Here is a 222,411-nt window from a genome sequence, read left to right as displayed (position 1 = left end):
CCGTGGTCGGCCAGCAGGATGTCGCTGATCAGCTTGCAGTGGGTAGCGTCGCCGACCAGCACCGGGACGATGTGGCTGACCGAGGACTCCATCACCGGCAGCCCGGCCTGGACCAGCCGGGCCTTCAGCGCCGCGGCGCGCGCCTGGTGCGCCTGGCGCACCTCGTCGTGCTCTTTCAGCCAGCGGATCGAGGCCGCCGCGCCGGCCGCCAGCGCCGGCGGCAGCGAGGTGGTGAAGATGAAGCCGTCGGCGTAGCTGCGGATCGCGTCGATGATCACCGCGTCGGCGGCGATGTAGCCGCCCATCACCCCGATCGCCTTGCCGAGCGTGCCCTCGACGATGTCGATCTGGTCCATCACGCCGTCGCGCTCGGCGACGCCGGCCCCGCGCGGGCCGTACATGCCGACCGCGTGCACCTCGTCGATGTAGGTCAGCGCCCCGTACTTCTTGGCCAGCGCCACCGTGCCGGCGATGTCGGCGATGTCGCCGTCCATCGAATAGACGCTCTCGAAGGCGATCAGCTTCGGCGCATCGGCCGGGGCCTCGGCCAGCAGCTCCTCGAGGTGCGCCAGGTCGTTGTGGCGGAACACCTTGCGCTGCGCCTTCGCGCCGGCGCGGATGCCGCTGATCATCGAGTTGTGGTTCAGCGCGTCGGAGAAGACGATCAGCCCCGGCAGGATCTTGTACAGCGTCGACAGCGTCGCCTCGTTGGAGACGTAGCCGGAGGTGAACAGCAGCGCCGCTTCCTTGCCGTGCAGGTCGGCCAGCTCGGCCTCCAGCTCGACGTGGTAGCGGGTGGTGCCGGAGATGTTGCGGGTGCCGCCGGAGCCGGCCCCGGCTTCCGCCAGCGCCTGGGTCATGGCGTCCAGCACCACCGGGTTCTGGCCCTGCCCGAGATAGTCGTTGGAGCACCAGACCACGACCTCCTGGGTCGTCCCGTCGGCCTTGGTCCAGGTCGCCCGCGGAAACTCACCGCGGTGACGCTTCAGGTCGGCGAACACCCGATAGCGGCCTTCGCTGCGGACCTGGTCCAGCGCAACCCGGAATGCGTCTCTGTAATCCATCCGACCACCTCGACATCCCGGCTCAGCCAGGACGCCATGCCATAACATATCTCGCCCTACGAGGCGCCTCAGGGATCATACGTAGGCGCTTCAACGTCGCACGCGAAGCGGCGGCGGCGGTTCGCCGCGGCGGAATGCGAGACCCAGTTGCAGGCTCTCGCCGATCTGGTCGGCCTTGGCGCGAAACAGCGCGGCGGCCTCTGGCGGACAGAGCTCGTCGGCGGTCTGGTGGAACAGCTGCAGCCAACGGGCGAAGTGCGCCGGCGTGATCTCGCCCAGGCGCGCGTGCACCGCCATCGGTTGCCCCTTGAACCGGCCGGTCATCAGCAGCACCGAGGACCAGAAGTCGCACAGCTTGGCGAGGTGCTCGTCCCAGTCGTCGATCTCGCGGTCGAAGATCGGCCCGATCTCCGGGTCCTGGCGGACCTTGGCGTAGAAGGCGGGCACCAGCCGGCGAATCATCGCTTCGTCGACGCCGGCGGCGACGCCTGGGCCGACGCGGGACGGACGGGTCGGGGCAACTTCATTCATGCCCCAGAGATCGACCCGCGCGGGAAAATCGCAAGGGCCGCCCGCGCATTGGTCGGCCGACGGTTGATGGCGGGACGTTCCAGGCCGGGCCCAGGGGCCGCAACGGCGCGGACGTAGGCCGCGACCGCGTCGATCTCGTCCGGCGTCATGTAGATCGGCGGCATCTGCCCATGGCCGCGGAGCGCGATCGCCGACAGCCGCGCCTGCAGCGCCGGCCCCGGAAGCCGCGCCGCCAGCGTGCGAAACGGCGGCGCCGGGTCATAGGGGCTCGCCCCCGTCGGGCCGATGGCGTGGCATCCAGCGCACGCCCGTCGGGCGAAACGCTCGCCGCGGTCGGTCGCTGCAGGCCCCTCGCCGGCGCTCGCGCAAGCCGTCGCGGCGACGGCCAGAACCAGGATCACAGCCAAGTTTCGCATGCACGCTTTTCCCCTAGCCAAGCTGCCCCGCCGTCGTGCGACCGTCGCCTCCGGAGCGCTACTTAGGGAGATGTGCGGAATATCGGCCAAGCTGAGCCTGGCGGAATGTGAGTGCGACGAAACGGAGCCCTCACATGTCCATCCAAACCCTTTATCTCGGGCTGGTCATCGCCGCCTTCGCGCTGTTCGCCGTCACCCTGTTGGCGACGAGCGTCTGGGCCAAACGCAAGCCTCCCGAGTCCTGAGCCTCGCCAGACCTTCCGAAACGGACGCCATGACCCTTTTCAGCTTTTCCGACGTCTTTTCGGTCAATCAGGACCGCGCGCACGCGGAGGAGATCCGGCCGGGCGACATCGTGCGCGCCGGCCCGGACCTCCATCCGCAGTTCGAAGTGATCGCTATGGACGGCGGCAAGGCCTGGCTGCGCGACGTCCAGACCGGCGCCGACCACCTGGCGCTGCTGTCGCGCTGCCGCAAGGTCGAGACGCAGCAGACGCTGGCCTTCGCCGCGGCCTAGCCGCCGCGGCCGAAGCGCGCCGACGCGCCCGCTTCGGTAGAGCTTTTCCACAAGCTGCAGCAAAGATGTGGACAGACCGGCGACGGCTGGGAATGTCACAGTGATTGCGCCTGCGACGTTAGGCTAACGGTAAGGCATGGCTATCGTCCCGGCGCTCGACCTCCGTCCCGTCTCCAATGACGTGGCGATCACCCACGTCCCGGCCAACATCGAAGCCGAACAGGCGCTGCTGGGGGCCGTGCTGTACGACAACGCCGCCTTCGAGCGGCTCGGCGACTTTCTGGCCGCGGAACACTTCTTCGAGCCGTTCCACCAGCGGCTGTTCTCGTCGATCGAAATCAGCGTCCGCAAAGGCCAGTTGGCCGAGCCGATCCTGCTCGCCGAGCAGTTCTCGCGCGATCCGGCGTTCGAGGAGCTCGGCGGGGTGCGCTACCTGGCCGACCTGGTCGACCGCGCGCCGCCGGCCGCCAACGCGCCAGACTACGCCCGGGCCGTCTACGACTTGGCGCTGCGCCGCGACCTGATCCGCATCGGCGGCGACATCGCCGCCCTGGCGCAGAAGGGCGACGGCGACCTCTCGGCCCGCGACCAGATCGAACAGGCCGAACAGAAGCTGTTCAGCCTCGCCGAGACCGGCGGCGTCTCGCAGGGCTTCGTCACCTTCGCCGACGCGCTGCACGGCGCGGTGGCGATGGCGGCCGAGGCGCATGGCCGCGACGGCGGCCTGGCCGGCGTCTCCACCGGGCTGATCGACCTCGATCAGAAGATCGGCGGCCTTCACCCGTCCGACCTGGTGATCCTCGCCGCGCGCCCGTCGATGGGGAAGACCTCGCTGGCCTGTAACATCGCCTTCGACGTCGCGCGCAACTACGCCTGGGAGCCGCAGCCCGACGGATCGCGCAAGACGGTGCGCGGGGGAGTCGTCGCCTTCTACTCGCTGGAAATGAGCGCCGAGCAATTGGCGATGCGTCTGCTGGCCGAAGTCTCCGGCGTCTCGGGGGACCGGCTCCGCAAGGGCGAGATCGACGCCATGGAGTTCGGCCGGATCCGCGACGCGGCGTTGGAGATCCAGGAGGCGCCGCTATACATCGACGCCACCGGCGGCCTCAGCATCGCCAAGCTGACGGCCCGGGCGCGACGCCTGAAGCGGATGATCGGCTTGGACCTGGTCATCGTCGATTACCTGCAGCTGATCACCGGCGGCGGCTCGGGATCCGACAACCGGGTCCAGGAAGTCTCGATGATCACCCAGTCGCTCAAGGCCTTGGCCAAGGAGCTTGCCGTACCGGTGATCGCCCTGTCGCAGCTCTCGCGCCAGGTCGAGAACCGCGAGGACAAGAAGCCGCAGCTGTCCGACCTGCGGGAATCCGGCTCGATCGAGCAGGACGCGGACATGGTGATGTTCGTCTATCGCGAAAGCTACTATCTGAGCCGCCTGGAGCCGCGCGAAGGCACGGAGGAGCACTTCAAGTGGCAGGAGCAGCTGGACCAGGTGCGGGGCTTGGCCGAGATCATCATCGGCAAGCAGCGGCACGGTCCGATCGGGACCGTGAAACTGGCGTTCAATGAGGACATCACCAAGTTCGGCAATCTCGCCCGTGATCACCACGCCCGCTTCCATCAAAGCGAGGAGTGAGGCTGCGGTCGCGCGGCTGTGCGTCGACCTCGACGCGCTGGCGCACAACTACCGGGTCCTGGGCGATGCGGCGGCCGAGGCGGTCGTCGCGCCGGTGGTCAAGGCCGACGGCTACGGCCTGGGCGCGGTCCCGGTGGCGCGGCGGCTGTGGGCCGAGGGCGCGCGGCGATTCTTCGTCGCCCGGCTCGAAGAGGGCGAGGCGTTGCGCGCCGGCCTGGGCGGCGAACGCCCGGCGACCATCTATGTGCTCGACGGCCTGCCGGCCAGCGGCGGCCGGCGGGTCGTAGACTCCAGCCTCACCCCTGTGCTCACCAGCCTGCCGCAGGTCAGCGAGGCGGCCGCCGTGAGCCGCGTGCTCGGCCGTCCGCTCGCCGTCGGCCTCCACATCGACACCGGCATGAGCCGTCAGGGCGTCACCGTCGACGAGGCCCGCGCGCTGGCTCTCTCGACCGACCGTCTGCACGGCCTCGACCTCGAGCTGGTGATGAGCCACCTGGGCGCCGCCACCGACCCTGGCGACCCGCATAATTGGCGGCAGCTCGAACGCTTCGTCGCGGCGCGGGCGCTGTTCCCGCAGGCGCAGGCCAGCCTCGCGGCCTCGGCCGGGACCTTCCTCGGCGCCGACTACCGCTTCGACCTGGTGCGGCCGGGCGTCAGCCTCTACGGCGGCGGCCCGGAAGAGCGGCCGGACGCGCGGCTGCAGGCGGTGGCCCGGCTGAGCGCGCCGATTCTCGACATTCGCACCGTCCGCGCCGGCGAGCGGCTGGGCTACGGCTCCGGCGTGGTGCTCGAGGCGACGACGCGCGTCGCCATCGTCGGCGCCGGCTACGCCGACGGCGTGATCCGCGCCGCCCGCGGCCAGGGCTACGCCTGGTTCGCCGGGGCCCGGCGAACCCTGCTGATCGTCAACATGGACCTGCTGGCGATCGACCTCGGCGACGCCGACGCCCAGCTCGGCCAGCCGGTCGAACTGCTCGGCGAGCACGCGCAGCTCGACGACCTGGCGACCGCCGCCGGCACCGTGGCGCACGAGGTGCTGGTCCGTCTCGGCCGGCGGGGCGAGCGCGTCTACCTGGGCGAGGTCTAGCGCGCGCCGACAGCGAGGCCGATCGGAGGCGATCGGCGCGCCGCGCCGGCGCTGAGCTCAGCTACAATCGTCACCGTCGAATCAGGAGCGTCCATGGCCCGCGACGGCGCCGTCTATGTCTGCCAGTCCTGCGGTTCCACCCAGACCAAGTGGGCCGGCCAATGCGCCGGCTGCGGGGCCTGGAACGCGCTCGTCGAGGAGGTGCAGAGCCGTCCGCCCGGCGCGATGGCCCCGGCCAAGGGCGCGCGCGGCCGCGGCCTCATGTTCGAAGGGCTGCAGGACGCGATCCACCCCCCGCCCCGCATCGCCACCGGCGTCGACGAGTTCGACCGGGTCTGCGGCGGCGGCGTGGTGCCGGGGTCGGCCATCCTGCTGGGCGGCGACCCCGGGGTCGGCAAGTCCACCTTGCTGATGCAGGTCGCCGGCAGCGCAGCCCGCCGCGGCGTCGCCTGCGCCTACATCTCCGGTGAAGAAGCGGTCGAACAGGTGCGCGGGCGGGCCCAGCGCATGGGCCTGGGCGACGCGCCGGTGAAGCTCGCGGCCGAGACCTCGCTGCGCGAAATCTCCGAGGGCCTGAAGCGCGAGAAGTTCGACCTAGTGGTGATCGACTCCATCCAGACGATGTGGAGCGACGCGCACGAGGCCGGGCCGGGCTCGGTCACCCAGGTGCGCGCCGCCGCTGGCGAGTTGGTGCGTTTGGCCAAGAAGCGCGGCGTGGCGGTGATCCTGGTCGGGCACGTCACCAAGGAAGGCGCCATCGCCGGCCCGCGCGTCGTCGAGCACATGGTCGATGCGGTGTTCGCCTTCGAAGGCGAGCGCGGCTATCCGTTCCGCATCCTGCGCGGCGCCAAGAACCGCTTCGGCGCGACCGACGAGATCGGCGTCTTCGAGATGGGCGACGCCGGCCTGGCCGAGGTGAAGAACCCCTCGGCCCTGTTCCTCAACACCTCCGGCGAGCGCGCCGCGGGCGCTGCGGTGTTCGCCGGCATCGAGGGCTCGCGGCCGGTGCTGGTCGAGTTCCAGGCTCTGGTCGCGCCGTCGGCCTACGGCACCCCGCGCCGCGCCGTGGTCGGCTGGGACTCCGGCCGCCTGGCCATGGTGCTGGCGGTGCTGGAAGCGCGCTGCGGGCTGGGGTTCGGCGATCGCGACGTCTACCTCAACGTCGCCGGCGGCCTGCGCATCAGCGAGCCGGCCGCCGACCTCGCCGCCGCCGCGGCGCTCGCCTCCTCCGCGCTCGACCAGGCGCTGCCGCAGGACTGCGTGGTCTTCGGCGAGATCAGCCTGTCGGGCGAGGTCCGGCCGGTCAGCCGCATGGAGTCCCGAGTCAAGGAGGCCGCCAAGCTGGGCTTCCGCCGGGCGCTCGGCCCCGCCGACGTCGACAGCCCCGCGCTGCGGATGACCGGCGCGGCGCGGCTCTCCGACGCGATCCGCCGGATCGGCGAGGCGGACTGGAATTAGAGCGACGTGACCAACTTCGACTACATCGTCCTGGTACTGCTCGCGATCTCCGCGCTGGTCGGCTTTGGCCGCGGCGCGGCCCGCGAGGTCGCCGCCATGGTGGCCCTGCTGGGCGCCTCCGCCGCCGTGCTGTTCGGGCTGCCGCACGCGGCCCCGCTCGCCGATCGACTGGTTCATCCGCACTGGCTGGCCGCGCTCGCCGCCCTCGGACTGCTGTTCGGTGTAACCTACGTCGCGCTGCGACTCGCCGGCGCAGCCCTTGCGCGACGGGTGCGCGGAACCCACGTGCTGGGCGTTCTGGACAGGACGGTCGGTTTGCTGATCGGCCTGGTTCGAGGCCTTGTTGTCTTAGGCGCTTTGCAGCTGATGTTCGTCGCCGCCACGCCGTCCGATCTGCAGCCAAAGTGGATCACCGGCGCCCGCACCTGGCCGCTCGCCTCGAACATGGGCCGGCTGCTGGAAAGCCTGGCCCCCCAGGGGTTGGACGCCGCCGGACGACTAAAACCCGCATTCGAAGCGGCGGTACGCGAACCCTCGCGTGACAGAACCGCGACGGAAGGGTACGACGCGCGCCAACGCGGCGAGGTGGACGATCTGGTGGAGAAGTCCCGATGAGTCAGGTGTTTGAGCGCTACCAGGCCCCCCTGCGTGATCCGGACGACGACACGCCGCGTCTGGAGTGCGGCGTTTTCGGCATCTACGACGTCGAAGAGGCCGCCGGCCTGACGGCGCTCGGCCTCCACGCCCTGCAGCACCGCGGCCAGGAAGCCTGCGGCATCGCCGCGTTCGACGGCCACAAGTTCACGACCGAACGGCACATGGGCCAGGTCGGCGACGCCTTCGGCGGCGGCAGCCTCGCCGATCGTCTGCCGGGCCGCTGCGCCATCGGCCACACCCGCTATTCCACCGCCGGCGGCTCGTTCATCCGCAACGTCCAGCCGATGTTCGCCGATCTCGAGAGCGGCGGCGTGGCGCTGGCCCACAACGGCAACCTGACCAACTTCCTGACCCTGCGCGAGCAGCTGGTCGCCGACGGCGCGATCTTCCAGTCGACCTCCGACTCCGAGGTGATCCTCCACCTGATCGCCCGCTCGCGGAAGTCCCGGCTGATCGAGCGCTTCATCGACGCGCTGATGCAGATCGAGGGCGGCTACGCCCTGGTCGCGCTGACCAACAAGAAGCTGATCGGCGTCCGCGATCCGCTGGGCATCCGCCCGCTGGTGCTGGGCGAGCTCGACGGCAAGTACGTGCTGGCCTCCGAGACCTGCGCCCTCGACATGATCGGCGCCCGGTTCGTGCGCGACGTCGAGCACGGCGAGATGGTGGTCATCGACCATGGCGGCATCGAGAGCCTGCGCCCCTTCCCGGCGCGCCAGGCGCGGCCCTGCATCTTCGAATACGTCTACTTCGCCCGTCCGGACTCGGTGGTGAACGGCCGCTCGGTCTACGAGGTGCGCAAGCGCATGGGCCGCCGGCTGGCCCAGGAGACCCCGGCCGACGTCGACGTCGTCGTTCCGGTGCCGGACTCCGGCGTTCCCGCCGCGCTCGGCTACGCCCAGGAGGCGGGCCTGCCATTCGAGATGGGCATCATCCGCAACCACTACGTCGGCCGGACCTTCATCCAGCCGACCCAGGGCCAGCGCGAGCTCGGCGTGCGCATGAAGCTGGCCCCGAACCGCTCGGTGCTGGCCGGCAAACGCGTGCTGCTGATCGACGACTCGATCGTCCGCGGCACCAATTCGGTCCGCGTCGTGCGCATGGTCCGGGAAGCCGGCGCGGCGGAGGTGCACCTGCGCTCAGCGTCGCCGCCGATCCAGTGGCCGGACTACTACGGCATCGACATGCCGGACCGCGAGAAGCTGCTCGCCGCCAACCATTCGGTCGAGGAAATCGCCAAGATCCTCAACGTCGATTCGATGGGCTATCTGTCGGTCGACGGCCTCTACTGGGCGATGGAAGCCGGCACGCGGAACGCCGCCACCCCCCAGTTCACCGACCATTACTTCACCGGCGACTATCCCACGCGCCTGCTGGATCGTGAGATCGCCCTGGGCCGCAACGAGGCGGTCGACCGGCAGTTGTCGTTCCTGGTCGACGCGTGAGCGCAGCGGCCGGGCGCCGGCCGAGGCTCGGCCGGCTCGCCGGCCGAGTGAAAATCGACCGCTACCTGGTCCTCATCGTCCTGATGGTGGTCGCCGCCAGCCTCGCGCCGGCGCGCGGCCAGGCGGCGGTCGTCGCCGACTGGACCACGCGGTTCGCCATCGGCCTGGTCTTCTTCCTGCATGGCGCGCGGCTGTCGCGCGAGGCGGTGATCGGCGGGATCACCCACTGGCGGCTTCACCTCGTGGTGTTGGCCGCCACCTTCGGGCTGTTCCCGCTGCTGTGCCTGGGGCTCGCCGCCCTGCCCGCGGCGATCACGCCGCCGGCGCTGGCCGCAGGGATCATCTTCCTCGGCTGCCTGCCCTCGACGATCCAGAGCTCGATCGGCTTCACCGTGATCGGCCGCGGCGACGTCCCGGCGGCGGTCGCCGCCGCCTCGGCGTCCAACCTGCTGGGCATGTTCCTGACGCCGCTGTTGGTCAGCCTGCTGCTGCACGCGCAGGGCGGGATCTCGGCCGGCCAGATCTGGGCGATCGTCCTGCAGCTGTTGGCGCCGTTCGTCGCCGGCCAGGCGTTACGGCGCTGGGTCGGCCCCTGGGTGAAGGCCAAGGCCAAGACGCTCAGCTACGTCGACCGCGGCTCGATCCTGCTGGTGGTCTACACCGCCTTCTCCGGCGCCGTGGCCGAGGGCGTCTGGTCGCGGATCGGCGCCGCCGACCTCGTGCGCCTGGTCGTGCTGTGCTGCGCGCTGCTGGCGGTCGTGCTCGCCGCCACCGTCTGGGCCGCCCGCACCTTCGGGTTCACCAAGGCCGACGAGATCGCCATCGTCTTCTGCGGCTCGAAAAAGAGCCTGGCCAGCGGCGCGCCGATGGCCGGGGTGCTGTTCCCAGCGGCCACCGCCGGGGTCGCCCTGCTGCCGCTGATGGTCTTCCACCAGATCCAGTTGATGGCCTGCGCGGTCATCGCCCAGCGCTACGCCCAGCGGGTGGAAACCGAGGCCTGAGGCGTCCGCAGGGGGGCGCATCTTGCCGCAAAATGATCTAGAGAGCGGCGCATGTCCGAGACCCTGCCGCTTCACGACAAAATCGCCCTCGTCACCGGCGCCAGCCGCGGCATCGGCCGCGCCGCCGCCCTCGTTCTCGCCAAAGCCGGCGCCCAGGTCGTCGCCGTCGCCCGCACCCAGGGCGGGCTGGAAGAGCTGGACGACGAGATCCGCGCCGCCACCGGCCGCCCCGCCACCCTGGTGCCGCTCGACATCGCCGACGGCGATGCGCTGGACCAGCTGGGCTTTACGCTGCACCAGCGCTACGGCCGCCTCGACCTCCTGGTCCACGCCGCCGCCGTCCTCGGCCCGCTGACGCCGGTCTCGCACATCGAGCCGAAGCACTGGGACCGGGTGCTGGCGACCAATCTGACCGCCACCTACCGGCTGATTCGCACGACCGAGCCGCTGCTGCGCGCCGCGCCGAGCGCCCGCGCGATCTTCCTGACCACCAGCCGCGCGCAGAAGCCGAAGGCCTTCTGGGGCCTGTACGGCGTCACCAAGGCCGGGATGGAGAACCTGGTGCGCACCTGGGCCGACGAGCTGGAGCAGACCAACATCCGCGCCGTCCTGCTGGAACCCGGCGCGATGCGCACGCGGATGCGCGCCGAGGCCATGCCCGGCGAGGATCCGGCGACCCTGCCCGATCCGTCGGAGATCGGGCCGCTGATCGTCGAGCTGGCGCTGAAGGCCGACCTCGGCCTGCCCACCTCTAACGTGGCGTTCGCCGCGTGGAAGGCCGCGAGGCCCGCTTCGGCTTGACCCCCGGGCGGGCGAGCTTCTGAGTTCGCCCGCGCGGCGTCCCGGCCTTCGTCTTCGGCTTCGGCGGCTTGCCCGGATTGCCGGTCTTCGGCCTGGCCGCCGCGCGAGCCTTCGTAGCCGCCTTTGAAGTCGCCTTCGCGGCCGCCTTTGGCTTCGCCACGTCCGTCACCGTCGCGGTCTCTGGCGAGGCCGAAATCCGCGGCTTGCGCGGCGCGGCGCGCGGCGCCGGCTCTTCGCCGTCGGCGAAGGGGTTGCGGGTCGAGCGCAGGCTCACGCGCAGCGGCACGCCCGGCAGGTCGAAGCTCTCGCGCAGCGAATTGATCAGGTAGCGCCGATAGCTCTCCGGCAGCTGTTCGGCCCGCGTGCAGAACAGCACGAAGGTCGGCGGCCGCGCCTTGATCTGGGCCATGTACTTCGGCTTGATCCGCCGGCCGTTCACCGACGGCGGCGGATGGCGCTGGGTGGCCATGGCCAGCCAGTCGTTCAGGTCGCGCGTCTTGACCTTGGTCGACCAGTCGCTGTGGGTCTTGAACACCGCCGGCATCAGCCGCTCGAGCCCGCGGCCCGTTTCGGCCGAGAGCGCGATGATCGGCGCGCCGCGGACCTGCGGCAGCTGCCGCTGGGCCTCTTCGATGAACTCGGCCAGCCGCGCCTGCGGATCCTCGACGAGGTCCCACTTGGCGAGCACGAAGACCAGGCCGCGGCCTTCCCGCTCGACCAGGTCGGCGATCTGCAGGTCTTGGACCTCGAACGGGTGGGTGGCGTCCATCACCAGGATCACCACCTCGGCGAAGGTGATGGCGCGGATGGAGTCCTGAGTGGAAAGCTTCTCCAGCTTCTCCTGCACCTTGGCCTTGCGACGCAGGCCGGCGGTGTCGACCAGCCGCACGGCCTGCCCGTCCCAGTCCCAGTCCACCGGAATGGAGTCGCGGGTGATGCCGGCCTCGGGCCCGGTGAGCAGGCGGTCTTCGCCGATCAGTCGGTTGACCAAGGTCGACTTGCCGGCGTTCGGCCGACCGACGATGGCGATGCGGACCGGCTTGTCGCCCTCCTCCTCGTCCTCGTCTACCTCCGGCGCGTATCCGGCGACGGCGGCATACAGGTCCGCCATGCCCTCGCCGTGCTCGGCGGAGATCGGCACCGGCTCGCCCAGCCCGAGGCTGAAGGCGTCGAGGATGCCGGCGTCGCCCTGCTTGCCTTCGGCCTTGTTGGCGGCCAGCACCACGGGCTTGTCGTGCTTGCGCAGAATCTCGACGAATACATTGTCGTGCGCGACCACGCCCTCGCGCGCGTCGATCACGAAGAGCACCACGTCGGCCTCGGCGATCGCCAGCTCGGTCTGGGCGCGCATCCGCGCCTCCAGGCTCTCGTCGGTGACGTCCTCGAAACCGGCGGTGTCGATCAGCTCCAGCTCGAGATCGCCCAGCCGGCCGCTGGCGAAGCGGCGGTCGCGGGTGACGCCCGGCTGGTCGTCGACGATGGCGAGCTTTTTGCCCGCCAGGCGGTTGAACAGGGTCGATTTCCCGACGTTCGGGCGCCCGACGATCGCAAGTTTCAACGGCATGGCAGTCTAGCGTCCAGAATTCGAAGTTCGCATGCGTCCTGTGGCGGGCCCCGGCGAACTTCGGCGATCAGGACACTAGCAAGCAGATGTTTCTAGCGTGCTTTTGGATCTGACGCTCGCACCGTCGCACATCACACGTGCGAGGCGGCCGTCAGATCCAGCACGCGCGCTTAGCGCAGCGCGATGAGTTGCCCGGTGTCGCTGACCACATAGAGCATGGGCCCGGCGGCGATCGGCCCGATGATGGCCGGCGCGCCAAGCTTCACGCGCTTCTGCACCTCGCCGTTCTTGGCGTTCACCGAGACCAGGTTTCCGGTCGAGCTGGTCAGGATCACCCGGTTGTTCGCCAGGATCGGGCTGGACCACAGCGGGCGCTGGACGGTGCGGCCGCCGATGCCGAACACGCTGCCCTTCTTCTTTGTCTTGAAGCCCTCGTTGAGGTCGCGCATCCAGAAAATCTGGCCGCTGTCGCGCTGGGCGCAGATCAACTGGCCGTCGCGGGACACGACATACACCACGTCGCCCGCCGCCCAGGGCGTAGTGACGCCCACCACCGGCAGGCTCCAGCGGGACGTGCCGGTGCGCAGGTCGGTGGCGGCGAACACGCCCGAGTGGCTGACCGCAAAGACGTCGCCCTGGTAGATCACCGGGCGGCCGGGAATGTCGCGGATCTCCGACAGGGCGCTGGTCTGGGTCGAGCGCGAGAGCGCCGCGTTCCACAGGTCCGCGCCGTTCTGCTGGCGCAACGCGACCAGTTCGCCGGAGCCGAAGGCGGCGACCACCGTGTCGCCGCTGACCGCCGGGCTCGACGCCGCCAGCACGCGGGCCGGCTCGGAAAGAGCCTGATAGGTCCAACCAGCGGCGCCGGTCGCGGCGTCGAAGGTGAGCAGGGTGTTGTCGAGCGCCACCACCATCACGCGGCCATTGGCCACGGTCGGCGCGGCGTGGATCGGCTGCTCGGTGCGGGTGCGCCAGCCGACAGCGCCAGTGGCGGCGTCCACCTGGACGATCTCGCGGAAGCCCGACGAGGCGTAGAGCTTGCCGTTGGCGTAGGCCAGGCCGCCGCCGAACGCCTCACGGTCGCGCTTGTTGTCGCTCGGCTTGATGCTGGAGCGCCAGACCTGAGCCCCGGTGTTCGCGTCGTGCGCGGTGACCGTCGCCTCGCCGTCGAGGGTGAAGATCCGGCCGCCGGCCGCGATCGGCGGGGCGGTCACGAAGCGGCCCTTGCCGGAGCCGCGGCCGATGTCCTTGCGCCAGGCGATCGTCAGGCTGGGCGCGGCGTCGACGTGCTCGACCGACTGCTCCGGCGTGCCGCCGGGCAGCGGCCAGTCGGCGACCACGACCGGGGTCGGCAGGGCGAAGTCGACGCCCTTCAGCGCTTCCGCCGGCTCCAGCCGCTGGTCGGCGGGGACGATCGAGATCCGCTCGCCTGCGCTCGCGGTCTCCTTCGGGCCGTCCTTGCCGTCGAACGGGTTGAGCTTGCCCAGCGTCGAACATCCGCTCGCGCCCAGCGCGGCGACCATGAGGACGGTAAGGAGCTGAGTGCGGCGCGACGTCATTGAGGACCGGGAGCTTGCGGCAGCTCCGGCATGGCCGGAGCGATCGCGGTGGGCGGAAGGGCGGCGGCGGCGCGGGCGGTCTGGGCGACCGCCTTGGCCGAGCCGGAGTCGATCAGGCCGATGGCGGCCTTGGCGCGAGCGCGAGCGCCCTCGGGGGCGTCGAGCATGCCGGAGATGATGACGAAGTCGCCACGCGCCCCGGCGAGATTCCCGGCGGTCAGCTTGGTGAAGGCGAGCGCCTCACGGGCTTGCACCCGGTAGGGGCGGCCGTCCTCCAACAATGGCGTCAAGCGCGCCTCCACATCCTTGGCCGGGGCGGTGTCCAGCAAGGCGAAGGCAGATTTGAGGCGCGCAGCGTCGGCGAGCACGGGACTGGGCGCAGCGGCCGCAGCCTCGTCGAACAGCTTCACGGCGCCGGCGGCGTCCTTCTTCTCCAGCCGAAACCCGCCGAGCTGCAGCAGGGCGAGCGACTTGTAGCCCTTCGCCTGCGACTTGCTGACCTCGGTGAAGATCTTCACCGCCTGGTCGGTCTGGCCTTGCTGCGCGGCGTCGAGGCCCGCGGCGTATTGTTCGGACGCCTTGTGGATCGCCTGCTCGCGGAAATGCGACCAGCCCCACCAGCCCAGCCCGGCGATCAGCGCGACGGCGGCCAGCCCCAGCAGCCACGGCAATACCTTGCGCGCGAGCGTCCGGTAGCGGTCGGAGCGAAGCTGCTCCTCGACCTCATGAAACAGATCGGACACGAACGGGGACTCCGGGACTCAGATGCGCGGCGGGGCGCAGAGGCGGCGAACCTATAGCGCGCCGTGCTTGGCCGCAACGCTCGGCTGTTTTCGCGTTCTCAGCGGGCTGGCGGACGGCGGATCGCCTACCCCGCCTTGGCGAAATAGATCTCGCCCGGTCCGGGGAAACGCCGCTCGCGGACGTCGTCGGCGTAGGCTGCGGCGGCGCGGCTGATCTCGCCCTTCAGGTCGGCGTAGCGGCGGACGAACTTCGGCGTCCAGGAGAACAGGCCGAGCATGTCGTCGACCACCAGCACCTGGCCGTCGCACCCGGCCGAGGCGCCGATGCCGATCGTCGGCACGGCCACCGCGTCGGTGATTTCCTTGGCCAGCCCCTCGGCCACGCCCTCGACGACGATGGCGAAGGCCCCGGCCGCTTCGCTGGCGCGGGCGTCCTCGAGGATCCGCTTGCGCTCGTCGGCGCCCTTGCCCTTGGCCTTGAAGCCGCCGTCCATGTTCACCGCCTGCGGCCGCAGCCCCACGTGGCTCATCACCGGGATGCCGCGCTTGACCATGTAGGCGATGGTTTCGGCGACCGTCTCACCGGCCTCGACCTTCACCGCCTGGGCGCCGGTCTCCTTCATGATGCGGGCGGCGTTGGCGTAGGCCTCTTCAAGCGAGCCCTCGTAGGAGCCGAACGGCATGTCGACGACGACCATGGCCTTGCGCGAGCCGCGCATCACGGCTTGGCCGTGCATGATCATCATCTCCATGGTGACGCCGACGGTATTGGGCAGGCCATGGACCACCATGCCGAGGGAATCGCCCACCAGCAGGACGTCGCAGTGCTCGTCGAGGATCTCGGCCACCGGGGCGGTGTAGGCGGTCAGGCAGACGATCGGCGTCTTGCCCTTGCGCGCAGCGATATCGGGGGCCGCGATCCGGCGGACGGTTTCCTGACGATGCGACGACACGGGTCAGATCTCCTCGATCACACGCATAAGCGCGCAACCGCCAGGCAAGGCGGCCGCGCCCACGGCCCTCCATACCACGATATCTGCGGCTCCGATGGGGCCTGCGTCAGGAAGGCGCGAACTGGCGCTCGTACTCGGCGGGCTTGAAGGCGACCAGCAGCTGGCCGTCCACGTCCAGCACCGGCCGCTTGATCATCGACGGCTGCGCCAGCATCAGCTCGATCGCCTTGGCCGCGTCGATCCCGGTGCGGTCGGCGTCCGGCAGCTTGCGGAAGGTGGTGCCGGCGCGGTTCAGCAGCACCTCCCAGCCGAGCTTGTCGACCCAGGCCTCGAGGCGCTCGCGCGCGATCCCCTGCTTCTTGTAGTCGTGGAACTCGTAGGCCACGCCGTGCTCGTCGAGCCAGGTCCAGGCCTTCTTCATGGTGTCGCAATTGCGGATGCCGTAGAGGGTCGTCGTCACAGTCAGGCCTTGCTCAAATTCGCGGCGGGTTTGTCGCCCGATTCGTTTGTCGACCGGGCAACTGGACCCGGCGGGCCGGGTTCGGCAAAATAGACGGGCGCGACATCCGTGGGCGAGCCCGCGGACAGTGGAGACTGCGATGCAAGGCATGGACGACGGGAGCTGCCCGTTCGAATTCAACTTCGACCCGGCGACCTTCAAGGTGGGCGACACGGTCAGCTACCGAGTACCCGCCCAGTTCCAGGACTTCCCGTTCGTCGGCGTGCTGCTCGAAGTGCATGAGGACTACGTGATCGTCTCCTCGAACCCGAAGGATCCGAGCGAGAGCATGCGCGCCACGCGCGAGAGCCGTCCGACCGTCACCGAGGTCTGAATTTAGCTGCGGCGGCCTCGCGCCGCCGTCCGCCCCGTTTCCGTGGATTGACCTGAGGCGCGCAGCGCCTAGGTGAGCCGTTCGCACGGCGTCCGCGCACCTACCGATCGAGACCCAATATGCCCGCTTATCGCTCCCGCACCTCGACCCATGGCCGCAACATGGCCGGCGCCCGCGGCCTCTGGCGCGCGACCGGCATGAAGGACGCCGATTTCGGCAAGCCGATCATCGCCGTGGTGAACTCCTTCACCCAGTTCGTCCCGGGCCACGTGCACCTGAAGGACCTGGGCCAGTTGGTCGCCCGCGAGATCGAACGCGCCGGCGGCGTGGCCAAGGAGTTCAACACCATCGCCGTCGACGACGGCATCGCCATGGGCCACGACGGCATGCTCTACAGCCTGCCGTCGCGCGACCTGATCGCCGACAGCGTCGAGTACATGTGCAACGCGCACACCGCCGACGCGATGGTCTGCATCTCGAACTGCGACAAGATCACGCCCGGCATGCTGATGGCCGCGCTGCGGCTCAACATCCCCGCGGTGTTCGTCTCCGGCGGGCCGATGGAGGCCGGCAAGGTGATCCTGCGCGGCAAGGAAGTGGCGCTGGACCTGGTCGACGCCATGGTCGCCGCCGCCGACGAATCGATGACCGACGCCGAGGTCGAGACCATCGAACGCTCGGCCTGCCCGACCTGCGGCTCCTGCTCGGGCATGTTCACCGCCAACTCGATGAACTGCCTGACCGAGGCCCTGGGCCTGTCGCTGCCCGGCAACGGCTCGACCCTGGCGACCCACGCCGACCGCGAGCGGCTGTTCCTCGAAGCCGGCCACCTGATCGTCGACATCACCCGCCGCTACTACGAGCAGGACGACGACAGCGTGCTGCCGCGCTCGGTCGCCAGTTTCAAGGCGTTCGAGAACGCCATGAGCCTGGACATCGCCATGGGCGGCTCGACCAACACCGTGCTGCACCTTCTGGCCGCCGCCTACGAGGCCGGCGTGGACTTCACCATGGAGGACATCGACCGGCTGTCGCGCAAAGTGCCGTGCCTATCGAAGGTCGCCCCGGCCAAGGCCGACGTGCACATGGAAGACGTCCACCGCGCCGGCGGGATCATGGCGATCCTCGGCGAGCTCGAGCGCGGCGGACTGCTGCACACCGACTGCCCGACCGTCCACAGCCCGACCCTGGGCGACGCGCTGGAGCGCTGGGACGTCCGCCGCTCGGACAGTGAGGCGGTGCACACCTTCTATCGCGCCGCCCCGGGCGGGGTGCCGACCCAGGTGGCGTTCAGCCAGAGCCGCCGCTGGGACGACGTCGACGTCGACCGCGAAGGCGGCGTGATCCGCGACGTCGAGCACGCCTTCTCCAAAGACGGCGGCATCGCCGTGCTGAAGGGCAACCTGGCGCTCGAAGGCTGCATCGTGAAGACCGCCGGGGTCGACGAGAGCATCCTGAAGTTCGCCGGTCCGGCGAAGGTCTACGAGAGCCAGGACGCGGCGGTGAGCGCCATCCTGACCGGCAAGGTCGAGGCCGGCGACGTGGTGGTGATCCGCTACGAAGGGCCGCGCGGCGGCCCCGGCATGCAGGAGATGCTCTATCCGACGAGCTATCTGAAGTCGAAGGGCCTGGGGAAGGCCTGCGCCCTGATCACCGACGGGCGCTTCTCCGGCGGCACTTCGGGCCTCTCGATCGGCCACGTCTCGCCGGAGGCGGCCGAGGGCGGCCTGATCGGCCTGGTCGAGACCGGCGACCGGATCGAGATCGACATCCCCAACCGCACCATCCAGCTGGCGGTCAGCGACGCGGTGCTCGCCGAACGCCGCGCGGCCATGGAAGCCAAGGGCGACCAAGCCTGGAAGCCCGGTGCGCGCGAACGCAAGGTCTCGGCGGCGCTGAAGGCCTACGCCGCCTTCACCACCAGCGCCGCCCGCGGCGCGGTGCGCGACGTCGACCAGCCGCGGCGGTAGGGCCCTAGCGAGCTACCTCCCCCGCCGGAGGCGGTGGAGGGGGCAAGCCCACGCTCACCACCAGCCCACTGGAAAATCGTGCGGCGGCCTGCCCCCTCCACCACGCGCTGTCCCCCTCCCGCCGCTTCGCGGGGGAGGTAAGTGGAGCCTCAAACCGCCGACGGCCAGACCTCGCTCCCGCCGCGCCGGTCCTCGATGAAGCTGATCAGCGCCTGCAGCGGCGCCGGCGGCTGGCGGCGGCTCGGGTGGTAGAGGAACACGCCGGAGCGTTCGCCGCTCCAGTCGGCGAACAGGCTGACCAGGGCGCCGCGGGCGATGTATGGCGCGACCATGGGCTCCGGCAGGAACCCCACCCCCACCCCGTCCAGCACGCAGCGTAGCCAGACGTCAGCGTCGTTGACCGTCAGGCTGCCGGCGACTGCCACCTCCGCGCGCTGGTCGCCGTTGACGAACAGCCACGGCAGGATCGCCCCGTCCCAGGGCGCGCGGGCCTGGATGCAGTTGTGCGCGTGCAGATCGCGCGGCGTCTCCGGCCGGGGCCGCCCGTCGAGGTACGCCGGGGCGGCGACGGCGAGCATGCGGTAGGGCTCGGTGATCCGCAGCGTCGTCATGTCCCGCTCGACCTGGTAGCCGACGCGGATCCCGGCGTCGAAGCCGCTCTTGACGATATCGGTGCGCGCATCCTCGACCACCATCTCCACCCGGATCTCCGGGTATTCGGACAGGAAGGGTTTCAGCAGCGGCGCGACGACCCGGGTGGCGAACGGCCGGCTGACCGCCAGCCTGATCGAGCCCATCGGCTTCTCGCGGAAGGAATTGACCCGCTCCAACGCCTCGGCCAGCTGGCCGAGGATCGGCTGCACGTCGTCCAGGAGACGCGCACCCGCCTCCGTCAGGGCGACGCTGCGAGTGGTGCGGTTGAACAACCGGACCCCCAGGCGCTCCTCCAGCCCCCGGATCGTCTGGCTGACGGTCGGCAGGGCGACGCCCAGCTGCGCGGCGGCGCGGGTGAAGCTCCGATGCTCGGCCACCGCCGCGAAGGCGTTCAGTTCGCCGAAGTCGATGCGGTTCATTGTTCCAAATTTCCAAGCAGATAGTTTGGAATATTCCTCCTTATCAAAGGGCGACCGCCGCTTCAAATGAACGCCCCGCTGCCGGCCCGCGCCGGCAGCGGCCGCCTTTCTGTGGCGACGGGTATTCGGAAACCAGATGTCGGAATCGACAGCCGCGGCGTTCGACGCGGCGCCCGAGAAAACCAAGGCCTCGCGCTGGATCATCACCGCTGCGGTGATGGCCGCGACGACCATGCAGTCGCTCGACACCACCATCACCAACGTCGCCCTGCCGCGGATGCAGGGGGAGCTGTCGGCCAGCCAGGACCAGATGGGCTGGGTGCTGACCTCCTATATCGTCGCCGCGGCGATCACGATTCCGCTCTCGGGCTGGCTGGCCAACGCGTTCGGCAAGCGCAAGGTGATGCTGGCCTCGATCGTGATGTTCACCCTGGCCTCGCTGCTCTGCGGGATCGCGACCAGCCTGCCCGAGATCGTGCTGTTCCGCTTCCTGCAGGGGGTCGGCGGCGCGGCGCTGGTGCCGCTGTCCCAGGCGGTGCTGTTCGACATCAACGAGCCGCAGGACTTTCCCCGGGCGATGGCCATGTGGGCCGGCGCGGCGCAGATCGGCAGCATCGGCGGCCCGGCGCTCGGCGGCTGGCTGACCGAGCACCTCTCCTGGCGCTGGGTCTTCTTCATCAACCTGCCGATCGGCATCCTGGCCCTGCTCGGCATGCTGACCCTGAAGGAACGGCCGCTGCCGCCGCGCACGCGCTTCGACTTCATGGGCTTCGCCGCCCTGAGCATCGCCATCACCGCGCTGCAGCTGATGCTCGATCGCGGCCAGCAGCTCGACTGGTTCTCCTCGCGGGAGATCATGATCGAGGCGCTGGTGGCGGGCGTCGGCTTCTACGTCTTCGTCATCCACATGTTCACCGCCGACAAGCCGTTCCTGAACCCCAGCCTGTTCAAGGACAGCAACTTCCTCGCCTCGACGCTCTTCATCTTCCTGATCGGCATCGTGATGTTCGCCACGCTCGCGCTGCTGCCGCCGCTGATGCAGAACGAGATGAACTATCCGGTGGTCCTGACCGGCCTGCTGACGGCGCCGCGCGGGATCGGCGTGGTGTTCGGCATGATGATCGTCGGCCGGCTGCTGAAGGTCGCCAGCGTCCGCGCGGTGATCGCCACCGGCCTGCTGATCACCGCCTATTCGCTGTGGCAGATGACCCGGTTCTCACCGGACATGACCTTCGAGCCGATGCTGATCTCCGGACTGATCCAAGGCCTCGGCATCGCCCTGGTCTACGTCCCGCTGTCGGCGACCGCCTTCTCCACCCTCGACCCGAGCCTGCGCAACGAAGGCGCGGCGCTGTTCAGCCTGATGCGCAACATCGGCAGCTCGGCCGGGATTTCGGTGGTGCTGTTCATGCTGACCCGCAACACCCAGACCATGCACGCCTCGCTGGCGGCGATGGTCCGCACGCCCAGCACCGACCCGGCCTCGGCGCAGATCGCCGGGCGCGTGAACCCCTACGCCGACCACAGCCTCGCGGCGATCGACGCGGCGATCAATCACCAGGCCGCCTTCGTCGCCTACCTCGACGACTTCAAGCTGATGATGGTGGCGACGCTCGCCACTCTGCCCTTCGTGCTGCTGCTGCGCGGCGGCCGGACGGCGGAAAAGGGCCACGCCGTCCTCGACTGAGGGCCTAAGCCGCAAAGCCGGTGGCCACCTTTTCGGAACGCGCAGGCCTCAGGCCAGCTCGCTCAGCGCCACGCCTTCCGCCGGCAACTCCAGCACCCAGCTCGCCGGCCTTGCCCAGCTTGCGGACCTCCGGCGGCGGCAGCTCCGCCGCAGCGCGGATCTTCGCCAGCTGCTCACGCGTCGGATACTGCGGCGAGCCCAGCGCCCGCCAGGTCGGATAGGGCGAGCCCCGCTCCTGGTCGCCGTAGGAGACCTTCACGCTCTGACCCGGCTTGGCGCCCTTCAGCGTCACCTGCAGGCGCTTGGGCTGGCCGACTACCTTGCGCTCGCTGCTGGCCCCGGGAATCCCCGACGCCTGGGGAACCTCGGCCAGGTTCCAGACCAGCACCCAGCCGGTTCATCAGCTTGAAGGTGTTGAACGCCGGGCGCACGCTGGGACATCAGCCCCCAGCCGTTGTCGCCCTCCTTGAAGACGTAGCCGGGGACGAGGATCTCCTCGAACGTCCCGCTGATCTGCCAGTAGGACATGCCGTGGCAGTACTGCAGGCAGCCCTTGATGCTGTGGGCGATCATCGCCGGGCTGTCGGACGACCACTCGCTGAGCCAGAGCTCGGCCTTGGGGAATTTGCTGGCGGCGATCTGCTCGCGAACCTTCTTCATCGCCGCCGGCACGACGTCGTTCTGGCTGTAGAGGCCGCTCTGGCCGAACATCTTGTCCTGCTTGTCGCCGGCGTAGATGTGGGTGCCGACGAAGTCGACCGGCAGGCTGTTGTCGCCGCAGAACGCCAGGAACTCCGGGATCCACTGGTCGGCGCCGGACGGCGCCGAGGCCGAGGCGATGCTGGCCTGCTCGGCCTACTTCTTCGCCGGCATCTTCGCGAAGTCGGCGTCGATGCTAGCCAACGCCGCGTCGGTGACCTGATCCGGCGCGTACTGCTGCAAGGTCTTCAGGGTCATCTCACGGGCCATCTCGATCTGCTCGCTGGCGAGCAGGCCCGGCAGGTGCTTGTCCACCACGGCCTTCGCCGCCGGATCGTCGAGGATCTGCCCGACCGTCGTGTCGGCGGTCGAGTAATGGGCCGCAGCGGCGGCCGACGCGGTGGCCTGCGCCGAGGCCACGACAGGGGTCAGCGCCAGCGCGGCGGCGAAGGCGATCAGGGGCAGACGCATGGATCGGTCTCTTTTCCAGACGGTGAAAGCCGGACGATCATTGGCGTCCCGACGCGCGACCGCAAGCCGTCGCGGCGCGTCAGGACGGCGAAGCGATCTCCATGTCGGCCAGCGCCAGCCGCAGCAGTTCGGCCATGGCCTCGCGGGCCTGCTCCACGTCCTGCGCCCGCACCGCCTCGAAGACCGCCAGGTGTTCCGGCAGCGGGTCGCGCGGCAGCCCGAGCTTGCGCTGCTTGAACGTGGTGGTCCAACTCACCGCGGCGCCGACCGAACTGGCCAGCGAGGCCAGCGCCTCGTTGTGCGCTGCGGCCAGGATCGCCTTGTGGAACTGCTGGTCGGCCGCCCGCCCTTCGGGGTTGGCAAGCCCATGCCGCCGCATGCCTTCCAGCGCCGACGCCAGCTCCTGCAGTTGCGCGTCCGTGCGCCGTTGCGCGGCGAAGGCCGCGGCGGCCGGCTCAATCACGCCGCGCAGCTCGAACAGGTCGCGGACGAAGCCGGCGTCCGGCTCGCCGGCGAAGGTCCAGGCGAGCACCTCGGGATCCAGCAGGTTCCAGCGGCCGCGCGGGGTCACCCGCGTGCCGGTCTTCGGACGGCTTTCCAGCAAGCCCTTGGCGGTCAGGATGCGCACCGCCTCCCGGTAGGCGGTGCGCGAGACGCGCAACTGCTCGGAGCGCTCGATCTCGCCTTCGAAGATCTCGCCAGGCTTGTGCTGGCCGGCCAGAATCGCCGTGCCGAGATCGCGGGCGATCGCCTGGTGAATGCGCAAGGCCGGCTTTTCATCGGTCGACCGCTTTGGCAAGCCAGGCTCCTCCCCGTCACTCCACGAATGGATCAGTAGGCTGAAAGCGGCCGCAAAGGAAAGCGTCGGCGACCAGCCGCAGCGGGCGCAGATCCACGTCGCTGCGTCCCGCCCGCACCAGATCGACGAAGTGACGATACATCGCCGGGTATTCGCATTCGGCCGGAACCGGTTGGGCGGCCCCGTCGATCGAAAGCTTGTTGCCCCCCTCGGACAGCAGGAGTTCGCCGTCGTCGGCCTCGACCCTGATGTCCCAGCTTTGCGGCCCGGTCTGACGGAAATCGAACTCGGCCGCGATCGGAACCTCGGCGGCGGTCTTCAGGGCGAGCTGAGCGGCGATCGGCGCCTGGCAGTTGGCCGGAACCTCGAGTTCGGCTGCGCAGAGCCGAATCGGCTCGCCGACGATCGCGGTGAGGATCGACAGAGCGTTGATGCCGGGATCGAACACGCCGAAGCCGCCGGCCTGCCAGATCCAGGTCTGGCCGGGGTGCCAGTGCCGCACGTCCTCCTTCCAGGTGATCTGCATCTTGCGGATCGCGCGGCCGGCGATCCAGTCGCGTGCGGGCGCGACCGCCGCGGCGTAGCGCGAATGCCAGCTGGCGAAGAGCGTCACGCCCTTCACCTGGGCGAGCGCGATCAGGGCCTCGACCTCCGCAACGGTGGCGCCTGGCGGCTTTTCCAGAAAGACGTGCTTGCCCGCCGCCAGCGCATCGCGCGCCGCCTCGTAGCGGAACTGCGGCGGCTGGCACATGGCCACGGCGTCGAGCCCCGGCTCGGCGGCCAGCATGGCTTCGACGTCCTTGTAGTTGCGCACGCCCGGCGCCTCGCCGTGGCGGCTGGCGACCGCGACAAGCTCAGCGCCCTCGGTGCGGGCGATCGCCGGCAGGTGCTGGTCGCGGGCGATCTTCCCGAAGCCGACCAGACCGATCTTCAGCGCAGAGCTCATAGGCGGCGCACCTTCACCGGGGCGGCGGCCGGGGTCCGCGCCAGCGGGTTGCGGGCCGGCAGGCGGAACGGCGGGGCTTCGATCTCGAACACGTCGCCCTCCTGAGTGCGGAAGCCGTCCGAGAAGGAGAGCGTCGCGGTGCCGAAGAAATGCACGTGCACGTCCCCCGGCCGGCGGAAGCCGGCGTATTTGAAGTGGTGGTGCTCGAGGTTGGCGATGCTGTGGGACATGTTCGCCTCGCCCGACAGGAAGGCCTTTTCCCAGACCACCTCGCCGCCGCGGCGGATGCGGCTGACGCCGCGCAGGTCCTCCGGCAGCTCGCCCAGCAGCAGCTCCGGCCCGAGCGCGGCGGCGCGCAGCTTGGAATGCGCCAGCCACAGATAGTTGCCGCGCTCGGTGACGTGGTCGGAGAACTCGTTGCCGAGCACGAAGCCCAGCCGCACCGGCTCCCCATCCGCGTCGATCAGGTAGACGCCGGCGACCTCCGGCTCCTCGCTGCCGTCCTCGGCGAAGTGCGGCATGGCCAGCGGCTCATCCGGGCCGACGATGATCTGGCCGTCGCCCTTGTAGAACCACTCCGGCTGGACCCCGGCCTCGCCGGCCGGTGGCTTGCCGCCTTCGACGCCCATCAGGAACATCTTCATCGAGTCGGTGAGGTTTTCCTCGCCCTGGCTCGCCCGGTGCATCTTGTCCCGGCCCTCGGCCGAGCCGAGGTGGGTCAGGCCGGTGCCGCTGACCAGGGTGTGGGCGGCGTCGTCGTGGTCGATCGGGGCGAGCAGACGCACCGCCGCCAGATCGATCGGCTCACGGGCGAGCTGCTCGGCCAGGACCGCCAGCGAGACGTGCGAGGTGATCGCCCACTGCGCCAGACGCAGGGTGCTCTGGACGCCCTCGAGCCGTCGCGCCGCGCCTTCGGCGTCCAGCGCCGCAACGCCGCGCGCCTCGCCGTTGGCGAATTGAACCAGCGATCGGATCATCAGACGCGCTCCACGACGCCGTCGATACGACGGGCCAGCTTCCAGGGGTTGGCCGCCTGCAGCGCCGGCGGCAGCAGCGGGTCCGGCAGGTCCTGGTAGCAGACCGGCCGCAGGAACCGCGCCATGGCCAGGGTGCCGACCGAGGTGCTGCGGCCGTCCGAGGTCGCCGGGAACGGCCCGCCGTGCACCATGGCGTGGGTCACCTCGACGCCGGTCGGCCAGCCGTTGGCGAGCACGCGGCCGGCCTTGCGCTGCAGCGCCGGCAGCAAGCGCGCCGCGGCCGGCTGGTCGGCGGCGTCCAGCTGCAGCGTGGCGGTGAGCTGGCCTTCCAGGCCCTCGATCACGACCAGCATCTCGTCGAGGTCGCGACAGCGCACGACCATCGAAGACGCGCCGAAGACCTCGTGCGACAGGGTCGGGTCCGCCAGGAAGTCTGGGGCCGCGGCGCTGAACAGCGCGCCGCACGCCTGGTTCTGCCCCTCGCCCACCCGGCCCTGGGCCACCGGCGTGACGGCCGAATGCGCGGCCAGCGCGTCGACGCCGCGGGTGAAGCTCTCGCGGATGCCGGGCGTCAGCATCACCGCCGGATGGCTCTCGGCCAGCGCCTGGGCGGCGGCGGCGACGAACCGATCGAGGTCCGGACCGTCGAGGGCGATCACCAACCCCGGGTTGGTGCAGAACTGTCCCGCGCCCAGCGTCAGCGACTGGACGAAGGCCGGTCCCAGCGCCTCGGCCCGCGCGGCGAGCGCTCCCGGCAGCAGGACGACGGGATTGATGCTGCTCATCTCGGCGTAGACCGGGATCGGTTCGGCGCGCGCGTTGGCGATCCGCACCAGCGCCAGGCCGCCACCGCGCGAGCCGGTGAAGCCCACCGCCTTGATCCGCGGATCGGCGACCAGCGCCGAACCGAGGTCGTTCGAGGTCCCCGGCAGGAAGGAGAAGACGCCGGCCGGCAGGCCGCAGGCCGCGACCGCGGCCTGCACCGCGCGCGCCACCAGCTCGCCCGTGCCGGGGTGCGCCGGGTGGCCCTTGACCACCACGGGGCAGCCGGCGGCGAAGGCCGCGGCGGTGTCGCCGCCGGCCGTCGAGAAGGCCAGCGGGAAGTTCGAAGCGCCGAACACCGCCACCGGGCCGAGCGCCAGGTTCATCCGCCGCAGGTCCGCGCGCGGCGGCGTGCGTTCCGGCAGCGCCGGGTCGATCGCAGCGTCCAGCCAGTCGCCCTGACGCACCGCCTGGGCGAACAGCTTCAGCTGGCCGACCGTCCGGCCGCGCTCGCCTTCGAGCCTGACCCGCGGCAGCCCGGTTTCGGTCATGGCGGTGACGATCAGCTCGTCGCCGATCGCCAGGATGTTGTCGCCGACCGCCTCGATGAAGCGGGCGCGCGCCTCGGGCTCCAGCGTCGAGAAGCGTTCGAACGCCGCCGCCGCCAGGGCGCAGGCGTCGGCCACGTCCTGCTCATTGGCCGAGGAGAAGGCCGTCGGCAGCTCCACGCCCTTCGCCGGGTCGATGGCGAGAAACTTCAGGTCCCGCTGACGCTCTTCCGCGCCGACCAGCACTGCACCGTTGATCATGGCAGCTTCCAACTTTGCTTAGTGATTGTCGCGCGGCAGGCCGCGCGTCTGAGCGATCCGCTGAAACGCTTCCGCGCCTTCGAGGATCGCGCCGGTCTCCATCTGGCCGACCAGCGCACGCTGGATCTCCTGCCAGGGCGTCTGCGACGGCGGATAGGCGTAGCCCCCGGCCTGCGCGAGCGCCTCGCGGCGCGCGGCCAGCTCGGCGTCCGGCAGCAGCACGTCGGCCGACCCGCGCCGCAGGTCGATGCGCACCCGGTCGCCGGTGCGCAGCAGCGCCAGGCCGCCGCCTGCGGCCGCTTCCGGCGAGGCGTTGAGGATCGAAGGCGAGCCGGAGGTGCCGGACTGGCGGCCGTCGCCGAGGCACGGCAGGGCGTGGACGCCGTCCAGCAGCAGTTGCGCCGGCGGGCGCATGTTCACCACCTCGGCCGCGCCGGGATAGCCGATCGGCCCGGCCCCGCGCATGATCAGGATGGTCTCGGCGGTGATGCCGGTCGCCGGGTCGTCGATCCGGCGGTGGTAGTCCTCCGGGCCGTCGAAGACGACCACCGGGCCTTCGAAGGCCTCCGGATCGTCCGGATTGCTGAGATAGCGGGCGCGGAACTCCTCGGAGATCACGCTGGTCTTCATCACCGCGGCGTCGAACAGATTGCCCGACAGCACGAGGAAGCCGGCGTCCTCGCGCAGCGGCTGGTCGAACGGCCGGATGACCTTCTCGTCCTCGATCGTCGCGTTGCGGCAGTTGTCGCCGAAGGTCCGGCCGTTGACGGTCATCGCGCCTTCGCGGATCAGCCCCTTGGACATCAGCTGGTTCACCACCGCCGGCACGCCGCCGGCGCGGTAGTAGTCCTCGCCGAGGTACTCGCCGGCCGGCTGCAGGTTCACCAGCAGCGGCACCTTGTGGCCGACGTCCTGCCAGTCCTGGATGTCGAGCTGGACACCGAGGTGCCGGGCGATCGCCGCCAGGTGGATCGGCGCATTGGTCGAGCCGCCGATCGCCGAGTTGACGACGATGGCGTTGAGGAAGGCCTCGCGGGTCATGATGTCGGACGGCTTCAGGTCCTCGCCGACCATGTCCACGATGCGCTTGCCGGTGTGATAGGCGACCTCCTGCCGGTCGCGGTAGGGCGCAGGGATCGCCGCCGAGCCTGGCAGCGACATGCCCAGCGCCTCGGCCAGGCTGTTCATGGTGGTCGCGGTGCCCATGGTGTTGCAGTAGCCGGTGGACGGCGCCGAGGACGCCACCAGCCGGATGAAGCCGTCCTGGTCGATCTCGCCGGAGGCGAGCATCTCGCGCGCCTTCCAGACGATGGTCCCCGAGCCGGTGCGCTCGCCCTTGTGCCAGCCGTTCAGCATCGGCCCGACCGACAGGGCGATCGCCGGGATGTTCACCGTCGCCGCGGCCATCAGGCAGGCCGGCGTGGTCTTGTCGCAGCCGATGGTCAGCACGACCGCATCGAGCGGATAGCCGTAGAGCACCTCGACCAGGCCGAGATAGGCGAGGTTGCGGTCCAGCCCCGCCGTCGGCCGCTTGCCGGTCTCCTGGATCGGGTGCACCGGGAACTCGATGGCGATGCCGCCCGCCTCGCGGATGCCTTCGCGCACCCGCTCGGCCAGCACCAGGTGGTGGCGGTTGCAGGGGCTGAGATCCGAGCCGGTCTGGGCGATGCCGATGATCGGCCGACCGCTGCGCAGCTCCTCCAGGCTGATCCCGAAGTTCAGATAGCGCTCGAGATAGAGCGCGGTCATGTCGACGTTATCGGGGTTGTCGAACCAGGCGGCCGACCGCAGCTTGCGGGCCTGCGAGGGAGAACCGGTCATGGGCATTCCTAAGCGACGCGGGACGGGGGTGGCGTTGACGCCTTCTAATCGCGGATATACTCAGACAATAGCAAGATCAATGAATCTGCGGAGGAAACGTGCCCGCCCCTGTCGCCACTTCCGATACGGGCGTGACCGCCCCCGCCGTCACAGCCGACGGCTCGCCCGCGGCCTACCGCCCGGCGCTGACCCTGCTGGCCAGCCTCTTCTTCATGTGGGGCTTCATCACGGTCATCAACAACACGCTGCTGCCGCACCTGCGCAGCGTGTTCGACCTCAACTACACCCAGACGACACTGATCGAATCGGTCTGGTTCATCGCCTACTTCGTCGCCTCGATGCCCTCGGCCTGGCTGATCGAACGGGTCGGCTACAGGAAGGCGCTGGTCGCCGGCCTGAGCATTATGGCGCTCGGCGCGCTGCTGATGATCCCGGCTGCGCGCATCCCCTCCTACGGAGTCGTGCTCACCGCCCTCTTCGTCATCGCCAGCGGCATCACCCTGCTGCAGGTGGCGGCCAACCCTTACGTGGCGGTGATCGGCCCGCCGGAATCGGCCCCGGCGCGGTTGAACCTGGTCCAGGCGTTCAACTCGATGGGCACAATGTTCGCGCCCCTCTTCGGCGGCTACCTGATCCTCGGCCGCAGCGTCTCGGGCACCACCCAGGGCGCCACCCTCACAATGGAGCAGCGCCTCGCCGACGCGCAGTCGGTGCAACTGCCCTATCTGATCGTCGCCATCGTGCTGGTGGTGCTGGCGGTCGTCATCGCCCGCTTCAAGCTGCCGACCCTCAGCGCCGGCGCCCGGCGGGCGGCGGCCGAGGAGCGCAAGCACATGTCGCTCTGGCGCCACCGGAACCTGGTGCTGGGGATCCCGGCGATCTTCATCTACCTGATCGCCGAGATCGGGGTCAGCAACCTGTTCATCAACTTCGTCTCCGCCCCGGAGATCGGCAACCTCACCCACGAACAGGCCTCGCGCTACCTGTTCCTGCTGTGGGGCGGGATGATGGTCGGCCGCTTCGTCGGCAGCTTCGTCATGCGCCGCATCCCGGCGGAGAAGGTGCTCGCCGCCGCCGCCATCGGCGCCGCGGCCGTCATGCTGGTCGCGGCCACCGCCACCGGCTCGACCGCCATGTGGGCGCTGATCTCGGTCGGCCTGTTCCACTCGATCATGTTCCCGACCATCTTCACGCTCGGCATCCGCGGCCTGGGGCCGCTCACCGAAGAGGGCTCGGGGCTGCTGATCATGGCCATCGCCGGCGGCGCGCTGGTGATCGTCCAGGGCTGGCTGGCCGATCAGTACGGCCTGCAGGCGTCCTTCTTCCTGACCGTGATCTGCGAGCTCTACATCCTGTTCTACGCCCTGTGGGGCAGTCGCGCGCTGGGCCCGGAAGCGCACGCCGCGCCGACGCCCGCGCAATGATCGAAACCGCCCGGCTGGTCCTGCGGCCGTTCCGCGAAGACGACCGCGACGCCTTCGCCGCCTTCAACGGCGACGCGCGGGTCAGCGACTGGCTGGGCGGCCCGATCGACCGGGCGGCGAGCGACGCCCTGGTCGATCGCATCAACGCCCACATCGCCGAGCACGGCTTCGGGTTCTGGGCCGCCGAACTGAAGGCCGAAGCCCGGCTGGTCGGCATGATCGGCATCCGGCGGATGCCCGCCGATCTGCCGCCTGCGCCGGCCATCGAAGCCGGCTGGCGGCTCGCCCCGGCGGTCTGGGGCCAGGGGCTGGCGGCGGAAGGCGCCCGTGCGGCGCTGGACTGGGGGTTCGCCCATCTGCCGGACGACGAGATCCTCGCCATCACCGCCACCGGCAACCTGCGCTCCCAGGCGGTGATGCGGCGCATCGGCATGATCAAGCAGCCCGACCGCGGCTTCGACCATCCGCTGCTGGCCCCCGACTACCCGCTGCGCCGGCACGTGGTCTACGCCGCGGGGAGAGGGGCCGAGTAAGCCAAGCTCCCCCCTCCTCCGCTCTTCCCCGCGAAAGCGGGGATCCAGGCGTTCTTGTTCGACCGCTGCCCTAGAACGCAAAAAACCTGGGTCCCCGCTTTCGCGGGGATGACCTGCTGATGAGATTACTTCAGCCGCAGCGGGATTCCGGCGAACATCACCACCACCTCGTCGGCGCGTTCAGCCGCCCGCCGGTTCATCCGCCCGGCCTCGTCGCGGAACCGGCGGGCCAGCGCGTTCTCCGGGACGATGCTCATGCCGACCTCATTGGTCACCAGGATGACCTCGCCGGCACTCTCCGCCGCGGCGCAGAGCAGCGCCTCGGTCGCGGCCTCCAGATCGCGCTCGGCGAACATCAGGTTGTTCAGCCACAGCGTCAGGCAGTCGACGACCGCGCAGTCGGTGGCCGCGAGGCTCCGCAGCGCGTCGGCCGCCTCGAGCGGCGTCTCGCGCGTGCGCCAGGCTGGGCCGCGTTCCGCGCGATGACGGGCGATGCGCTCGGCCATCTCCGCGTCGAGCGCCTCGGCGGTGGCGATCATCACCGGCGCGCCGCCGCGGCGCGCGGCCTCGGCCTCGGCCAGCGCCTGGGCGTGCGCGCTCTTTCCGGAGCGGGCGCCGCCGATGATCAGTCGAAGTGCCATGGGATCCGCCCCCTTGTTTGACGTGCGCCAAGAGCACGACTATAGCGCCGCCCACGCAACGGGTTCCCGCAAGGGATCAAAAGGGAACTGGGTGAAAGACCCAGGCTGTCCCCGCAACTGTGAGCGGCGAGCGCGATCCCACGCGCCACTGGGCCTGGCAAGGCCTGGGAAGGCGGGATCGAGCGATTGAGCCGTGAGTCAGGAGACCTGCCCGCAGCGGTCGTCATTCGGCGAGGTCGGGGATGGCCTTGGCGAACGGGATGAAACCCCGGTTCGGCGACGTTGATCCGGCCGCGCGTGCGCGGGACTGGCGCGTTGCGGCGCGCCCAGCCTGCGTGCGTCGGCCCTTCGTCTGAGGGGCTTGCTTTGAACTCTAAGCTGTTTGTTTCCACTGCATTCTGCGTCATCGCCGCAGCGGCGCCCGCCGCTGTCCACGCCGAGGCCGCCGCCGAGGTTCCGGCGGTCGACGAACTGGTCGTCGTCGCCGGCCGCACGGCCGAACGCGCCGACCGCGTCGGTCAGCAGGTCACCGTCATCACCGCCGAAACGCTGCAGGAAAAGCAGACGCCGCTGCTGACCGAGATCCTGGCCACCACGCCGGGCGTCAGCTTCTCGCGCAACGGCGGCGTCGGCGGGACGACCAACGTCTACATCCGCGGCGCTGAGCCCGGGCAGACGGTCGTGCTGATCGACGGGGTCAAGCTGAACGATCCTTCGACCACGGACGCCGGGTTCAACTTCGGCCACATGCTGGTCGGCGACATCGCCCGCGTCGAGATCCTGCGCGGCCCGCAGTCGGTGCTGTGGGGCAGCCAGGCGATCGGCGGGGTCATCAACCTGCTGACCGCCGTGCCGACAGAACCGTTCGAAACGAGTCTCCTCGCGGAAGGCGGCTCCAACGACTGGGCCTACGGCCGCGCCGCGCTCGGCGGCAAGTCGGAGCGGGTCAGCTGGCGCGCGACGGCGGGCTACCTGACCACCAGCGGCATCTCGACCTTCGACGAGGCCAAGGGCGGCCGCGAACTGGACGGCTACCGCAACATTGGCGCCAGCGCCAAGGCGGACGTCGCCGTCACCGATCAGCTCTCGCTGGACCTGCGCACCATCTACTCGCGTGGCCGCAACGAGATGGACGGCCTCGTGCCGCCGAACTTCGTCTTCGGCGACACCCGCGCGTTGGGCACGACCCAGGACCTGGTCGGCTACGCCGGCGCACGCCTCAGCCTGCTGGACGGAAGGTTCACCAACCGGGCGGGCTACGCCTACACCAGCACCATCCGTAAGAACTACGACCCGGATCAGGCGGTGACCGACGTCACGTTCCGCGCCTCCGGCCGCAACGAGCGGTTCGAGTACCAGGGCGCCTTCGAGGTCACGCCGGTGTGGACCGCGGTCTTCGGGGCGGAGACCGAGAAGTCGAAGATGCGGACCGCGTCGCCCAGCGACTTCGATCCCAACCCGACGCCGGTGCACAGCAGCGCCCGGCTCGACAGCTTCTATGCGAACCTCCGCGGCGACGTGATCTCCAACCTGACGCTCAGCGGCGGCGTGCGGCAGGATCACCACAGCGACTTCGGCGGCAACACCGTGGGTCAGGCCTCGGCCGCCTGGCGGCTCAACGAAGGCAAGACCGTGCTGCGGGCCAGCTGGGGTCAGGCCTTCAAGGCGCCGAGCCTCTATCAGCTGGGCAGCGAGTACGGGAACCCGACGCTGGATCCGGAATCCTCGCACAGCTGGGACGCCGGGGTGGAGCACCGGATGATGGACGGCCGGATCGTCGTCTCCGCCGCCTACTTCGAGCGCAAGACCAAGAACCAGATCGACTTCTTCACCTGCCTGTCCGCCGCCAGCGACCCGCTGTGCGTCGGCGCCAACGGCGTGCCGCGCTTCGGCTTCTACGCCAACACCGCACGCACCAAGGCCAAGGGCGTGGAGCTCGACGCCGACGCCCAGCTGACCGACGCCCTGGCGCTATCGGTCAACTACACCTGGGTCGATGCGCGCAACGACGCGGAGACGAGCCGCAACTTCGACAAGCGGCTGCCGCGCCGTCCGGCCCGGGTCGGAAATGTCGAGGTGAGCTACGACTGGCCGAACGCGTTGCAGACCGCGGTCGCGGTCCAGTACGCCGGTGACCGGTTCGACGACGCCGCCAACCGCAACGTGCTGAAGGGCTACGTCCTGTGGGATGTGCGGGCCTCCTATCCGGTCAACGAGCAGGTCGAGGTCTACGGCCGCGTCGAGAACCTGTTCGACCAGTCCTACGAGACCATCCGCAACTATGGTCAGCTCGGTCGCGCCGCCTACGCCGGCGTGCGGGCGAAGTTCTGATGGACGCGGCCGCCGCGCTGGAGGCGTTCAGCCGGCATGGCGGCCGTCTCGCGGCGGCGCGCGCGGCCTTTCCGGCCGCGCCGCAGCCCTGGCTCGACCTGTCGACCGGGATCAACCCCCGTCCCTACCCGGCCCCGGCGGCGAGCCAGGCGGCCCGGGCGCGGCTGCCGGACCCCGAGGCGCTCCTAGCGCTTGAGGCCGCCGCCGCCCGGGCCTTTGACGCACCCGCCGAGAGGGTCACCGCGGTCCCCGGCAGCGAGGCGGCGATCCGCTTGCTGCCGGACGTGCTGGGCGTCCGCCGGGTGGCCGTCGCCGCCGACACCTATGGTGGTCACGCCGAGGCCTGGCGCGCGGCCGGCGCGGAGATCCTCGACCAGCCGCAGCGCGCCGACGCCTGGGTGGTGGTCAATCCGAACAATCCTGACGGCCGCACGGTGGCCAGCGACGAGCTCGTCGCCTCCGCCAGCCGCCGTTGGACCATCGTCGACGAGGCTTTCGTCGAGACCGATCCGCAGCTCAGCGTCGCCGCGCGGGCCGGCGACGGCCGGCTGATCGTGCTGCGCTCGTTCGGCAAGTTCTACGGCCTGGCGGGGCTGCGGCTGGGCTTCGTCGTCGCCGACGACAGGGTGACCGCCGGGCTCCGCGCCCGGCTCGGCGACTGGCCGCTCAGCGCCGACGCCCTGGCCGCCGGCCAGGCGGCCTACCCGGACACGGCCTGGGCCGAGCGCACGCGCCGCAGACTGGGCCGGGACGCCGCCCGGCTCGACCGGCTGCTGGTCCGCGCCGGGCTCACCCCGGTGGGCGGAACTTCGCTGTTCCGTCTGGTCCGGGCTCCGGACGCACGCGCGACCTTCCTGCGGCTCGCCCGCGCCGGCATTCTCTGCCGGCCGTTCGACGACTCGCAGCTTCTCCGTTTCGGACTTCCCGGCCGCCCCGCGGACTGGGCCCGCCTCGCCGCAGCCCTTTCGGGAGACCTCTGATGCAGCCCACCCGTCGCGCAGCCGTGGTCGGCGCCGCGGCGCTGGGCCTCGCCGGCGCCGCCGCGACTCCCGCCCGCCGCATCGTCTCACTCAACCCCTGTCTGGACGCCATTCTGCTGGCGGTCGCCGCGCCTCGGCAGATCGCCGCGCTCAGCCACTATTCGCGCGAACCGGGCAACTCCAGCATCGGCGACCTGGCCCGCCAGTTCCCCTTCACCTACGAGAGCGCCGAAGAGGTGATCGCGCTGTCGCCGGACCTCGTGCTGGCGAGCCGCCATTCGTCGCTGGCGACGCGCAATGCGCTCAAGCGGCTCGGCGTGAAGGTCGAGGTGTTCTCGACGCCCGACAATGTCCCCGACAGCCTCGCCCAGGTGCGCCGCGTCGCCGATCTGGCCGGCCAGCCCGGACTCGGTCGCCGCGAGATCGCCCGCATCGAGGCGGCGCTGACCGCGGCCGCGCCGGCGCCCGGCGCCCGGCCGGTGCGGGCCCTGGTATTCCAGCGGAACGGGTTCTCCTCAGGCCCCGACACCCTGATGGACGAATTGCTGCGTCGAACCGGCTTTCGCAACGCGGCGCTCGACTACGGCGCCAAGCGCACCACGGACCTCTCGCTCGACGTGGTCGTCGCCGACCCGCCGGACATCCTGCTGAGCGGCGAGGCCCTGCCGGGCGCGCCGACCTGGGGCGAACGGGTGATGCGTCACCCGGCGCTCGAACGGCTGAAAGGCCGGGTTCAGATCGTCAGCTTCCCGCAGCACCTGATGTTCTGCGGCGGCCCCAACCTGGTCGAGGCCGCCGAGCGGCTCGCCAAGGCCCGGAGACTGGTCGCATGAGCGAGTCCATCGTCCGTCGTCCGCCCACCGTCCTGATCAGCGCCGGCCTCGCCCTGCTCCTAACGCTGCTGTTCGCCCTGTCGCTCAGCGCCGGGCGGGTGTGGATCCCGCTCGACGCCTGGACCGCCTGGGGCCAGGACCCGCGCTGGACCGTCATCTTCGAGCTGCGCCTGCCGCGCACCCTGCTGGCGCTGCTGGTCGGCGCCGCGCTCGGGGCGTCGGGCGCGGCCCTGCAGGGCTACACCCGCAACCCGCTCGCCGACCCAGGCGTGCTCGGCATTTCGTCGGCCGCCGGCCTGGGCGCGGTGATCGTGCTCTATTTCGGCCTGACCGCGGCCTCGCCTTGGCTGCTGCCGGCCGGGGCGATGATCGGCGCGACCCTTGGGCTGGCCTGCCTGCTGGCCCTGGCCGGCTCGAGCTCGACCGTCGTCACCTTCGTCCTGGCCGGCATCGTCATCCAGACCATGGCGACGGCGGCGACGACCCTGGCGGTCAACCTCGCCCCCACGCCCTGGGCGGTGGACGAGATCGTCAGCTGGCTGATGGGCGCGGTCGCCGACCGCAGCTTCGAGGAGCTCAAGCTCGCCACGCCGTTCGTAGCCCTCGGCCTCGTCCTGCTGCTCAGCACCCGGCGGGCGTTGGACGCGCTGACTCTCGGCGAGGTCGGCGCTCGGGCGCTCGGCGTCGACCTCGGCGCCGTGCGGCTGCGGCTGGCGGCCGGCGTCGCCCTGGCCGTCGGGGCCAGCGTCGCGGTCACCGGGGTCATCGGTTTTGTCGGCCTGATCACCCCGCACCTGATGCGGCCGTGGTGCGGCTCGCGGCCTGGAGCGCTGATCGTCCCCAGCGCGATCGCCGGCGCAGTGCTCTTGCTGGCGGCCGACATCCTGGTGCGGCTGACGCCTGCGGCGGTCGAGATCCGCCTGGGCGCCGCCATGGCTGTCCTTGGCGGCCCGTTCTTCCTCGCCCTCCTGATCCGCATGCGCAGGCGCATCACATGAGCCAGATCCTCGCCGCTTCAGGCCTCGCCGTCCGGCTCGGTGGCCGCTCCGTGTTCGAGGGCCTCGACGCCGCCTTCCAGCCCGCCCGGGTCACCTGCGTCGTCGGCCCCAACGGCGCCGGCAAGTCGACGCTGCTGGCCTGCCTGGCCGGCCTGCGCCGCCCGGACGCCGGCCGCGTCCGGCTGGGCGACATCGACGTGCTGGGGCTCGGCCCCGCCGCCCGCGCCCGGCGCATCGGCTTCCTGCCACAGACGCCGGAGATCGCCTGGCCGATCGACGTCGACGCGCTGGTCACGCTGGGCCGCACGCCGCACCGCAGCAGCGGTCGCTCGCCGGCCGACCGCGCCGCGGTCGCCCAGGCGATGCAGGCGACCGGCGTCACCGCCTTCGCCGGCCGCAAGGTCGACACCCTGTCCGGCGGCGAACGGGCCCGGGTGCTGATCGCCCGCGCCCTGGCCGGCGAACCGGAATGGTTGCTGGCCGACGAGCCGCTGACCGGGCTCGATCCCGGCCACCAGATCGACACCTGCGGCCTGTTCCGCCAGCTCGCGCACGAGCGCGGCTACGGCGTGGTGCTGACCCTGCACGACCTGCCGCTGGCGCTGCGGCTGGCCGACAGCGTGCTAGTGCTCGCCGAGGGCGGCCTGATCGCCAGCGGCGCCCCGAATGCGGCGTTGACGCCGGAGGTGATCCGCCGCGCCTACGGGGTCGAAGCCAAGCTGGTTCCGGGCCACCATGGCCCTGTGCTGGAGCTGATCGGCCGCCATGCCGCTTGAGCTGGCGGCCGCCTGGCCGGGCGCGCTCGGCGCGCTGGGCGGGCTCGCCGCCGAGGCGGCGCTGGGCTACCCGGCGGCGCTGCACCGGCGGCTGCCGCATCCGGTGGTCTGGCTCGGGACGGCGATCTCCGGCCTGGAACGACGCTGGAACCGGCCGGACTGGACGCCCGCCTTGCGCAGGGCGCTCGGCGTCGCGACCGTGGCTCTGGTTGCTGGCGTCGCCGCCCTCGCCGGCTGGCTGCTGCAGCGGCTCTGCGCCGCCCTGCCGTTCGGGCTGGTCCTGTTCGCGCTGCTGGCCACCCTCGGCCTCGCCCAACGCAGCCTGTTCGAGCACGTCGCCGCCGTGCGCGACGCGCTGACCGGCGGCGACCTTCCGGCCGCCCGCGCCGCGGTAGGCATGATCGTCGGTCGCGACGTCGCCAATCTCGACGCCAGCGAAGTCGCCGCCGCCGGCCTCGAGAGCCTGGCGGAAAGCTTCAACGACGGGGTCGTCGCGCCGGCCTTCTGGTTGGCGGTCGCCGGCCTGCCCGGCCTGTTCGCCTACAAGGCGATCAACACCGCCGACAGCCTGATCGGCCACATGGAGCCGCGCTGGCGCACCTTCGGCTGGGCCGCGGCCCGCACCGACGACCTCGCCAACCTGGCCCCGGCGCGGCTGGCCGGCCTGCTGATCGCGCTCGCCGGCGGCCGCGGCCTGCGGACCATGCTGCGCGACGCCAGCAAGCACGCTTCACCCAACGCCGGCTGGCCGGAAGCGGCGATGGCCGGCGCGCTCGGCCGCACCCTGGGCGGAACGGCCAGCTACGACGGTCTGCGCGTTGACCGGCCGACGTTCGGCGACGGTCCAGCACCGGAACCGACGGACCTCGCCCGCGGCTTGACGCTGTATCGCCGGGCCTGCGTCCTGCTGTGGTTGCTTATTGGACTGGGAGCGTTCGCATGGCGGCTCTGATGCTGCAGGGCTGCGGCTCCGACGTCGGCAAGTCGGTGCTGGTGGCCGGGCTCTGCCGGCTGTTCGCCAACCGCGGGCTGAAGGTGCTGCCGTTCAAGCCGCAGAACATGTCGAACAACGCCGCGGTCACCGCCGACGGCGGCGAGATCGGCCGTGCCCAGGCGCTGCAGGCGCTGGCCTGCCGCGCCGAGCTGACGGTCGACATGAACCCGGTGCTGATCAAGCCGCAGAGCGACCGCGGCGCCCAGGTGGTGGTGCGCGGCCGCATGCAGGGCTCGTGGCAGGCCGCGGACTACCAGGGCCGCAAAGGTCAACTGCTGGACGTCGTACTGGAAAGCTATCGCCGGCTCGCCGCCGAGTGCGATCTAGTCATCGTCGAGGGCGCCGGCAGTCCGGCAGAGATCAACCTGCGCGCCGGCGACATCGCCAACATGGGCTTCGCCCTAGCCGCCGACGTTCCGGTGGTGCTGGTCGGCGACATCGACCGCGGCCACGTAATCGCCGCCCTGGCCGGCGCGAAGACGGTGCTATCTCCAGATGATGCTTCGGCCATTCAAGGTTTTATCATCAATAAGTTCCGCGGAGATCCTCAACTGTTTGATGAAGGCCGCCGGATCATCACCGAGCTGACCGGCTGGCCCGACCTCGGCATGGTCCCCTGGCTCGCACCGGCCGCCCGGTTGCCGGCCGAGGACGCCGTGGTGCTGGAGCGCGCCGGCGCGACCGCCGGAGCGCGCCGCATCAAGGTGGTCGCGCCGATGCTGTCGCGCATCGCCAACTTCGACGACTTCGACCCGCTGCGCGCCGAACCGGAGGTGGACTTCGGCTTCGTGCCGCCGGGTCAGCCGCTGCCGGGCGACGCCGACCTCGTCATCCTGCCTGGAACCAAGGCGACGCTGGGCGACCTCGCCTTCCTCCGCGCCCAGGGCTGGGACATCGACCTTGCCGCCCACGTCCGCCGCGGCGGACGCGTGCTGGGCGTCTGCGGCGGCTATCAGATGCTCGGCCGGCGCATCGCCGACCCGCAGGGGATCGAGGGCCCGCCCGGCGCGGCCGAGGGGCTCGGCCTGCTCGACGTCGAGACGGTGCTTACGGCCGAGAAGACCCTGAAGCCCGTCGCCGGCCGCGGCTTCGACGACGCCCCAATGAGCGGCTACGAAATGCACGTCGGCGCGACCTCCGGTCCTGGCCTCGCGCGCCCCTTCCTGCAGCTCGACGGCGAAGGCCCGCATGGCGCCTGCTCGGCGGATGGCCGTGTGATGGGCGGCTATGTGCACGGCCTGTTCGCCGCCGGCGGCTTCCGGGCGGCCTTCTTGGCCAGGCTCGGCGCCTACTCCGAAGCCCTCGACCACGGCGCACGGGTCGATCAGGCGCTGGACGAAATCGCCGAGCAGCTGGCGCAACATCTCGACATCACATCGCTCGCGCGGATCGCGGGCCTGGAAGGCTTCTCCCTATGATCTGGTCCCTGCCCGACCTCCCGCCGCTCGACCTCGATGTCGCGGCGGAGCTGCGCCGGATCGTCGACGGCAAAGCCAAGCCGCCCGGCGCGCTCGGCCGGCTGGAGGATCTCGCCGTCCAGTTGGGCGCGATCCAGGGCCGGGTGGATCCGCACGCCGACCGCGCCGTCGTGCTGCTGTTCGCCGGCGACCACGGCCTGACCGAGGACGGTGTTTCGGCCTATCCGCGCGAGGTGACCGCCGCCATGGTGCGGCTGATCCTCGACGGCCGCGCCAGCGTCAGCGCGCTGGCCCGCGCGACCGGGGCCGAGGTGCGGGTGATCGACGCCGGGGTCGCCGGCGCCTTGCCGCCGCACCCCATGCTGCAGGCCTCCAAGGTCCGCGAGGGGACCCGCAACGCCGCGCGCGAAGCGGCGATGACAGCGGAGGAATGCGCCCAAGCGCTGGCCTGCGGGGCCGGGGCCGTCCACAGCGCCGTCGCCGCCGGGGCCGAGGTCATCGCGCTGGGCGAGATGGGCATCGGCAACACCGCCGCCGCCAGCCTGCTGCTGCATCGCCTGGGACCGGCGCCGTTGGCGGACTGCATTGGCCTCGGCGCCGGCCACGACGACGCGGGGCTGGCGCGCAAGCAGCGCGTGCTGGCCGCCGCCGCCGAGCGCTGCGACGCCCACGAGCCGTTCGAGGTCCTGCGCCAGTTCGGCGGCCTGGAGATCGCCGGCATGACCGGCGCGGCGCTGGCGGCGGCCGCCGCGCGGCGGCCGGTCGTCGTCGACGGCTTCATCTCCACCGCCGCGGTGCTGGTCGCCGCGCGCCTGCAGCCGCGGGTGCTGGACTACTGCTTCTTCGGCCACAGTTCCGCCGAGCGCGCGCACCGGCTGATGCTGGCCCAACTCAGCGCCCAGCCCCTGCTCGACCTCGGCCTGCGGCTGGGCGAAGGGACCGGCGCGGTGCTCGCCCTGCCGATCCTCAGAGCCGCCGCGGCGATGGCCCGCGAGACCGCCTCGCTCGCCGAGGTGTTGGGACAAGCATGATCGCCCGCGAGCTCGACCGGCTGGCCTGCGCGGCCCAGTTCCTGACCCGCCTGCCGCTGCCCGGGCCGCGCGCCTGGAACGACGAGTTGCTGGCCCGCTCGGCGCGTTACTTCCCGCTGGTCGGGCTGCTGGTCGGCGGACTCTGCGCCGCGGTGTTCCTGATCGCCCGGCAGGTCTGGCCGACCGGCGTCCTGCCGGCGGTGCTGGCGAGCGCGGCGGGCGCGCTGGTCACCGGCGCCTTCCACGAGGACGGCCTGGCCGATACCGCCGACGGCCTGGGCGGGGGCCAGTCGCCCGAACAGCGGCTGGCGATCATGAAGGACAGCCGGCTCGGCACCTATGGCGCGCTGGCGCTGGGCCTGGTGCTGGCGGCGAAGGTCGCCGCGGTGGGCGAGTTGGCCGCCGGCTGGGCCGCCGCCGGGGCGATCGTCGCGGCCCATGCGCTGGGGCGGGCCGCCGCGGTCGGCGCCATGCGCCTGCTGCCCTACGCCGCCGATCCGGCCGCCTCCAAGCTGAAGCCGGTGGCGCGCGACGTGCGCGGCTACGAGGTGGCGATCGCCGTCGCCATCGGCCTCGCGCCGCTGGTCTTCCTGCCGGCGCAGGTCGCGGTCGTCGGCCTGCTGCTCGGCGCGATCGCCGCCTTGTGGCCGGCGCTGGCTGCGCGCCGGCTCATCGGGGGGTATACCGGTGACGTGCTGGGCGCGATCGAACAGGCCTTCGAGACGGCGTTCCTGCTGGGCGTCGTCGCGGCCGCGGGACTGGGACTGCGATGAAACTGCTGATCGGACCGCTGGAGGAAGTCGCCACCCTGTGCGAGGCGCACCGTCCCTCGCACCTGGTGAGCTGGCTCTCGCCGCCAGCCGAGGCGCCGGAGATCGCCGCGGCCTTCGCGCCGTCGCGCCGGCTGCTGTTGGCCTCCCACGACATCATCGAGCTGACCGAGGGGCTGCAGGCGCCGACCGCCGACGACGTCGGCAAGCTGATCGCCTTCGCCCACGACTGGGATCGCGGACGGCCGATGCTGGTGCATTGCTGGGCCGGCGTCAGCCGCTCGACCGCGGCGGCTTTCGTGGTCGCCTGTGCGCTCAGCGCCCGACCGGAGCGCGAGCTCGCCCAGGCGCTGCGCCGGGCCTCGCCCAGCGCCACGCCCAACCTGCTGATCGTCCGCCACGCCGACGAGCTGCTCGGCCGCGACGGCCGGATGGTCGAGGCGGTGGCCGAAATAGGACGCGGCGCCGAGGTGTTCCTCGGCGCCGCGTTTGAACTTCAGCCGTTCTGACGCCGGCCTAGCCTGCGGCAAGGCCGGCCAGAAGCTTACTTCTTCACGATGCCTTCGACCGCGGCGACGATGTCCGCCGGCTGCACGAGGAAGGCGTCCTCGAGCGGCTTGGAGAACGGCACCGGCGAGTACGGCGCGCCCAGGCGACGGACCGGCGCCTTCAGTTCGCCGAACAGCTCTTCCTGGATCGTCGAAGCGATTTCCGCGCCAACGCCGAACGAGCGCACCGCCTCGTGGACGATGACCGCGCGGCCGGTCTTGCGAACCGACTTCAGCACCGCTTCCTTGTCCCACGGCGAGACCGTGCGCAGGTCGATCAGTTCGACGCTGATGCCCTTCTCGGCGAGGGTGGCCAGCGCCTGACGCGCCGTCAGCACCATGCCCGAATAGGAGACGATGGTGACGTCGGTCCCTTCCTGGACGACATTCGCCTTGCCGAGCGGGATCGGGCCCTGGTCGTTCGGCACGTCGTCCGGCACGAACAGGGTGCGCATGTTCTGCACCAGCAGGCAGGGGTCCGGATCGTCGATGCACGACAGCATCAGGCCCTTGTAGTCGGCCGGATTCGACGGCGCGACGACCTTGATGCCGGCGGTGTGGGCGAACCACGCCTCGTAGTGGTCGGCGTGCTGGCCTGCGGTTTGCGCGCCGGCGCCGGTCAGGGTGTAGATGGTGATCGGCACCGTGCTCTGGCCGCCGGACATGAAGCGAAGCTTCGCCGCGTGGTTGACGATCATGTCCATCGCCACGGTGGTGAAGTTCATCAGCATGATCTCGGCGATCGGCTTGTAGCCGCCGAGCGCCGCGCCGATGGCCGCGCCGACGATCGCCTGTTCGGCGATCGGGGTCGACTTCACCCGGTCGTCGCCGAAGCGGGTCGACAGGCCCTTGGTGTTGCCGATGACGCCGCCGCCTTCACGGTCGGCCACGTCTTCACCCAGCAGGATGACCTTCGGGTCCTTCTCCATGGCCTCCGCGATCGCCGCGTTGATGGCCTGGATCCCGTTCATCTTGGTGGTGCCGCTCATTGGGCGATCTCCGTAGCAAAGACGTCGCGCCGCAGCTCTTCGACGGACGGGAACTCCTGGGCGAGCGCGTACTCGATCGCGTCCTCGACCTCGGCCTCGATATCCTTTTGCAGCTTCGCCAGCTGCTCTTCGGTGGCGACGCCGTCCTTGATCAGGCGGGCGCGGAAGGCCGGCAGCGGGTCCTTCTCCATGGCCGCGGCCTTCTCTTCCTTGGTCATGTAGGTGTCGGCGTCGCCGAACACGTGACCCATGAAGCGGAAGGTGATGCACTCGAGCAGGGTCGGGCCTTCGCCGTCGCGGGCGCGGTTGATGGCCTCGTTGGCCGCCGCGAACATCGCGTCCGGATCGTTGCCGTCGACCGTGTAGCCCGGCATGCCGTAGCCGATGGCGCGCTTGGAGATCTGGTCCACCGAGGTGCAGTTCTCGTAGCGGGTGTGCTCGGCGAAGCGGTTGTTCTGGCAGACGAACACGACCGGCAGCTTCCAGACCGAGGCCAGGTTCAGCGCTTCGTGGAAGGCGCCGATGTTGGTCGCGCCGTCGCCGAAGTAGGCGACGCAGACCTTGCGGCTCTTGTCGAGCTTGTAGGCCCAGGCCAGGCCGTTGGCGATCGGCATCGAGGAGCCGACAATGCCGGTGGTGACCATCACGCCGGTTTCCGGGTGGGTCAGGTGCATCGGGCCGCCCTTGCCCTTGCAGGTGCCGGTCACCCGGCCGGCGATTTCCGACCAGATCTCGCGGTAGGGCATGCCCTTGGCGACCATGTCGTGGATGCCGCGGTAGATGGTGCAGATGGTGTCGTCGTCGTTGAGATTGACCGACACCGCGGAGGGAATGACCTCCTGGCCGCGCGCCGAGTAGTACGGCATCTGCAGGCGGCCGCGCATGATGGTGCGGCGGGTGGCGTCGTCGTTCCGCTCGATGCGGAGCATCCGGCGGAAGATCTCCAGTTGGACTTCAGGACTGGGCCTGACTGTGTTCGCGCGTTCGGTCGTCATGTTTCCCCCGGACCTCCTGGGAATGAAATTTTTGCGCCCCGAATGGGTCGTCGTGATCTGGACGACGCCAGCCTGATCGGCCGACGCCGTGGCGGCCATCAGCCGCCTCGCCGTAACCAGCGATGCTGCGCCGATGGAGACGCCATCAGCCCGTTCGGACATCGGCGCGAGATTCCGATGCGGCGACCCATAGCGCGGGCGAACGTCGCCGAGAAGTGGCTAGGCGAGTTGAAGTCGCCGGCCGCGCGCGCCGAAATCGCCGGAGCGATCAGGCCGCGCGCGACGGCTCGGCGGCCGCTTCACCCTGCAGCGCATGCTTGGCGGCGATGAAGCCCCAGGTGAACGACGGCCCGACGCTCGCCCCTGCGCCGGGATAGGCGCGGCCCATCACCGAGGCGGTCGAAACGCCGGTCGCATAGAGCCCGGGAATCACCGAGCCGTCCTCGCGCACCACCCGGGCGTTCACGTCGGTGACGACCCCGCCGTAGGTGCTGACGTCGCCCGGCACGACCGGCATGGCGTAGAACGGCCCCTCGGCAATGGCGCCCAGGGTCGGCGACGGTCTGTGGACGGGGTCGCCCAGCCAGCGGTCGTAGGCGCGATCGCCGCGCTGGAAGTCCTCATCGCGGCCCTTGGCGACGAATCCATTGAAGCGCTCGATGGTCGCCTTGAGCATCGCGGGCTCCACCTCGATGAGCTTGGCGAGCGCCTCGAGGCCGTCGGCCTTGCGGATGAAGCCCTGCTCGATCCAGCGCCGCCCCGCGCGGTTGCCGACCATCGTCCCGGGAACGCCGTACCGGAGCAGGTACTGGCTGTCGAAGACGCCCCAGCTGGGCACCGCGGGAACCGTCTTGTTGCGCTCCAGCATGCCGCGGCAGAAGGCCATGTAGGACCCGCCCTCGTTCTGATAGCGCACGCCGGTCTGGTCGACGAGAATGGCGTGCGGCGAGGCGAGCGCGCTCTGCACCCCCGGCTTGACCGGGTCGTTTTCGGTCCCGGGCGCGATGCTCGACTGGTAGCCGACCATCTCCTCCATCTGACCGACGCCGGCGCCCAGGCGCATCATCTCCCGGATCATCTCGCCGGTGTCGCCCTCGGGCACGTTGCTCCAGGCGGCCTGAGTGCCCGGCTGATACTGGTCGCGCATCTGCTGGTTGCGGGCGAAGCCGCCGGCGTTGACCAGGACGCCCAGACGCGCGCCGACCTGCCAGGGCTGGCCGTCCTTGACGGTCCGCACGCCCTTCACCGCGCCGTCCTCGACGATCAGTTCCCCGACCGGGGAGTCGGTGCGGATCTCGACGCCGGCCTTCAGCGCCGCCTGCAGCATGCGCCCCTGCAAGGCCGCCCCGGCCGTCACGTAGTGCTTGCCCGTGAGCTTCGCCCGGAGGGTCCGCAGGCCGATCTTCAGCATCGTCGCCTTGGCCGCCGAGGAGACCTTGAGGTTCCGCAGCTTCATGCCCTCTTCGACGTAGGCGGCCGGGTCACCCGCTGACGCCATCATTCCGGGGCGCAGCTTCTTCATCCACGCGCCCAGCTCGTTGACGTCGAACAGCTCGGCCACGACGGTGCGCCCGGCCTCGCTGCCGCCCGGCCGGTCGTCATAATAATCCGGCCAGTAGCTCGCGCGGGTCAGCTTGATCCCCTGGTCGACCAGGAAGTCGACCATCTGCGGCGCTTCATTCAGGTAACGCCGACGACGTTCGCGCGAGGTGCCGGGGGCGTCGTTCGGATCGCCGACCACGCTATCGAGATAGCTCTCGGCCTTCTCAAAGCTGTCCTCGACCCCGTCGCGCTTCATGAAGCGGTTGTTGGGGATCCACATCACCCCGCCGGACCGTGCCGTGGTGCCGCCGACGAACTCGGTCTTCTCGAGGATCAGCACCGACTTGTCGTGCTGGCGCATGACCAGGCCCGAACACATCGAGCCGCCGCCGCTGCCCACCACCACGAAGTCGAAAACCTCGTCAAAACCGGCCATGCGCCCTCCCTTGCCGTCAGCGTGGAGGACAGGGTCACCCCGCTGCGGTCGCTTCGCGAATTGACCGCAGTATTCGGAGGCCGGCGAGCGGCTGCAAGCCGAACTTGCCGTCGGCGCGACGTGATCGCCGCGCCGATAGTGTCGTCAGTTAGCGTTGTCGGCGGCGAGCGCCTCGGGCCGGCGGCCCGCGTCGTGCGGGTTGGCGGCGCGGTACTCGCGCGGGTTCATGTTGAACACCCGCTTGAACATCCGGCTGAAGTGAGCCGGGCTCTTGAAGCCGACGCTGTAGGCGATCTCGCTGATCGACACGTCGCTCGAGGTCGACAGCCAACTCTTGGCCTTCTTCAGCCGCTGCTCCCACACCAGGGTCGAGAACGAGGTCCCATGGTGCTTCAGCAGGAAGGAGAGATAACGCGGCGAGATCCCGCAACCGCTGGCGACCATGGCGGTCGACAGGTTCGGGTTCGACAGGTGCACCTCGATATAGCGCAGCACCTCCTGCAGTCGCCGGTCCGACACGGTCTGGCGCAGCCGGCCACAGACGTTGCGGTCGCGGATCGCGTGGCTGATCACCGACAGCGCGCTGCTGACCAGGATCTCGGCGGTGTCCGGGGCGATCTCGCCGTCGTCCTCGAGCAGGTTGGTGAGGATGTTCTCGGCGATCGAGAACTCCCGGCGCTCGGTCGACACCGAGAAGCCCGTCGCCACCTCGTCGGAGATGTAGCCGCGCAGCACATGGGTGGGCACCGTCATGTGCAGCACTTCGTGCACCTGGTCCTCATCGGTCTGGCACTCGATGAAGAACGGGGTCATCGAGCGCGTGACCACGAAGTCGCCGGCCTCGGCGACCTTGCTGCCGCATTGATTGGAGACCGACAGGCGGCCGCGCTTGACGAACCACAGCACGGTGACGTCGGTCGCGTCCTCACGGATGTGCGCCCAGGACCGGCGGAAGGACAGCCGGCTGCGCGACCTCAGGCGGATGATCGAGTTGGGCCCGACGGCCTTGCGCTCGGCGCGGACGTCGATGACCGAACCGGCCTCGATCGAATAGTCGCCGAGGTAATACTCCTGATCCTTCTCACCGCGGAAGCTGCTCTGGCAGTCGCGATAATTGTGCTCGTCGAACGCGAAAAGAGTTTCGGCCATTCTTGCGTTTCCTACCTGCGCGAACCGCAGACGTCGGGCCGGTTATTCCGCGGGGACCGGCTCTTGTGCTTCACAAGCGCCCGGCGCGTGGAGGCCACGACAACTGCGGAGCCCTCCGGCAAGGCTGCCTGCGGCGAACGACTAACGGCTGCCGCGGGCGCCTGGCGAGCAGGGCAAATCCAGCCCTAAGTTCACACGCGCCGGGCGTCGACAGTTAAACGATAGGCGAATTTCCATAAACATTTCGCGCATATCGCCCGCGGCATCTGGGCCTCTTGGACTCAGTCGACGACCTTTTCGGCGATCAGCTGCTCGAGCTTCTCCGACGTGACGCCCAGCAGTTCGCCATAGACGTAGGCGTTGTGCTCGCCGAGCTTGGGCGCGCCATTGGTGATCGTCGCCTGGGCGCGCGACATGCGCCAGGGCGCGCCGACCGAAGGCCGCGTGCCGTTGGCGTGGTCGGACACCAGCTTGAAGAACTCCCGGCGCCAGAGCTCCTCGTCGGAGATCAGGTCCAGGGAGTTGATGCTCTTGAACGCGCCCACGCCCGCGTCGCGCAGCCGCTCGGCCAGCGCGCCGGCGTCCTGGCCGCGGGTCAATTCGGCCAGCCGCGCGTCAATCTTGGCGCGATGCGCGTGTCGGCCGCCGAGCGTCGCCAGGCGGCCGTCGCCGGCCAGATCGGCGGCGCCGAGCTCCGCGCAGAGCGCCCGCCAGGCCGCGTCGGAGGAGACCGCAAGGCTGAGCCACTCGCCGCCGGCGCAGGGGTAGCTGCCGTGCGGCGCCATGTCGGCGTGGCGGTTGCCGTCCGCCTCGGGACTGTGGCCAGTCAGGCTCTGCTCGAACAGGCTGTCGCCGACCAGGCTGGAGACGCATTCGACCGCCGAGACGTCGACGAACTGCCCCTCCCCGGTCTGTTCGCGGTGCAGCAGCGCGACGATCGCGGCGTAAGCGGCGGCCGCGCCCATGGTCGTGTCGCCGTAGCGGATGTTGCTGCCGGTCGGCGCCTCGCCCTCGTAACCCACGAGGTAGTTCAGCCCGCCCAGCGCCGCAAAGCACGGCGCATAGCCGGTCTGGTAGCCCAGCGGCCCGTCGTTGCCGTACATCTTCATCGACACCGAGATGATGTCCGGCTTGATCTTCTTGAGGTCCTCGTAGCCCAGCCCGGACCGCTCCATGGCCCCCGGCCGGATGTTGTTCAGGACGATGTCGCTCTTGGCGATCATGTCGCGGAGGTACTTCATGCCCTCCTCCGACTTCATGTTCACCTGAACGCTGAGCACCTCCTGGTTCAGGCTCAAGAAGTAGGGCGCGTTGTCGATGTCGACGCCGCCGTAGGCGCGCATCTCGTCGAGATTGCTGTTGCTCTCGACCTTGATCACCTCGGCCCCGAGATAGGCCAGCAGCTTGCCGGCGTAGGGGCCGGCCCAGACCTTGGTGATCTCCAGCACGCGGACCCCGGCCAGCGGACCGCCTCTTGCGGGCATCGTCATGATCAAATTCCTACGGGGTCGCTGCCGCCCAGAACCTCGGCGGCGTGCTGGCTCAGCAGCGGGGCCGGCGAGACGAGCTGCGCCGGCGAGGCGGAGAGCTTGTACGGCGTCGTCGGATAGAGGGCGTGGCCCAGCACCGGGTGGTCGAGCGGCTGGAAGAACTGCCGGTACTGGAACTGCGGCGAGCGGTGCAGGTCCGAGGCGTCATTGACCGGCACCAGCGGAATGCCGAGCCGCTGGGCGTCCTCGGAGACCTGGTCCTTCTCGCGGTCGGCCACCCAGGCGGCGAAGCCGGCGCGGAACTTGGCCACCAGGTCGGCTGTGCAGGCGAACTCCAGCCAGTTGTCGGCGAAGTCGTTCATCCACGCCGGATCGTCCATGAGCTTCTTCAGCCCCGCCCAATGCCCGCTGTGCAGGACCATCAGATAGACAAAGCCGTTGGCGCAGCGGTAGGCGGCGCCCGGGCCGCCCATGTCGTAGGCGGTGCGCGCGGCCGAGGCCTCCGCCTCCCCCGCCAGCATCCGGCCCAGCACCGCATCCGCCCGCGAGATCAGCACCTCGCGCTCGGAGATGTCGATGGTCTGGCCGAGCCCGCTCGTGCGGCGCCAGAACAGGGTCGAGACGACGCACAGCGCCGCGTCGATCGCCGCCTCGTAGTCGGCGGTGAAGCGCCCGGCGCCCTTCAGCGGCGGGCGCTCAGGGTTCGCCTCGCTCGGCGTGTGATAGCCCCAGCCGCTGGCGTGGAAGACGTTGAGCGACTCGACGTTGGTCCAGCCGGCCGGCGCATCGGTCCCGAACGGGGTGATGATGCAGAACACCACGCTCGGATGCCGCGCGTCGCGCGCCTCGGCCCCCAGCCGGCGGTCGCGCAGCCATGGCTCGCCGTGGTCGTCGATCACCACGTCGGCGGTGGCGATCAGTTTCTCCATCAGGTCGAGGTCGTCGGCCGAGGCCAGGTCGAGCGAGACCGACTTCTTGTTGGTGTTGAGGTAGGCGAACAGGCCGCTCGTCTCGCCGGCCGCGCCGCCGTCGATCAGCGGCGCCATGGCGCGCGTCGGGCTGCCGGTCCCCCGGCGCTCAACCTTGATCACCTCCGCGCCGAAGTCGGCCAGGAGCTTGCCGCAGTATTCGCCGGCCACCCGTTCGGCCAGCTCGACGACCCTGAATCCGCGCAGTGCGCTCATATCCACCCTCTGAACTGCCCGCGGCGCACGAAAAACCCCCGCCCGCCGGAGCCGGCTGTTGCTAGGCCAGGCCCGACGTCTTGGCCGGCGGATGGCCCGCCGCGTGCTCGCGCCAGCGAGCGAACGCCAGGTCGGCGCCCTTCTGACGCTCGTCCTGCACCGCCTCGAAATCCTCGCGCAGCCGGTCGAACGACTGGGCGCGGTTGCGGTTGGCGCCGGCGATGTGCGGCATCACGAACCGGGCGTAGAGCTCGTACGACTTCTTGGTCGGCTCCCATTCGGCCCAGTTGTGCGACTGCAGCAGCATGACGCCGAAGTCGCCCTGCTTGGCCTGCAGCTTCTCGATCGTCGCCACGGCGTCCTCCGGCGTGCCGATCACCGCGCGGCCGGAGTTGATCAGCAGGTCGACCGGATCCCCATTGCCGACCAGCCCGCCCATGCCCTTCGGCGCGACGCGATCGAAGTACTCGCACCAGCGTCCGAGCCCGCGGGCGACGTCGGCGCGCGCCTGTTCGCGGGTCTCGGCGATGTGCATCGGCGCGACCAGCCGCAGCTGCCGGGGATCCATCACCCGGCCATGTTCGACGGCGAGTTCATTGGCGACCCGCCAGTTCTCGCCCAGCACGTCGAAGCCTTGGGTCTCGGTCGCCGCCACGCAGAGCATGCCGAGGCCCAGTCGGCCGGCCAGCATGCCGCCCGACGGCGTGATCGCGCTGGCGACCGCCACCTCGGGGTGCGGCTGAGTGTAGGGCAACAGGTGCACCCGGGCGCGGTTCAGGTTGTACCAGCTGCTCTGGGCGGTGACCTCCTCGCCGCGCAGCAGCTGCAGGATGACCTCCAGCGCCTCGACCATCATGTCCCGCTGGGACTTGATGTCGACGCCCAGCATGGTCGCGTCGGTGGTCAAGAGGCCCGGGCCGACGCCGAACATCACCCGCCCCATGGTCATGTGGTCGAGCTGGATGATGCGGTTCGCGACCATCAGCGGGTTGTGGTAGGGCAGCGAGATCACGCCCGTGCCCAGGCGGATGTTGCGGGTGTTCTCCGCCGCCGCCGCGATCATCAGCTCCGGCGAGCAGATCGTCTCCCAGCCGGTCGAGTGGTGCTCGCCGAACCAGGCCTCCTTGAAGCCGAGCTTCTCGACGTGTTCGACGAGTTCGAGATCGCGCCGCAGGGCGATCGTCGGGCTCTCGTCGACGTCGTGATAGGGAGCCACGAAGACGCCGTGTTGCAGGGGGATGTGCTGCATCGCTGTTCCTTGTTGCCACCTCATCCCATCTCGGCGCGGCGCCCGCTCGACAGGACGTGCAACGGCGTCGGCAGTTGCTGAATCCGCCGAGGCGCGCGCCCGGGCGGCGCAGACGCATGATCGCTTGGCGGGGCAGCCTCTCTGCGGGTATTGCGCCCTGCTGGCGGACTTGATTCCGCCGCGCCGTTCCCCGACGGTCCGGCGCGACGATAATTTAGGATGACCGCAAGCGTGCAATCCGAAGCGAACCTCGAAGCGCTGCGCAAAGAGTTCCGAGCCTGGCTCGAGGCCAGCGCGCCGCAAGGCTGGCGGGAGGCCTGCACGCGTCAGGACGCTTTCGTCGACACCCAGCGCGACTGGTTCCGCAAGCTGGCGGCCGCTGGTTATGCGACGCCCCACTGGCCGGCCGGCTGGCCCGGCGGCGGCCGCTCGCTGGCCGAGCAGAAGGTCATCTACGAGGAGATCGCGCGCGCCGACGCGCCGCGGCTGATCCTCTATTTCGTCTCGACCTACCACGCCGCGGCGACGCTGCTGGAATGGGGCACGCCCGAGCAGCAGGCCAAGTACCTGCCGCGCATCCTCGAAGGCGAGGTCTGGTGCCAAGGCTTCTCCGAGCCGAACGCCGGGTCCGACCTGGCGGCGGTGAGCACCCGCGCCGAGCTGCGGGGCGACAAGTACGTCATCAACGGCCAGAAGATCTGGTCGACCATGGCCCAGTACGCCGACCGCTGCCTGCTGCTGACGCGGACCGACAACAGCGGCGCCAAGCAGGCCGGCCAGACCTTCCTGCTGCTCGACATGAAGTCGAAGGGCGTCGACGTCCGGCCGATCAACCAGATCACCGGCGACGAGGAATTCGCCGAGGTGTTCCTGGACGACGCCGAGGTGCCGGTCGAGGACCGCCTGGGCGCCGAGGGCGAAGGCTGGGCGGTGGCGCAATCCACCCTCTCCTCCGAACGCGGCCTGACGCTGCTCGAGCTCAGCGAACGCCTGCGCGGCGGCCTGTGGCGGCTCGCCACCGCGATCCAGAAGCAGGCCCGATCCAAGGACCAGGGGCTGCTGCGCGACTTCGGCCGGCTGTCGACCAAGGTCGAAGCCTGCTGCGCGCTCGCCGACCAGTTCCTGCAGAAGCGGATCTCCGGCCAGGAGCAGGTCGGCGACGCCTCGTTCATCAAGCTGCACTACGCCCGCACGCTGCGCGAGTTCGTCAGCCTGGGCGTGCGCGTCGGCGGCCTCGAGGGCCAGTACTGGGACGCGCTGACCTACGGCGGCGGTCAGGAGACCGGCAACTGGATGGTCGACTTCATGAATTCGTACAACTGGTCGATCGCCGGCGGCAGCGACGAGATCCAGCGCAACATCATCTCCGAGCGTGTGCTCGGGATGCCGCGCGAACCGAAGGGATGGCAGCTGTGAGCCTGGACCGCGCTGAGCTGCAGGATTCCGCCCGCCGGATGTTCGGCGAGGCCGGGCTCGCTCCCGACCGCAAGCAGATCTGGTCGCTGATCTCCGAGATGGGCTGGCTGGGCCTGGCCGCGCCCGAAGAGCTCGGCGGCCTGGGCCAGGGCCGCGACGCCCTGGGCGTGCTCTATCTCGAGCTCGGCCGGGTGCTGGCCCCCGGCCCGGTGATCCCCGCCCTGCTCGCGGTCGACGCGGTGTCCCGCGGCGACCTGCTGGCCAACCGCGCGGCCTGGATCGAGCGGCTGGTCGGCGGCGAGGTGGTCACCGCCTCGCTGAAGGGCGGCGCCTTGGAGATCACGGTCGCAGACGCCGGCGGCTATACGGTGGGCGGCATGCTCTCCGCCGTGCCCGACGCCGACGAGGCGAGCCACATCGTCGCCTGGAGCGACGACGGCGACCTCTGCGCCCTGGTGCCGCTGCAGCAGCCGGGCGTCGTCGTCACGCCCCGCGCCGTCTGGGACCAGAGCCGGCGACTGTTCGACGTCAGCTTCCGGGGCGCCAAGCTGAGCGCCGATACGGTGCTGACCCGCGGCGACGCGGCGGCGGACCTGGTGCGCGACCTGCAGGCCCACCTGCTGCTGGCGCTGGCGGCCGACTGCGTCGGTGGCGCGAGTGCGGCGCTGGAGATGACCGTCGAGTACCTGCAGACGCGCAAGCAGTTCGGCCGGCCGCTGGCGATGTTCCAGGCGCTGAAGCACCGCTGCGCCGACCTCAAGACGATGATCTCCGCCGCCGAAGCCCTGTTCTGGGCGGTCGCCGAGGAGCGCACCACGGGCGCGCAGCACCCGGTGCTCGAAGCCGCCGGCCTGAAGAGCTACGCCGCCTCGGTGTTCCACGCCGTGGCCGAAGAGGTGATCCAACTCCACGGCGGCATCGGCCTGACCGCCGAGCACCCCTGCCACTTGTTCCTCAAGCGTGCGCTGCTGAACGAGGCGCTGACCGGCGGCGGCGACGCCTGGGACGCGGCGGTCGGCGCCGACGCCCTGGACCGGCTCGGCCGGGCGGCTTAGCGCCGAATAGGTCCTCCCCCTCTGGGGGAGGTGTCGGCAGAGCCGACGGAGGGGAGTTCAGCCACTGAGTTCTGAGCGGAACCCCCCTCAGTCCCTCTGGGACAGCTCCCCCTGAGGGGGAGCATCTTGGCGGCGCTTTATCGCCCGCGCTTGATCTCTTCGATCACCCGGGTGCGGGCGGCCATGATGTCGGCGGCGTGGTTGATCGGGTCGCCGGCGGTGATCCCGCCGTCGACCGGCATGACGATGCCGGTGACCTGCATGGCGCGATCGCTGGCCAGGAACAGCACCGCCTGGGCGGCGTCCTCCGGGCGTCCCTGCCGCTTGAGCGGCTGATAGGACATGAACACCTTGTCGGTCTCGACGCGAATGCGCGCGACGTCGTCCGCCGTCATGCCGGGCTCGGCGAAGTCGGTCATCGGCGTCTTGATGCTTCCGGGCGCCAGCACGTTGACCCGGATGTCGTGGCCCGCCAGGTCGATCGCCACCGCCTTGCTGAAGCCGATCACCGCCGACTTCGAGGAGCGGTACTGCATCAGCGTGTAGCCCGGCAGCAGGCCGGCGATCGAGGCGGTGTTGATCACCACCCCGCCGCCGTGCTTGGCCATGTGGCGAGCGGCGAACTGGGTGCCGTAGACCACGCCCATCAGGTTCACGCCGAGCACCCGCTCGTAATCCTCGAGGTCGTCGTCGAGGAAGTGCGGGTACATCTTCCCGCCCATGCCGGCGTTGTTGAACATCACGTGCAGGCCGCCGAACCGCGAGATGGCGAGGTCGACCAGCGCCTGCACCTCGGCCCGCTTGGAGACGTCGGTCCGCTGGAACACCGCGTTCTCGCCGAGGCTTCCGGCCAGCTCCTCGCCGCGCACGACGTCGAGGTCGGCGATCACCACCTTGGCGCCTTCCGCCACGAACAGCTCGACGGTCGCCCGGCCGATGCCGCTGGCGCCGCCCGTGACGACCGCCACCCTACCCGCGAGATCCTGGCCCACGTTGTTCCCCAACTCTGATCACTGATTGACCGCCCCAGACGGGACGCCGGACGCGCCCGCTCAGGCGTGGCGCGTCAAGGTAAGCGGTAATTCCTTGATCGTCCGCGTCGCCACGGTCGGCAGGTATTTCAGCTGCTCGGCCGGGACCGCGAGCTTGATGTCGCCCAGCCGCCGCACGACCTCGCGCGCGGCGACCTTGATCTCCATTCGCGCGAGCGCCGCGCCGATGCAGCGGTGGACGCCGACGCCGAAGGCGACATGCTTGCCGAGGTTGGAGCGGTTGAGGTCGAACTTCCGCGGGCACTCGAACACGGCCTCGTCGTCGTTCCCCGAGGCGTAGAGCACCAGGATGTGCGCGTCCTTCGGCAGCTTCGTGCCGCCGAGCTCGACTTCGCGGGTGGTCATCTTGGCGAGGCCGCGGACCGGCGGCTCGATGCGCAGCAGCTCCTCGACGAAGCGATTCAGCAGCCGGTCGTCGTCGACCGAGTCCTGCAGCGCCTTGGCCACTTCCGGCTGGGTCGCCAGCACGAACAGCAGGTTGCCGATGGCGGTCGCGGTAGTGTCGTTGCCGGCGATGATCAGCGCGCGGATCAGCGACACCGCCTCGCCGAACTCCAGCTTGGTGCCGTCCTCGAGCGTGGCGTGGACGATGTCGGAGATCATGTCCTCGCGCGGCGCGTTCTCGCGCGCCTTCATCTCGGCGATGATGAAGTTCTGCAGTTCGCAGATCTGGGCCGCGTTCTCGAGCATGTGCTCGCGGTCCTGCATCTTCGAGATCTGCGCGGTCACCGCCATCGACCAGGCGGAGATCTTCTCGGCGTTGAACTGGGCGATGCCCATCTGCTCGCAGATGACCCGGATGGTCAGCGGAATGGCGAACTCGTGGACGCCGTCGATCACCTGGCCGTTCGCGGCCTTTTCGGCCAGCTCTTCGACGAGGTCGACGATGATGGCGGTGATCCCCGGTTCGACCGAGGCCACGCGGTGGGCGGTGAAGGCCTTCTCCAGCAGCCGGCGAACCCGGGTGTGCTCCGGCGGATCGTCCTTGATCGCGTCGGAGAAGAAGCCGCCGCCTTCCCGCTCGAGGATCTGCTTGAACTCCTCGAAATGGCCGCTGGCGTACATCTTCTCGTAGCCGTGCTTGTCCGAGAAGGTGATCGGGTCGCGCAGCAATTCGACGATGTCGTCGTAGCGCGACACCAGCCACATCCCGAGCTTCTCGTCGTAGTGCACCGGATCTTCCCGGCGGATCGCGTCGAAGTAGGCGCCGGAATGGGCCTGGATGGCCGGATCGGTCAGCGACGCGACGGCCAGGTCGACCTTTTGGCCGGTGACCGGGCAGACGCCTTCAGCGGTTCCAGAGCTCATCCGAAATTCTCCTCAAGCGCCCAGAACGCGAAGGCGGGCGCGGGTCACAGCTATTGCGCCTCGACCATCCCGGAAGCGGGGCGCCGAGGCGATGACGGAGATCGAAGGCCGCATTGCCCGCCGGGGCAATCGCCTCGCCTCCACAAAATCGTGGGGCGCGCCGCCGAAGCAGCGCGCCCCTGAGATCTCAGTGCCGACGCCTCAGCGGCTGCCGAGCTGCGCCGGCGGCGCCATCGCCATGTACTTGTCGACCGCCTGCTCGAAGTGACGGACGCGGATTTCCTGATAGTTCGCCAGCGTCAGGCCGGCCTTGGCGCTGGCCTCGAGCCCTTCCTGCTGCGCGAACAGGTTGTCCGTATCCTGGTCGAGGATCTTGCCGAAGCCGGGATCCATGCCCTCGGCTTCCGCGAAGGACTGGTGATCCTCGAGGATCTGCAGTTCGGCCATCTCCGGGGTCTCCCCGTCCTTCGGCTTCGGCCGCATGAACATCACCTCATAGATGGTCCGGCGATGGTCGCGGGCGTCGGGCCTGAAGCGATAGATCATCGGCAGCGAGATGCCGGGGAACAGGAACAGGTTCGGGAAGAACGTATAGGAATAGGTATCCAGCAGTTCAGTGTCCGACACATTGCTCAGGTCGGAGTTCGTCGCCTTCTCGAACATGTCCCGGAACATGTCCGCCATCACCTGACGGGCGCGTTCGCCTTCCTTCAATTGCGGCTTCTGGCCGCCAAGCGAAGAGCTGTCGCCGAGCGTGAAATTGTCGACGATGTCCTGCTCGGTGTACTTGCCGTAGAGCTTCGGACTGACGACGCCGAGCGTCGAAATGAAGCGGTCGACGTGGTCGCCATAGACGTCGTACTGCGAGTTGATGTCACCGTTGGCGGGCGCGACCTGCGGGTGCGTGTCGCCCACGTGGTAGGCCTCCATGAAGGCCTCCATGGTGAGCTTCCAGTTCGCCGGATAGCTCTTCTGGACGTGGAGATAGATGTAGCGGTTCTCGAGGTTCCACGCCTTGAAGTGCGCGAGCGCCTCCTCGCCCAGATAGTCCTCCAGCGACGGCGCTTCCGGATCCATGTTGATCCAGACGAAGCCGCCGAGCCGCGCCACCCGGGCGTGGGGCAGCGTCAGTTTCGCGGTGTCGACGTGGGGGAAGTCCCACTGGCAGGGAACGCCCTTGTTCGTGCCGTCGAGGTTCCACGACCAGCCGTGGAACGGGCACTTGATCTCGGTCGCGAAGCCCTCGGTTCCCGAGCTCCGCAGCTTCGTTCCGCGGTGCAGACAAGCGTTGAAATGCGCCTTGATCTCGTCCTCGGCGCTGCGAACGACGATGAAGCTGTAGGCTCCGAGATCGTAGACATAGTAGTCGCCGACCTCGGGGATGTGGTCTTCGCGGCAGGCCATCTGCCAGGTGCGGGTCCACAGCTTCTGGAACTCGCCCTTCGCGAACTCCGGATCGATGTAGCGATCCTTGGAGATGTCCTCACTGCCGAGGTATTCGTAGCTCTCGCTCCGCGCCCATTCAGGGGCCGGCACCTTGTCGCGCGCGATGATTTCCTGCGTGCTTTCCGCGGGGCAGCGGGCCTCGCCAGGGACGATCTTGCCGGTCTGAACGTTCATAGTCTGGTTCCGATACCCTGAGAGTTGGTCGCGCTGCGGGTCAGGCCGCCCGCGACCTCTTCGCCTCGAGCGACGGCGAAACCATCCGCGCGTCGCCGTGTGTGTTGATCGTCCTGGCCGCAGGCCCGACCGGATCCCGTTCCCCTCGACGGACAGTCTGGACTGTCTTCACAGTGGCCATCCTTCACCCAGCCGGGGCCATGCAGGCCTAGGCGCAGATTAAACCGAGGGTACCGGGGCGGCCGCAGCAGCTAAATGACTGGCTCTGAAGCCGTCTTTAGCCCTGTCGGCCACCCGGCCCGGGCGATTTGACACCCGCGACGAAACTGCGGCAAGCGCAGCCAGGCAAAGCCTGGCTGCGCGTAGCGTCGGCCGCCTTGCGCCAGATCAAAACGCCGTCTTGCCGGGGGTCCGCGCCGCGGTCAGGGCCTCGGGGATCAGGTACTTGGTGGTGCTCCAGCCGCCGTCCAGGGCGATGGTCTGGCCGTGGATGTATCCGCCCTCCTTCGAGCACAGGAAGACGACCACGTTGGCCACGTCCTCGGAGGTGCCCTCGCGGTTGAACGGGGTCATCTCCTGGTTCATCCGCCGGAAGCCCGGATGCTCCCAGTAGGCGTCGGTCATGCCGGTGCGGATCACGCCCGGGGCCACGACGTTGCTGCGGATGCCCTTCAGCCCGTACTGCGCGGCCATGGTCTTCATCAGGCCGATCAGGCCGGCCTTGGCCGCCGAATAGGCCCCGCCGTCGTAGCCGCCGACGATGCCGTAGGTCGAGCCGACATGGACGATCGAGGAGCCCTCGCGCATGTGCGGCAGCGCCTCGCGGCAGAGCCGGAAGGGCGCGCGCAGCGAGGTGTTCAGCACCTCGTCGAGCATCTCGTCTGAGGTCTCGTGCACCAGTCCCCAGACCCCGGCGCCGGCGTTGTTCACCAGGTGGTCGAGCTGGCCGTAGCTCTCCAGCGCATGGTCGACGATCCGCTTCGGCGCCTCGTTGGCCGTCACGTCGACGGCGATGGTGGTGATCTGCATCGACGGCTCGAGGACCGCCTTCAGCTTGGCGAGCTTGTCCGCCGAGCGCCCGGTCGCCACGACCCGGACTCCCGCCTCGCCGAACCGCCGACAGATGGCCTCGCCAATTCCGCCGGCCGCACCGGTGACGATCGCTACAGGAGCCCCGCTCACGACATTGTTCTCCATACTCTTTCAGGCCTCCCGCCTGCAGCCGGAACCTATTCGGGCGCGTCGGTTCGCCGGAATGACCCGGCGAGTAAGCTGCATTATCCCACCGGGCGCCGCGACTGACGCAGTCGAAAGAAACCGCCGACTTCGGAACGCCTGAAGGCTGTCTTCTGGCCCGGTCATCTGCCCTGGCGCAGGCGAGCAATAAGCCGATCGCGAAAGCCGCTATTGTGCCGGCCTGCCAAAAAGCCCGGCGCGAGCCGGCCTTTGCGCGCGTCTGCGGATTGGGGTGGGTCGGTGACCAAGACGGTAGTTACGCTCGACGACAAGTACACTCAGGAGTCGGGCCAGGTCTTTCTGTCCTCCCTGCAGGCGCTGGTGCGCCTGCCGATCGAACAGGCGCGGCGCGACCGCGCGGCCGGCAAGACGACCGCCGGATACGTCACCGGCTACCGCGGGTCGCCGATCACCACCCTCGACGCCCAGCTGTGGGCCGCCGGCAAGCTGCTGGACGCGCATGCGGTGCGCTTCGAGCCGGGCCTGAACGAAGAGCTCGCCGCCACCAGCCTGCGCGGCACCCAGCAGCTCACCTGGTTCGGCAAGTCGCCGTACCAGGGGGTCTTTGCGCTCTGGTACGCCAAGGGCGTCGGCGTCGACCGCGCCTGCGAGGCGCTGAAGCTGGCCAACTTCGAAGGCGCCGCGGCCGACGGCGGCGTGCTGGTGGTGGCCGGCGACGACCACGCCGCCAAGTCCTCCGCCTCGGCCCACCAGTCCGAACACACCCTGATCGCCGGCTTCATTCCGGTGCTCTATCCGGCGACCACCGACGAGATCCTGGAGTTCGGCCTCTACGGCTGGGAGATGTCGCGCTACAGCGGCCTCTACGTGGGCCTGAAGACCATCACCGACACCCTCGACCTGACCTCGACGGTGCAGCTCCCCGCCCCCGACCTGCAGTTCGTCCGGCCGGCGCCGCGCGCCGGCGCCAAGCTCAACCTGGTCGAGGGCATGACCGCCCTGCAGCAGGAAGCGGCGGTGGTGGACCACCGGCTGCCCGCCGCCCAGGCCTTCGCCCGCGCCAACCGCCTCGACCGCGTCCCGCTCGACGCCGCGCGCCGCGAGCTGACCATCGTCACCGCCGGCAAGGCCTATCTCGACGTGCGCCAGGCGCTGCAGGACCTCGGCTTCGACGAGGCCCGCCGCCGCGCCGCTGGGATCCGGGTGGTCAAGATCGGCATGGTCTGGCCGCTGGAGCCGGAGTTCGCCCGCGAGGCCTGCGCCGGCAGCCGTGAAGTGCTGGTCGTCGAGGAAAAGCGCCCGGTGCTGGAGGAGCAACTGGCGCGGGTGTTCTACGCCCTGCCCGCCGGCCAGCAGCCGACGATCAGCGGCAAGCAGGATCCCGAAGGCCGCGAATTGCTTTCCGCCGCCGGCGTCCTCGACCCCGGCAAGGTGCGGCGCGCCGTGGTCCGCCGGCTGGAGGCGCTGGGCCTGCTCGACGACGAGACCCGCCGCCATTCCGACGCCTTCCTGAAGGCGGAGGGCGAGCTGACCGAGCTGAAGCTGATCGCCGCGCGGCCGGCCTTCTTCTGCTCGGGCTGCCCGCACAACACCTCGACCGTGGTGCCGGACGGCAGCATGGCGATGGGGGCGACCGGCTGCCACGGCCTGGCCGCCTACATGCCCGACCGGCGGACGATGATCACTGTCGGCATGGGCTCGGAAGGCATGCCCTGGGTCGGCGCCAACAGCTTCGTCGACACCCCGCACATGTTCCAGAACATGGGCGACGGCACCTTCACCCACTCCGGCCTGCTGTCGATCCGCGCCGCGGTGGCCTCGAACACCAACGTCACCTTCAAGATCCTCTACAACGACGCCGTGGCGATGACCGGCGGCCAGCCGGCCGAGGGCGGCCTGACCGCCGACATGATGGTCCGCGAGCTAGTGGTCGAAGGCGCCAAGCCGGTCGTGCTGCTCAGCGAGGAGCCGGAGCGCTTCAAGAACGTCGAGCTGCCGGCCAGCGTACGGGTTCTGCACCGTGACCGCCTCGACGAGATCCAGCGCGAGCTGCGCGCGACCCCCGGCGTTACGGCGATCGTCTATGACCAGACCTGCGCCAACGAAAAGCGCCGGCGGCGCAAGCGCGGCAAGTCGCCGGAGCCGGACATGCGGCTCTACATCAACCCGGCGGTCTGCGAAGGTTGCGGCGACTGCTCCAAGCAGTCGAACTGCATGAGCATCACGCCGCTGGAGACCGAGTTCGGCCGCAAGCGGCTGATCGACCAGTCGAGCTGCAACAAGGACTATAGCTGCGTCAAAGGCTACTGCCCGTCGTTCGTGTCGGTGCGTGGCGCCCAGGTGGCCAAGCGCTCGATCGACCTCGAGGTGCTGAACCACATGATGGCCCAGCTGCCGACGCCGCAGCCCGCGCCGCTCGGCGCCGACGGCTATTCGCTGCTGGTCACCGGCATCGGCGGCACCGGCGTGCTGACGGTGGGCGCGGTGCTCGGCATGGCCGCCCACCTGGAAGGCAAGGCGGCCAAGGTGCTCGACATGACCGGCATGGCCCAGAAGGGCGGCGCGGTCACCAGCCACATCAAGATCGGCACGAGCGTCGACCAGATCCCCAGCGCCCGGCTGGGCGTCGGCCAGGCGGACCTGCTGGTGGCCTGCGACCTGATCGTCGCCTCCAGCCCGGAAGTGCTGAGCGTCGCGCGGCCCGACACCCAGATCGTCGCCAACGACGAGATCGTGCCAACCGGCGACTTCCAGGCGAACAACGCGATCGATCTGTCGAAGTCGCGGTTCCTCAACGCGATCCGCAAGAAGATCGACGACCGCAACATCTCCACCATCGCGGCCAACACCTTCTCGACCAAGCTGGTCGGGGACTCGATCTTCACCAACATCATGATGGTCGGCTTCGCCGCGCAGAAGGGCCTTCTGCCGCTGTCCGTCGCCTCGATCGAGGAGGCGGTGAAGCTCAACGGCGTGGCGGTGAAGACCAATCTGCAGGCCTTCTCGCTGGGCCGGCTGGCCGCCGAGCGTCCGGACGAGCTGCTCGCGCTCACCGATCCGCCCCAGGTGCGCAGCTTCCCGACCACCTTCGAGGACATGCTGGCCAACCGCAGCCGCCACCTGGCCGGCTACCAGGACGAGGCCTACGCCCAGACCTACCTGGGCTTCATGCGCGAGCTCGAGGGCAAGGTGCGTGGCCGCGGCGTCCGCGAGCCCGAGCCCTTCCTGATGGAGGCCGCCAACCAGCTGGCGCGGCTGATGGCCTACAAGGACGAGTACGAGGTCGCCCGGCTCTACAGCGCGCCGGAGTTCCGCAAGGGCCTGCAGGAGCAGTTCGCCGGCGACTTCAAACTGTCGCTGAACCTCGGCTCGCCGCTGCTCGCCTTCGGCCGCAAGGACGCCAAGACCGGCCGCCCGAAGAAGGTCGAGCTGGGCGCGTGGATCCTGCCGCTGTTCGGCGTCCTCCAGCGTCTGAAGCGCCTGCGCGGCACGCCGTTCGACCTGTTCGGCTACGCCGCCGAACGGCGGATGGAGCGCCGGCTGATCGGCGAATACCGCGAGCTGATCAGCGGGGTCGCCGACCAGCTCACCGACGCCAACCTGCCGGTCGCCACCAAGCTGGCCGGCGCCGCCAGCTCGATCGCCGGCTACGGGCCGGTGAAGGACGCCGGCGTGGAAACCTGGCGGACGGCGGTGGCGGGGTTGCGGGTGGAGCTCGAGGCCTCGGCGGAGCCGGTGCAAGCGAAGGTCACGGCGTAAACGCCCCCTCCGTCTCGCGCCTGCGGCGCGATCCACCTCCCCCGCTTTGCGGTGGAGGAGCGGGTCGCTGCTCCCCCGCCTGCGGGGGAGCTGTCAGCTGACTGAGGGGGCGTTCGGACGCCAAGTCCTAAGCCGCCGTCGCCGTCTGCACGCTGCGGAAGCGTTGCGGGGTCGAGCCGGTCCAGCGCTTGAAGGCCCGGCCGAAGCTGGTCTGCTCGGAATAGCCCAGCAGGATGGCGACCTCGTCGAGGCACATCTGGTCCTGCTTGAGGTACTCCTTGGCCAGCTCGATGCGCTGGTGCTCGAGGATGTCGGAGAACCGCACGCCGCTGCCGCTCAGCCGCACCTGCAGGGTCCGCACCGAAACGCCGAGCTTCTCCGCGCAGCGCTCGACCGAGCAATTGCCCGACGGCAGCGCGCCGCGTACATAGTCTTCGACCCGCTCGACGATGCTGGTGCGCGCGGCGGACTTCACCCGCGAGAGGTAGCCGTCGACCAGGCGGTACAGCAGCCGATTCTGCGTCGCCACCGGCTGATCGAGGACGTGGCGCGGGAAGGCGATCGCGTTGACCTGGCCGCGGCTGCGGACCTGGCAGCCCATCTGGCTCTCGATGTCGGCGAGATCCTGAGAGCGGATGTTCATCGCCAGGCTGACGTAGCTCGGGGCGAACCGCGGCCCGCCCAGCATGCGCAGCAGCTTCATGAACAGGACCAGCGTCTGGTAGTGCGCCTGCTCGTTGAGCCCCAGGTCGCTGCGCACGCCCCAGCGCAGCTCGGCGACGTCCTTGTTTTCGACCAACTCCAGCAGGCTCTCGGGCGAATGCACGATCGGCATGTACTCACCGAGCTTCTCGATCGCCTCGGTGACCGTCGGGGCCGAGCGGCACAGCGCCGTCACGCAGCCGAAGATGTCCGGCTCTTGCGCCAGCGCCAGGCGCAGCCCGAACAGCGGGTCGTTGAACTCCGTGCCGCAGTACTCCAGGGCGTCGACCAGCGACTGGCAGGCGATGAAGCTTTCAGGGTCCTTGGCGGTGCGCGGGTCGATGCCGTGGCGCTCGAGGATCCGCCAGGGATCGCCGCCCATTCGCCGGGCGAGCTCCGGGAACCCGCTGAGGTTCGCCGCGCGCGTCTGCCGGTCGCCCGGCAGGGCGTCCAGCGGCCCCTCAAGGCTGAAGAAATGCTCGCTCATCGACGTCGAGGCCTCACGGGCTGCCGCTGCAGCGCCAGATCGGGCGCGCAAAAGCAGCCGCCACGTGACCGAATGTCGGGACAACCCCATGAAATGTCAATTCAACGGGCGCCCTCCGCGACGATCTCCACCACTTATTTGACATCGAAGTCAAATTTGCTGCGCCAGATCAGAAACAACGGGGCGCACCCTGCGGTTATTCGCGCATGGCCCCCCACGCATCCGCGCTGAATGCGCAACTCAATGTCGCCGCGCCGGAATCCTTGCCCGACCGGGTCTCGGGCTACATGCGGCGGAAGATGTTTGCGCGGTTTTTGCGGGAGATGCAGCCGAGCGAGGCCGACAGCCTGCTCGACGTCGGGGCGACCAGCGACGAGACGTTGGAGCATTCCAACTACGCCGTCGCCTGGTACCCGCACAAAGCCCGCATCACGACCGTCGGCCTCGATGATGCGTCCTTCCTGGAACGGAAATACCCGGGGGTCGCATTCCGCGTCGCCGACGGCCGCGCCCTGCCGTTCGCCAACGGCAGCTTCGACTTGGTCCACTCGAGCGCCGTGCTCGAACATGTCGGCGGACGCCCTGATCAGGTCCGCTTCATCTCCGAGCTTTGGCGCGTGGCCCGCCGCGGCGTGTTCCTGACGACGCCGAACCGCTGGTACCCAATCGAGTTTCACTCGGTCCTGCCGCTCGTGCACTGGCTGCCGCGCGCGGCGTTCTGGCAGGTGCTGCGGGCGACCGGGCGTGGCGAACTCGCGGACGAAGCGGTGCTCAACTTGCTGGGACCTGGCGACCTCCGCCGCGTCGCCGCCGAGGCCGGGGCCACAAGCGCGGTCGTTCAGAGCGTCGCGCTGTTGGGCTGGCCCTCCAACCTGCTGCTGGTCGGCCGCAAAGCCCGATCCCCCTGACGCGGACACGCGGCGCCTAGGCCAGGAGTTCGCCGGCCTGGGTGCCTTCCAGGAACCGGTCGAGCACCCGCCCGAAATCCTGCGTCCGCCAGAGATTGAGGAAGCTGGTGAACATATGCAGCTGCGTCCGGGCGGTCTCGTTCGTCCGGAAGCGCTCGTCGAAGCGGCTGTCGACCTCGGCGAGATCCGGGATCTGCGCCAGGATCATCGGCGGCGCGTCCATCAGCCAGGCCAGCCCCATGGTGGCGACGAACAGGAACAGGTGCTGCTTCAGCTCCTCGACGCCGATCGCCGGCCCGCCGGCGCCGCGGAACTCGGCGACGAACAGCGCCAGCAGCTCGTCGAGGTGCTGGTTCCAGATGTCGAGCTCGGCCGCGCTCAGGCCGCCCCACAGGGCGAGCGCGATGTTCATCTGGTTCACCCGGCCCCAGTCCATCAGACCGCACTCGAGCTCGCCCGCCTCGGTGCGCCAGAACCAGGCGTTGTCGACGTTGGCGTTCCAGTGGCACAGCGCGATGAAGCGCGGGTCGCTGTAGAGGTGCTGCTTGATCGCCTGCTCGTGTTCGAGGAAGCGCGGCGCGTCGGCCATGAGCTGCTCGATGAAGGCCGGCTCGCGGATCTGCTCGGGCAGGATCTGCGGGTGCTTGGCGGCGAAGTCGGCGTAGCGCGCCACCCGGTTCTGCAACTGCTGGGCGCTATAGCGGATCCGGTCGTTGGCGATCGCCTTCTCCGCGTCGAACGGGAAGGTCTCGGAGATATGGCCGGCGAGACGGCCAGCCTTGTGCGCCCCAGCCAGCCGGGCGACCGCGGTGACCAGCACCCGGTAATGCTCCAGCGGCGCGGCGATCTCGTAGTCGAGGCATTTTTCGTGCGCCGGCTCGACCCGCCCGACGCCGAACGGGATGCGCTGGGTGATCAGGATGCCGGTGCCGGACTGGTGGTGATAGTCAGCGAACAGGCACGCCGGCACGGCGATCGGAAAGCCGGGCAGCCGCGAGATCAGCGCGAACTGGACCTCGGACTCCATCTGGTTCTTCGCCCGGTCGCGAATTTCGTCGTCGAAGTCGCGCGAGAACTTCACGAAGAGGTCGGTGTGGAGGCCGGGCTCGGCCCGCTCGTAGGCCACCGACAGCAGCAGTTTGCGGCCGGTGCTGCCGCCCGGGCAGTCCTCGAGCTGGGTGATGCGGGCAATCCGGTTGTCGCCGCCCAGGGCGCCTGCGGCGCGGAACGCCTCGGTCAGGAAGTCTTCGCCGGCGGCCCGCAGCGCCTCGCCGTGCGCCGGAATGTCGAGGCCCAGCGCGTCACCGCGCACCCAGTCGATGACCGTCATGACCCGCCTGCCCGTTTGAAATCAGGCGGGGACGCCGGTCGAGCCGGCGTCCCCTGCCCTTGCCTTAGAGGCGTTCGATGATGGTGGCGTTGGCGACGCCGCCGCCTTCGCACATCACCTGCAGGCCGTAGCGCTTGTTCTGGTTGCGCAGAGCATGGACCAGCTGGGTCATCAGCTTGGCGCCGCTGGCGCCGAGCGGGTGGCCGAGCGCGATCGCGCCGCCGTTGACGTTCATCTTCTCGCGGTCCGCGCCGGTGTTCTTCAGCCACGAGAGGGCGACGGCGGCGAAGGCCTCGTTGACCTCGAACAGGTCGATGTCGTCGAGCTTCAGGCCCGCGCGCTCCAGCACCTTCTTGGTCGCCGGGGCCGGCTCTTCCAGCATGATCACCGGGTCGCCGGCGGTCACCGCGAAGGTGTGGATGCGGGCGAGCGGCGTCAGGTTGTGCTGCTTCAGCGCCTTCTCGTTGACGATCAGCAGCGCGGCCGAACCATCGGTCATCTGGCTGGCGTTGCCAGCCGTGACCGTGCCGCCTTCCAACAGCGTCTTGAGGCCGGCCATGGCCTCCATCGAGGCGTCGTAACGCACGCCCTCGTCGGTGTCGAAGACGCCGTCGGCCGTGGTGATCGGCACGATTTCGCCCTTGAAGGCGCCGGCCTTGATCGCCGCCGCTGCGCGCTGGTGGCTGCTCAGCGCGAAGGCGTCCATCTGCTCGCGGGTGAAGCCGTACTTGTCGGCGATCATCTGCGCGCCGACAAACTGGCTCGGCTCCGGCGCGCCGACCCGCTCTTGGATCGCCTTGCTCCAGGGCGCCGCGCCGACGCCGGCGTCGGCGAAGAACTTGATGTTCCCGCCCATCGGCACGCGGGTCATGTGCTCGACGCCCATGGCGACGACCATGTCCTGGGTGCCCGACATCACCGCCTGGGCGGCGAACTGCACCGCCTGCTGCGAGGAGCCGCACTGACGGTCGATGGTCACCGCCGGCACGCTCTGCGGCAGCTTCGAGGCCAGCACCACGTTGCGGGCGAAGGCGAACGACTGCTCGCCGCCGTTGGTGACGCAGCCGACGATCACGTCGTCGATCGCCGCCGGGTCGATGCCGGCGCGTTCGACCAGGGCGCTCAGGACGGCGCCGCCGAGGTCCGCGGGGTGCACGCCGAGCAGCGCACCCTTGCGACGGCCACCGGCGCTACGGGTCGCCGCTGCGATATAAGCTTCCGCCATTTTCAACCTTCCTCAAGGAACCGGGGCGCGCGCTTCTCAAGGAAGGCCGCCACCCCTTCCCGTCCTTCGCGAGCGCGGGACTGGGTGGAGATGGAGCGGCTTTCCAGCGAGAGCTGGGCGTCCAGTGAGTTCGAATAGCTTTCGACGAGCATCCGCCGGGTCGCGCCGAGCGCGGCCGTCGCGCCGCGGGCGAGATCGCCGGCGAGCTTGGCGGCCTCGTCCTGCAGCGTGCCGGCCTCGACCACGCGGGTGATCAGCCCGAGGCTTGCGGCCTCGTCGGCCTTCACCCGGCGGTTGGTCAGGCAGAGTTCCTGAGCCTTGCGCAGGCCGATCAGCCGCGGCAGCAGCCAGGTCGTGCCGCCGTCCGGCGTCAGCCCGATACCTGTGTAGGCCAGGCTGAAGCCGGCCGACGGCTCGGCCAGCACGATGTCGCCCATGATCGCCAGGCCGATGCCGGCGCCCGCCGCCGAGCCGTTCACCGCGGTGATCAACGGCTTGGGCATCCGCGCGAACACCGAGATCGCCGAGTGCAGGTACGAGGTGATCTCGCGGAGGAACTCCGGCAGGGCGTCGCCGGCGGCCTGGAAGGCCGCGACGTCGCCGCCGCCGCAGAACAGCTTGCCGGCGCCGGTCAGCACGACGCAGCGGATCGCATCGTCGGCCTCGCAGCGGATGGACAGCTCCATCAGTTCGCGGGCCATCGGAATGTCGACCGCGTTGCCGACCTCCGGCCGGTTCAGCGTGATGGTCGCGACCGGCCCGTCGACTTCGAAAAGGACGCCGTTGGCCATCGGCTTATTTCGGCGCCATGCGGATCGCGCCGTCGAGGCGGATCACTTCGCCGTTCAGCATCGGGTTGGCGATGATGCTGCCGGCGAGCTGGGCGTACTCCTCGGGTTTGCCGAGGCGGCTCGGGTGCGGAACCATCTTGCCGAGGCTGTCCTGGGCGGCCTGCGGCAGGCCCAGCAGCATCGGCGTCAGGAAGATCCCCGGCGCGATGGTCATCACGCGGATCTGGTGCTGCGCCAAGTCGCGCGCCACCGGCAGGGTCATGCCGACCACGCCGCCCTTCGACGCGGCGTAGGCCGCCTGGCCGATCTGGCCGTCGTAGGCCGCGACCGAGGCGGTGTTGATGATCACCCCGCGCTCTTCGCCGACCGGCTCGGCCGCCGCCAGACGCGCGGCGAAGCGGGCGATCATCTGGAAGGTGCCGATCAGGTTGACCTGGATGGTCTTGGCGAAGATCTCGGCCGAGTGCGGGACGTTCTCGCGGCCGACGGTCTTCACGGCCGGGGCGATGCCGGCGCAGTTGACCAGCACCCGGGCCACGCCGTTGGCGGCTTCGGCCGTGGCGAGGCCTTCGGCGATGCTGGCGTCGCTGGTCACGTCGACCTTGACGAAGGTCGCGCCGATGGCGGCGGCGTGCGCCTTCCCGACTTCTTCATTGAGGTCGAAGATGGCGACCTTGGCGCCGGCGTCCGCCAGCATCTTCGCCGTCGCGCCACCCAGGCCCGACGCGCCACCGGTGACGATGGCGCCGATCCCTTTCAACTCCACGACGAGACTCCTTCAGATTTTGGGTTGGACCTACACGCGGCCTGGGAACGGCGCCAATCGCGCCGCCCGCGGGACCGCAGAATTCTACCGATAGGGACATGTCGCCCTGCACAGGGAAGATATCTCCCCGCGGCGACCGTGTGATCTCACGGAACAGGGACGCCACCAAGCGCCCCGCAGTCCGCTTCCCCGCCGTGCGGGGAAGCGCCTCCAGGCGCGCGACGGAGAGGGCGTTCCGCATCCGCGATCGCCCTCCCCGCCTCGCCGGATCAGACCAGCTCGACCGCCATGGCGGTGGCTTCGCCGCCGCCGATGCAGAGGCTGGCGACGCCGCGCTTCAGGCCGCGGTTCTCCAGCGCGCCCAGCAGGGTCGCCAGGATCCGCGCGCCGCTGGCGCCGATCGGGTGGCCGAGCGCGCAGGCACCGCCGTTGACGTTCAGCTTCTCTTCCGGGATCTGCAGCTCGCGCTGGGCGATCATCGCCACCACGGCGAAGGCTTCGTTGACCTCGAACAGGTCGACGTCGTCGACGGTCCAGCCGGCCTTCTTCAGCAGCTTCTGCATCGCCGGCACCGGCGCGGTGGTGAACAGGCCGGGCTCGTGGGCGTGGGCCTCATGGGCGACCACCTTAGCCACGATCGGCAGGCCGAGCTTCTTCGCCACGCTCTCGCGGGTCATCACCAGGGCCGCGGCGCCGTCGGAGATCGACGAGGAGTTGGCCGGGGTGATGGTGCCATCCTTGAGGAAGGCCGCCTTCAGCGACGGGATCTTCTCCGGCTTGGCCTTGCCCGGCTGCTCGTCGGTGTCGATCACCGTCTCGCCGCCGCGGCCCTTCACGGTGACCGGCGTGATTTCCTTCTTGAACGCGCCGCTCTCGATCGCCGCCTTAGCCTTCGACAGCGAGCCCAGGGCGTAGGCGTCCTGGTCTTCGCGGGTGAACTGGTACATGCGCACCGCGTCCTCGGCGAAGGCGCCCATGGCCTTGCCCGGGGTGTAGGCGTCTTCCAGGCCGTCCATCATCATGGTGTCGACGATGGTGTCGTGGCCGATCCGCGCGCCGCCACGGTGCTTCGGCAGCGCGTAGGGCGCGTTGGTCATGCTCTCCATGCCGCCGGCGACGATCACGTCGGCGCTGCCGGCCGCGAGCGCGTCGTAGGCCATGATCGCGGCCTGCATGCCCGAGCCGCACATCTTGTTGACGGTGGTGGCCTGGGCGCCCAGCGACAGCCCGCCGTGGATCGCGGCCTGGCGGGCCGGCGCTTGGCCGAGGCCGGCCGGCAGCACGCAGCCCATGTAGATGCGCTCGACCGCGGCCGGATCCACCTTGGCGCGCTCGACGGCGGCGCGGACGGCGGTGGCGCCTAGGTCGGTCGCCTTCACATTGGTGAAGTCGCCTTGGAAGCCGCCCATGGGCGTACGGGCGTAGCCGGCGATGACGACGGGATCAGCGGTCATGGATGCGCTCCACAAAGGGAATGAGTTGCAAAACCGGCTAGTCGGTAAGCTACTGGTGAGTATATTGGTGCTGCGCGGCCATGGTCAATCGACCTCGGCGCAAGTTGGAGCCCCAGCCCGCACGTGAACCACTCGCCATTCCGCACTCCGGCCGAGCGCCAAGCCGAGCGCGAGCAGAAGCGCGAGGCGGTGCTGCGGGCGGCGGTGCGCATGTTCAACAGCCAGGGCTTCCACACCACGTCCCTCGACGACGTCGCCGCGAGCCTGGGCGTCAGCAAGCCGACCATCTACCACTATCTCGGCAACAAGGATCAGGTCCTGCTCGAGTGCGTGACCCGCGGCGTCGAGCAGTTGCGCGCCGCCGCCGACGCGGCCCACGCGCAACCGGGAACCGGCTTCGATCGCCTCAGCGATTTTCTCCGCCGCTACGCCGTGATCATCATGGACGACTTCGGCCGCTGCGTGATCCGCACCGCCGACGAGCAGCTGACCAACGAGAGCTCCGCGCGCTTCCGGGCGATCAAGCGCGAGATCGACAAGGCCATGCAGGGCTTCATCGCCGAAGGCGTCGCCGACGGCTCGATCGTGTCGAGCGACATCACCCTGACCGGCTTCACCCTGGCGGGCGCGCTCAACTGGCCGGCGCGCTGGCACAAGGCCGACGGGCGGCTGAGCCCCGAGGAGGTCGCCACCCAGATGGTCGACATCCTGATGCGCGGCCTGGCGCCGCGCTGACCGCCAGAGGCAGCAGGATGTTCAGCCCGAGCCACGCCGGTCGGTTGACAACCCAAGCCCGCCGCATCTACTCGCGAGTAACTTACTGACCGCCGCGTTCTGACAAAGGTATCCGACATGGCTCTGCGCACGCGTTTCACGGAGCTGGTGGGCATCGAGCATCCCATCGTCCAAGGCGGCATGATGTGGGTCGGCCGCGCCGAACTGGCGGCGGCCGTCTCCAACGCCGGCGGCCTGGGGATCCTCACCGCCCTCACCCAGCCGACCCCGGACGACCTGCGCCGCGAGATCGACCGCTGCCGGACGCTGACTGACAAGCCGTTCGGCGTGAACCTGACCATCCTGCCGTCGGTCACCCCGCCGCCGTACGCCGAGTACCGCAAGGCGATCATCGACAGCGGCATCACCGTCGTCGAGACCGCCGGCCACAAGCCGCAGGAACACGTTGACGACTTCAAGGCCCATGGCATCAAGGTGGTCCACAAGTGCACCGCGGTGCGCCACGCGCTGTCGGCTGAGCGGATGGGCGTCGACGCCATCTCGATCGACGGCTTCGAGTGCGCCGGCCACCCGGGCGAAGACGACATCCCCGGCCTGATCCTGATCCCGGCCGCAGCCGACAAGGTGAAGATCCCGATGATCGCCTCGGGCGGCTTCGGCGACGGCCGCGGCTTGGCCGCGGCGCTGGCGCTGGGCGCCGAGGGCATCAACATGGGCACGCGCTTCTGCGCGACCGTCGAGGCCCCGATCCACCAGAAGGTCAAAGACTTCCTCGTCGCCAACGACGAGCGCGGGACCAACCTGATCTTCCGCAAGTTCCACAACACCGGCCGGGTGGCCAAGAACGCGGTGTCTGACGAGGTGGTGCAGATCTCCTCGCGTCCGGACGCGGTGTTCGAGGACATCCGCCACCTGGTGTCCGGCGCCAAGGGCCGAGTCGCGCTGGAGACCGGCGACCTCGACGCCGGCCTGGTCTGGGCCGGCCAGATCCAGGGCCTGATCCACGACATCCCGACCTGCAAGGACCTGATCGACCGCATCGTCGGCGACGCCGAGCAGATCATCCGCGGGCGCCTGCAGGGCTTGCTGGCTACGCCGCAGCCGGCCTGAGCCGGCTGCGCGGGGCTGAAACAAGCTTCACTTTTCGAATAGCTTCAGCGTCGCATGCGTGCACTATCCGGGCCTAAAGCCGCCCGGAGTCGCGCATGCGCCCTGTCCTTCCGATCCTCGTCGTCGCGGCCCTGTTCGCCGGACCGACGATGGCGCAGCCTGCGCCGGCGCAGTCCGGCGAGATCGCCGCGCCGGCGGAGCCGAACGCGATTCCCCTGCTGAAGACGCGCCCCAAGGCGCGCTACCCGGAGCGGTGGGAGCCGCACGGCGCCGACAACCGCGCCATCCGCAACGTCTCCTACCCCACCCTCACGCCCTTCCTGCCGGATCCGGCGAAAGCGACGGGCGCGGCGGTGATCGTCGCCCCTGGCGGCGCCTTCTTCATGCTGTCGATCGACAGCGAGGGCTACAAGGTGGCCCGCTGGTTGGCCGACCACGGCGTCGCCGCCTTCGTGCTGAAGTACCGCACCGAGGAGACGCCGCCCGATCGGAAGGCCGCCATGGCCGTAATGAGCGAGCGGATGAAGGGCGCAGTGACCGGCGCCTCGGGGACGCCGCAGACCCCGCCGGAGGCCGTCGCAGACGCCGAGGCCGCGGTACGGCTAGTGCGCGCCCGCGCCGGCGAATGGGGGATCGACCCCGCGCGGGTCGGCTTCCTCGGCTTCTCCGCCGGCGGCATGACGGCGCTCAGCGTAGGCCTCACCGACGACAAGGCCGCCCGACCGGATTTCATCGCGCCGATCTATCCACCGATGAACGCGCGCACGGTCCCGGCCGACGCGCCGCCGATGTTCGTCGCCATCGCCCTGGACGATCCGCTGTTCGCCCAGGGCAAGCCGCTCGCGCTGCTCGACTCCTGGCGCACCGCCGGCCGGCCGGTGGAGGCGCACCTCTACGAGCGCGGCAGCCACGGCTTCGGCATGGACAGCCGCTTCGCCGGCCCGGCGCTGTGGCCGGAGGAGTTCCACGCCTGGATGAAGGACCGCGGGCTGCTCCGGCCGAAGCCTTGATCGGCGCCGCATTGCACGGTGGCCAAATCCGCGGAAAGCGGCTGTAGTCCCGGCCCTGTCCCGCGCAAGGAGAGACTCCGTGTTCATCGCGATGAACCGCTTCCAGGTCAAACTCGGCAGCGAAGCCGATTTCGAGGCCGTCTGGCTGGGCCGCGACACCCACCTCAGCACGGTGCCGGGCTTCGTCACTTTCAAGCTGCTGCGCGGCCCTGAGCAGGAGGGCCTGCGGCTCTACGCCTCCCACTCGATCTGGAAATCGCGCGCCGACTTCGAGGCCTGGACGCGCTCGGAGGCGTTCCGGCTGGCGCACAAGGACGCCGGCGACAACCGCGGCCTCTACGCCGGGCACCCGCAGTTCGAAGGCTTCGACGTGCTGCAGGAGGTGGCGGCGGACGCCGCCTGACCTCCGCTATGGGCGAGACCTAGACCTGCACCTCGACCCAGTCGTCGACGATGCGCGTCGGGAAGGTCTGGATCGGCAGCGTCGCCGGATGGTTCATGGCCTGGCCGGTCTCGAGGCTGAACCGGGCGCCGTGCACCGGGCACGAGATCCAGCCGTTGCGGATGCGGCCGCACTCGAGCTTCTCGTCGGCGTGCGAGCACCTGTTGATGATCGCAGTGATCTTGTCCTTGCTGTTGCAAAGCAGGATCTCCTTGCCGTTCACGGTCACCAGCTTGCTGGTTCCAGGAGCGACGTCGGACACCATCGCGACGCGCGTGAACGCCTCTGACATGCAGGTTTCTTCCAGGCTCATGCCGACTGAATAGCGGCTTGCGGCGCGCGACGCCCGCCCCAGACATGCTGCAAGACTTGTCTCTGAGCGCTGTCCGGGCCCATGCTGCGCCTCGTCGCCGACGCTCCCCCGGACCGCGGCGGGCCTGAAATTGCCTTGGCTTTTCAGGCCTTCACGCCCCTTCGGGGCGATAGGCGCGCCGAAGCAATTGGGCGTGCCGCGACCGTCATTTCTCGGCGGCATGCCCGCACCGAGATTGGCGTAAAGCCGTCGGCGCAGATTCAGCGCCCAGCGCCGGGAGGAACGAGTTGAGCCGCAACTATTTTCAGTTCGCTTATGTGACGAACGACTTTGATCGGGCGATGGACGAGATCGGCCGCATCCACGGCATCACCGACTACATGATCATGCGCGACGCCGACTTCGCGACCAGCGCCAACTCGATCGCCGTCTGCCACTTCGCGCTCGCCTACAAGAATGGCGTTCAGTACGAGATCATCCAGCCGCTCAGCGGCGACGATCAGGTCTACCGCCAGATCCTGCCGGAAGACGGCTACGCCACCCTGTTTCACCACATCGGCCAGCACTTCGACACCCGCGCCCAGTTCGACGAGGCGCTGGCTTCGGCGAAGTCCAAGTGGCCGGTGCCGATCGGCTTCGAGACCATGGGCGGCGTCTACGCCTACGCCGACGCGCGCAAGGACACCGGCCACCACATCGAGCTCTTCCACTTCCCGCCGGGCTCGCACCTCGACGCGGTCCCCCAGAACTGAGCCCCGCCGGCGCGCGTGAGCCCAGTGGAGACACCCGGAAAGAAGATCATGAGCAACAGCGAAACCTATGATGTCATCGTCGTCGGATCCGGGGCGGCGGGCGCCACGGCGGCGCTGCGCGCGAAGGAACTCGGCCTCTCGGTCCTGATCGTCGAGAAGACCAACAAGTTCGGCGGCACCTCGGCCACCTCCGGCGGGGTGATGTGGGTGCCGAACCACGACCTGGCGGAGACCGGCGACAGCCGCGAGGAGGCGCTCCGCTACCTCGACAGCGTCGTCAAGGGACCGGTCCAGCGCGATCGGATGGAGACCTACGTCGACCAGGCGCCGGAGATGATCCGCTTCCTGAAGTCGCTGAAGTTCGACCTGATCATGGCCAACTGGGCGGACTATTTCCCCGACGCGAACGGCGCGCGCGCCGACCGCTCGATCATCTGCCCGACCTACGACGGCCGGAAGCTGGGCGAGCAGTTCATCTTCATGCGTGAGCAGTTCTCGCGCTTCAAGCTGTTCCGCCGCTATTCGATGGACCTGGTCGAGACCTTCTCGATCCTGGCCCGCTCGAAAGGCTGGATGAACAACGTCGTCCGGATCATCAAGAACTACTGGCTGGACGTCGGCACCCGCCAGTTCACCGCCCGCGACCGCCGCTTCACCATCGGCGCGGCGCTGATGGGCCAGCTGTACGAGCGGATCTTCGCGCGCGGGGTCGAGGTGCGGCTCGACACCAAGCTCGAGGAGCTGATCCTCGCCAAGGGCGAGATCACCGGGGTGCGGGTCTCCAGCTTCGGCCGCCGCTACGACATCGCCGCGCGGCACGGGGTGATCATCGCCACCGGCGGCTTCGAGTGGAATCAGGAGCTGCGCGACCGCTTCTTCCCGATCCCCACCCTCACCCGCTTCACCTCGACGCCGGAAGACGCCAACCGCGGCGAAGGGCTGTTGGCTGGCCTGAAGGTCGGCGCGGCCACCGAGCACACCGAGAGCGGCTGGTGGATCCCGACCATGAAGATCCCCTCGCCCAAGGCCTCCAACTACGAGGAGATCCACCAGGCAGCGTTCGACGTCGGCCGGCCGCACAGCGTCTGCGTCAATCGCAACGGCGTGCGGTTCGTCAACGAGGCGACCGGCTACGACCTGTTCGGCGCGGCGATGGTGGCCGACCACCAGAAGACCGGCGCGAACGTGCCCTGCTGGCACGTCTTCGACGCCCTCTACCGCGACAAGTTCACCTGCGGCGGCTTCATGCCGACCGCAATCATGCCGGACTGGCGGATCCCGAAGGACTGGTGGGACCACTACATCTTCAAGGCCGACACCATTGAGGAACTGGCGCGCAAGATCGGCGTGCCGGCCGAGACGCTGGCCCAGACCGTGAAGACCATGAACGGCTACGCCGCGAGCGGCGTCGACGCCGAGTACGGCCGCGGCGGCAACGCCTATGACGTGATGTTCGGCGACCCGACCGTGAAGCCGAACCCCTGCATCGGTCCGATCGAGAAGGGGCCGTTCTACGCGGTGCCGATCAACCTCGGCGACCTCGGCACCAAGGGCGGCCTGAAGGCCGACGCTTCCGCCCGGGTGGTCGACGGCGAAGGCCGGCCGATCCCCAACCTCTACGCCGCCGGCAACGCCTCCGGCTCGCCGTTCGGCAACTGCTACCCGGGCGCCGGCGCGACCATCGGCCCGGCCATGGTCTTCGGCTTCGTCGCCGCCAACGACATCGCCGCGCGGACGCAGAACCAGTCGAAGGCGGCGGGGCGAAAGAAGTCGGTGACCGCGGCGGAGTAGGTCCCAAACCCGTCATCCCGGACGGCCTCCAAGGCCGATCCGGGACCCAGGGGCCGTACGCGCGGCTCCTGGGTCGCGGCTCTCCGCTGCGCTACGGCCGGGATGACGAATTTTGAATTGAAGCGGCGGTTTCAGCCGCGGAGCTTGCGGCCTTCACCCCCCTCACCCGCTCCGCAGGAGCTCCCCCTGAGGGGGAGCATCTTTCGCTTTAGCTGTCGCCCTCAGCCACCGGCGGCAGCAGCGGCAGGACCGGGTTGCGGCCGCCGCCGAAGTCGCGGTTCATGTAGTACGGATAGCGCAGCGGCAGCTCGCTCGCCTCGTCGAGCCGGGCGATTTCGGCGTCGCTCAGCGACCAGGTCGCCGCGGCGAGATTGTCGGCCAGTTGCTCCGAGGTGCGCGCGCCGATGATGATCGAGGCCACGCCCGGCTTGCGCGCCACCCAGTTCAGCGCGACCTGCGAGGCGCTGGCCCCTGGCCGGTCGGCGGCGATCTTTTCCAGCAGGTCGACCACCCCACGCGCCCGCTCGGTGTCGATCCGCGCAAAACGTTCGCCGCCCGCGAGCCGGCCGCTGTTGGCGCCATGCTTGAACTTGCCGCTGAGGTAGCCCGAGGCGAGCGGGCTCCAGATCAGCGCGCCGACGCCCTCGTGCACGCCGAGCGGCAGCAGTTCGCTCTCCGCGTCACGGTCGAGCAGCGAATACTGGATCTGCTGGCCGACGTAGCGATTGAGGTTCAGCCGGTCGGAGGTAGCCAGCGCCCGCATCTTGGTCCAGCCGGCGTGGTTGGACGAGCCGATGTAGCGGACCTTGCCGGCGCGGACGAGGTCGTCCAGCGCCCGCATCGTTTCCTCCGGCGGGGTCAGCAGGTCCTGATTGTGGATCTGGTAGAGGTCGATGTAGTCGCTCTTCAGCCGGCGCAGGCTGGCTTCGCAGGCCTCGAGGATGTGGTGGCGGCTGCCGCCCGTGTCGTTCTCGCCAGGGCCGGTCCGGCCGAAGAACTTGGTGGCGATCAGCACCTGCTTGCGGCGGGCGCCGAGCGCCTCGGCCAGCACTTCCTCGGACTGCCCCTCGGAGTACATGTCGGCGGTGTCGAACAGGTTCACCCCGGCCTCGAGGCACATGTCGATCTGGCGCTTGGCCTCGGCGCCCTTGGTGTCGCCGATGCCGGCGAACATCCCCGCCCCGCCGAAGGTCATCGCCCCGAAGCTGTAGACCGAGACCTTGAGGCCGCTGCGGCCGAGCTGACGGTATTCCATGGCGCTCTCCCTGATGCGTCGGTCCGTCGGGGTTCGAGCCCCGCTCAGCCGCCGACGTCGTCCACTTCGATGCTCTCGCCGTTACGCCACTGGCGCATCACGAGGTAACGCCCGTGCAGGGCGCCGCGGTCGTGCACGCCGAAGCCCAGCAGGGTCCCTTCGCGGCCCTCGGCGGCCGGCAGCCACTTCACCTGCTCCAGCCCCTCACGGACCCCTTCACGGGTGAGCTCCGGCGCACGCGCCAGGCCTTCGGCGACCAGCCGGCCGAGGTCATAGCCCTTGGCCGCGGCGAGCGCCGCGCTCGGCCGCAGGCCCAGCCGCTCGCGCAGCGCCGCCAGCGTGCGGTTGCCGTCGGAGTGCATATCGACATAGGCCCAACCGTCGACCACCGCGGCGAAGTCCCCGTAGTAGCCGCGGATGCCGGCGGTGTTCATCGCCCGCGGGCCGGTCCAGCCGCGCGCGGTCAGCGCCCGGGCCACGGCCGGCGCCGCCAGGCCGAGCCCGAGATAGAGCACCCCGTCGGGCCGCGCCTCGATCAGTTCGTCGACCTCGGCGCCGGCCTCTTCCGCCAGCGGCGACAGCCCGATGGCGGCGACGATCCGCAGGCCGAGCACCTCGGCTTCGTCCTGCAGGAACTGCAGGTGCCGCCGGCCGATCGGCGAGCGGTCGGACGCCACCGCGATCCGCTGCGCGCCCTGGGCGGCGAGGTGACGGGCCAGCAGGATCGACTCGTCCTCGTGCGAGCCGACCTGCAGGTGGAACATGTAGTCGCCGCGGGCCCGCTCGGAGCCGGCCCAGTTCAGCGTCGGGGTGCGCGAGGCCTCGGCCAGCGGCGTGGCGACCAGCGCATTGTCGCCGATCGCCGGCCCGACGATCAGCAGCGCGTCCTTGGCGACCAGCTCGGCATGGGCCCGCTCGACCGCCCCGGCCGTGCCCTCGGGCAGGCCGAGGCCCCAGGCGTGGACGAACTCGACCTCGCGATCGAGCCGTCCAGCGGCTGTGAGTTCATCGACGCAGAGGCGCAGCCACCGCTCGATGTCGACCAGTCCGGGCGGGCCGTCCGCCATGTCGTTGAGGATACCAACGCGAAGCGGCGCAGCCATGGCCCGAACCTCCCGGCCTACTTGCGGTAGCCGATGGTCTTGGTCTCGAGATACTCCTCGATGCCCTCGACGCCCCAGGCGCGGCCGATGCCGCTGTGCTTGTAGCCGCCGAACGGCAGGTCGCCGGTGATCGGCACGCCGCCGTTGACGCTGATCGTGCCGGTGCGGATACGCTCGGCGATCTTCATCGCCCGGTCGAGATCGGCGCTGACGACGCCGCCGGAGAGGCCGTAGACGCTATCGTTGGCGATGCGGATCGCGTCCTCGTCATCCTCGAACGGGATCACCACCAGCACCGGCCCGAAGATCTCTTCCTGGGCGATGCGCATGTCGTTGGTCACGTCGACGAAGCAGGTTGGCTCGACGAACCAGCCCGCGCCCATGTCGGGCCGCAGCTTGCCGCCGGCGATCAGCCGCGCGCCTTCCTTCACACCCAGGTCGATGTAGGCCTTCACCCGCTCCATCTGCTTCTTCGAGATCACCGGACCCATCGGACAGGCCGGATCGTCGAAGTGGCCCCACTTGTCCTCGAACGCCTTGTAGGCCTGGGTGAGGATGGCTTCGGCCTCGGCGTAGCGGCTCTTCGGCACCAGCAGCCGCGACTGCACGGCGCAGCCCTGGCCGGCGTGGAACACCAGCATGGTCTGGGCTACCGACTGGGCGAAGTTCGGCGCGTCCTCGAGGACGATGTTCACCGACTTGCCGCCGAGCTCGAGGAAGACCCGGGTCATGGTCTCCGCGCCCTGGCGCATGATGTGTTTGCCGATCGCCGTCGAGCCCGTGAAGGTGATCAGGTCGACGCGCGGATCGGTGACCAGCAGCTCGCCGGCCTCAGCCGGGTCGGACGCCGTGATCACGTTCAGCACGCCCGGCGGGAAGCCGGCCTCGACGGCCAGTTCGCCGAACACCGCGCCCAGCGCCGGGGTGTCGGGCGCCGGCTTCAGGATCACCGTGCAGCCGGCCAGCAGGGCCGAGACCACCTTCTCGGCGTTGACGTACAGCGGCACGTTCCACGGGGTGATCGCGCCGACGACGCCGATCGCCTCGTTGACGGTCTTGCGATGGGTCGTGAAGCCGTAGGTCTCCTTGGTCCCGCGATCGCGTTCCCAGACCACTTGCGGGAACACGCTCATCAGGTCGCCCCAGGCCTCCAGCGCCAGGCCGACCTGGGCCCGGTTCACGGCGACCAGCGAGGCGCCCGCTTCGTAGCGCGCCAGTTCCCCCAGCCGCTCCTTGTTGGCGGCGAACAGGTCGTAGAGCTTCTTGACCAGCTCGTAGCGCTTGGCGTGATTGGTCGACCAGTCGGTGGTGTCGAACGCCTTGCGCGCGGCGGCGATGGCGTCCTCGACGTCCTGCGCCGAGGCGTCGGCGGCGTGACCGACGACTTCGCCGGTCCACGGGTTGACGTTCTCATAGGTGCGGCCGCCTTGCGCCTGGCGCAGCTCGCCGCCGATGTACAGCTTGGTTTCCGGCAGAATGGTCATGGTTCGCTCCCTTGTCCGTACTTGATCAGGTCATCGCCGTGGGCGCTACCACCCGGGTCAGGACATCGCCTGGGCGTAGAGCGCCCGGAGCGCCTTCTTGTCGGGCTTGCCGACTGGCGTCTGGGGAATGCTCTCGACGAAGTCGACGGTCTTGGGGGCCTGGAACGACCCCTTGCGGGCCGCGACCAGGCTGGCGAGCTCCTCGGGCGTCGCCGCCTGACCGGCCCGCAGCACCACCACCGCCGTGACGGCTTCGCCCCACTTCTCGTGCGGCACGCCGATCACCGCCACCTGGGCCACCGCCGGATGCTCGGCCAGGATGTCCTCGATCTCCCGCGGATAGACGTTGAAGCCGCCGGTGATGATCATGTCCTTGGTGCGGTCGACGATGCGCAGGAAGCCGTCCGGATCCTTCACCGCCACGTCGCCGGTATGGTGCCAGCCGCCCGCCCAGGTCTGGGCCGTCAGCTCGGGGTTGTCGCGATAGCCGTCGAACACCAGCGGTCCGCGCACGCAGATCTCGCCCGGTTCGCCGTCCGGGACCGGCTGGCCGTCAGCGTCGAGCAGCGCGAGATTGATCCACGGCGTCGGGCGGCCGCAGCTGGCCAGCCGGCGCAGGTCGTTGGGATCATGGTCGGCCTTGCGCATGTAGGTGATCACCATCGGGACCTCGGCCTGGCCGTAGTACTGGGCGAACACCGGGCCGATCCGCTCGATCGCCTCCTTCAGCCGGACCGGCGACATGGCCGAGGCGCCGTAGAACACCGTCTCCAGGCTCGACAGGTCGAACTCGTCGAACTGCGGGTGGTCGAGCATGGCGTAGATCATGGTCGGCACCACCAGCATGCAGTTGATGCGGTGGTCCTGGATCGCCTGCATCACCGCCCCGGCGTCGAAGCCCGGCAGCACCATCAGCGTGCCGGCCTTCAGCAGGGTCGGCAGGATCATCGCCGAGCCGGCATGGCTCAGCGGCGCGCAGGACAGCACCCGCAGCGGTGTCGGCCATTCCCACTCCGCCATCATCAGCTGCAGGGTCGTCAGGCTGACCCGCTGGGTGGTGGTCAGGCTCTTCGGCTTGCCGGTGGTGCCGCCGGAATAGCCGAGCCGCGTGATGTCGTCGGCCTTGCCCCGCGGAGCGACCAACGGCTGCGGCTGGAAGCCCTCGGCGATCTGGCAGAGGTCCGGCCCCAGCGGGGTCTCGCCGAAGGCGACCAGCCTGAGGCCGGGCATCCGCTCGGCCAGTTCGGCGGCGCGGGTGGCGTACTTGCCGGCGTCGAACACCAGGATCTCGACCCCGGCGTCGGTCAGCGCGTGCAGGTGGTCGGCGACGCCGGCCAGCGGGTGCAGCGGTACGGAGATCCCCGCCAGGATCTGCACCGAATGGCCGACGTGCAGCACCTCCGGCCGGTTGGGCGACAAGAGGCCCACCCGGGCGCCCGCCCCCACGCCGAGGCTCGCCAGCGCCTGGACGTACTGGCTGGTGGCGTCGCGCACCTCGCCGACCGTCAGGATCGGGCCGCCCAGCAGATGCAGCAGCGGTCGCTGGGGATCCTGGTTCAGCGCATTGACCAGGACGTCGGGCACATAGAGGGGGCGGTGCAGGTCGTCGGCGCTCATGTCGGGGTCCCCAGGCGGTGGCGTGTGGCGGCGGTCTATAGGGCGAGGCCGTGAGTTATCCGGCGGCGACTTGCGGCTTGTCCAGCCTGCCGACCCTGGATACTCGACGGCATGGACCTGCCCTCACCGCCGCGGCGGCGCAACGCCGAGCTGACCAAGGCGCAGATCCTGACGGCCGCCCAGAAGGCGTTTTCCTCTGTAGGCTACTCGCAGGCCGGCATTCGCGACATCGCCGAGATGGTCGGCGTCTCCTCGACCATCCTGCTGCGTTACTTCGGCTCCAAGGCCGGGCTGTTCGAAGCCGCGTTGCGCGACATCCTCGACGTCGGCCTGATGATCCCCGAGGAGCGCGGGCGCTTCGGTCGCCGGATCGCCGGGCTGCTAGCGCATCCGCAGCTCGACTATAGCCCGCACGCCATGATCGGCCTCTCCACCGGCGACCCCGACGCCCGCGCGATCGCCACCCGGGTGTTGCAGGAGCGCGCGCTCGCCCCGCTCGCCGCCTGGCTAGGGGCGCCGAACGCGGAGGCGCGCGCCACGCAGGTCATCACCCTGTGCACCGGCTTCGTGCTCTACAGCTACCAGCTCAAGGTGCTGCCGGCGCGCGAGAGGCCCGACCCGCAGATGGTCGACTGGCTGGCCCGCAGCCTGCAGGCGATCGCCGACCAGTCCGAAGCTTCATCATAGCGTCACGGCCGGGCGCCAAGGCGACTGCAAGCAGCGGGGTGCAAGGGGCGCATGGCGATACGGATCGGGGCCGCCTGCGTGGCGGCGCTGGCGCTCGCGGCGGGCGCCGCGCGCGCTGACGTCCTGGAGATCGCCGCCGACGGCGCGGTCACCACCTACGCCGGCGCCATGGTGCACACCGACGGCGGCGCGACCGCCCTTGTCCCGCCCGCCCGGGCTATCGCCGGCGATCCGACGCTCGACATCCACCGCGCCATCGCCGACGCCGCCCAGCGTTACGCCCTGCGCCGCGACCTCGTCGAAGCCGTCGCCTGGCAGGAGTCGCGGCTGCGACCCGCGGCGATCTCGCCCAAGGGGGCGGTGGGGGTCATGCAGCTCATGCCGGCCACCGCCCGCGACCTCGGCGTCGATCCGTTCGACCTCAAGCAGAACATCACCGGCGGCGCGGCCTACCTCGCCCAGCTGCTGCGCCGCTACGACGGCGACCTGCGGCTCAGCCTGGCGGCCTACAACGCCGGCCCCGGCGCGGTCGATCGCCACCGCGGCGTGCCGCCCTTCCCCGAGACCCAGGCCTATGTCGCGGCGATCTTGAGCCGGCTCGGCCAGCCAGAGCGCTGAACGCCCCCTCCGTCTCGCGCCTGCGGCGCGATCCACCTCCCCCGCTTTGCGGTGGAGGAGCGGGTCGCTGCTCCCCCGCAGGCGGGGGAGCTGTCGGCGCAGCCGACTGAGGGGGCGTTCGGCGCCTCGCAGCGCCCAAAACAGAAGAGGCCCGCCGAAGCGGGCCTCCGAACAGCGCCTGGACCGCCGGGCTCAGAGCCCGACCACCCCGCCGTCGTTCTTGGTGATGACGATGGTCGCCGAGCGCGGCCGGGCCACCGCCGTGGCGCTGGTCTGGCTGGCCGGCCAGTTGCTGGAGAAGGTGTTCGGGAAGCCCGAACCGACCTCTTCGCCCGGGTGCTGGATGTTGACGAACAGGGTGCAGCCGTCCGGCGTCGAGTCGATGCCGGTGATCTCGCACTCCTTCGGCCCCACCAGGAAGCGCCGCAGCGAGGTGCCCGGCGCCTTGCCGACCCGGGTGGTCTGGGTGGCGGTAGTCGCGCCGCTGGTGTTGGTGATGGTCTTCGTCCCGCCGTCGCCGACGGTCCCCGGCATCGCCGCCAGCATCATGCAGTTGGTGACGTCGGTGTAGGCGCCGTCGTCGGTCTGCAGCCACATCAGCGGGTTGACCATGCCGGCCGGGTTGGTCGAACGCGAGAAGTAGAGGCCGTCCGGGCTGGAGAAGTCGTTGCTGGCGTCCAGGCCGGAGATGTTGATGTTCGCCGCGTCGAGATCCGCGCCCGCGCCGAAGGCGTAGATGTCCCAGGTGAAGGTCGTGGCCTCGGAGGTGTCGCCGGTCTCGCGCAGACGGATGATGTGGCCGTTCGGGTTGCCGGTCTGGGCCGCCGCGGCCGCGCCCTTCGGATCGTTGTAGAAGCGCGGGTTGGCGGCGTCGGTGGCGGTGATCGGCCGCGAGCTGGCGTTGGTGTTGGTCAGCGTCAGATAGACCTCGCCGTTCACCGGGTTCACCGCGACCCACTCCGGCCGGTCCATCTTGGTGGCGCCCACGGCGTCGGCGGCGAGGCGGGCGTTCACCAGCACGTCGGCCTGGTCGGCGAACGGATAGGTGGTGTTGGCGGCGGTCAGCGGGCCCTGGCCGAACACCAGCGGCAGCCATTGGCCGGCGCCGTTCGCGTCGAACTTGGCGACGTAGAGCACGCCGGCGTCGAGGTACTTGTCGCCGACGGCCAGGCGGTCAGCAGCGGTGGCGTCGGCCGCGCTCCAGACGGTGTTGGAGACGAACTTGTAGAAATAGTCGTTGCGGTTGTCGTCACCCATGTAGACGGCGAACTTCACGCCCGGCTTCAGCAGCGACAGCTTGGCGTTCTCGTGGCCCATCCGGCCGAGCGCCGTGCGCTTGCGCGGCGTCGAGGTCGGATCATAGGGGTCGATTTCGACCACCCAGCCGAACTGGTTCGGCTCGTTGCGGAAGTCGGCGGTGGCGTCGGCCCCGGTCGCCGAAGCGTTCCAGCGGGCGTAGGTGGTGTTCGACGCGCTCGCCGGCGTCACCGTGGCCCAGCCGAAGTTGCCGCTCGCGCCCTGGGCGACGCCGTAGCGGTTCAGCGCGGTGACCTCCTTGGCCGCGCGCGCGGCGTTGTCGGTCGCCGAGCGGCGGAAGTAGCCGGCCCAGTTCTCCTCGCAGGTCAAGTAGGTGCCCCACCCGCTGGCGCCGGCGGCGCAGTTGTTGATGGTGCCACGGCCTTGGGTCCCATTGGTCGAATAGGCGGTGCGCAGCAGCGCCGAGCCGGCCACCGGACCGCGGAACGTCATGGCCGTCAGCGGGGTGATGCGGCGGTTCAGCGTCGAGGCCTGCACATAGCCCCAGGCCGAGGCGCCGCGGGTGACTTCGATGACGCTGACGCCGTGCGCCTCGACCTCCTTCAGCGCCTCGGCTTCCGGACGCGTGCCGGCGGTCGGGCCGTTCGGGTGCAGGTAGCGCTGGCTGATGTTCTCGTGGTTCATCACCAGCAGGCCGCGGGCGTTGGCGGCGTCGTCACGCGCCGCGCCGCTGGCGCCCAGGCCGAAGAAGGCCATGCCGTCGTGGTGGTCGCCGGCGCGGCTCGCGAAATTCGTGTCCGTGCCGTTGTTGGCGTAGGCCGAGGTCGCGGCGGCGATCGGATCGCCGAGGCGGTACAGCACCGTGACCGTGTAGCCATCCGGCACGGTGACGATGTCGTTCTGGTTCTTCGGCACCGCGGTGAAGCCGAGGCTCGACGGTTGCACCGTGACCGTGGTGTCGGCCGACGAGGTCTTGCCGTCGGCGTCGGTGGCGGTGAAGCGGAAGCCGAGCGGGGTCGAGCTGCTCACGCTCGGGGCCATGAAGCTGGCGGTGTTGGTGTTGGCGTTGAACAGCGTGACCGACGGCCCGGAGGTCTGAGTCCAGGTGACGCTGGAGACCGAAGCGCCGTCGGTCGCCGTGCCGGCCAGCGACACCGAGCGGCCGGCGCTGGTGGTCGCCGAGGCGCCGGCGCTCACGGACGGCGCATCGTTGCCGTCGCCGCCGCAGGCCGCCAGCGGCAGGCCGCCGAACACCGCCAGCGCGGTCGCCGAGAACCCGCCGCGCAGTAGGTTACGCCTGGAATAACGTTGGTCGATAATGTCCTGGAGGCTGGAATTCCCCGGGACGTTCGTGTTTAGAACACCGTCCGTGTAGGAATTGTCGAGATCGCTCTTCTTGGCCATAGTGCCCCCACAAACGAAAAAGCTGCGCCGTGGCGCGGTTCGCGGGATGCCTATCCTTTGAGCTACAAGCTTTTGTGACGTGAACGCTACGGCGACGTGACATCCATCCGCAGCGTTCCTTGCCGCCTCAGCCGAGCGCGTCGATCAGCCTGCCGGTCTCGAGGTCCTCGTAAGCGGTCATGATCCGCAGGTGGTTCATGACGGTGATCTCCCAGCCGTAGTTGACCACCGGCGTGGTCAGCCAGCCGATGTAGACGCCCCAGACCATCGCGCGGCGGTACTCGAGCCAGAGGTCGTCGAGGCTGGGCGCGTCGGCGACGCCCTTCGCCAGCAGCTGCTCGCGGTAATAGGCCAGCAGCTCGCGCTCGTGGGTCCGGCGCTCGGCCACCGGAAGCGCGGTCGCCACCAGATAGCTGACGTCGTGCATGGCGTAGCCCTGGGAGGCCAACTGCCAGTCGAGCAGACCGCCGCGGCCGTCCGGCAGGGCGTAGGTGTTCCCGATGTGGGTGTCGCCGTGGCAGACCGTCTGCGGCAGCCGCGCCTGATGCGCCTGCACCCGCTGGAAGCCGCGGAACAGGCCGTCGACCGTGGTCCCGAGCCGCTGCACCATCTCGCGCTTGAACTGCTCCTGCTCGACCTGCTGGGCGATGAAGGCCGGCGCGGCCTGCGGGGTGTTGAAGACCAGGTGGAGGTCGCCGCGGGTATGGGCCTCCATCCAGCTCAAGCCGTCGGCGAAGTCCGGGCTGTTCCAGAAGCGGGCGTGCAAGCTGGCGAGCTGGTCCAGCAGCGAGCGGACGGTGTCGAGGCCGACCGGCGTGGTCACCGCGCCAAAGCTCGCCCCGCGATCGCGCAGATCCTCCATCAACAGCAGGAAGGTGGCCGTCTCCGGGTCGTAGACGCCACCCAGCACCGCCGGGGCCTCCAGGAAGGTCGAGGGTTGCAGGCGGGTGTAGACGTTCACCTCGTTGCGATAGAGCGCACCGGTGCCGCGCACCCGCTTCGGGTCGTCCGAGGTCGGATCGGTCTTGGCGACCTTGATGATCAGGCTCCGCGGCAAGTCCCTCGGCGCCGACGCCGCATAGGTCGGCGCGATCACCATCCGCCCGGCCGAGGAGGCCTGGCCACCGCCCCAGAGGTGGGTCTCCGTCACCGTAAAGTCCGTCAGCGCCACGCCCGGCGACTGCGCCGCGAGCAGTGCATTCAGGTGATCCACAGTCAGGTCCTGCGGATCGGTCGGCAGCCTGGTCCCAGCCATTCGGCGTTTTCTCCCAATTTGTTAGCGGACGAACTTGAACCGAATTTCCAGCGCCGGCGCGGCACGTGGCGGGCGGCGTCACAAAACTTCGCAGGAAGGACGATCAAAGCGTCACACGACTGAGGCAGCAACGGGGGCCGAAAAAGGGGCCTTCGCCATGCGGGCTGCACGATCCGTGATCCAACCCGTCGCCGCCGCCGGCTTCATGACACTGATAGGTTGCGATCGCGCAAAATTGCCACCAAAGCGTCACACGGCTGAGGCAGCAACGGCGGCGTTAAATGGGGGGCTTGGCATGCGCATTACACGATCCGTGATCCAACTCGTCGCCGGGGTCGGCGCCTTCGCTGTGGCCAGCGCGGCGCAGGCCCAGGCGCTCGACCCGGCGGGCTCCGGCGCGATCTCCGGCGCGCTCGGCTGGCTGCAGGGCACGCTGCTCGGCACCGTCGCCACCGTCGCCGCGGTGATCGCCGTCGCCGCCGTCGGCTTCATGACCCTGACCGGCCGGATGAACTGGCGGCACGCCGCCACCGTGGTGCTGGGCTGCTTCATCCTGTTCGGCGCGACCGCCATCGTCGCCGGCATCCGCCAGACCGCCGTGGGCTTCTGACCGGTGGTGCGGCTCGAGCAGGACCTGGTGTTCGGCGCCCTGACCCGGCCGCAGATGTTCGCCGGCGTGACCTACGGCTACTTCGTGCTGAACGCCGTCGTGACCGCCGAGCTGTTCCTGATCACCAAGTCGTTCTGGTCGCTGGCCGCCGCGGTGTTGCTGCACCTCGCCGGCTACATGGCCTGCCTGAAAGAGCCGCGGATCTTCGATCTCTGGCTCACCCGCATCAGCCGCAATCCGCGCGTGCGCAATTGGCCGGCGTGGCGCTGCAACTCCTACCGCCCGTGAGCCCGCGCCCCGTTCCGCGTCCCGATCCCCGGCGTGAGGCCGCCGCCGGCGACCGCCTGCCCTATGCGCGCCATGTCGACGACCTGACGATCGAGACCCGCGACGGCCTCTTGATGCAGTTCATCCGGCTCGACGGCCTGCGCTTCGAGACGGTGGACACCGAGGAGATCAACTACCGCAAGGCGCTGCGCGACGCCGCCCTGCGCGCCATCGCCAGCTCGCGCTTCGCCCTCTACCACCACGTGGTCCGCCGCGAGGTCGCGCCAACCCTGAGCGCCGAATTCGGCGACGCCTTCAGCCGCGAGCTGGACGCCGCGTGGAGCCGACGGCTGGCGACCAAGAAGCTCTATGTGAACGAGCTCTACCTGACGCTGGTGCGCCGGCCGCTGCAGGGCAACGCCGGCCTGCTCGACAGCCTGCTGCGCGGCCTGGGCGGGGCGGCGTCGGCGGCCCGCGCCCAGGCCGACCACGCCGTCGACCTGCGCGAGCTGTCCGCCGCGCGCGAGGCCCTGACCGCCGCGCTCGCGGCCTACGGCGTCCGGCCCCTGCAGGTCTACGACACGCCGCACGGCCCGGCGTCGGAACCGCTGGAGTTACTCTCCGCCCTGTTCAACGGCGAGACCCGGCCGGTGCTGCTGCCGCCCAGCGACCTTGGCCGCCACCTGCCCTACCGCCGGGTGAGCTTCGGCGCCGAGGCGCTGGAGCTGTCGGCCGCCGGCCGGTTGCCGCGCGCCTTCGCGGCAATGATTTCGGTGAAGGACTACCCGCCGCAGACCGCCGCCGGCCTGCTCGACGACCTGCTGCGGCTGCCCTACGAGCTGACCGTCAGCCAGAGCTTCGGCTTCGTCGACCGCCAGGCCAGCCTCGGCCGCATGAACCTGGCGCTGCGGCGCATGCGCGCCGCCGACGACGAGGCGCTGTCGCTGCGCCAGGGGCTGGCCGCCGCCAAGGACGAGGTCGCCGCCGGCCGCGCGGCGTTCGGCGAGCACCACCTGACGGTGATGGTCCGCGCCGAGAGCCTGGCGAGGTTGGCCGAGGCCTGCGCCGAGGTGCAGGCCGCCTTCACCGACATCGGTGCCATCGCCGTGCGCGAAGACGTCAATCTGGAGGCCGCCTTCTGGGCGCAGTTCCCCGGCAACTTCAAGGACATCGCCCGGAAAGCTCTGATCTCGACGGCCAACTTCGCGGGCTTCGCCTCGGGCCATAACTTCCCGCTCGGCAAGCCCGACGGCAACCACTGGGGCCAAGCGGTCACCCTGCTCGAGACCACCTCGGCCGGGCCCTACTATTTCAACTTCCACAAGCAGGATCTCGGCAACTTCACGCTGATCGGCCCGTCGGGCGCGGGCAAGACGGTGGTGCTGGCCTTCCTGCTGGCCCAGGCCCGCAAGTTCGACCCGCGGATCGTCTATTTCGACAAGGACCGCGGGGCCGAGATCTTCCTGCGCGCCATCGGCGGCCGCTACGACGTGATCCGCGCCGGTCGGCCGACCGGTTTCAACCCGCTGCAGCTGGCCGACACTGCGGCCAACCGCGGCTTCCTCGCCGACTGGACCCAGCGGCTGGTGAGCCGCCCCGGCGAACTGCTCGCCGAGGAGGACGTCGAGCGGATCCGCGAGGCGGTCGACGCCAATTTCGCCCAGCTGCCGGAGTTCCGCCGGCTGCGCTACTTCGCCGAGCTGTTCCGCGGCGACCGGCGGCCACACGGCGCCGACCTCGCCGCGCGGTTGCGGCCCTGGTGGGGCGACGGCGAGCGCGCCTGGCTGTTCGACAACGCCGAGGACGCCCTCGACCTCGACGTCCGCACCCTGGGCTTCGACATCACCCAGGTGCTGGACGAGCCGGCCGTGCGCACGCCGGCGATGATGTACCTGTTCCACCGGGTCGAGCAGCGGCTCGACGGCCACCCGGCGATCGTCGTCATCGACGAGGGCTGGAAGGCGCTCGACGACGAGGTCTTCGTCGCCCGGATCAAGGACTGGGAGAAGACGATCCGTAAGCGCAACGGGATCGTCGGCTTCGCCACCCAGAGCGCCCAGGACGCGCTGGAGAGCCGGATCGCCTCGGCCATCGTCGAGCAGGCCGCGACCCAGATCTTCCTGGCCAACCCCAAGGCCCAGGCCCGCGACTACATCGACGGCTTCGGCCTAAGCGAACACGAGTTCGGCCTGGTGAAGTCGCTGCCCGACACCTCGCGCTGCTTCCTGATCAAGCACGGGACCGACAGCGTGGTCGCACGCCTCAACCTCGCCGGCGAAAGCGAGCTGCTGACCGTGCTGTCCGGGCGCGAACGGACCGTGCGGCTGCTCGACGAGATCCTGGCCAGTGTCGGCGAGAGCCCCGAGGCCTGGCTGCCCCGGCTGCTGGAGCGCGCCTGATGGCCGAGATCTGCGCGGCGGCCGCCGAGAGCGGCCTGGTCGACGGGCTTTTGACCTCGGTCGACTGTCATGTCGCGACCCTGGTGCAGACCGGCTACGGGGCGCTGGCCGGCCCGGACTCCCAGCTGCTGGCGGCCCTGACCAGCGTGCTGGCCATCTATGTCGCGGTGCTCGGCCTGCGGCTGATGCTGGGGCTGGGGGCCCTGCGGGTCGGCGACCTGACGCTGGCGGCGGTGAAGATCGGCCTGGTCCTCGCCCTGGCCAGCAACTGGCCGCTCTACCATCGCCTGGTGTTCGAGACCCTGTTCCACGGCCCCGAGCAGCTGACCGGCGAGCTGCTGCTCGGCTCGGCTTCGGCCAAGCCGATCGAGGCCGTGCGCGGCGCGCTGCAGATGGCGTTCGACGAGATGCAGGCCGCGGCCGCCTTCTACGCCGGCAAGACGCCCGGCGGCGCCTCGCCCTGGCTCGGCGGCGCCGGCTTCAGCGCCGCGGCCCTGAACCTATCCTCGGTGCTGATGCTGAGCTCGACGCTCGGCGTTCTGCTCGGCGTCCGCATCGTGCTGGCCGCCCTGCTGACCGCCGGGCCGGTGTTCCTCGGATTTCTGCTGTTCCCGAGCACCCGCGGCGTCTTCATCGGCTGGCTGCGGGCGGCGATCGGCCTGTCGCTGGCGCCGCTGTTCGCCCTGCTGGCGCTGGTGCTGCAACTGCAGTTGGTCCAGCCGCAGCTCGCCGCCCTGGCGGCGCTGCGCGCGCAGAGCGGCGACGATACGGCCCCGGCGATCGCCGTGCTGGTCATCACCCTGACGACCGCCCTGGTGACCCTGGCGGGCGTGATCGCCTGCGCTGTCGTCGGCTTCAGCCTGCGCCTGCCGCTCGGCCGCACCCCTAACGCTGGACAGACCAGCGGCGCGTCCCAGTCGCCCGCCACCCCGGCCGACCGCCTCGCGACCTTCGCGCCGGCCGCGCTCGCCCCGCCGCCGCGCGTCGCCGCCGTAGCCGCGGCCGCCGCGGCGCTGGAGCGCCGCGAGAGCCGCATGCTGATCGAGGCCGCCGGCGCGGCGCAGTTCTCGGGGCGGTCAGCCTATTCGCCCTCCGCGGCGAGTGCGCCGGCCGCACCCGGTCCCAGCCACCGGCGGCCGGCGCATCCCCTGGCCGCGGCTAGCAGCCAGCGGAGAGACGGATGAAGATGGACAAGCCCGCCTACTACGCTGAGGCCCGGACCTGGGCGCAGGACGTCCACGGCTCGCTGCGCGCCTCGCGCCGCCTGGCCTGGACGATCGCCGGCGTGGCGGTGGCGATCGCCGCGCTGGAAGCCGTCGCGCTGGCCGCCCTGGCCCCGCTGAAAACCGTTGTGCCCTACACCATCCTGGTCGACCGGCAGACCGGCTACGCCGAGTTCGCCCAGGGGCTGAAGCCGGGGGCGCTGTCGCAGGACGCCGCCGTGACCCAGGCCTTCCTCGCCCAGTACGTCATGGCCCGCGAAACCTTCGACGCGCACGACCTGCAGGCCAATTACCGCCAGGTCACCGCCTGGTCGCAGGGCCCGGCGCGCAGCCAGTACATCGGCCTGATGCGGCGCGAGAACCCGCAGAGCCCGGTCAACCTCAACAGCCGTACGACCGTGGTGCAGACCACAATCAAGAGCGTCTCGCTGATCAGTACGACCAGCGCCCTGGTGCGCTTCGAGACCGAACGCCGCGACGGCGACCTGGCCGGCGAGCGCTGCGCCTGGGCCGCCGTGGTCGGGTTCCGCTACACCGCCGCGCCGATGCGCAACGAGGACCGGCTGCTCAATCCACTGGGCTTCCAGGTCACCGCCTACCGCCGCGACTCCGAGACGGTCGGCGCGCCGGCGGCCGGCGTGCTGCAACCCGCTGGAGCCACGTCGTGAAACGGTTCGCGGCGCTGATGGTCATCACCGTCCTGGCGGCGCAGCCGGCCGCGGCCCAGGACGCGCGGGTGCGGCTGGTCGACTACGATCCGGACAAGGTCACCGCGATCCGCGCCGCGCTGGGCTACCAGCTGATGGTCGAGTTCGCCGCCAACGAGCGGATCGAGAACGTCTCGATCGGCGACGCGGTCGGCTGGCAGGTGACCCCGAACCGCCGGGCCAACATCCTGTTCCTGAAGCCGATCGACGGCCAGGCGACCAACATGACGGTGGTCACCGATCTGCGCCGCTATCTGTTCGATCTGCAGCTCGCGCCGAAGGGCGCCAAGGCGGCGCCCGCCTACGCCCTGCGTTTCGTCTATCCGACCCCGATCGCCGCCCAGCCGCTGCCGGCGCGCGAGGCCCAGCCGCAGGTCGCCAACAGCGCCTATTCGGTCACGGGCGCGCCGGCGGCCACGCCGTCGCGGGTCTTCGACGACGGCGAGATGACCTATTTCGAGTGGCCCCCGGAAGCGGCGGCGCCGGCGATCTTCGCGCTGGCGGCCGACGGCTCCGAGAGCCTGGTCAACTACGCCGTCCGCGGGCGCTACGTCGTCGTCCAGCAGCTGGCCCCGCGCTTCGCCCTGCGCGACGGCAAACAGGTCGCCATCGTCGTCAACGCCGGCTTCTCCGGCCACAATCCCGCGAGATCCCGATGACGCCGACGGCCCCCGCCGCCGAAGCGGAGACGCTCGAACTGGAGGCCCGACTGGCCGTGGCGCGCGCGAACGGCGGCCTGCCGACGCCGCTGGCGATCGCCGCCTTCGTGATCCTGGCGATCGCCCTGTTCCTGGTGCTGGACAGCCGCCGTGACCGGGCCGAGGCCCACGCGCTGACCACGCCGGCGTCGGAGGTCCCGGCCAGCGAGCCCGCGCCGCCGCTGCAGTTGCCCGCCCCGCCCGCCGAGCCGCAGTTCGCGTCCGCCCCTCCGGCCGCCCTCCTCGCCCCTCCGCCCGAGCCGACGCCGGCGCAGTCCAGCGCGCCCTCGGACGACGGCCGCGCGCGCCTATCAGCGCCGGCGGTGGTCGTCGACCTCGGCGGCCACGCGCGGCCGATCACGCTGGCCCAGGCCGGCCCAAGCCCACGCCCGCCTCCCACCGGCGACGGCTCGCCGGACATCTCCATGGCTCAGGCGCTGGAGAACCCCGGGGCCCAGAGCGCCGTCGCGACCATGGCCCAGCGGCTGCAGCTGGGCGGCGGAACGCCCGGCGCGGCGTTCGCCACGCACATGGGCGACCTGAGCCTGACCATCCCGCAGGGCGCAGTGATCCCGGCGGTGCTGGAGACTGCCATCGACTCCGACCTGCCGGGCTACACCCGCGCGATAGTCAGCCGCGACGTGCGCAGCTTCGACGGCCGGGCCGTGCTGATCCCCCGCGGTAGCCGGCTGATCGGCCAGTACCGCAGCGCCACGTCGCTCGGCCAGTCGCGCGCCTTCGTGATCTGGTCGCGGGTCCTGCGTCCCGATGGCGTGTCGGTGCAGATCGGCTCGCCAGGCACCGACGAACTCGGCCGCGGCGGGCTGACCGGCGAGGTCGACCGGCACTTCTTCACCCGCTTCGGCGGTTCGATCCTGCTGTCGGTGCTGAACGCCGGGATCGCCGCGGTCGGCGACGGGCCGACCACCACCATCGCCATCGGCTCGCCGGGCCAGGCGACCGCCGCGGCCGGCGCCGTGCAGACGGAGAAAGTGCCGCCGACGATCAAGGTCGCCCAGGGCGAATCGATCCGCATCTTCGTCGCCCGCGACCTCGACTTCTCGGCCGTGGGTCAGGCGCGGTGAGCGTCCAGCCCGCCGCAGTCTATCTGGCGACCTATCTGGCCCAGCTCGCGCCGCTGCTGGCCCGGCCGGACGTGACCGACCTCTACGTCAACCGGCCGGGCGAGGTCTGGGTCGAGACGCTCGCCGGCGGTCTCGAACGGCACGAGGCGACGGGCCTCGACGAGACCACCCTGTGGCGGCTCGCCCGGCAGATCGCCAGCCTCTCGCACCAGGGCGTGAACCGCGAGCATCCGCTGCTCTCCGCCACCCTGCCGGACGGCGCGCGCGTGCAGATCATCGCCCCGCCGGCGACCCGCGGGCCGATGGCGCTGGCGGTCCGCAAGCATGTGACCGCCGACCTCAGCCTGGAAGACTACGCCCGCGACGGCTTCTTCGAGCGGACCCGGATCGACGGCGTTTCGGAAGCCGCCGCCCTCGACGGCGAGCTTCGCGCCCTGCTCGACGCCGGCCGTACGGTCGACTTCCTTCGCCAGGCGGTGCTGCGGCGCAAGAACATCGTCGTCGCCGGCGGCACCTCGACGGGCAAGACCACCTTCGTCAACGCCCTGCTCAAGGAGATCCCGCATCGCGAGCGGCTGATTCTGATCGAGGACGCCGCCGAGGTGCGCATCGAGCATCCGAACGCCGTGGGGCTGCTGGCGGTGCGCGGCGAGACCGGCGAGGCCAAGGTCACCGCGGAGGACCTGCTGCAGGCCTGCCTGCGGATGCGGCCCGACCGGATCATCCTGGGCGAGCTGCGCGGCCGCGAGGCGGCGAGCTTCCTGCGCGCGGTCAACACCGGCCACCCGGGGTCGATCACCACCCTGCACGCCGACAGCCCGGCCGGCGCGATCGAGCAGCTGAGCCTGATGGTCCTGCAGGCCGGGCTCAACCTCGGCCGGGCGGAAATCGCCGCCTATGTCCGCAACGTCGTCGACGTTTTCGTGCAGCTCACGCGCCAGGACGGACGTCGCGCGGTCTCTCAGATCCTGTTCCGGCCATCACTCGACGGGTGACAGCAGGCCGACTGGGGGAGTAGCTAGACCCTCAATGTCCGCCACCGAGGCCCCCGCCGTTCGTCGCCCCAGGCCGTCGCTGATCGCGACCCTGCGCATCGTGCTGCCCTTGCTCGCCGTGCTGATCCTGCTGACGGTGCTGGCCAGCGTGATCACCGGCGCCTTCAACAGCGCCCGCGTCCGCGCCGCCACGACGCAGCCGATCGAGATGATCGCCCCGCGGCTGATCGGCGAGGACAGCCAGAAGCGCCCCTTCGTCATCAGCGCCGCGACCGCGCAGCGCGAGGACGGCAGCACGAACCGCATCCGCCTGAACAATCCGGTGCTGATCCGCGACCAGGACGGCGCCGACCAGATGCGCGTGACCGCCAAGGGCGGGGTCTACGACGAGACCGCCGGCCTGCTGGAGTTGGTCGGCGACGTCAAGATGACCGGCCGGGCCGGCGAATTCACCAGCCCCGCGGCGACCTACAACTCCAAGACCGGCGACATCGTCGGCAAGGGCTCCGTGCAGGCCTCCGGCTCGGCCGGACAGTTGAAGGCCGGCTCCTTCCAGGTTCAGGACCAGGGCGACTCGGTCACCTACAAGGGCGGCGTTCACACGCGCCTCAACGTGAAATAACCCTCAGGAGCCAGCGTTGGATTCTCCCGAACGAGCGATCATCCTCAGCGCCGGCCAGGGTCGGCGCCTCGGGCCGCTGACCGAGCGGCGGCCGAAGTGCCTGATCGAGTTCTCAGGGCGCACCATGCTGGGCTGGCAGCTGCACCGCCTCGAAGTGGCCGGCGTCAAGGAAGCGGTGATCGTCACCGGCTTCGGCGCCAACCTGGTCGACGCCGAGATCGCCCGCATTCCGCACGGCGGGATGAAGGTCCGCACCCTGTTCAATCCGTTCTTCGAACTGGCCGACAACCTCGCCTCCTGTTGGCTGGCGCGGCGCGAGTTCGACCGTCCCGTGCTGCTGCTGAACGGCGACACCCTGTTCGAGACCGAGATCGCCCGGCGGCTGATCGCTGCCCCGGACGGCGAGATCACCCTCGCGATCGACCGCAAGGGGTCCTACGACTCCGACGACATGAAGGTGCAGACCAACGGCCGGCGGCTGTGCGCCATCGGCAAGTCGATCGAGACCTACGACGCCGAATCGATCGGCTTCCTGCGTTTTTCTGCGCCGGGCGCCGACCGCTTCTCGCACGCCGTGGACGAGGCCATGCGCCGGCCGGAAGGCCTGCGGCGCTGGTATCTCAGCGTCATCGACCACATCGCCCACACCACCGAGGCGGTCGCCGTCCAGTCGATCGAGGGCCTGGAGTGGGGCGAGACCGACTTCCCCGAAGACGTCCAGACCAACATCGCGCTCACCGCCCGCTGGGCCACCGCCGAGGCCGCTTAAGCCAGACCGCTACGTCCGAACCTGACGCGCCCGCGCGACAGGCTGCCGGCCTGCGATCACGACGGGAGGGAACGCGATGGGCGACGTCAAGCTTGGGCCAGGCCGGCTCTACGAGGGGCAGGACCTCGCGGACGGCGACTATGCGAACGCCGACCTGACCGACGCCCAGTTCGTGAACTGCAGCTTCGGCGCGGCCGAACTGCAGAACGCCGCGCTGCAGGGCGCGCGCTTCCGCCAGTGCCGGTTCGGAGCCGTGCGGTTCGCCAGCGCCGACCTGCGCGACGCCCGCTTCGAGGAGTGCCAGTTCGCCCACGCCAGCGCCCAGGGCGCACGCTTCGCCTTCTGCCGGCTGGAAGAGGCGCGCTTCGAACGCTGCGAGCTGTCGTTCGCCCGCTTCGAGCGATGCGAGGCCTACAGCCTGGAGATGGACAGCTGCAACCTTCGGGGCGCGGCGTTCCAGCGGGTGGATTTCAGCCGCACCTTCGGCCGCGGGCGTCCGCTCTGGAGCGGCGCGCTGCGCAGCTGCAACCTCCAGCTCGCCGACCTGAACGGGATCCGGCTGCCGGGCTGCGACCTCTCGGGCTCGAGCCTGCGCGAGGCCGTGCTGTTCGACGCCGACCTGGAAGGCTGCGACCTGCGCGGCTGCGACCTGGTTCAGGCGTTGACCGCCGGCGCCAAGCTGGCCCGTGCCGACCTGCGGCAAGCTCAGCTCGCCGGGCTGGACCTGACCCAGCTGGCCAGCCGCGAAGATCTGAAGATCTCCCTCGACCAGGCGACCACCCTGCTCGCCGGCATGGGCGTCGACGTCCACGCGACTTGACGGGATTTAGGCCTCGGTCAGCGAACGCACGAGATCCAGGTCGGCCGGCTTGTCCACGTCGACGGCGGCCAGACCGAAACGGCTGGGGACTGCAGCAACGGTCGCGCCGCAGAGCCGGCTCAAGCGCGCCAGCGCTTCGGCCAGCGTCACCCGCCCCAGCAGGTAGCGCACCAGGGTGAGCGGCCCGAGCCGGCGGATGATCCGCCAGGGCCGCTTGCGGTCCGCCTCGATGCTGCGCCAGAGCTGGATGGCGGCCAGGCCGCGCGCGTTGCGCAGCAGAAACAGGTTGCAGCCGGACCACTGATCGTCGGCGAACTTCAGATAGGTGCGCTTGGTCCCCGGCGCGTCGGCCTCGACCACCTCGCGGCGGGCAAGCAGCACGCAGACGTCCGCCGCCGCCGGCGCGTCGGCCACGAACTGGGCGACCCACTCGGCCTGCAGCAGCGCATGGTCCGAGGTCGTCACCAGCACCGGCGTCCCCAGCCGCTCGACGCCGCGCAGCGCGCTGAGGCTGGGGCCGGCCTCGGCCGGCAGCACCTCGGCTCCGAGCTCGCCGGCGAGCGCCATCACCTGCGGATCGGAGGCGGAGACCGCGATCTGCTCGACCCCGGCGCCGCGCAGAGCGGCGACGACGCGGGCGAGCAGCGTCCGGCCGTTGAGCACGATCAGCCCCTTGTGGGACACCCCGGCGTAGGCGGCGGCGGGGTCGGTTTCCGGGCGGGCGCCCGCCAACACCAGGGCGCGCGTCACGGTCATGCCAGGCTCTTCTCGTAGAGCCGGTAGGTCTTGTAGATGCGCGAGTCGACCGCCTCGAGGATCCGCCGCATCGGCCAGTTGTCGTCGAGGATCCAGGACAGCTCGACCGTCTCATAACCGAGCTTGCGGGCCTCGCGGCGCGCCGCGTCGATCAGCAGAAAGGGCAGCATCTGCCCGCGCCGGGAGCCCTGGAACCTGCGCCGCACGCCCATCAGCGGGACGCGGGCGCTCTTCACCCGGCTCACCTTCAGCCGCCACAACAGCTTGGCCCAGCCGAACGGCGCAAGCCGGCCGTTCAGGTCGCGAATCGCCTCGTTGACGTTCGGCAGGATGACGATGAAGCCGGCGATCTCGCCGTCCAGCTCGGCGAACCAGGCCAGCCGCGGATCGACGACCAGCTTCAGCGACTTGGCGAGCTGCGCCGTTTCCGCCGGGGTGGTCGGGGTGAAGCCCCAGTTCTCTGACCAGGCGTCGTTGAGGATCTCGGTGAGGACGCCCACCTCCTCGTCGTAGCGCTTCATGTCGAGCATGCGCAGGCGCACGCCCGCCGGCGGACCACGGTCCACCAGCTTCTGCACCTTCGGCGGCAGGTCGTCCGCCATCCGGCTGAGGTAGGCGTAGACGTCCTTGATCCCGCGATAGCCGAGCGCCTCGACCTGCGCCGCGACGTATGGGGCGTCATGTCCCATCAACAGCATCGGCGGGCAGTCGAAGCCGTTGACCAGCACGCCGACCTCTTCGTTGATCGACAGGTTGAACGGCCCCTGGGCGCGGGCGCAGCCACGCTCGCGCAGCCAAGCTTCAGCCGCGGCGAACAGGGCGGCGAAGATCGTCGGGTCGTCCTCCGCGGCGATCATGCCGAAATGGCCGGCGGGCGGACCGCCGTCGCCAGGCGCGAGCTGGTCGATCTGGGCGCTGATCCGGCCGACGTCGCGGCCGTCGCGCACGGCCAGCCACAGCTGCACCTCGGCGTGGGCGAAGAACGGATTGGTTTTCGGCGTCAGCGCCTCACGGCGCTCCATCATCAGCGGGGCGATGTAGTTCGGATCCGCCGCGCTAAGCCGCATCGGAACGCGAATGAAGCGGTCGAGCTCGGCGGCCGAGGCGACCGGCGTGACGGTCACCTCGCCCGCGTGCGGCGCACGAGCAAGCATCATCCCTCCTGGTAGAGCAGCGCGGTGGCGCCGAGCGCCGCGAACATCGTCGGCGCGGCCCAGGCGCCGAGGACGGCCGGGATGTTGCCCGCCTCGCCCATCGCCGAGAAGACCCCGTCGATCACCATGAAGACCAGCCCGGCCCCCAGGCAGGCGACCATGGTCCGCGCCCCGCCGCTGCGGAAATTGATCAGCAGGACCGGTCCGGCCAACAGCAGCATGACGAAGGCCGAGAACGGGGCCGACCAGGCCCGCTGCAGGGCGGTCTCGTAGAAGGACGGCGGCCGGGCCGACACCCCGCCGGCCAGCGCCCGCCGCGCCGCACTCGGCGCCACCGAGGCGTCGCCGGCGAAGATCGCGCGCACATCCGCCGGCTGCGGCCCAGGCCGCCAGACGATCTCGCGCGCCGCGCCGTGTTGGACGCCGGTGGCGCTCAGGGTCTCGAACACCGGCGAGGCGAGCCGCCAGCCATCACCCTCGTAGGTCGCCGCCTCAGCGCGCAGCCGTTCGATCAGGCGCCCGTCGGCGTCGCGGCGATAGATCCGCACATCGGTCAGCCGCCGCCCGGAGTCGGCGGCCGCGCCGGCGCTGACGATGTCGTTGCCGACCCGGAAGCTGCGCGGGCCCGCGGGCGCCTTCTCCGTGGCCGGGGTGCTGCGGCTCCACCAGGCGTCCAGCGCCTGTTCGGCCCGCGGCGCCAGCCACTGCACGCACAGCAGGTGCAGCGCCACCACCGTCAGCATCGCCGGGGCCATCCGCATGAGCAGCTGGTAGACCGACACGCCGGTCGAGCGCAGCGCCACGACGGCGTTTTCCCGGGCGAGCTGGGCGAAGGCGAACAGGCAGCCCGCCAGCACGGCGATCGGCGCCACCTGCTGGATCAGCGTCGGCAGCCGCAGGGTGGAGTAGTAGAGCACGCCGGCGACGCCGAGCTTGCGCTCCAGGATTTCGGTGGTGGCGTCCAGCAGATCGAGCACCTGCAGGATCGACACCAGCACGACCAGGGCCGCAAGTACGCGCGTCCCGAGCAGGCGCAGCAGATAGCGATGCAGGATCACGCGGCGGCCTTTTCTTCGCGGCGCGGCTTCGTGAAGCGGACGATCAAGTCGCCGAACCGCTCAGCGATCAGCCCCACCGGCGTTTCGCCGGGCCGCTTGCTGCTGGTCATGAAGGTCACGATGCAGATCGCCGCGAAGATGAAGAACGGCCCGCCCACGGCGAGGGCCGGCGCCGCCTTGCCGCTCGCCGCCAGGCTCTGGCCGAGTTGCAGCGTGTGCTGGAAGGCGATCAGGATCAAGCCGGCGATGATGATCCCCGGCGCCCGCCCGCCGCGCTTCGCCGAAAGCCCCAGCGGCACGGCCAGCAGCGGCAGCAACGGCAGGGAGAACGAGCGCGCCAACCGCGCATAAAGCTCGGCCAGCAGCTCCGATCGCGGAATCATCGAATTTGAGCGCGCCGCCTGTCGCACCAGCTCAGCCAGGGTGAGTTCGCGGGCGTCGCGGCCGCGGCCGCGCAACAGGGTCTCGGCGCTGGTCAGCGGCAGGTCCAGGCCGAAGCTCTGGAAGCTGAGCACACGGGCCGCACCGCTCGTCGCGGTGCTGAACTGCTGGCCGTCGGTCAGCTCCAGACGCACGTGCACGCCGTCGGGATCGCGGATCAGGCGACCGCTGCGGGCGGTGGTCACCTCCTCGCGTCCGTCATCCAGCGTCCGGCGGATGAACACGCCGCCAAGCTCTTCGCCGGTCGCGTTCACCCGGTCGGCGGTCATCATCAGGTTCGCATCCGGCGCGAAGAAGGTCTGTGGCTCCGCCGTACCGCTCCAGCCGGCCGTCTCGGCCGCGTGCAGCACCGCGCGATAGGCGTAGCGGCTGTAGGGCTGGAGGAAGCCGAACAGCACAAGGCTGATCAGCATCAGCACCGAGGCGAGCGCCAGGTAGGGCACGACGAGCCGGGTCAGCGAGACCCCGCTGGCCAGTAGGGCGTCGATCTCCGAGCCCTCGTTCAGCCGCGTGACAACCACGAACAGCGCGATGAACAGGCCGGCCGGCAGCGTCAGCCCGAGGTAGTGCGGCACGAGGTTGGCGGCCAGCTGCATCACGAAGCCGAATCGCCCGCTGCTTTCCGACAGCAGGTCGAGCAGCCGCAGCACCCGCTCCAGCAGCAGGGCCACCAGCGTCACGCCGAGCGCCGCGCCCAGCGGGCCCAGCGTCATCCGCAGAATGTAGCGGTCGAGAAGTTTCACGCGCGGCCCCGGTTAGGCGGCCGACCAGAGCGCGCGCAGGCGCTCGGTCAGCGAATCGAGCGCCGCGGCGTCGAGGTCGATCGCCGGCGACAGCTTCGGCGGTCCCGGCCAGCCCTCGTCGATGAACGACCGCCCCTCGAAGTCGCGCCCGCCCTCGTAGCGGGGCAGCACATGGAAGTGCACGTCGCGGTCGACCATCATCAGCATGAGGTAGTTGATACGCGCGTAGCCGACGAACTGCGACAGGGTCCGCTCGACCCCGCGCGTCACCGTCGCCAGATCGGCGAAGGCCTGCGGGCTCAGGTCGGAGAAAGCCTCCACCGGCTCCTTGCAGACCAGCACCAGAGAACTCAATGTGGGTTGAGAGGGGCGAACAAGCACAAGCCAGCTCGCCGTTTCAGCGACCAAGCTACGCGGATACCCAAACTTCTGAGCCGTCGGATTCGTCATGAAGCCAGTTTCGGCGGCAAAACGGGCCGCGGCCACGACATTAGGAATTCAGTTCAGTTGATGAAAGCGAGAATACGCCTGTGGCTGGCCGCCGCCGTCGCCGCGACGCTCGCTGGCGGGGCGGCGCACGCCGCCGAGGCCTGTCACGGACACCCTGGCGGCGACGCGGTCAAACTGACGGTGGAGGCCACGAACGTACGCGCCGCCAAGGGCGAAGTGGCGATCACCGTCTATCCCGACGACGTGCGGAGATTCCTCGCCCGCGGCGGCAAGCTGGGGCGCGTGCGCACGCCGGCCGCGCTTCCAGTGACGCGGGCCTGCTTCTGGCTGCCGCCCGGGCACTACGCCGTGGCGGTCTATCACGACCAGGATGGCGACCGGGATTTCGACCGCGACGGGCTGGGCCGCCCGACCGAAGGCTTCGGCTTCTCCAACGACGCGCCGGCGCGAATGGGTCTGCCGGCCTTCGCCGACGTCCGCTTCCGGCTGCCCGCCGGCGGCAAGACAATCAGCCTGCGGATGCGCTACCGCTGAGCGGCGCGAGCCGGTAGCGGCCGAGTTCGACCATCTCGGAGCCGACGAGGCCGCGGGCGATCAGACGCACGCTCCAGCCGCCCTCGGCGGCGCCCTCGACCTCGATTGAATGCCAGCGCGCCGGCTCGTCGTGGCCGCCGTCGCCCGAGGCGGGCGGCACCCCAAGCACCGGGATCGGCCCGAGCGGGCCGGACATGGTCGTCATGTTGGCCTCGTGCGCGTGGCCGTGCAGCACCAGTTCGGCGCCCTCCGCCCGCAGGATCGCCGCCAGTTCGGGGGCCTGGCGCAGCGCCTTGCGCCGCGAGACCACTCCGGCGGTCGGCGGATGGTGGATCAGCACGACGCGAAACAGCCCCTCCTCCCCCAGCCGTCGCAACAGTTCGGGCAGGCGTTCCAGTTGCCCCGTGTCGAGCGCGCCCTGCGCCAGGTGCGGCGCGGTCGGCGTGGCCGAGCAGAGGTTCACCATGGCCACCGGCCCGCGCCGGCGCGCCTGCGGGAACGCGGTGACGTCCGCGTCGCCCAGCCAGGGCCGCCAGGTGTCGAATCGCCCGTGGCCGCTGCGGCCGACTAGCGCATCGTGGTTGCCGGGGCTGACGGTGATCCCACTTGCGGGTCCCAAGGCCTCCAGCCAGCGACGCGCCGCGGCGAACTCCTCCGTAGTGGAGAAGTTGGTGAGATCGCCGGTTATTGCGATGTGATCGGGCTTATGCGCCTTGAGGTCCTCGACCAGGGCCGCCAGGACTTCGCTGCTGTGCCGGCGACGCTTGCGTCGCCAAGCAAAGCGGCTCAGCCAGCGCTTGGGCTGCAGTTCGAGGCCGCGCCGTGGCGGTGGCGTCAGGTGCAGATCGGAGATGTGGGCGAGACGAAAGGCGGACAACTGAAAGCTCTCTGGCCAGGGGCTCGGTTCGCTGGTTATCAACTCAGGCGATTTTGCATAAGGGGCGGCAGGACTTGGATCGAGCGAGCAGTGCGGAACGGGGCGTGACTCTGGCGGCCGGCGACGGCCGTATCTGGGGCATGACCGGGACGGAACGGCTGCAGCGGATCTTCCGCCGCGTCGGCCTGCGCGACGTTGCGCGCGATTCGCTGGCGACCGGCGCCGGCGGGGTCGTGCTGGTCCGCGCCGACTGGGTCTACGACGAGAGCTTGATCGCGGCCCTGGCCAAGCGGCCGGACGCCCTGCTGATCGGCCCCGCCGGCGAGCCGCTGGCCGCACATGTGGCCGGGACCGTCGCGGCGCAGGTCGCTGACGCCCTGGAAGGCCGCGGCGATTCGGCGGCGCTGGCCGGCCTGGAGCGGCTGGACCCCGCCGCGCTCGCCTACAATCAGGCGCTGCGCAAGCGCGAGCCGCCGGTGCTGGAGCATCTGAGCCCCGCGACCGTGCGCCAGGTCGAGGCGCGGCTGTTCAAGGGCTCCTACAAGGGCGTCACCGACCTCGTCACTAAGCACGTCTGGCCGGTGCCGGCGCGGATCGTCACCCGCTGGTGCGCGCTCGCCGGGATCACCCCGAACCAGGTGACCTTCGCCGGCTTCGTGCTGGTGATCGCCGCCTTCGTGCTGTTCTGGCAGGGCCATTTCGCCGCCGGCCTGGTCTGCGGCTGGATCATGACCTTCCTCGACACCGTCGACGGCAAGCTCGCCCGCGTCACCCTGACCTCGTCGAAGTGGGGCAACATCTTCGACCACGGCATCGACCTGGTGCACCCGCCGTTCTGGTGGTGGGCCTGGTACGTCGGGGTGCAGAACGGCCCCTACCCGCCGCTGCCCTACGGCGAGCTGATGCTGGGCGTGGTGATCGTCGGCTACGTCGCCCAGCGCGTCGTCGAAGGCATCTTCATGCGGATGTTCGACATGCACGTGCATGCCTGGCGGCCGTTCGACAGCTGGTTCCGCGAGATCACCGCGCGGCGCAACCCGAACCTGATCCTGCTGACCGGCTGCGCGCTGCTCGGCCGACCGGACGTCGGCTTCGCCGCCATGGCGCTGTGGACCGCGTTGTCCTTCCTGGTTCACGTGGCGCAGCTGGTCCAGGCGATGGCCGCGCCGCGCGGCAGCGTCGTCTCCTGGCTGTCGCGGTGAACCGCGTCGGCGTCATCCACAACCCCAGGAGCCGTCGCAACTCCAGCGCAGCGGACCCGCCGCCGCGCCCGCCGGAAAGCGTCCTCGTCGAGGCCCCGCACAGCCATGACGAATTGGACGCCGTCCTGGCGCGCTTCGCGCAACAGGGGATCGACCTGCTGGTCGTCGACGGCGGCGACGGCACGGTTCGCGACGTGATGACCCAGGCCGCGACGCACTTCACCGACGGCATGCCGACGATGGCCGTGCTGCCGTCCGGCAAGACCAATGCGCTCGCCCTCGACCTCGGCGCGCCGCGCGACTGGCCGCTGGAGGCCGCGCTCGAGAGCGCCCGGAAAGGGCGCACGCGCCCCCGCCGCCCGCTCGAAGTGGCCCGCGCGGGCGAGACGACGCCGCTGGCGCGCGGCTTCATCTTCGGGGCCGGGGCGTTCGTCCGCGCGACCGATCTCGCCCAGCGCACGCACAAGATGGGCGCTTTCGAGGGCCTGGCCGTCGGCCTGACCCTCGGCGCGGCGACCTTCCAGACCCTGTTCGGCGGCCGCCACAGCGGCTGGCGCGATGGCGAGCCGATGCGGCTGGGCTTCGCCGGCCAGCCCCCCAAGCCGGCCGACGTCTTCCTGATCCTCGCCTCGACGCTCGAACGCCTGCCGCTCGACGTGCAGCCGTTCGGCCCGCCGAAGAGCGGCGGCCCGCTGCGAAGCCTCACGGTCAGGGCCCCGCCGAAGCGCCTGCTGAACGCCTTGCCGATCGTGCTGAGCGGGGCCGACGCCCCCTGGCTCGAATCGGCCGGCTACCAGCGCCGCGCGCTGGAGCATTTCGAGGTCGCCCTGGAGACCAGTTTCGTGCTCGACGGCGAGGTCTACGCCGGCGGCCAGCTCGACGTCCGCGCCGGCGCGCCGGTGGAGTTCGTGGTTCCGTGAACCTGGAGCTGCGCGCGTTCGTCGCCGATCAGCTGGCCGCGCCCTGCCCGCCGGAGGCGCGGGCCTTCGCCGCGGCGCTGGCCAAGGAGGTCGGGGCGCGGGCGGTGCTGTTCTACGGCTCGGTGCTGCGCACCGGCGACCTGGATGGCGTGCTCGACTTCTACATCCTGACCGGCGACGGACGCGGCAAGGGCTGGCGCGGCTGGCTCTCGCGTCACCTCTGGCCCGACGTCTCCTACCGGGAGATGCAGATCGCCGGCCGCACCGTGCGCGCCAAGGTGGCGACCATGCCGCTGGCGATCTTCGCCCGCGCCGCGGCGGACGGCTTCCTCGACACCACGATCTGGACCCGGTTCGTGCAGCCGTCGGCCCTGGCCTGGGCGGCGGACCCGCAAGCCGAAGAGGCGGTGACCGCGGCGATCGCCGCCGCCTGCGAGACCGCCGGCCGCTACGCCGCGGCGCTCGGCCCGGCCGAAGGCCGCGCCGAGGACTACTGGCAGGCGCTGTTCCGCAACACCTACAAGGCGGAGCTTCGGGTCGAGAAGCCGGGCCGCGAGCGGGAGATCCTCGGCTTTGATCCGCAGCGCTACGCGCAGCTTCTGCCCACGGCCTGGGCGAGCGGCGGCGTCGCCTTCGCCCGGTCGGGCGAGATCCTGCGCGCCGAGCTGAGCCCGGCGGCGGCCCGCGAGTTGCGGCGCGGCTGGGGCCGGCGCGCGCGGTTCGGCAAGCCGCTGAACGCGGCCCGCTTGGTGAAGGCGACCTCCACGTTCGAAGGCGCCGCCCGCTATGCGGCGTGGAAGATCGAGCGCCACACCGGCGTGGCCGTCGCGCTCACGCCCTGGCGCGAGCGTCATCCGCTGCTCGCCGTACCGGCGCTGGCGTGGGGGCTGTGGCGCGCCAAGACACGTCAACGGTCAGGCAAAAGCGCCTGACCGTCAAAACGTGTTCTAGAGCAAAAGCCTAGCGCGCGTTCGAGGGCGAGGCCGCTCCAACGCGCACCGGCGAGGTCAGCCGGACGCCCGCTGCCCCTGGACCGGCAGCACGCCGAGTTCACGGCCCGCCCATTCGAAGACGTCGAGCACCTGGTCGATCTGCTCCGGCGTGTGCGCGGCGCTGACGCTGGTGCGCAGCAGCGGCCGGTTGTTCGGCGTCGCCGGCGGCAGCGCGAGGTTCAGATAGACCCCGCCGCCCAGCAGGGCGTTCCACATCCCCAGCGCCGCCGGGAGGTCGGGCATGACCACCGCGACGATCGGGCTGGGGTTCGGCCCGGTCGTGAAGCCCAGGGCGTTGAGGCCGCGGAACAGCCGCTCGGCGTTGGCCTGCAACTGAGGCCGCAGGGTGCGGTCGTTCTCGACCCGCTGCAGCGCCTTCAGCGTCGAGGCGACGATCGCCGGCGGCAGCGAGGCGGTGAACATGTAGGGCCGCGTGACCACGCGCAGGATGTCGAAGTCGTCGTCGTTCGACACGCAGAAGCCGCCGATCGCACCCAGGCTCTTCGAGAAGGTGCCGACGATGAAGTCGACGTCGTCCTCGACGCCCTCGACCTCGGCCAGGCCGCGGCCCTTCTCGCCGAGCACGCCCATCGAGTGCGCCTCGTCGACCAGCAGGTAGGCGTCCGACTGACGCTTGACGTCGACGATCTCCTTCAGCGGCGCGGCGTCGCCCATCATCGAGTAGATGCCCTCGACGACGATCAGGCGCTCGCCCGGCGTGCCTTCCAGGCGACGCAGGCGCTTGTAGAGGTCTTCCGGATCGTTGTGCCGGAAGCGGATCACCTCGGCGTGGCCGAGGCGCGCGCCGTCATAGATGCTGGCGTGGCTGTCGGCGTCGAGGATCAGGTGATCGCCGCGTCCGACCAGAGCCGACAGCACCCCGAGGTTCGCCTGATAGCCGGTCGTGAAGACCATGGCGTGCTTGCGGCCATAGAAGCGCGCGAGATCCTGCTCCATCGCCAGGTGGCCACCGAAGCTGCCGTTGGCGATCCGCGAGCCGGTGGTGCCGGTCCCCCAGGCGCGGACGGCCTCGATGGAGGCGTCAACGCACTCCGGATCGAAGGTCAGGCCCAGGTAATTGTTCGTACCGAGCAGGATGACCCGACGGCCATTGAGCTCAGCTTCGGTCGGCGACAGAACGCGATCGAAACGGACATTGAATGGATCCGCGCCGTGATCCTTGATCCCGGAGTATGCGCGGATCTGCGAGACGTGCTTGTCGAGAAGTCCCAACGGCTCAGACCTTCGCCCGCAGTTCATCAATGACCGCAGCCAATTGGCCCACGGTCTGGACGTCCGCCATGCGATCCAGCGGGATCGACAGGTCGAACTTGTCCTCAAGTTCCATAACGATGTTCATCAATGCCAATGAGTCGACGGAGAGATCGCGAGCAATGTCCGTCTCAGCGCTGACGGTCACCGGCTTGCCGAGCACCTCCTCGGCCGCGCGACCAATTTCGCGCACCGTTAGATCCACGACGAGTTCGGCCATGTCACCCCCGGATACGGCGCCCCGTGCACAGCTAATCATGCTTCGCTCGGATTGCCATAGTTGTGTCGTCTATCCGCAAGAAAAGGTTCATGAACGCAGCTTTTTGGCCACGCGCCACGACGCCACCGTCTGCGCGAATCCGGTGGTGATATCAAAATTTGCCTCGGGTGCGTCGTCCCAAATCTCATCAGGACGCACGCTCCAGTCGAGATGGCGCAACTCCCTCGCCTTTCCCGGGCTGAGAATCGAATCACCGCCGAAGCAGCGTTGCACGGCGCCGGCGACGCCGGCTACCGCCAGCACCGCCGACGGCAGCTCCAACAAACGCGGCGAACGTCCCACGGCCTGCGCCGCGGCCTCGACGATCTCGCGCCAGCTATAGCCGTCAGACCGCCCATCAGATAGTGCGACGACGGATTTGTCAGGGACGCGGTCGGCCGCAGTGGCGATCTGACGCGCAGCGTCGGCCACGTGGATCATCGCGATTCGCGCGCGCCGATCGAACACCGGCGCCACCGGCAGCCGTTGCGCCGCCTCGAACACCCCCAGGGTCTCCAGGTCGCCCGGGCCGTAGATCGCCGGCGGCCGCAGCACGCTGACCAGATCGCCCAGGACGGCCTGCGCCGCCGCCTCGCCGCCGCGCTTGCTCGCGGCGTAGGGCGACAGCTGCGGCTCCCGCGCCGCCAGGCTGGAGACCAGCAGCGCCCGCCCGACGCCGGCGCGGCGGGCCGCCTGGGCGACCCGGCGGCTGCCCTCGACATTGGCCTCGGTGAACGCCGCGATGCTGGGCGCCTTGATTAGCCCCGCCGCATGGATCACGACCTCGGCGCCGCGACAGAGCTGGTTGAGCGCCGCCTCGTCCGCCAGGCCGCCGATGACGATCTCCGGCTCCACGCCGGCCGGGGCGACCAGCACCGCGTCGCGACGCACCAGCGCGCGCACGGCCCACCCCTGCTCGGCGAGCACGCCGACCAGGTGCCGCCCGAGAAAGCCTGTCGCGCCGGTGACTGCGGCGATCCGCATGCCGCTCAACTTTCGAGGAGGTCGAAGGCTCCGCTTTCGAATAGGGCGCGCGCCTTCGAACGGCTGAGCTTGCCAGAGGAGGTCTGCGGCAGCGCCCTGGACCCCACCAGCCGGACCTGCGCGTCGACCCCGTGCCGCGCCCGCATCAGGGCGGCCGTCCCCTCGCTGATGCGTTGGCGGACCTCCGGGTCGCTGCTGCGGCATTGCACCAGCAGCATCACCGTCTCTTCCGACTCGCCCAGCGCGATGGCCGCGACGTCGCCGCTGCGCAGGCCCTCGACGCCCGACTCGGCGGTCCACTCGAGGTCCTGGGGCCAGATGTTGCGTCCGTTCAGCAGGATCAGATCCTTCGAGCGCCCGGTCGGCGTGATCTCGCCGTCGGCCACGTAGCCGAGGTCGCCGGTGTCGAGCCAGCCGTCCGCCGACAGCACCGCGGCGGTGGCCTCGGGCTGGCGGAAGTATTCCCGCATCAGGCTGGGGCCACGCACGTAAATGCGCCCCACCCGCCGTTCCGGCAGAACCTGGCCGGCCTCGTCGCGGACCTGCAGCTCGTGGCCCGGCAGGATCGGGCCGCAGCGCACGAAGCTGCGGCGACGCTCGGCGGCCTCGCCGGCGGCGACCGTGCCGTCACGCTCCATGAGATCGACGTCGACGGTGTCGGCGCGCAGCCCCTGGTCCAGCGGCGCCATGGTCAGCGCGAGCGTCGCCTCGGCCATGCCGTAGCTGGCGACGAAGGCCGAGCGCTGGAAGCCGGCGGCGGCGAACCGCTCGGCGAAGGCCTCCAGCGGGCCGGCCCGCACCATGTCGCCGCCGACGCCGGCGATGCGCCAGCGCGAGAGGTCGACCTCGCTCGCGGCGTCGCCACGGCGCGCGCAGAGATCGTAGCCGAAGGTCGGGCTGTAGGAGACCGTCCCGCCGTGGCGGGCGATCAGGTCGAGCCACAACAGCGGCCGGCGCACGAAAGCCGCCGTCGGCAGCAGGTCGACGGTCATCTGGCTGGCCAGCGGGCTCAGCAGGAAGCCGATCAATCCCATGTCGTGATAGAGCGGCAGCCAGGAGACGGCGCGGTCCGCCGCCGTGATCTGCAGCCCGTCGCGGGTGATCGCTAGCGCATTGGCCATCAGCGCCCGGTGGGTCACCACCACGCCGGCCGGCGTGCGGGTGCTGCCGGACGAGAACTGCAGGTAGGAGGTCTGTTCGGGCGAGATCTGCGGCAGCGCCTGGTCGGCGCCCGCCGGGAGGTCCGCCAGCCGCAGCGTCCGCGCGACGCCGGAGGCCCCGGCGGCGTCCTCCGCCCAGGCTTCGAATTCGACCGGGGCGATCACCGCGCTGGCGGCGGCCGCGCTGAGCATGCGGGCGATCTGCGCCACATAGGCCTCGCGCCCGCCGAGCGGCGTCGGCAGCGGCATCGGCGCGGGGACCAGGCCGGCGTACTGGCAGGCGAAGAAGGCGCGCACGAAGTCTGGCGTGGTGTCGGCGATCAGGCCGACCCGGTCGCCCGGCGAAAGGCCGGCGGCCAACAGGCCGCGGGCGAACTCCAGCGCCTGCTCGCGCAGGTCGCCATACGGCAGCGCCAAGATCAACTTGCCGCGCACGTCGTGGAAGTTCAGGCCCGTCTCGCCGGTGGCGGCGAAGTCCAGCGCCTCCGTCAGGGTGGCGAAGTCTCCGCAGCGGATCGCGCGGTTCGGTGCAGTCGGGGTCACGTTCACGGCGCCTGTTTCACCGAGGCGGGGGGGGATGATCAAGGGACTTTCCGCCGCGCCCCTCCGCACGCTGCTGCATCAGCAGCCAGAACATCCCCAGCGCGATGGCCGCAGTGGAGGCCACGAGCCCCGCGCCGGCTGCCGTCAGGCCATAGCGCGGCACCAGGAACGGCAGCGCCGCGATGTAGACGACCGCCGCCGCCACCCGCACCCACACCGTCGCGCCGGCCTTGCCCAGAGTGATCACCATCGGCTCGAGCGGCAGGCTGATCAGGTTGATCACCGCGGCGGCGACCTGCCAGGTCATGATCCCGGCCGCCGCCGCGAAGCCGGGGCCCATGACAAGTTGCAGCAGTGGCGCGCCGGCGAAGCCGGAAACCGCCAGCAGCAGCAGGCCGACGCCGCTGGCGGTCAGGGCGATTCGGCCGGTCAGCCGCCACATCTCGTGCTCGCGCCCCTCGACCATCAGGCGGACCAGTTCGGGGTAGAGCGCCGGGGTGAGCAGCCGCACCGGCTTGGCGATGGCGTCGGCGACCTGCCGGCCGACCCGCCAGAGCGCGGCTTCCGACGGCCCCAGCAGGCCGCCGACGATCAGGGTCACCAGGTGGGTGAAGGCCACGCCGACCGTGGCGTTGAGGTTGGTCGCCCAGGCAAAGCGCCAGACGCCCTCCGCGCGGATCTGCACCGGCCCGAACCAGCGGAAGCCGTGCAACAGGTCCTGCCGGCGCATCTCGCGCACCGCGACGACCAGCAGCTGGACGTAGCCGGCGATCGTCCCCAGCGCCCAGACGAGCAGGAAAAAGGCCAGGTCGGCGTGCAGCGCAAAGCCCAAGCCGCAGCCGGCAAGCCGCACCAGGGAGATCACCGCGGCGTTGGTCGCCAGCACGTCGAACCGGTCGAGCAGCCGCAGCACGCCGAGCGGCGCGGCGGCGGTCATGAAGAAGGCCGAGGCCGCATAGGCCGCCGCCAGCGGCGCCTGCGCCGCGGTCCAGCCGAGCTGCGGCCCGAAGATCAGCGCGCCGGCGACGCCGACGATCACCCCGATCACCCCGCTGGCGATGTCGAGCAGCATGGTGAAGCGGACGACCCGCTGCAGATCGTCCAGCCGCCGATGCGCCAGCGGCTCGGCGCCGTACTGCAGCACCGTCTGCCAGGACTGGAACTTGACCACGTCGCCGAGCAACTGGGCGAAGGCGTTGATCATCACCAGCACGCCCAGGCCGTCGACGCCCAGCGCGCGCGCCGTCACCGCCGTGTAGCCGAGGCTGACGACGGCGTTGACCGCGCGCCCGCCGAGCAGCTTGCCAGCGTTGCCCAGGATGCGTCGAAAGATCGCGCCGACGCTGGCCGCCGGACGCTCGTCCCCGTCGCCTTCGGCCCCGTCGCTTTCGGCGTTCACGCCGGCCCCTGTCCACGGGCTGAGGCCGCCGAACTCGCGATCAGCGCCTTCAGCGGCGCGAACAGCCCGCGATGATGGGCTCCGTGGTAGGCGGACTCCCGCGGCAGCGCGGCGGCGAGGCGTCGATGCGCCTCGGCGAGGTTGTGGTACGGCACCCGCGGCAGCAGGTGGTGGAGGGCGTGGTAACGCAGACCGACCGGCGCCCAGAGCAAAGGCAGCCAGCCGCGCGGCACGTTGATCGAGTCCAGGTACTGCTCGGTCAGCGTCATCGGCCGGCCGTCGCTGCGCCAGGCGTGGGCGACTAGGGTGCGCAGCTGATTGACCAGCGTCACCGCGGCCATGATCGCCACGCCGGTCAGCACGAATCGGGCCGGCAGCCCGCCCGCGACGACCAGGCCGACCAGCGTCCAGCTCCAGAGCCAGGCGCCGATCTCCTGCGCCCGCCACGCTGGGCGCCGGGCGACGCCGAAGTCCTGACGCCGGAACGCCGGGTTGATGCACATCGCCGAGAAGCGGGCGACCACCGCCGGACGCCAACGCGGCGCCAGCAAGGACAGCGGCCCCAGCACCGCGAAGCGCAGGAAGCTGCCAAGCGGCGCCAGGCCCGCCACCGCCAGGAAGCCGGCGATCGCCAGCGGCCGGCCGCGCGCCAGCGGCAGGTACTCCGGATCGTCGGCGGTGCCGTACAACTGCTTGAGATGGTGCAGGTTGTGGACGCCCTCGTAGAGCAGCGAAGGCGCGAGGAAGGGCACGCCGATCAGCGCGTTCCAGCCCGCGCGGAAACCCGGCGCGTCGCCGGCGCGCAGATGCGTCAGCTCATGGATGAAGCTCACGGCGCGATAGAGCGCGAGCACCGCGGCGAGCGCGCCGATCCAGGCCCAGGCGCCCTGCCCCAGCACCGCCAGCGCCAGGCCGCCATAGACCACCGCCGCGGTCAGCAGCAGGTCCGTCCAGTAGATCCTGGGGTTCGGACGCGTCAGGTCCGAGGTGATCTGCTGAGCCACCGCGCCGAGCTCGATCGCCCGCGCCAGCTGCTCCTGAGCCTTCGCCACTAGTTGTTCACCACCCGACCGCACCAGCTGAGCGCCGTATTGAGCGCCGTATCTAGCCTTCCCGCCGCCCGGCGCCAAACGACGCGCCGCCACACCCGCGCCCGCCGTTACCAGCTGGCCAGCGCGTCGCGGTCGAGCCGCGCGACGCTGGTGACGCCGGTCAGCGCCATGGCCACCCGCATCTCCGCCTCGACCAGCCGCAAGAGGTGGGCGACCCCGGCCTGGCCGCCGCCGGCCAGCGCATAGGCCCAGGCCCGCCCCAGCAGCACGCCCTTCGCCCCCAGCGCCAGCATCCGGACCACGTCCAGGCCCGAGCGCACGCCGCCGTCCACCAGCACGGTCAGGTCATCGCCGACCGCGTCGGCGATCGCCGGCAGCGCCCTGGCGGTGGAGAGCACCCCGTCGAGCTGCCGGCCGCCATGGTTGGAGACGACCAGGCCGTCGGCCCCGATCTGCACCGCCTCGCGCGCATCCTCGACGTCGAGCACGCCCTTGATGATCAGCGGCCCGGTCCATTCGCTGCGGATGAAGTCGAGGTCCTTCCAGGAGATCCCGGGATCGAAGTTGCCGCCCAGCCAGGCGAAGAAGTCGTCGATCCCGCTCTTGCCGCCGAGCACCGGAACGACATTGCCCAGGCTGTGCGGCCGGCCGTGCAGGCCGACGTCCCAGGCCCAGCCGGGATGCTGCGCCGCCTGCCAGACGCGGCGCAGCGCTCCGCCGAGCCCGGCCGCGCCGGTCAGGCCTGAGCGGAGGTCGCGATAGCGCGAGCCGGCCACCGGCATGTCGACGGTGAACACCAGCGCCGCGCAACGGACCTCGCGCGCCCGGGCCAGCAGGTCGCGCATGAAGCCGCGGTCGCGGATCATATAGAGCTGGAACCAGAACGGCTCGCTGACCCCGCGCGCAACCTCCTCCAGCGAGCAGACCCCGACGGTCGACAGGCAAAACGGGACGCCGGCGGCCTGGGCCGCGCGGGCCGCCGACACCTCGCCGCGGCGGGCGTACATGCCCGACAGGCCTACCGGCGAGAGCACCACCGGCATGGCCAGCTTCTGGCCGAACAGCTCGGTCGTCAGGTCGAGCTCGGCAACGTCGCGCAGCACGCGCTGGCGCAGCGCGATCTGCTCGAGATCGGCGACGTTGCGGCGCAGCGTCACCTCGGCGTAGGAGCCGCCGTCGATGTAGTCGAAGAGGAAGCGCGGCAGCCGCCGACGCGCCAGCTCGCGGTAGTCGAGCGCCGAGGCGGCCTTCACGCCGCCGGCTCCGTGGGCCCGCTGCTCATCGCCCCGCCTCTCCCTGTTCGCCCGGCTCAGGTCGCGACTCGCCCGGCCACTGCGCTGCGACGATAGCGCTGGAACGACGGGCTGTAGATATCGCCGCAGCGGGTTGCGGCCGCCGCGCTCACCCTGGAAGCTAGGGCAAAGCGACCGCGCGACGCGGCCAGAACAGTCAGTGGAGGAAGCCGACCATGGCGCAGACGGCCGAGCGCACGGACATCGAGGAACGCGAAGCCCTGATCCTGGGCAAGCCGCCGAGGGTCGCGCCGCCGGCTGAGATCACCGACGAGATGCGCGCAATGTGCACCTCCCCCCGCGGCTACGCCATCCACGGCGTCCTGCCGGCCAACTACGCGATCCTGCTGCACACCCCGGAGTTCCTGCGCCACTACCGGCCGTTGGGGAACCACCTGCTGGTCGACGGCGTCCTGGCGCCGCGGGACCGCGAGCTGGCGATCCTGCGCGTCGGCTGGCTCAGCAAGGTCCCCTACGTCTGGGGCGAGCACGTCACGATCGGCAAGAAGTGCGGGCTGACCAGCGCCGACATCGAGCGGGTGATCGAAGGCTCCGCCGCGGCGGGCTGGACCGATCATGAGCGCGCGATCCTGGCGGCGGTGGAGGAGCTGCTCGCCGACGCGCTGATCTCCGACCCGACCTGGGAGGTCCTCGCCCGGACGCTGGAGCAGGCCCAGCTCGTCGAGCTGCCGATGCTGATCGGCTACTACCAGCAGCTCGCTTTCTTCATGAACTCGTTGCGGGTGCCGCTTCGCGCCGCCAACCCCGGGCTGTCCGCGCGCTGAGGCTTGGCCGCCGCGGCTGAAACTTTGTCGCTCATGGTCAAGACGAGCGCGGCGTGGCTCCGCCAACTCAGCGCCAATCAATAAGCGCGGAGGAAGATCATGTCCCTGAAGGGTAAGACGGCCGTTGTCACCGGCGGCGGCAGCGGCATCGGCCGGGCCTGCAGCGTGCAGCTGGCCCGCGACGGGGCGGCGGTCGCCGTGTGGGACCTGAACGCCGAGAGCGCCGCCGAGACGGTGCGCCTGATCGAGGCCGAAGGCGGCCAGGCCAAGGCCTACATCGGCGACGCCTCGGACCGGGCTTCGATCGAGCAGATCCTCGGCCGCGTCCGGACCGAGCTGGGCCCGGTGCTGGTCCTGGTGAACAACGCCGGGATCACCGGCTTCAAGGCCTTCCTGGAGATCAGCCCCGAGGACCTGGAGCGGATCTACCGGATCAACCTGATGGGGCCGTTCTTCCTGACCCAGGCGGCGGTCCCCGACATGCTGGCCGCCGGCTGGGGCCGGATCATCAACATCTCCTCCTCGTCGGCCCAGACCGGCGCGATGGGCATGACGCACTACTCGTCCTCGAAGGGCGGGATCGTCGCGCTGACCAAGTCGCTGGCCCAGGAGTTCGCCGCGCAAGGGATCACCGTGAACAACATCCCGCCGGGCTTCATCGACACCCCGATGACCCGCTCGTCGCCGGTCGACGTCGACGCCATCGCCGCGGCCTCGCCGATGAAGCGCGCCGGCAAACCCGAGGACATCGCCGCGGCCTGCGGCTTCCTGGCCTCGGAGGCCGCCGGCTACATCACCGGCCAGACCTTCGGCGTGAACGGCGGCCGGGTCATCTACTGAGCCCATCAAGCGCTGCGCGGTCACTGGGTCGCAGGGCCCGGCGGCCGCGCAGGCGCTAGACTCGCGGACCTTCCAGATCAGGTCCGCCGGAGCCATTCCGCGCGGCCAGTGCGAGAGGCTCAGCGTTACCTTGAGCGATATTACGACCGGCGACATCGTCGAATGCGTCGACGACACGCCCAGCCGCCCCGAGAGCCAGGTCATGCCGAACCTCGGCGGCCTGTACACCGTCACCAGCATCCGTCCGGTCGACGGCGGCCAAAGCGTCCGACTCAAGGAGCTGACGCCAAGCTGCCACCTGGGCGGGACCTGCAGCTGCAAGAGCTGCGGCTGGGACGCCGGGCGCTTCCGCAAAGTCTATCGGCCGAACGGCGAGCTGATCGCCAGCCTGACCCGCAAGGTCTGCGAACCGGCCTGAGCCGACAGTCCTCGGCGAACGGCTCGAGGGCTGAAGAGCCTGCCGACCGAGCCCCGTCTGAAACGCAACGGCCCCGTCGACAACGTCAACGGGGCCGCGCAAGACGCTGATTTTACAGGCCGCGACCTATTCCCACTCGATGGTGCCGGGCGGCTTCGAGGTCACGTCGTAGACGACGCGGTTGATGCCCTTCACCTCGTTGATGATGCGGGTCGCCGCGCGGCCCAGCACCTCCCAGGGGAACTCGAAGAAGTCGGCGGTCATGCCGTCGGTGGAGGTGACGGCGCGCAGCGCGCAGACCTCGTCGTAGGTCCGCGCGTCGCCCATGACGCCGACGGTGCGCACCGGCAGCAGCACGGCGAAGGCCTGCCAGATCGCGTCGTAAAGGCCCGCCTTGCGGATCTCGTCGAGGTAGATGGCGTCCGCCTTCTGCAGCACGGCGACCCGCTCCGGCGAGACTTCGCCGGGGATGCGGATGGCCAGGCCCGGGCCCGGAAACGGATGGCGGCCGACGAAGGCCGGGGCCAAGCCGAGCTCGACGCCGAGCGCGCGGACCTCGTCTTTGAACAGCTCGCGCAGCGGCTCGACCAGCTTCAGCTTCATGTAGTCCGGCAGGCCGCCGACGTTGTGGTGGCTCTTGATCACCGCCGAGGGGCCGCCGCGGGCCGAAACGCTTTCGATCACGTCCGGATAGAGCGTGCCCTGGGCCAGGAAGTCGGCGCCGTCGATCTTCGCGGCCTCGCGGTCGAAGATCTCGACGAACAGCCGGCCGATCGTCTTGCGCTTGGTCTCCGGGTCGGAAACGCCCTTCAGCGCGCCGAGGAATTCCTCTGACGCATCAACGTGCACGAGCGGAATGTTGTAGTGATCGCGGAACAGGGTGACGACCTGTTCGGCCTCGTTGTGGCGCAGCAGGCCGGTGTCGACGAAGACGCAGGTCAGCTGGTCGCCGATGGCCTCGTGGATCAGCACCGCCGCGACCGAGGAATCCACCCCGCCGGACAGGCCGCAGATCACCTTGCCCTCGCCCACCTGGGCGCGGATGCGGGCGACCTCTTCCTGGCGGAAGGAGGCCATGGTCCAGTCGCCGTGGCAGCCGGCGATGCGGTGGGTGAAGTTGCGCAGGATCAGCGCGCCACGCGGGGTGTGCGCCACCTCCGGGTGGAACTGGATGCCGTAGAACCGGCGGCCCTCGTCGGCGATCACCGCATAGGGCGAGCCTTCCGAGACGGCGATGGTCTCGAAGCCGGGCGGCAGGGCGGCGACCTTGTCGCCGTGGCTCATCCAGACGGTTTCGGTGTGGCCGGCGCCGCCCAGCCCTTCGAGCAAGGGGCTCTCGCGGACGATCTCGATCTCGGCGCGGCCGAACTCGCGGGTCGTGCCCGGCTCGACCACCCCGCCGAGTTCGGCGCACATGGTCTGCTCGCCGTAGCAGATGCCCAGCACCGGCACGCCCATTTCGAAGATCTTCTTCGGCGCGGACGGGCTCTCGGCCTCGTGCACGCTGGCCGGACCGCCCGACAGGATGATCGCCCGCGGCTTGAAGCTGTCCAGCACCGCTTCGACCTTGTCGAAGGGGTGGATCTCGCAATAGACGCCGCTCTCGCGGACGCGTCGGGCGATGAGCTGGGTGACCTGGCTGCCGAAGTCGACGATCAGGACGTGTTCGTGGCCGGGTTCTGCGATCTGGGTCATGGCGCTCCGTTAGCTGGATTTCGGCTGGCGGTCATCGCGGCGCTCCAGCACGGCCACGAAAAACCCGTCTGTATGGGTGGTCCTGGGGGTCAGCCGCAGGTAACCGTCGGCGGTCAGGCGGTCCTGAAGCTCGGGATGGTCGGTCGCAGGCTTCGGCGTAAACTGGGGGCTGCGTTCGAGGAAGCCGGCGACGCGGTCCTCGTCCTCCTCGGGCAGGATCGAGCAGGTGACGTAGACTATCCGGCCGCCCGGCTTGACGAAGGTCGCGCCCAGGTCGAGCACCGCGTCCTGATCGGCGAGGCGCCGCTGCAGCGTCTCCGGCGTCAGCCGCCATTTGGTGTCGGGGTGACGCCGCCAGGAGCCGGCGCCCGAGCAGGGCGCGTCGACGAACACCAGGTCCATCTTGCCCTCCAGGCCCTTGAGCGGCTCCGGCTGGATCGGCGAACGGACCTGCAGGTTGCGCACGCCGGCCCGATCGCCGCGCCGCACCGTGTCGGTCAGCCGCCGGGCGTCGCTGTCGTAGGCGTAGACCTGGCCGGTGTTGCCCATCGCGGCAGCCAGGGCGAGCGTCTTGCCGCCGCCGCCGGCGCAGAGGTCGAGCACCTGCTTGCCCTTCACCTGGCCGGCGCAGGCCGCGGCGATCTGCGAGCCAAGGTCCTGGACCTCGAACCAGCCCTTGGAGAACTGCGGGATCGCCTCCACCGCGCCACTGCGGGTCGTCGGGTCGGGCGCGGCGATGCGCAGCGCCGTCGCCAGCACGCCCGCCGGCTCGGCGTTCAGCACCGCCAGGACCTTCAGCGCACGCTCCGGATCGGTCTTCAGGCTGTTGACCCGCAGGTCGACCGGCGCGCGTTCGGCCAAGGCCGCCAACTCCTCCGCGCGGTCGTCGCCGAAGACCCGCGCCAGCGAAGCGTCCAGCCAATCGGGATAGTCGCCGCGCACGGCGGCCGGCGCCTCGGCGAGGTCGCGCGGCGCGGCGAGCGCCGAACGCTCGGCGTCGGTCAGCGGCCCGGGGCCGTGCGGCTCGTCGGCGGCCGCCTCGGCGATGCGCTCCAGCGGCCAGCCCCACAGCAGCCCGAGTGCGCCGATCGCGGCGGCGCGCGGGGTGTCCTCGCCCATCCGCCAGCCCAGCGAGCGGCGGCGGCGCAGCACGTCCAGCGCCAGCCCGGAGACCCAAGCGCGGTCCTTCGCTCCGGCGTAGCGCGAGCTGTCGCCCCAGGCCTTCAGCGCCAGCCGCACCGGTCGGTGGTTGGCGTCGATGTCCGAAAGGACCTGGATGGCTGCCGAGAGGCGTCCGCCGTCACGCAAAGCCGTTACTCACCTGAAAAGGGCCACGACGACTAGCAGCAAGCCAATGCTGCCGATCAGCCAGACGAGAGTGCGCGCCACCGGCACGCCAGAGGCGTAGAGCGGCGCGTAGAGGGCGCGCGCCGCGACATAGAGGCCGGAACCCCAGAGGGTCAGGGCGCCGAACTTCCCCATCAGGTCGGCGACGATCACCGCCGTCGCGAACAGCGGGAAGGTCTCCATGAAGTTGCGGAAGGCGCGGTCCAGGCGCGCGGCCTGGACGCCGAGCGGCTTCTTGTCGTCCTGCGCCCCCAGGACCCACTTTGGGTCCTGGTCGCGCCGGGCGACGGCCGTGGCCCAGAGGAGTTGCACGAGGCCGATGACCACCGCGATCCCCAGGAGCTTCAACTCCGCCGGAACCGCGCCGTTCATGCCCCTGCCCTCGTCTCGGCCGCGCCCCGCCTCACCTCAGACCGGGCTCGGATAGTTCGGGGCCTCGCGGGTGATCATCACGTCGTGGACATGGCTCTCGCGCAGGCCCGCGCCGGTGATGCGGATGAACCGCGCCCGCTGGCGGAACTCGGTTAGGTTGGCCCCGCCGACGTAGCCCATGGCCGCCCGCAGGCCGCCGACCATCTGGTGCAGGATCGGCGCGATCGGGCCCTTGTAGGGCACCTGGCCTTCGATCCCTTCCGGCACCAGCTTCAGCGCGCTCACGTCCTTCTGGAAGTAGCGGTCCGCCGAACCCTGGCCCATGGCGCCCAGCGAGCCCATGCCGCGGTACGACTTGTAGGACCGGCCCTGGTAGAGGAACACCTCGCCCGGCCCCTCGTCGACGCCGGCGAAGACCGAACCCATCATGGCGACCGAAGCCCCCATGGCGAGCGCCTTGGCCAGATCGCCGGAGTACTTGATCCCGCCGTCAGCGATGATCGGCACGTCGGCGTCGGCCGCGGCGCGCACCGCGTCGGCGATGGCGGTCAGCTGCGGCACGCCCACGCCGGCGACGATCCGCGTGGTGCAGATCGAGCCCGGGCCGATGCCGACCTTCACGCCGTCGGCGCCGGCGTCGATCAGCGCCCGGGCGCCGTCGTAGGTGGCGACGTTGCCGGCGACGATCTGCACGCGGTTGGTCTCGCGCTTGATCCGTTCGACGGCCTTGACGACGTCGGCGTTGTGGCCATGAGCGGTGTCGATCACCACCACGTCGACGCCGGCCTCGACCAGCGCCATCGACCGCTCGTAGCCCGCGTCGCCGACCGTCGAGGCCGCGCCGACCAGCAGGCGGCCCTGGCCATCCTTGGCCGCGCTCGGGTGGAGTTGCGCCTTCTCCATGTCCTTGACGGTGATTAGGCCGACGGCGTGGTTGTCGTCGTCGACGACGATCAGCCGCTCGATCTTGTACCGCCGCAGCAGGTCGCGCGCTTCGGCCTGGCTGACGCCCTCGCGCACGGTGACCAGGTTGTCCTTGGTCATCAGCGCCTTGGCCGGGACGTCGTCGCGGGTCTCGAAGCGCATGTCGCGGTTGGTCAGGATGCCGCAGAGCTTGCCGCTCTCGTCGACCACCGGGAAGCCGGAGATCTTCTTGCGCGCCTTGAGCTGCCGGACATCGCTGAGCGGCGTGTCGGGGTGAATGGTCAGCGGATTGATGACCATCCCGCTTTCGTAGCGCTTCACCTCGCGCACCTGGTCAGCCTGCTCCTCGATGGTCAGGTTGCGGTGCAGGATGCCGACGCCGCCGTGCTGGGCCATGGCGATGGCCAGCCGGCTTTCGGTGACCGTGTCCATGGCGGCGGACACGAGCGGGATGTTCAGTTTGATCTCTCGCGTGAACCGGGTGGACACATCCACCTGGGTGGGCATCACGTCGGACGCCCCCGGTTCTAGCAAAACATCGTCGAAGGTGAGCCCTTCGCGAATCTCCATCGAGACACTCCGTTTTGCGGCGCTCGTATAAGCGGTGCGGGCCTAGTGCGGCAAGGCCCCGGGCCAAATCATTTGACGCCGCAAGGTACGCAACGCGCTCCCATGCTGGCGGTGTCCGACAGCAGCGCTTGAGGTTTGGGACCGGCGATGAAGCCGAAGTCCGTCAGAAGTCCCGCGGTCAGCGCCGGCCTCGCCGCGCTCGTCCTGCTGGCAGGACCGGCGAGCGCCGCCCCCAGCTACCCGCCTGACCTCGACCGCGATTCGCTCAGCGCCTGGCTGCGGCAGGCCACCGACCTTGCGCCCGAGCAGGTGGTCGCGGTGACAGCCTCGGCCGCCGCCGCGGTCGTCACGCGCACGCCGCAGCCGAACGGCCGCACCAAGCTGCTGCTGCGCGCCGTCTCGCTCAGTCAGGAGGCCACCGCCCGCAGCGGCGTGCTCGCCTGGCAGGTCAGCCTGGAAGTCGATTGCCGCAGCGGCGAGGTCTGGGCCGGGGCGACCACCGGCTATGGCGCGCGCACCGGCGCCGGCGAGGCGATCGAACTGGCGCCCGGCGAGGCGGCGTGGCGAAGGCCGCGCGCCGGGACTCCGCTGGAGAGCGCCTGGCAGTCGGTTTGCGAACCCGGGTTCCAGCCGCCGCTCGGGCCGCCCCGCGCGCAGCTCGCGAGCCTGCCCTCGCCCTCCCGGGCTTCCACGTCACGCCCCGCCGCCGCCTTCGCGCACAACGCGGCGGCCAAGGCGTCCGCAACGGAAACCCAGGCGAAGCCGGGACGCTGGGTCGTCCAGGTGGTCAGCTCGCCAGACGCGGCGGACACCCGCCAGGCGCTGGCCGGCCTGCGCAGCCGCTACGCCGACGCCCTGCAGGCGCTGGAGACCCGCGTCGAGCCCGCCCAGGTGCGCGGGCGCACGGTCTATCGCGGCGTGGTCGCCGGTTTCGCCTCCAGCGACCAGGCGTCGGAGTTCTGCGCGACGCTGAAACGCAACGGTCGGGACTGCCTGACGCGCTAGCCGGCGCGGCCCCAACGCCCCCTCCGTCTCCCGCCTGCGGGGATCCACCTCCCCCGCTGCGCGGTGGAGGATCTGAGCGCCAAGATGCTCCACCGCTTGGCTGGCTGGCTGGCTGGCTGGGAGGTCGCGCTAGCCGCGGCCCTTGAACCCGGTCGCCACGATGTAGACCTCCGAGGAATCCGCCCGGCTGGCCTTGGGCTTGAGGTTCCGCACCTCGACGAAGTGGCGCTTGAGATCGGCGATCAGCTCTGCGGTCTCGCCGCCTTGGAAGGCCTTGGCGATGAACACGCCGCCCGGCTTCAGAACCTCGATGGCGAACGCGGCGGCCGTCTCGATCAGGCCGACGATCCGCAGGTGGTCGGTCTGGCGATGGCCGACGGTGTTGGGGGCCATGTCCGAGAGCACCACGTCCGGCGGGCCGCCCAGCAGCTCGATCAGCTGCGGCCCGCAGGCCGGGTCGGTGAAGTCCATCTGCAGGATGTGGGCGGGCGGCAGCGGATCGACCGGCAGGAGGTCGACGCCGACGATGTCGCGCACGCCGCGCTCCAGCGCCACCTGGGTCCAGCCGCCGGGGGCGAGGCCCAGGTCGATGACCCGCGCGCCGGGCTTCAGCACCCGCAGCTTGTCGTCGATCTCGGTCAGCTTGAAAGCCGCACGGCTGCGATAGCCATGCGCCCGCGCCTTGGCGGCGAACGGGTCGTTGATCTGCCGCTCCAGCCAAGCCTGCTGGGACGGCGTCCGCATCTTGGCGGTCTTCAGCCGCGCGGGCTTCGGACGGCCTTCGTCGGTGCCGCCGGTAGGCGGTTTGACCATGCGTTTACGGGGGGGTTCGGTCATGCAGCGGAAGCAGTCATCTTTTGTGGGGAGCGGCCGCGCCGGCGCCGACGCTTGCCGCTGCGTTGATTCATCAGCGAGATCAGGATGCCCTCGCGCAGACCGCGATCGGCGACCCGCACCCGTGTACACGGCCACGCCTCCTGCACCGCCTGAAGAATCGCGGCCCCGGCCAGCACCAGGTCGGCGCGATCCGGACCAATGCAGGGCTGGGCGGCACGTTCGCTCGGGTTCAGCGCCAGCAGGCGCGCAGCGGCCTGGTCGCATTCCGCGCGGCTCATCCAGATGCCGTCGACCCGGCTGCGGTCATAGCGCGGCAGGTCCAGATGCATGCCGGCCAGGCTGGTGATCGCGCCGGAGGTGCCGACCAGATGCGCGCGATCGGCGGCGAACACCGGCTTCAGCGGATCGGCCCGGCGGAAGGCGTCGATCTCAGCCTTCACCGTGTCGACCATCGCCCGGTACCAGCCCTCGGTCGCCGCCTCGCCCTCGGGGAAGCGCTCGGCCAGGGTGACGACGCCGATCGGGATCGACAGCCAGGCCCGCATCGGCGGCGGCTCGCCCCCGCGCGCGGCCTTCAGGTCCAGCCAGGACATCTCCGTCGAGCCGCCGCCGACGTCGACCACCAGCGCCGCGTCGTGGCTGCGGTCGAGCAGGGTCAGGCAGCCGGCGACCGACAGCTTGGCTTCTTCCTGGGGCGTGATGATCTGCAGCCCAAGGCCGGTCTCGCGGTACACCCGCTCGATGAAGTCCGGGCCGTTCTCGGCGATGCGGCAGGCCTGGGTGGCGATCGCCCGCACCCGCGTCACCTTGCGTCGGCGGACCTTCTCGGCGCTGACCTTGAGCGCGGCGAGCGCCCGCTCCATCGCCGGTTCGGCCAGCCGGCCGGTCAGGCTCAAGCCTTCGCCGAGCCGCACGATCCGGGAGTAGGCCTCGACTACGCGGAAGCCGCCGCCCTGCGGCGTGGCGATCAGCAGCCGGCAATTGTTCGTCCCCAGATCGAGCGCCGCGTAGCACGGGGGCTCGCGCACTGGCCTGACCCGGCTGCGCAATACGGCGCCGGGCGCGCTCGGCGCCTCAGTCATGGACCGCCTTTTCGTCCTACGCAGGCCGCGCTAAACGAGGCGCGCCTGATTTCGAGAGACAGTGTAGCAAGCGCCCCCGCAGGGCGGAAGGCGCAGGCTCGGTTCACCGAGCGATCGCCTTCGTGTTCACCTCCCGGTCAGCAGCGAGGGGGTAGTCTGAGGCACATGAACACGCGAATCGCCAAGTACGCGATCGGCCAGGTCGTTCGTCACCGCGTCTATTCCTTCCGCGGCGTGATCTTCGACGTCGACCCGACCTTTTCCAACACCGAGGAATACTGGCTCTCGATTCCGGAAGGGGTCCGGCCGCCCAAGGACCAGCCCTACTACCACCTGCTCGCCGAGAACGAGGACAGCGCCTACGTCGCCTATGTGTCCGAGCAGAACCTGACGCTGGACGAGTCGGGGGAACCGGTGGGCCACCCGCAGGCGGCGGTGATCTTCGAATCGTTCCGCGAAGGCCAGTACAAGCTGAAGCCGCGCATCAGCCACTGAGGCGGGCGCGCCCGACGGAGAATTAAAGTCGAGCGTAGCGCTCGCTTGCGCAACAAACCGCCCTAAGCGTCGCCAAAGCCGGCAAAATCCGAACGGAACTTGCCGGCCAACGGGGCCATTCTTCAGCCATGAGCGCAGATGGCTTTGCCGGCGGGCCGCCGCCCGGCGCGCGGCCCGATTGGACCATCGACCAGGACTGGCGTGGCTACACCCAGGCCGAGCATGAGGTCTGGCTCACCCTCTATCAGCGGCAGGTCGAGCAACTGCCCGGGCGGGCCTGCGCGCCGTTCCTCAAGGGGCTGGAGGCGCTGGACCTGCACCGCGCCGGCATCCCCGAATTCGCGCGGATCAACGAAGAGCTTCGACGACTCACCGGCTGGAGCGTGGTGGCGGTGCCCGGACTGGTGCCGGACGAGGTGTTCTTCGACCACCTGGCCAACCGCCGCTTCCCGGCCGGGCGTTTCATCCGCAAGCCGGAGCAACTCGACTACCTGCAGGAGCCGGACGTCTTCCACGACGTCTTCGGCCACGTGCCGATGCTGACCGACCCGGTGTTCGCCGACTACATGCAGGCCTATGGCGAAGGCGGGCGACGCGCCCAGGGGCTCGGTCGGCTGACCAACCTCGCCCGGCTCTACTGGTACACGGTGGAGTTCGGCCTGCTGCAGACCGCCGAGGGCCTAAGGATCTACGGCGCGGGCATCGTCTCCAGCCACGCCGAGAGCCGGTTCGCGCTGGACGATCCCTCGCCCAACCGCATCGCCTTCGACCTGGAGCGGGTGATGCGCACGCCCTACCGCATCGACGACTTCCAGCAGGTCTATTTCGTGATCCCGTCGCTGGAGGCGCTGCTGGCGGCGAGCCTGCAGGATTTCGGCCCCCTCTACGCCCGGTTGGCCGACGCGCCGGACATCCCGATCACCGCGATCGTCGAGAGCGACCGCGTGCTCACCCGCGGCTCCCAGGCCTACGCTGCCGAAGCCGCGCGCCGCGACGCAGCTCAGTAGTCGCGCCGCCAGCGCACCGACATCTTGGCGCCCGCAGTGCCGCCGACCAGCGAGACGATCGACAGCTGCCGCCGCACCCGCCACTCCACCTGCGCTGTCGGGCCTTCGCGGCCGCCGCCGGTGATCTCCAGATAGACGTTGTCGGTGATGTACTTGCCGCCGGAGACGGTGACCCCGCCGGCGGCCTCGTCGCCGCCGCCCACCGCCAGCCGGTCGAGGCCGGCGAAGGCGCGCAGGTTGCCGATGATGTCCATGCCGCCGCCGCTCGCCATCGAGGACAGCGCCGCGGCCAGCTGAGCGGCTTCCAGCGGCGACAGCTGCGAGGCCGAGGCTCCGAACAGCACCTGCGACAGCACCTCGTCGCTCGGCAGGCTGGGCACCGAGCTGAAGGTTATCTCCGGCTTGGCCGCGGTGCCGCGGATCCGCACGATGGCGGTCAGTGTCGGGTCCTCGCGCGTGGCGCTGAGGTCCAGGCGGATGTCGCGCGGCCGCGTCGACAGGTGCACGACGCTGGTGTTGTCGAACTCGAAGCGCTTGCCGGCGAAGTCGTAGTCGCCGCGCACTACCTGCGCGACCCCGCTCAAGGTCGGGCTCGCCGTCGTGCCGCCGACATGGGCGTCCAGCGACAGCTCGACGTTCAGGCCACGCCCGCGAATGAAGATCTGGTCCGGGGCCCGCAGCCGAACATCCAGCGCCCACCCGCCGCTGGCGGGCCGCCGTGCGACCGGTTCGGACGCGATCATCGACGGCGGCCGGTTCTTCTCAATCACCTCCATGTTGACCACGGTGGTGCCGGTCGGCAGCTGCGGCGCGACGTCGGCCCGGTCGATGGTCAGCGCGCCGGCCAGCTTCACCTTGCCGTCGGCCGCGCGGTTGATGGTCGCCTGCCCGCTCGCCGAGGCGGTCGCCAGCTCGTTGTCGATCAGCCGGAAGCGTCGCAGATCGAGCCGGAAGGTGGAGACGCCCTGACGCTCCAGGCTGATGCGCCCGGCGCCTGCGACCGTGCCGCCGTGGCCGTCGACGCCGCGCGCCTGGGTGACGTCGACCGCGTCGTGGTTGAACTTGGCCTCGACCGCAAGGTCGCGCAGCGACAGGCCGGTGGAGCCGTCGTCGAACCGCCCGCCGGTCACCGTCAGGGCGCCGAGCGCCTGCGGATCGGCGAGCGTGCCGCCGATGGTCCCCTGGGTCTGCACCACGCCGGACAGGCTCCGCTCGCCGCCGACCAGCAGGTCCCACAGCGGACGGATCTCGCCGCTGGCGAAGAACTTGCCGCTCATCGGCTGCTGACGGGCGATCGCCAGCCGGAACGGCGCGGCCGAGGCTTCGGTCGGCAGCACCAGATTGGCGTTGGCCTTCAGCCCCATCCCGTCGTTCGCCGTCGCATCGAGGGTCAGGGCGGAATCCGTCAGCCGTCCGCGGATCACGCTGTCGAGGCCGCTGGCGGCCGGCGCGCCGCGCCCGCGCGCGCCGGCGAGCTTGGCGTCGAGCACGCCCTCCAGCTGATCGCCGCGGCCCTGGAGGCTGACGGTCGCGTTGACCTCGCCGGTGAGATCTTCGTCGAGCATGCTCAGGCTGACCCCGGCCAGCTGCGCCTTCACCTCGGCGTCGTCCTTCGACAGCCGTCCGTCCAGGTTGATGCGGCCGCCCTCGCCGGTGGCGAGGCGCACATGCGCGCTGCGCTCCGATCCGACGAAGCGGAACGTCGCCGCCTCGACCGTACGCGCCTCCCGCTCGCCCAGCCGGCCGGCGCCCTCGAAGCTGACCGCATAGCCCGGTTGCAGCTGGGTGAGCACGCCGTCGCCGGCGAGCGCGAACTTGTTGGCGTTCACGCCCGTCGCGCCGGTCGCGTTCAACGCATACGGCAGCCGCGCCAGCGGCCCGTCCGCGCTGAGCTGGGCGACCGCGATCGTGAAGGTCGAGCCCGGCATCCGCGCGGCTTCCGCCGTCAGCTTCAGCTGCGCCCGCGGGCCGCCCACGGCGTCGACGATCCGAACCGTGCCGGCGACCTTGCCGGTCTCCAGGAAGGCCCCGCGCCCGACGGCGAGGGTCAGGTCGGCGGCCGACGGCGTGCTCCGGCGCAGCGACGCCGAACCGGCCGCCTTCACGCCGGCGGCGTCGATCGCCAGGTCCGACAGATCCACCCCGCCCCGCGGGAAGGCGAAATCGGCGCGGGCCTTCGCCTTGCCGTACTCGCTGTCAGCGACAACCGCGATCATCCCGCTCGCGCCATTCGGCCGGCGCAGGAAGCTCAAGGTGAGATGGGCGTTCTGCAGCGGCAGCCGCGGCAGGTCGACGGCGGCGATGTCCGCCAGCAGGTCGACACGCGGCGCGCTGAGCGTGCCGGTCAGCGCGCCGGCGCCCTTGGCCTTGCCGGTCACCTCCACCGGTCCGGCGCGGAACGGTCCCTGCGCATTCCAGTCGAGCTTGAAGCTGAGCTTGCCGTCCTGGCCCATCACGCCGGCGCCGGCGGCGTTCATCGCCGTCCCGTCCAGGCTGGCCCGGGCGATCGACAGCCGCCGGCCCTGCAGCGCGCCCTGTACGGCGAGCCTTGGGCGGGCGCCGAGCAATCGGTCGAGCTCGGCGAAGCCGGTGGCGAATTTCTCGCCTGCGGCGTCGAGCTTCAGGTTCCAGGGCTGGCCCGCGCGGCTTTGCGCCGCCGACCACTCGAGCCGCGCCGCGCCGCTGGCCCCGGCTCGCGCCGCGGCCAGGTTCGAGAGCTGCGCGTCGCCCTTGAGCGAGAGGCCGCCCAGCAGGCTGCGCCCGCCGCTCGCCTGCGCCCTCAATCCGGCGCCGGAGACGTCCAGCTGGCGCAACGACAGTCGTCCATCGGCCAGCCTGGCGGCGTCGAGCGAGGCACGCGGCGCGGCCCCCAGCAGGGCGGCGACCAGGCCGGATCCGACGCCGCCCCGGGCGGCCAGCTGCGCCTTGACGCCGACGCCGCTCGGGTCGCGAGTCAGCTCCAGCGGGCCGGACACCTGCTGCAGCCGATAGCCAGCGAACTCCAGGCCGCTGGCGGTGGCGGTCCCGGCGAAGCTCTGCCGCTTGCCCTTGGCGGTCAGCACGCCGCGGATCTGCGCCGGGCCCATCTGCGGCCCGCCGGTGATCCGCGAGAGCGCCGGGGTGGTCGCGGTCAGACTGATCCCCTGCGGGCCCAGCCGCCGCTCGCCGAGGTTGGCCAGGCCCTGGGCCTGAATCGTCAGGTTCTCCGCAGCGGCCTTGAGCGTCAGCGCGTGGAAGTCGGCGCCGCTTTTCGTGCCGCTCAGGTCGAACCTGACTTCCGGCCCCAGCCGTCCGGCCCAGGGGGCGGTCAGGCTGGAGGCGGTCAACGCGACACGCCCCCTGGCCTGCCCGCCCTGCGGCGTCCAGGCCCCGGAGGCCTCCAGCGGCCGGGTCGCGCCGGAGAGCAACAACGCATTGAACCGGCCCGCCGAGATCTGTCCGCCGGCCTCGACCCGCAGCAGGAACGGCTGGTCGGCCGGGAGCCCCAGGGCGCCGGCAAGCGCGCCGCCGTTGGCCTCGGCGGCGTCAGCCAGCACCACCAGCGGCCGCTTCTTGTCGATGTCGAACTGGACGTTCAGCCGGTCGCCGGGCGTGAGCAGGCTCTTCGCCTGCACCGCGCCGCGCACCCCGCCACGCCGGGGCACCGCCAGGTAGAGGCTGACGTCATAGACGCCGCGCCGCGCGCTGAACTCGGGCAGGAACTCGATGCGCGCCTTGGCCTGGTCGATGAAGAACGAGACCGGCATGCCGCCCGCTTCGCCCTTCGGCGACAGCGTCGGGCGGCGGATCAGGCGCAGGGTCTCGACCTCGATCTGGTCGGCCTGGAACCGGCGGAGCAGCAGCTGGGCGTAGCGCCAGCGCATGTGCAGGTTCTCGGCCTCGAGCCAGACGCCTTTCTCGTCGCGGATGGTGAGGCGGCGGATACGGAAGTCGCGCCAGACGTCGCCGCTCAGGCCCTCGACGCGCAGTTGGCCGAACCGGCCGACCTTCAGTCCGTCGGTCCGCGCCTCGATCAGCAGCCGCGCCTGCGGCAACAGCACGCCGTAGCGGGTTCCGAGGATCAGGGCGCCGAACAGCAGGATCAACCCGAGGCTGACGGCGAGGATCACCTTGGGCAGGCGCGAGGCCCGTCGGACCGCCTCAGGCGGCGGGGCGGTGTCTGGCCCCTCGCTCAAAAGCTTTGTCCGATGCTGACGTAGACCTGGATCGGCGAGCCGCCCCGCCGCTTGGCGACGGGCGTGGCGATGTCGAACCGGATCGGGCCGAACGGCAGGTTGTAGCGAACGCCCAGCCCTGCCCCGACGCTGAGGTTCTTGAATTCCGGATAGCGCTCCAGACCGACGTCGCCGGCGTCGACAAAGGCGACGACGCCCCAGGGGCCCCTCACGCGGTGACGGACCTCGATCGAGCCCTCGAACAGCGAAATCCCGCCTTCCGGCGTGCCGTCCTCCAGCCGGGGCCCGACGGCCTGATAGGCGAAGCCGCGCACCGAGCCGCCGCCGCCGGCGTAGAACCGCTGCGGCGCGGGAATGTCGTCGACCGTGCCATCGTGCAGGATGGTGCCGACCCGCGCGCGCCCGGCGAGCACGGTGCGCGCGCTGCGGTCGAGCGGCAGGTAGGCGGAGACCTGGGTCTGCAGCCGAAGGTACGGCATGGTGCCGTCTCCGGTGAGGAAGGTCGGGTCGCCGGTGCCGCTGAGGCGCCAACCGCGCTTCGGGTCGAGCGCGTCGTCGGAGCGGTCGAGGTAGAAGCTCCCATGCAGCGCGAAGGTGCCGATGTTGCGCCCGAGCGGAGTGAGCGTGCGGACGGTCACCTCGTCGGTCTGGCTGTAGTCGGCTGAGACCCCGAGCGAGACATAGGACGTCCTGCCGTAGCGCCGCTGGATGTCGGCCCGCGCGCCGACGCCGGTCTGATCGTAGGCCTTGGTGTTCTCGTTGTAGGCCTCGGCGCCGAGCGTCAGGGTCTGGGCCGGCCTGCGCCAGTGCGGCAAGGCCAGACTGCCGCCCGCCCGGCTGTCGATGCCTGAGAGGCGGCCATATAGCGTCAGGGTGTCAGCGCGCCGCAGGCTGTTGTAGCGCGTCCAGCGCAGGTCGAGGCCGAAGCCTTCCTCGCTGGCGTAGCTGGCGCCGGCTTCGATCGTCCGTGGCTTGCGTTCCGCCAGGCTGACCATGACCGGCCGCAGGCCGTCGGGCGTGGCCTTCGCCGGCGGCGCAAGCGAGACCGTCACGGAATCGAAGACGCCCGGATCGAGCAGCCGCCGCTCAAGTTCGGCGACCAGTTCGGGACTGTAGGTCTGCCCCGATCGCCAGGGCGCGAGCTTCTCGACCCAGCGCGGATTGGTGCGTCCGTCGCCGCTGACCTGCAGGCCGTCGAGCCGCACCTGGCCGCCGGCGGCGATATGGAAGGTGGGCTGCACCGTTCGCGTGGCGTGATCGACGATCACCCGCCGCGGCTCGGCCTTGGCGTCGGCGTAACCCGCTTGGTCCAGCGCCGAGACGATGCGCCCCTCGGCGCTGACCACGTCCGCCGCGCGGCCAGGACGCCCGACCTGCAGCCGCATCGCCTTCGCCGCCGCGGCCTCGACGCCCGCCGCCGGCGGTTTCCCGCTCCAGTCGATTTTCGGCGCCGCCAGCGTGAACTGCGGCCCCGGGGTGATCACCACCCGCGGCGTCGGCGCGTCGCCTTCGCCCACTTCGGGCCGGACGTCGTATTCGTAATAGCCTTCGGAGCGCAGCACCGAGACCGAAGTCTCGGCGGCGTCGCGCGCCCGGCGGCGGGCCTCGAAGCGGTTGTCGACCGGCCTCTCCGACTGGCCGATCTCGGAGACCAGCAGAGCGCGCAGCGCATGGTCCATCTCGCCTTCGACCACCGCGCGCGGCTGGTCGGCGAACGCCACGGTCGGGGCGATGATGGCCGCTGAGGCGGCGACGGCCAGGACCAGTCGACCCAAGCTACAGTTTCCCAATACGGCCCCGCTTTGGTGTAGCCGCGCAGCGGGGACGTGTCGACGGCTGCGGCCTAGCTTCCGTTGAGCGGAACGCTTGGGAATGGCCGCGCGATCATTGGCTCTGGTCACCCGGGCGGCGAGGGTCGGCGAGAGGCCGCTGCGGCGGGAAAGCGCTCTTGCGATAACGCTTTGACCCACCGTCCGAAATGGGGCCGGGATCGGCGCGCCAGTAGGCCGTCGTAGCCCGCCGCAGCGAGTGGAAATCTAAGCACGCGGTCGCAGCGGCGCAAACGCCCGCCATGAAACCGCAGACGCAGATCGGTGTTGCTGCATCAGGCGTACGGCGAGGCTCAGGATGGCCAGGAAGACCAAGGTTCCCAAGAAGATCGCCGGCGTGAAGCTGCCCAAGCCGCTGCGGCGGGGTTTGCGCGACCTGGCGGCCAGCGGGTCTGGGCGCCTAGTGCTGGTCGAGGCGCTCGCTGCGGCCGGCGCGGCGCTCGCCGCGGCCCAGGCGCAGCCAGGCCCGACGCCCCGCAAGCTCGGCGCGGCGAAGACGCCCAAGGCCGCCGACGGCCGCGCCGCGGCCGCGCTGGCGCTGGAGCAGGCCGTCCGCGCCTTCACCGACGCGTTGCGCCTCGACCGGCCGGCAGATGCGCTACCGCCGGCCGCCCCGCCCCCGTCCACCGTCACCCACTAGGAGCGGCGTCCTACAGCCGCGCCGAATCGAGCAAAAATCCCGGCCTGTCAGCGGGGGGATGGATCAGGATGCGGATTGCGGTGTGCCTTTCCGGCGCGGAGCGGCTGGAGAGCCCGGCCATCACTCATCTGGCGCGCAACCTGCCAGCGGACGCCGAGATCGACTGCTACGCCTTCTTTTGGGAGGGCGGTCCGCTGAGCGACGAGGCGGCGCTGGAGCAACTGATCGCCCAGAAGACCGAGGGCCGCTTCCGCTCTGTCGAGGTGCAGGTCGGGCGCAACTTCACCATGGATCTGAACATCCAGATCCAGAAGTACCCGGAGACCAACGTCGAGAACGTCGTCCGGATGTACCGCGGGATCCGGCGCTGCAACGACATGAAGCTGCGCCGTGAGCTGACCGGGGGCTTCCGCTACGACCACGTCATCCGCACCCGCGCCGACGTGCAGCTGGCCAGCCCGCTCGACCTCGGCAAGTTCATGCCGCTGACCCGCGAGTTCATCGTCTTCCCGGAGAACGGTCACTGGCGCGGCGGGCTGAACGACCAGTTCGCCTTCGGCTCCTCCGAGAAGATGGACGTCTACTCGCTGGTCATCGACTACATCCCCGAGCACTGCGGCAACGGCTGCGTGTTCCACCCGGAGACCCTGCTGCGCTTCCACCTCAACCGGATGCAGGTGCTGCCGATCCTCGCGCCGATCACGGCGCAGCTCGTACGGAGCTGATCGCGGCTCGATCCGTTCACACCGGGCCGCGCTCTGGCCCCGCTCTGGAAGGACGAACATGCGCCACCCTGCCCTGTCCCTCGCCTTGGCCCTCGCCTTCGCCAGCCTCGGCGCAGGGTGCGCGAAGGCGGATTCCTCCGCAGGCCAGGCCGGCGCGCCGCTCGAGACCCGCCCCCCCAACAGCGACTACAAGCCCGCCTTCGCCGGCCAGACCCGCGCCCCCGCCGCGCGCAGCGAAATCGCGCTCGACGTCACGCCGGTGGTGACCGGCCTGGAGCGCCCTTGGGCGCTCGAGTTCCTGCCCGACGGCCGGATGATCATCACCGAGATCGAGGGCCGGATGCGGATCGCCGGTCGCGACGGCCGCTTGTCGGCGCCGGTGGCCGGCCTGCCGAGGGTCGACGCCCGCGCCCAGGGCGGCCTGCTCGACGTCGCCGTGGACCCCGATTTCGCCCGCAACCAGACGATCTTCTTCAGCTACGCCGAGCCGCGCGAGGGCGGCAACGGGACCGCGCTGGCCCGCGCCCGGCTGGTCGACGGCCCGCAGCCGCGGCTCGAGGAGTTGAAGGTCATCTTCCGCCAGATGCCGACCTTCGATTCGGCTCAGCACTTCGGCTCGCGGATCGTCTTCGCCCCCGACGGGACGCTGTTCCTGGGGCTGGGCGAACGCTCCCAGCCCGCCTCCCGTGTGCGGGCCCAGGACCTCGGCGCGCATTTCGGCAAGGTGGTCAGGATCAACAAGGACGGCACGGTCCCCGCCGACAACCCGTTCGTCGGCCGCGCGGGCGTCCAGCCGGAGATCTGGTCCTACGGCCACCGCAACATCCAGTCCGCGGCGCTGAACCCGACAACGCGGCAACTGTGGGTGATCGAGCACGGTCCGCGCGGCGGGGACGAATTGAACCTGGCCCAGGCGGGCAAGAACTACGGCTGGCCGGTGATCAGCTACGGGCTCGAATACAGCGGCCGGAAGATGCCGGGCGGCGCGACCGCCCGCGAGGGGATGGAGCAGCCGGCCTACTACTGGGACCCGGTGATCGCCCCTTCGGGCATGATCTTCTACACCGGCGACCTCTTCCCCGCGTGGCGCAACAACATCTTCGTCGGCGGTCTGGAGAGCGAGAAGCTGGTGCGGCTGGTCCTGGAAGGCGACCGGGTGGTCGGCGAGGAATGGCTGCTGCGCGATCAGGGGCAGCGCATTCGCGACGTGAACCAGGGCCCAGACGGCGCCCTCTACGTCGCCGTCGACGGCGGCTCGATCCTGCGGATCACGCCGAAGCGTTGAGCCCCGCGTTCAGCTCCAGATGCATGAACTGGTTGAACGCGCTCGCCTCGTAGTCGCCGAACGCTCCTCCGCTGACGAAGCCGCGCTGGCGGTAGAGCGCCAGCGCCGGCTCAAACGCCGGACCGCTTCCGGTTTCGAGGCTCAGCATGCGCAGGCCCAGGGCGCGGGCCTCGTCGATGATCCGCTCGAGCAAGGCCGCGCCGACGCCGCGCCGCAGGAAGTCGGGGTGGGTGCGCATCGACTTCACCTCGCCTTGCCTCGGGTCGAGCTGCTTCAGCGCCCCGACGCCGCAGACCTCGTCGCCGAGCCAGGCGCTCCAGACCGTCACCCCAGGCGCCTGCAGGCCAGTCAGGTCGAGCGCGAACACATGGCCGGGCGGCGAGCTCTCGTGCATGCCGCTGAGGTGCAGGCGCAGCAGAGCCCGGGTCGCTTCGCTGGAAAGATCATCGCTGCGGATCTGCATGCGGGGGCCCGTTCGAGGTGGCGGATTCGACCGCCACCTCAGCGGCTGAGCTCGAGGATGTCCAGGGTCGACTCCTGCTTCGGCCAGGGCAGCACCAGCCGGTAGCGCTGCGCGCCGATCCGCTCGAACACCCCGACCTGATCGCGCTCCGGATCGCGGCCGTAGCGCGCTGGGCCCTCGTCGCCCCAGGCGACGGCCCCGAGGTAGGCCAGCCGTCGCGAAGTATCGGGATAGAGATGGCCGATCGGCCGCTGCGAACCGGTGGTCTTACGCAGGATCAGGTCGCCGCCGGGCGTCAGCTCGACCTGGCAGCGGAACCAGCCATAGGTGATCAGGCCCGCACCCTGGTCGGCGCCGCCGATCCCAAGCTTCACGGTGCGGCAGCGATAAGCGCCCGGCGTGGGCTGCGGCCGGGCCAGCGCCGCGTCCGGCTTCACCAGCGGCCCGAGCGCCTTGAGGTCGCGCGGCGACGACGACGCCTGGCGCAGGGCCGTGCGCCAGGCCGCGTCGAGGCGCGACAGGCGCTGGCGGTCGGCTGCCGTCGCGTCCTGCCTCCAGTCGGCCGAAGCGGCGAACGCGCTGGTGGCGGCGGTCAGCGCGAGTAGGCCGGCGAGGATGGCGGACTTCATGGCGGGCTCCCCGATCAATCGACCCTAGGATGCGCCGCCGGCATGAACCCGCGCTGACTGCGGCCGGAACGGCGGACACCGCCCCGGCCGCGCCGAGCGTCAGAACTTCGCGGAGAGCTCCAGCCCATAGGTCCGGGGCTCGCCGACGGCGGCGTTGTTGGTGCCGAGCGACGCGCCCAGCGGGATGCCGCCCGTGAAGTAGGTCTTGTCGGTGAGGTTCTTACCCCACAGCGCCGCCGACAGGTTGGTGCCGCCGATGTTGTCCCAGCCGAGGCGGGCGTTCAGCAGCGTGTAGCCCGGCAGCTTGGTGCCAGGCGTCAGCGAGGCGGCCGAGCTCGAGAAGTAGACATGGGTCTGGGCGTAGGCCTCGCCGCGCAGGGTGAACTGGCCGAGGTCTTCGCTGTCGTGCAGCGTCGCCTGAGCGTAGACCACACCCGACGCTTCCGGCGTATCCGGGAACGGGCCGTAGCTGAAGGCGGTGCCGAACAGCTCCACGTCGGGGTCGGTGAACTTGGCCTTCACGAACGAACCCGACGCGCCGAGCTCGAGCCAGGAGGTCGCCAGGATGCTGGAGTCGATCTCCAGCCCGTAGACCTTGGCCTTCGGCACGTTGACGGTCACGGCGATCGAGCCGCCCGGGACCGCCGGGAATTCGACCCGCTGGATGTCCTGGATCCACTGGTAGAAGGCCGCGACGTTCAGGGTCGCGGGCCGGCCCGCGACCTCGCCGCGGAACTTCACGCCGCCTTCGATGTCCTGGGTGTGCTCGGAATCGAAGCGGTTGCCGCCGCCGGCGGCGTCGGTGTTGACCGGCGGCGCGGCGCCGTTGAAGCCGCCGCTGCGGAAGCTGCCGCGGGTCTTGATGTAGGTCAGCACCTCAGGCGTGGCCTGGTATTCCAGACCGACTTCCCAGCTCGGATCGCTGAACTTGCGCGACTGCTCCGGGGCGCCGAAGTAGCTGGAACCCGCGATGTGCCGGAACTTCACCCGCTCCCAAGTGTAGCGCAGGCCGGCGGTGAAGCGCAGGCCCTCGACGCTGGTCAGGTCGCCGAGGTCGTAGGTGCCCTGGGCATACAGCGCCTGGGTCCGGTTCTGGGTCCGGTAGGCCGAGGTGACGTTGGTCGGCGCCAGCAACGGGCTGACGTCGAAGTAGACCTGCGGCCAGCTGGTGTCGACCGTCAGGTCCTGGAAATAGCCGCCGATGATCCAGGTCAGGTGGTTGTCGAACGACTGGCCCTGCAACTGCAGCTCTTCCGAGACCGAGTTGGCGAGCTGCCGGTTGCCGTTCTCGCCGGTGGCGAGGTTGCGGCTGAGGAACACGCCGAACGGCGCGCCGACGCCGCCCTGCTCGCTGCGGTACCAGGACCGCGACAGGCCGAAGATGTTGCGGACCGTCAGGTTGTCGTTGGCCTCGAAATTGGTGACGTTCGACAGGAACCAGTCGTTGCCCTGGTGCTTCGAGCCGCCGACGTAGTTGGTCTTGTACGGCCCAAGGCGCTTCTGTTCTTCGAGATAGTCGAGGATGCCCGGCGCGTAGGCGCCGGGATGCGCGGCGAGATACCGGTCCCAGGACCCCGGCCCGAAGGTGGCGTTCACCGTTTGCGGTGTGAACAGCGCCGCGGCCGCGCAGTTCAGGGTGGCGCCGTTGTTCGTCGCCCCGCAGGGGTAGACGTTGTAGACATAGGACGCGCCGGTGTTGGTGCCGCCGGCGTGCGAGTACTGGAACATGCTGGTGTTGGTCAGCCGCTCGGTCGGCTGCAGCGTCAGGCTCACGCGACCGCTCTGGCGATCGATGATGCCCTTCTCGTCCCCGTTGAACAGGTCGTGAATGTAGCCGGCGCGCTCGATGACGTTGAACGCGCCGCGGAACAGGACCTTGTCCTCGACAATCGGAACGTTGATCGCCCCTTCGACCTCGCGCAGCTCGAGGTTGCCGACCCGCATGCGGAACGAGGCCTCGAGATCGTTGGTCGGCTTGGCGGAGCTGTAGAGCACCGCGCCGCCGGTCGCGTTACGGCCGAACAGCGTGCCTTGCGGCCCTTTCAGGACCTGGATGGACTCCATGTCGAACAGCGAGCTCGCCGCCGAGACGGTCAGCGGCACTTCGTTGAGGTAGGCGACCACCGCCGAGGGCGACCCGGAGAAGGTGTCCGCGGTCTGGCCGCGGATCGAATAGGTCAGATTGTTGTTGCCCTGGGTCTGCCGGACCGTGAAGCCCGGGGTGATCAGCTGCAGGTCGGAATCCGTGCGGATCGCGCGCTCGGCGAGCTCTTCGCCGCTGAATGCCGTGATCGCCGTCGGCACCCGCGAGATGTTCTCGCTGCGGCGGCGGGCGGTGACGATGAGCTCTTGCGTGACCGTCGGCGCCGCCTGTTGGGCGCCCTGGCCCTGCGCCTGCGCCCAGGCGAAGCCCGGCGTGCTCAAGATCGTGCTGGCGAGCAGAATGGAAGCCGTCAGGCCAACGTCGCGACGTTGGCGGTCGGTGGTCGAGCCGCGCATAGTCCCCCCTAGATTGCTGGGGCGAACCGGCTGCGGACTCCCGCCGCACTCGCTGAGCGCCCATCACGCTCACGGCTAACACGCGACTCAACAAGCTGAGCAGTCTGCAGCGGCAGGACTCCTTGCCTGCACTTGCAACCGAGACATGTGGCTCTCAGCCGTCCGCCTGCGCGACAAGCTCGTAGCCGACGCCCTGCACCGAGCGGATCAGCTCGGCGCCGATCTTCTGGCGCAGCTGGCCCATATAGACCCGCAGGTATTGGATCTCCGCCCCTTCGTCGCCCCACACCGCGGCCAGCAACGCCTTGTGGCCGACAGGGCGGCCGAGGCTGAGCGCCAATTCGCTGAGCAGGTCGAACTCCTTCGGCGTGAGGCTGACCGCCGCCCCGGCGACCGTGACCGCGCGGCGACCGAAGTCGATCTCCAGCGGCCCCGTGCGCACGACCGGGGTCGAGCCGCGGGCCTGGATCGCGTGGCGCAGGCCGGCGCGGATCCGCGCCAGCAGTTCGTCGACGCCGAACGGCTTTTGCACGAAGTCGTCCGCGCCGAGGTCCAGCGCCGCGACCCTCACCGCCTCGCCGCCTCGCGCGGAGAGCACCACGATCGGGGTCGCGGCCCGGCCGCGAATCTCCTCGATCACCGTGAGCCCGTCCCGGTCGGGCAGCCCCAGGTCCAGCAGCACCAGGTCGGGCGCATAGTGGGCGAACCAGCGCAGCCCCGCCGCCGCCGTCCGGGCGCTGATCGGCCGGTAGCCCGCCGCCTTCAGGGTGTGGACCAGGGCTGCGGTCAGGTTGAGATCGTCCTCGACGACCAGCACCGTCGCCGGATTGAGGCCGGCGCTCATCGGACCACCGCCGCGAGCGGAGCCCAGAGCCGGACGCGCGCGCCCTTGCCGTCGGGGCGGTTCTCGGCCTCGACCCGGCCGCCCTGCGCCTCAAGGAAGCCGCGCGCGATCGCCAGGCCCAATCCGGTGCCGGGCGGCCGCCCGTCGCCGTCCACGCCGCGGGTGAACTTGCCGAACAGCGCCTCGATGTCCGACGGAAAGCCAGGACCTTCGTCGCTCACCTCGATCCAACCCTGCGTTCCGTCGTCGCCGCTCGCCACCTGCACCGTCGAGTTCGGCGGCGCGTACTTGCTGGCGTTCTCCAGCACATTGGCCAGGGCGCTCTCGAACAGCGCCGGATCGACCATCAGCGGGGCGCCGTCCGTCGGCGTCATCAGCTCGACCTGCCGCCCGGCAAGGACCGGCGCGGCTCGGCGGGCGGCCTGGGCGACCAGCTCGCCCGGCGCGACGGGCTCGGGCCGCACGGCCAGCGCGCCAGCCTCCAGCCGGTTGACGTCCAGCAGGTTGACGACCATCGCGCTGAGCCGTGCGGTCTCCGCCTCGGCCACCCGCAGCAGCTCAGCGCGGGTCGCCGCATCGTGCGCCTCCCCGAAGCGAGCCAGGCTCTGCAGGGTGAGCAGGATGGTCGCCAGCGGCGTCTTCAGGTCGTGGGAGACCGCGGCCAGCAAGTCGGTCTTCAGCCGCTCGCGCTCGATCTCCAGCCGGCCCTGCAGCGCCTCGGCGGCGTAGGCCTCGCGATCGAGCGCCACCGCCAGATAGCCGCCGACGATCTCCACCAGCCGGTCCGGGGCCTCGGGACGCCCCTCCTCCCGCCCGGCGAAGCTCACCCCCACCACCGCGCGCCGGCGCTGATGGCTGAGGATCGGCCAGAAGTCGAAGCTCGACTCGTCGACCGGATAAGCCCCGCCGCGGGTCGGCAGCCGCGAGGCCAGCGCCCAGCGCGCCGCCTCGTCGTCGGCCGGCGCGGGCAGCCCGCCGGCGGTCGCGGCGCGCTCAAGGTCCTCACCCTGCTCGACATAGATCGCCGCCGGCGCCCGGAACAGCCGGGCGAGCGCCTCGGCGCAGGCGACGGTGATGCTGGCGCGATCCGCCGCCCCGACCAGGGCCCGCGCCAGCGCCTGCAGCGCATTGGCCTGTTCTGCGGCCTCCCAGGCCTTGATCGCCCGCCGGCGGGATTCCGCGGCGATCACACTGACCAACGCCGCGGTCAGCAGCAGCAGGCCCAGCGCCCACAGGTTGGCGGGCTCGGACACCCGCAGGCTCTGGCGCGGTTCGATCAGGAAGAAGTTGTAGGCGAGCACCCCGCCCACCGCCGCAGCCAGCGCCGGACCCCAGCCGAAGCTCGCGGCGGCGATCACCACGGGCAACACGAAGATCAGCGAGAGATTGGGCACGGGCGCCAACTGCTCGACGAGGAGCGCCGCCAGCGTCGCAGCCGCGACCAGCGCCAGCGCGCCGGCGTAACCGAGCAGGCCGGAGGGCCGCACGGGCCGCGGCGCCTCGAGGGATGATGTCAGGCTCATGGCGCGCTCCTTCGGCGCAGCTCTTCGCCGCCGAAAGAAGGCCCAGCCGGGCCTGCACGCAAGGCCTCCGCCCTGCAACCGCATGGGATCTTTATGCCGGCTGGGGGCAGAACCGCGGTCAGCCATGCTCCAGCAAACTGCTCCCCTCACGTCCGCCGAGCCCGCGACCAAGGCCTCCTGGCGCAGCTTCCTCGGCCTCGCCGTCGGATCGGCGGGCGTGGTCTACGGCGACATCGGCACCAGTCCGCTCTACGCCTTCAAGGAGTCGATCAGCCACCTGCGCGGCCCCGGCGGCGGCGTCGCGACCGCCGACGTGATCGGCGTGGTGTCGCTGATGCTCTGGACGCTGATCGTGATCTGCACGCTGAAGTATGTGCTGATCCTGATGCGCTTCGACAACCGCGGCGAAGGCGGCACCCTGTCGCTGATGGCCCTGGTGCAGAAGGCCGGCGGGCGCGGCGCGCGCCTGGTGCTGCTGATCGGCATGCTGGGCGCCGGCCTGTTCTTCGGCGACGCCGTGCTGACGCCGGCGATCTCGGTGCTCTCGGCGGTCGAGGGGCTCGAGGTGATCGAGGGCATCGGCCCGCACATCGCCCCGTTCGTCGCGCCGATCGCCATCGCCATCCTGGTCGGCCTGTTTCTGGTTCAGCAGCACGGCACCAGCGGCGTCGGCCGTTGGTTTGGCCCGATCTGCCTGATCTGGTTCGCGGCGCTGGCGGCGCTCGGCGCAATGTCGCTGGTCCAGGCGCCCGAGGTGCTGCAGGCGTTTGACCCGCGGCAGGGGCTGGCGCTGTTCGGCCGACACGCGGTGCTGGGGCCGGCGGTGCTGGGCTCGGTCTTCCTGTGCGTCACCGGCGCCGAAGCGCTCTACGCCGACATGGGCCATTTCGGCCGCAAGCCGATCCAGGCGACCTGGCTGGCGCTGGTCTTCCCGTGCCTGGCCCTGAACTACCTGGGCCAGGGCGCGCTGGTGTTGCGCGCGCCGCAGGCCGCGGCCAGCCCGTTCTTCCTGCTGGCCCCCGACTGGCTCCAGCTGCCGCTGGTGGTGCTGGCCACCGCCGCCACGGTGATCGCCAGCCAGGCGGTGATCTCCGGGGCCTTTTCGCTCGCCCAGCAGGGCGTTCAGCTCGGCCTGCTGCCGCGGCTGACGCTGCGCCCCACCTCGGAAGAGCACGCCGGCCAGATCTATGCGCCCCAGGTGAACTGGATCCTGATGATCGGCGTCGCCGCCCTGGTGCTGGGGTTCGGCTCCTCCAGCCGGCTGGCGCACGCCTACGGGATCTCGGTGGTCGGCGCGATGATCACGTCCTCGATCCTGGCGGTGGTCGCCATCCACCGGATCTACAAGCGGCCGATCTGGCAGGCGGTGCTCGCCTTTTCGCCCTTCCTGCTGCTCGAGGGCGCCTTCCTCGGGGCCAATCTGCTGAAGGTGGCGCACGGCGGCTACGTGCCGCTGCTGCTGGCCGGCGCGCTGATCTTCGTGATGTGGACCTGGAGCCAGGGCCAGGAGCGCCTCACCCGCGCCGAGCAGAGCGACCTGACGATCTCCGACGTGATCGCCATGCTGACGGCGCGGCCGCCGATGCGCGCCCGCGGCACGGCGGTGTTCCTGACCACCGCCCCCGGCAAGGTCCCGGCCTCGCTGCTGCACAACCTCAAGCACAACCAGGTGCTGCACGAGCACGTCGTGCTGCTGACTGTCCGCGTCGTGCGCCGCCCGCGGGTGCCGGACGCCGAACGGATCAAGGTGACGGACCTAGCGCCCGGCTTCAAGTCGCTGGTGCTGACCTTCGGCTATATGGAGACGCCGAACGTCGCCAAGGGCCTGACGCTGGCCCGTGCCCACGGCCTGAAGTTCGACATCATGCGGACGTCGTTCTTCGTCAGCCGCCGGACCCTGCTGCCGCGCCGCGCCAGGGGCCTCGCCCAGTTGCGGGACGCGCTGTTCATCTATCTGACGCGCAACGCCGTCCGCACCGCCGACTTCTTCCAGATCCCGCCCTCGCGGGTGGTCGAGCTCGGCGCCCAGGTGACGCTCTAGGCCGCCGGCGGCGTCCCGATCACGAACTTGTCGTCCTTCACCGACGGCAACTTCACCACCACGGTCACGCAGTCGGTGAGCGCGGTGAAGTCGGTCGCCTCGCCGGGCTCGATGGTCAGGATGTCGCCGGCTCCCCACTCCTGCCCGAGCATGCGCACCCGGCCGGAGACGATGGCGGTGAGTTCGGTCGCCACCGCGTGATAGTGGGCGCCCTCGTGATCGCCGGCGGCGTAGTGCTTGATCGCGACCTCGCACTGCTCGCTGCGAATGGCCGTCGGCGCGAAGTCGCCGACGAACCAGCCCTTGATCATGCCTTCCAGGCGGTCGTGCTTCATGGGGTGCTTCAGGCTCGGCGCGCTTCCAGCGCGTGCTCGTAGGCCTCGACCTGCGAAAGCGCCTTCAGCGGGTGGTACTGGTTAGCCGCCAGGGCGAAGGTGGCGATCCGCTTCTGCTCCAGGATCAGCTCGTTCAGCGCCGGGCTGATGAAGAAGCGCTCCTGCACCTGAGCGTCCTTCAGGATCATCTGCTGCAGGGCTTCGAAGAAGTCGCCGGCGCGGCGGAACCAGAAGAATCCGGCGTTGGCGGTGCGGCTGATCGGCCGCTTCTCGGCCGCCTCGGTGACCCAGCCCTCGGCGTCGGTGCGCACGTAGGAATAGCGCGGGTGCAGGCTCTCGAAGGTCATGACCCCGGCGTCGGCGCCGCGCTTGCGGAAGCCCTCAATCACCTGGGCGTAGTCGACGTCGATGTGGTCGGTCGCGCTGACGACGATCAGCTCGGCCTCCAGATCCATCTGGCCGACCGCCAGCATCGCGGTGCACGCCGCGCCGCGGGTGTCGCGACGGATCTCCACCACCGCGCAGTCCGGCGCCATCAGGCCGACGATATCCTTCAGATGGTAGCGCTCGACGTCGCTGCGGCGGAAGCAGAAGACGAAGCGCGCCTTGTCGAACGACAGCGCCCGGACCTGGCGCTCCAGCACCAGGCCACCTTCCATCTCCGACAGCCAGATCGGATAGGGATCGGCGGCGTTCGGGTCGATCGGGTCGCCAGCGGCGAGGATCAGGACGTTCATGCCGCCTCCCGGAGCGCCGCCTCGATGCGGCGGTCGATGTTGGCCAGGTTCACGTCGTTGACGTCGCGCACCACCAGCACGTGGGCCCCGGAGGCCCGGGCCGCCTGCAGGCCATGCTCGTTGTCCTCGACGATCAGAGTCTCGGCCGGCGTGACGCCGAGCTTGAGCATCGCCGACACGTAGATGTCCGGCGCCGGCTTCGGCCGCTCGACGTCCTCGTTGGACAGCATCAGGTCGAGGTACTTGGTCAGGTGCGCGCGCTGCATCATCGCCTCGACGGTGTTGCGCACTGAGTTGGAGGCCACCGCCAGCTTCAGCCCCCGCGCCTTCAGCGTCGAGAGCGCGAACTGGTGGATGAAGCTCGGTTTGCAGCGCGTGTTGACCATCTCCATCGTGTAGGTCTGCTTCAGCGCGTTCAGGAACGAGTGCAGCTCGCGCGGCAGGTCCTCGGTGGTCGAGAGGATCTCCAGCTTCTTCTTCGTCGGCAGGCCGTCGAAGGTGGTCAGGTGGTCGGCACGGCTGATCTCCAGGCCGAACATGCCCAGCGCCTTGTTCAGCGCCTCGTAGTGCCATTCCTTGGCGTCGATCAGGACGCCGTCCATGTCGAACACCACCGCCTTGATCATAGCTCGAGCGCCGCCTTCGCTTTTTCCGGCCAGTCGGTGCACAGCGTCACCGAGGCCTCCCCCTTCAGTTCGGTCAGCCTGTCCCAGAGCCTGGCGGGATCACGCCCGTGCAGCTCCGAGGAGACGACGCAGACCGCCTTGCCCGCATCCAGGTGCCGGCGGATCAGATCCGGCCTAATCCATTCATCATCGGCGAAAGAGTCCAGCCAGATTCCCGCGGCCTCGGCATAGAGGATCGGCTCCGGCTCGACGTCGCTGTGGCGGCTGTAGAACGGCAGGCCCTGGCGGGCAAACTGCACCGTCTGCGGGCCCGACATGTCGAAGGCGAACCACGGCGTGGCGCTCTCGGCGAAGGCCGCGCTCAGCAGCGGCGCGAGGCCGTCGGCCTTCACGTTCACCGCCAGCGGCAGGCCCGAGCCGTCGAACATCGCCAGCAGGTCGCGCCAGGCCATTTCCCCGCCCTTCGGCGGGTCATGGGCGACGACCAGGGTCCCGGCCAGGTCGCGGACGTCGGTTTCGGTGCCGAAGCCGGCCTGGATCGTCCGCTCGAACGCCGCGCGGCTGTTCTTCTCGGCCGGCTCCAGCCAATAGCCGCGGTGGCTGAGGATCTGCACCTAGGCGGCCACCCGGTCGGAGATCGGCAGGCTGAGGAACAGCGCCAGGTCCGACGGCACGCCCAGGCCGTACATGCCGGCCGCTTCCGCGCCGATGTTGTGGATGCCGATCTTCGCGCCCTTCTCGATCAGCATGTTGTAGACTGGGGCGACGTAGAACTCGCCGTTCACCCGCAGGTCCTTGGCGATCATCTCGCGCGCGGCGTCGGCGAAGTCGCGGCCGCGCGCGAAGTTGTAGACGCCCACCGTCGCCTCGTCGGAGATCGGAACTTTTTCGGCGACCTCGGTGACGAACCCCTGCCCGTCCACGGCGACGAAGGACCACTTCGGGTCGTCCGCGGTCATGGTCATGATCAGGCCGTCGGTCCCGGCCATGCCGTCGAGGTAGTCGTCGATCGCGACGTCCAGGTACTGGTCGCTGTTGGCGATCATCAGCGGGCTGTCGTCGAGGTAGTCGGCGGCCGTCAGCACGCTGCAGGCCGCGCCCTCGGTCACGCCGTCGAGCTGGACGATGGCGCAGCCCGGGGCCCAGGCGCTCAGCCGCGGCTCCAGGTCATAGGCCTTCACGTGCTCGCGCTGGCAGATGAAGACGAAACGGTGCGGCCGGCTGGGCCGCAGGTTGTCGATGACCAGCTTGATCATCGGCACGCCCTTCACCGGGATCAGCGGCTTCGGATCGGTGAAGCCGGCGTCGGCAAAGCGGCTGCCGCGGCCCGCCATGGGCACGACGATGGTGAGTGGCTTCTGCGACATGAGGCGATCCCGATTCGCCTCGGATTGTAGCGCCACGCGCGATTCGCGCCGAAACGACGCCGCTCAGAAATGGTTGGCCGGTGTCGCAGGCGTGTGCGGCCAGGTGGCTGTAAACGACCGCGGCTCGCCTTGCACCGGGCGGGCTGAGCCGGCGTAGCGCTCGAACTCCTCGCGGAACCGCGCCGTCAGGAACGCCGGATCGTCCTCGGACTGCTCCTTGAGTTCGAGGAACCAGTCGTTCTCTTCCTCATAGATGTGGTGCAGCACCGCGGTCCGGATGTGCTCGAGCTTTTCGCGCCAGTTGTCGCTGGTGGGCTCCATCCGCTCCAGGTCGGCCATGTGGATCTTGGCGGCGACCTGCTCGCTGTAGGCCCGGCCCGCGTCGCCGGTCTCGCCGGCCCGGGCGAGCGCCGGATAGAGCACGGCCTCCTCGGCCTGGGCGTGGGCGAGCAGCACCAGGGCCAGTTGCTTCAGCGCCTCGGTGCGCGCGGCCGGCTCGCGCGTGCGGCGACAGGCGTCGAAGGCGGCGCGGATCATGTCGTGATGATCGAGCGCCAGCGACAGCCAGTCGCCGGGGCGGGCGACGGTGCGGGCGGTCCGGGTCGCTTCGGCCCGGTCGAGTTCGCTTTCCGGCGGGGTGACGGCGGCGAGCGCCTTATCGAGGATAGACATGGGATACGTCCTCTGCAGCGCCGCCAACCGCTCGCCGGGCGGTTGGTTCCCTTCGGTCGCGCGGGCTCAGCCGTCGAGTTGTTCGGCCTGGACGAACACCCGTCGCCGCCCTTGCGAGGGCGTAGTGGCGGCGAGCGCCGAGCAGGAGCCGTAGAACTCGAGGTCGGCCAGCTTCAGCTCCACCCGGTAGCGGCCGCCGCCGATGCTGGCTTCCATCTCCAGCGGACCGTGAGCGACCAGGCCGAGCGGCGCGCTCGCGTCGTTGACCAGGCCGGCGCGGGCGAGACCGGCGCGCACCACCTGGGCGATCGGCGGATCGAACACCCGGCCACGATACTGTTGCGGATCGAGCTGCCCGCCGGCCTCGGCGTTGCACAGCGCGCCGAGGTCCACCGCATCCAGATGGGCGTACATGCTGCCGGAGGGGAAGAAGATCCCGGTCGCGGCGAACCGGTCGCCACCGAGGTGCGAAGATTCGATCGGCTCGAACGCCGAGACGCCGGACTCGTAGAGCTTCCGCGCGGCCTGGTAGGCGGCGAAGCCGAACTTGGCGCAACAGCGGTCGCGGGTGCCATGGGTGCAGATCGCCAGCCGCGGACGACCGACCACGTCGACGCGCCAGCGTCGCCCGAACATCGCGAGCACCGGCTGCAGGAAATCCCCGGCAGGGTCGCCACGGGCGTGCACCAGGATTGGCGCGTCCTCGTTGGCGTCACTCGGCGGATTGTAGAGCCGCGTCACCACCCCGGCCTGCCGCGCTGCGCGCACCGCGTCGAGCTCGGCCTGCGAGGCCCAGTGCAGGTTCATTTCGTAGTGGTGCCAGACCTTCTTCGGCACCGGCAGGAAGACATAGGCCTGGGCCCGCACGCCGGTGCCAGCGCACGGCTCCTGGGCGTCGATCGAGGTGCGGGAGCAGAAGTTCACCTCACAGCCCCTCTCCGTCGATCGCGAAGGCCCCACGGCGGACCATTTCCCGCAGCAAGGCCTGCACCTCGGCCTCGGCATGGGTCGGCGCGGCGGCGGCGAAGGCCGCGCAGGTCACCGCCTCGCCGGCCAGCATCCGTCGCACGGGCGCCTCCAGCGCCGGCGCGAGCGAGAACTCGACGCCGCGCCAGCTCAGCACCACCGCCGCGTCCGTCCGCTCCAGCCGCGCCGGCCCCGCCGCCAGCCGCAGCCGGCGATCCGGCGCCAGCGGCGCGTCTTCCGCGCCGATGTCCGGGAAGGACAACGCCGGACGTTGCACCAGCATCGCCTCGACATGCCGGCGGTACCGGCGCGCCAGCGCCTGCGGCTCGGCCTGGGCGAGCCGTCCGAGCACCGCGGCGATCCGCGCACCGATCGCCCGCTCGCCCGCCTCGAACGGCAGGTCGGCGCGGATCTCGGCCGCGCCCAGCAGGTCGTCCGCCAGCCAGTGCAGGAAGTCCGACGCGGACTTGCGCGTCAGGCCGATGGTCAGATGCATCGTCGGCCCGCCGAGCCCGACGGCCGCATGCCAGTAGCCGCGCGGCAGGTAGAGCACGTCGCCCGGTTCGAGCACGGCCAGTTCGCGCGGATCCTGCGGCGGGCTCGCCGGCGGCTGCGGTCCGCGGCGGGTCGGCGAAGCCTCGGTAGCCCCGTAGAGCGCCCACTGCTTGCGCCCAGCCAGTTGGACGACGAACACGTCGTGATCGTCCCAGTGGACGTCGAACCCCTGGGTCGTGCCCCAGCAGGCGTACATGTTGGCTTGGCAGGACGAGACGAACTCGGCCGACAGCCCGGCGCACAACGCCTGCAACGGCGGGCTGAGTTCGTTGACCGCGTCGACGATCAGCGTCGCGCCCTCGCGCAGCCGCTCCATCAGCGCCGCCGCATCGAGATCGAGCAGCGCCGCGCCGCGGCGGCTGCGCCGCGACCTGAACAGCCCGGCGGTGACGTCGCCGCCGCCCCGCTCGAGCCGCAGCCGCGGCGGCGTTAGCCGGTGTTCGGCCAACGCCGCGTTGAGCTGCGGCCAGCCGAAGAAGGCTGACACGATCTTCTCCGGCAGGCGGGTCCGCCAGGCCTCGCGGCCGAGCGCGGTTTCGAGAAAGCCCCCGACCTCGGCCGCCCCGATCAGCGCGGCGAGGCTTGGGAAATCAGGCTCCGTCGGTGCCGTCGGTTCCGTCGCCGTCGACGCCGTCGGCGTCTGCGCCATCGGTTCCGTCGGTGTCGCCGCCGTCGGTTCCGTCAGAGTCCGCGCCGTCCGTGCCGTCAGTTCCGTCACCCTCTTCCCCATCGGTTCCATCGCTGTCGTGCGGGTCCGGTCCCTGCATCTGCAGGGTCGGATCCGTGGGCTCGTCGATGGACTGCAGGAGCGACCCGGTCTCAGAATTTACGTCTTGGTTCATGCCCGTCCTCTTGCGCCACAGGGCTCCACCTCGCGTAGAGCGCCCCGATCAATGGCAAGAACACCGTGCGGCTCAGTTTGATCCCGCGTGGCCGGCTTCAATGAACCGTGTGGACGCGCGGGTTAAGCTTGGCCGGCTCGGGCCGCCACAGCTCCCGCTCCGGCCCGGACAGCCGCCGCCCGCGGTCGGCGAGCAGGTCGGCGACATAGCGGACCGCGGCGAGCAGTCCGGGGTCGCGCCTGAGGCCGAGCAGTTCCGCGAGCGAGGCGTCGGCGTTCTCCGCCGCCTGCGCCTGGACCGCCGAAAGCGCGGCGAGAATCAGCAGCTCGTCGCGGCTGACGGCGCTGCTGCCCGGCATGTGCATCCGCAGACCGCCGCTGGTGCGGCTAGCCATCAGCCGGATCATCACCATCAGGGCGCAGAGGATCTGGTCGGCGGGCGGGCCATAGAGATCGAGGAACGTGCGCCTGAGCGATGGGCAGTCCACGCGCCCCACCGCCACCGAGCGCATCGCCCAGAGCACCGCCCTGTCGAGGTCGTCCAGTTCGACGGGCCCGTCCATGTCAAACGCTGGATCTAGCTGCATCACCAACCTCCCTGAAGGCGCGTCGAGGACGGTTTCATAGATGCAAGTCATTCGCAATAGCACTTCTGCGCCACAGGTCGACGCCCCGGCCGCGCCTGCCTAGGCTGCCCGCGCGCCACGGCGGCGCTTGGTCGAGGGGAGACGTCATGCGGATTGGCTGGATCGGCCTGGGAGCGATGGGCCTGGGAATGGCGCGATGCGCCGCGCGCGCCGGCCATGAGGTCACCGGCCACACCCGCGGCCGGCCGGAGCACCAGGCGCTGGTCGCCGACGGCGGCCGGCTGTCGCCGGACCTCGACGCCGTCGCGGCGTCGGCCGAGATCCTCTGCATCAACGTGTTCAACGACGAGCAGGTGCGCGGCGTCCTCTACGACGAGGGCGTGCTGGGGAAGCTGCAGCCCGGCGCAATGCTGGTGATTCACACCACCGGCGCGCCCGACCTGTCGCGCCAGGTGCAGGCGGATGCACCGGCCGGCGTCGAGGTGGTCGACGGCGCGTTCAGCGGCTCGCCGCAGCAGGCCGCGGAAGGCGCCCTGACGCTGATGGTCGGCGCGAGCGACGCCGCCTGGCCGCGGGTCGAGCCGCTGTTTGACGCCTATGGGGCGTTCGTCCGCCACGTCGGCCCGCTCGGCGCGGGCATGCAGTTGAAGCTGCTCAACAACCTGCTGTTCGCCGCCCACGTGCGGCTGGCCGCCGACGCCTATCGCATCGCCATCGACCAGGGCCTCGCCGTCGAGACGGTTGCCGAAGTGCTGGCCCGCAGCAGCGGCGCGAGCCGCGCGCTCGCCCTGCTCGGCGCCCGCGCCGTGCCGGACGACCTCTCGAGCATGCGCAAGTACGTCGAGAAGGACGTCGAGACCGCGCTGCGCATCGCCGCGGCCGCCGGGCTCGACCTGAAGTCCGTCGGCGAGGTGGCGCGCAGCTTCGCCGAACCCGGCGCGAGCTGACAGCGAGCGGCCCGCCACCTTGAGTCGAGGACCGCCAGCAACACGCCCCTCACATTAAGTTCAACGGCCAAGGCGTTTCAGCAGACGTTCATACGGCGTATGCACGTCGCCATGAAAATCGTCAGAAGCATCATCGATCACCTGCCCAGGTTTTCGACAGTTCTCGTCGCATGCGATTCATCGACAGACCCGAGATATCTGATCGAAACCCTGGAAGAACGCGGCCTAAGCATCCTCGGCCCCGCCTATACTAAGGATCATGCACTGACATTGGCCGCGCACTCCCGCGCCGACTTGGCGCTGGTCCAGGTGCAGCCTGGGGAAGACGACGATGGCCAGGCGCTCGCCGGGCAGCTTCAGCAGACGTGGGGTATTCCTGCGCTGCTGATTCAGGCGACTGCATGACGGAGCGGCCGATCCCGCGCCTGATCGTCATCTCCAACCGGGTCAGCGCGCCCGCGGACGAGAGCGACGCCAGCATCGGCGGCCTCGCGATGGCCCTGTCCGCCGCGCTCCGCGAGTACAGCGGCATCTGGTTCGGCTGGAGCGGCCGCACCACCGCGGAGTTCACCGGCCAGCTGTCGCTGCAGCGCAGCGCGGGCGTGACCATCGCCACCGTCGACCTGGAGGAGCAGGACCGCCAGGAATACTACAACGGCTACGCCAACCGGACGTTGTGGCCGCTGTTCCACTACCGGATCGACCTGTCGGCCTACGAGCGCTCGTTCGACAAGGGCTATGCGCGGGTCAATGCGCGGTTCGCCGACACGGTCGCGCCGCTGCTGCAGGCGGATGACCTGATCTGGGTGCACGACTACCACCTGATCCCGCTGGCCCAGGAGTTGCGGCGGCGCGGGGTCGCCAACCGCATCGGCTTCTTCCTGCACATCCCCTGGCCGACGCGCCGGCTGTTCAGCACCCTGCCGAACCACCGCGACCTCGTGCAGGCGCTGTTCGACTTCGACCTGGTCGGCTTCCAGACCGAGGACTCGCTGACCGCCTTTTGCGAGTACGTCACCGAAGAGGCCGGCGGCGTCGTCTCCTACGACGGGGTGGCCCAGGCGTTCGGCCGGCGGGTGCAGCTGGGCGCCTTTCCGATCGGGCTCGACACCGCCGCCTTCACCCAGGCGGCCGGCAGCCCGGTCGCCGAGGGCTGGCGCGAGCGCATGCACGCCAGCCTCGCCGACCGTCGCCTGATCATCGGCGTCGACCGGCTGGACTATTCCAAGGGCCTGGAGGAGCGCTTCCTCGCCTATGAGGACTTCCTGGCGAACCATCCAGACGCTCTGGAATCAGTGTCGCTGCTGCAGGTCGCCACGCCCAGCCGCGACGAGGTCACCACCTACCAGGATATCCGCGCCAAGCTGGACGCGGTCAGCGGCCGCATCAACGGCGCTTACGCCACGGCCGACTGGGTGCCGATCCGCTACGTCAACCGCACCTATCGACGTGACGAACTGGCCGGCATGTACCGCGCCGCTGCGGTCGGGCTGGTGACCCCGCTGCGCGACGGGATGAACTTGGTCGCCAAGGAGTTCGTCGCCGCCCAGGCGCCCGACGACCCCGGCGTGCTGGTGCTCTCGCAGTTCGCCGGCGCGGCCGAGCAGATGCCCGACGCCCTGATCGTCAATCCGTTCAGCCGGGAGGACATGTCGGACGCCATCCAGCGGGCGCTGACCATGCCGCGCGCCGAACGGGTGCGGCGCTGGGAGCGGCTGTACGACGGCGTGCGCGAGAACGACGTCACCGCCTGGCGCGACCGCTACGTCCAGGCGCTCGCGAGCCTCGCCGAGGCGCCGGCAGAGTCGGAACAAGTGGAAGACAGGCGCGCGACGGCCTAGCTCGCCGACCTATTCGAGCAGCAGGTCCTGGATGGCGCGCAGATCGCGCGCGCTGACGCCGAGCTGATCTTGCAGGTAGCGCGCCGCCGAGCCGTGCTCGTCCTCGACCGCGGCCAGGGCGGCGGCGATGTAGCTGGCGTCCACGCCCAGGATGGCGGCGACCACCTCCGGCTCCACCCGGGCCAGGAGCGAGGTCGCCGTCGCGCCCGAGCGGTCGAAGGTCGAATTCGACAGCAGATAGTCCTCGACGATCGTCTCCTGCGCCACGCCGAGCGCGTCGAGGATCAGCGCCGCGGCCACGCCGGTGCGGTCCTTGCCGGCCGAACAGTTGAACACCAGCGGCACCTCGCCGTCGGCGAGCCGGCGGAACAACTCGCGGTAGGCCGGCGCCTGTTCGAACGGCAGCTTGCGATAGCCCGAGACCATCGCGGCGCGGGCGTCGGCCCCGGTCGCCATGCCGGACGCCAGCAGGCCGCGCAGGTCGCCGAAGCTCATGTCGTAGTCGCGCGCCCAGTAGCTGAGGTTGGGGACGCGCCGCCATTCGACGGGGCTGGTCTCCCGCTCCGCCGTGGTGCGCAGATCGCAGACGAACCGGACGCCCAGTTCGGCGAGTTGCGCATAGGCCGCCTCCGTTAGGGCCGCCATGCTGCCGGAACGGTACAGCTTGCCCCAGCGCAGCCGGCGGCCGTCCTGGGTCGGATAGCCGCCGAGATCGCGGAAATTGCGTCCGCCTTCGAGCAGCAAAACCCGCTCGAGCTTTTCAGCCGTCTGCACCGCGTCACCTCGTTCAGCTGCCCGGCCGGCAGTTTGCCGGGCTTTCCGCCGAGCCGAAAGCCTGCAGGCGCCGGGCGGCGGCAAGATGCCGCCCGCGCGCCGACTTTACCTACGACACCCTACGCCGGCCTCCGGGTGTGACCCGATACACTTCAGGCGGCCAATGGGAGTATGCCCCCCGTTCGCCAGCCGGACGGGCTGGCGCCAAGCTCCCCGTATCGGGACACCCCCCGCGCCGCCATGGCCGCGGCGCCACCTAGGAGGCGTCGCCATGGCGAACCTGATCCAAACCGTCACGAACGCATTCACTCCAGACGTTACGTCCAAGCTGGCCGGCGCGATGGGTGAATCCCCGTCCGCGGTGACCAGCGGGATCGGCGCGGCGGCCCCGGCTTTGCTCGCCGGCGCCCTGCAGCGCAGCGCCACGCCGGCCGGTTCGCGCTCGCTGCTCGACCTCGTCAATCAATCCCAGGCCAACGGCCAACCGCTCGACCGCCTGGGCGCGGTGGCCAATGACGACAGCGCCCGCAGCGCCTTCCTCAGCCACGGCCAGGGCCTGGCCTCAGGCCTGCTCGGCGGCAGCACCACCAACGTCGCCTCGGCGATCGGCTCGCATTCCGGCCTCGGCATGGACTCGGCGACCAAGCTGCTGGCGATGATCGCGCCGATCGTGCTGGGGGTGCTGGGCCGCGCCGCCGGCCCCTCGCCCACCGCCTCCGGCCTGCAGACCCTGCTCAACAACGAGCGCGGCAGCATCCTCGGCGCCCTGCCGCCCGGGCTGGGCTCGCTGTTCGGCCTCGGCCCGGCCGCGGCGCGCACCGCGAGCCGCGGCGCGACGTCGGCGGAGAGCTACGCGGCTCACGCCAGCTCGACCAGCGCCGCCGTCGCCCGCCCCAGCGGCATGTCCCGGTTCCTGCCGTGGATCGTCGGCGGGCTGGTGCTGCTGGGCCTGATCTTCGCCATGCGCAACTGCGCCTCGGAGCGCGCCCCGGCGCCGCCGGCCGCCCCGACCGTCGCCCCGCCGACCGTCACCACCCCGCGGGTCGCCACCCCGACCACGCCGACGGTCACCCTCAACCTGCCCGGCGGCGGCTCGGTCAACGTGCCGGAAGGCTCGATCGGCTTCGGCGTCGCCAACTTCCTGCAGTCGAACCAGCCCGCGCCGAAGACCTTCGTGTTCGACAACCTGAATTACGACACCGCCTCGCGCGCCCTGACGCCTGAAAGCCGGCCGACGGTCAGCTCGCTGGCGACCATCCTCAGCGCCTATCCGAACACCGTCGTCCGCGTCGTCGGCTACACCGACAACCAGGGCGACCCGGCGGCCAACAAGACCCTGTCCGACCAACGCGCCGCGACGGTGAAGGCTGAACTGGCGCGGCTCGGCATCCCGGCCGATCGGATCGAATCCGCCGGCATGGGCGAAGCCAACCCGATCGCCGACAACTCGACCGAAGCCGGCCGTGCGCAGAACCGCCGCACCGAGCTGGTGATCCTGAAGAAGTAAGCTTCGACCAACGCATCCTGCGGCCGCCCGGCGATCCGCCTGGGCGGCCGTTCTTTGTCTGGGCTTTGCCGGAGGCAGGGCTCGGTCCGAGCGCCAAGCCGCGAGCGAGCCTCTGCAGAGGCGCTCAGCGCGGATTTTCGGAGAGATTGGTAGGCCGGGTGAGGTTCGAACTCACGACCATTCGATTAAAAGTCGAATGCTCTACCACTGAGCTACCGGCCCGCATCGCCGGCGAGGAGCGGGGCGAAGCGGCGCGGACCTTAGGCGCCGCGCCCGATCGACGCAAGGGCGGCGCAGCCTTAACAGCGCCGCCTAGTGCGATACGATCCACAGATGATGCGTCGAATCGTTGTTTTCCCCCTCGTCCTGGCCTCGCTGGCCGCCGCCGCCTGCACCACCACCCGCGCCGACGGCTCGCCGCAGGTGCAGACCACCTCTGAGGCGAACCAGGAGAACGTGCAGGGCGCCGCCTCGGCCCCGCTGCGCGATCTGAACGTGCTGCGCACCAAGATTCCCGAGGTGCTGCTGGACGCGATGCTCGATCCCTACCAGCGGCCGACGCCGGTGGCCGGACGGCGCGCCGGCAAGCACGCCGAGTGCGCCCAGCTCACCGCCTTGATCAAGCCGCTGGACGACGCCCTCGGCGCCGACCTCGACACCCCGTCGACCGACGAGGACGACCTGCTGCAGAAGGGCCGCAGCACCGCCCTGGGGGCGGCGGCCAGCCTCGCCTCCGATGCGATCCCGTTCCGCGGCTGGGTGCGCAAGCTCTCCGGCGCCGAACGGCACGACAAGCTGGTGATCGCGGCGATCACCGCCGGCGGCGTGCGGCGGGCCTATCTCAAGGGGCTCGGCGAGGCGCGCGGCTGCGAGCCGCCGGCGACGCCGTCGCACATGCTGACCCAGGTGGCCGAGGCCCAGAAGGCCGAGCGGGCGCTGCGCCCGCAGCCGCCGCCGACGACCGAGGCCGCCGGGCCGTTCAAGCCGCGTTATCCGGCCCGCTGACGCGCCCGGAAGTCGGCGCGGAAGGCGTCCAGCCGTCCCTCGGCGATGGCCGCGCGCATCTGGCCCATCAGCTGCTGGAAGAAGCCGATGTTGTGCCAGGAGATCAGCACCTTCGCGAGGATCTCATCGGCCCGCACCAGGTGGTGCAGGTAGGCCTTCGAATAGTCGCGGCTGGCCGAGACGGCGCTTTCGGGATCGAGCGGGCTCTCGTCCTCGGCGAAGCGGGCGTTCTTCAGATTGATCGGCCCGTCCCAGGTCCAGGCCTGGCCATGGCGGCCGGAGCGGGTCGGCAGCACGCAGTCGAACATGTCGACCCCGCGCCAGACCGCCTCGACGATGTCGATCGGCTTGCCGACCCCCATCAAATAGCGCGGCCGCTCGACCGGCAGCATGCTTGGCGCGAAGTCGAGCACCTCGCACATCGCTTCGTGGCCTTCGCCGACCGCCAGGCCGCCCAGCGCATAGCCGTCGAAGCCGATCTCGATCAGCCGCTCGGCGCTCTCCCGGCGCAGCGCTTCGGACAACCCGCCCTGCTGGATGCCGAACAGCGCCTGAGTCTCCCGCGCGCCGAAATAGGCCTTGCAGCGCGCGCCCCAGCGGGCCGACCGGCGCATCGCCTCGGCCGCCCGCCCCTCCTCCGCCGGCAGCGCCACCAGTTCGTCGAGCTGCATGACGATGTCGGAGCCCAGCAGGTCGGCCTGGATCTCCATCGACCGCTCGGGCGACAGCTTGTGGCGCGAGCCGTCGATGTGGCTCTGGAAGGTCACCGCGTCCTCGGTGACCTTGGCGATCTTCGACAGCGACATCACCTGGAAGCCGCCGCTGTCGGTGAGGATCGGCCGTTCCCAGCGCATGAACCGGTGCAGGCCGCCGAGCCGGGCAACCCGCTCGGCGGTCGGCCGCAGCATCAGGTGGTAGGTGTTGCCGAGCAGGATGTCGGCGCCGGTCGCGGCGACCTGGTCGACGGTCAGCGCCTTGACGGTCGCCGCAGTGCCGACCGGCATGAAGGCCGGGGTGCGGATCTCGCCGCGCGAGGTCGCCAGCACGCCGGTGCGCGCCTTGCCGTCGGTCGCGGCGATGGTGAAGGGAAAGGCCGCCATCAGGCGTCGGCCCGCCACAGCAGGCTGGCGTCGCCGTAGGAATAGAAGCGGTAGCCGCTGTCGATCGCGTGCGCGTAGGCGGCCCGCATGGCGTCAAATCCTGCAAAGGCCGAGACGAGCATGAACAGCGTCGATTTCGGCAGGTGGAAGTTGGTCATCAGCCCGTCGGCCGCGCGGAACCGGTAGCCCGGGGTGATGAAGATCGCGGTCTCGTCCAGGAACGGGCGGACCACGCCGTCCTCGCCGGTCGCCGACTCCAGCAGCCGCAGCGAGGTCGTGCCGACGCAGATGATCCGGCCGCCGGCGGCGTGGACTGCATTGAGCCGGGCGGCGGTCGGCGCATCGACCTCGCCCCATTCGGCGTGCATGCGGTGTTCGGAGAGGTCCTCGGTCTTCACCGGCAGGAAGGTGCCGGCGCCGACGTGCAGGGTGACGAAGGCCGTCTCGACGCCGGCCTCGGCCAGCCGCTGGAACAGCTCGGGGGTGAAATGCAGGCCGGCGGTGGGCGCGGCGACCGAGCCCTCCTCGTCGGCGTAGACCGTCTGGTAGTCGGCGCGGTCCTGCGCGTCCTCGCCGCGCTTGGCGGCGATATAGGGCGGCAACGGCATCGCCCCGTGTTCGGCGATGGCGGCGTCGAGGTCCGGGCCCGCCAGATCGAAGGCCAGCGTCACTTCGCCGCCCTCGCCCTTCTCCTTCACCGTGGCGTCCAGCCCGCCGAGCAGGCAGGCGCGGTCGGCGGTCTCGCCGAAGGCGATGCGGTCCCCTGCCGCGAGCTTCTTGCCGGGGCGCATGAACGCCGTCCAGACGTGCGGGCTGAGCCGCCGGTGCAGGGTCGCCTCGACCTTGATCCGGCTCTCGCCGCGCTCCCGCACGCCCTTCAGGCGCGCGGGGATCACCCGGGTGTCGTTGAGCACCAGGATGTCGCCGGCCCGCAGCAGGCCCGGCAGGTCGCGCACGGAAAGGTCGCGCCGCGGCGCGCCCGGCTCGATCAGCAGGAGGCGCGCGGAATCCCGCGGGCTCACGGGCCGCAGCGCAATGCGGTCCTCAGGCAGATCGAAGTCGAAGTCGGCAAGTTTCATGGGCCCGCGCCTGAGGCCACGCGGCACGGGGCGCGTCAAGCGCCGGGCGTGCTACAGCGACGATCGATGCGCGCGCTGCGAGTCGCCCTGAACCTGCTTCTCTGGCCCCCGGCGGTGCTGGTGGCGGCGCTGTGCGCCTTCGCCTCGGTCGCCGCTCAGTGGGGGCGGATCAGCCTGCAATGGGACGTGCTGGCGCATTTCGCGCCGCTCTGGCTGCTGGGCTCGGCGATCTGCGCGACGACGGCCCTGGTCTATCGCGGCTGGCGGCGGTGGAGCCTGGCGATCCTTGGCCTGGCGGGTCTGGTGGCCGGCGCCTCGCTGGTGGTCCCGGAGTATCTGCGCGACACCGGCCCGCATGCGCCGGCCGACGCGCCGGGCCAGATCAAGCTCGTGCAGTACAACGTCTGGCACAGGAACCGCGACCCGGCCCTGGTGCTCGACTGGCTGGAGCGCGAAGACCCCGACATCATCGTCATCGAGGAGAACACCGGCCGCTTCGCCAAGGCGGCGATCGCGCGCGGGCGCTGGTCGGTCGCCTGCCGGCGCTGCGAGGTGATGATCCTGTCGAAGCAGCCGGCGCTGGCCGCCGCCGCCGCCCGGCACAAGCGCAAGCCAGCCGCGCCTTTGACCTGGGCGACGTTCGAGGACAGCCACGGCCGGTTCGAGGTGATCGGCGTGCACAACGCCTGGCCGACCGACGCCGACCAGCCGATCCAGGAACGGCGGCTGGCGCTGGCGATCGCGGAGCGTCCGCACGAACGGCTGATCGTGGTCGGCGACTTCAACTCCGCCCCGTGGTCGTTCCAGCGCCGCCGCTGGGACAGCATCTACGGGCTGATCCGCCGCGACCGGGCGCTGCCGACCTGGCCGGCGCAGACCTATAAGCGCCTGCCCTGGCTGGGCCTGCCGTTCTTGGCCATCGACCACGTCTACGCCGGCCCCGACTGGGCGACGGTCAGCATCAGGCGCGGGCCGCGGCTGAGTTCCGACCACTATCCCGTGGTCGTCACCCTAGCGCCTGTCGCGCCGCGTTGAGCGCGGCCTGCAGTTGCTGGCGTTGCTGGGCGTGCTCGGCCTCGAGCGCGTCGGCCCGGCGCTCCAGTTCGGCGCGGTCGCGCTCGAGCCTGGCCTGCGCCTTGGCCTGACCAGCCTCCAGGGCCGCCAAGCGGGCCTCCAGGTCGGCGACGAGCTTCAGCGCCGCCTTCGACGGCCCCTTCGGCTCGGGCGGCGGTTCGAATTTGGTCAACGCCGCCGGGGCCGACGGCGGCTTTCCACGCTTCGGTTCAGCGGGCTCGGTTTGGACGGGCTTGGGCTTGCGCGGCGCGGACTTGAGCTTGGCGAGTTCGGCGCGGCCGGCGGCCGGACGGCGCAACACCTCGCCGGGATGGGCGGTCGCCTCGGCCACCAAGGCGGGATCATCGGTCTCGCGCGCCTGGCCTTCCTTGAAGACGTCCTGCCGAACGCCCCAGGCGGCCAGCGCCTTGACCTTCGAGCTGGTCGCCACGACGAAATCGGTCAGCCCGTCGGACGTGACGAACACTTTCAGGCGCGGCGGCATGCGAAGCTCCGGTTGCTACCAACCGGAAACGCCCGAACGGCCGCGGCGTTTTAAGCGCCCTCCCCGGCTCGGGGAGGGCGCTTGAGACTTACGGCAGCAGGTCGGCCGCGTTCGGCACGTCGGCCGCGACCTTCATGCTGACGATCTTGCCCGGGTCGCGCGGCGGCTCGCCCTTCGGCAGGGCGTCGACGTGCTCCATGCCGGAGACGACCTCGCCCCAGACCGTGTACTGGCGGTCGAGGAAGGTGGCGTTGTCGAAGCAGATGAAGAACTGGCTGTTGGCCGAGTTCGGGTTCGGCGTGCGGGCCATCGAGCAGACGCCGCGGACGTGCGGGACTTCCGAGAACTCGGCGTTCAGGTTCGGCTTCTTCGAGCCGCCCGAGCCGGTGCCGCTCGGGTCGCCGCCCTGGGCCATGAAGCCCGGGATCACGCGGTGGAAGACGATGCCGTCGTAGAAGCCTTCGCGCGCAAGTTCCTTGATGCGGGCGACGTGGCCCGGCGCCACGTCGGGGCGCAACTTGATCACGACCGGCCCGCTCTCGAGCGTCACGATCAGGAAATTCTCGGGATCTTGGGCCATCATTTCACCTCTGAAGGGATGTTCACGTCGCAGGCCGAGAAACCGGCCCCTTCTCGCGCCCGCACACGGGCGAGTTCAGCTTTGAACCACGGCCCGTTCGGATCGATCACCTTGATCGTCGGACGCTCCGCGGGGGGCAAATCGGCGAGCAGCCGCACGCGTTCCATACGGTCCTGCGGATCGGCCACAGGCTCGCCGGTCTTGATCGCGCGCACCACCTCCTGGCCGGCGATCACGCGGGCGAAGCCGGTGTAGTTCCGCTCCAGCCGCGGATACTTCGCCCGCATCAGGAAGAACTGGCTGTTGGCCGAATTCGGATTGTCGGCGCGCGCCGCGCCGGCCACGCCGGGGCAGTAGAGCGCCCAGGCCTGGACCATGCCGTCGCGGGTCATCGGCGCCAGCATCATGCTCTGGCTCATCACCGGCAGCGACTTGATGAAGCCGAGCTCGGACGAGCCCTGGTCGCCAGCGGGGACGAACGGCCCGTCGGCGCCGCGGCGGAAGAAGAACTCGGCCGGCAGGTCCGGCTTGTCCGAGCCGCCCTGGCCGTTGTTCTGCGGATCGCCGGTCTGGGCCATGAACTCGTCGATGACCCGGAAGAAGGTCAGGCCGTCATAGAAATGCGCGTGCGCCAGCTCGCGCACGCGGCTGACGAACTGCGGCGCGACCTCGGGCACCAGCTCGACAAGGATGCGGCCCTTGTTGGTGTCGATCACCAGCACATCGTTGGGATCGGGGGTGCGCCAGTCGGCGGGACCCGGCGCGGCGACGACGGGCGCAGCGGCCGGCGCCGCGGCGAGCGCGGGGACGGAAAGGGAGGCGAACGCGGCCAGCGCGGTCGCCAGCAGGACTGATTTCATGGGGCGTACTCGTATCGGGCGAGGCCGCCTCAGGCCAGCCCGGCGCGCCAGAAAAAAGCTCGGCCGTCGCGTTAGACGCGACCGACCTTTTTCAGCAGGCGATCGGCGACGCCCGGGCTGACGAAATTGCTCACGTCGCCGCCGAGCTGGGCGATTTCCTTCACCAGCTTCGAGGCGATCGCCTGGTGGCGCGGGTCGGCCATGAAGAAGACCGTCTCGATGTCGCGGTCGAGCTGCTGGTTCATCGCCGTCATCTGGAACTCGAACTCGAAGTCGGCCACCGCCCGCAGGCCGCGGACGATGACGCTCGCGCCGACTTCGCGGGCGAAGTGCATGGTCAGGCCTTCGAACGGCTGGACGACGATCTCGAAGGTCCCGCGCCGAAGCGGCGCCACGGCCTCCTCGACGATGGCCACCCGTTCGTCCAGGTCGAACAGCGGCCCCTTGCCGGCATTGATCGCCACGCCAAGCACGAGCCGGTCGACCAGTTTCGCGGCGCGACCGATGATGTCGGTGTGCCCGTTGTGGATCGGATCGAACGTGCCCGGATAAAGGCCAGTGCGGGTCATACGGCGGGTTCCCCCAACTCCCATGCATCGGCTTTCGCCGCGCGGGAGCCGTCTTGCAAGACTAATCTTCTGAAGAGCGAGCGCGGGCCCGCCGCTGCAACCGCTTTAGGACCCCGCGAGGTAGTCGCGCGTCACCGGCAAGGTCTCCAGTCGCTTCGACAACTGGAACTGCATCACCATGTGCGTGCCATAGCGGAAGCCAAGCTCGGCGCCGGCCAGGTAGAAGTCCCACATCCGGCGGAACCGGCCGTCATAGAGCGTCGGGATCTCCGGATCCGCCAGGAAGCGCTGCCGCCAGACCTTCGCGGTCTCCGCATAATGCAGCCGCAGCACCTCGACGTCGGTGATCCACAGGCCGGCGTCCTCGATCGCCTTGGTGACTTCCGACATCGCCGGGATGTAGCCGCCGGGGAAAATGTACTTCTGGGTGAAGGCGTTGGTCAGCGCCGGCGGGGTCATCCGCCCGATGCTGTGGATCACCGCCACCCCGTCGTCGGCCAGTTGCCGCTTCACGGTCTCGAAGTACTTGCGCAGGTTCGGCGCGCCGACGTGCTCCAGCATGCCGACCGAGACGATGCGGTCGAAGGGCCCGGCGACGTCGCGATAGTCCTGCAGCTCGAAGCGGACCTTGTCGGTCAGGCCGGCGGCCTCGACGCGCTCACGCGCCAGCTTGAGCTGCTCGGTCGAGAGCGTGACGCCGAGCACGTTCGCCCCGTACTCGCCGGCGAGGGTCATCGACAGGCCGCCCCAGCCGGAGCCGATGTCCAGCACCCGCTGCCCCGGCTGCAACAGCAGCTTGGCCGCCAGATGCCGCTTCTTGGCGACCTGCGCCTCCTCCAGCGTCATGTCCGGACGCGCGAAGTAGGCGCAGGAGTACTGCATGTCCGCGTCCAGCCAACGCCGGTAGAAGTCGTTGGACAGGTCGTAGTGGTGGGCGACGTTGCGGCGCGAGGCCACCCGGTCGTTGGCCTGCTGGATGCGGCGCTTGACCGCCTTCTTGGTCCGCTTGGCCCAGGTGCCCCGCCCCTTCGGACCGCGGCCGCCGCTGCGGCCGACGATCTCCAGCAGCTCCCAGATGTCGCCCCGCTCGAGGACTAGGTCCTCGTCCATATAGGCCTCGGCGAGCCCGAGGCCGGGGTTGGCGACCAGCCGGCGAAGGCCGGCGCGGTTCAGGCGGATCACCACCGCCGGCCCGCTGCCGTCGCCGGCCCGGTGTTCGCGGCCGCCGGGAAGCTTCACGGTGAGGTCGCCGACCTTCACCATTCGCGCCAGCAGCGACCCGATCATCCCCCCCTGCGCCATCCGGACTTAGCCTTCCGGCGTCTCAACGGCTTCGGCTTCAGGCCCGATGTCGTCGTCCGCCTCGCCGTTGTCGGCCAGGCGATCGACCGAAACCACGTGCTCGTCGGCGCCGGTGCGGAAGATGATCACGCCCGAGGTGTTGCGGCCGACCATGCGCACCTGGGTCACCGGCGTGCGGATCAGCTGCCCCTGGTCGGTGACCAGCAGGATCTGGTCGCCTTCGTCCACCGGGAAGGAGGCCGCAAGGCGGCCGCCGCGCTTGGTCAGGTCCTGGGCCAGCAGGCCCTGCCCGCCGCGGCCGGTGCGCCGGAACTCGTAGGCCGAGGTCCGCTTGCCGTAGCCTTCGGTGGAGACCGTGAGGATCACCTCTTCGGCCGCGCCGAGCTGGGCGAAGCGTTCGAGCGACAGCGCGGCGTCGCCGGCCACCTCTTCCTCGTCCTCGGCCGCCACGACGTCTTCGACCTCTTCACCTTCGCCCAATGCGGCCCGACGGTTGGCGTTGGCCTGTTTCACATAGGCCGCGCGCTCGTCGGCGGTGGCCTCGACCGAGCGCAGGATCGCCATCGAGATGACGCTGTCGCCGGCCGCCAGGCGGATGCCGCGGACCCCGGTCGAATCCCGGCCGGCGAAGACCCGCACCTCATCCACCGCAAAGCGGATGCAGCGGCCGAGCGCCGTGGTCAGCAGGATGTCGTTCTGATCGGCGTTGCAGACCCCGACGCCGACGATCGAGTCGCCTTCGTCGAGCTTCATGGCGATCTTGCCGTTGCGCTTGATGCCGATGAAGTCGCTGAGCTTGTTGCGGCGGACGTTCCCCGAGCGGGTGGCGAACATCACGTCGTACTGATCCCAGGTCGCCTCGTCCTCGGGCAGCGGCAGGATCGAGGTGATGCTCTCGCCGGTCTCGATCGGCAGCAGGTTCACGAAGGCCTTGCCGCGCGACGTCGGCGTGCCGACCGGCAGGCGCCAGACCTTCAGCTGGTAGGCCTTGCCGCCCGACGAGAAGAACAGCATCGGCGTGTGGGTGTTGGCCGAGAACACCCGGGTGACGGCGTCCTCTTCCTTGGTCTGCATGCCGGAGCGGCCCTTCCCGCCCCGGTGCTGGGTGCGGTAGGTCGCCAGCGGCGTACGCTTCACGTAGCCGCCGTGGGTCACGGTGATGACCATGTCGTCGCGCGGGATCAGATCCTCGTCCTCGACGTCGGCGTCGCCCTCGACGATTTCGGTGCGGCGCGGGACGGCGAAGTTGGTCTTCACCTCGACCAGCTCGTCGCGGACGATCCCCATGATCTTCTCGCGCGAAGCCAGGATCTCCAGGTAGCCGCTGATCGCGTCGGCCAGGGTGCGGGCCTCGCCGAAGATCTCGTCCCGGCCGAGACCGGTCAGGCGCGACAGGGTCAGCGCCAGGATGGCGCGGGCCTGCTCGTCCGTCAGCCGGATCTGCACGCCGTCCACGACCACCGTGCGCGGATCGGCGATCAGCTCGACCAGCGGCAGCATGTCGCCGGCCGGCCAGTCGCGGGCGACCAGGCGTTCGCGCGCCTCCGTCGGGTCCTTGGAGGAGCGGATGATGTGGATGAACTCGTCGATGTTGGCGACGGCGATCGCCAGACCGACCAAGACGTGACCGCGGTCGCGCGCCTTGCCGAGCTCGAACTTGGTGCGCCGGACGACGACCTCTTCGCGGAAATCCACGAAGGCGGTGACCATCTCGCGCAGGCCCATCTGCAGCGGCCGGCCGCGGTTCAGCGCCAGCATGTTGACCCCGAACGAGGTCTGCAGCGGCGTGTAGCGGTAGAGCTGGTTGAGCAGCACCTCGGCGCTGGCGTCGCGCTTCAGCTCGACGACGATGCGCATGCCCTGGCGGTCGCTCTCGTCTCGCAGGTCGCCGACGCCCTCGATACGCTTCTCGCGCACCAGCTCGGCGATCCGCTCGACCAGGCCAGCCTTGTTCACCTGATACGGGATCGCGGTGATGACGATGGCTTCGCGATCCTTGCGGATCTCCTCGACCGAGGCCTTGCCGCGCATCACCACCGAGCCGCGCCCGGTCATCAGCGCATTGCGCGCGCCCGTCCGGCCGATGATCTCGCCGCCGGTCGGGAAGTCTGGACCCGGCACGATGTCGAGCAGGTCCTCGAGGGTGACCTCGGGATTGTCGACATAGGCCAAGCAGGCGTCGACGATTTCGCCCAAGTTGTGCGGCGGAATGTTGGTCGCCATGCCGACGGCGATGCCGCCGGCGCCGTTGACCAGCAGGTTCGGGATCCGCGAGGGCAGCACCACCGGCTCTCGCTCGGAGCCGTCGTAGTTGTCCTTGAAGTCGACCGTGTCCTTGTCGAGATCCGCCAGGATCGACATGGCGGCCTTGGTCATGCGGCTTTCGGTATAGCGCATGGCCGCCGGCGGATCGTTGTCCACCGAGCCGAAGTTGCCCTGACCGTCGATCAGCAGCAGCCCCATGGAGAAGGGCTGGGCCATCCGCACCATGGTGTCGTAGATCGCGACGTCGCCGTGCGGGTGATACTTACCCATCACGTCACCGACCACGCGGGCGGACTTCACATAGCTGCGGTCAGGCGTGTGCCCCTGCTCGTTCATCGAGAACAGGATGCGCCGGTGAACGGGCTTGAGACCGTCGCGGACGTCGGGCAAAGCGCGACTCACGATCACGCTCATGGCGTAGTCGAGGTACGAGCGCTTCAGCTCGTCTTCGATAGCGATAGGGGCGATGCCCCCACGCCCGTGTTCCGGCGGGGTGATTGTGTCGGTCAAGGGTGGGATTTGCCCTGAGAATCGGACTGGTTATGTAGCCTCGTTGATAGCATTACGAAGGCGGGGGTCACAACGTTCGCGCGGTCGTGCGCGCGAGACGAGCCGCCTGAAGGTCCCTAGTTGCATGTCCCTCCAGCCCGGCGAGCCCGCCCCCTGGTTCCGTGGCGTCACGCCGTCCAACCCGGAATTCACCTTCGACAGCGTCGCCGGACGCTACGTGCTGCTGGCCTTTCTGCCGAAAGCGGACGCCGCGCGCCTAGCCGCCTTGCAGGCGCTGGCGACGCACCGGGCGATGTTCGACGACGCCCGGGCCTCGGCCTTCGCCGTGGTGCGGGACCCGCAGACCGCGGCCGGGGCCCAGGACATGGTCGGGATCCGCTGGGTGCTGGACCTCGACGGCGCGGTCAGCGCCCAGTTCGCGCCGGCCGGCGGCGAACCGCCTACCTGGATGCTGCTCGATCCGACGCTGCGCCTGCTGCACAGCTTCGAGCTCGCCGACGCTGACGCGGTGTTCGCCGCCCTCGCCGCCCTGCCCCCGCCCGCCGAGCACGCCGGGGTCGCGACCCACGCTCCGGTGTTGATCGCCCCACGGATCTTCGAACCCGAGCTCTGCCGCCGGCTGGTCGCGTTGCATGCGGAAACCCAGGGCGCGCCCACCGGCGTGATGCGCGACCGCGGCGACCGCACCGCCTATGTGATGGACGAGCTGAAGCGCCGCCGCGACGTGGTGATTGAAGATCCGGCGCTGGTCGCCGAGATCCGTGAACGGCTGGAGAACCGCCTGTTTCCGCAGATCGAACGCGGCTTCGGCTTCCAGGCCACCCGCATCGAGCGCTACCTGGTCAGCTGCTATTCGGCCGAGGACGGTGGGGTGTTCCACGCACACCGCGACAACACCACCTACCAGACCGCGCACCGCAAGTTCGCCGGCTCGATCAACCTCAACGACGACTTCGACGGCGGCGACCTGCGGTTTCCGGAGTTCAGCCGCGCCGTCTACCGGCCGCCGCTCGGCGCGGCCTGCGTCTTCGCCTGCGGCCTGCTGCACGAAGCCACCCGGGTCACCGCCGGCCGCCGCTTCGCCTTCCTGCCGTTCTTCTACGACGAAGCCGGCGCGCAGGTGCTGGCCGCCTACCAGGCGCGGGTCGCCGAACCCGACGCATGAACGCAGGTCTCCCCGGCCGTTGAACGGCGGTTCACAAAACCTGCGGCAGAGTCGCGCCAGACTGATTTCCAGAGACCTTATGAAACCGATCCTGCCCCTGCTCGCCCTCCTGGCCGTCGCCGCGCCGGCCGCGGCCCGGCCGCCGGTCGACGACAGCCCGATCCGGCCCGGCTACTGGGAATCGACCAATCGCGTGCTGTCGCCGATCCGCACCAAGTCGGTGGAGCGCCGCTGCCTGACGCCGGCGGACGTCGACAAGTTCCTCGCCGGGCCCAGCAACCGCCACTACGACTGCACCTATCCGACCAAGGTCATCGAGAATGGCGTGATCCGGATGTCGGGCGCCTGCGTGAAGCGCAAGGGCGGCGGCGGCAAGATCAAGGTCGCCGGCGAAGGGGTCTATACGCCGACCAGCTTCAAGATCACCGCCACCCTCGCGACCGAGCTGGCCGGCATCCCGGTGAGCGGCCGCGCCTCGACCGAGGCCGTGCGGATCGGCGACACCTGCCCCGAAAAGCCCGACGCCTAGGGCGCGCGCCGTAGAGCCCAATTCGCTCTAACGACCGACCTCCGCCGCCTCGGACGGGGTCGCGAGCACCGAGCCCAGCGCCCGGTTCAGATCCGGCAGCTCGTAGGGCTTGGGCAGGATGGTGAACTCCTTGGCGACGTTCTCAGCGTTCTGGCTGTAGCCGGTCGTCAGCAGGATCGGCAGGTCCGGCCATTCGGCGCGCACCCGCCGGGCCAGCGTCAGGCCGTCCATCTCGCCGGCCATGACGATGTCGCTGAAGAGGACATCCGGCCGCTCGCCGCTGCGCAAGGCCCGCAGCGCGGCGTCGGCGCTGCTCACCACGCGCGGACGGCTGCCGAGCTGCTCCAGCAACCCCGCCGCCACCTCGGCCACATCGGGATTGTCCTCCACCACCAGCACCCGGGCGCCCCGCGGCGCCTCGGCTTCCGTGGCCGGGCGAAGCATCTCGACAGCCTTGCCGGTGCGCGGAAGGTAGAGGGTGAAGCTGGTTCCGGCGCCCAGGTCGCTGGAGACCGTCACCCGGCCGCCGGACTGTTCGACGAAGCCGTACACCTGCGAGAGGCCGAGGCCGGTCCCGCGGTTCACGTCCTTGGTGGTGAAGAAGGGCTCGAAGACCCGCGGCAGGATGTCCCGCGGAATGCCGACGCCGGTGTCGCGCACGGTCACGGCGACGAACTCGCCCTCGAGATCCGGTCCGGCCTCCCCGGGCCGCAGGGTGACGTTCCGCGCCGAAAGCACGAGCGTTCCGCCGGACGGCATGGCGTCGCGCGCATTGACCGCCAGGTTCAGCAGCGCGAGCTCCAACTCGCCGGCGTCGACCTCGACCGGCCAGACCGCGGCGGGAATTTCAGTCTTCAGCTGGACCGCGCCGCCAAGGCTGGCTTTCATCAGGTCGCGCAGCGTCCCCGCCCGCTCATGGAGCGACAGCGCCACCGGATTCAGCCGCTGGCGGCGGGCGAAGGCGAGCAGCTGACGGGTCAGCTCCTGGCCGCGCCGGGTCGAGGCGTCGACCGCGTCGAGCGCCTTGCGCGCGCGCGGATCGTCGCCGATCCGCCGCCGCAGCAGCTGCGCCTGGCCGCTGACCACCATCAGCAGGTTGTTGAAGTCGTGGGCGACCCCGCCGGTCAGCTGCCCCATGGCCTCCATCTTCTGGGCCTGGGCGAGGCGCTCGTGCGCCCGATGCAGCTCCAGCTGGGCGTTGCGCCGCTCGGTGATGTCGCGGGTGATCTTGGCGAAGCCGACGAGCTCGCCGGTCTCGTCGCGGACGGCGTCGAGCACGACGTTGGCCCAGAACAGGCTGCCGTCCTTGCGCACGCGCCAGGCTTCGGCCTCGTAACGGCCGTGGTCGATGGCGGTTTGCAGCGCCTTTATCGGAACGCCGGCCGCACGGTCCGGCGCGGTATAGAAGACGCTCATATGCTGGCCGAGGATCTCCTCGGCGGTGTAGCCCTTGATCTGCTGGGCGCCGGCGTTCCAGTTGGTGATGATCCCGTTGGGATCGAGCATGATCAGGGCGTAGTCGACGACGCCGGCCACGAGCATGCGGAACTGCCGCTCGCTTTGCGCCAAAGCCTCCTCCGCCGCCTTCCGGTGCGAGATGTCGCGGGTGATCTTGGCGAAGCCGATGTGCCGCCCTTCGTCGTCGTGGATGGCGTCGATCACCACCGAGGCCCAGAAGCGCGTCCCGTCCTTGCGCAGCCGCCAGCCCTCGGCCTCCCAGCGTCCCTCCCGCTGCGCCTGCTCGAGCGCGCGCGCAGGCAGCCCGCCGCTGCGATCCTCCGGCATGTAGAAGGCGCTGAAGTGCTTGCCGACGATCTCGTCGGCCCGATAGCCCTTGGCGCGCTCCGCGCCGCGGTTCCAGTTGGTCACGACGCCGTTCACGTCGAGCATGTAGATGGCGTAGTCGACGACGCCCTCGACCAGGTAGCGGAACCGCCGCTCGCTCTCGAGCAGCGCCTGCTGAGCGGCCCGCTGTTCGGTCATGTCCCGGGTGGTCTTGGCGAAGCCGACCAGCGTCCCATCGTCGCCGCGGATCGCATGGGTCGAAGCCTGCGCCCAGAGGCGCGAGCCGTCCTTGCGCAGCCGCCAGCCCTCGCACTCGAAGCGGCCATCGGCGCGCGCCCGCTCCAGCACCCGGGCAGACCGGCGTCCTGGTCCTCCGGGGTGAAAAATCGGCGGAAGGACTGGCCTTCGACGTCTTCGCGCCGCCAGCCATTGATCCGCGCGGCCGCCGGGCTCCAGCTCACCACGCGGCCTTCGAGATCGAGCATGTAGATGGCGACGTCGCCAACGGCTTCGATGAGTTGCTCGAAGGTCGGGGCCTGGCGCTCGGAACTCACCGCCGGATCTCCCGGCCGATACCGTAGGCGCGCAAACTCATCTTCCGGCTTCCGGACCCCAGGCTGTTCAACACGCACACCCCCACTTCCCCCTCGATAACGGTCCCGCTTCCAGCCGGTTCCGGGCCGGAAGTTCCGAAGGCGAAGCCCGCGGCCATTGGAAGGCCCGCCCTGCCAATGGCGTCAAGCTCGCGTGACGATACACCGGGGGCCGCCGCGACGCCTCCGGTCAGGCCGCGCCGTACGCCGCCGCCAGCGCCCGCGCCTTCGGCTTTGCCCCTCCTGAAGGGGACGCCCGGGGTCGCTGCTGATCGGTTAAGATCGGCTTCGGTCTTCTGAGGAGGAAGGCGTCAACTCGCCGGCGTCCGGCGGCAGGTTTGCGTCCCGAGCGCGACAATGCGTCGCCGGTCGCGGGCGCCCGGTCAGTCTTCGCCCGGTCAGTCTTCGAGGGTCATCGCCTGCGCGGCGGGCGAGAGCACGCGCCGCTGGCCGGTCTCGCCGGCGAGGGTCAGGACCACCGGCAGGTCGCGTCGCGCGGCGAACGCCAGCGCCCGTTCCGCGCCCATGACGATCAGGGCCGTGGCCAGGGCGTCGGCGGACGCACAGCGCGGATGCAGCACGGTGGCCGCCAGCACCGTCTCGCGCACCGGCTCGCCGGACGCCGGGTCGAGGGTGTGGCTGAAGCGGCGGCCGGCGTGCTCGAAATGCCGGCGCGCGCCGCCGGAAGTCGCGATGGCCACGCCGCAGGCGGCGATCAGCAGCGGGTCTTCGTCGTCCGCTTCCGGGTGTTCGAGGGCGACCCACCAGGGCTGCGCATCGGGCTTGATGCCGCAGCCGCGGACTTCGCCGCCAACCTCCAGGCAGGTAGGAGCGCACGCCCAGCGCCTCGATGGCTTCGCCGGCGAGGTCCGCCGCATAGCCCTTGGCGACCCCGCAGAGGTCCAGCGCCAGGCCGCCGGGCTGGCGCAGCCGCCCGTCCTCCCAGGCCAGCCGCCGCCAGCCGGCCTGTTCGCTCGCCGCGGCCACGGCGGCCGGCGCCGGCGGGGCGCCGCCGAACGGCTCTGGCCCGAAGCCCCACAGGTCAGTCAGCCGGCCCAGCGTCCCGGCGGGCGCGGCAGGTCGAACTGCAGCACCAGGTCGGCGGCGGCGGCCGGGCCTGCGGCGGCGGCCAGCGAGCCCAGGGTGACGAGCCGGAAGGAAGCGCGCACGGAAGACCTCACAGCAGGTGCAGGAAAGCGACGGCGATCAGCGCCGGCGCGGCAAAGCCCAGCGCCACCAGCGGCTAGGTCAGCGGCCGCGCCCCGACGTGCAGGTGCAGCAGGAACAGGCCGGTGGCCGCGAACACCAGGCAGGCGCCGGCGAAGACGTCGATGAAGCCCTGCCAGAGCGGACCGGTGTTGCGCCCCTTGTGCAGGTCGTTGAGCAGCGCGACCGGACCACGGCTGGTCTGCTCGTAGGCCACCGCGCCGGTCTGTCGGTCGATGCTCAGCCAGGCGTCGCCGCCCGGCCGCGGCAGGGCGACATAGGCCTCGTCCGGCGACCACTCGGCGCCGCGGCCCGCGACCTTGACTGACAGGGTCTGCTCGACCCAGTCGCGCGTCGTCGCGGGCAGCGGCGCCTTCCCCTCCTCGGGAACCACGGCCAGGCCGGCGACCAGCGCCGACGGCAGGTTGGCGTGGCGGGTGACGACCCGGGGCTCGGCCCCGATGTCGTCAGCGTGGTTGAGGGTGATGCCGGTGGCGGCGAACAGCAGCAGCCCGGCCAGGCTGACGGCCGAGCTGATCCAGTGCCAGCGGCGCAGCTGCTGCATCCAGAACAGCCGGCGCCGCTTGGCCGAGGCGGCGCGCGCCTCGGCCGGCGCGGCCGCCTTCAAGGTGGAGGCCGCGAGGGTCAGGCGCCGTCTTCCTTCGCCACGGGGTCGTCGGCGCTGACGAAGCCGTCCTTGTTGGTGTCGTGATGGGTGAACATCATCGAGCCCGAACGGTCGAATTCGACCGGCGTGATCTGGCCGGACTTGTCGGTGTCGAGCACGCCGAAGCGGACTTCGACCTGGCGCAGCTCGCGCATCTGCTGTTCGTCGCGACGATCGGCCGGCACGGTCTCCAGCTTGCCCGGCAGGCGCGCCTTGAAGTCGTTGACGTACTCGTCGTGCGACAGGCCGCCGTCGCCGTTGGCGTCCATCCGCGCGAACTCTTTCGACCGGCCGGCGTCGTACTCCGCCTTGGAGACCTTGCCGTCGCCGTTCTGGTCTTGCTCGCGAACGAAGGTGTCGCGGTTATGCGAGGCGGCGGTCGCCTCCGCGGCGAAGCCGGCGACGGTCAGCGCCGCGGCCGGGGCGATCAGGAACTTGAACAACTTTCTCTCCATTATTGCGCAGCTTCAAACGTCAGGGCGTAGGTCAGGCTTCGGCCAGGCTTGCCGTCGGCCGGCGCGATCCGGTGACGGGTCATGGCCAGGTAGACGCCTGGACGGTCCACCCTGACGACAAAACGCCCAGCAGCGTCAGCGGCGACTTCCTGCGGCTTGCCGCCGTCGACCTCGGCGTCGGCGCGGATCACCTCGATCTTCTGGCCGGGCAGCGGACGGCCGTCGATCAGCACCTCGAAGCGGGCGTCCTGATTGATCGAGATGCGGTTGGGGTGGGTCAGGGCGTGGAACTCCAGACCGCTGCCGACCGGCGCGAGCGCCGTCTCGGACGGCGCGCCGCGGCTGACATAGGTCTCGGCCCGGGTGATGCTCTGCATGTCGGCCGGGGTCTGCCCCGCGGGGACCGGCTTGCCGGGCTCGAGAAACACCCATTCCTCGCCCTTGCGGATCACCTTGGAGGTGCGGCCGAGCCGCACGCCGCTGCTCAGCCGCCAGGTGCCCTGGCCGTCGACCGGCGCCTCCAGCACGGCGAGGTCTTTGAAGTAGCTGGGCAGACCGGCGCGGTCGGCCACCAGCTGGTCTATGGCGGAGACTTCTCGACCACCCAGCAGAAAGGCATCCGCGGCGGGACCGTGCCGCCGGTCGGCGAGACCTTCCCGACCCGCGCCTTCCCGACCACCGACTACACCCTGGCCGGCATCTTCCTGCAGGACGAGCTCAGCGTGCTCGACGGGACGCTGCGGGCCTATCCGGCGCTGCGCTACGACTACTACGAACTGGAGCCGAAGACCGGCGACCCGCTGTTCACCGGGACCGCCCCGGCCAGCCAGAGCAAGTCGCACCTGTCGCCGAAGCTCGGCCTGGTGTGGCAGGCGCGCGACTGGGCGGGGCTGTTCTTCAACTACGCCGAGGGCTTCAAGGCCCCTGCCCCCAACCAGGTCAACAACGGCTTCGCCAACCTGGTGTCCAACTACCGGTCGATCTCCAACCCAGACCTCAAGCCGGAGACCAGCCAGACCTTCGAAGGCGGCGTTCGTCTGCGCGGCGACCGCTGGGCGGCCAGCGCCACGGCGTTCACCGGCGAGTACAGGAACTTCATCAGCCAGGTGCTGGTCTCGCGCAACTTCACCGCCGCCAGTCCGGGCCTCTATCAGTTCGTCAATCTCAACCAGGTGCGCATCCGCGGGCTGGAGGGGCGTGCGCAGGCCGAGCTCGGTCACGGCTTCCGACTGAACGTCGCGGCGGCCTACGCCCGGGGCACACAGGAAACCCGCGGCGTGAAGACCCCGCTCGACACCGTCGATCCGTTCAAGGCGGTGGCCGGGCTATCCTGGCGCGATGCGGACGACCGGTTCGGCGGCCAGCTGATCGCCACCCATTCGGCGGGCAAGGCCCAGGACCGGGCCGGCGGAACCTGCGGGACCACCTGTTTCACCCCGTCGGCCTTCACGGTGCTCGACGCCACCGCCTACTGGAATCTGGCCCGCCAGCTGACGCTGCGCGCCGGGGTCTTCAACATCACCGACAAGACCTACTGGTGGTGGAGCGACGTCCGCGGCCTCAGCCAGACCTCGCCGGTGCTCGACGCCTACACCCAGCCGGGCCGGAACGTGGCGGTGTCGCTGACCGCGCGATTCTGAGGTCGCGGAGGCGTCCGGCCCTATTGCTTCGGGCCGGCCGGACGCCTACCTCCCGTCCAGGCTTAACCACGATGAAATTTCAAGTTGTGCAGATGCGAGACCGCAAGCCGGGCGATGAGCTGCGCGTCGACGTGCTCGGCCCGCGGCACGACCTGATCGCCGCCTTCGCCTCGCCGGTCGAGGCCTTCCGCTATGCGGCGCTGATCTACCAGCCGTCGTTCGTGCCGAAACTCCGGCGGGCGCACGACGGCGCCACGATCGAGTTCAAGCCGCACGGCGGCGTCGCCGCGCTGGAAAGCTGGCTCGACGCCGCCTGACGGCGAGACGCCCAAAGACGGCGAGACGCCCAAAGACGGCGAGACGCCCAAACAAAAGCGGCCATTCCCGCCGGGGAATGGCCGCTTGCATGTCCTGGGCTTCCAGGCCGTGATTTAGAACGGGATCTCGTCGTCCAGGTCGGCCGAGAAGTCCTCGCGCGGGCCGGAGCTCTGCTGGCGCGGGCCGGAGGAGAAGCCGCCGCTGCCGCCGCCGCTGTAGCCGCCGCCGTAGCCGTCATCGCCACCGCCGCCGCCGCCGCCGCCGCCTTCACCCTTGCCGTCGAGCATGGTCAGCTCGCCGCGGAATTTCTGCAGTACGACCTCGGTGGAGAACTTCTCCTGGCCCGACTGGTCGCTCCACTTGCGGGTCTGCAGCGCGCCTTCGACGTAGACCTTGGAGCCCTTGCGCAGAAATTGCTCGGCGACCTTCACCAGGTTGTCGTTGAAGATCACCACCCGGTGCCACTCGGTGCGCTCCTTGCGCTCGCCGGAGGCGCGATCGCGCCAGGTTTCGGAGGTGGCGAGGCGCAGGTTGGCCACGCGGTCGCCGGAGTTGAGAGTGCGGATTTCCGGATCGGCGCCGAGATTGCCGACCAGAATGACCTTGTTGACGCTGCCCGCCATGTCGCTGTCCTAAAGTTTCCGTAGCTGCGGGCGCTTCGCCCTGGCCGGCAAGCTAACGGGTCGTTAACGCCTGGGCAAGCTTGTGTTCCGGTTACGTTCCAGCGCGTTCCCGTCCGTCCACAGCCATTTGGCCGCGCAGGCGTGGCCGACCGCCGGCCGCCTAGCGCTGCGCCGGCTGCGGCATGGCGCCGGGAATGGCCAGCCGGCCGTCGCCGGTGCGCACCAGGGCGACGTAACGCGGACCGTGCAGCGAGGTGCTGCTGAAGATCCCGGTTTTCTGAATAAACAGGAAGTTGGCCTGGTAGGCGCCGAGGATCTCCTGGGCGCTGCCGCCCATGCGCAGGAACTTCAGGCGCATGGCCTCCAGATTCGCCGCGCAAGTCTCAAGGTTCGGAGCGTCGACCAGCTTGCGGTAGACCAGCTCCTCGCCCTTAAAGGTCACGTGATAACAGACGCCGGTGGTGCCCGGCGGCTCGATCCGCTTCTGACAGCCGCCGAGCGCGGCCAGCGACAGGACGAGGGCGACAGGGGCGGCGGCCGAAGCGATGCGGGACATGGCCGCGACCCTACACGCCGACTGCGCAGGCGTCAGCCCGCCCCGCCCGGGATGCTGCAGCCCGGTCCCTGGTCGGCCAGGGTGCGGAAGCTGTGGTTGTCGGCCGAGATCTCCACCCGGCCGGGGGTCAGCCGCAGAGTCTGCTGCGCCCAGCGGCCATAGCTCGCCCCGCCCGGCGCCTCGCAGCGCCCGGCGAACAGCGCCTGGACGCAGCCGTTGAGCGTCGTCTCGCTGGGCAGCTTGCGCCACTGGTTGTCGGCGTAGCGCCAGCATGCGCCGGTCGCAGCGGCGACCGGCGGCAAGGGGGTGACGGCGGCCGCGCCGGCCTGGCTGGCCGCCAGCGCGCCGGAGGAATCCAGGCCGACATCCAGCGCGTCGGTCGCCACCCCGTTGCGCTGGGCGCAGGCCTTCAGCGTCAGGTCGCCGACGAACTTGCCGTCGACGAAGCAGCGCAGCGGCTTGGCCGCGTCGATGTGGCCCAATCCCGCGCCGGTGGAGTCGATGATCAGCCCGCCCTGCGACGCCGGCGGCGGCGGCGTTTCCTCGCCGCGGTGGCTGCGGCTCATGACGAAGGCGATCAGCCCGCCCGCGATCAGCGCGGCGAGCGCGCCGCCGAGCGCGAGCCGCAGGCGGGGTTGGGCGAGGTCCATCACCTCCCGCTAGACTGCGGCTGCGCCGGTTTCAACCCGTCACAGGCCGAACAGGCCGGCGGTCGTAGATCCGGAGCTCGAGCCGGCGGTCAGGCGGTCGAGCGCGGCCTGATAGTTGGAGATCTGGTTGGTCATATAGGCCGGCGCCTTGCCCGCGGCGGCGGCCGCGGCCGCCGCGTTCTGCGCCGACTTGGGCGTCGCCGCCGCCACCAGGTCCTTGTAGGCCTGCCGGATCGCGTCCTGGGCGGCGGCCAGCTCGGCCAGGGCGTGGCTGATCTGGTCCGTGTCCGACAGGTTGATGCCGGTATGCAGCCCGAGCCCGTAGATGTTCGGCTTGCCGTCGGCGGAGATCGACTTGCCGTCCTTGTCGCTCTTGGTGTTGCGCACCACTCCTTCGGCGATGCCGAGTTGCAGCAGCGCGTTGGTGTCGCCCTTCCCTGCCCCGATCTCGATCACCGCCGTGTTGCTCGCCGGCTCGATTTTCAGCGTCCGCTGGCCTTCGACGTTGGTCGAGACGGTGACCTTCGCCGCGAAGCCCGAGGCCCGGCGGATCTTCAGCGCCAGGTTATCGAGCGTGTCATCCGCCTCGATGGTGACCGTCTTGGTGAGGCCGCCGCTTTTGACGGTGAACTGATCCCCCGGGCGGACCGCGCTCACCGCGGTGATCTGTTCGGTGCCGTCGAGGCTGAGCTTGCCGGTCGGCAGGCCCAGCCGGTCGAGCACGCTGGCGCCCTGCGGGGCGACGGCGATGGCGCTCGGCGCCGCGCGGTCGGAGACCCCGGTGAAGCGCCGCGACCACGCGACCGCGCCGGTGTTGATGTCGAGCTTGGTCAGGAAGCCGTCCTGCTTGCCGACCGGGGCCTGGTCCGGCAGGTCGCTCTTCGAGATCCCGGCGATCCAGACTTCGCCGTCCGCCACGCCCATGGCGGTCGCCCGGTCGTCGCCGGCGCCGCCGTAATAGGCCAGGCGGTCGTTGGCGCTGACGCTCAGGTCCTTGGCGATCCGCGCGGCGAAGACGTCCTGACCGCCGGCCGCGGGGTTCGTCACCGTATCGACCGAGAGCTGCGGATTGGAGGTGGTCCCGACCAGCACCAGCTGGCCGTTGGCGTCGAGCGCCAGGCCCTCGATGTCGCCGCCTTCCAGGTCGCCCAGGTCGCGGCTGGCGAGCTCGACCGGCGTTTCGCCCGAAACGTCGAAGCGGCGCAGCACCGCGCGCCCGTTCTCCACGCTGGCGACGACCACGTTGGTCCCGTCGACCACCAGCCCCTTCGGCTTGTCGCCGCCCTCGCCGCCGAAGGTCTGGGTGAACAGAGTGGTGACCTTGTCCTGCTCATCGGTGGCGAAGGCCTCGACGTAGCCGTCCCAGTCGCCCAGCGCCCCGCCGCCGCCCGGCATCGCCGACTTGGCCTGCCCGGCGACGTAGACGGTGCCGTCCGCCCCGAACGCCAGCTGGTTGACCTGGTCGTCCTGCCGCGCGCCGCGGCGCTGGGTCCAGAGCTCCTGGCCGTCCTCGTCGAACAGGGTGACGAAGCTGTCGGTCAGCCCCGCAAAGCCGCCGGTGGTCCCGGAGTTCAGCGCCCCCTCGGTCGCCCCCTCCAGCTCACCCTTCACGGAGCCGGCGATCGCCACCTTGCCGTCGTCGGAGACCGCCAGCGCCAGGCCCGTCGCCTCGCTCACCGCCCCGAGGGTGCGGGTGTAGATGAGGTTTCCGGCGGCGTCGTACTTCAGCAAGGCGACGTCGTCGGCCCCCTTGATGGTCTGGCCGTTCACCGTCCCGCCGACGTCGGCCAGCATATAGACCGAGCCGTCCGGCCCCATCGCCTGGGCGCGGACCGCGGTGATCTTGCTGTCCAGGTTCTTGGCGAACACGCGGCCGTCGACCCAGTTGGCCTGGCCGGAGGCCTGCGGCGGGGCGTCGAGCGCGTCGGTGTCGGTCTGGAATTTCAGCAGCTGCTGCTGGATCGTGCCGTCGTTGGTCTTGGAGTTGCGGTCCGGGTCCGCGTCGCCGATCTCCTGCGCCAGATAGACCGCGCCGGCCGACTGCGGCGAGGAGAAGGTGACTTCCTCCGCCAGGCCGACCGTGACCTTCAGCGCCCACTGGTCAGGCCCCGCCGGCAGGGTGATCGTCTGCGCGCCGGCCTTGATCTGCTTCGGTTCGCCGGGAATCCGGTCGGTGCCGAAGCGGGTGTCGACGCCGGCCGCCTTCAGCTGGTCGTTGATGTAGTTGATGACGTTCGGCAGGCTGCGGGTCTGGTCGGGCATCGTCGACAGGTCGATGGCGACGTCGAACGTCTCCTTGAGCCGCGTCACCTGGATGTTGAACTTCACGTCGCCTTCGAAGGCGGGCACCGGCTCGCTGGTCGAGGTGGCGATCGGCGCTGTGACGTATTTGTCGGGAGCCTTGGCGACGGTCAGCTTGGCCTTCTCGCTGGCGGTGACGTCGCCGAACGCCAGCCGCAGCTTTTCCAGGTCCGCCGAGCCGACGTAGTTCTGCAGCTCGGTCATGCCCTTGGCGAAGACCTGCTGCAGCCGGCTCTTCTCGCCGCTGTTGACCCCCGGCTCCTTGATCTGGTTCGCCAGCTCGCTGAGCGTGCCGATCCCCTGATAGAGGGCGAACAGCTTGCGGTAATCCGACCCGGCTCCGGCCAGATCCAGCTGGGCGGCGTTCTCGTCGATGATCTTGCGGCCGGCGAGCGCGGCGGTGACGCTGGCGCTGACCTGCTTAGGCGTGAGCTGGGCCTGCCACGGCGGGGTCGGCGCGACCTTGTTGGTCACGGCCCCGGTCCCTGTCGCCGCGGACGACGTCCCGAGGCCGGACTTGGCCTGGTAGTAGCCCAGCAGGAGGGTCGAATCGATGCCTATGACCATCGCACCCGCTCCGCGGACGCACGCCCGCCCGATGCTTCTAGCCGCAGCGCGGCTTCCAGCGCGTTAACGCGTCGGCAAGATCCGCCCGCCGGCGACGCGGTCATCCGGCGCGCTCCAGCCTTGCGCCGGCCTCATCAGCCCTTGAACAGCTGCAGGATCATCTGCGGCGCCTGGTTGGCGATCGACAGCGCCTGGGCGCCCAGCTGCTGCTGGACCTGCAGGGCCTGCAGGTGGGCGCTTTCCTTGGCGAGGTCGGCGTCGACCAGGTTGCCGACCCCGGTCTGCAGGGTGTCGGTCAGCTTGCCAACGAACTCGCTGTGCGACTCGATCTGCTTGGCCTGCGAGCCCAGCGCGCCCAGCGACTGGTTCACGTTGAGGATCGACTGGTTCAGCAGGACCAGCACGTCGCTGGCGGCGGTCACGCTCGCCAGCGAGGCGGTCGGCGGAATGGTGATGATCGTCTGGCCCAGGGTCATGTCCTGGGTCGAGAGCGTGATGTAGGAGCTGGCCTGCGCGTTGGCGAGGAACTGGATGCTGGTGGCGCCCGTCGTGCCGCTCAGGCCGTTCAGCAGGTTCGCGCCGTCGAACGCGGCGTTGTCGGTCACCTGGCCGATCTGGCGGATGATCGACTTGAATTCGGAGTCCAGCGCGGTGCGCGAGGCGTCGTCGATGGAGGTGTCCATCGCCGCGACGACCTTCTCCTTCAGCTGCACCAGGAGGTCGGAGACCGACTCGCCGGCGGCCATCGAGACCTCGGCGATCGAGTTGGCGCGGTCGAGGCTCATCTTAACCGCCCCGAGCGCGCCGATGTCGGCGCGCTGGTTCTGGGCGATCGACCAAACGGCGGCGTTGTCCCGGGCGTTCGCGATCTTCAAGCCAGTGTTGATGTGGCTTTGGACCGTGCCCATTTCGTCGTTGGTCTTGTTAAGATTCTGCAGCGCGACCAGGGCCGACTTGTTCGTGTGCACGCTGATCGACATGACGGATTCTCCTAGTCGTTCTGAGCCCGACTCGCTTCGTGTGAGTCGCTTGGGCTTCCAAGCAGGCTAGGAATTTCATGGTTATCGAAAGGTTAACGAAAAGCGCCGCCGCCGGGCTTCCGGGGCGGTTAGTTAACCACGACGCTTAACTTCTAGGGGCCCCGATCAGGCCTTGGTGCGGATCACTCCGCCGGCGGAATAGTCGGCGTCTTCCCGCATCCGCAGGATCTGTTCGCGACGATACTTCGCCAGGACTTCGCCGGTGCGGCGGTCGACGGTGATGTAGACGCAGGTCCCGGACGCCTCGTCCTCTTCGATGACCAGACGCACGTCCGCTTCTGCGGACGAGACCTCGCCGTCGCCGACCTGCGCCGAGGCCGGCGCGGCGGCGCGCCGCCGGCGACCATAGGTCGAGTCCGGGGCGGCTGCGTAGGGCGCAACCTTGCTCTGCATGTCCTCTCTCGCCGACGCCAAGCGTCAGCGCTCCCGCTGAAGCACGAACGGCGGGAAGGTCGCCCTCCCCGCCGCCCGGCGTGCGCGCGCCCGGACGGGCCCGCGCGGCCTTGGCCTTAACGGAAGAGGCCGAGCACGTTCGACGAGGACTGGTTCGCGATCGACAGCGCCTGCAAGCCAAGCTGTTGCTTGGTCTGCAAGGCCTGCAGTTTCGCGCTTTCCTTCGCCAGGTCCGCGTCCACCAGGTTGCCGACGCCGGCGTCGATCGCGTCCTGCAGCTTGCCGACGAAGCCCATGTGGGCGTTCAGCGACTTCGAGCCGGTGCCCAGCTTCGACAGCGCGCTCGACACGTTGGTGATCGCCGAGTTGACGGTGGCGATCATGTTCTGCGCGTCAGTCTGCGTGCTGATCGAGGCGGTCTCGGTGACGCCGCCCAGCGCCGTGCTGCCCAGCGACAGATCCTGGGATTGCACGGTGATGAACTGGTTGCCGTCGGCGTTGGCCAGCGCCATCACCGTCGTCGGGTTGCTGGCGGTCGCCTTGAGCATGTTGGCGCCGTTGAACTCGGCGTTGTCGACGGCCTTCTGGATCTGGTCGCGGAGCGACTTGAAGTCGTCGTTCAGCGCGATCCGGCTGTTGGTGTCGAGCGTCGTGTCCGAGGCGGACAGCGCCTTGGTCTTCATCTGCAGCAGCAGGTCGGAGATGCTCTCGCCGGCGGCGATCGCCACGTCGACGGTCGACGAGCCGCGCTGCAGCGACTCCTTCACCGAGTCGAGCGACTGCGAGGTGGCGCGCTGGTTCTGGGCGATGGCCCAGACGGCGCCGTTGTCCTTGGCGTTGCCCACCTTCAGGCCGGTGTTGATCCGGTTCTGCGTGGTCGCCAGCTGGTTCTGGGTGGAGTTCAGGTTTTGCAGCGCAGCCATGGCGCTGATGTTCGTATTGACGCTGTTCAGACCCATCGGACTGTTCCTTTCTTAGGGAACCGGGGGTCGCTTCTGACCGCCGGGGGCTTTTTGCCCGGCAGAGTTTGCAGCAAGGCCGGCGCCAACTCGGCATTAATTGCCTGATCGCACAAGCTTCTGAAAAGACAGCGTTATAGATCTGTTATCCACACCCCGACTCGGCAGATTTTGCAGGGCCGAACAGCCGCGCAGGCAACTTTTGCCTAGCAGGTCGGCGCCTTTTGCCTAGTGGCAGGCAAAAAAGAACCGGGCGACCCCGAGAGATCGCCCGGTTCGCGACCGGGATTTAGCTCCGGAACAGCGACATGATGCTGTTCGGGGCCTGGTTGGCGATCGAGAGCGCCTGCACGCCCAGTTGCTGCTTGGTCTGCAGCGCCTGGAGCTTGGCGCTTTCCTTAGCCAGGTCGGCGTCAACGAGGTTACCGATGCCACCATCCACCGTGTCCTGCAGCTTGGCGATAAAAGTCAGGTGCGAAGCCAACGATTTCGACCCCGTGCCGAGCGCCGACAGCGAAGCCGAAACATTAATGATCGCCTGGTTGAGCGTGGTGATCATGTTGTAGGCCGCCGTCTGGGTGCCAATGGTCGCCGTAGCGTCCAATGCCGTCAGCGCGCCGGTTCCCAGATCCATCGATTGGGCAAGCACCGTGATCACGGCGCTCCCGTCTCCGTTGGCAAGGGCCTTGATGTCTGTCGGGTCCGTACCCTTCAGCATGTTCGCGCCGTTGAAGTCGGCGTTGTTGACGGCCTTGCTGATCTGGTCGCGCAACGACACGAAGTCGTCGTTGAGCGCGACGCGGCTGTTGGTATCCAGAGTCGTGTCGGACGCCGCCAGGGCCTTCGTCTTCATCTGAAGCAGAAGGTCCGAAACGGATTCCCCCGCAGCCAGAGCCACATCGACCGTGGACTGACCGCGCTGCAACGACTCCTTTACGGCATTCAGCGACTGCGACGTGGCCCTCTGGTTCTGAGCGATAGCCCAGATCGCGCCGTTGTCCTTCGCACTCGCCACCCGCAAGCCGGTGTTGATGCGTGTCTGAGTGTCGGACAGCTCCCTGTTGGTCGCGTTGAGGTTCTGAAGCGCCACCATGGCGCCCACGTTCGTGTTCACTGAATTGTTCAGCATCGCGTCGCATCCATTCTGGAGGGGTCGACCAGCTTCGGCTGGCGAGCGCTTTTGCGCCGGACCACGCGTCGCAAGCCTGGCGCCAGTTATGGTAAACGGCGCAACACGCGGAAAATACTGAGTTCTTGAAGAAACTTCGGCCACGCGAACGGCGCCGCGGCATGGTTAACATCTACCGGTCGGCACATGCTGCCCGGCGCCAGCGCGACGGAAGGCGCTCCTGGACAGGCCGGTGGCGAGCCCCCGCGGCGGCGCAAAAATTAGCTTGCCTGCAGTCTAAGCATCGTTCAGATTGGGGTTGCCCTTCCTGGGCGTTTCCTCCCTTTAACTGCCGCGCCGCTTGGCGCGGCTTTTTTTTGGCCGGGACGGTCCAGGCGCGACTGGGGCCGCCGCGAAGAGCAGCGCGGCGACGCCGCGGCGTCGCCCACGCTGGCTTTCCACGTCCAGGACTAGGTGAAGGGATGCGCGATCGGCGCGGTGTGCCTCCTACAGCAACCACTGACGCTCGAGGAGACTCTCGCCGACCGCTGCAGAGCGCCGGCGTCACGGGCGGGCCTGCGGCCCGCCTTTTCTTTAGGCGGCTTCTTTAAGCGGCGGCGGCCTGTCCGCCATTGCCGCGCAGGCCCTGCATGATCATGCGATTGACCTCGATCAGCGGCTCGATCTCCTCCTTGCGGCGGATCACCTCGCTGGTGTGCTTGCCGACCCAGATGCTCAGCGAAATGATCGCCGCGCGCAGGCTTTCCGGCAGCGCGTTGTCCGAGTCGCCGCAGGCGGTGCCCAGCACCGACCAGACACGCCGATTCCAATCGAGCGCGTCGATGCGACCGCGGATGTCCGACGGGTCGCACTTGGCCGCATCCATCAGCGCCAGAGTGACCTGGGCGAAGAGGCGGTACTCTGTCTCCCGCGGGGTTTCAGCCCGGGTCGCTGCTTGCTGGTACGCTTGCAGGGACATTGCCCAACCTCTCGTCTTCGTACTCGATAAGCTTCCGGCACAGCATGAGCGCTTTGTAGTACTCGCGGTCCATGCAGTACTTCGAAACATCGACACAGTCGGCAAGCACGGGGGGATTGCGGATCACCCCCATGAACTCGCTCATGCGCCGAACGAATTCATCATAGTAACGCTCGGCGCCGGCCTCATCGAGATACATCATCATCACCGGAAAGTAGATCCGGCGCGCAGGCGTATTGGCCTGCTCTTGCTGCATGATGTCCTTCTCGCGAAGGACGGAGGCCTTGTTCTGCAGCACGAGGACGCCCCGACGGTCGCCGTTCTGCACGACCGCGCCGTTGAGAACGAACCGCTCCCCAGGCTTCAGCGACAACTTTAGCGGCAACCCCGCCTCCCGATTCCACGCTCGCGAACCGTCATCCGATTCGACTCACCCATTGTCGCCTTGTCTTCAGTCGAGCGCACTTCACAACGGTTACCGGCCGAGCGTTAACGACCTCTTGCCCGCCCAGGTGGCGGCGCAATTAAGCTTTGATTAAGCATGCCGGCGCGACCAAGGGACGTTGGATCGGGGGAATTGAGTCCATGTCGCGTTACGGCTCGCAAAGCGCGACGTCTGCCCACGCGCTCGCGGCCGCCGCCGCCGCGCCGGCCGGGCCGGCGACGCGGGAATTCGCCGACGAGCTCGGCCAGGCCGGGTCGAAGGACGCGCTCGCCCGGCTGAACGCCGCGATGAAGGAGATCAAGGCGCTGGCTGTCGCGCCGATGATCCAGCGCGCGGTGAACGGGATCCGCGCCGACGACCACAAGACCGCGACCGAATGGTCGCTGAAGGCGCTCGAGCAGGACGATCAGAGCGGCCTGGCCTGGTATGTGCTCGGCATCGCCCGCGAGAAGGCCGGCGACTTCGCCACCTCGATCAACGCCTACGAATCGGCGCTGCGGCTGCTGCCCGACCACGCCGAGGTGGCCAACGACCTCGGCCGCCTCGCCTACCGCATGGGCATGCGCAGCCAGGCCGAGAAGCTGTTCCGGCACTTCCTGGTCAAGCACCCCGACCATCTCGAGGCGGTCAACAACCTGGCCTGCGCCGTGCGTGCGCAACAGCGCTACGACGAGGCGATCGAGATCCTCAAGCCGGTGCTGCTGCGCCACCCGCAAAGCGCGATGCTCTGGAACACCATGGCCTCGGTGCTCGCCGAGCAAGGCGATTACACGACCTGCCAGGTGTTCCTCGAAGAGGCGCTGCGCCTCGATCCGGAGTTCCACAAGGCCCGCTACAACCTCGGCAACTGCCTGCAGATGCTAGGCCACCCGCAGGAAGCGCTGGACGCCTGCGACAGCGCGCTGACCGGCGTGCGCGCCGAAGACGAGCGCCAGATGATGCGGATGGCCCGCTCCACCATGCTCGCCTGCCTCGGCCGCCTGGGCGAGGGCTGGGACGAATACGAGGCGCGGCTGCACCCGCACTTCAGCGAAGTCACCCATTTCGTGCTGAAGGGACCGCGCTGGCTGCCCGGCGTCGACCTGAAGGGCAAGACCCTGCTGGTGGTCGGCGAGCAGGGCCTGGGCGACGAGATTCTGTTCGCCAATACGCTGGGCCAGGTGATCGAGGACCTGGGCCCGGACGGGCGGCTGATCATCGCCGTCGAGCGTCGGCTGGTCGAGTTGTTCCAGCGCGGCTTTCCGCAGGCCGAGGTCTGCGCCCACATCACCGGCGCGATCGGCCTGCGCCCCGGGCGGACCCTCCCGGACAGCGTCGACCTGTCGAAAGTGGACACCTGGACGCCGATGGGCTCGCTGCTGCGCGCCTATCGCCGGTCGGTCGACGACTTCCCGGCGCGGCCGACCAACATCGCCGCCGATCCGGTCAAGGTCGAGGCCTGGCGCCAGCGGCTCGCCGCCCTGCCCGGCCGCAAGATCGGCATCCTGTGGAAGAGCAACATCACCAAGGACGCCCGCCGCCGCTATTTCGCGGGCTTCGACGCCTGGGGCGAGGCCTTGCGCCAGCCGGGGGTGACCTTCGTCAACCTGCAGTACGGCGACTGCGCCCCGGAATTCGCCCGCGCCAAGGAGCAGTTCGGGGTCGAGGTCTGGCAGCCGCCAGCGATCGACCTGAAGCAGGACCTCGACGACGTCGCCGCCCTGTGCTGCGCGGTCGACTTGGTGATCGGCTTCTCCAACGCCACCTTCAACATCGCCGCGGCCTGCGGCGCCCCCTCCTGGTTGATCACCATCCCCGGGGCCTGGCCGCGGCTCGGCCAGACCGACCGCTACCCCTGGTATCCGCAGACGCGGATCTTCGCCCTGGAAGAGTTCGGCGACTGGGGGCCGGTGATGAGCCGCGTGGCCGAGGCGGTCGGCGAATTCGCCCGCGAGGGATGACCGCATCCCGCGGTCGGCCGCCGCCGGGTGAACCGGACGGGCGCTGGGGGATTTGAACTGCTGACAAGGCGCGGGCCAGCGCCGACGGCAGGAGGGTTCCCGATGCCCGGCACCAGTTTCGAAAACGACAACGCGGATTTCGACTCGCAGGATCAGGCCGAGGTCTTCGACGAGAGCATGACCGTGGGCGGCGAAGGCGACGTCGCGTTGGGCGGCGAATCCCCGCTGCCGATTGGCGAGGACATGCGCACCTTCGAGGAGATGCCGGACGTCTATGACGTCACCAGCCGGCGCGGCGACCGCGACTCCGACGAGGGGCTGGCGCTCGACGCCGACGAATTCCAACTGGACGCCTTCGACGACGACGACGCCGAGGACGAGGACGAGCTGGACTACCGGGCGGTCGACGCCGAGCACGAGGACGACCTCGACGGCCTGGGCGCCGAGCCCGGCGCGGAGTTCGACGACGATCAACTGAGCGCCAGCGACATCGAGGGGCTGGACGAGGTCCGCGACCGCGACGAGGTCACCGGCGGCGAGGACGACTTCACCAACTTCTCGGCCCGGAACGTCGGCGACGAGGACCTCAATCGAATGGGCTATTCCGACATCCGCGACGGCGAGGCCCGCGCCCGGCCGGACGAGCGGCGCAGCTGATCCCGGCGCGGCACGTCCCTCCCGGCTTGGAAACCCGCGCGACGGCCTTTAGTCTCAGCGGCTAAACAGTCGTTCGAACGCGGGCCCGCTGGCCCGCCCGGGAGTCGGAATGAGTCAGCGTTTCGAGGGGACCGACAACTACGTCGTCACCGAGGACCTCAAGGTCGCGGTCAACGCGGCCATCGCGCTCGAGCGCCCGCTGTTGATCAAGGGCGAGCCCGGCACCGGCAAAACCGTGCTGGCCGAGGAGATCGCAGCGGCGCTGGGCGCGCCGTTGCTCACCTGGCACATCAAGTCGACGACCAAGGCCGTCCAGGGGCTCTACGAGTACGACGCCGTCTCGCGGCTGCGCGACAGCCAGCTCGGCGACGAGCGGGTCAAGGACGTCCGCAACTACATCAAGAAGGGCAAGCTCTGGGAGGCCTTCGAGAGCCCGGTGCGGCCGGTGCTGCTGATCGACGAGATCGACAAGGCCGACATCGAGTTTCCGAACGACCTCCTGCAGGAGCTCGATCGGATGGAGTTCTACGTCTACGAGATCAACGAGACCATCAAGGCCAAGGTCCGGCCGATCATCATCATCACCTCGAACAACGAGAAGGACCTGCCGGACGCCTTCCTGCGCCGCTGCTTCTTCCACTACATCAGCTTCCCGGACGCCGAGACGATGAACGAGATCGTCGGGGTGCACTATCCGGGCATCAAGCAGAAGCTGGTCGGCGAGGCGCTGCGCATCTTCTACGACATGCGCAAGGTCCCGGGCCTGAAGAAGAAGCCCTCCACCTCCGAACTGCTCGACTGGCTGAAGCTGCTGATGGTCGAGGACATCGACAGCGAGACGCTCGGCCAGAACGACCCGACCAAGCTGATCCCGCCACTGCACGGCGCCCTGCTGAAGAACGAGCAGGACGTGCACCTGTTCGAACGCCTGGCCTTCCTGGCGCGGCGCGAAGGCGCGTTGCGGCCCGGGCAGTAGGCGGCGCCCAGATCCTCCCCCTCAGGGGGAGGTGTCGGCAAAGCCGACGGAGGGGTTTCAGCCGCCGAGTCCGCGGGCTTCGACCCCCTCACCGCCTTTGGCGGAGCCCCCCCCTGAGGGGGAGCATCTCAGCCTTCACGCCGTCCGCTGGACGACCTCCACGACCTTGTAGGTCAGCGGCCGGCCGTCCTCGTCGGTCACGGTGACGTATTCGCCGACCGCAAAGCGGTGCTCGCCCAGCCGATGCACTGGCTCGTCGTCGGCGGTCCCGTCCTCGTCGTAGTCGAAGAACCAGCGCTGGCCGCGTCGGTTCAGCCGGCCGTCGAGGGGGTCCTCGTCCGGCGCGAACCGGCGCACGCTGCAGTTGGAGCGCGCCTTGGCGAAGGCGCCCTCATCGAGGTGGCCGTCCGCCGTCAGGGGCGCCGTCAGCGTGTAGCCGCGATGGTCGTCGCCGCCGGCGAACTCCGTGCCAGGGTTGCGGGCAAGCCGCATGACGATCCGCGACAGGTTCATGGTCGCACCTCTTCTGGGCTAGTGTGAAAGAAACAGCGACGGGCCGTCCGAGTTCAATAGGGTGCGCGTCGTGCCCCCGAAGATGAACTCCTGCAGCCGTGGATGGCCGAAGGCGCCGGCCACTAGGACCGCCGCCTGCACCCGGCTAGCCGCCTCCAGCAGCGCGTGGCCGACGTCCTTGCCGCTGCCGCCGGTGGGCAGAAGCTCGACCTCCGTCTTCAGCCCGCGCTGGGCGTAGTAGTCCTGCAATCGCGCCGGATCGCAGGTGCGGCCGCCGCCCTTGGGTGCCGAGGCGATCACCACGCGGCTCGCCTTCTCCAGCAACGGAGTCGCCAGACGCGCGGCTCGCGAGGCCTCCTTGCCGCCGTCCCAGGCGACCAGGATGCAGCCGGTCACGCTCAGCCTTGGCCGGGCGACCAGCACCGGCCGCTGCTCCTCGGCGACCATCTGCTGGAAGGATTCCGCCAGCGGACCGCGGCCGCACGCCGCCTCGGAGGCGAACACCACCACGTCCGACAGCCGGCCCTCGGCCGACAATTGCGCCCAGACCGGCGTCTGCAGGCTGAGAAAGCGCTTCTTGGCGTAGGACGTCGCGTCCATCGCCGACTTGGCCTGGGCTTCGCCGATCGCGGCCGCCTCCTGGAGCGATTCCAGCGCCGTCGCCTGGACGCCGCCCATGAATCCCTCTCCAAACCAGGGCATGAGATCCGCCACGTCGGCCGGGGTGTAAGCTCCGGCGACCTCCGCGCCGAACGGCTCGGCGAGCGCCACCGCTGCGGCGAGCACCGCCTCGTCATCCTTGCCGCCCGAAAGCGGCGCCATGATCCTCGCCCAGCTCATCGTATGCCTCTTCGTTTTCTTTCCTTTGGACCTCAGGCCGTGCCGCCCGCATTGATCTTTCGCAGGCGATCCTCCACTGACGACTTGGCTGTGAAAGGAATGCGCAGGTGACAAAAGGGCTGCGTAAAGCCGGTAGTGCGCCGCGCGCCTGGCAACGCATGCTGTCCGGACGGCGGCTCGATCTGCTCGATCCCTCGCCGATGGACATCGAAATCGAGGACATCGCCCACGGCCTGGCGCGGGTCGCCCGTTGGAACGGCCAGACCGTCGGCGAGCACGCCTTCTCGGTCGCCCAGCACTCGGTCGTGGTCGAGGAGATCGTCGCCCACGTCCGCCCGGAGATCGAACCGCGCTGGCGGCTCAGCGCGCTGCTGCACGACGCCTCGGAGTACGTGATCGGCGACATGATCTCGCCGTTCAAGGCCGCGCTCGGGGTCGACTACCGCACCTTCGAGGACCGGCTGGAGAGCGCCATCCACATTCGCTTCGGCCTGCCGGCCAAGGCCCCGGCGGCGATCAAGAAGCTGATCAAGCAGGCCGACCGCGCCTGCGCCTACTTCGAAGCCACCCAGCTGGCCGGCTTCAGCCCGGCCGAGGCGCTGGAGATCTTCGGCGCGCCGCCCGAGGGCTACGCCCTGGCCATCGAACCCTGGCCCGCGGCGATCGCCCAGGCGCGCTACGTGCAGCGCTTCCATCGGCTGTCCGAGGCGGCCGGCTATTCCCCCTCCCCCGCGGCGTTCGAGACGGAGTAGCCGTGCCGAGCTCGGTGGTCATCGGACTCTCCGCCGTGGTCGTCGCGATCCGCGACGGCGAAGCCATGGTGCTGACCGTGCGGCCGCGCGGACAGGACCTGCCGGGCCTGCCGTTCGGTCCGTTCGACCCGGCCGGGCATCGCACCTTCGAGCTGGCGCTGCGCGCCTTCGTGACCGAGCAGACCCGGTTCAACCTCGGCTATGTCGAGCAGCTCTACACCTTTGGCGACAAGGGCCGCGACGCGCCGCTGGCGGACATGGGCGAAGGCGCCGGCGACGGTGGCACGCGGGTGATCTCGGTCGGCTACCTGGCGCTGGCCCCTGCGGCGCTGGAAGGCCACTCGCCGGTCTCCGACTGGCAGTCCTGGTCGCGCTTCTTTCCGTGGGAGGACTGGCGCGACGGCCGGCCGGGAGCGCTGGCGGCGATCGAGGACGCGCTGCGCCGCTGGGCCGACGGCGACGCTCAGCGGCTGTCGCGCGCCGGCCACCTGTTCGCCCTCGACGGCGCGCTCTGGAACGAAGAACGGGTGCTGGAGCGCTACGAGCTGCTCTACGAGGCCGGCCTGGTCCATGAGGCTGCCCGTGACCGCGGTGAGCGGCCGCTGGAGCAGCCCGAGCGGCTGCTGGCGGCGCTCGGCGAGCCGATGATCTCCGACCACCGGCGGATCCTGGCGACCGCGCTGTCGCGGCTGCGCGGCAAGCTGAAGTACCGGCCGGTGGTGTTCGAACTGATGCCCGAGGCCTTCACCCTTTCGGCCCTACAGCGGGCGGTGGAGGCGATCCTCGGCGCGCCGCTGCACAAGCAGAACTTCCGCCGCGCGCTGGAACGGGCCGAGCTGGTCGAGGGCCTGGGCCGGCTGGAGACCGACACCGGCGGCCGCCCCGCCGAACTGTTCCGCTTCCGCCGCGAGCAGCTGCGCGCCCGGCCGGTGCTGGGGCTGTCGCTCCCGCTGATGGTGCGGGACTAGGGGCGTCAGAACGCCCCCTCCGTCTCGCGCCTGCGGCGCGATCCACCTCCCCCACTGCGCGGTGGAGGAGCGTGTCGCCGCTGCTCCCCTGCGAAGCGGGGGAGCTGTCCGCGAAGCGGACTGAGGGGGCGTTCGGCCACGCAAAAGCCCTCCCGTCGCCGGGAGGGCTTCCGCGTCTTGCGTCAGGCGCGCTTAGAACTGGCGATTGTAGCCGATCGACCAGACGTCGGCGTGGCCGTCGCCGCCTTGATACTCATGACGGGTGTAGTCGGCGCGGATGCCGTTCTGCGCGTCGACGTGATACTGGCCGCCGACGCCGAAGTTCCACGACTGCACGTCATCGGAATCCGACACGTCGGCGATCGTGGTCTTCAGCTTGGTGTTGCCGTAGCCGACGCGGCCGACGATGTCGAACTGCGGCGACACCGGCAGGAAGCCCACGCCGTAGAGCGCTTCCTGGTGCTTCAGCTTGGTCTTGGCCTCGAGGCCAGCGCCGAGATCGGTCTTGTCGCTGCCGAGACCGACGCCAAGTTCACCTTCGACGCCGAACCAGTTGTTCAAGCGATAGCCGACACGGCCCTGGAGCGTGTCCAGGTTAGCGGCGCCCGGACCGACGTTCGCATAACCGATGTTTCCGTAAACGTGCGGCGCAACAGAAGCGACGTCTTGCGCCATAGCCGGAGCCGCAAAAGCGACGACAGCAAGCGAGGTAGCGGCGATGAGAGACTTCATTTTGTTTTACTCCAACGCGAACTGAACAACGGCCCCCAGCCGGGTTTCAGTTCGGCCTCAAACGCGGCGACAAAGCGTCCGGTTCGCCGGTTCGGCCGAGCCCGCGTGAGCGTGTGTCCTCTACGCCACAGCTGTGATGCGGTTCAGCTCCAGTTCATCTGCGGTGGATGTCCCGCCAAACGAAAACGTCGGCGCGAACTCGTCGCGCCGACGCACTTCCGTTTCGAAATGGCGCGGGCCGGAGCCCGACCGCCTAGCGGTCCTTTTCGCGCTCGCCGATGGCCGCCTGGGCGGCTGCGAGGCGGGCGATCGGCACGCGGTAGGCCGAGCAGCTGACGTAATCCAGGCCGATGGCCTCGCAGAACTGGATCGACGCCGGGTCGCCGCCGTGCTCGCCGCAGATGCCGAGCTTGACGTCCGGCCGCGCGGCGCGGCCGCGCTCCGCGGCGATGCGGATCAGGTCGCCGACGCCCTCCTGGTCGAGGCTGACGAAGGGATCCTTCTCGAAGATGCCCTTGTCGATGTAGGCGTTGAGGAACCGGCCGGAGTCGTCACGGCTGATGCCGAAGGTGGTCTGGGTCAGGTCGTTGGTGCCGAACGAGAAGAACTCGGCGTTCTCAGCCAGGTCGCCGGCCCGCAGCGCCGCGCGCGGCAGCTCGACCATGGTGCCGACCTTGTAGTCGATCGGCTGGCCCTTCTCGGCGATCACCGCCTTGGCGGTGCGGTCGGTGAGCTCCTTGAGGAACTTCATCTCCTCGCCCTTGGCGACCAGCGGGTGCATGATCTCCGGGATCGGCGCCGGCTTGCCCTGGGCGACGATATCGCAGGCGGCCTCGATGATGGCGCGGACCTGCATCTCGTAGATCTCCGGATAGGAGACGCCGAGGCGGCAGCCGCGGTGGCCCAGCATCGGGTTCACCTCGTGCAGCTCCTGGGCCCGCCGCATCAGCTTGGCGGCGTCGAGGCCGGTGGCGGCGGCGACCGCGACCACGTCCTCTTCCGTATGCGGCAGGAACTCGTGCAGCGGCGGGTCGAGCAGGCGGATGGTGACCGGCAGGCCTTCCATGATGCCGAACAGGTCGACGAAGTCCTTGCGCTGCATCGGCAGGATCTTGGCCAGCGCCGCACGGCGGCCGGCCTCGTCGTCGGCCAGGATCATCTCGCGCACGGCGGCGATCCGGTCGGGATCGAAGAACATGTGCTCGGTGCGGCACAGGCCGATGCCCTCGGCGCCGAACTGCCGGGCGGTCTTGGCGTCGAGCGCGGTCTCGGCGTTGGCGCGCACCTTCAGCCGGCGCACGGTGTCGGCCCAGCCCATCAGGGTGGCGAAGTCGCCGGACAGCTCCGGCTCGATCATCTTCACCTGGCCCTGCAGCACTTCGCCCGTCGAGCCGTCGATGGTGACGATGTCGCCGGCCCGGATGGTCTTGCCGCGGGCGTGGAACTCGCCGGCCTTGCCGTCGATGTGGATCTCGCCGGCGCCGGAGACGCACGGCCGGCCCATGCCGCGGGCGACCACCGCCGCGTGGCTGGTCATGCCGCCGCGGGCGGTGACCACGCCGCGGGCGGCGTCCATGCCGCGGATGTCCTCAGGCGAGGTCTCTTCACGGACCAGGATCACCGCTTCGCCGATGCCGCCGCCCAGCCGTTCGGCCTCCTCGGCGGTGAACACCACCTTGCCGGTGGCCGCGCCGGGCGAAGCCGGCAGGCCGACGGCGATCACCTCGCGCGGGCTCGCCGGGTCGATGGTCGGGTGCAGCAGCTGGTCGAGCGACGCCGGCTCGACCCGCATCACCGCTTCTTCCTTGGTGATCAGGCCTTCGGACGCGAGATCGACGGCGACCTTCAGCGCCGCCTTGGCGGTGCGCTTGCCGTTGCGAGTCTGGAGCATGTAGAGGCGCCCCTGCTCGACGGTGAACTCGATGTCCTGCATGTCGCGGTAGTGCTTCTCGAGCTTCTCCACGACGGCTTTGAACTGGACGAAGACCTCCGGCAGGGCCTCTTCCATCGACGGCTGGCGGTCGCCCATCTCTTCGCGGGCGATCTTGGTCAGCGCCTGTGGGGTGCGGATGCCGGCGACGACGTCCTCGCCCTGGGCGTTGATAAGGAACTCGCCATAGAGGCGGTTCTCGCCGGTCGACGGATTGCGGGTGAAGGCCACGCCCGTCGCCGAGCTGTCGCCCATATTGCCGAACACCATCGACTGGATGTTCACCGCCGTGCCCCAGCTTTCCGGGATGTCGTGCATGCGGCGGTAGAACTTCGCCCGGTCGTTCATCCAGCTGGCGAAGACGGCGCCGACGGCGCCCCACAGCTGGTCGTTGGCGTCCTGCGGGAACGGCTGGCCGCTCTCGCGCGCGACCGCGGCCTTGTAGTCGGCGACCACCGCTTCCCAGTCGTCGGCGGACAGGCCGGTGTCGACCTGGATGTCGAGCCGGTCCTTATGGTCGTCGAGGATCTCCTCGAACATGTGGTGGTCGAGGCCGAGCACTACGTTCGAGAACATCTGGATGAAGCGGCGATAGGAATCGAAGGCGAAGCGCCGGTCCCCGGACAGCTGGGCCAGGCCCTCGACGGTCTGGTCGTTGAGGCCGAGGTTGAGGACGGTGTCCATCATCCCGGGCATCGAGGCGCGCGCGCCGGAACGCACCGACACCAGCAGCGGATTGGCCGGGTCGCCGAACGTCTTGCCGGTCAGCTCTTCGACGCGGGTGAGGCCCTTCGCCACCTGCGCCTGCAGGTCGTCCGGATAGCTCCGGCCGTTGGCGTAGTAGTGGACGCACGCCTCGGTCGTGATGGTGAATCCTGGCGGCACGGGCAGGCCCAGCGCCGACATCTCGGCGAGGTTGGCGCCCTTCCCTCCCAGCAAGTTCTTCATGGAGGCGTCGCCGTCAGCGCCGCCGCCCCCGAAGGCATAGACCCAACGCGTCTTCACCATCGTGTCGGCCACCATGTTGCGTGGTCCCCTTACTTAACCGGTCACTTGCGAGAAGTCCGCCACGCGACCCATCGCGTCACGAACCTTCACCAGAAGCCGCAAGCGGTTGTCGCGCTCTTCTGGAATATCGGAGTTCACCAGCACCTTGTCGAAGAAGGCGTCGACCGGCGCGCGAAGATTGGCGAGTTCGCGCATGGCGCCCTCGAAATCCTCACGGTCGAGCGCTTTTTCGACCTCGATCTGCACGTGTCCGGCCATGTTGATGAGCTCGCGCTCCTCGACCGGCGCGCTGGCCATATCGACCGGCGCGCCGCTCGGCAGCGCGCCCTTCTTTTCCTCGGCTTTGAGGATGTTGACCGCGCGCTTGTAGCCGGCCAGCAGGTTCTTGCCGTCCTCGGAGCCGAGGAAGCGGTCGAGATGGTCGACGCGGCTGACGATCCGCACCAGGTCGTCGTCGCCCAGGGCGAACACCGCATCCACCAGGTCGTGGCGCTGGCCCTGCTCGCGCAGCAGCACCTTCAGCCGGTCGGCGAAGAAGGCCAGCAGGTCCGGCGAGGCGACGGTCCTCAGCGGCAGGCGCGTGCGGCTCTGCAGCAGGATGCGGATCACCCCCAGCGCCGCGCGGCGCAGCGCGAACGGATCCTTCGAGCCGGTCGGCTTCTCGTCGATGGCGAAGAAGCTGACCAGGGTGTCGAGCTTGTCGGCGAGCGCCACAGTCACGGCGACCGGCTGCTCCGGAATTGCGTCGGCCGGCCCCTGCGGGCGATAGTGCTGGCGGATGGCGTCGACGATCTCGGGGTCGAGACCTTCCTTCTCCGCATAGTAGGCGCCCATGATCCCCTGCAGTTCGGGGAACTCGCCGACCATGCCGGACACCAGGTCGGCCTTGGCCAGGCGCGCGGCCTGGGCCGCCTTGGCCTTGGTCGCCGGGCCTTCCTGCACGAACGGCGCGAGCGTCGCGGCAAGCGCCGCGATCCGCTCGACCCGCTCGTACATAGTGCCGAGCTTGGCGTGGAAGGTGACGCCCTTCAGCTTCTCCAGCCGGTCTTCCAGCGGGGTCTTGAGGTCTTCGTTCCAGAAGAAGCGGGCGTCGGAGAGCCGCGCCGCGAGCACCTTGGCGTTGCCCTTGGAGATGGTCACGCCGCCGTCGGTCGCCTCGATGTTGGCGACGGTGACGAAGTGCGGAACCAGGAAGCCGGTGTTCGGGTCGCGCACGGCGAAATAGCGCTGGTGCACCCGCATCGAGGTGCGGATCACCTCCGGCGGCAGATCCAGGAAGTCGGGATCCATGTCGCCCATCACCGGCGTCGGCCATTCGGCGAGGCCGGCGACCTCGTCCAGCAGCCCCTCGTCCTCGACCAGCTCGAAGTTGCGCGCGAAGCAGAGGGTGCGTGCGGCGTCCATGATCCGCTCCTTGCGCTCCTCCGGATCGAGGACCACGAAGTTGCGAGCGAGGCCGTCCTGGTACTGGTCGAAGTCGCGCGCCCGGAACGGCTCGCGCGAGCCCATGAAGCGGTGGCCCTCGGTGACGTCGCCGCTTTCGATCCCCTCGATCGCGAACGGCACGACCTCGCCGTCGAACACGCAGAGGATGCGCTTCAGCGGCCGCACCCAGCGCAGCTTGCTGGTCCCGGAGACCATCGACTTCGGCCAGGGGAAGCTGCGGACCGTCGCCTCGACGATCTCGGCGACGATCTCCGGCGTCGGCCGGCCGGGCTTGTGCAGATGGGCGAAGTAGACGCCGTCGCGTTCGATCAGTTGCTCGCGGCTCAGGCCGGTCGAGCGCAGGAAGCCCTCGATCGCCTGGTCAGGCGCGCCGACGCGCGGGCCTTTACGATCCTCATGGCGCTCGGCCTGGGCCGGCGGCAGCCCCTCGGCGACCAGGGTCAGGCGACGCGGCCCGGCGAAAGTCTTCAGCGCCTCCGGCAGGAAGCCTTCTTTCGACAGCGCCTCGCGCACCATGCGTTCGAGGTCGCGCGCGGCCTGGGCCTGCATGCGCGCGGGAATTTCTTCGGACTGAAGTTCGAGAAGAAGCTGGGGCATGGGTCAGGCCGCCTCGCCTTGCTGGGCGACCCAGGCTTCGGCGCACATCTTACAGAGGTCGCGGATGCGGCCGATGTAGCTCTGGCGCTCGGCCACGGCGATCGCTCCGCGGGCGTCCATGATATTGAACAGGTGGCTCGCCTTCAGCACGTGGTCGTAAGCCGGCAGCACCAGCTGCTGGCCCTGGCGGCCGCGGCTTTGCAGGATCCGCGGCACCTCGCGTTCCATGTCCTGGAACTGGCGCTGGAATGTGGCGACGTCGGCGACTTCCAGCTCGAAGGCCGAGAACTGTTGCTCGTTGGCCAGGAAGATGTCGCCGTAGGTGAACTCGTCGTTGTACTGCAGCTCGTAGACGCTCTCTTTGTTCTGCAGATAGAGCGCCAGCCGCTCGAGCCCATAGGTCAGCTCGCCGGCCACCGGGAACACGTCGAGCCCGCCCACCTGCTGGAAGTAGGTGTACTGGGTGATCTCCATCCCGTCGCACCAGACCTCCCAGCCGAGGCCCCAGGCGCCGACCGTCGGGTTCTCCCAGTCGTCCTCGACGAAGCGGATGTCGTGGACCATCGGGTCGATGCCGATCGCCTCCAGCGAGCCGAGATAGAGCTCCTGCAGGTTCGGCGGATTGGGCTTCAGGATCACCTGATACTGGTGATGCTGGTGCAGCCGGTTTGGGTTCTCGCCATAGCGGCCGTCGGCCGGCCGCCGGGACGGCTGGACGTAGGCCACCCGCCAGGGCTTGGGCCCGAGCGCCCGCAGCACCGTCATCGGGTTCAGGGTGCCAGCCCCGACCTCGACGTCGTAGGCCTGCACGATGGTGCAGCCTTGGCGGCTCCAATAGTCATGGAGTTTCAGGAACAGGCCCTGAAACGAAAGCGGCTTTTCAGACATGAATTGGGACGGTTTCGCAGGCGCAAAAAAAGTCGGCGGACCATAGGGCCCGCCGACCTTCGCTTCAAGCCGCGCCGAAGGCTCGGGCGGCTGAGGTTTGGGCTTAGTTGCCCTTCGGCGCCGTCCGCCGGCCGGCCGCCGAGTTCGGCCCGCCGAATTGCTCGCGGTTTTCCCGCGTGTCGGGGATCGGGCTCATGCTGGCGACCTGGCTCGTGGCGCTGGCGTTCTGCCCCGCATCGCTGGCCGACGTCGCGCTGGCGTCAGAACCCGACGTCGTCGCGCTCGGCGCCGTCGTGCTGCTATCCGAGCTGGAGGTCGACGGCGAGCTCGACATGCTGCCGCTGCTGCTGCTGTCGCTCGGCATGCTGCTCGAAGAGGCGCCCGCGCTGGAATCGCTGGGCTGGTCGCTCGTCGAACTGGCCTGGGCGTAGGCCGCGCCGGCGATCAGGCCGGACGCCGCCAGGGCGCTCAGAAAATAGGTCATCTTCATTCGGCTCTCTCCTTGGTTTGGGTTGGCTTCTGCCTGCCCCCGCCCTCTCGACCCCTGGCCGCTGGGTCGTGTCCTCGTCGTCCCGTCGGTGTGCGGCCTTTGGCGCGCAGCTGCTCCATATCCTCGCGCGGCCCACGCGCCGTCGCCGCGCCTCTGAAGCTTCGCGCTCACTACGCCCGCGCAGCTTGCGGGTTCCCCGCTCACGGCCTCGTGACCAGGAAGCTGCAGCACAGAGTCGCTTTCAGCTTGGCCGCCTGGAGCGCCATTCTGCACAATAACCGCGCTATCTGAGATTCCATTGCACAGGAAATCGGCAGTAGCGACCTAGTTGCGGCCGCAATCTGCCCGTCGGGGCCGGGTTTGCCCCGACGCACCGCTAGCGTCAGCCAGCCGTCGCGCCTCGTGCTGAGCGTGGGGGTACGGCGCACTTCAACAACGAGGGGCGGACCTCCCCGGGGGTCACGCGGGAGCGAGCGATGAAACTGATCATGGCGGTCGTCAAACCCTTCAAGCTGGACGACGTGCGCGAAGCGCTCGTCGCGGCCGGCGTCGAGGGTCTGACGGTCTCGGAGGTCAAGGGGTATGGCCGGCAAAAGGGCCAGACCGAGATCTATCGGGGGGCGGAATACCAAGTGAACTTCCTGCCCAAGGTGAAGCTCGAGGTGGTGGTCGAAGACACCGCCGTGGCCAAGACCGTGGACGCGATCAAGCAGGCGGCCGGCACCGGCAAGATCGGTGACGGCAAGATCTTCGTCCTGAACGTCGAAGAGGCGGTGCGCATCCGGACCGGCGAAACCGGCGCGGCCGCGCTCTAAGAGGGAAAAGAAAAAGAAATGAAGCTCATCGGATTGAAGGGGTTCGCGGGCGTTGCGCTCGCCGCGGGGATGGCGTTCGCGCCGCTCGCCCCGGCCCTCGCCCAAGACGCCGCCCCGGTCGCCGCGGCGGCTGAGGTCGCCGCACCCGCGGTCCCGGCGGAATCGCCGGTCGCCGCCGCCTCCGCGCCTGTCGCGGCCGTGGAAGCTGCGCCCGCCGCAGCGCCGCAGCCGGACAAGGGCGACGTCAGCTGGATGCTGGTGTCGAGCCTGCTCGTGCTGCTGATGATCCTGCCTGGCCTGGCGCTGTTCTACGGCGGTCTCGTCCGCCAGAAGAACATGCTGTCGATGCTGATGCAGGTCTCGACCGTGGCCGTCATCGGCATGATCGCCTGGATCCTGTGGGGCTACAGCCTCGCCTTCACCGACGGCGGCGGTCTCGACAAGTTCGTCGGCGGCTTCGGGCGACTGTTCCTCAAGGACGTTACGCCCGCCAGCAACGTCGCCACCTTCTCGACCGGCGTGGTGATCCCCGAGCTGGCGTTCATCTGCTTCCAGATGACGTTCGCCGCCATCACCGCGGCCCTGGTCCTGGGCGGTGTCGCCGAGCGCATGAAGTTCGCCGCCGTGGTGGTCTTCGCCGTGCTCTGGCCGCTGCTGTCCTACTATCCGCTGGCCCACATGGTCTGGTGGTGGCCGGGTCCGGACGCGATCGCTGGCGCGCCCACCGATCCGGTGCGTGCGGGTCTGATCTGGGGCTTCGGCGCGATCGACTTCGCCGGCGGCACCGTCGTCCACATCAACGCGGGTATCGCCGCTCTCGTCGGCTGCCTGATCCTCGGACCGCGCAAGGGCTACAAGACCGAAGCCATGCCGCCCCACTCGCTGACGCTGACCGCGGTCGGCGCCGGCCTCCTGTGGGTGGGCTGGTTCGGCTTCAACGCCGGTTCGAACCTGGAAGCCAACGGCTACGCCGCGCTGGCCATGATGAACACCTTCGTCGCCACCGCCGGCGCGGGCCTGTCGTGGGTCGTCACCGAGTGGGTGACCCGTAAGAAGGCCAGCATGCTGGGCCTGGCTTCGGGTCTGGTCGCCGGTCTCGTCGCCGTCACCCCGGCCGCCGGCTTCGCCGGCCCGGTCGGCGCGCTGATCCTCGGCCTGATCGTCAGCCCGATCTGCGTGATCTTCTGCTCGATCATCAAGAACGCGCTGAAGTACGACGACAGCCTGGACGCCTTCGGCATCCACGGCATCGGCGGCATCGTCGGCGCGCTCGCCACCGGCCTGCTGGTCAACCCCGCCTGGGGCGGCGCCGGGATCGTCGACTACACGACCTGCGCGGCCGACGGGGACATCGCGACCTGCGACACCGCGGCCTACTCGATGGCCACCCAGTTCCTCGCCCAGTTCAAGGGCGTGCTGGTCAGCATCGGCTGGTCGGCGGTGGCCAGCCTGATCGTCTTCCTCATCATCAAGTACGCGATCGGCCTGCGGGCCAGCGCGGACGCCGAGGAAGAAGGTCTCGACATCGTCGAGCACGGCGAACGCGCCTACCACACCTAAATGGACGCGCCAGCCGGCCCTCGGGCCGGCACGCGGAACGGGGGCCCTTCGGGGCCCCCGTTTTCGTTTGGAGGAACCAATCCCGCTCATCCCGGCGAAGGCCGGGACCCAGATTCGGCTTGAGCGTTTGGTGGTCCACGCGCGAGCGGTTTTCCGAGCTCCTCGGAGCCCGTCAGCTGGGTCCCGGCCTTCGCCGGGATGAGCGGCGTGTGAAGCGCCCTACCCCGCGTCCGGCCAGGGCCCGCCCAGGCGGCAGCGCCGGACCCACCAGTGGGGGGCCATGGCCTCCAGCCGCTCGGCCAGGCCCTCGGCCTCGATGTCGCTGGCGCACAGCGCAAAGCAGGTCCCGCCGGAGCCCGAGACCCGCGCCAGCAGCGCCTCGCGCTCGCCGGCCAGGGTGTCGAGCACCGCGCCGACCTCCGGCTCGACGGCGATCGCCGGCGCCTCCAGGTCGTTGCGCTGGGTGGCGAGCCAGCCCGCCAGTTCGGCGGCGCTCTCGAACGCCGTCGGCATCCGCGGCGGCGCGACGTCGCCGAAGCGGCCGCTCGCGTCGAGCTGGCGATAGACCGCCGGGGTCGAGACCGGGGTGCGCGGATTGACCAGCACCGCGTCCAGCACCGGCAGCACCGGCGCCGCCGACAGGCGTTCGCCGCGCCCCTCGGCCAGCACCGGCCGGCCCCACAGACAGGCCGCGCCGTCCGCGCCAAGCTCCGCAGCCACCGCCTCCAGGGCGGCGTCGTCGAGCGGCGCGCCGAGCGCCGCGCGCAGCAGCCGCAAGGCCGCCCCGGCGTCGCTGGAGCCGCCGCCGAGGCCCGCGGCGACCGGCAGCACCTTGTCCAGGATCAGCCCGACCGGCGGCGTCGGCCCGGCGGACCTGGCCAGCAGCGCGCGCGCCGCGCGCAGCACCAGGTTGTCGGCGCTCGCCGGCGCGGCGTCCGCGAACGGCCCGCGCACCTTCAGCCCGAGCGCGTCGGCGTCATGCACGGTGATCCGGTCGCCGACGTCGGCGAAGACCATCAGGCTGCAGAGCGGATGGTAGCCGTCCGCGCCCGGCGCGCCGACGTGGAGGAAGAGGTTGACCTTCGCCGGCGCGTAGGCGGTGTCCGCCACGGGCTAGTCGCCCGCCAGCAGCGCCGAGGGTCCCTCCGGCCCGAGCGGCGAGGCGAGCTTCGCCTGGGCTCGCAGGCGGATCTTGTCGTCCGGCTTGAGGGTCAGCACCCGGCGCCACTGGAACAGCGCCTCGTCCCGCCGGCCGACCTTCCAGTAGGCGTCGCCGAGGTGGTCGTTCACCTCCGGGTCGCCGGCCTCCAGCTCGACCGCCTGCTCGAGCTTCTCGACCGCCTGCTTGTAGTCGCCGAGCCGGAAATAGGCCCAGCCGAGGGAATCGACCATCGCCCCGGAGCGCGGGTTGGCGGCCACCGCCTTCTCGACCATCGCCAGCGCCTCCGGCAGGCGCACGCCGCGGTCGATCCAGGAATAGCCGAGATAGTTCAGCAACTCCGGCTCCTCGGGCCGGAGCTTCAGCGCGGCCTGGAGATCCGTCTCCGCCTCGCTCCAGCGGCCGAGCTTCTCGAGCGACACCGCGCGACCGAAATAGAGCCGCCAGTCGGGCGCCGGCGCTTCCTTGATCAGCTCGTCCATCAGCGTGACCGATTCGGCGTAGCGCTCGTTGGCCCGCAGCAGGTCGGCCAGGGTCAACCGCGCGTCGGCAGCGCCGGAACTGGCGGCGGCCTGGGCGATGCGCAGCGCGGTGACGTGGTCGTCGGCCTGCTCGTAGGTCCAGGCGAGCTTGCCCTGGGCGTCGATATATTCCGGCGAGCCGGGGCGCGGCCGGGCGTAGGCCTGCCGCGCCGAGTCCGTGTCGCCGCCGGCCTGCATGATGTCGCCGACCATCACCCAGGCTTCGTCACGCTTCGGGTCGAGCCGCAGCAGCAGCCGCAGGTAGGCCAGCGCGATCTGGTGCTGCTTCGCCGCGATCATGGTCACGGTCGGCGCGAGCATGGCCTGGGCCGCGCCCTCGCGCAGGGTCGGCGCGGCGGGCGCCGCCTTGCCGGCGGCGGCGCGGGCCTTGGCGACGGCCACCGCCTCGCTTTGGCCGTCGCCGAGCGCGGCGGTATAGAGCGCGACGGCTTCGAGCCGCCGGCCGCGGCGTTCGAGGAAGCCGCCGTAGGCCAGAACGGCGATCTCGCTCGGCGTCTCGCCCGCGGCGGCCGCCTTCAGGTCGGTCTCGGCCTCGTCGTAGCGCTTGGCGCGCTCGAACAGCAGGCCGCGGCCGATGCCGCCGAAATAGTCGACCAGCTTGTCGCCGCGCACCTGCGGCCGGGCCAGCGAGCCCTCGAGGTCGCCGGCCTGCGCCGCCGCCCACGGGGCGAGCAGCGCCGCCGCCGATTTGTGCGGAAAAGCGATCGACTCGGAGGTGAGTTCGGCGACCGCGACCTTGCCCTGGTCCTCGGCCATGGCCTCGACGCCGCGCACCAGCGCGCCCAGCCGCTTCGCCGCCTCGGAAGCCTCGTCGCCGGTCGGCGCGAGCGTGGCGGCGCGCGGAATGTCCCCGGCCAGCAGGGCCGCGGTGAACGCCTTCTCGGAGATCACCTGGTCGGCCCCGGGCTGGCCGCGCGCCGCGTCGAAGAAGCGCGCGGCTTCCTGACTGCGGCCGTCGTTCAGCGCCCCCTGCCCCGCCAGGAACATGCCGTAGGCGGATTCCGCAGGGGGCGGCGCCGCCTCCGCCTGCTGCGGGCCCCTCGCAACCCCCGCGCAGCCTCCGAGGAGGACCAGCGGGCTGACGAAGAGCAGGAGCGATCGGCGCATGGCGATGACCTTCTCGGGTGCGACGCGCTACGGCAAGCGCGCAGCCCCATCACATGTTCGGGTAGTTCGGCCCGTCCCCGCCCTGCGGCGTGGTCCAGTTGATGTTCTGCGACGGATCCTTGATGTCGCAAGTCTTACAATGCACGCAGTTCTGGAAATTGATCTGGAACCGCGGGTTCTGTCCGGCTTCGTCGTACAGCACCTCGTAAACGCCGGCCGGGCAATAGAGGCGCGCCGGCTCGCCGTACTTCGGCAGGTTGACGCCCACCGGGACGGTTGGGTCCTTCAGCTTCAGGTGCGCCGGCTGGTTTTCGTCGTGGTTGGTGTTCGACAGGAACACCGACGACAGCTTGTCGAAGCTCAGCACGCCGTCGGGCTTCGGATAGACGATCGGCTGGTAATCCTTGGCCAGGCCGGTCGACGCCGCGTCCGACTTGCCATGGTGCATCGTGCCGAAGAAGGAGAAGCCGCCGAGCAGGCTGGTGGTCCACATCTCGAACATGCTGACCGCCCCGCCCACCGCGGTGCCGAACTTCGACAGCAGCGGCTTGGCGTTGCGGACCGTGTGCAACTCCTTGCGGATCCACGAGCGGTTGAAGGCGTCGGCGTATTCCGTGAGCTCGTCGCCGGCGCGGCCCGCCTGGATGGCGGCGAAGGCGGATTCCGCCGCCAGCATGCCGCTCTTCATGGCGTTGTGGCTGCCCTTGATCCGCGGGACGTTGACCAGGCCGGCGCTGTCGCCGAGCAACACGCCGCCGGGGAAGTACATCTGCGGGATCGACTGCAGGCCGCCCTCGGAGATGGCGCGCGCGCCGTAGGAGATGCGCTTGCCGCCGGCGAGGTGCTTAGCGACCTCGGGGTGGTGCTTGAAGCGCTGGAACTCGTCGAACGGCGACAGCCAGGGGTTCTTGTAGTTGAGGTGCACCACGAAGCCGATGGCCACGTAGTTGTCGCCGAAGTGGTAGAGGAAACTGCCGCCGCCGGTCTTGTCGTCGAGCGGCCAGCCAGTCGTGTGTTGCACCAGGCCGGGCTTGAACACCTCGTCGGGCACCTGCCAGAGCTCCTTCAGGCCGATGCCGAACTTCTCCGGATCGCTGTTGGCGCACAGGCCGAACTTGTCCTTCAGCACCTTGGCCAGCGAGCCGCGCACGCCTTCGCCGATGAAGACGTACTTGCCGTGCAGCTCCATGCCCGGCTGGTAATCGGGGCCCGGCTGGCCGTCCTTGTCGAGGCCGAACACCCCGGCGACCACGCCCTTCACCCCGCCTTCCGGCGTCATGACCAGGTCGGAGACCGCCATGCCCGGATAGATCTCGACGCCCAGCGCCTCGGCCTGCTGTCCCAGCCAGCGGCAGACGTTGCCCAGGCTGGCGATGTAGTTGCCGTGGTTGTGCATCAGCCCCGGCATCAGGGCCATCGGCAGGCTCAGGCTGCCCTGCGGGCCCAGCATCATGAAGATGTCCTGGGCGACCGGGGTCTCCAGCGGCGCGCCCTGCGCCTTCCAGTCCGGGATCAGCTCGTTCAGGGCGATCGGGTCGATGACCGCGCCGGACAGGATATGCGCGCCGACCTCCGAGCCCTTTTCGAGCACGGCCACGGAGACTTCCGTCCCGGCCGCCTGAGCCAGCTGCTTCAGACGGATCGCCGCGGCCAGGCCCGACGGGCCGGCGCCGACGATGACGACGTCGTACTCCATGGATTCGCGTTCGACGCCTTCGCTCATGCCCCGTAGCTCCTTGGCGGCCGCCGGCCTCTCTCGCCTTTTCGCCGCATGCCGTTGATCAATCGCGGGTCTTATCGGAATGTCACCCTGCGGCGGTCAAGCACGAACCCCGGCCAGCTGCGCATTTCCAGGCCCCAGATGAACCCAACCCAGTCCGCCCTGCCCGATCCGGCGCTCGAAAGCCTGTTGGCCTTCTGGGCCGACGGAGGCGTCGACGCCATGCTGCTGGACGCGCCGATCGACCGGATCGAAGCCGGCAAGTTCGTCCCGCCGCCGCCGCCGACCCGCAAACCGGTCGTCGTCGCCGCGACGACCCGTCCCGGTCAGCCTGATATAGGCGCCGTCATGGCCCAGGCCCAGGCCGCCGCGGCCGAGGCCCAGGACCTCGCCCAATTGGCCGAGGCGATCGCCAAGTTCGAAGGCTGCCCGCTGCGCTTCGAAGGCGCGGCGCGCCAGGCGGTGTTCTCCCGCGGCCGGGCCGATGCGCCGCTGATGGTGATCGGCGAGGCCCCGGGCCCCGACGAGGACGCGCAAGGCGCTCCGTTCGTCGGCCGCGCCGGCCAGCTGCTCGACCGGATGCTGGCCGCCGCCGGGCTGACCGACCGGGTGTTCATCACCAACAGCGTCTTCTGGCGCGCGCCGGGCAACCGCTCGCCGACTCCGGCCGAGCAGCTGGTCTGCCAGCCGTTCGTCGAACGCGCGATCGCCCTGGTGCAGCCGAAGATGCTGCTGCTGGTCGGCGCCTCCTCGGCCAAGTCGCTGCTGAAGAAGGACGACGGCATCCTGTCGCTGCGCGGCCGCTGGTTCGAATGGCGCTCCAGCACCGGCGACCTCGAACTGCCGGCTATGCCGACGCTGCATCCGGCCTTCCTGCTGCGCCAGCCTGCGGCGAAGAAGCGCGCCTGGGTCGACCTGATGACCCTCACCGAGCGGCTGGACCGGCCGGAGCGCCCGGCCTAACCGCGACAATAAACCATCAAGCGATGCTATAGCCGGTAAGGAATCCGGGCTAAGCTCCGCCTTTGCTGAGGCAAGGGACGCGCTTCGAGTCGGGGGGCGCGCAGAGTTCATGCGACTTGCGAAGCGACTCCTGTGCGCCACCGCAGCTCTCGTCTGCGCGATGGGGCTGACCCAGGCCGCAGCCGCCGCGAACGCCCCCGCGCCGCTCTCACAAGCCGACGCCGCCCGCTACACCGCCGCCTTCGCCGCCTCGGCCCGCGGCGACTTCATCGACGCCCAGATGCAGACGACGGAGCTGCAGGACCGTTCGCTGGTCGGCTACCTGGCCTACGACCAGCTGATGCATCCCACGGCGCACAAGGCCAGCTTCGAGGAGCTGAACGGCTGGCTGGTGAAGTTCCGCGAACTGCCGCTGGCGGAGCGGATCTTCGGCCTCGCGGTGCGCCGCAAGCCGCCGGGGGCGATCGATCCGCCGATGCCGACGGTGGCCGGCCTGACGCCCGCCCGCAGCGCCGCCGCCCCGCTTTCCGACGGGTCGCGCCGCGCCCGCGACGCCTATTACTCCGGCGACCCGGAGCGCGCCCTGAAACTGGCCTCGCGCGCCAACGACCGCTGGATCATCGGCCTCGCCGCCTATCGGCTGCGGGCCTACGACCAGGCCCTGAACGCCCTGCGCGACCTCGCCCACGACGAGGACGAAGACGCCTGGGTGCGCTCGGCCGCGGCCTTCTGGAGCGCCCGCGCCGCCGGCGCGCTCGGCCAGACCACTGAGGCGATCGACCAGCTCCGGCTCGCCGCCAGCGCGCCGCAGACCTTCTACGGCATGATCGCCGTGCGGCAACTGCGCGCCCAGCGGGCGCTCCGCGCCGAAGCGCCGCCTCGGGCGCAGTTGCAGCTGGCCAGCTTCGCGCCGGCCGCCGCGGCCAGCCCGGACCTCACCGCCCTGGTCGCGCGCGACGCGCGCGCCCACCGCGCCTGCGCCCTGGCGCAGATCGGCCGACTGCAGGCGGCGGTGAACGAGCTGCGGGTCGGCCACGCCTTCGCGCGCGGCGCCCAGGAGCAGCAGTCCTGGGCCGCGCTGGCGCTGGCGCTCGGCACGCCGCTGAATTTCGCCGCCCCGGCCCTGGCCGTCGCCAGCGAGGACTACCCGCTGCCGCCGCTCGAGCCGAAGGACGGCTTCAGCCTCGACAAGGCGCTGGTCTACGCGATCGTCCGCCAGGAGAGCCGCTTCGATCCGACGGCCGTGTCCCACAAGGGCGCGGTCGGGCTGATGCAGCTGACCCGCGACGCCGCTGTGCGCGCCGCCGGCGACGACAAGCTCAAGTGGGACATGCGGCCGCTGTACGACCCGGCCTTCAACCTGCGGGTCGGCCAGGACTACCTCACCTGGCTGATGGAGCGGGGCGTCGGCTACGACCTGCTGCGAGTGGTCGCCGCCTACAACGGCGGTCCGGGCATGGTGCAGCGGACGGTGCAGGCGCTGGGCCCGGAGGCCGCCGACCCGCTGCTGCTGCTGGAATCCCTGCCGCCGTTCGAGACCCGCAACTACGTCCAGCGGGTGCTGGCCGGCTACTGGACCTACAAGACCATGTTCGGCGAGGAGACCCCGAGCCTCGACGCCCTGGCCGGCGGCGCGTCGCTCGTCGACGCCCGCCTCGACCTAGCCCAGCCGACGCGCGCCGGGACCCAATTTTCGGGCGAATTGCTGCTGCGTCCCACCCTGCGCTGAGGCCGCGAGAAACTTCGCGCGGCTGATCAGCACGCCCTCGGGCGCGCGGCGCAGGAAGCCTTCGCTCAAGCCCCGGAGCCGCGCCTCGCGGACGCCTTCGCGCAGGTGATCGTTCAGCCGATCGACCCAGCCGTCCTTCAGCCGCAGGTCCGGCGGGACCACCAGCAGCCAGTCGCTGCGCGCGCTGGCCGCCGCACTGGCGAGATCGGCCGCCGCCTTGGCCCCGGTGGCCCCGCACAGCGCCTCGAGCAGTTCGGGATCCTCGCCGCCGACCAGGATCACGTCGCGCACCACCCCCTCGACCGCCGCCTCGGTGAGCATGGCGAGCAGGCCTGCGAGCTTGGCCGGGTTCCCCCGGGTGACGACGACGGACAGCATGCGGCTGGTAGAGCGGGTTCCAGCGCCGACGGCAAGCCGTCGGCGGAACGCCGAGCGCGGCTGTGCGCTTCCGCACCAGGCTTCAGCAATGCTGGGAGGAAAGCCGATGCGCCCGACGGCAGGAATTGTCGTGGCGGCCCTGGCCTGCACCGCGCTCGGCGCGCCGGCGGGCGCCCTGGCCCAGCCGGCGCCCGGAGAGATCACCTTCTACGCCGACATCGGCTTCAAAGGGCAGAGCCGCTCGGTGAACGAGGCGCGCAACGTGCTGACCATCCCGTTCGTCGTGCGCAGCGCGCGGATCACCGGGCGCGGAACCTGGGAAGCCTGCTCCAGAGCCAACTTCCGCGGGCCGTGCAACACGGTCAGCACCGACCAGGGCAACATCCGCTGGACCGTGGCTTCGGCCCGGCCGGTCGCCCCGCAGGTGCAGCCGCCAAGACCGCCGGCCGCCGGCGCCTCGCTACGCGGCATGGCGGCGGAGTTCTTCCCGGCGCCCGCCGAGCGCGGCGGTCGGGTCGCCTCCTGCGCGTCGGGCGCGGCGGCCTGCGCCGCCGACAGCGCCCGCCGCTTCTGCGCCTCGCGCGGCTGGCGCGGCGCGGCGCACTACGCCCAGGAGACCGTGAACCGCATCAACTACCTGGCCGACGTGCTCTGCACCCGCACGAGCCACTGACCGCTCAGAACAGCTGCAGTTGCGCGCTGTCCGGCCGCGGCGGCGCGAACTGGCCAAGGTCCAGCGGCGGCAGCGGCTGGTCCAGGCCGAAGCGCCGCTTGGCGAGCTTGAACCGCTGGCGCATGGCCTCGGCGACCGGTCCCTCGCCGGTCATCCGCTTGCCCCAGGCCGACTGATAGGCCGCGCCGCCGCGCATCTGCCGGACCAGCGACATCACCCGCGCCGCCCGGTCGGGATGGTCGGTCGCCAGCCATTCCTCGAACAGCTCCTTGATCTCCAGCGGCAGGCGCAGGGCGACATAGCCGGCGCCGACCGCGCCGGCCTCAGCCGACCGCTGCAGCACCGCCTCCATCTCGTGGTCGTTCAGCCCGGGGATCGACGGGGCGAACATCACCACGGTCGGCACGCCGGCCTCGCTCAGCCGGCGCACCGCCTCGAGCCGGCGCTCCGGCGTCGCCGCGCGCGGCTCCATGCTGCGCGCCAGCTTGCGGTCGAGGCTGGTGATCGACACCGCCGCCCGCGCCAGCCCGGCCCGTCCCATCTCGCCCAGCAGGTCGAGGTCGCGCAGGATCAGCGCCGACTTGGTGATGATCGAGAATGGATGGCGGAATTGCTGCAGCGTCTCGAGCACCTCGCGGGTGACGCCCAGCCGCTTCTCGTCCGGCTGATAGGGGTCGGTGTCGCCGCCGATGTGGATGACGCCGGGCTTGTAGCCCTTCCGCGACAGCTCGGCGGCCAGCAGCTTGCCGGCCTCGGGCTTGAAGAACAGCCGGGACTCGAAATCGAGCCCGGGCGACAGGCCGAGGTAGGCGTGCGCCGGCCGGGCGTAGCAGTAGATGCAGCCGTGGCTGCAGCCACGGTAGGGGTTGATCGAGCGGTCGAAGCCGACGTCGGGGCTGGTGTTGCGCGCGATGATGGTGCGCGACTTCATCGGCTGCACGGTCGTGGCGATCTGCGCCGGCTCCTCGCCCTCCAGATCCCAGCCGTCGTCGAAGCTCTCGCGCTCAAACGCCTCGAACCGCCCGGAGCGGTTGGAACGCGCGCCGCGGCCACGCGGGACGGGGCCGGCTTTCAGCGGGTGCGACATGACCAGAACATATCAAGAACATACCTAGCCTGTCATCCCGGTTTCGCGAAGCGAAGACCGGGATCCAAGAACACGGCGACCGACGGTCAATCGCGGAGGCGCCGCTGCCGGAATTGCCCCGCCGTGTGCTTGGATCCCGGACAGCCGCTGCGCGGCTTCCGGGATGACAGCTGGGTGAAGTCAGGCCGCCCGCGCCAGTTCCGCCCGCACGTCGGCGAGGATCTCGTAAGAACGCACCCGCTGGGCGTGGTCGTAGATCTGCGAAGTGACGATCACCTCGTCCGGCTGGTAGCGGGCGATGAACTCGGCCAGGCCGTCGCGCACGGTTTGCGGCGCTCCGACCACAGCGCTGGCCAGCGGGCCGTCGCGCATCATCGCCGCCTCCGGGACCGCGTCGACCGGCGGCGGCAGCCGGCCGGGCCGGCCGGTGCGCAGGTTGAGGAACGCCTGCTCGATCGAGGTGAACAGCCGGCGCGCCTCGTCGTCGGTCTCCGCCGCCACGAGGTTGAGGCCGAGCATCACATAGGGCGCGGCCAGATGCTCCGACGGCTCGAACCTGGCGCGATAGAGGGCGATGGCCTCGGCCATCTGTGCCGGGGCGAAGTGCGAGGCGAAGCCGTACGGCAGGCCCAGCATCGCCGCCAGCTGGGCGCCGAACAGGCTGGAGCCGAGGATCCAGACCGGAACGCGACTGCCCTCCCCCGGCACGGCCTGGACCAGTTGGCCGGGCTTGGAGGGCTGCAGGTAGTGGATCAGCTCGACCACGTCCTGCGGGAAGCGGTCGACGTCCCCGGCCAAGGTGCGGCGCAGCGCCCGGGCGGTCATCTGGTCGGTGCCCGGCGCGCGGCCGACGGCGAGATCGACGCGCCCGGGGAACAGCGCCTCCAGCGTGCCGAACTGCTCGGCGATCACCAGCGGCGCATGGTTCGGCAGCATGATGCCGCCGGAGCCGACGCGGATCGTCGAGGTCGCCGCAGCCACCTGGCCGATCACCAGCGCGGTGGCGGCGCTGGCGATCCCCGGCATGTTGTGGTGCTCGGCCAGCCAGTAGCGGTGGAAACCGAGGCGCTCGGCGTGGCGCGCCAGGTCGATGGAATTGCGCAGCGCCGCGCCGACGTCGGAGCCTTCGACGACCGGCGACAGATCGAGAACGGAAAGCGGGATCATCCAGCCCATATGGGGCGCGCGCTCAGCGATGGAATGCCACGCTTGGACTGATCATGGCGGCAGGCGCACCGGCGCCGGCGCGGCGGCAGTCTCTGCGGTGTTGCGGATGACGGCGACAGCGCGCGTCACCGGATGCTGATCCACAGTCGCGAAGCCGGTCCGCGGCCGGTCCAGGTCGATGATCATGCCGAAGGCCAGCGACAGCAGGACGAACTGAATGACCGACACCGGCAGCGACCGTCGACTCGGCGGATGGCTGTAGCCCATCAGCACCGACGCGATCAGCGCATAGAGCAGCAAGGCGCCCAGGATCACCCGCGGGATCACCGCCTCCACCGCCGCCCGGCGCGTCGCCGCGGTGTTGAACATGGCGTTGGCGGCGTCGAGCACGGCCCGCGCCGGCGGGTCCTTGCTCGTCACGCTGGAAACCGTCGCCCAGAACTCGGCCTCCCGCTCGTCCGTGCGCGCCTCCGTCTCCCGGAGATCCTTCGCTGTCTTGGCGAGCGAGAACGCTTCCCGCGCCTCGGCGTAGGGCAACAAGCTAAGGGTGAGCCGGCTCCGGTCGGGTTCGTCGAGGGCCTGCACCCGACGAAAGGTGGTGCTGATCGCATTGGCCTCCTCGCTCACCAGATTGCGGCGGGTGTTGTAGCGATCCACCGCCATCCCGAAGCTGAAGCCGACCAAGAGCGCGAGCAGGCCGAGGCTCGATCCGAGATAGTTGCCGCCGAGCTCCTCGATCGCCCCCTCCTTGCGATTGACGTACCGGCGCCACCGCACGCCGAGTTCATGCGTAACCAGCAGCAAGGTCGAAAACGCCAGGCAGATGAACCAGAGGGGGAAGACCCAAAGGTGCGAGGGCGTCGGCATCGCGCCGCCTCACACGCCGGGCTGGGTGATCATGGCGCCGCCACCTCGTCGTCGGGGGAATAGCCTGGAGGATACTTCGCCCAGGGGTAGCCGCCCGCGGCCTGCCGCCGGCCGTACTCGAACAGCTGCTTCATGTAGGCGGTGTCGAACTCGCTCTTCTTCGGCGTGTTGAACTCCTTGGGAATGAAGGCGAGGTTGTAGTCGATGCCGTCGCGGGTGGCGGTCATGTAGATCCGGTCGAGGTCGCCCATCCCCTGGGTCTGGATCAGCGAGGAGACCGCGCGGTTGGCGATCGTCAGCACCCGGCGATCGACGCTCGCCCATTCCGGGTCCAGCCGCGAATTGCGGATGATGTAGAGCGTCCGCTGACGCGCGTCGCCGCGCTGACGCGTGAACTCGGCGAGATGTACCCGTCGCGGATAGAGGAAGACCTGCCGCGTCGCGCCGCCGTCGACGTGCATCTCCTGGTACGACTGACCGTCGACCGTCACGTCGATCATCACCGGCGGAAAGGCGCCGGGAATGGCGGCGGACGCCAGGGTGATCTTGTGGAACAGCTCCAGCGCCGCCGGATCCTTACTGCTCGCGAGCGCCCCCATGTTCCAGTAAACCGGCTCTCGGGAGTCGAGATTGGTGGTGCCGATGAACATCAGCCGGCCTTTGGCGAATTCAGCCGCAATATCGTCAAGCAATTCCCGGGTGATATTCTGTTCGACGAGATGCCCCATCGGCCTCGTGTTGGCCATGGCGTCCTTGAACAGCGCTGCAGTAAAGTTCCGCTTCTTGAAAATGTCCTTGTCCGTCACCTCGGTATAGGTGTGCAGCAGGACGGGGTCGTACTTCGCACCTGCAAAGGCGAACGGCGCGATGAGGGCGCCGGTGCTGATGCCGGTGACCAGTTTGAACACCGGCCGGGTGCGCGCCTCGGTCCAGCCGCAGAGCAGGCCGGCGCCATAGGCCCCGTCGCCGCCGCCGCCGGAGACGGTGAGATAGGCTGCGGGCGGCAGCGGGCCGTTGTGGCCGAGTGCGGCCCTCTCCCGATCGTAGGACAGCAGCATTTCGCGCATGAACGGCAGCGGGTCGCGCTCGGGGAAGAAGCGGACGTCGGGCACCGCCGGCTGAGCCCGGGCCGTCAGCTGCGAAGGCACCGCCTTCTTGCGCGACGGCGACGCGCAGCCGGAGACCGCCAGGGGCAGCAGGAGCGCCGCGCCGAGCGCGTCGCGCCGGGAAAGCTGCGACACGCGGGATGGGCCAGAGGGCATGGGCGCGCCTTCCGAGCTGGCGTCGAACGGAGGCCGCAGCATGCGCAACGCCCGTCAGAACGCCATTGGTAGGAACCCGCACCCAGGACGGCGATCAACCGTCCGCTGTGACGCGCTATCGCGAGAACACCGCCGCCAGCTCGACGTGCGACGACCAGAGGAACTGGTCGACCGGCATCAGCCGCTCCAGCGTGAAGCCGGCGTCGACCAGCCGGCGCGCGTCGCGCACGAAGGTCGCCGGGTTGCAGGAGACGGCGATCACCCGCGACACCTTCGAGCGCGCCAGCTCGGCGGTCTGCTCCGCTGCGCCGGCCCGCGGCGGGTCGAACACAGCGACATCGACCTTCTTCAGCTCCTCGGCCAGCATCGGCCGGCGGACCAGGTCGCGGGCTTCGGCGGTGACGCCCTTCAGGCCCGGCGCGCTCGCCAGCGCCGCGCTCAACGCCTGCACCGCCGGAGGGGCGGAGTCGGCGGCGTAGACCGGCGCGATCTCGGCGAGGCGGAAGGTGAAAGTGCCGACCCCGCAGTAGAGGTCGGCGATGCGGGTCGCCCCGGCCGCCGCCTCGACGACGAAGGCGGCCATCGCCTCTTCCGCGCAAGCGGTGGCCTGCAGGAAGGCGCCGGGCGGCAGGCGCACCACCGCCGGGCCCAGCCGGACCTGCGGCATGCGGGCGCCGTAGGCCATCTCGCCGTCCAGGGTGACGCGGGCGAAGTCGGCCGCCGCCGCACGCTCGGCCAGGACCATCCGGGCGTCCGCGGACAGCCCGCCGCTCTTGCGCTCGACGCCGCTGATGTCGATGTCGAGCCCGGTGTCGGACAGCGTCACGTGCAGCGTCGGCGCGGACTTGGCGTGCTCGAACAGCGGCGCGGCCAGGCGTTTCAAATGCGGGAGGGCGGCCTGGATCTTCGGATCCGAGATCGGGCAGACGTCGATGTCGACCAGATCCCAGGACTTGCGGATCTTGTAGCCGAGCCGGGCGGCCTCGCGGTTGCCCTTGCGCGCGTGCAGGGCGACCCGGCGACGGGTCGCCGGCAGGGCGCCGAAAGCCGGCAGGATCTCGGTCTCCAGACGCTCGCGGGCCAGGGTGGCGCGCAGCCGCTCCACCTTCCAGGCGAGGTAGGGTTCGTGCGCCCAATGCTGCAGGGCGCAGCCGCCGCAGGCGAAGAAGTGCGGGCACGGCGGCTCCACGCGCTGCTCGCTCGCGGCCAGCAGCTCGATCAGCTCGCGCCGCTCGCCGGCGCCGGCGGCCAGCACCCGCTCGCCCGGCAGGGCGAACGGCACGAAGACCGGACCTTGGGCGACGCCGTCGCCGTCGCCGCCGACGTGGTCGATCAGCAGCTCGACCGGCGGGCCTTGCGGTTTCGGCCGGGGCGCGGGACGCGGACGGCGCATTGAACGAAATTCCCTTAAGACCTGAGGCGCGGCGTCGGCGCGGCAGGCCCGAAAGCCGCCCCGAAATGAACGAAGATGAACGGCTTGCTCAACGGCCGTTCAGCTAGCTTGACCGATAGTCCAAGCGTACCGGCCACCAAGGCCGTCCGACATACGTCAGAGGGGATCCGATGTCCAAACCGTCCGCCACCGTTCGGGGGGCGCTCGCCGTCGTCGCAGGCGTCGTGGCGCTGGGCGCGGCGGCCACGCCGCAGGTGGCCGCGGCCCAGCCCTACGGCTACCAGGGCTCGGGCTACAACGACAGCTACTACGATCCGTGCCGCCGCTCGCAGGCCAACCGCAGCGTGGTCGGCGGCCTGCTGGGCGCCGGCATCGGCGCGACGGTGGGCTCGCAGATGGCCGCCCGCGGTCACCGCACCGACGGCTCGGTGCTGGGCGGCGTTCTGGGCGCGGGCCTAGGCGCCGTGGTCGGCAACAAGTCCGCCGCCTGCGCTCCGGGGCAGACCTACGGCGCGGCTCCGCCGCCGCCGCCGCCGCCGCGGGCCTATTACGAGGCGGCCCCGCCGCCGCCGCCGCCCGCCCCGGCCTACTACGACCATGAAGACGACGACCAATGGGCCTACGGCCGCCGCGGCGAGCGCTTCCGCATCGCCGAGCGCGAGCAGGGCGGCCCGGACGGCTGCACCCTGGCCGAGAGCCCGATCTACCTGCCCGACGGCCGTACGCAGAAGCGCTTCGTGCGGGTCTGCCAGGACAGCTCCGGCCGCTACCAGGTCGTCGACTAAGCCATCCAGAAGAAGCTCGAGCATCACCTGGCCGCCCGCCTCGCGGGCGGCCATTTCTTTTGCCCTCTCCCCGCCCGCGGGGCGCGGGTCGGGTGGGCGGGCCGCAACGCCGAGCCACCCCTCACCCTGCCCTCTCCCCTCTCGCTTCGCGGGGGGAGAGGATCAAAGCTTCCGCGCCCAGAGCAGGAATTCGCGGTTGCCGTCGCCGCCCTCGATCGGGCTGTCGGTGCGGGCCTGGACCGTCCAGCCGGAGGCCTCCAGGAAGGCCGCCACGCCCTCCAGCGCCGCCAGGCGAGCCTCCTCGTCCTTGACCAGGCCGCCCTTCCCCACCCGCTCAGGGCCGACCTCGAACTGCGGCTTGACCAGGGCGACCAGGTCCGCCGCCGTAACGGCCAGCGCCAGCGCCGCCGGCAGCGCCTTTTCCAGGCTGATGAAGCTGACGTCGGTGACGACGAGTTGCGGCGGCTCGGGGATCAGCTCCGGGCTCAGCCCCCGGGCATCGGTCCCCTCCAGGCTGACCACCCGCAGGTCGGCCGCCAACTTCGGGTGCAGCTGGCCTCGACCGACATCAACGGCGAAGACCCGCGCCGCGCCGTGCGCCAGGCAGACCTCGGTGAAGCCGCCGGTCGAAGCGCCGACGTCGAGCACGATGCGATCGGCGACCGCCACCGGCCAGAGCGCCAGCGCATGGGCCAGCTTCAGCGCCCCGCGGCCGACGTAAGGGTGCGCCGGCACGGCGTGGATCTCGGCCGCCTCGTCGATCGGCTCGGCGGCCTTGGCCAGCACCCGGCCGTCGACGCTCACCCCGCCGGCCTCGATCGCCGCGCGCGCCTTGGCGCGGCTCTCGAACAGCCCGCGCTCCACCAGCAGGACGTCGGCGCGCTTGCGGGCCACGCCGCCGGTCCTAGCCGGCCTCGCCCAGCCGCTTGAGCGCCGCTTCGAGCTTGGCCTTGGCGGTCTGCGCCTCGGCGAGCCGCTCGCGGTTCTCCTCGACCACCTCTTCCGGTGCGCGGACGACAAAGTCCGCGTTGCCCAGCTTCTTGGCGATCTTGTCGGCGTCGGCGGTCAGGTTGGCGACCTCCTTCGACAGCCGCGCTCGCTCGGCCGCCAGGTCGATGAACTCGGCCACCGGCAACGCCAGCGTCGCGCCGGCCACGACGTACGGAATCGAGCCCGGCGGGGCGTGGTCGACGAAGTTCACTTCGGCGACCCGCAGCAGCTGGGCGATCAGCGGCGCGCTCGCTTCCAGCACCCGGCGCTGGGCGTCGGAAGCCTCGAGCACCAGCAGCGGCGGCCGCGCCGACGGCGGCACGTTCAGCTCCTGGCGCACCGAGCGGCCCTCGGAGATGGCGTCGATGATCAGGCCGATTTCCGCATCCGCCGCCGGGTCGATCAGGCTGTCCGGCAGCTCCGGCCAGCGCGCGGTCATCAGGAAGCCATCGTGCGAACGCGCCGCGCCGAGGTCGGCGGTCTGCGCCCACAGTTCCTCGGTGAGGAAGGGCATCACCGGGTGCAGCATCTTGAGAATGACGTCCAGCGCCCAGGCGGCGGTCGCCTGGGTCTCGGCCTTGGCCGCCGCGTCCGCGCCGTTCAGGACCGGCTTGGCGAGCTCGACGTACCAGTCGCAGTAGACGTTCCAGATGAAGCGGTAGAGGCCGTTGGCGGCCTCGTCGAAGCCGCAGTCGCTGAGCGCCGTGGTCACCGTCTTGGCGGTGCGCACCGTCTCGCCGACGATCCAGCGGTTCAGCGGCGCCTTCACCTCGGCGGGATCAAATCCCTCCGCCCGGGCGCAGCCGTTCATTTGGGTGAAGCGGGTGGCGTTCCACAGCTTGGTGCCGAAGTTGCGGTAGCCCTCGATCCGCGGCTTCGACAGCTTGATGTCGCGGGCCGCGCCGGACATGGCCGTCATGGTGAAGCGCAGCGCGTCGGCGCCGAACTCGTCGACCAGCTCCAGCGGGTCCATCACGTTGCCCTTGGACTTCGACATCTTCGCGCCCGAAGCGTCGCGCACCAGGGCGTTGATGAAGACCCGCTTGAACGGGACCTCGCCCATGAAGTGCAGGCCCTGCATCATCATCCGGGCGACCCAGAAGAAGATGATGTCGAAGCCGGTGATCAGGGTGTGGGTCGGATAGAACCGCGCCAGGTCGGACGTCTGCTCCGGCCAGCCGAGCGTCGAGAACGGCCACAGCGCCGAGGAGAACCAAGTGTCGAGGACGTCCTCGTCCTGGCGCAGCGGCTCGTCGCGGCCGTAGTGCTCGCGCGCCTTGGCCTTGGCTTCCTCTTCGGTCTCTTCGACGAAGACGGCGCCGTCCGGACCGAACCAGGCCGGGATGCGGTGACCCCACCAGAGCTGGCGCGAGATCGTCCAGGGCTGGATGTTCCGCATCCACTCGAAGTAGGTCTTCTCCCAGTGCTTGGGGACGAAGACGGTGTCGTCCTGCTCGACCGCCTTGATCGCGTCGCGCGCCAGGAACTCGGCGTTCACGAACCACTGGTCGGTCAGGTAGGGCTCGACGACGACGCCGGAGCGGTCGCCGTGCGGCACGGTGTTCTTGATCTTCTCGACGCCGCGCAGCAGCTCGAGCGCCTCGAACTCCTCGACCACCTTCTTGCGCGCGACGAAGCGGTCGAGGCCGCGGTAGGCCTCCGGAACCTCGTCGTTCAGCCGGCCGAAGTCGTCCAGGATGTTGATCATCGGCAGGCTGTGACGCTTGCCGACCTGGAAGTCGTTGAAGTCGTGCGCCGGGGTGATCTTCACCGCGCCCGAGCCCTTCTCGGGGTCGGCGTACTCGTCGGCGACGATCGGGATCAGCCGGCCGACGATCGGCAGACGGACGTTCTTGCCGACCAGGTCCTTGTAGCGCTCGTCGTCGGGGTGCACGGCGACGGCGGTGTCGCCCAGCATGGTCTCCGGACGGGTGGTGGCCACGACGATCTCGCCGGAGCCATCCTCCAGCGGATAGGCGAAGTGCCAGAACTGGCCGTCCATATCGCGCTGCTCGACCTCGAGGTCGGAGATCGCGGTCTGGAAGTGCGGGTCCCAGTTCACCAGCCGCTTGTCGCGGTAGATCAGCCCTTCCTTGTGCAGGGTGACGAACACCTTGCGCACGGCGGCCGACAGCCCCTCGTCGAGGGTGAAGCGCTCACGGCTCCAGTCGCACGAGGCGCCCAGCCGGCGCAGCTGGTTGACGATCTGGCCGCCGGATTCGGCCTTCCATTCCCAGACCTTGGCGACGAAGGCCTCGCGGCCCATGTCGCGGCGGCCGACATTGCCTTCCTGGGCGAGCTTGCGCTCGACCACCATCTGGGTGGCGATGCCCGCGTGGTCGGTGCCCGGCAGCCACAGCGCCGCCTTGCCGCGCATCCGCTCGAAACGGATCAGCACGTCCTGCAGCGTGTTGTTCAGCGCGTGGCCGATGTGCAGCGAGCCGGTGACGTTCGGCGGCGGAATGACGATCGAAAACGGCTCGGCGGCCGGATCGTCGATCGGCGCGAACGCGCCCGAAGCTTCCCACGCCGCGTAAAGGCGCGGCTCGGCGGTCTTGGGGTCGAAGGTTTTTTCAAGCATGGCGAGTTGAGCGGTCCTTACCTTCCCGCTCGGTCGCGCGAAAGGCCAGAAGACAATTCCTCTGCCTCTCGCGCAGCGAGAGGGCAGAGGCGCGATGAGGGGGACGCGGAATTTTCGCGCTAAAACGGTGGGGCGAGGATCCTGGCTGCGCCATCGGCGGCGGCGGCGGCCGTCGCCGCGCCGCCCCTCACCCTGCCCTCTCCCCGCTTGCGGGGAGAGGATTAGTTAGCCGCCGCGGGCGATGCGGGTGACTTCGGCGTCGACCGAGCGCTGCACGATGCTCGGCAGGTTCTCGTCCAGCCACTGCTGCAGCAGAGGCTTGAGCAGTTCGCGGACCACGTCTTCCAGCGTCCGGCCGGGCGCCGGCATGGCCATGTTGCCGCTAAGGCGGCCGAAGGCGGCGGCGGCGGCGGCGGCGGCCGGGGCGCTGACCAGCCCGCCGAGCGCCTCGGCCGAGACGCCCGTCTCGGCGGCGGCGGCGCTCGCCGAGTAGATGTCGAGGTCGCCGTGGCTCTCGACCTTGTCGGTCAGTTCCAGCTCGTCAGCGTCGTCGCCATAGTCGGCAGAGCTGACGGCCGAGGCGAACTCGTCGTCGTCGGGGATCGGCAGGTCGTCGGACGCGGCGCTGCGCGCGGGCGCCGGCTCCTCGGCAGGCGGGGCCGCAGCGGCCGGCGAAGCCGCCGGCGCGTCGTCTTCGGAGATGATTCGCCGGATGGAGGCGAGAATCTCCTCCATCGTCGGTTCTTGCGAAGAGTCGGACATTTGAGCTGACCGCCGAGTCGATGAGAGAATCCCTGCGTCCAGCCTAGGCGGACGGCGGCGATCCTGCAATTTCCCTGGCGCCCGCCTAAGGCGAAGTTTTCCCGCCTCGGGCGAAGCGCGACGTTCAGCCCGCCGTCAGCTGGCCGCAGGCGGCGCGGCGGGCGCAGGCGAAGCCGCCGGCGCGGCCGCGGCAGGCGCTGCCGCCGGTCCAGCCGGGGGCGGCAGCAGGCCCGGACTGATCGCCGGCTCCAGCGCCTTGTCCTTCGCCTTGGGGATCGCCGGATAGGCGATCGCGCCGTCGACGACGCCGATCGGCTCCTCCCACGGCACCCAGCCCCAAGTGATCCGCAGCCGGCGGTAGTTCGCCGTCGCGTCATACTGCGGCTGGCTGGGGATCAGGTTGCGGGCCTCCAGCCGGCCCATCGAGGCCAGCACGGTGGCGGCGGCGACATACTCGTCGCGTCGGGCGGTCACCTGGCTGAGCTGCGCGGCGCGCAGCTCCTGCTCGGCGTTCAACACGTCGAGGGTGGTGCGCAGCCCGACCTGCTCTTCCTGGTGGGTGCCTTCGGCCGCGATCTTGGCGGCGCGCACCTGCTCGTCGGTGGAGACGATGTTGGCGCGCGAGGCGATCAGCTGGTTCCAGGCCTGGGTGATGGTCTGCAGCACGTTGCGGCGCTGGGCCTCCACCGTGATCCGATCGGCGTTGTTGCGCTCGATCGACTGGCGGACACGCGAGTTGATCAGCCCGCCGGTGAACAGCGGGATCGAGACGTTGAGCGAGGCCGTCTTCTCGGTGTCGTACATGTCCGAGTGGAACGGATCGATCGGCGCGTTGCCCCAGCGCAGCGTGCTCTGGAGGCTGAGGTTCGGCATCCGCTCGGCCCGCGCCCCGGCGATCCGCGCCCGACTGCCCTGCTCGGCGAACTCCTGGGCGCGCAGCAGCGGGCTGTTCTGCTCGGCGAGGACGAAGGCGTCATCGACATTGCCCGGCATCAGATAGGCCAGCGACGGCTCGGCCTGGAGCGTGCCCGGATTGTGGCCCACCAGGGTGGCGTAGGTCGCGCGGCTGGCCGCCAGCTGGGCCTCGGCGTTCGCCAGCTGCGCCTGGGAGTTGGCCAGGCGGGACTGCGACTGGGCGACGTCGGTGCGGGTGACCTCGCCGACGTCGAACCGCGCCTTGGATTCTTCGAGCTGGGCCTGCAGGACCTTCAGGTTCTCCTGCTGGATCCGCAAATTCTCTTGGTCGCGGCGCACGTCGACGTAGGACGTGATCACCGCCAGCATGACCTGGCCTTCCAGCCGGCGCAGGTTCTCACGCCCCTGCAGCACGTCGGCGTTGGCCGCCGTCACCGAGGAGGCGACGCGGCCGCCGGTCCAGAGCGGCTGGCTGAAGGTGAGCTGCGCCGCGCCGGCGTTGCCGCGGACGATCGCACGGTCCGTGGGCCGATCCAGCCGCGCGCGCTCGCTGGCCGGCGTGCGGATCTCCTGCCAGGCGGCGTTCGCCGAGGCGCTGAGCGTCGGGCGCCAACCGGTGCGCGCCTGGACGTACTCCTCGTCGATCACCCGCTGAGTCGCGCGCTGGGCCTGGAGGGTCGGATTGTTCTCGTAGGCCGCGGCGAGGGCGTCGGCGAGCGTTTCGGCCGCCGCCGGCGCAGCCGCGCCGGCGAGGAGACCAAGACTAAGGCTGGCGGACAGCACCCGCTGGCGAAGGCTCTGCGTCATAAACCCATCCAGATACGGCTGAAACGGACGTCGAGCCTTCTCATAAAGCTAGAGCTAGGCTTTCAGCTCACCCTCATAAGGCGAAACCGGGGCGCTTTTCAAAGCCTGCGAGCACCGGCGGGAAACAGTCGAACAGGTCGCGCCGGCCAATGCCGTCCTCAGCTCGCACGTAGAGCACCGCCTGCCCCACCGTTCCTTCGCGCTCGACCACGCCGAGCCGGCCGCCCAGGGCCAGTCCGCCCAGCCAAGCTTCCGGCGCGCGACCGACGGCGCCCTCGACCACGATCAGGTCGTAGGCTTCCGGCTTCACCTGGGTGAGATCCGCGCCGTCGAGCCGCTCGACGTCGCTCACGCCCATGGTCTCGATCACCGCCGCGGCGTAGGGCGCGTTGATCGCCAGGCAGCGCTCGCCAGGCATCGGCTTGAGCGCCTGCAGCAGCTTGGAGACGTCACGCGGCTTCAGCAGCCAGCGGCCCGGCGCCTGCTCCACCTCGATGTCGGCATAGGCCAGATAGGCCTTGCCCTCGGGCATGAAATTCTCGCGCAGAATCGTCCGCATGGCGTCCTGGATGCGCACGTCGGTGACGTCCTGGGTGCGCACCTGACTTTCCACCATGTTCAGGCGGGCGGCGGAGAGGTCAGCCATCGGATCCTCGGGGGTAAAGTGACGCCGGCTTATAGGGCTGCGCTGCGGGCTTAGGCAATCAGCCGCGAAGATGCGATTGCCCCGCGCCGACGCTTCTGTTAGCCATCCGGCCCTCCAGGCGGCCTGATGGCGGAGTGGTGACGCAGCGGACTGCAAATCCGCGCACTCGGGTTCGATTCCCGATCAGGCCTCCAAACTTTCCCACATTGACGAACCGCGCCTCCGGCGGAACGGCTCAGCCCAGGCTGACCGTCATCGCGAATGCGCGCGCGTCGCCCGGCGGCAGGATCGCCAGATCGCTGCGGCTGAGGATCTCGCCGGCCGCCGTCGTCTCGGCCGGCAGGCTGTGCCACGGCTCGACGCAGACGTAGCCGGCCCCCGGCTTGGTCCAGACGCCCAGGTGGTCCGCGCCCTCCCAGGCGATGGTCAGGGCCGGACCGCCCTCCCCGCCGTACTGGAGCTTTCGACTGCGCGGAGCCTCGAAGATCAGCGCGTCGGCGACGAACAGCTCGTCGCGCAGCGCCAGTCGCCGACCGTCGATCGGCGACGCCAGGCGTTCGGCGCCCAGCAGCCCGGCCGAATCAAGCGCCCGCAGCGGCCCGCTTTCCGGGTCTGCGAAATCGATTCGGTGCGCCGCGCGGGCGCCGGCGTCGGGCAGCGGCCAGCGAAACGCCGGATGGAAGCCGAAGGTCGCCGGCATCGGCTCCGGCCCGGCGTTGGCGACCGTGACGGACATGCGCAGCTCCGGCCCGGCGAGCGCAAACTCCGCCGTCAGCACGAAATCGAACGGATAGGCCGCCCGCGTGTCCGCGTCGGCCGTGAGCTGGAAGGTGGCTAGGTCCGGCTCCTGCCGGACCAATTCGAACGCGCGGCGCCGGGCGAAGCCGTGCTTGGGCAGTTCGTAGACCTGCCCCTGGTGGCTGAAGCGATCGTCCGGCAGCCGGCCGATGATCGGGAACAGCAGCGGCGCGCGGCCGGTCCACCAGGCCGAATCGCCATCCCACAGCAGGTCGCGGCCCTGGCGGTCGCGCAGCCGCCAGAGCTCGGCCCCGAACGGGTTCACCTCCGCGGTCAGGTCCGGCGAAGCGATGGTGACGATCTCGGCGCTCATGCGCCGTACCGATCACGCGCCAGGGACCGGCGCAAGGCAGCGCTTGGCCAATCCGGGCTGCGAACCTGCCGCCGCCCGCTCAGCGGGCCCGTCAGGCCTGCGCCAGGCGCTCCTGGATCATCGCTCGCGCGATCTGCAGCGCGGCGTCGAAGTCCGCCTGGCCGGACGGGATCGCCCGGCGGAAGCCGGCGAAGCCGTGGATGGTCCCTTCGGCCTCGCGGTAGGTGGTCGGCACGCCCGCGGCGATGGTCTTGCCGGCGTAGGCGCGGCCCTCGTCGCGCAGCGGGTCGAGGCTGGCGGTCAGCACCAGGGTCGGCGGCATGCCGGTCTGGTCGGCGAGCAGCGGCGAGGCGCGCCAGTGGTTGTTATCAACCCGCATCGCCTCGCCGTAGAAGGCCATGTCGGCGGCGTCGAGGCCGTAGCCGTCGCTGAACGCCTCATAGGACGGATAGGTCTTGCTGGAGTCGGTGCGCGGATAGATCGCGAACTGCAGGATCACCGGGACCGCCGCCGGCCGGTCGCGCAGCGCCAGCGCCGTGACGATGGTCAGGTTGGCGCCGGCGCTGTCGCCGCACAGCACCAGGCTGGTGATCGACAGGCCGAAAGCCTCGCCGTTCTCGGCGATCCAGCGGGCCGCCGCCTCGGCGTCGTCCGGGGCCGCCGGCCACGGATTTTCCGGCGCCAGGCGGTACTCGACCGAGATCACCGGCAGATCGAGCTGACGGGCGATCTCGGCGCACATCGAGACATGAGTGTCGATGCAGCCGATGACGAAGCCGCCGCCGTGGCAGAACACCACCGCCGGGCCGGGCTCGCGCTCGGCGCGGGCGTCGAACAGGCGCAGCGCGATCTCGCCGGCCGGGCCCGGCATGCTGAGGTCGCGCACCACCGCCAGCTCGCCGACCGGCGGCTCCAGCATCGCCATCCCCGCGGCCGCCATCGGCCGCATCGCCGGCAGGGTCTCGGGCGTCATCTTCGGCCGCGGATTGGCCTTCAGCATGTCGAGGAAGGCGCGGGCGTCGGGGCGCACGAAGAGCTCGGTCATGGGCGGAAGGGTCCTCTGGAATCGACGGCGCGAATTTGGTTGCGCAAGAAACCACCGCCTCTTCGCCACCACAAGTCGCAAGACGAACGCGGCTCACTGCGCTCCGGGCAGGCCAAGGAAGCGGAACGGCGGGGCTTCCCTGTCGGGTTTCCAGTCCATCGACCACGCCGAGATCAGGTCGTTGTCGGCGCCGCGGTAGACGAACCGCGTGCAGGCCGCGGTCGGGTTGGCGTTCCAGGCGA

General features: G+C 70.1%; 208 protein-coding genes, 2 tRNA genes, 2 pseudogenes and 1 riboswitch (2 of these 213 cut by a window edge). Of the genes and pseudogenes, 83 read left to right on the top strand and 129 right to left on the bottom strand.

Translation table 11 applies throughout. The annotated features are described in order from the left end of the window. The 3 genes from hemA to ACSQ14_RS09220 all read right to left on the bottom strand — a co-directional run. Nucleotides 1-1,064, bottom strand: partial view of a 5-aminolevulinate synthase gene (gene hemA / locus ACSQ14_RS09230; RefSeq protein ID WP_436011926.1) — the 5' portion only. 169 nt of this gene lie to the left of the window's left edge; only the first 1,064 of its 1,233 coding nucleotides appear in the window; it begins with the start codon at nt 1,062-1,064; the stop codon falls past the left edge of the window. A 90-nt stretch (nt 1,065-1,154) separates the two neighbouring features. After that, complete coding sequence (locus tag ACSQ14_RS09225; protein ID WP_436011924.1) at nt 1,155-1,595, bottom strand: group III truncated hemoglobin; 441 nt, start codon at nt 1,593-1,595, stop codon at nt 1,155-1,157. Then, nucleotides 1,592-2,011 carry a c-type cytochrome gene (locus ACSQ14_RS09220; protein WP_436011922.1) on the bottom strand — a complete coding sequence of 140 codons (420 nt, stop codon included), beginning with the start codon at nt 2,009-2,011 and terminating at the stop codon, nt 1,592-1,594. Before ACSQ14_RS09220 ends, ACSQ14_RS09225 begins: the two co-directional genes overlap by 4 nt. Nucleotides 2,012-2,285: 274 nt before the next feature. Here ACSQ14_RS09220 and ACSQ14_RS09215 point away from each other — a divergent pair, with 274 nt between their 5' ends. The 8 genes from ACSQ14_RS09215 to ACSQ14_RS09180 all read left to right on the top strand — a co-directional run bounded on the left by ACSQ14_RS09215 (nt 2,286) and on the right by ACSQ14_RS09180 (nt 10,613). Then, entirely contained in the window at nt 2,286-2,528 is a 243-nt protein-coding gene (locus ACSQ14_RS09215) for a hypothetical protein (protein ID WP_436011920.1), read from the top strand. Nucleotides 2,529-2,664: 136 nt separating this feature from the next. Further along, on the top strand, nt 2,665-4,164 hold the full coding sequence (locus tag ACSQ14_RS09210; protein WP_436011918.1) for a replicative DNA helicase: 1,500 nt from the start codon (nt 2,665-2,667) through the stop codon (nt 4,162-4,164). Then, nucleotides 4,130-5,251 carry an alanine racemase gene (gene alr, locus ACSQ14_RS09205; RefSeq protein ID WP_436015393.1) on the top strand — a complete coding sequence of 374 codons (1,122 nt, stop codon included), beginning with the start codon at nt 4,130-4,132 and terminating at the stop codon, nt 5,249-5,251. The genes ACSQ14_RS09210 and alr overlap by 35 nt, the downstream gene beginning before the upstream one ends. Nucleotides 5,252-5,344: 93 nt before the next feature. Continuing rightward, nucleotides 5,345-6,709, top strand: coding sequence for a DNA repair protein RadA (radA, locus tag ACSQ14_RS09200; protein WP_436011916.1), 1,365 nt, complete (start codon nt 5,345-5,347; stop codon nt 6,707-6,709). A gap of 6 nt (nt 6,710-6,715) precedes the next feature. After that, the gene (locus ACSQ14_RS09195) at nt 6,716-7,324 is read left to right on the top strand and encodes a CvpA family protein (protein WP_436011914.1); all 609 of its coding nucleotides are present in this window, start codon (nt 6,716-6,718) and stop codon (nt 7,322-7,324) included. Beyond that, entirely contained in the window at nt 7,321-8,811 is a 1,491-nt protein-coding gene (purF, locus tag ACSQ14_RS09190) for an amidophosphoribosyltransferase (RefSeq protein ID WP_436011912.1), read from the top strand. The genes ACSQ14_RS09195 and purF overlap by 4 nt, the downstream gene beginning before the upstream one ends. Continuing rightward, entirely contained in the window at nt 8,808-9,812 is a 1,005-nt protein-coding gene (locus tag ACSQ14_RS09185; RefSeq protein ID WP_436011910.1) for a bile acid:sodium symporter family protein, read from the top strand. Before purF ends, ACSQ14_RS09185 begins: the two co-directional genes overlap by 4 nt. A gap of 51 nt (nt 9,813-9,863) precedes the next feature. Then, nucleotides 9,864-10,613, top strand: coding sequence for an SDR family NAD(P)-dependent oxidoreductase (locus tag ACSQ14_RS09180; RefSeq protein WP_436011908.1), 750 nt, complete (start codon nt 9,864-9,866; stop codon nt 10,611-10,613). On the opposite strand, the gene der is transcribed toward ACSQ14_RS09180, so the two are convergent. The 5 genes from der to ACSQ14_RS09155 form a co-directional block, all read right to left on the bottom strand. Beyond that, nucleotides 10,564-12,177, bottom strand: a complete 1,614-nt coding sequence (gene der, locus ACSQ14_RS09175) for a ribosome biogenesis GTPase Der (RefSeq protein ID WP_436011906.1) — start codon at nt 12,175-12,177, stop codon at nt 10,564-10,566. The two genes, ACSQ14_RS09180 and der, sit on opposite strands and share 50 nt — an antisense overlap. Before the next feature lie 170 nt (nt 12,178-12,347). Beyond that, a complete protein-coding gene (locus ACSQ14_RS09170) occupies nt 12,348-13,700 on the bottom strand; it encodes an outer membrane protein assembly factor BamB family protein (protein WP_436011904.1) in 1,353 nt (450 codons plus the stop codon). A gap of 32 nt (nt 13,701-13,732) precedes the next feature. Then, nucleotides 13,733-14,479, bottom strand: a complete 747-nt coding sequence (locus tag ACSQ14_RS09165; protein ID WP_436011902.1) for a tetratricopeptide repeat protein — start codon at nt 14,477-14,479, stop codon at nt 13,733-13,735. 125 nt (nt 14,480-14,604) lie between these two features. Next, complete coding sequence (gene panB, locus ACSQ14_RS09160) at nt 14,605-15,432, bottom strand: 3-methyl-2-oxobutanoate hydroxymethyltransferase (protein WP_436011900.1); 828 nt, start codon at nt 15,430-15,432, stop codon at nt 14,605-14,607. 106 nt (nt 15,433-15,538) lie between these two features. After that, nucleotides 15,539-15,892 (bottom strand): ArsC family reductase, encoded by a 354-nt coding sequence (locus tag ACSQ14_RS09155; protein ID WP_436011898.1) that lies wholly within the window; start codon nt 15,890-15,892, stop codon nt 15,539-15,541. A 148-nt stretch (nt 15,893-16,040) separates the two neighbouring features. On the opposite strand from ACSQ14_RS09155, the gene ACSQ14_RS09150 reads away from it, so the two are divergent. Further along, nucleotides 16,041-16,265 carry a hypothetical protein gene (locus ACSQ14_RS09150; protein ID WP_436011896.1) on the top strand — a complete coding sequence of 75 codons (225 nt, stop codon included), beginning with the start codon at nt 16,041-16,043 and terminating at the stop codon, nt 16,263-16,265. A gap of 119 nt (nt 16,266-16,384) precedes the next feature. Beyond that, complete coding sequence (gene ilvD / locus ACSQ14_RS09145; protein WP_436011894.1) at nt 16,385-18,235, top strand: dihydroxy-acid dehydratase; 1,851 nt, start codon at nt 16,385-16,387, stop codon at nt 18,233-18,235. 149 nt (nt 18,236-18,384) lie between these two features. On the opposite strand, the gene ACSQ14_RS09140 is transcribed toward ilvD, so the two are convergent. Beyond that, nucleotides 18,385-19,308, bottom strand: coding sequence for a LysR family transcriptional regulator (locus tag ACSQ14_RS09140; RefSeq protein ID WP_436011892.1), 924 nt, complete (start codon nt 19,306-19,308; stop codon nt 18,385-18,387). A gap of 136 nt (nt 19,309-19,444) precedes the next feature. On the opposite strand from ACSQ14_RS09140, the gene ACSQ14_RS09135 reads away from it, so the two are divergent. Next, nucleotides 19,445-20,995, top strand: coding sequence for a DHA2 family efflux MFS transporter permease subunit (locus ACSQ14_RS09135; protein WP_436011890.1), 1,551 nt, complete (start codon nt 19,445-19,447; stop codon nt 20,993-20,995). A gap of 4 nt (nt 20,996-20,999) precedes the next feature. Here ACSQ14_RS09135 and ACSQ14_RS09130 read toward each other — a convergent pair whose 3' ends face one another. From ACSQ14_RS09130 to ACSQ14_RS09095, 8 genes are all read right to left on the bottom strand, one after another. Beyond that, nucleotides 21,000-21,287, bottom strand: coding sequence for a GH39 family glycosyl hydrolase (locus tag ACSQ14_RS09130; RefSeq protein WP_436011888.1), 288 nt, complete (start codon nt 21,285-21,287; stop codon nt 21,000-21,002). A gap of 23 nt (nt 21,288-21,310) precedes the next feature. Next, the gene (locus ACSQ14_RS09125) at nt 21,311-21,835 is read right to left on the bottom strand and encodes a GH39 family glycosyl hydrolase (RefSeq protein ID WP_436015391.1); all 525 of its coding nucleotides are present in this window, start codon (nt 21,833-21,835) and stop codon (nt 21,311-21,313) included. 15 nt (nt 21,836-21,850) lie between these two features. Next, nucleotides 21,851-22,165, bottom strand: coding sequence for a hypothetical protein (locus ACSQ14_RS09120; protein WP_436011886.1), 315 nt, complete (start codon nt 22,163-22,165; stop codon nt 21,851-21,853). 79 nt (nt 22,166-22,244) lie between these two features. Continuing rightward, complete coding sequence (locus ACSQ14_RS09115; protein WP_436011884.1) at nt 22,245-22,964, bottom strand: FadR/GntR family transcriptional regulator; 720 nt, start codon at nt 22,962-22,964, stop codon at nt 22,245-22,247. 16 nt (nt 22,965-22,980) lie between these two features. Then, a complete protein-coding gene (locus tag ACSQ14_RS09110; RefSeq protein WP_436011882.1) occupies nt 22,981-23,910 on the bottom strand; it encodes a Gfo/Idh/MocA family protein in 930 nt (309 codons plus the stop codon). Then, complete coding sequence (gene araD1, locus ACSQ14_RS09105; RefSeq protein WP_436011880.1) at nt 23,907-24,887, bottom strand: AraD1 family protein; 981 nt, start codon at nt 24,885-24,887, stop codon at nt 23,907-23,909. Before araD1 ends, ACSQ14_RS09110 begins: the two co-directional genes overlap by 4 nt. Continuing rightward, nucleotides 24,887-26,458, bottom strand: a complete 1,572-nt coding sequence (locus tag ACSQ14_RS09100) for an aldehyde dehydrogenase (NADP(+)) (protein ID WP_436011878.1) — start codon at nt 26,456-26,458, stop codon at nt 24,887-24,889. Before ACSQ14_RS09100 ends, araD1 begins: the two co-directional genes overlap by 1 nt. A gap of 18 nt (nt 26,459-26,476) precedes the next feature. Next, complete coding sequence (locus ACSQ14_RS09095; RefSeq protein WP_436011876.1) at nt 26,477-28,279, bottom strand: IlvD/Edd family dehydratase; 1,803 nt, start codon at nt 28,277-28,279, stop codon at nt 26,477-26,479. 98 nt (nt 28,280-28,377) lie between these two features. Here ACSQ14_RS09095 and ACSQ14_RS09090 point away from each other — a divergent pair, with 98 nt between their 5' ends. After that, complete coding sequence (locus tag ACSQ14_RS09090; protein ID WP_436011874.1) at nt 28,378-29,703, top strand: sugar MFS transporter; 1,326 nt, start codon at nt 28,378-28,380, stop codon at nt 29,701-29,703. After that, the gene (locus tag ACSQ14_RS09085; protein ID WP_436011872.1) at nt 29,700-30,236 is read left to right on the top strand and encodes a GNAT family N-acetyltransferase; all 537 of its coding nucleotides are present in this window, start codon (nt 29,700-29,702) and stop codon (nt 30,234-30,236) included. Before ACSQ14_RS09090 ends, ACSQ14_RS09085 begins: the two co-directional genes overlap by 4 nt. Before the next feature lie 125 nt (nt 30,237-30,361). On the opposite strand, the gene cobU is transcribed toward ACSQ14_RS09085, so the two are convergent. After that, nucleotides 30,362-30,877, bottom strand: coding sequence for a bifunctional adenosylcobinamide kinase/adenosylcobinamide-phosphate guanylyltransferase (gene cobU / locus ACSQ14_RS09080; protein WP_436011870.1), 516 nt, complete (start codon nt 30,875-30,877; stop codon nt 30,362-30,364). Between the two features lie 43 nt (nt 30,878-30,920). Next, nucleotides 30,921-31,106: riboswitch (cobalamin riboswitch) on the top strand. Between the two features lie 137 nt (nt 31,107-31,243). Here cobU and ACSQ14_RS09075 point away from each other — a divergent pair. Genes ACSQ14_RS09075 through ACSQ14_RS09030 form a run of 10 tightly spaced genes read left to right on the top strand, consistent with a single transcriptional unit; the run spans nt 31,244 to nt 41,517 of the window. Continuing rightward, nucleotides 31,244-33,208 (top strand): TonB-dependent receptor plug domain-containing protein, encoded by a 1,965-nt coding sequence (locus ACSQ14_RS09075; protein WP_436011868.1) that lies wholly within the window; start codon nt 31,244-31,246, stop codon nt 33,206-33,208. Next, complete coding sequence (gene cobD, locus ACSQ14_RS09070) at nt 33,208-34,188, top strand: threonine-phosphate decarboxylase CobD (RefSeq protein WP_436011866.1); 981 nt, start codon at nt 33,208-33,210, stop codon at nt 34,186-34,188. The genes ACSQ14_RS09075 and cobD overlap by 1 nt, the downstream gene beginning before the upstream one ends. Continuing rightward, nucleotides 34,188-35,021: an ABC transporter substrate-binding protein gene (locus ACSQ14_RS09065; protein WP_436011864.1), complete on the top strand. Its 834-nt coding sequence runs from the start codon at nt 34,188-34,190 to the stop codon at nt 35,019-35,021. Before cobD ends, ACSQ14_RS09065 begins: the two co-directional genes overlap by 1 nt. Then, nucleotides 35,018-36,019 carry a FecCD family ABC transporter permease gene (locus tag ACSQ14_RS09060; protein ID WP_436011862.1) on the top strand — a complete coding sequence of 334 codons (1,002 nt, stop codon included), beginning with the start codon at nt 35,018-35,020 and terminating at the stop codon, nt 36,017-36,019. Before ACSQ14_RS09065 ends, ACSQ14_RS09060 begins: the two co-directional genes overlap by 4 nt. Continuing rightward, on the top strand, nt 36,016-36,795 hold the full coding sequence (locus tag ACSQ14_RS09055; protein WP_436011860.1) for an ABC transporter ATP-binding protein: 780 nt from the start codon (nt 36,016-36,018) through the stop codon (nt 36,793-36,795). Before ACSQ14_RS09060 ends, ACSQ14_RS09055 begins: the two co-directional genes overlap by 4 nt. After that, nucleotides 36,785-37,747: an adenosylcobinamide-phosphate synthase CbiB gene (cbiB, locus tag ACSQ14_RS09050; protein ID WP_436011858.1), complete on the top strand. Its 963-nt coding sequence runs from the start codon at nt 36,785-36,787 to the stop codon at nt 37,745-37,747. The genes ACSQ14_RS09055 and cbiB overlap by 11 nt, the downstream gene beginning before the upstream one ends. Then, the gene (locus ACSQ14_RS09045; protein WP_436011856.1) at nt 37,735-39,207 is read left to right on the top strand and encodes a cobyric acid synthase; all 1,473 of its coding nucleotides are present in this window, start codon (nt 37,735-37,737) and stop codon (nt 39,205-39,207) included. The genes cbiB and ACSQ14_RS09045 overlap by 13 nt, the downstream gene beginning before the upstream one ends. After that, entirely contained in the window at nt 39,204-40,238 is a 1,035-nt protein-coding gene (cobT, locus tag ACSQ14_RS09040; protein WP_436011854.1) for a nicotinate-nucleotide--dimethylbenzimidazole phosphoribosyltransferase, read from the top strand. Before ACSQ14_RS09045 ends, cobT begins: the two co-directional genes overlap by 4 nt. Then, nucleotides 40,235-41,011 carry an adenosylcobinamide-GDP ribazoletransferase gene (gene cobS, locus ACSQ14_RS09035; protein ID WP_436011852.1) on the top strand — a complete coding sequence of 259 codons (777 nt, stop codon included), beginning with the start codon at nt 40,235-40,237 and terminating at the stop codon, nt 41,009-41,011. Before cobT ends, cobS begins: the two co-directional genes overlap by 4 nt. Then, a complete protein-coding gene (locus ACSQ14_RS09030; RefSeq protein ID WP_436011850.1) occupies nt 41,008-41,517 on the top strand; it encodes a tyrosine phosphatase family protein in 510 nt (169 codons plus the stop codon). Before cobS ends, ACSQ14_RS09030 begins: the two co-directional genes overlap by 4 nt. 35 nt (nt 41,518-41,552) lie before the next feature. Here the strand turns inward: ACSQ14_RS09030 and ACSQ14_RS09025 are convergent, their stop codons facing one another. From ACSQ14_RS09025 to ACSQ14_RS08995, 7 genes are all read right to left on the bottom strand, one after another. Next, the gene (locus ACSQ14_RS09025; protein ID WP_436011848.1) at nt 41,553-42,545 is read right to left on the bottom strand and encodes an alpha-ketoacid dehydrogenase subunit beta; all 993 of its coding nucleotides are present in this window, start codon (nt 42,543-42,545) and stop codon (nt 41,553-41,555) included. Next, nucleotides 42,542-43,540 (bottom strand): thiamine pyrophosphate-dependent dehydrogenase E1 component subunit alpha, encoded by a 999-nt coding sequence (locus ACSQ14_RS09020; protein WP_436011846.1) that lies wholly within the window; start codon nt 43,538-43,540, stop codon nt 42,542-42,544. Before ACSQ14_RS09020 ends, ACSQ14_RS09025 begins: the two co-directional genes overlap by 4 nt. Before the next feature lie 268 nt (nt 43,541-43,808). Next, nucleotides 43,809-45,518 carry an FAD-dependent oxidoreductase gene (locus ACSQ14_RS09015; RefSeq protein ID WP_436011844.1) on the bottom strand — a complete coding sequence of 570 codons (1,710 nt, stop codon included), beginning with the start codon at nt 45,516-45,518 and terminating at the stop codon, nt 43,809-43,811. A 144-nt stretch (nt 45,519-45,662) separates the two neighbouring features. Next, the gene (locus tag ACSQ14_RS09010) at nt 45,663-46,667 is read right to left on the bottom strand and encodes a helix-turn-helix domain-containing protein (RefSeq protein ID WP_436011842.1); all 1,005 of its coding nucleotides are present in this window, start codon (nt 46,665-46,667) and stop codon (nt 45,663-45,665) included. A gap of 281 nt (nt 46,668-46,948) precedes the next feature. Beyond that, on the bottom strand, nt 46,949-48,157 hold the full coding sequence (locus ACSQ14_RS09005) for a CaiB/BaiF CoA transferase family protein (RefSeq protein WP_436011840.1): 1,209 nt from the start codon (nt 48,155-48,157) through the stop codon (nt 46,949-46,951). Nucleotides 48,158-48,159: 2 nt separating this feature from the next. Continuing rightward, nucleotides 48,160-49,341 (bottom strand): CaiB/BaiF CoA transferase family protein, encoded by a 1,182-nt coding sequence (locus ACSQ14_RS09000; RefSeq protein WP_436011838.1) that lies wholly within the window; start codon nt 49,339-49,341, stop codon nt 48,160-48,162. Nucleotides 49,342-49,402: 61 nt separating this feature from the next. Next, nucleotides 49,403-50,590: an LLM class flavin-dependent oxidoreductase gene (locus ACSQ14_RS08995; RefSeq protein WP_436011836.1), complete on the bottom strand. Its 1,188-nt coding sequence runs from the start codon at nt 50,588-50,590 to the stop codon at nt 49,403-49,405. Nucleotides 50,591-50,821: 231 nt separating this feature from the next. Here ACSQ14_RS08995 and ACSQ14_RS08990 point away from each other — a divergent pair, with 231 nt between their 5' ends. Next, the gene (locus ACSQ14_RS08990; RefSeq protein ID WP_436011834.1) at nt 50,822-52,006 is read left to right on the top strand and encodes an acyl-CoA dehydrogenase family protein; all 1,185 of its coding nucleotides are present in this window, start codon (nt 50,822-50,824) and stop codon (nt 52,004-52,006) included. After that, a complete protein-coding gene (locus tag ACSQ14_RS08985; protein WP_436011832.1) occupies nt 52,003-53,061 on the top strand; it encodes an acyl-CoA dehydrogenase family protein in 1,059 nt (352 codons plus the stop codon). The genes ACSQ14_RS08990 and ACSQ14_RS08985 overlap by 4 nt, the downstream gene beginning before the upstream one ends. 137 nt (nt 53,062-53,198) lie before the next feature. On the opposite strand, the gene ACSQ14_RS08980 is transcribed toward ACSQ14_RS08985, so the two are convergent. From ACSQ14_RS08980 to ACSQ14_RS08965, 4 genes are all read right to left on the bottom strand, one after another. Further along, a complete protein-coding gene (locus ACSQ14_RS08980; RefSeq protein ID WP_436011830.1) occupies nt 53,199-54,029 on the bottom strand; it encodes an SDR family NAD(P)-dependent oxidoreductase in 831 nt (276 codons plus the stop codon). A gap of 84 nt (nt 54,030-54,113) precedes the next feature. Then, nucleotides 54,114-55,421, bottom strand: coding sequence for a cytochrome P450 (locus ACSQ14_RS08975; RefSeq protein ID WP_436011828.1), 1,308 nt, complete (start codon nt 55,419-55,421; stop codon nt 54,114-54,116). Between the two features lie 201 nt (nt 55,422-55,622). Beyond that, on the bottom strand, nt 55,623-57,041 hold the full coding sequence (locus tag ACSQ14_RS08970) for an aromatic ring-hydroxylating oxygenase subunit alpha (RefSeq protein WP_436011826.1): 1,419 nt from the start codon (nt 57,039-57,041) through the stop codon (nt 55,623-55,625). A 387-nt stretch (nt 57,042-57,428) separates the two neighbouring features. Next, nucleotides 57,429-58,223, bottom strand: a complete 795-nt coding sequence (locus ACSQ14_RS08965; RefSeq protein WP_436011824.1) for an SDR family NAD(P)-dependent oxidoreductase — start codon at nt 58,221-58,223, stop codon at nt 57,429-57,431. A gap of 294 nt (nt 58,224-58,517) precedes the next feature. On the opposite strand from ACSQ14_RS08965, the gene ACSQ14_RS08960 reads away from it, so the two are divergent. Next, nucleotides 58,518-61,997 (top strand): indolepyruvate ferredoxin oxidoreductase family protein, encoded by a 3,480-nt coding sequence (locus ACSQ14_RS08960; protein ID WP_436011822.1) that lies wholly within the window; start codon nt 58,518-58,520, stop codon nt 61,995-61,997. Nucleotides 61,998-62,124: 127 nt separating this feature from the next. On the opposite strand, the gene ACSQ14_RS08955 is transcribed toward ACSQ14_RS08960, so the two are convergent. Then, entirely contained in the window at nt 62,125-63,186 is a 1,062-nt protein-coding gene (locus tag ACSQ14_RS08955) for an AraC family transcriptional regulator ligand-binding domain-containing protein (RefSeq protein ID WP_436011819.1), read from the bottom strand. A gap of 206 nt (nt 63,187-63,392) precedes the next feature. On the opposite strand from ACSQ14_RS08955, the gene ACSQ14_RS08950 reads away from it, so the two are divergent. Next, the gene (locus tag ACSQ14_RS08950) at nt 63,393-64,094 is read left to right on the top strand and encodes a class I SAM-dependent methyltransferase (RefSeq protein ID WP_436011817.1); all 702 of its coding nucleotides are present in this window, start codon (nt 63,393-63,395) and stop codon (nt 64,092-64,094) included. 16 nt (nt 64,095-64,110) lie between these two features. Here the strand turns inward: ACSQ14_RS08950 and ACSQ14_RS08945 are convergent, their stop codons facing one another. The 5 genes from ACSQ14_RS08945 to ACSQ14_RS08925 form a co-directional block, all read right to left on the bottom strand. Further along, nucleotides 64,111-65,424 (bottom strand): hypothetical protein, encoded by a 1,314-nt coding sequence (locus ACSQ14_RS08945; protein WP_436011815.1) that lies wholly within the window; start codon nt 65,422-65,424, stop codon nt 64,111-64,113. 64 nt (nt 65,425-65,488) lie between these two features. Then, on the bottom strand, nt 65,489-66,649 hold the full coding sequence (locus tag ACSQ14_RS08940) for an acetyl-CoA C-acetyltransferase (protein WP_436011813.1): 1,161 nt from the start codon (nt 66,647-66,649) through the stop codon (nt 65,489-65,491). Nucleotides 66,650-66,651: 2 nt separating this feature from the next. Beyond that, the gene (locus tag ACSQ14_RS08935; RefSeq protein WP_436011811.1) at nt 66,652-67,440 is read right to left on the bottom strand and encodes an enoyl-CoA hydratase/isomerase family protein; all 789 of its coding nucleotides are present in this window, start codon (nt 67,438-67,440) and stop codon (nt 66,652-66,654) included. Between the two features lie 4 nt (nt 67,441-67,444). Further along, entirely contained in the window at nt 67,445-68,206 is a 762-nt protein-coding gene (locus ACSQ14_RS08930) for an SDR family NAD(P)-dependent oxidoreductase (RefSeq protein WP_436011809.1), read from the bottom strand. Between the two features lie 269 nt (nt 68,207-68,475). After that, nucleotides 68,476-69,660, bottom strand: coding sequence for an acetyl-CoA C-acyltransferase (locus tag ACSQ14_RS08925; protein ID WP_436011807.1), 1,185 nt, complete (start codon nt 69,658-69,660; stop codon nt 68,476-68,478). Nucleotides 69,661-69,783: 123 nt separating this feature from the next. On the opposite strand from ACSQ14_RS08925, the gene ACSQ14_RS08920 reads away from it, so the two are divergent. The 4 genes from ACSQ14_RS08920 (at nt 69,784) to ACSQ14_RS08905 (ending at nt 72,918) form a co-directional block, all read left to right on the top strand. Further along, nucleotides 69,784-70,395 carry a TetR/AcrR family transcriptional regulator gene (locus tag ACSQ14_RS08920; RefSeq protein ID WP_436011805.1) on the top strand — a complete coding sequence of 204 codons (612 nt, stop codon included), beginning with the start codon at nt 69,784-69,786 and terminating at the stop codon, nt 70,393-70,395. A gap of 117 nt (nt 70,396-70,512) precedes the next feature. Next, nucleotides 70,513-71,505: an NAD(P)H-dependent flavin oxidoreductase gene (locus ACSQ14_RS08915; RefSeq protein WP_436011803.1), complete on the top strand. Its 993-nt coding sequence runs from the start codon at nt 70,513-70,515 to the stop codon at nt 71,503-71,505. A 95-nt stretch (nt 71,506-71,600) separates the two neighbouring features. Further along, on the top strand, nt 71,601-72,515 hold the full coding sequence (locus ACSQ14_RS08910; protein ID WP_436011801.1) for an alpha/beta hydrolase: 915 nt from the start codon (nt 71,601-71,603) through the stop codon (nt 72,513-72,515). Between the two features lie 79 nt (nt 72,516-72,594). Further along, nucleotides 72,595-72,918 (top strand): antibiotic biosynthesis monooxygenase family protein, encoded by a 324-nt coding sequence (locus ACSQ14_RS08905; RefSeq protein ID WP_436011799.1) that lies wholly within the window; start codon nt 72,595-72,597, stop codon nt 72,916-72,918. A 19-nt stretch (nt 72,919-72,937) separates the two neighbouring features. Here the strand turns inward: ACSQ14_RS08905 and ACSQ14_RS08900 are convergent, their stop codons facing one another. Next, nucleotides 72,938-73,249 carry a Rieske (2Fe-2S) protein gene (locus tag ACSQ14_RS08900; RefSeq protein ID WP_436011797.1) on the bottom strand — a complete coding sequence of 104 codons (312 nt, stop codon included), beginning with the start codon at nt 73,247-73,249 and terminating at the stop codon, nt 72,938-72,940. Nucleotides 73,250-73,557: 308 nt separating this feature from the next. Here ACSQ14_RS08900 and ACSQ14_RS08895 point away from each other — a divergent pair, with 308 nt between their 5' ends. Continuing rightward, a complete protein-coding gene (locus ACSQ14_RS08895; RefSeq protein WP_436011795.1) occupies nt 73,558-74,022 on the top strand; it encodes a VOC family protein in 465 nt (154 codons plus the stop codon). 48 nt (nt 74,023-74,070) lie between these two features. After that, nucleotides 74,071-75,813 (top strand): FAD-dependent oxidoreductase, encoded by a 1,743-nt coding sequence (locus tag ACSQ14_RS08890; protein WP_436011793.1) that lies wholly within the window; start codon nt 74,071-74,073, stop codon nt 75,811-75,813. Between the two features lie 208 nt (nt 75,814-76,021). Here ACSQ14_RS08890 and ACSQ14_RS08885 read toward each other — a convergent pair whose 3' ends face one another. Genes ACSQ14_RS08885 through ACSQ14_RS08870 form a run of 4 tightly spaced genes read right to left on the bottom strand, consistent with a single transcriptional unit; the run spans nt 76,022 to nt 81,272 of the window. Continuing rightward, nucleotides 76,022-77,068 (bottom strand): aldo/keto reductase, encoded by a 1,047-nt coding sequence (locus tag ACSQ14_RS08885; protein WP_436011791.1) that lies wholly within the window; start codon nt 77,066-77,068, stop codon nt 76,022-76,024. Nucleotides 77,069-77,112: 44 nt separating this feature from the next. Beyond that, nucleotides 77,113-78,171: an ABC transporter substrate-binding protein gene (locus ACSQ14_RS08880; RefSeq protein WP_436011789.1), complete on the bottom strand. Its 1,059-nt coding sequence runs from the start codon at nt 78,169-78,171 to the stop codon at nt 77,113-77,115. Nucleotides 78,172-78,188: 17 nt separating this feature from the next. Further along, nucleotides 78,189-79,655, bottom strand: coding sequence for an aldehyde dehydrogenase family protein (locus ACSQ14_RS08875; protein ID WP_436011787.1), 1,467 nt, complete (start codon nt 79,653-79,655; stop codon nt 78,189-78,191). 57 nt (nt 79,656-79,712) lie between these two features. Next, nucleotides 79,713-81,272 carry an AMP-binding protein gene (locus ACSQ14_RS08870; RefSeq protein ID WP_436011785.1) on the bottom strand — a complete coding sequence of 520 codons (1,560 nt, stop codon included), beginning with the start codon at nt 81,270-81,272 and terminating at the stop codon, nt 79,713-79,715. Between the two features lie 111 nt (nt 81,273-81,383). Here ACSQ14_RS08870 and ACSQ14_RS08865 point away from each other — a divergent pair, with 111 nt between their 5' ends. Further along, nucleotides 81,384-81,959, top strand: a complete 576-nt coding sequence (locus ACSQ14_RS08865; protein ID WP_436011783.1) for a TetR family transcriptional regulator — start codon at nt 81,384-81,386, stop codon at nt 81,957-81,959. 51 nt (nt 81,960-82,010) lie between these two features. Then, nucleotides 82,011-82,577 (top strand): lytic transglycosylase domain-containing protein, encoded by a 567-nt coding sequence (locus ACSQ14_RS08860; RefSeq protein ID WP_436011781.1) that lies wholly within the window; start codon nt 82,011-82,013, stop codon nt 82,575-82,577. A gap of 192 nt (nt 82,578-82,769) precedes the next feature. On the opposite strand, the gene ACSQ14_RS08855 is transcribed toward ACSQ14_RS08860, so the two are convergent. Continuing rightward, complete coding sequence (locus ACSQ14_RS08855) at nt 82,770-85,238, bottom strand: alkaline phosphatase PhoX (RefSeq protein ID WP_436011779.1); 2,469 nt, start codon at nt 85,236-85,238, stop codon at nt 82,770-82,772. Between the two features lie 127 nt (nt 85,239-85,365). Beyond that, a complete protein-coding gene (locus ACSQ14_RS08850) occupies nt 85,366-86,493 on the bottom strand; it encodes a phosphotransferase (protein ID WP_436011777.1) in 1,128 nt (375 codons plus the stop codon). Between the two features lie 295 nt (nt 86,494-86,788). Here ACSQ14_RS08850 and ACSQ14_RS08845 point away from each other — a divergent pair, with 295 nt between their 5' ends. From ACSQ14_RS08845 to ACSQ14_RS08795, 11 genes are all read left to right on the top strand, one after another. Further along, a complete protein-coding gene (locus ACSQ14_RS08845; protein ID WP_436011775.1) occupies nt 86,789-87,103 on the top strand; it encodes a TrbC/VirB2 family protein in 315 nt (104 codons plus the stop codon). Nucleotides 87,104-87,106: 3 nt separating this feature from the next. Next, a complete protein-coding gene (locus ACSQ14_RS08840) occupies nt 87,107-87,391 on the top strand; it encodes a type IV secretion system protein VirB3 (RefSeq protein WP_436011773.1) in 285 nt (94 codons plus the stop codon). Beyond that, nucleotides 87,388-89,769 (top strand): VirB4 family type IV secretion/conjugal transfer ATPase, encoded by a 2,382-nt coding sequence (locus ACSQ14_RS08835; protein ID WP_436011771.1) that lies wholly within the window; start codon nt 87,388-87,390, stop codon nt 89,767-89,769. Before ACSQ14_RS08840 ends, ACSQ14_RS08835 begins: the two co-directional genes overlap by 4 nt. Beyond that, entirely contained in the window at nt 89,769-90,953 is a 1,185-nt protein-coding gene (locus ACSQ14_RS08830; RefSeq protein ID WP_436011769.1) for a type IV secretion system protein, read from the top strand. The genes ACSQ14_RS08835 and ACSQ14_RS08830 overlap by 1 nt, the downstream gene beginning before the upstream one ends. Continuing rightward, a complete protein-coding gene (locus ACSQ14_RS08825; protein WP_436011767.1) occupies nt 90,950-91,660 on the top strand; it encodes a virB8 family protein in 711 nt (236 codons plus the stop codon). Before ACSQ14_RS08830 ends, ACSQ14_RS08825 begins: the two co-directional genes overlap by 4 nt. After that, complete coding sequence (locus tag ACSQ14_RS08820) at nt 91,657-92,358, top strand: TrbG/VirB9 family P-type conjugative transfer protein (protein ID WP_436011765.1); 702 nt, start codon at nt 91,657-91,659, stop codon at nt 92,356-92,358. The genes ACSQ14_RS08825 and ACSQ14_RS08820 overlap by 4 nt, the downstream gene beginning before the upstream one ends. Beyond that, nucleotides 92,355-93,482, top strand: coding sequence for a TrbI/VirB10 family protein (locus ACSQ14_RS08815; protein ID WP_436011763.1), 1,128 nt, complete (start codon nt 92,355-92,357; stop codon nt 93,480-93,482). The genes ACSQ14_RS08820 and ACSQ14_RS08815 overlap by 4 nt, the downstream gene beginning before the upstream one ends. Continuing rightward, the gene (gene virB11 / locus ACSQ14_RS08810) at nt 93,479-94,477 is read left to right on the top strand and encodes a P-type DNA transfer ATPase VirB11 (protein WP_436011761.1); all 999 of its coding nucleotides are present in this window, start codon (nt 93,479-93,481) and stop codon (nt 94,475-94,477) included. Before ACSQ14_RS08815 ends, virB11 begins: the two co-directional genes overlap by 4 nt. 34 nt (nt 94,478-94,511) lie before the next feature. Then, the gene (gene lptC / locus ACSQ14_RS08805; protein ID WP_436011759.1) at nt 94,512-95,099 is read left to right on the top strand and encodes an LPS export ABC transporter periplasmic protein LptC; all 588 of its coding nucleotides are present in this window, start codon (nt 94,512-94,514) and stop codon (nt 95,097-95,099) included. A gap of 16 nt (nt 95,100-95,115) precedes the next feature. Beyond that, on the top strand, nt 95,116-95,868 hold the full coding sequence (locus ACSQ14_RS08800) for an NTP transferase domain-containing protein (RefSeq protein WP_436011757.1): 753 nt from the start codon (nt 95,116-95,118) through the stop codon (nt 95,866-95,868). Nucleotides 95,869-95,944: 76 nt separating this feature from the next. After that, complete coding sequence (locus tag ACSQ14_RS08795) at nt 95,945-96,688, top strand: pentapeptide repeat-containing protein (RefSeq protein WP_436011755.1); 744 nt, start codon at nt 95,945-95,947, stop codon at nt 96,686-96,688. Nucleotides 96,689-96,694: 6 nt separating this feature from the next. On the opposite strand, the gene ACSQ14_RS08790 is transcribed toward ACSQ14_RS08795, so the two are convergent. Genes ACSQ14_RS08790 through ACSQ14_RS08770 form a run of 5 tightly spaced genes read right to left on the bottom strand, consistent with a single transcriptional unit; the run spans nt 96,695 to nt 101,290 of the window. Further along, on the bottom strand, nt 96,695-97,444 hold the full coding sequence (locus ACSQ14_RS08790; RefSeq protein WP_436011753.1) for a nucleotidyltransferase family protein: 750 nt from the start codon (nt 97,442-97,444) through the stop codon (nt 96,695-96,697). Beyond that, a complete protein-coding gene (locus ACSQ14_RS08785) occupies nt 97,441-98,601 on the bottom strand; it encodes a dATP pyrophosphohydrolase (RefSeq protein WP_436011751.1) in 1,161 nt (386 codons plus the stop codon). The genes ACSQ14_RS08790 and ACSQ14_RS08785 overlap by 4 nt, the downstream gene beginning before the upstream one ends. Then, on the bottom strand, nt 98,598-99,656 hold the full coding sequence (locus ACSQ14_RS08780) for an LptF/LptG family permease (protein WP_436011749.1): 1,059 nt from the start codon (nt 99,654-99,656) through the stop codon (nt 98,598-98,600). The genes ACSQ14_RS08785 and ACSQ14_RS08780 overlap by 4 nt, the downstream gene beginning before the upstream one ends. Then, entirely contained in the window at nt 99,653-100,840 is a 1,188-nt protein-coding gene (locus ACSQ14_RS08775) for an LptF/LptG family permease (RefSeq protein WP_436011747.1), read from the bottom strand. The genes ACSQ14_RS08780 and ACSQ14_RS08775 overlap by 4 nt, the downstream gene beginning before the upstream one ends. A 12-nt stretch (nt 100,841-100,852) precedes the next feature. Further along, nucleotides 100,853-101,290 carry an HIT family protein gene (locus ACSQ14_RS08770; protein ID WP_436015389.1) on the bottom strand — a complete coding sequence of 146 codons (438 nt, stop codon included), beginning with the start codon at nt 101,288-101,290 and terminating at the stop codon, nt 100,853-100,855. A gap of 60 nt (nt 101,291-101,350) precedes the next feature. Between ACSQ14_RS08770 and ACSQ14_RS08765 the strand changes: the two genes are divergently transcribed. Next, nucleotides 101,351-101,824 carry a DUF2141 domain-containing protein gene (locus ACSQ14_RS08765; RefSeq protein ID WP_436011745.1) on the top strand — a complete coding sequence of 158 codons (474 nt, stop codon included), beginning with the start codon at nt 101,351-101,353 and terminating at the stop codon, nt 101,822-101,824. On the opposite strand, the gene ACSQ14_RS08760 is transcribed toward ACSQ14_RS08765, so the two are convergent. After that, nucleotides 101,799-102,701, bottom strand: a complete 903-nt coding sequence (locus ACSQ14_RS08760) for a metallophosphoesterase family protein (RefSeq protein ID WP_436011743.1) — start codon at nt 102,699-102,701, stop codon at nt 101,799-101,801. The two genes, ACSQ14_RS08765 and ACSQ14_RS08760, sit on opposite strands and share 26 nt — an antisense overlap. Before the next feature lie 104 nt (nt 102,702-102,805). Between ACSQ14_RS08760 and ACSQ14_RS08755 the strand changes: the two genes are divergently transcribed. The 3 genes from ACSQ14_RS08755 to ACSQ14_RS08745 are packed head-to-tail and all read left to right on the top strand — an operon-like array spanning nt 102,806 to nt 105,755. Further along, complete coding sequence (locus ACSQ14_RS08755) at nt 102,806-103,903, top strand: CDP-alcohol phosphatidyltransferase family protein (RefSeq protein ID WP_436011741.1); 1,098 nt, start codon at nt 102,806-102,808, stop codon at nt 103,901-103,903. Continuing rightward, nucleotides 103,900-104,823 (top strand): diacylglycerol/lipid kinase family protein, encoded by a 924-nt coding sequence (locus tag ACSQ14_RS08750; RefSeq protein WP_436011738.1) that lies wholly within the window; start codon nt 103,900-103,902, stop codon nt 104,821-104,823. Before ACSQ14_RS08755 ends, ACSQ14_RS08750 begins: the two co-directional genes overlap by 4 nt. After that, nucleotides 104,820-105,755: a hypothetical protein gene (locus ACSQ14_RS08745; RefSeq protein ID WP_436011736.1), complete on the top strand. Its 936-nt coding sequence runs from the start codon at nt 104,820-104,822 to the stop codon at nt 105,753-105,755. Before ACSQ14_RS08750 ends, ACSQ14_RS08745 begins: the two co-directional genes overlap by 4 nt. Before the next feature lie 75 nt (nt 105,756-105,830). Here the strand turns inward: ACSQ14_RS08745 and spt are convergent, their stop codons facing one another. From spt to lldD, 7 genes are all read right to left on the bottom strand, one after another. Next, the gene (spt, locus tag ACSQ14_RS08740; protein ID WP_436011734.1) at nt 105,831-107,048 is read right to left on the bottom strand and encodes a serine palmitoyltransferase; all 1,218 of its coding nucleotides are present in this window, start codon (nt 107,046-107,048) and stop codon (nt 105,831-105,833) included. A 4-nt stretch (nt 107,049-107,052) separates the two neighbouring features. Further along, nucleotides 107,053-107,307, bottom strand: coding sequence for an acyl carrier protein (locus ACSQ14_RS08735; RefSeq protein ID WP_436011732.1), 255 nt, complete (start codon nt 107,305-107,307; stop codon nt 107,053-107,055). A gap of 87 nt (nt 107,308-107,394) precedes the next feature. After that, the gene (locus ACSQ14_RS08730) at nt 107,395-108,330 is read right to left on the bottom strand and encodes an NAD-dependent epimerase/dehydratase family protein (RefSeq protein ID WP_436011730.1); all 936 of its coding nucleotides are present in this window, start codon (nt 108,328-108,330) and stop codon (nt 107,395-107,397) included. A gap of 5 nt (nt 108,331-108,335) precedes the next feature. Next, entirely contained in the window at nt 108,336-110,039 is a 1,704-nt protein-coding gene (locus ACSQ14_RS08725; RefSeq protein ID WP_436011728.1) for a fatty acyl-AMP ligase, read from the bottom strand. 10 nt (nt 110,040-110,049) lie between these two features. Next, entirely contained in the window at nt 110,050-111,432 is a 1,383-nt protein-coding gene (locus tag ACSQ14_RS08720; protein WP_436011726.1) for a lipopolysaccharide biosynthesis protein, read from the bottom strand. Continuing rightward, nucleotides 111,429-112,484, bottom strand: coding sequence for a fatty acid desaturase family protein (locus tag ACSQ14_RS08715; protein WP_436011724.1), 1,056 nt, complete (start codon nt 112,482-112,484; stop codon nt 111,429-111,431). Before ACSQ14_RS08715 ends, ACSQ14_RS08720 begins: the two co-directional genes overlap by 4 nt. Nucleotides 112,485-112,591: 107 nt before the next feature. Continuing rightward, a complete protein-coding gene (gene lldD, locus ACSQ14_RS08710; protein ID WP_436011722.1) occupies nt 112,592-113,737 on the bottom strand; it encodes an FMN-dependent L-lactate dehydrogenase LldD in 1,146 nt (381 codons plus the stop codon). Between the two features lie 215 nt (nt 113,738-113,952). Between lldD and ACSQ14_RS08705 the strand changes: the two genes are divergently transcribed. From ACSQ14_RS08705 to ACSQ14_RS08695, 3 genes are all read left to right on the top strand, one after another. Beyond that, nucleotides 113,953-114,561, top strand: a complete 609-nt coding sequence (locus ACSQ14_RS08705; protein WP_436011720.1) for a carboxymuconolactone decarboxylase family protein — start codon at nt 113,953-113,955, stop codon at nt 114,559-114,561. 99 nt (nt 114,562-114,660) lie between these two features. Then, nucleotides 114,661-115,401 (top strand): SDR family NAD(P)-dependent oxidoreductase, encoded by a 741-nt coding sequence (locus tag ACSQ14_RS08700; RefSeq protein WP_436011718.1) that lies wholly within the window; start codon nt 114,661-114,663, stop codon nt 115,399-115,401. A gap of 130 nt (nt 115,402-115,531) precedes the next feature. Continuing rightward, nucleotides 115,532-115,819 (top strand): hypothetical protein, encoded by a 288-nt coding sequence (locus tag ACSQ14_RS08695; protein ID WP_436011716.1) that lies wholly within the window; start codon nt 115,532-115,534, stop codon nt 115,817-115,819. Between the two features lie 126 nt (nt 115,820-115,945). Here ACSQ14_RS08695 and guaA read toward each other — a convergent pair whose 3' ends face one another. From guaA to guaB, 4 genes are read right to left on the bottom strand one after another with little or no spacing between them, the layout of a single operon-like run. After that, nucleotides 115,946-117,514 (bottom strand): glutamine-hydrolyzing GMP synthase, encoded by a 1,569-nt coding sequence (guaA, locus tag ACSQ14_RS08690; RefSeq protein ID WP_436011714.1) that lies wholly within the window; start codon nt 117,512-117,514, stop codon nt 115,946-115,948. A gap of 9 nt (nt 117,515-117,523) precedes the next feature. Further along, nucleotides 117,524-118,822 (bottom strand): RsmB/NOP family class I SAM-dependent RNA methyltransferase, encoded by a 1,299-nt coding sequence (locus ACSQ14_RS08685; protein ID WP_436011712.1) that lies wholly within the window; start codon nt 118,820-118,822, stop codon nt 117,524-117,526. A gap of 9 nt (nt 118,823-118,831) precedes the next feature. Next, nucleotides 118,832-119,233 carry an MAPEG family protein gene (locus tag ACSQ14_RS08680; RefSeq protein WP_436011710.1) on the bottom strand — a complete coding sequence of 134 codons (402 nt, stop codon included), beginning with the start codon at nt 119,231-119,233 and terminating at the stop codon, nt 118,832-118,834. Nucleotides 119,234-119,269: 36 nt separating this feature from the next. Further along, entirely contained in the window at nt 119,270-120,727 is a 1,458-nt protein-coding gene (gene guaB / locus ACSQ14_RS08675; protein WP_436011708.1) for an IMP dehydrogenase, read from the bottom strand. Between the two features lie 147 nt (nt 120,728-120,874). On the opposite strand from guaB, the gene ACSQ14_RS08670 reads away from it, so the two are divergent. Beyond that, complete coding sequence (locus ACSQ14_RS08670; RefSeq protein ID WP_436011706.1) at nt 120,875-121,732, top strand: SPOR domain-containing protein; 858 nt, start codon at nt 120,875-120,877, stop codon at nt 121,730-121,732. Between the two features lie 129 nt (nt 121,733-121,861). Here ACSQ14_RS08670 and ACSQ14_RS08665 read toward each other — a convergent pair whose 3' ends face one another. After that, complete coding sequence (locus ACSQ14_RS08665) at nt 121,862-122,545, bottom strand: RlmE family RNA methyltransferase (RefSeq protein WP_436011704.1); 684 nt, start codon at nt 122,543-122,545, stop codon at nt 121,862-121,864. Between the two features lie 20 nt (nt 122,546-122,565). Continuing rightward, on the bottom strand, nt 122,566-123,651 hold the full coding sequence (locus tag ACSQ14_RS08660; RefSeq protein WP_436011702.1) for a Ppx/GppA phosphatase family protein: 1,086 nt from the start codon (nt 123,649-123,651) through the stop codon (nt 122,566-122,568). Between the two features lie 165 nt (nt 123,652-123,816). Here ACSQ14_RS08660 and hspQ point away from each other — a divergent pair, with 165 nt between their 5' ends. After that, complete coding sequence (hspQ, locus tag ACSQ14_RS08655; RefSeq protein WP_436011700.1) at nt 123,817-124,146, top strand: heat shock protein HspQ; 330 nt, start codon at nt 123,817-123,819, stop codon at nt 124,144-124,146. Between the two features lie 128 nt (nt 124,147-124,274). Further along, complete coding sequence (gene phhA / locus ACSQ14_RS08650) at nt 124,275-125,153, top strand: phenylalanine 4-monooxygenase (protein WP_436011698.1); 879 nt, start codon at nt 124,275-124,277, stop codon at nt 125,151-125,153. Here phhA and ACSQ14_RS08645 read toward each other — a convergent pair. Further along, nucleotides 125,147-129,328 carry a translocation/assembly module TamB domain-containing protein gene (locus tag ACSQ14_RS08645; protein WP_436011696.1) on the bottom strand — a complete coding sequence of 1,394 codons (4,182 nt, stop codon included), beginning with the start codon at nt 129,326-129,328 and terminating at the stop codon, nt 125,147-125,149. The two genes, phhA and ACSQ14_RS08645, sit on opposite strands and share 7 nt — an antisense overlap. Next, entirely contained in the window at nt 129,325-131,103 is a 1,779-nt protein-coding gene (locus tag ACSQ14_RS08640; RefSeq protein WP_436011694.1) for an autotransporter assembly complex protein TamA, read from the bottom strand. The genes ACSQ14_RS08645 and ACSQ14_RS08640 overlap by 4 nt, the downstream gene beginning before the upstream one ends. Before the next feature lie 352 nt (nt 131,104-131,455). On the opposite strand from ACSQ14_RS08640, the gene ACSQ14_RS08635 reads away from it, so the two are divergent. The 3 genes from ACSQ14_RS08635 (at nt 131,456) to ACSQ14_RS08625 (ending at nt 133,807) form a co-directional block, all read left to right on the top strand. Beyond that, on the top strand, nt 131,456-131,797 hold the full coding sequence (locus ACSQ14_RS08635) for a hypothetical protein (RefSeq protein WP_436011692.1): 342 nt from the start codon (nt 131,456-131,458) through the stop codon (nt 131,795-131,797). A gap of 68 nt (nt 131,798-131,865) precedes the next feature. After that, nucleotides 131,866-132,522, top strand: coding sequence for a DUF7796 domain-containing protein (locus ACSQ14_RS08630; protein ID WP_436011690.1), 657 nt, complete (start codon nt 131,866-131,868; stop codon nt 132,520-132,522). Between the two features lie 58 nt (nt 132,523-132,580). Next, entirely contained in the window at nt 132,581-133,807 is a 1,227-nt protein-coding gene (locus ACSQ14_RS08625; protein WP_436011688.1) for a PQQ-dependent sugar dehydrogenase, read from the top strand. Here the strand turns inward: ACSQ14_RS08625 and ACSQ14_RS08620 are convergent. From ACSQ14_RS08620 to ACSQ14_RS08600, 5 genes are all read right to left on the bottom strand, one after another. Continuing rightward, entirely contained in the window at nt 133,791-134,270 is a 480-nt protein-coding gene (locus tag ACSQ14_RS08620; protein ID WP_436011686.1) for a GNAT family N-acetyltransferase, read from the bottom strand. The genes ACSQ14_RS08625 and ACSQ14_RS08620 overlap by 17 nt on opposite strands. 38 nt (nt 134,271-134,308) lie before the next feature. Beyond that, nucleotides 134,309-134,899: a DUF4893 domain-containing protein gene (locus ACSQ14_RS08615; RefSeq protein ID WP_436011684.1), complete on the bottom strand. Its 591-nt coding sequence runs from the start codon at nt 134,897-134,899 to the stop codon at nt 134,309-134,311. A gap of 99 nt (nt 134,900-134,998) precedes the next feature. Continuing rightward, entirely contained in the window at nt 134,999-137,398 is a 2,400-nt protein-coding gene (locus ACSQ14_RS08610; RefSeq protein ID WP_436011682.1) for a TonB-dependent receptor, read from the bottom strand. Nucleotides 137,399-137,552: 154 nt separating this feature from the next. After that, nucleotides 137,553-138,242: a response regulator transcription factor gene (locus ACSQ14_RS08605; protein WP_436011680.1), complete on the bottom strand. Its 690-nt coding sequence runs from the start codon at nt 138,240-138,242 to the stop codon at nt 137,553-137,555. Then, entirely contained in the window at nt 138,239-139,765 is a 1,527-nt protein-coding gene (locus tag ACSQ14_RS08600; protein ID WP_436011678.1) for a DUF4118 domain-containing protein, read from the bottom strand. Before ACSQ14_RS08600 ends, ACSQ14_RS08605 begins: the two co-directional genes overlap by 4 nt. A gap of 124 nt (nt 139,766-139,889) precedes the next feature. Here ACSQ14_RS08600 and ACSQ14_RS08595 point away from each other — a divergent pair, with 124 nt between their 5' ends. Next, nucleotides 139,890-141,806 carry a potassium transporter Kup gene (locus tag ACSQ14_RS08595; RefSeq protein WP_436011676.1) on the top strand — a complete coding sequence of 639 codons (1,917 nt, stop codon included), beginning with the start codon at nt 139,890-139,892 and terminating at the stop codon, nt 141,804-141,806. On the opposite strand, the gene ACSQ14_RS08590 is transcribed toward ACSQ14_RS08595, so the two are convergent. The 10 genes from ACSQ14_RS08590 to ACSQ14_RS08545 form a co-directional block, all read right to left on the bottom strand. Continuing rightward, entirely contained in the window at nt 141,803-142,141 is a 339-nt protein-coding gene (locus tag ACSQ14_RS08590) for a hypothetical protein (protein ID WP_436011674.1), read from the bottom strand. The genes ACSQ14_RS08595 and ACSQ14_RS08590 overlap by 4 nt on opposite strands. Nucleotides 142,142-142,149: 8 nt before the next feature. After that, complete coding sequence (locus tag ACSQ14_RS08585; protein ID WP_436011672.1) at nt 142,150-142,878, bottom strand: glycosyltransferase family 2 protein; 729 nt, start codon at nt 142,876-142,878, stop codon at nt 142,150-142,152. Continuing rightward, nucleotides 142,875-143,504: an HAD family hydrolase gene (locus tag ACSQ14_RS08580; protein WP_436011670.1), complete on the bottom strand. Its 630-nt coding sequence runs from the start codon at nt 143,502-143,504 to the stop codon at nt 142,875-142,877. The genes ACSQ14_RS08585 and ACSQ14_RS08580 overlap by 4 nt, the downstream gene beginning before the upstream one ends. Next, entirely contained in the window at nt 143,501-144,118 is a 618-nt protein-coding gene (locus ACSQ14_RS08575; RefSeq protein WP_436011668.1) for a hypothetical protein, read from the bottom strand. Before ACSQ14_RS08575 ends, ACSQ14_RS08580 begins: the two co-directional genes overlap by 4 nt. Then, nucleotides 144,119-144,871 (bottom strand): glycosyltransferase family 2 protein, encoded by a 753-nt coding sequence (locus ACSQ14_RS08570; protein ID WP_436011666.1) that lies wholly within the window; start codon nt 144,869-144,871, stop codon nt 144,119-144,121. Nucleotides 144,872-144,934: 63 nt separating this feature from the next. Continuing rightward, on the bottom strand, nt 144,935-145,543 hold the full coding sequence (locus ACSQ14_RS08565; RefSeq protein ID WP_436011664.1) for a hemerythrin domain-containing protein: 609 nt from the start codon (nt 145,541-145,543) through the stop codon (nt 144,935-144,937). A 66-nt stretch (nt 145,544-145,609) separates the two neighbouring features. Beyond that, a complete protein-coding gene (locus ACSQ14_RS08560) occupies nt 145,610-146,467 on the bottom strand; it encodes a sucrase ferredoxin (protein ID WP_436011662.1) in 858 nt (285 codons plus the stop codon). Nucleotide 146,468: 1 nt separating this feature from the next. Then, complete coding sequence (locus ACSQ14_RS08555) at nt 146,469-147,551, bottom strand: cupin domain-containing protein (protein WP_436011660.1); 1,083 nt, start codon at nt 147,549-147,551, stop codon at nt 146,469-146,471. A gap of 103 nt (nt 147,552-147,654) precedes the next feature. Next, the gene (locus ACSQ14_RS08550; protein WP_436011658.1) at nt 147,655-147,906 is read right to left on the bottom strand and encodes a hypothetical protein; all 252 of its coding nucleotides are present in this window, start codon (nt 147,904-147,906) and stop codon (nt 147,655-147,657) included. Nucleotides 147,907-148,003: 97 nt separating this feature from the next. Further along, nucleotides 148,004-148,492 (bottom strand): hypothetical protein, encoded by a 489-nt coding sequence (locus ACSQ14_RS08545; RefSeq protein WP_436011656.1) that lies wholly within the window; start codon nt 148,490-148,492, stop codon nt 148,004-148,006. A 146-nt stretch (nt 148,493-148,638) separates the two neighbouring features. Between ACSQ14_RS08545 and ACSQ14_RS08540 the strand changes: the two genes are divergently transcribed. The 3 genes from ACSQ14_RS08540 (at nt 148,639) to otsA (ending at nt 151,280) form a co-directional block, all read left to right on the top strand. Continuing rightward, nucleotides 148,639-149,439 (top strand): NAD(P)-dependent oxidoreductase, encoded by an 801-nt coding sequence (locus ACSQ14_RS08540; RefSeq protein ID WP_436011654.1) that lies wholly within the window; start codon nt 148,639-148,641, stop codon nt 149,437-149,439. A 99-nt stretch (nt 149,440-149,538) separates the two neighbouring features. After that, nucleotides 149,539-149,844 carry a hypothetical protein gene (locus ACSQ14_RS08535; protein ID WP_436011652.1) on the top strand — a complete coding sequence of 102 codons (306 nt, stop codon included), beginning with the start codon at nt 149,539-149,541 and terminating at the stop codon, nt 149,842-149,844. A gap of 11 nt (nt 149,845-149,855) precedes the next feature. Next, entirely contained in the window at nt 149,856-151,280 is a 1,425-nt protein-coding gene (gene otsA, locus ACSQ14_RS08530) for an alpha,alpha-trehalose-phosphate synthase (UDP-forming) (RefSeq protein ID WP_436015387.1), read from the top strand. Nucleotides 151,281-151,289: 9 nt separating this feature from the next. On the opposite strand, the gene ACSQ14_RS08525 is transcribed toward otsA, so the two are convergent. After that, nucleotides 151,290-152,054, bottom strand: coding sequence for a tyrosine-protein phosphatase (locus ACSQ14_RS08525; RefSeq protein ID WP_436011650.1), 765 nt, complete (start codon nt 152,052-152,054; stop codon nt 151,290-151,292). Between the two features lie 271 nt (nt 152,055-152,325). Here ACSQ14_RS08525 and ACSQ14_RS08520 point away from each other — a divergent pair, with 271 nt between their 5' ends. Next, nucleotides 152,326-153,561, top strand: a complete 1,236-nt coding sequence (locus ACSQ14_RS08520) for a DUF937 domain-containing protein (protein ID WP_436011648.1) — start codon at nt 152,326-152,328, stop codon at nt 153,559-153,561. 147 nt (nt 153,562-153,708) lie between these two features. Here the strand turns inward: ACSQ14_RS08520 and ACSQ14_RS08515 are convergent. Beyond that, nucleotides 153,709-153,783, bottom strand: a tRNA-Lys gene (locus tag ACSQ14_RS08515). Nucleotides 153,784-153,894: 111 nt separating this feature from the next. Here ACSQ14_RS08515 and ACSQ14_RS08510 point away from each other — a divergent pair. After that, a complete protein-coding gene (locus ACSQ14_RS08510) occupies nt 153,895-154,566 on the top strand; it encodes a hypothetical protein (RefSeq protein WP_436011646.1) in 672 nt (223 codons plus the stop codon). Here the strand turns inward: ACSQ14_RS08510 and tgt are convergent. Beyond that, nucleotides 154,551-155,666, bottom strand: a complete 1,116-nt coding sequence (gene tgt / locus ACSQ14_RS08505; RefSeq protein WP_436011644.1) for a tRNA guanosine(34) transglycosylase Tgt — start codon at nt 155,664-155,666, stop codon at nt 154,551-154,553. The genes ACSQ14_RS08510 and tgt overlap by 16 nt on opposite strands. Then, nucleotides 155,666-156,745 (bottom strand): tRNA preQ1(34) S-adenosylmethionine ribosyltransferase-isomerase QueA, encoded by a 1,080-nt coding sequence (gene queA, locus ACSQ14_RS08500; RefSeq protein ID WP_436011642.1) that lies wholly within the window; start codon nt 156,743-156,745, stop codon nt 155,666-155,668. The genes tgt and queA overlap by 1 nt, the downstream gene beginning before the upstream one ends. Nucleotides 156,746-156,811: 66 nt before the next feature. Here queA and ACSQ14_RS08495 point away from each other — a divergent pair, with 66 nt between their 5' ends. After that, complete coding sequence (locus ACSQ14_RS08495) at nt 156,812-157,780, top strand: endonuclease/exonuclease/phosphatase family protein (protein ID WP_436011640.1); 969 nt, start codon at nt 156,812-156,814, stop codon at nt 157,778-157,780. Here the strand turns inward: ACSQ14_RS08495 and ACSQ14_RS08490 are convergent. The 6 genes from ACSQ14_RS08490 to gyrA form a co-directional block, all read right to left on the bottom strand. Then, nucleotides 157,752-158,303 (bottom strand): hypothetical protein, encoded by a 552-nt coding sequence (locus tag ACSQ14_RS08490; protein WP_436011638.1) that lies wholly within the window; start codon nt 158,301-158,303, stop codon nt 157,752-157,754. The two genes, ACSQ14_RS08495 and ACSQ14_RS08490, sit on opposite strands and share 29 nt — an antisense overlap. 88 nt (nt 158,304-158,391) lie before the next feature. Then, nucleotides 158,392-158,883 (bottom strand): peptidylprolyl isomerase, encoded by a 492-nt coding sequence (locus ACSQ14_RS08485; RefSeq protein ID WP_436011636.1) that lies wholly within the window; start codon nt 158,881-158,883, stop codon nt 158,392-158,394. Beyond that, nucleotides 158,883-159,743: a peptidylprolyl isomerase gene (locus ACSQ14_RS08480; RefSeq protein WP_436011634.1), complete on the bottom strand. Its 861-nt coding sequence runs from the start codon at nt 159,741-159,743 to the stop codon at nt 158,883-158,885. Before ACSQ14_RS08480 ends, ACSQ14_RS08485 begins: the two co-directional genes overlap by 1 nt. Nucleotides 159,744-159,814: 71 nt before the next feature. Continuing rightward, a complete protein-coding gene (gene coaD / locus ACSQ14_RS08475) occupies nt 159,815-160,312 on the bottom strand; it encodes a pantetheine-phosphate adenylyltransferase (RefSeq protein ID WP_436011632.1) in 498 nt (165 codons plus the stop codon). Nucleotides 160,313-160,417: 105 nt separating this feature from the next. After that, nucleotides 160,418-161,599, bottom strand: coding sequence for a class I SAM-dependent methyltransferase (locus tag ACSQ14_RS08470; RefSeq protein ID WP_436011630.1), 1,182 nt, complete (start codon nt 161,597-161,599; stop codon nt 160,418-160,420). A gap of 21 nt (nt 161,600-161,620) precedes the next feature. Next, nucleotides 161,621-164,389 carry a DNA gyrase subunit A gene (gene gyrA / locus ACSQ14_RS08465; protein WP_436011627.1) on the bottom strand — a complete coding sequence of 923 codons (2,769 nt, stop codon included), beginning with the start codon at nt 164,387-164,389 and terminating at the stop codon, nt 161,621-161,623. Between the two features lie 124 nt (nt 164,390-164,513). Here gyrA and ACSQ14_RS08460 point away from each other — a divergent pair, with 124 nt between their 5' ends. Beyond that, entirely contained in the window at nt 164,514-165,554 is a 1,041-nt protein-coding gene (locus ACSQ14_RS08460) for a 2OG-Fe(II) oxygenase (protein WP_436011625.1), read from the top strand. 79 nt (nt 165,555-165,633) lie between these two features. Then, complete coding sequence (locus ACSQ14_RS08455) at nt 165,634-166,083, top strand: DUF3617 domain-containing protein (protein ID WP_436011623.1); 450 nt, start codon at nt 165,634-165,636, stop codon at nt 166,081-166,083. A gap of 27 nt (nt 166,084-166,110) precedes the next feature. Here the strand turns inward: ACSQ14_RS08455 and ACSQ14_RS08450 are convergent, their stop codons facing one another. From ACSQ14_RS08450 to ACSQ14_RS08415, 8 genes and pseudogenes are all read right to left on the bottom strand, one after another. Continuing rightward, on the bottom strand, nt 166,111-168,216 hold the full coding sequence (locus tag ACSQ14_RS08450) for a PAS domain S-box protein (RefSeq protein ID WP_436011621.1): 2,106 nt from the start codon (nt 168,214-168,216) through the stop codon (nt 166,111-166,113). Between the two features lie 26 nt (nt 168,217-168,242). Then, nucleotides 168,243-168,422, bottom strand: a pseudogene (locus ACSQ14_RS08445) (PAS domain S-box protein); the annotation flags it as partial. Nucleotides 168,423-168,859: 437 nt separating this feature from the next. Next, a complete protein-coding gene (locus ACSQ14_RS08440) occupies nt 168,860-169,339 on the bottom strand; it encodes an FAD:protein FMN transferase (protein WP_436011619.1) in 480 nt (159 codons plus the stop codon). Between the two features lie 10 nt (nt 169,340-169,349). After that, a pseudogene (locus tag ACSQ14_RS08435) lies at nt 169,350-169,502 on the bottom strand (FAD:protein FMN transferase); the annotation flags it as partial. A gap of 5 nt (nt 169,503-169,507) precedes the next feature. After that, the gene (locus ACSQ14_RS08430; protein ID WP_436011617.1) at nt 169,508-169,630 is read right to left on the bottom strand and encodes a hypothetical protein; all 123 of its coding nucleotides are present in this window, start codon (nt 169,628-169,630) and stop codon (nt 169,508-169,510) included. Between the two features lie 74 nt (nt 169,631-169,704). Next, nucleotides 169,705-170,295, bottom strand: coding sequence for a PepSY-associated TM helix domain-containing protein (locus ACSQ14_RS08425; RefSeq protein WP_436011615.1), 591 nt, complete (start codon nt 170,293-170,295; stop codon nt 169,705-169,707). 17 nt (nt 170,296-170,312) lie between these two features. Next, the gene (locus ACSQ14_RS08420; RefSeq protein ID WP_436011613.1) at nt 170,313-170,777 is read right to left on the bottom strand and encodes an EF-hand domain-containing protein; all 465 of its coding nucleotides are present in this window, start codon (nt 170,775-170,777) and stop codon (nt 170,313-170,315) included. An 11-nt stretch (nt 170,778-170,788) separates the two neighbouring features. Further along, on the bottom strand, nt 170,789-171,361 hold the full coding sequence (locus tag ACSQ14_RS08415) for a DUF4198 domain-containing protein (protein ID WP_436011611.1): 573 nt from the start codon (nt 171,359-171,361) through the stop codon (nt 170,789-170,791). Here ACSQ14_RS08415 and ACSQ14_RS08410 point away from each other — a divergent pair. Together ACSQ14_RS08410 and ACSQ14_RS08405 are read left to right on the top strand one after the other, a co-directional pair. After that, the gene (locus tag ACSQ14_RS08410) at nt 171,290-172,429 is read left to right on the top strand and encodes a TonB-dependent receptor domain-containing protein (protein WP_436015385.1); all 1,140 of its coding nucleotides are present in this window, start codon (nt 171,290-171,292) and stop codon (nt 172,427-172,429) included. The two genes, ACSQ14_RS08415 and ACSQ14_RS08410, sit on opposite strands and share 72 nt — an antisense overlap. Before the next feature lie 71 nt (nt 172,430-172,500). Beyond that, nucleotides 172,501-172,746, top strand: a complete 246-nt coding sequence (locus ACSQ14_RS08405) for a hypothetical protein (protein WP_436011609.1) — start codon at nt 172,501-172,503, stop codon at nt 172,744-172,746. 114 nt (nt 172,747-172,860) lie between these two features. Here the strand turns inward: ACSQ14_RS08405 and ACSQ14_RS08400 are convergent, their stop codons facing one another. The 10 genes from ACSQ14_RS08400 to flbT form a co-directional block, all read right to left on the bottom strand. Then, nucleotides 172,861-173,370 carry a single-stranded DNA-binding protein gene (locus ACSQ14_RS08400; RefSeq protein ID WP_436011607.1) on the bottom strand — a complete coding sequence of 170 codons (510 nt, stop codon included), beginning with the start codon at nt 173,368-173,370 and terminating at the stop codon, nt 172,861-172,863. Between the two features lie 160 nt (nt 173,371-173,530). Continuing rightward, a complete protein-coding gene (locus tag ACSQ14_RS08395; RefSeq protein ID WP_436011605.1) occupies nt 173,531-173,926 on the bottom strand; it encodes a hypothetical protein in 396 nt (131 codons plus the stop codon). A gap of 32 nt (nt 173,927-173,958) precedes the next feature. Then, the gene (locus tag ACSQ14_RS08390) at nt 173,959-174,576 is read right to left on the bottom strand and encodes a hypothetical protein (protein ID WP_436011603.1); all 618 of its coding nucleotides are present in this window, start codon (nt 174,574-174,576) and stop codon (nt 173,959-173,961) included. A 39-nt stretch (nt 174,577-174,615) separates the two neighbouring features. Next, nucleotides 174,616-177,444, bottom strand: coding sequence for a hypothetical protein (locus ACSQ14_RS08385; RefSeq protein WP_436011601.1), 2,829 nt, complete (start codon nt 177,442-177,444; stop codon nt 174,616-174,618). Nucleotides 177,445-177,578: 134 nt separating this feature from the next. Next, nucleotides 177,579-178,424, bottom strand: a complete 846-nt coding sequence (locus ACSQ14_RS08380) for a flagellin (protein ID WP_436011599.1) — start codon at nt 178,422-178,424, stop codon at nt 177,579-177,581. Between the two features lie 165 nt (nt 178,425-178,589). After that, a complete protein-coding gene (locus ACSQ14_RS08375; protein WP_436011597.1) occupies nt 178,590-178,877 on the bottom strand; it encodes a hypothetical protein in 288 nt (95 codons plus the stop codon). A 116-nt stretch (nt 178,878-178,993) separates the two neighbouring features. After that, complete coding sequence (locus tag ACSQ14_RS08370) at nt 178,994-179,836, bottom strand: flagellin (RefSeq protein WP_436011595.1); 843 nt, start codon at nt 179,834-179,836, stop codon at nt 178,994-178,996. A gap of 289 nt (nt 179,837-180,125) precedes the next feature. Further along, nucleotides 180,126-180,965 (bottom strand): flagellin, encoded by an 840-nt coding sequence (locus tag ACSQ14_RS08365; protein WP_436011593.1) that lies wholly within the window; start codon nt 180,963-180,965, stop codon nt 180,126-180,128. 586 nt (nt 180,966-181,551) lie between these two features. Further along, on the bottom strand, nt 181,552-181,923 hold the full coding sequence (flaF, locus tag ACSQ14_RS08360; RefSeq protein ID WP_436011591.1) for a flagellar biosynthesis regulator FlaF: 372 nt from the start codon (nt 181,921-181,923) through the stop codon (nt 181,552-181,554). After that, nucleotides 181,883-182,308 (bottom strand): flagellar biosynthesis repressor FlbT, encoded by a 426-nt coding sequence (gene flbT / locus ACSQ14_RS08355; RefSeq protein ID WP_436011588.1) that lies wholly within the window; start codon nt 182,306-182,308, stop codon nt 181,883-181,885. Before flbT ends, flaF begins: the two co-directional genes overlap by 41 nt. A gap of 200 nt (nt 182,309-182,508) precedes the next feature. Here flbT and ACSQ14_RS08350 point away from each other — a divergent pair, with 200 nt between their 5' ends. The 3 genes from ACSQ14_RS08350 (at nt 182,509) to ACSQ14_RS08340 (ending at nt 185,941) form a co-directional block, all read left to right on the top strand. Continuing rightward, complete coding sequence (locus ACSQ14_RS08350; RefSeq protein WP_436011586.1) at nt 182,509-184,308, top strand: tetratricopeptide repeat protein; 1,800 nt, start codon at nt 182,509-182,511, stop codon at nt 184,306-184,308. 102 nt (nt 184,309-184,410) lie between these two features. Continuing rightward, entirely contained in the window at nt 184,411-184,965 is a 555-nt protein-coding gene (locus ACSQ14_RS08345) for a hypothetical protein (RefSeq protein WP_436011584.1), read from the top strand. Nucleotides 184,966-185,074: 109 nt separating this feature from the next. Next, the gene (locus tag ACSQ14_RS08340) at nt 185,075-185,941 is read left to right on the top strand and encodes an AAA family ATPase (RefSeq protein WP_436011582.1); all 867 of its coding nucleotides are present in this window, start codon (nt 185,075-185,077) and stop codon (nt 185,939-185,941) included. Between the two features lie 135 nt (nt 185,942-186,076). On the opposite strand, the gene ACSQ14_RS08335 is transcribed toward ACSQ14_RS08340, so the two are convergent. Next, nucleotides 186,077-186,454, bottom strand: coding sequence for a hypothetical protein (locus ACSQ14_RS08335; RefSeq protein ID WP_436011580.1), 378 nt, complete (start codon nt 186,452-186,454; stop codon nt 186,077-186,079). An 18-nt stretch (nt 186,455-186,472) separates the two neighbouring features. After that, entirely contained in the window at nt 186,473-187,294 is an 822-nt protein-coding gene (locus ACSQ14_RS08330) for a universal stress protein (RefSeq protein WP_436011578.1), read from the bottom strand. Nucleotides 187,295-187,401: 107 nt separating this feature from the next. Between ACSQ14_RS08330 and ACSQ14_RS08325 the strand changes: the two genes are divergently transcribed. After that, on the top strand, nt 187,402-188,046 hold the full coding sequence (locus ACSQ14_RS08325) for a YfbR-like 5'-deoxynucleotidase (RefSeq protein WP_436011576.1): 645 nt from the start codon (nt 187,402-187,404) through the stop codon (nt 188,044-188,046). A gap of 2 nt (nt 188,047-188,048) precedes the next feature. Continuing rightward, nucleotides 188,049-189,014 (top strand): NUDIX hydrolase, encoded by a 966-nt coding sequence (locus ACSQ14_RS08320; RefSeq protein ID WP_436011574.1) that lies wholly within the window; start codon nt 188,049-188,051, stop codon nt 189,012-189,014. Nucleotides 189,015-189,206: 192 nt separating this feature from the next. On the opposite strand, the gene ACSQ14_RS08315 is transcribed toward ACSQ14_RS08320, so the two are convergent. From ACSQ14_RS08315 to ACSQ14_RS08300, 4 genes are all read right to left on the bottom strand, one after another. Beyond that, the gene (locus ACSQ14_RS08315) at nt 189,207-189,746 is read right to left on the bottom strand and encodes a porin family protein (RefSeq protein ID WP_436011572.1); all 540 of its coding nucleotides are present in this window, start codon (nt 189,744-189,746) and stop codon (nt 189,207-189,209) included. 253 nt (nt 189,747-189,999) lie between these two features. Further along, on the bottom strand, nt 190,000-192,699 hold the full coding sequence (gene ppdK / locus ACSQ14_RS08310; protein WP_436011570.1) for a pyruvate, phosphate dikinase: 2,700 nt from the start codon (nt 192,697-192,699) through the stop codon (nt 190,000-190,002). Nucleotides 192,700-192,717: 18 nt separating this feature from the next. Further along, entirely contained in the window at nt 192,718-194,727 is a 2,010-nt protein-coding gene (gene glyS / locus ACSQ14_RS08305) for a glycine--tRNA ligase subunit beta (RefSeq protein WP_436011568.1), read from the bottom strand. 3 nt (nt 194,728-194,730) lie between these two features. Further along, on the bottom strand, nt 194,731-195,615 hold the full coding sequence (locus tag ACSQ14_RS08300) for a glycine--tRNA ligase subunit alpha (RefSeq protein WP_436011566.1): 885 nt from the start codon (nt 195,613-195,615) through the stop codon (nt 194,731-194,733). Between the two features lie 107 nt (nt 195,616-195,722). On the opposite strand from ACSQ14_RS08300, the gene ACSQ14_RS08295 reads away from it, so the two are divergent. The 3 genes from ACSQ14_RS08295 (at nt 195,723) to ACSQ14_RS08285 (ending at nt 198,480) form a co-directional block, all read left to right on the top strand. After that, complete coding sequence (locus ACSQ14_RS08295; RefSeq protein ID WP_436011564.1) at nt 195,723-196,046, top strand: hypothetical protein; 324 nt, start codon at nt 195,723-195,725, stop codon at nt 196,044-196,046. A gap of 535 nt (nt 196,047-196,581) precedes the next feature. Continuing rightward, nucleotides 196,582-196,920 carry a P-II family nitrogen regulator gene (locus ACSQ14_RS08290; RefSeq protein ID WP_436011562.1) on the top strand — a complete coding sequence of 113 codons (339 nt, stop codon included), beginning with the start codon at nt 196,582-196,584 and terminating at the stop codon, nt 196,918-196,920. Nucleotides 196,921-196,938: 18 nt separating this feature from the next. Next, complete coding sequence (locus tag ACSQ14_RS08285; RefSeq protein ID WP_436011560.1) at nt 196,939-198,480, top strand: ammonium transporter; 1,542 nt, start codon at nt 196,939-196,941, stop codon at nt 198,478-198,480. A 219-nt stretch (nt 198,481-198,699) separates the two neighbouring features. Here the strand turns inward: ACSQ14_RS08285 and ACSQ14_RS08280 are convergent, their stop codons facing one another. Genes ACSQ14_RS08280 through ACSQ14_RS08270 form a run of 3 tightly spaced genes read right to left on the bottom strand, consistent with a single transcriptional unit; the run spans nt 198,700 to nt 203,011 of the window. Continuing rightward, nucleotides 198,700-199,590, bottom strand: a complete 891-nt coding sequence (locus tag ACSQ14_RS08280) for a 4-(cytidine 5'-diphospho)-2-C-methyl-D-erythritol kinase (RefSeq protein ID WP_436011558.1) — start codon at nt 199,588-199,590, stop codon at nt 198,700-198,702. 3 nt (nt 199,591-199,593) lie between these two features. Next, entirely contained in the window at nt 199,594-201,288 is a 1,695-nt protein-coding gene (locus tag ACSQ14_RS08275; RefSeq protein ID WP_436011556.1) for a tetratricopeptide repeat protein, read from the bottom strand. 49 nt (nt 201,289-201,337) lie between these two features. Next, on the bottom strand, nt 201,338-203,011 hold the full coding sequence (locus tag ACSQ14_RS08270) for an electron transfer flavoprotein-ubiquinone oxidoreductase (RefSeq protein WP_436011554.1): 1,674 nt from the start codon (nt 203,009-203,011) through the stop codon (nt 201,338-201,340). Between the two features lie 138 nt (nt 203,012-203,149). On the opposite strand from ACSQ14_RS08270, the gene ACSQ14_RS08265 reads away from it, so the two are divergent. Both ACSQ14_RS08265 and ACSQ14_RS08260 read left to right on the top strand, forming a co-directional pair. Further along, a complete protein-coding gene (locus tag ACSQ14_RS08265; RefSeq protein WP_436011552.1) occupies nt 203,150-203,971 on the top strand; it encodes a uracil-DNA glycosylase in 822 nt (273 codons plus the stop codon). A gap of 109 nt (nt 203,972-204,080) precedes the next feature. Next, complete coding sequence (locus tag ACSQ14_RS08260; RefSeq protein ID WP_436011550.1) at nt 204,081-205,700, top strand: transglycosylase SLT domain-containing protein; 1,620 nt, start codon at nt 204,081-204,083, stop codon at nt 205,698-205,700. On the opposite strand, the gene ACSQ14_RS08255 is transcribed toward ACSQ14_RS08260, so the two are convergent. After that, entirely contained in the window at nt 205,632-206,078 is a 447-nt protein-coding gene (locus ACSQ14_RS08255) for a hypothetical protein (RefSeq protein WP_436011548.1), read from the bottom strand. The genes ACSQ14_RS08260 and ACSQ14_RS08255 overlap by 69 nt on opposite strands. Nucleotides 206,079-206,184: 106 nt before the next feature. Between ACSQ14_RS08255 and ACSQ14_RS08250 the strand changes: the two genes are divergently transcribed. Beyond that, entirely contained in the window at nt 206,185-206,751 is a 567-nt protein-coding gene (locus ACSQ14_RS08250) for a hypothetical protein (protein WP_436011546.1), read from the top strand. 4 nt (nt 206,752-206,755) lie between these two features. Here ACSQ14_RS08250 and ACSQ14_RS08245 read toward each other — a convergent pair whose 3' ends face one another. From ACSQ14_RS08245 to ACSQ14_RS08225, 5 genes are all read right to left on the bottom strand, one after another. Next, nucleotides 206,756-207,838, bottom strand: a complete 1,083-nt coding sequence (locus ACSQ14_RS08245; protein ID WP_436011544.1) for a PA0069 family radical SAM protein — start codon at nt 207,836-207,838, stop codon at nt 206,756-206,758. A gap of 180 nt (nt 207,839-208,018) precedes the next feature. Continuing rightward, the gene (locus tag ACSQ14_RS08240; protein WP_436011542.1) at nt 208,019-209,005 is read right to left on the bottom strand and encodes an LLM class flavin-dependent oxidoreductase; all 987 of its coding nucleotides are present in this window, start codon (nt 209,003-209,005) and stop codon (nt 208,019-208,021) included. A 51-nt stretch (nt 209,006-209,056) separates the two neighbouring features. Continuing rightward, a complete protein-coding gene (locus tag ACSQ14_RS08235) occupies nt 209,057-209,872 on the bottom strand; it encodes a hypothetical protein (RefSeq protein WP_436011540.1) in 816 nt (271 codons plus the stop codon). 29 nt (nt 209,873-209,901) lie between these two features. Continuing rightward, nucleotides 209,902-211,113 (bottom strand): patatin-like phospholipase family protein, encoded by a 1,212-nt coding sequence (locus ACSQ14_RS08230; RefSeq protein WP_436011538.1) that lies wholly within the window; start codon nt 211,111-211,113, stop codon nt 209,902-209,904. Nucleotides 211,114-211,249: 136 nt separating this feature from the next. Continuing rightward, a complete protein-coding gene (locus ACSQ14_RS08225) occupies nt 211,250-212,527 on the bottom strand; it encodes a class I SAM-dependent RNA methyltransferase (protein WP_436011536.1) in 1,278 nt (425 codons plus the stop codon). A gap of 170 nt (nt 212,528-212,697) precedes the next feature. Between ACSQ14_RS08225 and ACSQ14_RS08220 the strand changes: the two genes are divergently transcribed. Further along, complete coding sequence (locus tag ACSQ14_RS08220) at nt 212,698-213,312, top strand: glycine zipper 2TM domain-containing protein (RefSeq protein ID WP_436011534.1); 615 nt, start codon at nt 212,698-212,700, stop codon at nt 213,310-213,312. 162 nt (nt 213,313-213,474) lie between these two features. On the opposite strand, the gene ACSQ14_RS08215 is transcribed toward ACSQ14_RS08220, so the two are convergent. The 5 genes from ACSQ14_RS08215 to ACSQ14_RS08195 form a co-directional block, all read right to left on the bottom strand. Then, entirely contained in the window at nt 213,475-214,206 is a 732-nt protein-coding gene (locus tag ACSQ14_RS08215; RefSeq protein ID WP_436011532.1) for a TlyA family RNA methyltransferase, read from the bottom strand. 10 nt (nt 214,207-214,216) lie between these two features. Continuing rightward, nucleotides 214,217-216,883, bottom strand: a complete 2,667-nt coding sequence (locus tag ACSQ14_RS08210; protein ID WP_436011530.1) for a valine--tRNA ligase — start codon at nt 216,881-216,883, stop codon at nt 214,217-214,219. 225 nt (nt 216,884-217,108) lie between these two features. Then, nucleotides 217,109-217,618, bottom strand: coding sequence for a DUF2497 domain-containing protein (locus ACSQ14_RS08205; RefSeq protein WP_436011528.1), 510 nt, complete (start codon nt 217,616-217,618; stop codon nt 217,109-217,111). Between the two features lie 162 nt (nt 217,619-217,780). Beyond that, nucleotides 217,781-219,367: a TolC family outer membrane protein gene (locus ACSQ14_RS08200; RefSeq protein ID WP_436011526.1), complete on the bottom strand. Its 1,587-nt coding sequence runs from the start codon at nt 219,365-219,367 to the stop codon at nt 217,781-217,783. Nucleotides 219,368-219,440: 73 nt separating this feature from the next. After that, on the bottom strand, nt 219,441-220,013 hold the full coding sequence (locus ACSQ14_RS08195) for a protein-L-isoaspartate O-methyltransferase family protein (protein ID WP_436011524.1): 573 nt from the start codon (nt 220,011-220,013) through the stop codon (nt 219,441-219,443). 120 nt (nt 220,014-220,133) lie between these two features. Between ACSQ14_RS08195 and ACSQ14_RS08190 the strand changes: the two genes are divergently transcribed. Further along, nucleotides 220,134-220,207 (top strand) — tRNA-Cys (locus ACSQ14_RS08190). 41 nt (nt 220,208-220,248) lie between these two features. Here ACSQ14_RS08190 and ACSQ14_RS08185 read toward each other — a convergent pair. From ACSQ14_RS08185 to ACSQ14_RS08175, 3 genes are all read right to left on the bottom strand, one after another. Next, complete coding sequence (locus tag ACSQ14_RS08185; RefSeq protein ID WP_436011522.1) at nt 220,249-221,124, bottom strand: aldose 1-epimerase family protein; 876 nt, start codon at nt 221,122-221,124, stop codon at nt 220,249-220,251. Nucleotides 221,125-221,215: 91 nt separating this feature from the next. After that, nucleotides 221,216-222,169, bottom strand: coding sequence for an alpha/beta hydrolase (locus ACSQ14_RS08180; RefSeq protein ID WP_436011520.1), 954 nt, complete (start codon nt 222,167-222,169; stop codon nt 221,216-221,218). A gap of 93 nt (nt 222,170-222,262) precedes the next feature. After that, nucleotides 222,263-222,411, bottom strand: the 3' portion of a protein-coding gene (locus tag ACSQ14_RS08175) for a hypothetical protein (RefSeq protein WP_436011518.1). 49 nt of this gene lie beyond the right edge of the window; the window shows 149 of its 198 coding nt (coding positions 50-198); its start codon lies beyond the right edge, outside the window; the stop codon is at nt 222,263-222,265.

The sequence above is a fragment of the Phenylobacterium sp. LjRoot219 genome, assembly GCF_964252995.1.
Taxonomy (GTDB): Bacteria; Pseudomonadota; Alphaproteobacteria; order Caulobacterales; family Caulobacteraceae; genus Phenylobacterium.
This window is presented reverse-complemented; position numbering and strand designations above follow the sequence as displayed.

Coding starts and splice junctions, on each gene's coding strand:
- ACSQ14_RS09225 (WP_436011924.1), bottom strand. CDS start 1,595: ATGAATGAAGTTGCCCCGACCCGTCCGTCCCGCGTCGGCCCAGGCGTC.
- ACSQ14_RS09220 (WP_436011922.1), bottom strand. CDS start 2,011: ATGCGAAACTTGGCTGTGATCCTGGTTCTGGCCGTCGCCGCGACGGCT.
- ACSQ14_RS09215 (WP_436011920.1), top strand. CDS start 2,286: ATGACCCTTTTCAGCTTTTCCGACGTCTTTTCGGTCAATCAGGACCGC.
- ACSQ14_RS09210 (WP_436011918.1), top strand. CDS start 2,665: ATGGCTATCGTCCCGGCGCTCGACCTCCGTCCCGTCTCCAATGACGTG.
- radA (WP_436011916.1), top strand. CDS start 5,345: ATGGCCCGCGACGGCGCCGTCTATGTCTGCCAGTCCTGCGGTTCCACC.
- purF (WP_436011912.1), top strand. CDS start 7,321: ATGAGTCAGGTGTTTGAGCGCTACCAGGCCCCCCTGCGTGATCCGGAC.
- ACSQ14_RS09180 (WP_436011908.1), top strand. CDS start 9,864: ATGTCCGAGACCCTGCCGCTTCACGACAAAATCGCCCTCGTCACCGGC.
- der (WP_436011906.1), bottom strand. CDS start 12,177: ATGCCGTTGAAACTTGCGATCGTCGGGCGCCCGAACGTCGGGAAATCG.
- ACSQ14_RS09170 (WP_436011904.1), bottom strand. CDS start 13,700: ATGGTCGCCGCGCTGGGCGCGAGCGGATGTTCGACGCTGGGCAAGCTC.
- ACSQ14_RS09150 (WP_436011896.1), top strand. CDS start 16,041: ATGGACGACGGGAGCTGCCCGTTCGAATTCAACTTCGACCCGGCGACC.
- ilvD (WP_436011894.1), top strand. CDS start 16,385: ATGCCCGCTTATCGCTCCCGCACCTCGACCCATGGCCGCAACATGGCC.
- ACSQ14_RS09140 (WP_436011892.1), bottom strand. CDS start 19,308: ATGAACCGCATCGACTTCGGCGAACTGAACGCCTTCGCGGCGGTGGCC.
- ACSQ14_RS09135 (WP_436011890.1), top strand. CDS start 19,445: ATGTCGGAATCGACAGCCGCGGCGTTCGACGCGGCGCCCGAGAAAACC.
- ACSQ14_RS09120 (WP_436011886.1), bottom strand. CDS start 22,165: ATGCGTCTGCCCCTGATCGCCTTCGCCGCCGCGCTGGCGCTGACCCCT.
- ACSQ14_RS09110 (WP_436011882.1), bottom strand. CDS start 23,910: ATGAGCTCTGCGCTGAAGATCGGTCTGGTCGGCTTCGGGAAGATCGCC.
- araD1 (WP_436011880.1), bottom strand. CDS start 24,887: ATGATCCGATCGCTGGTTCAATTCGCCAACGGCGAGGCGCGCGGCGTT.
- ACSQ14_RS09100 (WP_436011878.1), bottom strand. CDS start 26,458: ATGATCAACGGTGCAGTGCTGGTCGGCGCGGAAGAGCGTCAGCGGGAC.
- ACSQ14_RS09095 (WP_436011876.1), bottom strand. CDS start 28,279: ATGACCGGTTCTCCCTCGCAGGCCCGCAAGCTGCGGTCGGCCGCCTGG.
- ACSQ14_RS09085 (WP_436011872.1), top strand. CDS start 29,700: ATGATCGAAACCGCCCGGCTGGTCCTGCGGCCGTTCCGCGAAGACGAC.
- cobU (WP_436011870.1), bottom strand. CDS start 30,877: ATGGCACTTCGACTGATCATCGGCGGCGCCCGCTCCGGAAAGAGCGCG.
- cobD (WP_436011866.1), top strand. CDS start 33,208: ATGGACGCGGCCGCCGCGCTGGAGGCGTTCAGCCGGCATGGCGGCCGT.
- ACSQ14_RS09065 (WP_436011864.1), top strand. CDS start 34,188: ATGCAGCCCACCCGTCGCGCAGCCGTGGTCGGCGCCGCGGCGCTGGGC.
- ACSQ14_RS09060 (WP_436011862.1), top strand. CDS start 35,018: ATGAGCGAGTCCATCGTCCGTCGTCCGCCCACCGTCCTGATCAGCGCC.
- ACSQ14_RS09055 (WP_436011860.1), top strand. CDS start 36,016: ATGAGCCAGATCCTCGCCGCTTCAGGCCTCGCCGTCCGGCTCGGTGGC.
- cbiB (WP_436011858.1), top strand. CDS start 36,785: ATGCCGCTTGAGCTGGCGGCCGCCTGGCCGGGCGCGCTCGGCGCGCTG.
- ACSQ14_RS09045 (WP_436011856.1), top strand. CDS start 37,735: ATGGCGGCTCTGATGCTGCAGGGCTGCGGCTCCGACGTCGGCAAGTCG.
- cobT (WP_436011854.1), top strand. CDS start 39,204: ATGATCTGGTCCCTGCCCGACCTCCCGCCGCTCGACCTCGATGTCGCG.
- cobS (WP_436011852.1), top strand. CDS start 40,235: ATGATCGCCCGCGAGCTCGACCGGCTGGCCTGCGCGGCCCAGTTCCTG.
- ACSQ14_RS09030 (WP_436011850.1), top strand. CDS start 41,008: ATGAAACTGCTGATCGGACCGCTGGAGGAAGTCGCCACCCTGTGCGAG.
- ACSQ14_RS09025 (WP_436011848.1), bottom strand. CDS start 42,545: ATGAGCGGCACCACCAAGATGAACGGGATCCAGGCCATCAACGCGGCG.
- ACSQ14_RS09020 (WP_436011846.1), bottom strand. CDS start 43,540: ATGACGACCGAACGCGCGAACACAGTCAGGCCCAGTCCTGAAGTCCAA.
- ACSQ14_RS09015 (WP_436011844.1), bottom strand. CDS start 45,518: ATGGCCGGTTTTGACGAGGTTTTCGACTTCGTGGTGGTGGGCAGCGGC.
- ACSQ14_RS09010 (WP_436011842.1), bottom strand. CDS start 46,667: ATGGCCGAAACTCTTTTCGCGTTCGACGAGCACAATTATCGCGACTGC.
- ACSQ14_RS09005 (WP_436011840.1), bottom strand. CDS start 48,157: ATGACGATGCCCGCAAGAGGCGGTCCGCTGGCCGGGGTCCGCGTGCTG.
- ACSQ14_RS09000 (WP_436011838.1), bottom strand. CDS start 49,341: ATGAGCGCACTGCGCGGATTCAGGGTCGTCGAGCTGGCCGAACGGGTG.
- ACSQ14_RS08995 (WP_436011836.1), bottom strand. CDS start 50,590: ATGCAGCACATCCCCCTGCAACACGGCGTCTTCGTGGCTCCCTATCAC.
- ACSQ14_RS08975 (WP_436011828.1), bottom strand. CDS start 55,421: ATGAGCTCTGGAACCGCTGAAGGCGTCTGCCCGGTCACCGGCCAAAAG.
- ACSQ14_RS08970 (WP_436011826.1), bottom strand. CDS start 57,041: ATGAACGTTCAGACCGGCAAGATCGTCCCTGGCGAGGCCCGCTGCCCC.
- ACSQ14_RS08955 (WP_436011819.1), bottom strand. CDS start 63,186: ATGAGCGAGCATTTCTTCAGCCTTGAGGGGCCGCTGGACGCCCTGCCG.
- ACSQ14_RS08950 (WP_436011817.1), top strand. CDS start 63,393: ATGGCCCCCCACGCATCCGCGCTGAATGCGCAACTCAATGTCGCCGCG.
- ACSQ14_RS08945 (WP_436011815.1), bottom strand. CDS start 65,424: ATGACGGTCATCGACTGGGTGCGCGGTGACGCGCTGGGCCTCGACATT.
- ACSQ14_RS08940 (WP_436011813.1), bottom strand. CDS start 66,649: ATGGCGGAAGCTTATATCGCAGCGGCGACCCGTAGCGCCGGTGGCCGT.
- ACSQ14_RS08935 (WP_436011811.1), bottom strand. CDS start 67,440: ATGGCCAACGGCGTCCTTTTCGAAGTCGACGGGCCGGTCGCGACCATC.
- ACSQ14_RS08925 (WP_436011807.1), bottom strand. CDS start 69,660: ATGACCGCTGATCCCGTCGTCATCGCCGGCTACGCCCGTACGCCCATG.
- ACSQ14_RS08915 (WP_436011803.1), top strand. CDS start 70,513: ATGGCTCTGCGCACGCGTTTCACGGAGCTGGTGGGCATCGAGCATCCC.
- ACSQ14_RS08910 (WP_436011801.1), top strand. CDS start 71,601: ATGCGCCCTGTCCTTCCGATCCTCGTCGTCGCGGCCCTGTTCGCCGGA.
- ACSQ14_RS08900 (WP_436011797.1), bottom strand. CDS start 73,249: ATGTCAGAGGCGTTCACGCGCGTCGCGATGGTGTCCGACGTCGCTCCT.
- ACSQ14_RS08890 (WP_436011793.1), top strand. CDS start 74,071: ATGAGCAACAGCGAAACCTATGATGTCATCGTCGTCGGATCCGGGGCG.
- ACSQ14_RS08885 (WP_436011791.1), bottom strand. CDS start 77,068: ATGGAATACCGTCAGCTCGGCCGCAGCGGCCTCAAGGTCTCGGTCTAC.
- ACSQ14_RS08880 (WP_436011789.1), bottom strand. CDS start 78,171: ATGGCTGCGCCGCTTCGCGTTGGTATCCTCAACGACATGGCGGACGGC.
- ACSQ14_RS08875 (WP_436011787.1), bottom strand. CDS start 79,655: ATGACCATTCTGCCGGAAACCAAGCTGTACATCGGCGGCGAGCTGCGC.
- ACSQ14_RS08870 (WP_436011785.1), bottom strand. CDS start 81,272: ATGAGCGCCGACGACCTGCACCGCCCCCTCTATGTGCCCGACGTCCTG.
- ACSQ14_RS08865 (WP_436011783.1), top strand. CDS start 81,384: ATGGACCTGCCCTCACCGCCGCGGCGGCGCAACGCCGAGCTGACCAAG.
- ACSQ14_RS08860 (WP_436011781.1), top strand. CDS start 82,011: ATGGCGATACGGATCGGGGCCGCCTGCGTGGCGGCGCTGGCGCTCGCG.
- ACSQ14_RS08855 (WP_436011779.1), bottom strand. CDS start 85,238: ATGGCCAAGAAGAGCGATCTCGACAATTCCTACACGGACGGTGTTCTA.
- ACSQ14_RS08850 (WP_436011777.1), bottom strand. CDS start 86,493: ATGGCTGGGACCAGGCTGCCGACCGATCCGCAGGACCTGACTGTGGAT.
- ACSQ14_RS08845 (WP_436011775.1), top strand. CDS start 86,789: ATGCGCATTACACGATCCGTGATCCAACTCGTCGCCGGGGTCGGCGCC.
- ACSQ14_RS08830 (WP_436011769.1), top strand. CDS start 89,769: ATGGCCGAGATCTGCGCGGCGGCCGCCGAGAGCGGCCTGGTCGACGGG.
- ACSQ14_RS08825 (WP_436011767.1), top strand. CDS start 90,950: ATGAAGATGGACAAGCCCGCCTACTACGCTGAGGCCCGGACCTGGGCG.
- ACSQ14_RS08815 (WP_436011763.1), top strand. CDS start 92,355: ATGACGCCGACGGCCCCCGCCGCCGAAGCGGAGACGCTCGAACTGGAG.
- lptC (WP_436011759.1), top strand. CDS start 94,512: ATGTCCGCCACCGAGGCCCCCGCCGTTCGTCGCCCCAGGCCGTCGCTG.
- ACSQ14_RS08795 (WP_436011755.1), top strand. CDS start 95,945: ATGGGCGACGTCAAGCTTGGGCCAGGCCGGCTCTACGAGGGGCAGGAC.
- ACSQ14_RS08790 (WP_436011753.1), bottom strand. CDS start 97,444: ATGACCGTGACGCGCGCCCTGGTGTTGGCGGGCGCCCGCCCGGAAACC.
- ACSQ14_RS08785 (WP_436011751.1), bottom strand. CDS start 98,601: ATGATGCTTGCTCGTGCGCCGCACGCGGGCGAGGTGACCGTCACGCCG.
- ACSQ14_RS08770 (WP_436015389.1), bottom strand. CDS start 101,290: ATGACGAATCCGACGGCTCAGAAGTTTGGGTATCCGCGTAGCTTGGTC.
- ACSQ14_RS08765 (WP_436011745.1), top strand. CDS start 101,351: ATGAAAGCGAGAATACGCCTGTGGCTGGCCGCCGCCGTCGCCGCGACG.
- ACSQ14_RS08735 (WP_436011732.1), bottom strand. CDS start 107,307: ATGGCCGAACTCGTCGTGGATCTAACGGTGCGCGAAATTGGTCGCGCG.
- ACSQ14_RS08730 (WP_436011730.1), bottom strand. CDS start 108,330: ATGCGGATCGCCGCAGTCACCGGCGCGACAGGCTTTCTCGGGCGGCAC.
- ACSQ14_RS08705 (WP_436011720.1), top strand. CDS start 113,953: ATGGCGCAGACGGCCGAGCGCACGGACATCGAGGAACGCGAAGCCCTG.
- ACSQ14_RS08700 (WP_436011718.1), top strand. CDS start 114,661: ATGTCCCTGAAGGGTAAGACGGCCGTTGTCACCGGCGGCGGCAGCGGC.
- guaA (WP_436011714.1), bottom strand. CDS start 117,514: ATGACCCAGATCGCAGAACCCGGCCACGAACACGTCCTGATCGTCGAC.
- ACSQ14_RS08680 (WP_436011710.1), bottom strand. CDS start 119,233: ATGAACGGCGCGGTTCCGGCGGAGTTGAAGCTCCTGGGGATCGCGGTG.
- guaB (WP_436011708.1), bottom strand. CDS start 120,727: ATGGAGATTCGCGAAGGGCTCACCTTCGACGATGTTTTGCTAGAACCG.
- ACSQ14_RS08670 (WP_436011706.1), top strand. CDS start 120,875: ATGAAGCCGAAGTCCGTCAGAAGTCCCGCGGTCAGCGCCGGCCTCGCC.
- ACSQ14_RS08665 (WP_436011704.1), bottom strand. CDS start 122,545: ATGGTCAAACCGCCTACCGGCGGCACCGACGAAGGCCGTCCGAAGCCC.
- ACSQ14_RS08660 (WP_436011702.1), bottom strand. CDS start 123,651: ATGACTGAGGCGCCGAGCGCGCCCGGCGCCGTATTGCGCAGCCGGGTC.
- hspQ (WP_436011700.1), top strand. CDS start 123,817: ATGAACACGCGAATCGCCAAGTACGCGATCGGCCAGGTCGTTCGTCAC.
- phhA (WP_436011698.1), top strand. CDS start 124,275: ATGAGCGCAGATGGCTTTGCCGGCGGGCCGCCGCCCGGCGCGCGGCCC.
- ACSQ14_RS08635 (WP_436011692.1), top strand. CDS start 131,456: ATGGCCAGGAAGACCAAGGTTCCCAAGAAGATCGCCGGCGTGAAGCTG.
- ACSQ14_RS08630 (WP_436011690.1), top strand. CDS start 131,866: ATGCGGATTGCGGTGTGCCTTTCCGGCGCGGAGCGGCTGGAGAGCCCG.
- ACSQ14_RS08625 (WP_436011688.1), top strand. CDS start 132,581: ATGCGCCACCCTGCCCTGTCCCTCGCCTTGGCCCTCGCCTTCGCCAGC.
- ACSQ14_RS08620 (WP_436011686.1), bottom strand. CDS start 134,270: ATGCAGATCCGCAGCGATGATCTTTCCAGCGAAGCGACCCGGGCTCTG.
- ACSQ14_RS08615 (WP_436011684.1), bottom strand. CDS start 134,899: ATGAAGTCCGCCATCCTCGCCGGCCTACTCGCGCTGACCGCCGCCACC.
- ACSQ14_RS08610 (WP_436011682.1), bottom strand. CDS start 137,398: ATGCGCGGCTCGACCACCGACCGCCAACGTCGCGACGTTGGCCTGACG.
- ACSQ14_RS08605 (WP_436011680.1), bottom strand. CDS start 138,242: ATGAGCGCCGGCCTCAATCCGGCGACGGTGCTGGTCGTCGAGGACGAT.
- ACSQ14_RS08600 (WP_436011678.1), bottom strand. CDS start 139,765: ATGAGCCTGACATCATCCCTCGAGGCGCCGCGGCCCGTGCGGCCCTCC.
- ACSQ14_RS08595 (WP_436011676.1), top strand. CDS start 139,890: ATGCTCCAGCAAACTGCTCCCCTCACGTCCGCCGAGCCCGCGACCAAG.
- ACSQ14_RS08590 (WP_436011674.1), bottom strand. CDS start 142,141: ATGAAGCACGACCGCCTGGAAGGCATGATCAAGGGCTGGTTCGTCGGC.
- ACSQ14_RS08585 (WP_436011672.1), bottom strand. CDS start 142,878: ATGAACGTCCTGATCCTCGCCGCTGGCGACCCGATCGACCCGAACGCC.
- ACSQ14_RS08580 (WP_436011670.1), bottom strand. CDS start 143,504: ATGATCAAGGCGGTGGTGTTCGACATGGACGGCGTCCTGATCGACGCC.
- ACSQ14_RS08570 (WP_436011666.1), bottom strand. CDS start 144,871: ATGTCGCAGAAGCCACTCACCATCGTCGTGCCCATGGCGGGCCGCGGC.
- ACSQ14_RS08565 (WP_436011664.1), bottom strand. CDS start 145,543: ATGTCTATCCTCGATAAGGCGCTCGCCGCCGTCACCCCGCCGGAAAGC.
- ACSQ14_RS08550 (WP_436011658.1), bottom strand. CDS start 147,906: ATGAACCAAGACGTAAATTCTGAGACCGGGTCGCTCCTGCAGTCCATC.
- ACSQ14_RS08545 (WP_436011656.1), bottom strand. CDS start 148,492: ATGCAGCTAGATCCAGCGTTTGACATGGACGGGCCCGTCGAACTGGAC.
- ACSQ14_RS08540 (WP_436011654.1), top strand. CDS start 148,639: ATGCGGATTGGCTGGATCGGCCTGGGAGCGATGGGCCTGGGAATGGCG.
- ACSQ14_RS08535 (WP_436011652.1), top strand. CDS start 149,539: ATGCACGTCGCCATGAAAATCGTCAGAAGCATCATCGATCACCTGCCC.
- ACSQ14_RS08520 (WP_436011648.1), top strand. CDS start 152,326: ATGGCGAACCTGATCCAAACCGTCACGAACGCATTCACTCCAGACGTT.
- ACSQ14_RS08510 (WP_436011646.1), top strand. CDS start 153,895: ATGATGCGTCGAATCGTTGTTTTCCCCCTCGTCCTGGCCTCGCTGGCC.
- tgt (WP_436011644.1), bottom strand. CDS start 155,666: ATGGCGGCCTTTCCCTTCACCATCGCCGCGACCGACGGCAAGGCGCGC.
- queA (WP_436011642.1), bottom strand. CDS start 156,745: ATGAAACTTGCCGACTTCGACTTCGATCTGCCTGAGGACCGCATTGCG.
- ACSQ14_RS08495 (WP_436011640.1), top strand. CDS start 156,812: ATGCGCGCGCTGCGAGTCGCCCTGAACCTGCTTCTCTGGCCCCCGGCG.
- ACSQ14_RS08490 (WP_436011638.1), bottom strand. CDS start 158,303: ATGCCGCCGCGCCTGAAAGTGTTCGTCACGTCCGACGGGCTGACCGAT.
- ACSQ14_RS08485 (WP_436011636.1), bottom strand. CDS start 158,883: ATGGCCCAAGATCCCGAGAATTTCCTGATCGTGACGCTCGAGAGCGGG.
- ACSQ14_RS08480 (WP_436011634.1), bottom strand. CDS start 159,743: ATGAAATCAGTCCTGCTGGCGACCGCGCTGGCCGCGTTCGCCTCCCTT.
- coaD (WP_436011632.1), bottom strand. CDS start 160,312: ATGACCCGCACTGGCCTTTATCCGGGCACGTTCGATCCGATCCACAAC.
- ACSQ14_RS08470 (WP_436011630.1), bottom strand. CDS start 161,599: ATGATCGGGTCGCTGCTGGCGCGAATGGTGAAGGTCGGCGACCTCACC.
- ACSQ14_RS08460 (WP_436011625.1), top strand. CDS start 164,514: ATGTCCCTCCAGCCCGGCGAGCCCGCCCCCTGGTTCCGTGGCGTCACG.
- ACSQ14_RS08455 (WP_436011623.1), top strand. CDS start 165,634: ATGAAACCGATCCTGCCCCTGCTCGCCCTCCTGGCCGTCGCCGCGCCG.
- ACSQ14_RS08440 (WP_436011619.1), bottom strand. CDS start 169,339: ATGCGGCGGACCTCGCCGGCGAAGCCATCGAGGCGCTGGGCGTGCGCT.
- ACSQ14_RS08405 (WP_436011609.1), top strand. CDS start 172,501: ATGAAATTTCAAGTTGTGCAGATGCGAGACCGCAAGCCGGGCGATGAG.
- ACSQ14_RS08400 (WP_436011607.1), bottom strand. CDS start 173,370: ATGGCGGGCAGCGTCAACAAGGTCATTCTGGTCGGCAATCTCGGCGCC.
- ACSQ14_RS08395 (WP_436011605.1), bottom strand. CDS start 173,926: ATGTCCCGCATCGCTTCGGCCGCCGCCCCTGTCGCCCTCGTCCTGTCG.
- ACSQ14_RS08390 (WP_436011603.1), bottom strand. CDS start 174,576: ATGGACCTCGCCCAACCCCGCCTGCGGCTCGCGCTCGGCGGCGCGCTC.
- ACSQ14_RS08385 (WP_436011601.1), bottom strand. CDS start 177,444: ATGGTCATAGGCATCGATTCGACCCTCCTGCTGGGCTACTACCAGGCC.
- ACSQ14_RS08380 (WP_436011599.1), bottom strand. CDS start 178,424: ATGTCGATCAGCGTGCACACGAACAAGTCGGCCCTGGTCGCGCTGCAG.
- ACSQ14_RS08375 (WP_436011597.1), bottom strand. CDS start 178,877: ATGCAGAGCAAGGTTGCGCCCTACGCAGCCGCCCCGGACTCGACCTAT.
- ACSQ14_RS08370 (WP_436011595.1), bottom strand. CDS start 179,836: ATGGGTCTGAACAGCGTCAATACGAACATCAGCGCCATGGCTGCGCTG.
- ACSQ14_RS08365 (WP_436011593.1), bottom strand. CDS start 180,965: ATGCTGAACAATTCAGTGAACACGAACGTGGGCGCCATGGTGGCGCTT.
- flaF (WP_436011591.1), bottom strand. CDS start 181,923: ATGTCCCTGCAAGCGTACCAGCAAGCAGCGACCCGGGCTGAAACCCCG.
- ACSQ14_RS08350 (WP_436011586.1), top strand. CDS start 182,509: ATGTCGCGTTACGGCTCGCAAAGCGCGACGTCTGCCCACGCGCTCGCG.
- ACSQ14_RS08345 (WP_436011584.1), top strand. CDS start 184,411: ATGCCCGGCACCAGTTTCGAAAACGACAACGCGGATTTCGACTCGCAG.
- ACSQ14_RS08340 (WP_436011582.1), top strand. CDS start 185,075: ATGAGTCAGCGTTTCGAGGGGACCGACAACTACGTCGTCACCGAGGAC.
- ACSQ14_RS08335 (WP_436011580.1), bottom strand. CDS start 186,454: ATGAACCTGTCGCGGATCGTCATGCGGCTTGCCCGCAACCCTGGCACG.
- ACSQ14_RS08330 (WP_436011578.1), bottom strand. CDS start 187,294: ATGAGCTGGGCGAGGATCATGGCGCCGCTTTCGGGCGGCAAGGATGAC.
- ACSQ14_RS08315 (WP_436011572.1), bottom strand. CDS start 189,746: ATGAAGTCTCTCATCGCCGCTACCTCGCTTGCTGTCGTCGCTTTTGCG.
- ppdK (WP_436011570.1), bottom strand. CDS start 192,699: ATGGTGGCCGACACGATGGTGAAGACGCGTTGGGTCTATGCCTTCGGG.
- glyS (WP_436011568.1), bottom strand. CDS start 194,727: ATGCCCCAGCTTCTTCTCGAACTTCAGTCCGAAGAAATTCCCGCGCGC.
- ACSQ14_RS08300 (WP_436011566.1), bottom strand. CDS start 195,615: ATGTCTGAAAAGCCGCTTTCGTTTCAGGGCCTGTTCCTGAAACTCCAT.
- ACSQ14_RS08290 (WP_436011562.1), top strand. CDS start 196,582: ATGAAACTGATCATGGCGGTCGTCAAACCCTTCAAGCTGGACGACGTG.
- ACSQ14_RS08285 (WP_436011560.1), top strand. CDS start 196,939: ATGAAGCTCATCGGATTGAAGGGGTTCGCGGGCGTTGCGCTCGCCGCG.
- ACSQ14_RS08275 (WP_436011556.1), bottom strand. CDS start 201,288: ATGCGCCGATCGCTCCTGCTCTTCGTCAGCCCGCTGGTCCTCCTCGGA.
- ACSQ14_RS08270 (WP_436011554.1), bottom strand. CDS start 203,011: ATGAGCGAAGGCGTCGAACGCGAATCCATGGAGTACGACGTCGTCATC.
- ACSQ14_RS08265 (WP_436011552.1), top strand. CDS start 203,150: ATGAACCCAACCCAGTCCGCCCTGCCCGATCCGGCGCTCGAAAGCCTG.
- ACSQ14_RS08260 (WP_436011550.1), top strand. CDS start 204,081: ATGCGACTTGCGAAGCGACTCCTGTGCGCCACCGCAGCTCTCGTCTGC.
- ACSQ14_RS08255 (WP_436011548.1), bottom strand. CDS start 206,078: ATGCTGTCCGTCGTCGTCACCCGGGGGAACCCGGCCAAGCTCGCAGGC.
- ACSQ14_RS08250 (WP_436011546.1), top strand. CDS start 206,185: ATGCGCCCGACGGCAGGAATTGTCGTGGCGGCCCTGGCCTGCACCGCG.
- ACSQ14_RS08245 (WP_436011544.1), bottom strand. CDS start 207,838: ATGTCGCACCCGCTGAAAGCCGGCCCCGTCCCGCGTGGCCGCGGCGCG.
- ACSQ14_RS08240 (WP_436011542.1), bottom strand. CDS start 209,005: ATGATCCCGCTTTCCGTTCTCGATCTGTCGCCGGTCGTCGAAGGCTCC.
- ACSQ14_RS08235 (WP_436011540.1), bottom strand. CDS start 209,872: ATGCCGACGCCCTCGCACCTTTGGGTCTTCCCCCTCTGGTTCATCTGC.
- ACSQ14_RS08225 (WP_436011536.1), bottom strand. CDS start 212,527: ATGCGCCGTCCGCGTCCCGCGCCCCGGCCGAAACCGCAAGGCCCGCCG.
- ACSQ14_RS08220 (WP_436011534.1), top strand. CDS start 212,698: ATGTCCAAACCGTCCGCCACCGTTCGGGGGGCGCTCGCCGTCGTCGCA.
- ACSQ14_RS08210 (WP_436011530.1), bottom strand. CDS start 216,883: ATGCTTGAAAAAACCTTCGACCCCAAGACCGCCGAGCCGCGCCTTTAC.
- ACSQ14_RS08205 (WP_436011528.1), bottom strand. CDS start 217,618: ATGGAGGAGATTCTCGCCTCCATCCGGCGAATCATCTCCGAAGACGAC.
- ACSQ14_RS08200 (WP_436011526.1), bottom strand. CDS start 219,367: ATGACGCAGAGCCTTCGCCAGCGGGTGCTGTCCGCCAGCCTTAGTCTT.
- ACSQ14_RS08195 (WP_436011524.1), bottom strand. CDS start 220,013: ATGGCTGACCTCTCCGCCGCCCGCCTGAACATGGTGGAAAGTCAGGTG.
- ACSQ14_RS08185 (WP_436011522.1), bottom strand. CDS start 221,124: ATGAGCGCCGAGATCGTCACCATCGCTTCGCCGGACCTGACCGCGGAG.
- ACSQ14_RS08180 (WP_436011520.1), bottom strand. CDS start 222,169: ATGACCGAGCTCTTCGTGCGCCCCGACGCCCGCGCCTTCCTCGACATG.